At 63.5% G+C, this 228,627-nt stretch carries 214 protein-coding genes, 3 tRNA genes and 1 pseudogene (2 of these 218 cut by a window edge); 106 read left to right on the top strand and 112 right to left on the bottom strand.

The genetic code is table 11. The annotated features are described in order from the left end of the window. Positions 1-380 carry the beginning of a CDP-glycerol glycerophosphotransferase family protein gene (locus C479_RS03520; RefSeq protein ID WP_007697892.1) on the bottom strand. Its footprint begins 826 nt before the window's first position, so 380 of the gene's 1,206 nt are visible here — the first part of the coding sequence; the start codon lies at positions 378-380; its stop codon lies off the left edge, out of view. Next, positions 381-1,106, bottom strand: a complete 726-nt coding sequence (locus C479_RS03515; RefSeq protein WP_007697888.1) for a phosphocholine cytidylyltransferase family protein — start codon at positions 1,104-1,106, stop codon at positions 381-383. It abuts the gene before it with no gap. Positions 1,107-1,390: 284 nt separating this feature from the next. Here C479_RS03515 and aglG point away from each other — a divergent pair, with 284 nt between their 5' ends. From aglG to C479_RS15980, 5 genes are all read left to right on the top strand, one after another. Beyond that, a complete protein-coding gene (gene aglG / locus C479_RS03510; protein WP_007697885.1) occupies positions 1,391-2,311 on the top strand; it encodes a glucosyl-dolichyl phosphate glucuronosyltransferase in 921 nt (306 codons plus the stop codon). A 304-nt stretch (positions 2,312-2,615) separates the two neighbouring features. Beyond that, positions 2,616-3,500, top strand: a complete 885-nt coding sequence (locus C479_RS03505) for a hypothetical protein (RefSeq protein WP_152415785.1) — start codon at positions 2,616-2,618, stop codon at positions 3,498-3,500. 267 nt (positions 3,501-3,767) lie between these two features. After that, entirely contained in the window at positions 3,768-4,652 is an 885-nt protein-coding gene (locus tag C479_RS03500; RefSeq protein ID WP_161607156.1) for a glycosyltransferase, read from the top strand. A 219-nt stretch (positions 4,653-4,871) separates the two neighbouring features. Then, complete coding sequence (locus C479_RS03495) at positions 4,872-5,465, top strand: class I SAM-dependent methyltransferase (protein WP_007697873.1); 594 nt, start codon at positions 4,872-4,874, stop codon at positions 5,463-5,465. Further along, complete coding sequence (locus C479_RS15980; RefSeq protein WP_152415784.1) at positions 5,462-6,262, top strand: hypothetical protein; 801 nt, start codon at positions 5,462-5,464, stop codon at positions 6,260-6,262. The genes C479_RS03495 and C479_RS15980 overlap by 4 nt, the downstream gene beginning before the upstream one ends. Positions 6,263-6,522: 260 nt before the next feature. Here C479_RS15980 and C479_RS03485 read toward each other — a convergent pair whose 3' ends face one another. The 5 genes from C479_RS03485 to C479_RS03465 form a co-directional block, all read right to left on the bottom strand. Then, positions 6,523-7,377, bottom strand: coding sequence for a TrmB family transcriptional regulator (locus C479_RS03485; RefSeq protein ID WP_007697869.1), 855 nt, complete (start codon positions 7,375-7,377; stop codon positions 6,523-6,525). Positions 7,378-7,434: 57 nt separating this feature from the next. Beyond that, on the bottom strand, positions 7,435-8,436 hold the full coding sequence (locus tag C479_RS03480) for an NAD-dependent epimerase/dehydratase family protein (protein WP_007697866.1): 1,002 nt from the start codon (positions 8,434-8,436) through the stop codon (positions 7,435-7,437). Further along, positions 8,433-9,386 (bottom strand): NAD-dependent epimerase/dehydratase family protein, encoded by a 954-nt coding sequence (locus C479_RS03475; RefSeq protein WP_007697863.1) that lies wholly within the window; start codon positions 9,384-9,386, stop codon positions 8,433-8,435. The genes C479_RS03480 and C479_RS03475 overlap by 4 nt, the downstream gene beginning before the upstream one ends. Before the next feature lies 1 nt (position 9,387). Beyond that, entirely contained in the window at positions 9,388-10,563 is a 1,176-nt protein-coding gene (locus C479_RS03470; protein WP_007697860.1) for an NAD-dependent epimerase/dehydratase family protein, read from the bottom strand. Positions 10,564-10,934: 371 nt separating this feature from the next. Continuing rightward, positions 10,935-12,728, bottom strand: coding sequence for an ABC transporter ATP-binding protein (locus tag C479_RS03465; RefSeq protein WP_007697856.1), 1,794 nt, complete (start codon positions 12,726-12,728; stop codon positions 10,935-10,937). A 370-nt stretch (positions 12,729-13,098) separates the two neighbouring features. Here C479_RS03465 and C479_RS16625 point away from each other — a divergent pair, with 370 nt between their 5' ends. After that, the gene (locus tag C479_RS16625) at positions 13,099-13,539 is read left to right on the top strand and encodes a hypothetical protein (protein WP_007697854.1); all 441 of its coding nucleotides are present in this window, start codon (positions 13,099-13,101) and stop codon (positions 13,537-13,539) included. A gap of 111 nt (positions 13,540-13,650) precedes the next feature. Here C479_RS16625 and C479_RS03455 read toward each other — a convergent pair whose 3' ends face one another. Together C479_RS03455 and C479_RS03450 are read right to left on the bottom strand one after the other, a co-directional pair. Then, positions 13,651-14,091 carry a hypothetical protein gene (locus tag C479_RS03455; RefSeq protein ID WP_007697853.1) on the bottom strand — a complete coding sequence of 147 codons (441 nt, stop codon included), beginning with the start codon at positions 14,089-14,091 and terminating at the stop codon, positions 13,651-13,653. Then, entirely contained in the window at positions 14,088-14,663 is a 576-nt protein-coding gene (locus tag C479_RS03450) for a DUF7342 family protein (RefSeq protein ID WP_007697852.1), read from the bottom strand. Before C479_RS03450 ends, C479_RS03455 begins: the two co-directional genes overlap by 4 nt. A 173-nt stretch (positions 14,664-14,836) precedes the next feature. On the opposite strand from C479_RS03450, the gene C479_RS03445 reads away from it, so the two are divergent. Next, the gene (locus C479_RS03445) at positions 14,837-15,820 is read left to right on the top strand and encodes a GDP-mannose 4,6-dehydratase (protein ID WP_007697851.1); all 984 of its coding nucleotides are present in this window, start codon (positions 14,837-14,839) and stop codon (positions 15,818-15,820) included. A 34-nt stretch (positions 15,821-15,854) separates the two neighbouring features. On the opposite strand, the gene C479_RS03440 is transcribed toward C479_RS03445, so the two are convergent. Beyond that, complete coding sequence (locus C479_RS03440) at positions 15,855-16,274, bottom strand: ArsR/SmtB family transcription factor (RefSeq protein WP_007697848.1); 420 nt, start codon at positions 16,272-16,274, stop codon at positions 15,855-15,857. Between the two features lie 212 nt (positions 16,275-16,486). Between C479_RS03440 and C479_RS03435 the strand changes: the two genes are divergently transcribed. Beyond that, on the top strand, positions 16,487-17,497 hold the full coding sequence (locus C479_RS03435) for a sensor histidine kinase (protein WP_007697845.1): 1,011 nt from the start codon (positions 16,487-16,489) through the stop codon (positions 17,495-17,497). Positions 17,498-17,580: 83 nt separating this feature from the next. Here the strand turns inward: C479_RS03435 and C479_RS03430 are convergent, their stop codons facing one another. After that, positions 17,581-19,143 (bottom strand): bacterio-opsin activator domain-containing protein, encoded by a 1,563-nt coding sequence (locus C479_RS03430; RefSeq protein ID WP_007697842.1) that lies wholly within the window; start codon positions 19,141-19,143, stop codon positions 17,581-17,583. A 188-nt stretch (positions 19,144-19,331) separates the two neighbouring features. Here C479_RS03430 and C479_RS03425 point away from each other — a divergent pair, with 188 nt between their 5' ends. Then, positions 19,332-19,787: an RDD family protein gene (locus tag C479_RS03425; protein WP_049907034.1), complete on the top strand. Its 456-nt coding sequence runs from the start codon at positions 19,332-19,334 to the stop codon at positions 19,785-19,787. Between the two features lie 90 nt (positions 19,788-19,877). On the opposite strand, the gene C479_RS03420 is transcribed toward C479_RS03425, so the two are convergent. The 4 genes from C479_RS03420 to C479_RS03405 form a co-directional block, all read right to left on the bottom strand. Next, on the bottom strand, positions 19,878-21,230 hold the full coding sequence (locus C479_RS03420; RefSeq protein WP_007697837.1) for a hypothetical protein: 1,353 nt from the start codon (positions 21,228-21,230) through the stop codon (positions 19,878-19,880). Positions 21,231-21,312: 82 nt separating this feature from the next. Further along, positions 21,313-22,992: an ATP-binding protein gene (locus C479_RS03415; RefSeq protein ID WP_007697835.1), complete on the bottom strand. Its 1,680-nt coding sequence runs from the start codon at positions 22,990-22,992 to the stop codon at positions 21,313-21,315. Next, positions 22,989-24,638, bottom strand: coding sequence for a PAS domain-containing protein (locus C479_RS03410; RefSeq protein ID WP_007697833.1), 1,650 nt, complete (start codon positions 24,636-24,638; stop codon positions 22,989-22,991). The genes C479_RS03415 and C479_RS03410 overlap by 4 nt, the downstream gene beginning before the upstream one ends. Before the next feature lie 161 nt (positions 24,639-24,799). Further along, on the bottom strand, positions 24,800-25,216 hold the full coding sequence (locus C479_RS03405; RefSeq protein ID WP_007697832.1) for a helix-turn-helix domain-containing protein: 417 nt from the start codon (positions 25,214-25,216) through the stop codon (positions 24,800-24,802). Between the two features lie 194 nt (positions 25,217-25,410). Between C479_RS03405 and C479_RS03400 the strand changes: the two genes are divergently transcribed. Continuing rightward, on the top strand, positions 25,411-25,986 hold the full coding sequence (locus C479_RS03400; RefSeq protein ID WP_007697830.1) for a response regulator: 576 nt from the start codon (positions 25,411-25,413) through the stop codon (positions 25,984-25,986). 79 nt (positions 25,987-26,065) lie between these two features. On the opposite strand, the gene C479_RS03395 is transcribed toward C479_RS03400, so the two are convergent. The 7 genes from C479_RS03395 to C479_RS03365 form a co-directional block, all read right to left on the bottom strand. Next, a complete protein-coding gene (locus C479_RS03395; protein ID WP_049907056.1) occupies positions 26,066-26,554 on the bottom strand; it encodes a hypothetical protein in 489 nt (162 codons plus the stop codon). A 143-nt stretch (positions 26,555-26,697) separates the two neighbouring features. Then, positions 26,698-27,282 carry a hypothetical protein gene (locus C479_RS03390; protein ID WP_007697826.1) on the bottom strand — a complete coding sequence of 195 codons (585 nt, stop codon included), beginning with the start codon at positions 27,280-27,282 and terminating at the stop codon, positions 26,698-26,700. A 585-nt stretch (positions 27,283-27,867) separates the two neighbouring features. Further along, positions 27,868-29,757 carry a glutamine--fructose-6-phosphate transaminase (isomerizing) gene (gene glmS, locus C479_RS03385; protein ID WP_007697825.1) on the bottom strand — a complete coding sequence of 630 codons (1,890 nt, stop codon included), beginning with the start codon at positions 29,755-29,757 and terminating at the stop codon, positions 27,868-27,870. Positions 29,758-29,759: 2 nt separating this feature from the next. Continuing rightward, positions 29,760-30,932 (bottom strand): sugar phosphate nucleotidyltransferase, encoded by a 1,173-nt coding sequence (locus tag C479_RS03380; RefSeq protein WP_049907032.1) that lies wholly within the window; start codon positions 30,930-30,932, stop codon positions 29,760-29,762. 570 nt (positions 30,933-31,502) lie between these two features. Then, entirely contained in the window at positions 31,503-32,519 is a 1,017-nt protein-coding gene (locus tag C479_RS03375) for a hypothetical protein (RefSeq protein WP_007697820.1), read from the bottom strand. Beyond that, complete coding sequence (locus C479_RS03370) at positions 32,516-32,722, bottom strand: DUF4177 domain-containing protein (protein ID WP_007697817.1); 207 nt, start codon at positions 32,720-32,722, stop codon at positions 32,516-32,518. The genes C479_RS03375 and C479_RS03370 overlap by 4 nt, the downstream gene beginning before the upstream one ends. A 122-nt stretch (positions 32,723-32,844) precedes the next feature. Beyond that, a complete protein-coding gene (locus C479_RS03365; protein ID WP_007697811.1) occupies positions 32,845-33,564 on the bottom strand; it encodes a DUF2270 domain-containing protein in 720 nt (239 codons plus the stop codon). 416 nt (positions 33,565-33,980) lie between these two features. Here C479_RS03365 and glmU point away from each other — a divergent pair, with 416 nt between their 5' ends. From glmU to aglF, 3 genes are all read left to right on the top strand, one after another. Beyond that, on the top strand, positions 33,981-35,201 hold the full coding sequence (glmU, locus tag C479_RS03360; RefSeq protein WP_007697808.1) for a bifunctional sugar-1-phosphate nucleotidylyltransferase/acetyltransferase: 1,221 nt from the start codon (positions 33,981-33,983) through the stop codon (positions 35,199-35,201). A 135-nt stretch (positions 35,202-35,336) separates the two neighbouring features. Beyond that, complete coding sequence (gene glmM / locus C479_RS03355) at positions 35,337-36,752, top strand: phosphoglucosamine mutase (RefSeq protein WP_049907055.1); 1,416 nt, start codon at positions 35,337-35,339, stop codon at positions 36,750-36,752. Between the two features lie 93 nt (positions 36,753-36,845). Then, positions 36,846-37,580: a UTP--glucose-1-phosphate uridylyltransferase AglF gene (aglF, locus tag C479_RS03350; RefSeq protein ID WP_007697798.1), complete on the top strand. Its 735-nt coding sequence runs from the start codon at positions 36,846-36,848 to the stop codon at positions 37,578-37,580. A gap of 101 nt (positions 37,581-37,681) precedes the next feature. Here aglF and C479_RS16665 read toward each other — a convergent pair whose 3' ends face one another. Further along, entirely contained in the window at positions 37,682-37,822 is a 141-nt protein-coding gene (locus C479_RS16665) for a hypothetical protein (protein ID WP_206536711.1), read from the bottom strand. An 80-nt stretch (positions 37,823-37,902) separates the two neighbouring features. Here C479_RS16665 and C479_RS03345 point away from each other — a divergent pair, with 80 nt between their 5' ends. The 3 genes from C479_RS03345 to aroC all read left to right on the top strand — a co-directional run bounded on the left by C479_RS03345 (position 37,903) and on the right by aroC (position 40,989). After that, on the top strand, positions 37,903-39,282 hold the full coding sequence (locus tag C479_RS03345) for a UDP-glucose dehydrogenase family protein (protein WP_007697792.1): 1,380 nt from the start codon (positions 37,903-37,905) through the stop codon (positions 39,280-39,282). 38 nt (positions 39,283-39,320) lie between these two features. After that, positions 39,321-39,749 carry a methylated-DNA--[protein]-cysteine S-methyltransferase gene (locus C479_RS03340; protein WP_049907031.1) on the top strand — a complete coding sequence of 143 codons (429 nt, stop codon included), beginning with the start codon at positions 39,321-39,323 and terminating at the stop codon, positions 39,747-39,749. An 85-nt stretch (positions 39,750-39,834) separates the two neighbouring features. Beyond that, on the top strand, positions 39,835-40,989 hold the full coding sequence (gene aroC, locus C479_RS03335) for a chorismate synthase (protein WP_007697786.1): 1,155 nt from the start codon (positions 39,835-39,837) through the stop codon (positions 40,987-40,989). Between the two features lie 93 nt (positions 40,990-41,082). Here the strand turns inward: aroC and C479_RS03330 are convergent, their stop codons facing one another. After that, the gene (locus tag C479_RS03330) at positions 41,083-42,879 is read right to left on the bottom strand and encodes a sensor histidine kinase (RefSeq protein WP_007697784.1); all 1,797 of its coding nucleotides are present in this window, start codon (positions 42,877-42,879) and stop codon (positions 41,083-41,085) included. 219 nt (positions 42,880-43,098) lie between these two features. On the opposite strand from C479_RS03330, the gene C479_RS03325 reads away from it, so the two are divergent. Further along, the gene (locus C479_RS03325) at positions 43,099-44,997 is read left to right on the top strand and encodes a 2-oxoacid:acceptor oxidoreductase subunit alpha (protein ID WP_007697782.1); all 1,899 of its coding nucleotides are present in this window, start codon (positions 43,099-43,101) and stop codon (positions 44,995-44,997) included. A 2-nt stretch (positions 44,998-44,999) separates the two neighbouring features. Continuing rightward, complete coding sequence (locus tag C479_RS03320; RefSeq protein ID WP_007697779.1) at positions 45,000-45,935, top strand: thiamine pyrophosphate-dependent enzyme; 936 nt, start codon at positions 45,000-45,002, stop codon at positions 45,933-45,935. Between the two features lie 29 nt (positions 45,936-45,964). On the opposite strand, the gene C479_RS03315 is transcribed toward C479_RS03320, so the two are convergent. After that, positions 45,965-46,294, bottom strand: a complete 330-nt coding sequence (locus tag C479_RS03315) for a hypothetical protein (RefSeq protein ID WP_007697776.1) — start codon at positions 46,292-46,294, stop codon at positions 45,965-45,967. Positions 46,295-46,473: 179 nt separating this feature from the next. Between C479_RS03315 and lrpA1 the strand changes: the two genes are divergently transcribed. The 3 genes from lrpA1 (at position 46,474) to C479_RS03300 (ending at position 48,537) form a co-directional block, all read left to right on the top strand. Next, the gene (lrpA1, locus tag C479_RS03310; protein WP_007697772.1) at positions 46,474-46,902 is read left to right on the top strand and encodes an HTH-type transcriptional regulator LrpA1; all 429 of its coding nucleotides are present in this window, start codon (positions 46,474-46,476) and stop codon (positions 46,900-46,902) included. After that, positions 46,899-47,576: a nitrous oxide reductase accessory protein NosL gene (locus tag C479_RS03305; protein WP_007697769.1), complete on the top strand. Its 678-nt coding sequence runs from the start codon at positions 46,899-46,901 to the stop codon at positions 47,574-47,576. The genes lrpA1 and C479_RS03305 overlap by 4 nt, the downstream gene beginning before the upstream one ends. A gap of 64 nt (positions 47,577-47,640) precedes the next feature. Next, entirely contained in the window at positions 47,641-48,537 is an 897-nt protein-coding gene (locus C479_RS03300; protein ID WP_049907054.1) for a DMT family transporter, read from the top strand. Between the two features lie 135 nt (positions 48,538-48,672). Here the strand turns inward: C479_RS03300 and C479_RS03295 are convergent, their stop codons facing one another. After that, on the bottom strand, positions 48,673-49,026 hold the full coding sequence (locus C479_RS03295) for a winged helix-turn-helix domain-containing protein (RefSeq protein WP_007697760.1): 354 nt from the start codon (positions 49,024-49,026) through the stop codon (positions 48,673-48,675). A 279-nt stretch (positions 49,027-49,305) separates the two neighbouring features. Beyond that, positions 49,306-49,431: a hypothetical protein gene (locus C479_RS16880; RefSeq protein ID WP_007697757.1), complete on the bottom strand. Its 126-nt coding sequence runs from the start codon at positions 49,429-49,431 to the stop codon at positions 49,306-49,308. A 140-nt stretch (positions 49,432-49,571) separates the two neighbouring features. Between C479_RS16880 and C479_RS03290 the strand changes: the two genes are divergently transcribed. From C479_RS03290 to C479_RS03265, 6 genes are all read left to right on the top strand, one after another. After that, the gene (locus tag C479_RS03290; RefSeq protein ID WP_007697755.1) at positions 49,572-50,648 is read left to right on the top strand and encodes an ATP-NAD kinase family protein; all 1,077 of its coding nucleotides are present in this window, start codon (positions 49,572-49,574) and stop codon (positions 50,646-50,648) included. Between the two features lie 196 nt (positions 50,649-50,844). Continuing rightward, positions 50,845-51,876, top strand: coding sequence for a phosphate signaling complex PhoU family protein (locus C479_RS03285; RefSeq protein ID WP_007697753.1), 1,032 nt, complete (start codon positions 50,845-50,847; stop codon positions 51,874-51,876). 100 nt (positions 51,877-51,976) lie between these two features. Continuing rightward, the gene (locus tag C479_RS03280) at positions 51,977-52,159 is read left to right on the top strand and encodes a DUF7525 family protein (RefSeq protein WP_007697751.1); all 183 of its coding nucleotides are present in this window, start codon (positions 51,977-51,979) and stop codon (positions 52,157-52,159) included. A 56-nt stretch (positions 52,160-52,215) separates the two neighbouring features. Beyond that, complete coding sequence (locus C479_RS03275; RefSeq protein WP_007697749.1) at positions 52,216-52,440, top strand: DUF7123 family protein; 225 nt, start codon at positions 52,216-52,218, stop codon at positions 52,438-52,440. Positions 52,441-52,504: 64 nt separating this feature from the next. Beyond that, a complete protein-coding gene (locus tag C479_RS03270; protein WP_049907030.1) occupies positions 52,505-52,954 on the top strand; it encodes an SRPBCC family protein in 450 nt (149 codons plus the stop codon). Beyond that, positions 52,951-53,775: a carbon-nitrogen family hydrolase gene (locus tag C479_RS03265; protein ID WP_007697744.1), complete on the top strand. Its 825-nt coding sequence runs from the start codon at positions 52,951-52,953 to the stop codon at positions 53,773-53,775. Before C479_RS03270 ends, C479_RS03265 begins: the two co-directional genes overlap by 4 nt. A 461-nt stretch (positions 53,776-54,236) precedes the next feature. Here C479_RS03265 and C479_RS03260 read toward each other — a convergent pair whose 3' ends face one another. The 3 genes from C479_RS03260 to C479_RS03250 all read right to left on the bottom strand — a co-directional run bounded on the left by C479_RS03260 (position 54,237) and on the right by C479_RS03250 (position 57,810). Continuing rightward, positions 54,237-55,772 carry an aldehyde dehydrogenase family protein gene (locus tag C479_RS03260; protein ID WP_007697743.1) on the bottom strand — a complete coding sequence of 512 codons (1,536 nt, stop codon included), beginning with the start codon at positions 55,770-55,772 and terminating at the stop codon, positions 54,237-54,239. 98 nt (positions 55,773-55,870) lie between these two features. Further along, on the bottom strand, positions 55,871-56,680 hold the full coding sequence (locus C479_RS03255) for an RIO1 family regulatory kinase/ATPase domain-containing protein (RefSeq protein ID WP_007697740.1): 810 nt from the start codon (positions 56,678-56,680) through the stop codon (positions 55,871-55,873). A gap of 89 nt (positions 56,681-56,769) precedes the next feature. Further along, positions 56,770-57,810, bottom strand: a complete 1,041-nt coding sequence (locus C479_RS03250; RefSeq protein WP_049907029.1) for a hypothetical protein — start codon at positions 57,808-57,810, stop codon at positions 56,770-56,772. A gap of 307 nt (positions 57,811-58,117) precedes the next feature. Between C479_RS03250 and C479_RS03245 the strand changes: the two genes are divergently transcribed. The 3 genes from C479_RS03245 (at position 58,118) to C479_RS03235 (ending at position 61,034) form a co-directional block, all read left to right on the top strand. Beyond that, on the top strand, positions 58,118-59,347 hold the full coding sequence (locus tag C479_RS03245) for a DUF7544 domain-containing protein (protein ID WP_007697733.1): 1,230 nt from the start codon (positions 58,118-58,120) through the stop codon (positions 59,345-59,347). 213 nt (positions 59,348-59,560) lie between these two features. Then, positions 59,561-60,703, top strand: a complete 1,143-nt coding sequence (locus tag C479_RS03240) for an acyl-CoA dehydrogenase family protein (protein ID WP_007697729.1) — start codon at positions 59,561-59,563, stop codon at positions 60,701-60,703. Between the two features lie 109 nt (positions 60,704-60,812). Continuing rightward, positions 60,813-61,034 (top strand): hypothetical protein, encoded by a 222-nt coding sequence (locus C479_RS03235; RefSeq protein ID WP_007697726.1) that lies wholly within the window; start codon positions 60,813-60,815, stop codon positions 61,032-61,034. A 15-nt stretch (positions 61,035-61,049) separates the two neighbouring features. Here C479_RS03235 and C479_RS03230 read toward each other — a convergent pair whose 3' ends face one another. Continuing rightward, positions 61,050-62,294, bottom strand: coding sequence for a Glu/Leu/Phe/Val family dehydrogenase (locus C479_RS03230; protein ID WP_049907028.1), 1,245 nt, complete (start codon positions 62,292-62,294; stop codon positions 61,050-61,052). A 139-nt stretch (positions 62,295-62,433) separates the two neighbouring features. After that, positions 62,434-63,291 (bottom strand): HpcH/HpaI aldolase/citrate lyase family protein, encoded by an 858-nt coding sequence (locus C479_RS03225; protein WP_007697720.1) that lies wholly within the window; start codon positions 63,289-63,291, stop codon positions 62,434-62,436. 284 nt (positions 63,292-63,575) lie between these two features. Between C479_RS03225 and C479_RS03220 the strand changes: the two genes are divergently transcribed. From C479_RS03220 to C479_RS03210, 3 genes are all read left to right on the top strand, one after another. Then, positions 63,576-65,474, top strand: coding sequence for a CocE/NonD family hydrolase (locus tag C479_RS03220; RefSeq protein ID WP_007697717.1), 1,899 nt, complete (start codon positions 63,576-63,578; stop codon positions 65,472-65,474). 51 nt (positions 65,475-65,525) lie between these two features. Continuing rightward, a complete protein-coding gene (locus C479_RS03215; RefSeq protein ID WP_007697713.1) occupies positions 65,526-65,978 on the top strand; it encodes a MaoC family dehydratase in 453 nt (150 codons plus the stop codon). Between the two features lie 106 nt (positions 65,979-66,084). Next, positions 66,085-66,864: a DUF7839 domain-containing protein gene (locus C479_RS03210; RefSeq protein WP_007697711.1), complete on the top strand. Its 780-nt coding sequence runs from the start codon at positions 66,085-66,087 to the stop codon at positions 66,862-66,864. Between the two features lie 48 nt (positions 66,865-66,912). Here C479_RS03210 and C479_RS03205 read toward each other — a convergent pair whose 3' ends face one another. From C479_RS03205 to C479_RS03190, 5 genes are read right to left on the bottom strand one after another with little or no spacing between them, the layout of a single operon-like run. Then, the gene (locus C479_RS03205) at positions 66,913-67,680 is read right to left on the bottom strand and encodes a proteasome assembly chaperone family protein (protein ID WP_007697709.1); all 768 of its coding nucleotides are present in this window, start codon (positions 67,678-67,680) and stop codon (positions 66,913-66,915) included. 3 nt (positions 67,681-67,683) lie between these two features. Continuing rightward, positions 67,684-67,860, bottom strand: coding sequence for an RNA-protein complex protein Nop10 (locus tag C479_RS15725; protein WP_007697705.1), 177 nt, complete (start codon positions 67,858-67,860; stop codon positions 67,684-67,686). 24 nt (positions 67,861-67,884) lie between these two features. Further along, positions 67,885-68,685, bottom strand: coding sequence for a translation initiation factor IF-2 subunit alpha (locus C479_RS03200; protein WP_007697702.1), 801 nt, complete (start codon positions 68,683-68,685; stop codon positions 67,885-67,887). Continuing rightward, complete coding sequence (locus tag C479_RS03195; protein ID WP_007697697.1) at positions 68,682-68,855, bottom strand: 30S ribosomal protein S27e; 174 nt, start codon at positions 68,853-68,855, stop codon at positions 68,682-68,684. Before C479_RS03195 ends, C479_RS03200 begins: the two co-directional genes overlap by 4 nt. A gap of 5 nt (positions 68,856-68,860) precedes the next feature. After that, entirely contained in the window at positions 68,861-69,145 is a 285-nt protein-coding gene (locus C479_RS03190) for a 50S ribosomal protein L44e (RefSeq protein WP_007697694.1), read from the bottom strand. A gap of 136 nt (positions 69,146-69,281) precedes the next feature. Here C479_RS03190 and C479_RS03185 point away from each other — a divergent pair, with 136 nt between their 5' ends. The 3 genes from C479_RS03185 to C479_RS03175 all read left to right on the top strand — a co-directional run bounded on the left by C479_RS03185 (position 69,282) and on the right by C479_RS03175 (position 71,213). After that, a complete protein-coding gene (locus C479_RS03185; RefSeq protein ID WP_007697691.1) occupies positions 69,282-69,536 on the top strand; it encodes an HAH_0734 family protein in 255 nt (84 codons plus the stop codon). 223 nt (positions 69,537-69,759) lie between these two features. Further along, positions 69,760-69,834 (top strand) — tRNA-Met (locus C479_RS03180). 494 nt (positions 69,835-70,328) lie between these two features. After that, complete coding sequence (locus tag C479_RS03175; protein WP_007697687.1) at positions 70,329-71,213, top strand: hypothetical protein; 885 nt, start codon at positions 70,329-70,331, stop codon at positions 71,211-71,213. 23 nt (positions 71,214-71,236) lie between these two features. Here C479_RS03175 and C479_RS03170 read toward each other — a convergent pair whose 3' ends face one another. From C479_RS03170 to C479_RS03140, 7 genes are all read right to left on the bottom strand, one after another. Continuing rightward, positions 71,237-71,782 (bottom strand): hypothetical protein, encoded by a 546-nt coding sequence (locus tag C479_RS03170; RefSeq protein WP_007697685.1) that lies wholly within the window; start codon positions 71,780-71,782, stop codon positions 71,237-71,239. Positions 71,783-71,830: 48 nt separating this feature from the next. Beyond that, positions 71,831-73,150, bottom strand: a complete 1,320-nt coding sequence (locus tag C479_RS03165) for an ABC transporter ATP-binding protein (RefSeq protein WP_007697683.1) — start codon at positions 73,148-73,150, stop codon at positions 71,831-71,833. Continuing rightward, positions 73,147-74,226: an ABC transporter ATP-binding protein gene (locus C479_RS03160; protein ID WP_007697680.1), complete on the bottom strand. Its 1,080-nt coding sequence runs from the start codon at positions 74,224-74,226 to the stop codon at positions 73,147-73,149. The genes C479_RS03165 and C479_RS03160 overlap by 4 nt, the downstream gene beginning before the upstream one ends. Next, a complete protein-coding gene (locus C479_RS03155) occupies positions 74,226-75,281 on the bottom strand; it encodes an ABC transporter permease (protein WP_049907027.1) in 1,056 nt (351 codons plus the stop codon). The genes C479_RS03160 and C479_RS03155 overlap by 1 nt, the downstream gene beginning before the upstream one ends. Next, a complete protein-coding gene (locus C479_RS03150; protein WP_007697674.1) occupies positions 75,274-76,230 on the bottom strand; it encodes an ABC transporter permease in 957 nt (318 codons plus the stop codon). Before C479_RS03150 ends, C479_RS03155 begins: the two co-directional genes overlap by 8 nt. A 66-nt stretch (positions 76,231-76,296) precedes the next feature. Next, positions 76,297-78,258: an ABC transporter substrate-binding protein gene (locus C479_RS03145; RefSeq protein ID WP_007697671.1), complete on the bottom strand. Its 1,962-nt coding sequence runs from the start codon at positions 78,256-78,258 to the stop codon at positions 76,297-76,299. Positions 78,259-78,604: 346 nt separating this feature from the next. Next, complete coding sequence (locus C479_RS03140) at positions 78,605-79,546, bottom strand: ABC transporter permease (protein WP_007697670.1); 942 nt, start codon at positions 79,544-79,546, stop codon at positions 78,605-78,607. 343 nt (positions 79,547-79,889) lie between these two features. Here C479_RS03140 and C479_RS03135 point away from each other — a divergent pair, with 343 nt between their 5' ends. The 3 genes from C479_RS03135 to C479_RS03125 are packed head-to-tail and all read left to right on the top strand — an operon-like array spanning position 79,890 to position 83,545. Then, on the top strand, positions 79,890-81,104 hold the full coding sequence (locus C479_RS03135; RefSeq protein WP_007697668.1) for an ABC transporter permease: 1,215 nt from the start codon (positions 79,890-79,892) through the stop codon (positions 81,102-81,104). Between the two features lie 3 nt (positions 81,105-81,107). Further along, positions 81,108-82,169, top strand: a complete 1,062-nt coding sequence (locus C479_RS03130; RefSeq protein ID WP_007697667.1) for an ABC transporter ATP-binding protein — start codon at positions 81,108-81,110, stop codon at positions 82,167-82,169. After that, complete coding sequence (locus C479_RS03125; protein WP_007697665.1) at positions 82,166-83,545, top strand: ABC transporter ATP-binding protein; 1,380 nt, start codon at positions 82,166-82,168, stop codon at positions 83,543-83,545. The genes C479_RS03130 and C479_RS03125 overlap by 4 nt, the downstream gene beginning before the upstream one ends. Positions 83,546-83,664: 119 nt before the next feature. Here the strand turns inward: C479_RS03125 and hpt are convergent, their stop codons facing one another. From hpt to C479_RS03100, 5 genes are all read right to left on the bottom strand, one after another. Continuing rightward, positions 83,665-84,237 carry a hypoxanthine/guanine phosphoribosyltransferase gene (hpt, locus tag C479_RS03120; protein WP_007697661.1) on the bottom strand — a complete coding sequence of 191 codons (573 nt, stop codon included), beginning with the start codon at positions 84,235-84,237 and terminating at the stop codon, positions 83,665-83,667. Positions 84,238-84,376: 139 nt separating this feature from the next. Beyond that, on the bottom strand, positions 84,377-84,949 hold the full coding sequence (locus C479_RS03115; RefSeq protein ID WP_007697659.1) for a DUF7344 domain-containing protein: 573 nt from the start codon (positions 84,947-84,949) through the stop codon (positions 84,377-84,379). Positions 84,950-85,059: 110 nt separating this feature from the next. Further along, positions 85,060-86,259, bottom strand: coding sequence for a bifunctional phosphopantothenoylcysteine decarboxylase/phosphopantothenate--cysteine ligase CoaBC (gene coaBC, locus C479_RS03110; protein WP_007697658.1), 1,200 nt, complete (start codon positions 86,257-86,259; stop codon positions 85,060-85,062). 73 nt (positions 86,260-86,332) lie between these two features. Continuing rightward, positions 86,333-87,118, bottom strand: coding sequence for an NAD-dependent epimerase/dehydratase family protein (locus tag C479_RS03105; protein WP_007697657.1), 786 nt, complete (start codon positions 87,116-87,118; stop codon positions 86,333-86,335). A 142-nt stretch (positions 87,119-87,260) separates the two neighbouring features. After that, on the bottom strand, positions 87,261-88,004 hold the full coding sequence (locus C479_RS03100) for an NAD(P)/FAD-dependent oxidoreductase (protein WP_049907026.1): 744 nt from the start codon (positions 88,002-88,004) through the stop codon (positions 87,261-87,263). 107 nt (positions 88,005-88,111) lie between these two features. Between C479_RS03100 and C479_RS03095 the strand changes: the two genes are divergently transcribed. Then, a complete protein-coding gene (locus C479_RS03095) occupies positions 88,112-88,639 on the top strand; it encodes a type II toxin-antitoxin system RatA family toxin (protein ID WP_007697655.1) in 528 nt (175 codons plus the stop codon). A 58-nt stretch (positions 88,640-88,697) separates the two neighbouring features. Here the strand turns inward: C479_RS03095 and C479_RS03090 are convergent, their stop codons facing one another. Together C479_RS03090 and C479_RS03085 are read right to left on the bottom strand one after the other, a co-directional pair. Continuing rightward, the gene (locus tag C479_RS03090) at positions 88,698-89,762 is read right to left on the bottom strand and encodes a hypothetical protein (protein ID WP_007697653.1); all 1,065 of its coding nucleotides are present in this window, start codon (positions 89,760-89,762) and stop codon (positions 88,698-88,700) included. 104 nt (positions 89,763-89,866) lie between these two features. Further along, entirely contained in the window at positions 89,867-90,934 is a 1,068-nt protein-coding gene (locus tag C479_RS03085; protein ID WP_049907025.1) for a M42 family metallopeptidase, read from the bottom strand. Between the two features lie 211 nt (positions 90,935-91,145). On the opposite strand from C479_RS03085, the gene C479_RS03080 reads away from it, so the two are divergent. Next, entirely contained in the window at positions 91,146-92,309 is a 1,164-nt protein-coding gene (locus C479_RS03080; RefSeq protein WP_007697651.1) for a thiolase C-terminal domain-containing protein, read from the top strand. Positions 92,310-92,370: 61 nt separating this feature from the next. Continuing rightward, positions 92,371-92,757 (top strand): Zn-ribbon domain-containing OB-fold protein, encoded by a 387-nt coding sequence (locus C479_RS03075; protein WP_007697650.1) that lies wholly within the window; start codon positions 92,371-92,373, stop codon positions 92,755-92,757. Between the two features lie 48 nt (positions 92,758-92,805). Here the strand turns inward: C479_RS03075 and C479_RS03070 are convergent, their stop codons facing one another. From C479_RS03070 to C479_RS03060, 3 genes are all read right to left on the bottom strand, one after another. Further along, complete coding sequence (locus C479_RS03070) at positions 92,806-94,104, bottom strand: dicarboxylate/amino acid:cation symporter (protein ID WP_007697648.1); 1,299 nt, start codon at positions 94,102-94,104, stop codon at positions 92,806-92,808. 283 nt (positions 94,105-94,387) lie between these two features. Next, positions 94,388-95,539 (bottom strand): methylmalonyl Co-A mutase-associated GTPase MeaB, encoded by a 1,152-nt coding sequence (meaB, locus tag C479_RS03065; protein ID WP_007697641.1) that lies wholly within the window; start codon positions 95,537-95,539, stop codon positions 94,388-94,390. Next, a complete protein-coding gene (locus C479_RS03060) occupies positions 95,536-95,952 on the bottom strand; it encodes a cobalamin B12-binding domain-containing protein (protein ID WP_007697638.1) in 417 nt (138 codons plus the stop codon). The genes meaB and C479_RS03060 overlap by 4 nt, the downstream gene beginning before the upstream one ends. 200 nt (positions 95,953-96,152) lie before the next feature. Between C479_RS03060 and C479_RS03055 the strand changes: the two genes are divergently transcribed. Together C479_RS03055 and C479_RS03050 are read left to right on the top strand one after the other, a co-directional pair. Then, complete coding sequence (locus C479_RS03055; protein ID WP_007697636.1) at positions 96,153-96,827, top strand: HD domain-containing protein; 675 nt, start codon at positions 96,153-96,155, stop codon at positions 96,825-96,827. A gap of 144 nt (positions 96,828-96,971) precedes the next feature. Further along, the gene (locus C479_RS03050; RefSeq protein ID WP_007697633.1) at positions 96,972-97,529 is read left to right on the top strand and encodes a DoxX family protein; all 558 of its coding nucleotides are present in this window, start codon (positions 96,972-96,974) and stop codon (positions 97,527-97,529) included. A gap of 43 nt (positions 97,530-97,572) precedes the next feature. Here C479_RS03050 and C479_RS03045 read toward each other — a convergent pair whose 3' ends face one another. Together C479_RS03045 and C479_RS03040 are read right to left on the bottom strand one after the other, a co-directional pair. Beyond that, positions 97,573-98,253 (bottom strand): LysE family translocator, encoded by a 681-nt coding sequence (locus C479_RS03045; protein WP_049907051.1) that lies wholly within the window; start codon positions 98,251-98,253, stop codon positions 97,573-97,575. Positions 98,254-98,349: 96 nt separating this feature from the next. After that, positions 98,350-100,848, bottom strand: coding sequence for a DNA topoisomerase I (locus C479_RS03040; RefSeq protein ID WP_007697630.1), 2,499 nt, complete (start codon positions 100,846-100,848; stop codon positions 98,350-98,352). A 313-nt stretch (positions 100,849-101,161) separates the two neighbouring features. On the opposite strand from C479_RS03040, the gene C479_RS03035 reads away from it, so the two are divergent. Next, a complete protein-coding gene (locus C479_RS03035; RefSeq protein ID WP_049907024.1) occupies positions 101,162-102,628 on the top strand; it encodes an MATE family efflux transporter in 1,467 nt (488 codons plus the stop codon). A gap of 52 nt (positions 102,629-102,680) precedes the next feature. Further along, positions 102,681-103,256, top strand: a complete 576-nt coding sequence (locus C479_RS03030; RefSeq protein ID WP_007697628.1) for a cupin domain-containing protein — start codon at positions 102,681-102,683, stop codon at positions 103,254-103,256. 35 nt (positions 103,257-103,291) lie between these two features. Here C479_RS03030 and gatB read toward each other — a convergent pair whose 3' ends face one another. Next, on the bottom strand, positions 103,292-104,782 hold the full coding sequence (gene gatB, locus C479_RS03025) for an Asp-tRNA(Asn)/Glu-tRNA(Gln) amidotransferase subunit GatB (RefSeq protein ID WP_007697627.1): 1,491 nt from the start codon (positions 104,780-104,782) through the stop codon (positions 103,292-103,294). 180 nt (positions 104,783-104,962) lie between these two features. On the opposite strand from gatB, the gene C479_RS03020 reads away from it, so the two are divergent. The 3 genes from C479_RS03020 to C479_RS03010 are packed head-to-tail and all read left to right on the top strand — an operon-like array spanning position 104,963 to position 110,072. Beyond that, positions 104,963-105,286, top strand: coding sequence for a DUF7518 family protein (locus tag C479_RS03020; RefSeq protein WP_007697626.1), 324 nt, complete (start codon positions 104,963-104,965; stop codon positions 105,284-105,286). A 39-nt stretch (positions 105,287-105,325) separates the two neighbouring features. Continuing rightward, positions 105,326-108,898 carry a chromosome segregation protein SMC gene (gene smc / locus C479_RS03015; RefSeq protein WP_007697625.1) on the top strand — a complete coding sequence of 1,191 codons (3,573 nt, stop codon included), beginning with the start codon at positions 105,326-105,328 and terminating at the stop codon, positions 108,896-108,898. Then, positions 108,891-110,072, top strand: coding sequence for a segregation and condensation protein A (locus C479_RS03010; protein ID WP_007697624.1), 1,182 nt, complete (start codon positions 108,891-108,893; stop codon positions 110,070-110,072). Before smc ends, C479_RS03010 begins: the two co-directional genes overlap by 8 nt. Before the next feature lie 53 nt (positions 110,073-110,125). Here the strand turns inward: C479_RS03010 and C479_RS03005 are convergent, their stop codons facing one another. Then, the gene (locus tag C479_RS03005) at positions 110,126-110,821 is read right to left on the bottom strand and encodes a phosphoribosyltransferase (protein ID WP_007697623.1); all 696 of its coding nucleotides are present in this window, start codon (positions 110,819-110,821) and stop codon (positions 110,126-110,128) included. A 113-nt stretch (positions 110,822-110,934) separates the two neighbouring features. Between C479_RS03005 and C479_RS03000 the strand changes: the two genes are divergently transcribed. Continuing rightward, positions 110,935-111,624: a VOC family protein gene (locus C479_RS03000; RefSeq protein WP_007697622.1), complete on the top strand. Its 690-nt coding sequence runs from the start codon at positions 110,935-110,937 to the stop codon at positions 111,622-111,624. Positions 111,625-111,657: 33 nt separating this feature from the next. On the opposite strand, the gene C479_RS02995 is transcribed toward C479_RS03000, so the two are convergent. The 8 genes from C479_RS02995 to mfnA all read right to left on the bottom strand — a co-directional run bounded on the left by C479_RS02995 (position 111,658) and on the right by mfnA (position 120,421). Continuing rightward, complete coding sequence (locus C479_RS02995) at positions 111,658-111,954, bottom strand: DUF5779 family protein (RefSeq protein ID WP_007697621.1); 297 nt, start codon at positions 111,952-111,954, stop codon at positions 111,658-111,660. Between the two features lie 61 nt (positions 111,955-112,015). After that, complete coding sequence (locus C479_RS02990; protein ID WP_007697620.1) at positions 112,016-112,630, bottom strand: winged helix-turn-helix transcriptional regulator; 615 nt, start codon at positions 112,628-112,630, stop codon at positions 112,016-112,018. 94 nt (positions 112,631-112,724) lie between these two features. Then, complete coding sequence (locus C479_RS02985; RefSeq protein WP_007697618.1) at positions 112,725-113,831, bottom strand: SPFH domain-containing protein; 1,107 nt, start codon at positions 113,829-113,831, stop codon at positions 112,725-112,727. 120 nt (positions 113,832-113,951) lie between these two features. Next, entirely contained in the window at positions 113,952-114,557 is a 606-nt protein-coding gene (locus C479_RS02980) for an NfeD family protein (RefSeq protein WP_007697615.1), read from the bottom strand. 63 nt (positions 114,558-114,620) lie between these two features. Continuing rightward, positions 114,621-114,935 carry a DUF7312 domain-containing protein gene (locus C479_RS02975; protein WP_007697613.1) on the bottom strand — a complete coding sequence of 105 codons (315 nt, stop codon included), beginning with the start codon at positions 114,933-114,935 and terminating at the stop codon, positions 114,621-114,623. A 42-nt stretch (positions 114,936-114,977) separates the two neighbouring features. Next, a complete protein-coding gene (gene pyk / locus C479_RS02970) occupies positions 114,978-116,729 on the bottom strand; it encodes a pyruvate kinase (RefSeq protein WP_007697611.1) in 1,752 nt (583 codons plus the stop codon). 136 nt (positions 116,730-116,865) lie between these two features. Next, the gene (gene metG / locus C479_RS02965) at positions 116,866-118,992 is read right to left on the bottom strand and encodes a methionine--tRNA ligase (protein ID WP_007697609.1); all 2,127 of its coding nucleotides are present in this window, start codon (positions 118,990-118,992) and stop codon (positions 116,866-116,868) included. A gap of 334 nt (positions 118,993-119,326) precedes the next feature. After that, positions 119,327-120,421: a tyrosine decarboxylase MfnA gene (gene mfnA, locus C479_RS02960; protein WP_049907023.1), complete on the bottom strand. Its 1,095-nt coding sequence runs from the start codon at positions 120,419-120,421 to the stop codon at positions 119,327-119,329. 167 nt (positions 120,422-120,588) lie between these two features. Here mfnA and C479_RS02955 point away from each other — a divergent pair, with 167 nt between their 5' ends. Together C479_RS02955 and C479_RS16725 are read left to right on the top strand one after the other, a co-directional pair. Beyond that, on the top strand, positions 120,589-120,951 hold the full coding sequence (locus C479_RS02955) for a MarR family transcriptional regulator (RefSeq protein ID WP_007697603.1): 363 nt from the start codon (positions 120,589-120,591) through the stop codon (positions 120,949-120,951). Positions 120,952-121,075: 124 nt separating this feature from the next. Next, positions 121,076-121,288, top strand: a complete 213-nt coding sequence (locus C479_RS16725) for a hypothetical protein (RefSeq protein ID WP_007697600.1) — start codon at positions 121,076-121,078, stop codon at positions 121,286-121,288. Between the two features lie 48 nt (positions 121,289-121,336). Here the strand turns inward: C479_RS16725 and ppsA are convergent, their stop codons facing one another. Both ppsA and hmgA read right to left on the bottom strand, forming a co-directional pair. Further along, on the bottom strand, positions 121,337-123,673 hold the full coding sequence (gene ppsA, locus C479_RS02945; RefSeq protein WP_007697596.1) for a phosphoenolpyruvate synthase: 2,337 nt from the start codon (positions 123,671-123,673) through the stop codon (positions 121,337-121,339). Positions 123,674-123,944: 271 nt separating this feature from the next. Then, complete coding sequence (hmgA, locus tag C479_RS02940) at positions 123,945-125,177, bottom strand: hydroxymethylglutaryl-CoA reductase (NADPH) (RefSeq protein WP_007697593.1); 1,233 nt, start codon at positions 125,175-125,177, stop codon at positions 123,945-123,947. Between the two features lie 165 nt (positions 125,178-125,342). Here hmgA and C479_RS02935 point away from each other — a divergent pair, with 165 nt between their 5' ends. The 3 genes from C479_RS02935 (at position 125,343) to C479_RS02925 (ending at position 128,584) form a co-directional block, all read left to right on the top strand. Further along, on the top strand, positions 125,343-126,956 hold the full coding sequence (locus C479_RS02935; RefSeq protein WP_007697590.1) for an amidohydrolase: 1,614 nt from the start codon (positions 125,343-125,345) through the stop codon (positions 126,954-126,956). 91 nt (positions 126,957-127,047) lie between these two features. Next, complete coding sequence (locus tag C479_RS02930) at positions 127,048-127,482, top strand: hypothetical protein (RefSeq protein ID WP_152415783.1); 435 nt, start codon at positions 127,048-127,050, stop codon at positions 127,480-127,482. 88 nt (positions 127,483-127,570) lie between these two features. After that, the gene (locus tag C479_RS02925) at positions 127,571-128,584 is read left to right on the top strand and encodes an NAD-dependent epimerase/dehydratase family protein (RefSeq protein ID WP_007697583.1); all 1,014 of its coding nucleotides are present in this window, start codon (positions 127,571-127,573) and stop codon (positions 128,582-128,584) included. Positions 128,585-128,605: 21 nt separating this feature from the next. On the opposite strand, the gene C479_RS02920 is transcribed toward C479_RS02925, so the two are convergent. Next, the gene (locus C479_RS02920; protein WP_049907022.1) at positions 128,606-129,046 is read right to left on the bottom strand and encodes a hypothetical protein; all 441 of its coding nucleotides are present in this window, start codon (positions 129,044-129,046) and stop codon (positions 128,606-128,608) included. A 132-nt stretch (positions 129,047-129,178) separates the two neighbouring features. On the opposite strand from C479_RS02920, the gene C479_RS02915 reads away from it, so the two are divergent. Together C479_RS02915 and C479_RS02910 are read left to right on the top strand one after the other, a co-directional pair. Then, a complete protein-coding gene (locus tag C479_RS02915) occupies positions 129,179-129,922 on the top strand; it encodes an NRDE family protein (protein WP_007697577.1) in 744 nt (247 codons plus the stop codon). 72 nt (positions 129,923-129,994) lie between these two features. Further along, a complete protein-coding gene (locus C479_RS02910) occupies positions 129,995-130,345 on the top strand; it encodes a helix-turn-helix transcriptional regulator (RefSeq protein ID WP_007697575.1) in 351 nt (116 codons plus the stop codon). A gap of 177 nt (positions 130,346-130,522) precedes the next feature. Here the strand turns inward: C479_RS02910 and C479_RS02905 are convergent, their stop codons facing one another. The 3 genes from C479_RS02905 to gatC form a co-directional block, all read right to left on the bottom strand. Continuing rightward, positions 130,523-130,969 carry a hypothetical protein gene (locus tag C479_RS02905; RefSeq protein WP_007697571.1) on the bottom strand — a complete coding sequence of 149 codons (447 nt, stop codon included), beginning with the start codon at positions 130,967-130,969 and terminating at the stop codon, positions 130,523-130,525. Positions 130,970-131,033: 64 nt separating this feature from the next. Then, complete coding sequence (gatA, locus tag C479_RS02900; protein ID WP_007697569.1) at positions 131,034-132,299, bottom strand: Asp-tRNA(Asn)/Glu-tRNA(Gln) amidotransferase subunit GatA; 1,266 nt, start codon at positions 132,297-132,299, stop codon at positions 131,034-131,036. Between the two features lie 2 nt (positions 132,300-132,301). After that, positions 132,302-132,580, bottom strand: coding sequence for an Asp-tRNA(Asn)/Glu-tRNA(Gln) amidotransferase subunit GatC (gene gatC, locus C479_RS02895; protein ID WP_007697567.1), 279 nt, complete (start codon positions 132,578-132,580; stop codon positions 132,302-132,304). A gap of 475 nt (positions 132,581-133,055) precedes the next feature. Here gatC and C479_RS02890 point away from each other — a divergent pair, with 475 nt between their 5' ends. The 4 genes from C479_RS02890 to C479_RS02875 all read left to right on the top strand — a co-directional run bounded on the left by C479_RS02890 (position 133,056) and on the right by C479_RS02875 (position 137,713). Beyond that, positions 133,056-134,753, top strand: a complete 1,698-nt coding sequence (locus C479_RS02890; RefSeq protein WP_007697564.1) for a 4Fe-4S ferredoxin N-terminal domain-containing protein — start codon at positions 133,056-133,058, stop codon at positions 134,751-134,753. Next, on the top strand, positions 134,754-136,097 hold the full coding sequence (gene nrfD / locus C479_RS02885; RefSeq protein WP_007697561.1) for an NrfD/PsrC family molybdoenzyme membrane anchor subunit: 1,344 nt from the start codon (positions 134,754-134,756) through the stop codon (positions 136,095-136,097). After that, entirely contained in the window at positions 136,094-136,411 is a 318-nt protein-coding gene (locus tag C479_RS02880; RefSeq protein WP_007697558.1) for a hypothetical protein, read from the top strand. The genes nrfD and C479_RS02880 overlap by 4 nt, the downstream gene beginning before the upstream one ends. A 177-nt stretch (positions 136,412-136,588) precedes the next feature. Then, positions 136,589-137,713 carry an Mrp/NBP35 family ATP-binding protein gene (locus tag C479_RS02875; RefSeq protein WP_007697555.1) on the top strand — a complete coding sequence of 375 codons (1,125 nt, stop codon included), beginning with the start codon at positions 136,589-136,591 and terminating at the stop codon, positions 137,711-137,713. Positions 137,714-137,860: 147 nt separating this feature from the next. On the opposite strand, the gene C479_RS02870 is transcribed toward C479_RS02875, so the two are convergent. Together C479_RS02870 and C479_RS02865 are read right to left on the bottom strand one after the other, a co-directional pair. Next, positions 137,861-139,033 (bottom strand): asparagine synthase C-terminal domain-containing protein, encoded by a 1,173-nt coding sequence (locus tag C479_RS02870; RefSeq protein WP_007697552.1) that lies wholly within the window; start codon positions 139,031-139,033, stop codon positions 137,861-137,863. Next, positions 139,030-139,716, bottom strand: coding sequence for a PHP domain-containing protein (locus C479_RS02865; protein ID WP_007697549.1), 687 nt, complete (start codon positions 139,714-139,716; stop codon positions 139,030-139,032). Before C479_RS02865 ends, C479_RS02870 begins: the two co-directional genes overlap by 4 nt. A 310-nt stretch (positions 139,717-140,026) precedes the next feature. Between C479_RS02865 and purL the strand changes: the two genes are divergently transcribed. Together purL and C479_RS02855 are read left to right on the top strand one after the other, a co-directional pair. Beyond that, on the top strand, positions 140,027-142,246 hold the full coding sequence (purL, locus tag C479_RS02860) for a phosphoribosylformylglycinamidine synthase subunit PurL (protein WP_007697546.1): 2,220 nt from the start codon (positions 140,027-140,029) through the stop codon (positions 142,244-142,246). A gap of 152 nt (positions 142,247-142,398) precedes the next feature. Further along, positions 142,399-142,974, top strand: a complete 576-nt coding sequence (locus C479_RS02855; RefSeq protein ID WP_049907021.1) for a HalX domain-containing protein — start codon at positions 142,399-142,401, stop codon at positions 142,972-142,974. 140 nt (positions 142,975-143,114) lie between these two features. Here the strand turns inward: C479_RS02855 and C479_RS02850 are convergent, their stop codons facing one another. The 3 genes from C479_RS02850 to C479_RS02840 all read right to left on the bottom strand — a co-directional run bounded on the left by C479_RS02850 (position 143,115) and on the right by C479_RS02840 (position 147,175). Further along, positions 143,115-144,983 (bottom strand): PAS domain-containing sensor histidine kinase, encoded by a 1,869-nt coding sequence (locus C479_RS02850; RefSeq protein WP_007697542.1) that lies wholly within the window; start codon positions 144,981-144,983, stop codon positions 143,115-143,117. 158 nt (positions 144,984-145,141) lie between these two features. Then, entirely contained in the window at positions 145,142-146,347 is a 1,206-nt protein-coding gene (locus C479_RS02845) for a pyridoxal phosphate-dependent aminotransferase (protein ID WP_007697539.1), read from the bottom strand. A gap of 288 nt (positions 146,348-146,635) precedes the next feature. Beyond that, on the bottom strand, positions 146,636-147,175 hold the full coding sequence (locus C479_RS02840; RefSeq protein WP_007697536.1) for a hypothetical protein: 540 nt from the start codon (positions 147,173-147,175) through the stop codon (positions 146,636-146,638). Positions 147,176-147,327: 152 nt separating this feature from the next. Here C479_RS02840 and C479_RS02835 point away from each other — a divergent pair, with 152 nt between their 5' ends. Further along, the gene (locus tag C479_RS02835) at positions 147,328-147,894 is read left to right on the top strand and encodes a thioredoxin family protein (protein ID WP_007697533.1); all 567 of its coding nucleotides are present in this window, start codon (positions 147,328-147,330) and stop codon (positions 147,892-147,894) included. Between the two features lie 10 nt (positions 147,895-147,904). Here C479_RS02835 and C479_RS02830 read toward each other — a convergent pair whose 3' ends face one another. Continuing rightward, positions 147,905-148,321 (bottom strand): hypothetical protein, encoded by a 417-nt coding sequence (locus C479_RS02830; protein WP_007697530.1) that lies wholly within the window; start codon positions 148,319-148,321, stop codon positions 147,905-147,907. Between the two features lie 150 nt (positions 148,322-148,471). Beyond that, positions 148,472-149,302: an NAD(+)/NADH kinase gene (locus C479_RS02825; protein WP_007697527.1), complete on the bottom strand. Its 831-nt coding sequence runs from the start codon at positions 149,300-149,302 to the stop codon at positions 148,472-148,474. Positions 149,303-149,467: 165 nt separating this feature from the next. Here C479_RS02825 and C479_RS02820 point away from each other — a divergent pair, with 165 nt between their 5' ends. Then, positions 149,468-150,520 (top strand): KaiC domain-containing protein, encoded by a 1,053-nt coding sequence (locus C479_RS02820; RefSeq protein WP_007697526.1) that lies wholly within the window; start codon positions 149,468-149,470, stop codon positions 150,518-150,520. Positions 150,521-150,566: 46 nt separating this feature from the next. On the opposite strand, the gene C479_RS02815 is transcribed toward C479_RS02820, so the two are convergent. Next, entirely contained in the window at positions 150,567-151,349 is a 783-nt protein-coding gene (locus C479_RS02815; RefSeq protein ID WP_007697524.1) for a DUF7001 family protein, read from the bottom strand. 283 nt (positions 151,350-151,632) lie between these two features. On the opposite strand from C479_RS02815, the gene C479_RS02810 reads away from it, so the two are divergent. Next, positions 151,633-153,477 carry a PKD domain-containing protein gene (locus C479_RS02810; RefSeq protein WP_049907020.1) on the top strand — a complete coding sequence of 615 codons (1,845 nt, stop codon included), beginning with the start codon at positions 151,633-151,635 and terminating at the stop codon, positions 153,475-153,477. A 130-nt stretch (positions 153,478-153,607) separates the two neighbouring features. Here C479_RS02810 and C479_RS02805 read toward each other — a convergent pair whose 3' ends face one another. From C479_RS02805 to C479_RS02785, 5 genes are all read right to left on the bottom strand, one after another. Further along, a complete protein-coding gene (locus C479_RS02805; protein WP_007697520.1) occupies positions 153,608-154,537 on the bottom strand; it encodes a sulfide-dependent adenosine diphosphate thiazole synthase in 930 nt (309 codons plus the stop codon). Positions 154,538-154,670: 133 nt separating this feature from the next. Next, positions 154,671-156,101, bottom strand: coding sequence for a GTPase HflX (gene hflX / locus C479_RS02800; protein WP_007697517.1), 1,431 nt, complete (start codon positions 156,099-156,101; stop codon positions 154,671-154,673). A gap of 315 nt (positions 156,102-156,416) precedes the next feature. Beyond that, the gene (locus tag C479_RS02795) at positions 156,417-157,205 is read right to left on the bottom strand and encodes a 4-phosphopantoate--beta-alanine ligase (protein ID WP_007697514.1); all 789 of its coding nucleotides are present in this window, start codon (positions 157,203-157,205) and stop codon (positions 156,417-156,419) included. A 91-nt stretch (positions 157,206-157,296) separates the two neighbouring features. Beyond that, a complete protein-coding gene (locus tag C479_RS02790; RefSeq protein WP_049907019.1) occupies positions 157,297-160,095 on the bottom strand; it encodes a YegP family protein in 2,799 nt (932 codons plus the stop codon). A gap of 281 nt (positions 160,096-160,376) precedes the next feature. Next, positions 160,377-161,204, bottom strand: coding sequence for a pantoate kinase (locus tag C479_RS02785; protein WP_007697509.1), 828 nt, complete (start codon positions 161,202-161,204; stop codon positions 160,377-160,379). Between the two features lie 417 nt (positions 161,205-161,621). On the opposite strand from C479_RS02785, the gene C479_RS02780 reads away from it, so the two are divergent. Together C479_RS02780 and C479_RS02775 are read left to right on the top strand one after the other, a co-directional pair. Beyond that, on the top strand, positions 161,622-163,805 hold the full coding sequence (locus C479_RS02780; protein ID WP_241430151.1) for a methyl-accepting chemotaxis protein: 2,184 nt from the start codon (positions 161,622-161,624) through the stop codon (positions 163,803-163,805). A 110-nt stretch (positions 163,806-163,915) separates the two neighbouring features. After that, a complete protein-coding gene (locus C479_RS02775; protein ID WP_007697505.1) occupies positions 163,916-164,587 on the top strand; it encodes a DNA methyltransferase in 672 nt (223 codons plus the stop codon). Positions 164,588-164,876: 289 nt separating this feature from the next. On the opposite strand, the gene aspS is transcribed toward C479_RS02775, so the two are convergent. The 4 genes from aspS to dcd all read right to left on the bottom strand — a co-directional run bounded on the left by aspS (position 164,877) and on the right by dcd (position 168,659). Further along, positions 164,877-166,181, bottom strand: a complete 1,305-nt coding sequence (aspS, locus tag C479_RS02770; protein ID WP_007697504.1) for an aspartate--tRNA(Asn) ligase — start codon at positions 166,179-166,181, stop codon at positions 164,877-164,879. A gap of 92 nt (positions 166,182-166,273) precedes the next feature. Beyond that, entirely contained in the window at positions 166,274-166,915 is a 642-nt protein-coding gene (locus C479_RS02765) for a methyltransferase domain-containing protein (RefSeq protein ID WP_007697502.1), read from the bottom strand. Positions 166,916-167,102: 187 nt separating this feature from the next. Beyond that, positions 167,103-168,011 (bottom strand): thiamine-phosphate synthase family protein, encoded by a 909-nt coding sequence (locus tag C479_RS02760; protein WP_007697499.1) that lies wholly within the window; start codon positions 168,009-168,011, stop codon positions 167,103-167,105. 48 nt (positions 168,012-168,059) lie between these two features. Further along, complete coding sequence (dcd, locus tag C479_RS02755) at positions 168,060-168,659, bottom strand: dCTP deaminase (RefSeq protein WP_007697496.1); 600 nt, start codon at positions 168,657-168,659, stop codon at positions 168,060-168,062. A gap of 206 nt (positions 168,660-168,865) precedes the next feature. Between dcd and pth2 the strand changes: the two genes are divergently transcribed. The 10 genes from pth2 to C479_RS16450 all read left to right on the top strand — a co-directional run bounded on the left by pth2 (position 168,866) and on the right by C479_RS16450 (position 174,076). Next, positions 168,866-169,204 carry a peptidyl-tRNA hydrolase Pth2 gene (gene pth2, locus C479_RS02750; RefSeq protein WP_007697495.1) on the top strand — a complete coding sequence of 113 codons (339 nt, stop codon included), beginning with the start codon at positions 168,866-168,868 and terminating at the stop codon, positions 169,202-169,204. A gap of 116 nt (positions 169,205-169,320) precedes the next feature. Continuing rightward, a complete protein-coding gene (locus tag C479_RS02745; RefSeq protein WP_007697494.1) occupies positions 169,321-169,974 on the top strand; it encodes an alpha/beta hydrolase in 654 nt (217 codons plus the stop codon). A gap of 94 nt (positions 169,975-170,068) precedes the next feature. Beyond that, complete coding sequence (gene truD / locus C479_RS02740; protein ID WP_007697493.1) at positions 170,069-171,439, top strand: tRNA pseudouridine(13) synthase TruD; 1,371 nt, start codon at positions 170,069-170,071, stop codon at positions 171,437-171,439. Positions 171,440-171,561: 122 nt separating this feature from the next. Continuing rightward, positions 171,562-172,287, top strand: coding sequence for a DUF2103 domain-containing protein (locus C479_RS02735; protein ID WP_007697492.1), 726 nt, complete (start codon positions 171,562-171,564; stop codon positions 172,285-172,287). 150 nt (positions 172,288-172,437) lie between these two features. Beyond that, on the top strand, positions 172,438-172,716 hold the full coding sequence (locus tag C479_RS02730; protein ID WP_007697491.1) for a hypothetical protein: 279 nt from the start codon (positions 172,438-172,440) through the stop codon (positions 172,714-172,716). A gap of 4 nt (positions 172,717-172,720) precedes the next feature. Then, a complete protein-coding gene (locus C479_RS02725) occupies positions 172,721-172,855 on the top strand; it encodes a DNA-directed RNA polymerase subunit P (RefSeq protein ID WP_007697490.1) in 135 nt (44 codons plus the stop codon). Continuing rightward, positions 172,852-173,112 (top strand): KEOPS complex subunit Pcc1, encoded by a 261-nt coding sequence (locus C479_RS02720; RefSeq protein WP_007697489.1) that lies wholly within the window; start codon positions 172,852-172,854, stop codon positions 173,110-173,112. Before C479_RS02725 ends, C479_RS02720 begins: the two co-directional genes overlap by 4 nt. A 104-nt stretch (positions 173,113-173,216) precedes the next feature. Continuing rightward, complete coding sequence (locus tag C479_RS02715) at positions 173,217-173,612, top strand: prefoldin subunit beta (RefSeq protein WP_007697488.1); 396 nt, start codon at positions 173,217-173,219, stop codon at positions 173,610-173,612. Beyond that, a complete protein-coding gene (locus tag C479_RS02710; protein ID WP_007697487.1) occupies positions 173,613-173,885 on the top strand; it encodes a DUF3194 domain-containing protein in 273 nt (90 codons plus the stop codon). A 53-nt stretch (positions 173,886-173,938) separates the two neighbouring features. After that, positions 173,939-174,076 carry a hypothetical protein gene (locus C479_RS16450; protein WP_007697486.1) on the top strand — a complete coding sequence of 46 codons (138 nt, stop codon included), beginning with the start codon at positions 173,939-173,941 and terminating at the stop codon, positions 174,074-174,076. A 130-nt stretch (positions 174,077-174,206) separates the two neighbouring features. Here the strand turns inward: C479_RS16450 and C479_RS02705 are convergent, their stop codons facing one another. Both C479_RS02705 and pan1 read right to left on the bottom strand, forming a co-directional pair. Continuing rightward, a complete protein-coding gene (locus C479_RS02705; protein ID WP_007697485.1) occupies positions 174,207-174,761 on the bottom strand; it encodes a GMP synthase subunit A in 555 nt (184 codons plus the stop codon). Between the two features lie 101 nt (positions 174,762-174,862). Then, positions 174,863-176,077, bottom strand: coding sequence for a proteasome-activating nucleotidase Pan1 (pan1, locus tag C479_RS02700; protein WP_007697484.1), 1,215 nt, complete (start codon positions 176,075-176,077; stop codon positions 174,863-174,865). Positions 176,078-176,322: 245 nt separating this feature from the next. Here pan1 and C479_RS02695 point away from each other — a divergent pair, with 245 nt between their 5' ends. The 3 genes from C479_RS02695 (at position 176,323) to rad50 (ending at position 180,845) form a co-directional block, all read left to right on the top strand. Next, positions 176,323-176,592 (top strand): MarR family transcriptional regulator, encoded by a 270-nt coding sequence (locus C479_RS02695; protein WP_007697483.1) that lies wholly within the window; start codon positions 176,323-176,325, stop codon positions 176,590-176,592. Between the two features lie 90 nt (positions 176,593-176,682). Next, positions 176,683-178,176, top strand: coding sequence for a DNA double-strand break repair protein Mre11 (gene mre11, locus C479_RS02690; protein ID WP_007697479.1), 1,494 nt, complete (start codon positions 176,683-176,685; stop codon positions 178,174-178,176). After that, on the top strand, positions 178,173-180,845 hold the full coding sequence (rad50, locus tag C479_RS02685; RefSeq protein ID WP_007697475.1) for a DNA double-strand break repair ATPase Rad50: 2,673 nt from the start codon (positions 178,173-178,175) through the stop codon (positions 180,843-180,845). Before mre11 ends, rad50 begins: the two co-directional genes overlap by 4 nt. A 168-nt stretch (positions 180,846-181,013) precedes the next feature. On the opposite strand, the gene C479_RS02680 is transcribed toward rad50, so the two are convergent. The 3 genes from C479_RS02680 to C479_RS16355 form a co-directional block, all read right to left on the bottom strand. After that, positions 181,014-181,463: a DUF7346 family protein gene (locus C479_RS02680; protein ID WP_007697472.1), complete on the bottom strand. Its 450-nt coding sequence runs from the start codon at positions 181,461-181,463 to the stop codon at positions 181,014-181,016. Continuing rightward, the gene (locus tag C479_RS02675) at positions 181,460-181,963 is read right to left on the bottom strand and encodes a DUF7322 domain-containing protein (protein ID WP_007697470.1); all 504 of its coding nucleotides are present in this window, start codon (positions 181,961-181,963) and stop codon (positions 181,460-181,462) included. Before C479_RS02675 ends, C479_RS02680 begins: the two co-directional genes overlap by 4 nt. Before the next feature lie 100 nt (positions 181,964-182,063). Further along, positions 182,064-182,240, bottom strand: a complete 177-nt coding sequence (locus tag C479_RS16355) for a DUF7331 family protein (RefSeq protein ID WP_162471226.1) — start codon at positions 182,238-182,240, stop codon at positions 182,064-182,066. Between the two features lie 126 nt (positions 182,241-182,366). Between C479_RS16355 and C479_RS02670 the strand changes: the two genes are divergently transcribed. From C479_RS02670 to C479_RS02625, 10 genes are all read left to right on the top strand, one after another. Then, complete coding sequence (locus C479_RS02670; protein WP_007697466.1) at positions 182,367-185,087, top strand: DNA-directed DNA polymerase; 2,721 nt, start codon at positions 182,367-182,369, stop codon at positions 185,085-185,087. 373 nt (positions 185,088-185,460) lie between these two features. Further along, a complete protein-coding gene (locus C479_RS02665) occupies positions 185,461-185,823 on the top strand; it encodes a hypothetical protein (RefSeq protein WP_007697464.1) in 363 nt (120 codons plus the stop codon). A 651-nt stretch (positions 185,824-186,474) separates the two neighbouring features. Then, entirely contained in the window at positions 186,475-187,386 is a 912-nt protein-coding gene (locus tag C479_RS02660) for an ABC transporter ATP-binding protein (protein ID WP_007697447.1), read from the top strand. A gap of 57 nt (positions 187,387-187,443) precedes the next feature. Then, positions 187,444-188,874: a Fe-S cluster assembly protein SufB gene (gene sufB / locus C479_RS02655; RefSeq protein WP_007697443.1), complete on the top strand. Its 1,431-nt coding sequence runs from the start codon at positions 187,444-187,446 to the stop codon at positions 188,872-188,874. Between the two features lie 2 nt (positions 188,875-188,876). Next, positions 188,877-190,100, top strand: coding sequence for a Fe-S cluster assembly protein SufD (gene sufD, locus C479_RS02650; protein WP_007697440.1), 1,224 nt, complete (start codon positions 188,877-188,879; stop codon positions 190,098-190,100). A gap of 152 nt (positions 190,101-190,252) precedes the next feature. Beyond that, entirely contained in the window at positions 190,253-191,257 is a 1,005-nt protein-coding gene (locus tag C479_RS02645) for a hypothetical protein (RefSeq protein WP_007697438.1), read from the top strand. A 96-nt stretch (positions 191,258-191,353) separates the two neighbouring features. Continuing rightward, entirely contained in the window at positions 191,354-191,848 is a 495-nt protein-coding gene (locus tag C479_RS02640) for a hypothetical protein (protein WP_007697435.1), read from the top strand. 46 nt (positions 191,849-191,894) lie between these two features. Then, a complete protein-coding gene (locus C479_RS02635) occupies positions 191,895-192,317 on the top strand; it encodes a metal-dependent transcriptional regulator (protein WP_007697432.1) in 423 nt (140 codons plus the stop codon). Positions 192,318-193,043: 726 nt separating this feature from the next. Then, positions 193,044-193,116: transfer RNA gene (locus tag C479_RS02630), tRNA-Gln, on the top strand. Positions 193,117-193,434: 318 nt separating this feature from the next. Then, the gene (locus tag C479_RS02625) at positions 193,435-193,884 is read left to right on the top strand and encodes a HalOD1 output domain-containing protein (protein ID WP_241430150.1); all 450 of its coding nucleotides are present in this window, start codon (positions 193,435-193,437) and stop codon (positions 193,882-193,884) included. A 352-nt stretch (positions 193,885-194,236) separates the two neighbouring features. Here C479_RS02625 and C479_RS16720 read toward each other — a convergent pair. Beyond that, positions 194,237-194,400, bottom strand: a pseudogene (locus C479_RS16720) (ZIP family metal transporter); the annotation flags it as partial. A gap of 148 nt (positions 194,401-194,548) precedes the next feature. On the opposite strand from C479_RS16720, the gene C479_RS16350 reads away from it, so the two are divergent. The 4 genes from C479_RS16350 (at position 194,549) to C479_RS02605 (ending at position 197,152) form a co-directional block, all read left to right on the top strand. Then, positions 194,549-195,247 (top strand): hypothetical protein, encoded by a 699-nt coding sequence (locus C479_RS16350; RefSeq protein ID WP_007697427.1) that lies wholly within the window; start codon positions 194,549-194,551, stop codon positions 195,245-195,247. Between the two features lie 265 nt (positions 195,248-195,512). Further along, positions 195,513-196,310, top strand: coding sequence for a hypothetical protein (locus C479_RS02615; RefSeq protein WP_007697424.1), 798 nt, complete (start codon positions 195,513-195,515; stop codon positions 196,308-196,310). 46 nt (positions 196,311-196,356) lie between these two features. After that, positions 196,357-196,680 (top strand): hypothetical protein, encoded by a 324-nt coding sequence (locus C479_RS02610; RefSeq protein WP_007697421.1) that lies wholly within the window; start codon positions 196,357-196,359, stop codon positions 196,678-196,680. Further along, positions 196,673-197,152 carry a DUF3592 domain-containing protein gene (locus C479_RS02605; RefSeq protein ID WP_007697410.1) on the top strand — a complete coding sequence of 160 codons (480 nt, stop codon included), beginning with the start codon at positions 196,673-196,675 and terminating at the stop codon, positions 197,150-197,152. Before C479_RS02610 ends, C479_RS02605 begins: the two co-directional genes overlap by 8 nt. Positions 197,153-197,243: 91 nt before the next feature. Here the strand turns inward: C479_RS02605 and C479_RS02600 are convergent, their stop codons facing one another. The 4 genes from C479_RS02600 to C479_RS02585 all read right to left on the bottom strand — a co-directional run bounded on the left by C479_RS02600 (position 197,244) and on the right by C479_RS02585 (position 203,516). Next, complete coding sequence (locus C479_RS02600) at positions 197,244-199,448, bottom strand: histidine kinase N-terminal 7TM domain-containing protein (RefSeq protein ID WP_083893778.1); 2,205 nt, start codon at positions 199,446-199,448, stop codon at positions 197,244-197,246. Positions 199,449-199,755: 307 nt separating this feature from the next. Beyond that, positions 199,756-200,613 (bottom strand): hypothetical protein, encoded by an 858-nt coding sequence (locus tag C479_RS02595; RefSeq protein WP_007697401.1) that lies wholly within the window; start codon positions 200,611-200,613, stop codon positions 199,756-199,758. Between the two features lie 99 nt (positions 200,614-200,712). Then, the gene (locus C479_RS02590) at positions 200,713-202,380 is read right to left on the bottom strand and encodes an outer membrane protein assembly factor BamB family protein (RefSeq protein WP_007697400.1); all 1,668 of its coding nucleotides are present in this window, start codon (positions 202,378-202,380) and stop codon (positions 200,713-200,715) included. 215 nt (positions 202,381-202,595) lie between these two features. After that, the gene (locus C479_RS02585) at positions 202,596-203,516 is read right to left on the bottom strand and encodes a ZIP family metal transporter (protein ID WP_007697399.1); all 921 of its coding nucleotides are present in this window, start codon (positions 203,514-203,516) and stop codon (positions 202,596-202,598) included. 234 nt (positions 203,517-203,750) lie between these two features. Between C479_RS02585 and C479_RS02580 the strand changes: the two genes are divergently transcribed. Together C479_RS02580 and mptA are read left to right on the top strand one after the other, a co-directional pair. After that, positions 203,751-204,917, top strand: a complete 1,167-nt coding sequence (locus C479_RS02580) for a M24 family metallopeptidase (protein WP_007697397.1) — start codon at positions 203,751-203,753, stop codon at positions 204,915-204,917. 128 nt (positions 204,918-205,045) lie between these two features. Further along, positions 205,046-205,978, top strand: a complete 933-nt coding sequence (gene mptA, locus C479_RS02575) for a GTP cyclohydrolase MptA (protein ID WP_007697395.1) — start codon at positions 205,046-205,048, stop codon at positions 205,976-205,978. Between the two features lie 70 nt (positions 205,979-206,048). On the opposite strand, the gene C479_RS02570 is transcribed toward mptA, so the two are convergent. After that, positions 206,049-206,852: a TrmB family transcriptional regulator gene (locus C479_RS02570; protein ID WP_007697393.1), complete on the bottom strand. Its 804-nt coding sequence runs from the start codon at positions 206,850-206,852 to the stop codon at positions 206,049-206,051. A gap of 179 nt (positions 206,853-207,031) precedes the next feature. Next, positions 207,032-208,729 carry a DUF255 domain-containing protein gene (locus C479_RS02565; RefSeq protein WP_007697391.1) on the bottom strand — a complete coding sequence of 566 codons (1,698 nt, stop codon included), beginning with the start codon at positions 208,727-208,729 and terminating at the stop codon, positions 207,032-207,034. Between the two features lie 131 nt (positions 208,730-208,860). Here C479_RS02565 and C479_RS02560 point away from each other — a divergent pair, with 131 nt between their 5' ends. Further along, the gene (locus C479_RS02560; RefSeq protein WP_007697388.1) at positions 208,861-209,469 is read left to right on the top strand and encodes an FxsA family protein; all 609 of its coding nucleotides are present in this window, start codon (positions 208,861-208,863) and stop codon (positions 209,467-209,469) included. A gap of 58 nt (positions 209,470-209,527) precedes the next feature. Beyond that, positions 209,528-209,601, top strand: a tRNA-Ile gene (locus C479_RS02555). 262 nt (positions 209,602-209,863) lie between these two features. Here the strand turns inward: C479_RS02555 and cruF are convergent. From cruF to C479_RS02530, 5 genes are all read right to left on the bottom strand, one after another. After that, complete coding sequence (gene cruF / locus C479_RS02550) at positions 209,864-210,703, bottom strand: bisanhydrobacterioruberin hydratase (RefSeq protein WP_007697386.1); 840 nt, start codon at positions 210,701-210,703, stop codon at positions 209,864-209,866. After that, positions 210,693-211,529, bottom strand: coding sequence for a prenyltransferase (locus C479_RS02545; protein ID WP_007697383.1), 837 nt, complete (start codon positions 211,527-211,529; stop codon positions 210,693-210,695). The genes cruF and C479_RS02545 overlap by 11 nt, the downstream gene beginning before the upstream one ends. Continuing rightward, complete coding sequence (locus C479_RS02540; RefSeq protein WP_007697380.1) at positions 211,526-213,037, bottom strand: phytoene desaturase family protein; 1,512 nt, start codon at positions 213,035-213,037, stop codon at positions 211,526-211,528. The genes C479_RS02545 and C479_RS02540 overlap by 4 nt, the downstream gene beginning before the upstream one ends. Continuing rightward, positions 213,034-214,143: a phytoene/squalene synthase family protein gene (locus C479_RS02535; protein WP_007697377.1), complete on the bottom strand. Its 1,110-nt coding sequence runs from the start codon at positions 214,141-214,143 to the stop codon at positions 213,034-213,036. The genes C479_RS02540 and C479_RS02535 overlap by 4 nt, the downstream gene beginning before the upstream one ends. Before the next feature lie 169 nt (positions 214,144-214,312). After that, positions 214,313-216,175, bottom strand: coding sequence for a bacterio-opsin activator domain-containing protein (locus C479_RS02530; protein ID WP_241430149.1), 1,863 nt, complete (start codon positions 216,173-216,175; stop codon positions 214,313-214,315). Between the two features lie 329 nt (positions 216,176-216,504). On the opposite strand from C479_RS02530, the gene C479_RS02525 reads away from it, so the two are divergent. Further along, complete coding sequence (locus C479_RS02525; protein WP_049907018.1) at positions 216,505-217,641, top strand: multicopper oxidase domain-containing protein; 1,137 nt, start codon at positions 216,505-216,507, stop codon at positions 217,639-217,641. 158 nt (positions 217,642-217,799) lie between these two features. After that, positions 217,800-218,369: a hypothetical protein gene (locus tag C479_RS02520; protein ID WP_007697369.1), complete on the top strand. Its 570-nt coding sequence runs from the start codon at positions 217,800-217,802 to the stop codon at positions 218,367-218,369. Positions 218,370-218,521: 152 nt separating this feature from the next. On the opposite strand, the gene C479_RS02515 is transcribed toward C479_RS02520, so the two are convergent. After that, positions 218,522-219,289, bottom strand: coding sequence for an HFX_2341 family transcriptional regulator domain-containing protein (locus C479_RS02515; protein ID WP_007697365.1), 768 nt, complete (start codon positions 219,287-219,289; stop codon positions 218,522-218,524). Positions 219,290-219,442: 153 nt separating this feature from the next. Between C479_RS02515 and C479_RS16440 the strand changes: the two genes are divergently transcribed. Next, complete coding sequence (locus C479_RS16440; RefSeq protein WP_169317768.1) at positions 219,443-219,613, top strand: DUF7837 family putative zinc-binding protein; 171 nt, start codon at positions 219,443-219,445, stop codon at positions 219,611-219,613. Between the two features lie 113 nt (positions 219,614-219,726). On the opposite strand, the gene C479_RS02510 is transcribed toward C479_RS16440, so the two are convergent. After that, positions 219,727-220,308 carry an FAD-dependent oxidoreductase gene (locus tag C479_RS02510; protein ID WP_007697360.1) on the bottom strand — a complete coding sequence of 194 codons (582 nt, stop codon included), beginning with the start codon at positions 220,306-220,308 and terminating at the stop codon, positions 219,727-219,729. A gap of 185 nt (positions 220,309-220,493) precedes the next feature. Between C479_RS02510 and C479_RS02505 the strand changes: the two genes are divergently transcribed. Next, complete coding sequence (locus tag C479_RS02505) at positions 220,494-220,841, top strand: winged helix-turn-helix transcriptional regulator (protein ID WP_007697357.1); 348 nt, start codon at positions 220,494-220,496, stop codon at positions 220,839-220,841. Positions 220,842-220,846: 5 nt separating this feature from the next. Here the strand turns inward: C479_RS02505 and C479_RS02500 are convergent, their stop codons facing one another. Next, positions 220,847-221,230 (bottom strand): hypothetical protein, encoded by a 384-nt coding sequence (locus tag C479_RS02500; RefSeq protein ID WP_007697354.1) that lies wholly within the window; start codon positions 221,228-221,230, stop codon positions 220,847-220,849. 121 nt (positions 221,231-221,351) lie between these two features. Between C479_RS02500 and C479_RS02495 the strand changes: the two genes are divergently transcribed. Both C479_RS02495 and C479_RS02490 read left to right on the top strand, forming a co-directional pair. Then, a complete protein-coding gene (locus C479_RS02495; protein ID WP_007697352.1) occupies positions 221,352-224,546 on the top strand; it encodes an FAD-binding and (Fe-S)-binding domain-containing protein in 3,195 nt (1,064 codons plus the stop codon). A 99-nt stretch (positions 224,547-224,645) separates the two neighbouring features. After that, the gene (locus C479_RS02490; protein ID WP_007697351.1) at positions 224,646-225,614 is read left to right on the top strand and encodes a sugar phosphate nucleotidyltransferase; all 969 of its coding nucleotides are present in this window, start codon (positions 224,646-224,648) and stop codon (positions 225,612-225,614) included. A gap of 50 nt (positions 225,615-225,664) precedes the next feature. Here C479_RS02490 and C479_RS02485 read toward each other — a convergent pair whose 3' ends face one another. Next, positions 225,665-226,390, bottom strand: a complete 726-nt coding sequence (locus C479_RS02485; RefSeq protein ID WP_007697350.1) for a diphthine--ammonia ligase — start codon at positions 226,388-226,390, stop codon at positions 225,665-225,667. A 199-nt stretch (positions 226,391-226,589) separates the two neighbouring features. Then, positions 226,590-227,747, bottom strand: coding sequence for a DUF373 family protein (locus C479_RS02480; protein WP_007697349.1), 1,158 nt, complete (start codon positions 227,745-227,747; stop codon positions 226,590-226,592). Positions 227,748-228,055: 308 nt separating this feature from the next. Between C479_RS02480 and C479_RS02475 the strand changes: the two genes are divergently transcribed. Continuing rightward, positions 228,056-228,367 (top strand): HalOD1 output domain-containing protein, encoded by a 312-nt coding sequence (locus C479_RS02475; protein ID WP_007697348.1) that lies wholly within the window; start codon positions 228,056-228,058, stop codon positions 228,365-228,367. A 129-nt stretch (positions 228,368-228,496) separates the two neighbouring features. Here the strand turns inward: C479_RS02475 and C479_RS02470 are convergent, their stop codons facing one another. Next, on the bottom strand, positions 228,497-228,627 hold the 3' end of the coding sequence (locus tag C479_RS02470) for a coiled-coil protein (RefSeq protein WP_007697342.1). 751 nt of this gene lie beyond the right edge of the window; only the last 131 of its 882 coding nucleotides appear in the window; its start codon lies beyond the right edge, outside the window; the stop codon is at positions 228,497-228,499.

The raw sequence follows: 228,627 nt of genomic DNA, 5'->3' as shown, positions 1-228,627 counted from the left end.
ATCCGCTTCAACGGCACGCCGTGCCAGAGCTGGATCACTCGTGCGCCGCCGGTCGGCCACAGGGGAACGCCCGTCACGCTCCCGGTGACGAAGACGGTCCCCGCGCGAAGGAGAGTGCGCTTCCCGCTGTGGGTGTCGGTCTGATGAGCCTCGAACCCGTACCGGCGCAGCTCGCGGACGGTTTCCTCGTTCTTCGAGAGCCAGACCGCCCGAACGTCTCTCCGGGTCGCGACGTGCAAGAAGAGATACTTGGCGTTGCCCTCGAACCCCTCACCCCCGCGGCAGCCGAACGCCCACAGCGAGTCGTCACGCGGGACGGCGTGTGCGAGCCGGTGGGCCGCCAGCGATAGCACACTCCGGGCGAGTCGCTGGAGGACCACTCAGGCCTCCCCCCAGAGCCGGCGGCCGGCACGTAGGTCCTCTCGGTCGTCGATCTCGATCCAGCGGTCCCGAACGGTGACGACGCCGAGCGGTCGGTCGGCGGCCAGGCGATCGAAGGCGGCCTCGTACCACTCGTCGGTCCGGCCGGTTTCGACGAGCTCGTCCAGCTGGCGAACCAGCGCGTCGGCGTCTTCGGGCCCGAACTTACAGAGGCCGATGTACTCGCCATCCGCGTCGGGGAGGTCCTTCCCGACGGCGGTGACGCGCCCGTCCTCGATCGTGACCTTCATCTCTTCGTCGCCCAGTGAATTGTCCGTATCGACGACCAGTACCGAGTCGTCCACGTCGCGCAGTCGCTCGAGGCAGTCTGCGGGGAACAGCGTGTCGCCGTTGACGAGCGTGAACCCGTCTCGAATGCGGTCGCGAGCCAGCCACAGCGAGTAGCTGTTGTTGGTCACGCGATAGGCGTCGCTGTGGACGCACTCGACGTCGAGGCCGTTCGTCTCCTTGCAATACGATCGGATCTGCGTGGCCTCGTGGCCGGTGACGACCGTGACTCGCTCGTAGTTCGCGGCCGCGAATCGATCGAGAACGTGGCCCAGAATCGCCTGCCCGCCGACCTCGAGGAGGGCCTTGGGCGTGTCGTCGGTCAGCGGCTGCAACCGCCGGCCCATTCCCGCGGCGAGGACGACTGCGTGGTTGTCGCCGTTCTCGGTCTCGCTCATTCTCGGGGCCGTCCACGACGGCGCTCAAAAGCGTACTGGCGCGTTTCGGAGTAAGGGGCGCTTACGCGTGAGATGGGGTTCGTGGTGGGTAGTCGGCCATCGTGATCTGTGGTTGTTGTTCCGTTATTTGTATCCGAGCTGGGCGAGGCGATCCTCGCCGCCGTTGGTCGCCTCGCTCGTTTCGCCAGGCCATACGGTAGTGCATCCGCGTCGACGTGAGTTGTCGTTGAGGGAATTCGGCCGAATGTGAACGCTTTTCCTGCCGCCTTGCGTTGCTCCGCTCGATGGAAGTCTCGGTCGTCGTCTGTACGTACTCGCTCGATATGTACGACCACTTTTGTGACGCAGCCGATAGCGTTCTTACACAATCGTACGACGATATCGAACTGGTTATCGTCGTCGATGGGACGGAGGCTGTTTTTGACCGAGTCCAGGACGACTATGCCGACCGTGATGACACTGTTATTCATTGCAACGAGGAAAATCAAGGATTATTACGGAGCCGAAATCGCGGTGCCGAACTCGCGACCGGCGACGTCGTTGCGTTTCTCGATGACGATGCAGTCGCCGATTCCGAGTGGGTTGGGAATCTAGTCGCGGCGTACGAGGAAGAAGACGCTACCGCCGTGGGCGGGAAGATGACGCCAATATGGGTTGCAGGCAACCCGACGTTTTTGCCGGCGGAATTCTACTGGCTTGTCGGCGTCACGCACGCTGGCTTTGCCGACGGAGCATGCGAGGTCAGAAACACGTTCGGTTCAAACATCTCGTTCCGGCATGACGTGTTCACTGAGCTGGGGGGCTTCGATCCAGATATTGGCGGTCGTAAGGGGGATGCCAACCTCCAGGGCGGTGAAACGGAACTCTGTGCTCGAATGAATCGTCAGTATGGAAGTGGCGTCTGGTATGTCCCTTCGGCCGAAGTTGGGCACAAAGTCTTCGACTACCGAACCGACTTTCGGTGGCTCCTCGATCGAGCGTTCTGGCAGGGATATTCGAAGCGGGCGATGTCAGTGCTCCTCCCCAAAACGGGAGACGAAGAGGGCGACTTTCTCCGGTATTTACTCGTGGAATCGGTCCCGTCCAGACTTCGAGGGATGGTTTGGGGGGAGAGACGGCGCCATGGATTGCAACTGATTTCCCTGCTCGTGTTTACTGTCGTTGTTGGCCTCGGCTATCTTTACGGGTTGATTCACTGGCGGTAATCGCGGAACGAGGACGTTTTCAGAGGCGGTCACATCCAGATGTTTGGGCCGAAAGACGTCTCTGGGGCCATATTCCGGTGGTTATTTTGATGCGGGGTATCGGTGCAGTTGCTGAGCTGGAAGCGCTGCCTTTCTCTCCTGGTTGATCCGCTTGATTGGGTTGGAAACTTCACAGATAACAGGTTAAACACCGTCCTACGCTGTTCCCAAAATCGTTTCTGCTTCACTCCCTCAAACGCTACTCTGCACAGGTCCTGTGGACCGGGCCAAATCTATTTACTGCTCCCGTGATTTTCTCCTGTGAATGCGACGGTCAAAGTTCAGAACTCCATTCCAGATCTACAAAGCGCACGGTTTGAAGGTGGCAGCAATTGCCACACCGTGGAAAGTTTTCCAAAAGTATCTCACCGCTCTTCCCGTGAATAATCGAGACGGACTCCCATCTCAACGTGAATTGATAACTGATCTTTTCGAGACGAATACCGAAGCCTGGCTCATTTGGTTCGATGGCGGTCGATATGACTACTTTGAAGAGTTATATGATGAGTATTTCACCGGTGAATTGAGCAAGGCGTGGAACGGTGACATTGGATATACGGGTGATTGGGCTGTTCGACATCTCGAACAGGATTTCAGCGGCTATGGCCTTTTCTCCAGTGTTACGCTTCGATCTGCTCGGGATGTGGATTACGATGGCCGGGACCACTTCGATGTCGCTCCGCGAATCGAGACTGAGGATAACTCCTCGATGAAGGAGAAGCTCGCGACGCTTGGATATTTAGAACAATCCGGCGAATTAGCTGATACAGGGGAAGAAGCAGTCAACGAAGCTGTGTTAAATCACAAGTCTGATATTTCTGGGGGTGTCATTCGGTATCCTAAACCACATCCTCCTTTCGACGGGCTGGAACATATAACGAGCGGAGCAAGCAAAACGCGGGAGACGCGAGAGGCGCTGATCTCCGGTGAATTGACGGAACCGGAACTACACGAGGCATATAGGAGCACGTACAGAACGGGGTTCGAACTCGCAAGTCAAATCATCCCAAAACTCGATGGAACGGTCATCGTGACTGCTGACCACGGCGAGTGTCTAGACTGTGGGCAGCTGTTCCACGATCGATATCACCGCCCTCACGACCACCTTACTCATGTTCCATGGTTTGAGGTAGAGAGTGTGAAGGACTAGTTTTGTCCGGTAGAGTACTGCTTCGCCAGTTTACGAATGATAGATAAATCATCAAATGACCGATTATCTCCTATTTCGGAATGGCTATGCTTCCTTAGTTGGTGATTCCAGTAGTTTTATGTGCTCTGCGCGGCGACGAGCAGTATCTGTGGGTGCCCAGGTGACCTCCAGCTACTATCCACTCTTATGAGTAAAACAGCTAATCAGCTACCGGACCCGGAGAACATTAGCGTTGCCGTTCTCTATCCTGGTAACCGAGTTGACAAAATGCTCGAACCGTTACAACACACAGTTATGGATGTCTCCGTCGAACCCGACGACGCGTACGAGAGAGACATCGTCATCTGTGATAATGCCGATCGAGATCTCGCGAAAGAGGTATTGAAGAAACCGTTCCATAACGCTGCTCTCGTCTACCGGATGCGCGGAGATGTGTTTCACGAACTGGATCTGTGGCCAATTCATTGGAGCAAGCAGTGGATTGCAGAGAATATCATCCTCCCCAATGTAGACGGTGTGGTGGCTGTCAGCGACCGATTGGCCGACAAATACCGGCACGAAACGGGTCTGCAGGCGGTTGGGAGCGCCGGTCTGTGCAAGCGGGTAGACGAATGGCCGGCCGTTTCTCACGAGGGTGAAGAATTGAATATCGTCACGCTGACGAACATGAACTATTGGGAGAAGATCAGACCAATCGTCTCGTGGGCTGAACCCGTCAACGCCGTTCTCTCTGAGGTGGGCGGTCACTGGCGGGTGTGTGGTGAAGGAAATCACGACGACCGATTGGCTGACGAGCTCGCTAGCTATTCTCACGTTTCCTACGAGGGATGGGTCAACGCGGACGATGTCCTCCAAGAATCGAATCTGATGCTTCACCCATCCCTGCTGGATGGTCAACCGAACTCCGTCCTCGAGGGAATGGCCTCCAATCTCCCGGTCGTTACGAACGACTTTGAAGCGTTTACTGAGTTCCCTGGCCCGCTCTGCGTTGCCTCTTCAGCCGTCGAATTAAAGGACTACCTCCGTACCTTCACTGACCCGAACGAACGCCAGAATAAAGGGAGAGACTGTCGAGAATATATTCAAACTAGTCATTCTCCAGAGGCTATTGCAGAGCAATACGAGCTATTCTGTCAAAATGTATTAGCTTGATGGGATTACGGCCCTTGGTGACACGAATGAATTTGATGTCATAGACTCATTTTGCCTGGCGGTATGGTTTGATGTGAGGGTTCGTCTCTTATTAGTGGAAGAAATGGTTGTATAATAAATTACAGACTGGCAATAATTCCGAAGAGAACTCAGTGCATGAGTTATCCGGGACAGTTTTGGGGGTGAAGCTTAAAGAAATGCTGATGAACGTGATTTGGTATGGATGACCGAATGCAAAAAATCTGTAAATATGCCGAAGGGCCAACCATCCTTGACCTCGGTGCCGTCCAGCACGAACTCGAAAATACTACTGAGGAGTGGCTCCATGCCTACCTAGTCGAAGAATTCGACAACGTTGTCGGTGTCGACGTTCTTGAAGACGAAATCGACGCCCTCCGAAAGCGTGGTTACGATATGCAGTTCGGAGACGTAACTGACATGGATCTCGGTATAATGGCCGATACTGTCGTTGCAGGTGAATTAATTGAGCATCTTACCAACCCTGGTGCACTCGTTGAGACAGCCTTCAACCACCTGAAGCCTGGTGGGCTGTTTATCTTAACAACGCCAAATCCGTGGGCAATTGTTCATCTTCGACGCTGGTGGAGCGACGATCCCCAAATCAATGATAATCATGTCGCCTGGTACGGGCCCATTGTTCTTAAACAATTGCTCAATCGGTATGGATTTGATGTGGAACGTATGGAAACTACACGCCGAAACCATGGTGGCTTGATGCGTATCGCTCAGTATTTCAACAACGATATTTTTGGCGGCACTACTTGGGTTTGCGTCGCCCGGAGGCCAGAATGAATCCGCTGAAATTCATCACCAATCGTGAGAATGGTGAGGAACGGAGGCCCCCAGTCCATATTCCAGACCAGCGAGAACTCCTCTCTAACGCGCTTGACGAACCAACGTGGGTAATATTGCTTGATGCCGGTCGTTTCGATATGTTTGACCAACTCGTTGGCCAGTACTTCAACGGGAAACTGCGACGGGTTTGGAACGGTGGAGTTGGGTACACTGGCGACTGGTTTGCCCGGAACGCAAATGGTTCCTATCCCGACCGTGGGCTGTTTTCATGGCTTCCACTCCGTGATCAGCAAGGAGAGTATGATGGTCGAGATCACTTCGAAATCGCTCCCGAAATCGATCGTGAGATGGGCGTTGGGAGTCGTCTCGCTGCGCTTGGGTATACCGACGGTGACATTGACGAAGGGTTCAGCGAAGCCCCAGGACGTGTCAATCGCACCGTTCGAGACCGCTGTGAGCAACTGCAAGGAGGTATTATTCGATATATTAAACCCCACCCTCCGTTCGATGGTTTGGAGGATCTAACAAGCGAGTCGACGAAAACCAAGAAGACCGAGCAGGCACTTGATAGTGATCGGCTTACCTATGCGGAGCTGGTTCAGGCCTACCGAGAGACGTATCGGACGGGATTTGAGTACGCTAAGGAAATCGTGGGCGACCTTGAAGGAAACATCATACTAACTGCTGATCATGGGACATGTCTGACCTGTGATCAATTGTACCACGGCCGTCATCATGATAAACACGACCACCTGACTATTGTTCCGTGGTTTGAGGTGAGTGGATTGGCATAAGTATACAACCTCTCAACTACCGAACATTTGGTGGGTGTTATAGCAATATATGGTGTCGGTCCATTCTTCGATCATCGACAATAATCTAATAATTGTAGTTAATTCAGTGGGGTTAAAAGAAACGTCTCGTCCCCTATAAGACGATGCGGTGATCAATTGCCGTTTGGATAATCCACTAAATTGGAATGGGCTGGTAAGTGGCTAGATTCCTCGCATTTGTGTAGGAACAGTCATCCGAACACGACCAAATATGGGGGACTCTATTTATGCTGATTACGGGTACTTTGATGGTTCCAGATGAGATCGAAGTACCGCTTCATTCCGGCGACAAACGACCCGTTCTCCGTGATTGCCGCCTGTCGCTTGTGGTCTGGCACATTTGGTTCCTCGACGAGGAATATCGCCTCACCTGAGTCGTATTCCATGCTGGGGTCGATGAACGTTCCCCGCCACGGGGATACTTCGCTACTGAACCGATACCCGATTTCCGGGTACGTGTCTGCAATCTCCGTGACGATTTCCTCTTGCACGTCGGCCTTTTCGTCCGGGAGATGGTGCGGATCGAGGAAGAGGACGGAGATCGTCTTCCCGGAGTCGAGAGCGTTCTCCACCGCTGGTTTGACCGAGTCGAAGTACGCAAAACTGTTGGTGATGACGTATATTGATTCCGCCGCATCGTGGTATAGCCGTCTGGTTTCGACCTCGCTGGGTTCACCCACATCGACGACGTGAAAGAGCTCGGCCGTGGGCGAAACGTCTTCGGGCGCCTGCTCGTACAGCGGTCCGAATACGTCGAGGAAGTCCCCACGAAGCGATTCGACGCTTCGCCGGTAATCTTCGAAGGCCTGGCGTCGATTCTCCTTCGTCCGTTCTAAGATCTCTTCCGGCGACTTCGGTTGATATTCTTTCGGCCGGCCTGGGATGACCCTGATGAACCCCTCTGCGGCCAGCGAATCCAGCACGCCGTATACGCGCGCCTTCGGAATGCCAGTTGCGTCTGACACGTCAGGTGCGGTACTCCGTCCCGCTTCGAGGAGAAATGCCAGCGCCGTCGCCTCGTATTCCTTCAGATCGAACCGCTGGAGCAACTCGATGGGATCTGTAGACCTATCCATCGTCTCTCACTGTTTGCTACACGATGTAAAGTCATTCGTCCGAACGCGGTGTCGCTCTCACTCGCGTCGCCGAAGGAGATCTTCGATCGACTCTTCGACGGAATGGGTGGGTTCCCATCCGAGTTCCGAGCTAATTCGCGAAGTGTCGACGGCGAAGTCCTCGACGGTCGTTTCCGCGGCTCGTGGATTCTCGATCAGTTCGATATCGGGCCGGATGCCGAGTTCTTCGTCGGCGAGTTGCGCGACGGTTTCGGCAACCGACATCACTGATGGATCTTCGTCGCTTCCGACTTCGTACGTCGTCGATCCCGTTTCACCGGCAGCAAGCTGTTCCAAAAGCCGCTCTACGCTGTGTAAATACACCCTGGCGACGTCTTTGACGTGGATGAAGTTCCGTGATTGCGTGCCCGGTTCGTACACCGTCAATGGGTTCCCTTCAGTCGCCCGATTGACGAAGAAGTTGATCACGGTCGGTTTGCTCACGACGGCCTCATCGACGATGTGATCGCCGTAGAGGTTCGACTTGATGAATTGGTGGGCGGGAAACGCACCATCGGCGAACGACTCGACCGCCCGTTCGTTGATGTACTTCGTCCGACCGTACCAGTTCAGCGGATCGCGTGGGAGAGCTGCCGTTATCGGAAACGTTTCCGGATCTCCGAGGACGGCCATACTGAACGGAAACGCCATTGCGGCGCCCGTCTTTCGGCAAAACCATGCCACGTTGTTTGTGCCGGTAACGTTGACCTCGTAGGCGAGATCAGCGTTCTCCTCACAGTCATCGACACCGCTTACGGCTGCAAGGTGAATGACGACGTCGGCCCCGTCCAGTGCGGACTCGAGTCGCGATCGGTTTCGGACGTCGACGTGATCAACCTCGACGTCGCCGACGCGCGACACTTGGCCTCGGTACTGATTGTCGATCGCGACGAGGTCCCAGTTGGGCCGTTCGGTTTGAAGGATCTTGAGGACACGACTACCGATGTAGCCTGCAGCCCCCGTCACTGCGATCGTCGGTGCGTTTCCGATTTCGTGGCCTGATGTGCGTCGTTGTGTCATGCGGTAGCCTCCTCGGTGGATGGTTGTCGAAGCCGATCGGCGAGATCGCGAACTCCTTCACGGAGCGTCCATTCCGGTTCGAACCCTGTCTCGGCGAGCCGATCGAAGTTCACGTGGTACGATGGGCCAGGATGTTCATCCTCGAGATACGTGATGTCCAGTGATCGATCCAGTTCGTCCCTGACGAGTTCGGCGATTTCCTCGATTCTGTAATTTCCGTCGCCCGCTCCGACATTGTACACCTGGCTGGGCCAGGCGTCGGGGTTTAGTGCTGCGTGGGCGTACGCGCGGGCCGCATCCGCCACGTGAATGAACGGACGCCAGTTACTCCCGTCGCCGTAGACGGTCAAGGGCCGGTCGGTTAGCGCACGGAAGACGAAGTGATTGACGACGAGATTGAATCGGACGCCGGGCGACCAGCCGTAGTTCGTACTCATCCGGAGGGCGGTTCCGCTGATCTCGTACCGTTCAATAGCGTCTTCGAGTAGCCGCTCACTGGCAACCTTCGACTCGGCGTACGGGTTGAGCGGGTTCTGGTCCGTCTCCTCGTCGATGTTCGTCGTCGCCGCTCGGCCGTAGTTGTTGCACGACGAGGCGAGCACGACGGTATCGATATCGAACTTCCCAGCTGCAGTGAGGATGTTTTCCGTCCCGTCTCGATTGACGGCGAAGGTCTCTTCACGTCGGTCGTGCGTACTCGCCGCGCCGGTGATCGCGGCCAGGTGAATAACGACATCGACGTCACGCGTGGCGCTTTCGACGTCGCCGTACTCGCGGACGTCGCCGCGTCGAAATTCGAGGCCGTCGTCGATAGCTCCGGCGAGATTCGCCGGCGACCCCGTCGCGAGCGAATCGAGGACGACTACCTCATCGACACGCGCGTCGGCGAGCAGGTGAGGTATCAACGCGCTCCCGATGTAGCCGCAGCCGCCGGTGACCAGGATGCGCATTTTACTCACCGTCGGTGAGAACCCCGGGGAGGAACCGATCCTCGTGGGCGGTGATCGTCTCCTCGTACTCGACGAGCGTGCCGAGGATCTCCCGGGCGCCTTCCTCGAAGGTGGTCGACTGGCCGTCGATCAGTTCGGCGTACTTCTCGTTCTCGATCTCCATCTTGTGCGTCTCGTCCTCGTCGCGCGGGTTCTCGAAGTGTTCGACGGCGACGTCGAGATCGTACTCCGCGCTGACGTCGGCGATCGTCTCGGCCATCTCGACGATACTGATCGCGCGCGTGACCTGGTTGTACACGGTCAGGTCGTCGGGTCTGTCGTCCGGGTCGATCAGCGCGAGGCGAGCGAGGCCTTCGACGGCGTCTTCGAGCGCGATGAAGGGTTTGCGCTGTTCGCCCTTCCCGTAGACGGTCATTGGATACTCCGCGACCGCCTGCGCGGCGAAGCGGTGGGCGACGACGCCGAAGTAGTAGTCGAAGTCGAACCTGGTCGCGAGTCGCGGGTCGGCGGCCGTCTCGGCGGTCTCGGTACCGTACGTGATCGCCGTGCGGACGTCCGAGATGGGGATGTCGAACTGCTTGTGTGCGAGACGCATGTTGGCCGCGTCGTGACTCTTGGTGAGGTGGTACCAGCTGCCCGCCATGGCCGGGAACGGTACCTCGTCACGCTCGCCGTCGTTCTCCATGACTGCGCCGCCCTCCGGGATGGGAAACTCCGGCGCGCCGTAGACGCCCGTGGTCGTCGTCTCGACGAAGTGCGTGTCGGTCAGGTCGTGTTCTTCGAGGCCCCAGAGCAGGTTGCGCGTAGCCTGCATATTGTTGTGCTGGGTGTAGTTCGCCCGTTCGCCGTTGATCTGGGAGTACGGCGCGGAGGGCTGGGCCGCCGTGTGGACGATCGTCGCCGGTTCGTGGACCTCGAGGAGTCGGTCGACGAACGACTTCTCAGTGAGATCCCCCTCGACATAGGAGAGGTTGTGAAGACCGTGGACGTCCTCAGCCGTGTCGATTCGTTCGGTCGGATCGGCGACCGGTAATGCGCTGGTCGAGCCGATGGAGTCGACCCACTCACGCCGAGCTCCGTTGTCGACGAGGACGACGCGCTGCTCGGTACGATCTGCGATTCGAAGTGCCGTCGGCCAGCCGATGTACCCGTCCGCACCCGTTACGAGGATGGACATAGTTACTCAGGTTTTGAGTAAGGTGGGTTAAATACCTTCGCCATGGGTTGGGGTCAGGACGTGTAGTATGTCCCCAGAAATGACAGATACCTATGCGTGGGTTATATATAGTCCTGGACTTTACTCAGAAACTGAGTAAACATGCCCAGCGACGATCGGTCGAACGATACGGATCGGCAGGACGACCACCTTTCGGACGTGGCAGATGGGTGCGGTTGTGCGGAGGTGTGGGAGCATCTTTCGGAGCAACGAAATGAAGACGGCCAAAAAATGGAGTGAGGTCACCCTCGTCTTCCGGCACCCGCTTAATCGAGTTGTTGCGACTGGGTAGTACTGTCAATCATCGACGTTGTGTGTCGCAGTGCTCGAACTCAGCCGGCAGATTGGATTGCGTAGAGATCTGCGTACTCTCCATCATCCTCTAATAGTTCGTCGTGGGTCCCTCGCTCGATGATCTCTCCCCGATCAACCGTGTAGATCCGGTCGGCGTTCTCCACGGTCGAGAGTCGATGGGCGATCGCAATCATCCCGTAATCTCGATCCATCGCTTCGATTTCGTCCTGCACTTCCCGTTCGAGGTTCGAGTCGAGGTCGCTCGTCGCCTCGTCTAAGATTAGGAAGTCAGCATCCTTCAACAACGCCCGAGCCAACGCGACGCGCTGGCGCTGTCCACCTGACAGTCGAACGCCGTCGTCACCGAGCTGTGAGTCGTATCCGTTCGGCAGTTCGTCGGCGAACTGATCGACCTTCGCAATCTTGCAAACCCGCTTTACGTCCTCGCGCGTCGCGTCTCGGTTCCCGATCGTCACGTTCCGCTCCAGCGTATCGTTGAAGATGTAGGGCTTTTGGCGTACGTAGGCGATTCGCGAGCGCCACTCGTCCAGATCGAACTCTCCGATCGGCGTTCCGTCGGATCGAATCTCGCCCGAATCGGCGTCGTACATTCGGGCAACGAGCGAAACGATGGTCGATTTCCCCGCTCCCGATTGACCGACGAACGCAATGAACTCGCCCTTCTCGACGTCGAACGAGATGTCTCGTAGCACCTGTTCGTCCTCGTTGTACGCGAATTCCACGTTGTCGAACGTCACGTCGGGAATCTCGTCGACGGACGTGGAACCGTCCTCTTCCCGTTCCTCCTCTAGGTCATCTAGAAAGTCGAAGGTCCGAACGAGGTGACCCAAAAAGCCCTCGACCTTGTACACCTGGCTGTTCAATCGGCTGACGAGCGGGGAGAGGCGGAACATCGCGAAGAGGAAGATACCGAGCGCACCGAGCGAGAGGCCGGAGTACGTAAAGCCGACGTAGATGAGTACGAAGAGTGAGAGGGCTGCGGCCAGATCGTAGAAGTTCATCAGTGCGGCTTCGTTCCGTGCAAGATCGATCGAGGACGTGGTATACTGTCGAATCGACTTGTGGAACCGCTCGTACACCTCGTCGGCCAGGCCGAATAGCTTGACATCGCGGATCCCCTGCGTTCCCGCCTGCACCGACTGCTGAACCTCTTGGTTTGCCTCCGCCACCCGAGACCCGACGGTGAACGCTGGTTCGAGAATCTTCCGAAGCAACACCGTAATTCCACCAAGCAACGCGAGCGCGAAGACGGTCATTCGCGGGGCGATGTACGCCATGATGGAGAGGTACATCCCGACGAGCGCGAACGTCTGCATCGTGAGAACCCCGCTGTCGATCACCTTCCCGGAGTAGCGGGTCTCGGTGATGATCGCGTTCAGCACGTCGTCAGATCCCTCTTCGTCGAAGTAGCTGACTTCGGCGTCGAGCGCTGCGTCGAACGCGTCAGCTCGAAGCTCCTGTTCGTACTGCTTGCCCAGGATCGCCTTGAGCCAGGCGACGACGAACGAGGAGGTGAACCGGACCGTCATGATGATACTGATCCCGATGATCAGCGGCCCGAGTTCGAACGGAATGTTGAGGACGTCGTAGGCCGTCAGGAACGCCTCCATGATGGCGTCCTGGGCTTCCGGTTCGCCATCGCTCTGCGCGACGGTCATGATCGGGTAGATGAAACTCAGTCCGATCCCTTCGAGGAAGGCGACGAAGGCACCGAGGACCGTCAGGGCGGCGGTAAACATCGGACGATACCTGGCGACGCGGAGGAGGGCGTCGACCTTTTCACGCCAGGTGATATCGGCGGAGTCTGCCATGATCGAGTTGCCGTCGCTTTCCGTTCCCGCTCAATAAGCATGCTGTTTCGCGCGGTGTGATTGTTGCCGAGTGTTCGATGCCGATTCCGTCTGTCTAGTGTGGTTCCCTGTCCTGTTCGGCAGCACGATTTCAGCGGTTTTGGGATACTAGCCGCCGTTCACCCGAATGTTGAAACTAATCGTGCCATCCACTTTCGTCGTAAAACCACACCACTCCTTCTGATTAAACCAGTCAATAATCTATAGATATAAGTGGGTGTGCACCGTTCATCAGACTGGAAGCGCACGTCTCCACGCTATCTCGGGGGCAGAGAGAAATGCCCCGGGTGCTGGTACCACCCGAGACGCGCTTCCATACNGTGATAGAAGCATGACTCGATACACTACACACCGACATAAGCGTCCCGGGAGCGAATCGTCCGAATCAGCCCGCCAGCTGGCCACAGATGGCGGAACGAGCGATAGCGTCGGGCAGTCTATCTCGAATTCTGACCAATCAGGTGTCGATCCAGACTCCGAGCCGGACGAACAGACCGCCGACCCGTCACCGCACGCGGACGGTGATCCTGACGACGATCCGGATCCGCCAGCGACCGCCGACCACGAACCAACAGACGAGGCCGACGACCCGACACCAGCCGACCCATCCGAGGCTTGGAAGGAGACGAACTACCCACGCAAACCGACGTGGGCGCCCGACTGTCCGAGCTGCGGCGGCCCGGTGATCAACGTCACCATCGCGGGGCCGGGCGTCAGTCAGGTCTCGCCGTGTGGCTGTAACGTCGCGCCGTCGGACCTCGAAATTCTCTGACCCGCAGTTGCGTTCGAACCGGCCATCGCAAGCTCGCCTGACACTCACATCCGGCACACCGATCTGCCGGCACCCGTTTCGAACCCTGAATCCATCCACCGCAGAACCCGCTCACGATTCCCAGAAGGCTCGTTGGCGAGTTTCTATCTCCGAAAGCACCATCGTGAGTACGTCCCGCCAGTTAGCTGGGTGCGTTTCGTCGTCGCCGGGAGTCGGTGCGTCCGGCCCCGGGTGGACGTGATCACGGGTGTTGTGGTCGGAGGGATGACGATCCCACCGATGATCGAACGTCCCGCGTTCGTGTTCTTCGTGGTACTGGAGCGAGAAATCGCCGTTTTCGAACCACACAATCTCCAGCCTCGCTGTGTGAACGTGCGAGGGGTAGAACCGCCGATCGTACACGCAGACGAGCCGGTCCGGCGCGAACGCTGGCTGTTCGGTAACCTCGGCAAAGCGATCGTCAGTTGCGAGTCGCTCACCGACGAGGGTGAGTCGGTCGAAATCGACCGGAGCCCCGGTGGACTGAGCGCCGTCGTCCCCTTCGCCCGTCATACAGCGGACTGCAGATTCACTCCATCACTGGATCCGGTGTTGAGTGCCCGCTCAAGCAGGGCCACTCGACGACGCGCCGTTTTCCACGACGTCAACCGGTCCCAGGCATCCTCGATCGAGCGGTCGGTCTCGGCCGCATACTGTGAAATGGAAATCTCCGCAGGAGCGTCGACGCCGAATTCGTCCGCAAGTGCCTGCATCTGCTCCGACTCCGACTGCAGCATGTCGACGAGTTCCTCCGTCGCGTATTCCTGGCGCAACGTCTGGACGCGTCGCCAGTTCAGGTACGACTGGTTCCGTTCGTAGGTTGCTGGTGAGTCCGTGACCTGCCTCACGATTCCCATCCGCTCGAACCACGCTAAGTACTCACGCGCCGCATCCACTCCGTGGTCAGCCCGATCGGCCACATCGCTCGCCGTCGCCGGCTCGTCGAGCGTGAGGGCCGCATCGAAGAAGTCGTCCCGCGTTCGATCGCCGCTGACGACTGTCGCTGGTGGCGTCAATGCGTCGAAGTCGGGTGCCTCAGCCTGCTCGTCAGCACCGATCTTCAGTTCTGAGCGCGGTTCGTCCATATCGCTATCTGGGGGCGAAGGGGAATAAATCTTTTCTGCACTGAATAGTCCGGGTCGAAATTCGTCGTGTCGGGTAGCGTGATCCGACGATCTGTACAGTAGGCAACCTGTACCACCGCAACGTTTTCTACCCCAGTGGTGGTGCGACCGCTGAATCGGGTGTCGCTTACTCCATGAACGTCCTCGTCACCGGCGGTGCGGGATTCATCGGCTCGCACGTCGCGGCGGCGCTCCTCGAACGGGGCCACCACGTCGTGGTACTCGACTCGATGGATCCGTACTACGAGCCTACGATCAAGCGGGCGAACGTCGACCGCTGTACCGAACTCGCCGAGCACCGCTACTACTTCGTCGAGGGATCGATCACCGACGAGAACACCGTCGACCGGATCTTCGACGACTACAACGTCGAGTTCGTCTACCACCAGGCCGCTCAGGCGGGCGTCCGGACCAGCGTCGAGAACCCGCACAAGCCTCACGAGATCAACACCACGGGCCTCCTGAATCTCCTCGAAGCCGCCACGGAGCACGACGTCCAGCGATTCGTCAACGCCTCCTCGTCGTCGGTCTACGGCCACGACGAGTACCTGCCCTACGACGAAGCGCATCCCACCACCCCGCGAAGTCCCTATGGCGTCACCAAGCGAACCGCCGAGCATTACTGCCGGGTCTACACCGAGATCCACGATCTCCCCACGGTCTCGCTGCGCTACTTCACTGTCTACGGCCCGCGCATGCGCCCCAACATGGCGATCACGAACTTCACTTCCAGATGTCTCACTGGGGACCCGCCGGTCATCTACGGTGACGGCCAGCAGACGCGTGACTTCACGTACATCGACGACGTCGTCCGCGCGAACCTCGCGCTTCTGGAGACCGACGCGGCCGACGGCGAGGCCATGAACATCGGCTCCACGGGCACCATCACCATCGAAGCACTCGCCGAACACGTCATCGCCGAAACGGGCGCCGACATCGAACCCGTCTACGACGACGCGAAAGAGGCCGACGCGCGCCACACCCACGCGGACGTCTCGAAGGCCCGCGAGCTGATCGACTACGACCCGACCACCAGCATCCGCGAAGGGGTCTCCCAGTTCGTCGAGTGGTACGAAGACAACCACGAGTGGTACGAGCCACTCGTCCGAGCGTCGTGAGCGACCGTCGTAGCTGCTAGCGAGGGCTATTTGCTTACTCGTCGTGTCCGCTCGTGATCGACCCGCCGCGTCCACTTCGGTCATCGTCCGAGGGCCGAACACGCGTCTCGATTCCCGTGTCTCCGACGGCGAAGTCGCAGCCGTTGACGGTGGCGTAGAATCGGTTTCGATGGTGTCCATCGGTATCGAGTTCCGTCTCCGTTCGGACGAGTCCACTCGTGCGTAACCGACCGAGCCGTCTGTACACCGTCGGTCGGGACATGTCGGTCTCCTCGATAAGCTCACGACCGGTCCGTGGCCGTTCGACCAGCAACGTCAGAAGCCGGCGGGCGTACCTATCCCCGAGTAGGTCACAGACCGTTTCGGTCGATATGTCCGCTAACTCGGGCTGGCCGTCGTGCCCGTGGTCGCGGGGTGTCGGCTCGTCCGCGCGTTTCGATTGTCGCCCGTTCATAGCCGGGCGTTCGTGCTGTCCCTCCCTGGATTCCGGGGCTAGGTATGCCGAAGCGATCGCCGCGGCAGTACCCGACGCCGGAGTCTGTATTACTAGCCTTCGGGACTTTACGTGGACGGGCCGAATCGAACCTATCGCCATCGATAGATGACGTCGCCAAGATCGCTCCTGGTCGGGGTATTGTGGGGTCCGGACCGAGCACCACCCACGCCATGACCGACGACGGGATAACCCACTCGTCCGCCATCGGACAGTGGCCCGACCCGGTCTGTCAGGTTGCCACTGACGATGGGACGCCGATCGTCGAATGGGTGAACGAGGGCTTCGAACTGACCTTCGGATCGGTGGAAGCGGGCGAACCGGCGGCCTCGGTGTTCGAAACGCTCGAACTGTCGGTCGTGCTGGGTCCGGACGACCCGGGCGAGATCGGAACGACCGACGACACCCTCATCATCGAGTCCGGAACGCGGTCGACTACGGCGGGTTCTCGTGATCGGTACCTCCTGCGAGTGGTCTCCGCAGACGAGAACGCCGACGGGGTGTTCCTGTTCAGCCCGCTTCCGACGGGGGCAACCCGGGCGGCGGGCGAGATTGGTCTGGATCACGTGGCGAGCGTGATCAGTCACGACCTCCGGAATCCGTTGGACGTTGCCAACGCCCGTTTGCGGGCCGCTCGAGAATCCGGCGAGGACAAGCACTTCGAACACGTCGCCCGCGCCCACGACCGGATGGAACGGATCGTCGAGGATGTGCTGACGTTGGCCAGGGGCGCTGCCGTCGTCCAACCCGACGAGCGGGTCGATTTGGCGTCTGCTGCGGCGGCGGCGTGGGGGACCGTCGAGACCCACGACGCCGACTTCGCCGTCGACGGGTCGTTGCCCACTGTCGTCGCGGATTCCAACCGCCTCGGCCGGCTCTTCGAGAATCTCTTTCGGAATGCTGTCGAGCACGGCGGGGTGGACGTGACGGTGACCGTGGGCCCCCTCGCCGAGGCCGCGGGATTTTACGTTGCTGACGACGGCCGCGGGATTCAGCCGGGTCGACGGGAGCAGGTCTTCGATCCCGGTTTCAGCACAGACGACCATGGGACCGGCCTCGGCCTGTCGATCGTCGGCCGAATCGTCGATCTGCACGGGTGGGAAATCACGATCACCGAATCCGCGGCCGATGGCGCTCGCTTCGAGATCACCGGTCTCGAAATCGGGTGTGAGAATGTCGCCTAGCCCTGCGTCTTCAGGCGCGGGCCAATTTCGTCGGCGCGAACCGGCGGCAGCCCGGAACTTCCATCCGAGGTCTCGGATTTACTTCACGGACGATCGACGGCCGACGGTCGATCGGTCACCTCGAAGAGTTCTTCCAGGAGTTTCCGCTGGCCGGCCCGGAGATGATGGAGTAACGTCGGACCGGTGATCCCGAGGGCGTCTGCGACTTCCGCCGCGGAACTCCCGCGCGGGGATTCGAAGTACGCAGCGAAGAACGCGGTGCGAAGGGCGTCCTCCTGGCGATCGGTCAGCCGATCGGTCAGCGCGTTCCGGAACTCCCGGGTCGATCGCTCGTCCGGTCGCCGCTCCCGTTTGGCGAGCACCGCAGCGTCGTAGCGGCGCGTGATCGCGTCCGCGATTCGGCGGACGTCTTCCGACGGTGGGAGGTCGACGACGACGCGATTGTCGTCGCCGCCGAACGTGGCCGACCGGACGGTCCCGCCCTGGCTGAGGAGGTGCCCGAGGGGCGTCTCGGTGCGCTGGCGTACTTCGATCGAGCCGTCGGCGTCGCGGTCGGTGATCGTCCGCGTCTCGACGACCGCCTCGTGCTCGGCCAGCACGGCGGCGATTTCCTCCGCGGTGGGAGTCGCGGTCTCGGCGTCGACGTAACAGAGGAGGTGCTCGCCCTGCGGGATCGCGCCGGCCACGTCGAGCCTCGCGTTCGTTTCGGCGACCGTCGTGACGAACGGGGCTGCGGGATCCGACAACTGGAACGTGAGCTCGACGACCCGGTCGGCCGAGAGCAACGACCGGTTGCGGGTCGCGTTGATGGCGAACCCGGCCATCTTACCGACGGTCCCGAAGCTCTTGCGCTCGCGTTCCGAGAACGCGTCCCGCTCGGCCGCGTACACGCCGACGATGCCGTACACGCTCGATCCGTAGGTCAGTGGCACGGCCAGTAGCGATCCCAGCCCGTCGGCGAACGCCGCCCGTCGGATCCGTTCCGGGACGGAGCCGTTCTCACCGAGCGACCGGATAACGGTCGGTTCGCCGCGCTCGATCGCGCGCGATTCGGGCAGCGCTACATTACCGTCGAGCGCGGTATCGATCCGCTCTAGCGTGCGCCCGGTCGTTCCGGCAGCGGCCCGACGCACGATCTCGTCGGAGCCGACCGCCCGTTCGCCGACCCAGGCGAATTCGTAAATGTCGGTCTCACCCAGTTCCTGACAGATGCTTCGGGCGATCTCCTCGCGTGTGGAGGCCCGGACGAGTTCCCCGAGGACGTCCGCGATGAGTTCGTTCCCGATCGTCAGTCGGTGGAGATCAGATTGGAGCGACTCCAGCCGCTGTGTGCGTCGGCGCTCGTCGGTCACGTCCCGGAGGTAGACGTAGACAGCGTCGCTCGTTGGACTGATGTCGACCGAGAGCCATCGATCCAGTTCGGGGTAGAACTCCTCGGCGGACACTGGGGTCTCGAGGGCCGTCTCGAACGCCTCCGGGACGGACGCGTCGACGGACGCCGGAACGACGGCGCCGATCGGTTCGCCCGTGGCGGCGTCCGGATCCACGTCGAGCATGGTCGCGGCGGTTTCGTTCACGTCACTAACGACGCCGTCGTGACTCGCCTCCAGAACCCCGATCGGTGCGTGCTCGACCCCCGTGTCCATCGTCTTCGAGTGACTGCCGGCCGATAGTTAAGGATACGTGATCCGTTCGGACGGTTCGTCTCGCTCGGTCGGACTCGATTCCGCGAGAATCCACCGTGGACCCGTCGCCCCACGACGGTCGGCGCGTTTCGCCAGCAGAAACACGCGCGGCCGTACTTTACGACCGTACTGCATCCCTCCGACGTGAAATGACATCGAATACGCAACGACGGTGTGGCGTGGGCATCCGCGGCGTCGCGATGGCCATCGACTCGGTCGTCTGGATCGGACTGTTCATGGTAGCCATCCCGGCGGTCGGCCTCGTAACCGGCGACTTACAGACCTCGAGCACGCGGATCGAAACCAATCTCGACGGCGGCCCGGCGCTAGCGGGGCTGGGGCTCTGGCTTGCCATCTCGATACTGTATCACACGGTCCTGGAGTGGCGGTGGGGCAAGACCCTCGGCAAGTACCTCGTCAGCATCGAGGTGACTCGGCCGGACGGCTCGGCGCCGTCGTTTCTGGGCTCGCTGCTCCGGAACGTCTTCCGCCTCGTCGACTGGCTTCCCGCCTTCTATCTGGTCGGGATCGTGACCCTCGCCGTCTCGAAGTCGGAGCGGCGACTCGGCGACCGGGTCGGCAACACGATCGTCGTGCGACCCTGAGTGACGCAGGGCTATTCGGAGTAAAGCAGCGGCGGGACCGTCGAGAGGGGCCGCCGCTCCGCATCCTAACTCTCGATCGGACCGACGGCGTCAGGGGCCTTCCCAGCGAGCAACGACGCCGGACGTCCCGTCGACGGTAACCGTCACGAGCACGGTATCGCCGTCCGGATCGACATTCACCGTCATCGAGCGAAGGTGCTCCGCCGACGTCGTCGACACCTCGTGATCCTGGTCGACGGCAGTCAGCGTTACTTCCTCGGCGTCGAATCCAGCGGGGAACGATACTTCGACTCGTCCGCCTTCGTCCAGGTAGGTGAACCCGAATCCTTTCTCGGGAACGGCAGCAGCGACTTCGGGGGGCGGATCGACGGGTTCCCCCGGATCCGCGTCGTCGGGCGGTGTCGACTGATCGGGTTGGGAGAACTCGATATCGAGGACGTCTTCCGTGTAGGTCCCACTGGCGGTAACGCGGTTTCCGTCGACTGTCGTCGTCCCCTCTACGCTCGCGGACCCGAATCGGCGGTCGAACTCGCGCGCCGTCTCGTCGTCGAGAGACCCCCGCTGCGCGGCGAGATTGGCCGTGACCTCACTGTCGTCGGCGGTCACCGTTAACGAGGCGAGCACGTTGTCGGCTGCCCGGAGGAGGTCGGCCGCGGGCCGTTCGGACGGGTCGCTCATAAAGTGGCTCTCGAGCTCGATCGGTCCGACCCACCCGCCCGCAATGTGACCGCTTCCGGCTGTCTCCTGTAGCCACTCGAACACGTCCGATTCCTGGAGTGCGCCGGCGCGATCTCCTCGCGTGGTCTCGACGATACGCTGGATCTCCTCGCGAGTGTCGGCGACCATGACGGTCGTCTCGCTGAGTGCTGTGACGCCGTCTAGATCACCGCTCGTCGGCGCATACAGGCTGAAATCGCCGATGGATCCGGTTCGTTCAAACGGAACGTCACCGAAGACTCCCTCGGACCCCGATCGGAGGGTCTCCGTGGCTTCGTCGAGATCGATCGTTCCCCGTCCGATCGCGACGGCGTCTGCCGTGAACAGCTCGTCTACCCCCTGGTCAGGCCGCTCCGGATCGATGAGGTAGCCGAGCCCGGATGCGGCGATGCCAAGGGCGGCTCCTCCGACCAACTGGCCGCCGACCTCGATCGGCCAGGTGAGCAACGGATCCTCGACGCTATCGAGAATCGACATATCTGTCAGGATGTGCTCGGTACGCTCGGTCGCGTTCGCAGGGAGGATCAAAGGCAACAGTTCGTCGCCCTCGCGTACTTCGGTCGTGATACTGAAATCCAGATAGCCGACGTGGACGCCGCCGGTTCTCGCCGGCACCCACTTCGCGTAGGACGCCGCTTCGTCGTCGGATCCGAAACAGCCGCCGAGTGCGACGGCCGCCGCTCCCGCACCGAGTTCGAGAAACCGACGACGGTGAAGACGTGTCATTGGTCGGTGGCGGAGATCGATTTGTCGATCGGTACCCGATGCGTTGGGAGACGAGAACCATAAGCGCGGTTATCACGCTGCGTCACGCATCCGTCGACCCGTGGGTACTCGCTGAACCGAAATCCGGAAAATCGACGACGACGATACTCCCGTGCGGCTCTCGCTCTTCGAACGACAGCTCCCCTCCTAATCGCGTGACGGTCCAGTAGACCAGCCAGAGCCCGATCCCGCTGCCGTGTTTGATCGGCGTCTCCTCCCCGTCGACGAGCACGGCCCGCTCTTCCGACGGGATTCCCGGGCCATCGTCACGCACCTCGATCCGCCCACCGGCGGTGGTGGGATCGACGCGGATCGTCACCGATTGTGGCTCTTGGCTCGCGTGTGTCACGGCGTTGTCGATCAGTTCGGCGAGCACGATCCGGACTGCGTCCGGATCCGATCGGATCTCGACGTCGGCCGAAGCCTCCAGCGTGATATCCGCGTCGGATGACCTGTCGACGGCTCGTTCCGCGATTTCGACGAGATCACACCGCTCCCGTTCGAGGCGCGGTTCCGTGAGTATGCGTTCGGATCGCGCGACCGCGTTTGCGAGGTCGACGAGCCCGGTTGCGATCGTCTCGATCCGTCCGTAATACTGCGTCGCCTCGTCGGCCGGGAACGCGTCGTTCCGGATCGGTTCGGCGAAGCCGCGGATCGCATCCAGATCGTTCCGCAGATTGTGTCGGACGACCCTGTTCAAGACCTGTATCCGCTGTTCGCTGGTTTCTCGTTCCGTGACGTCACGAAACCGGTAGGCGCGACCGAGCGTCTCCCCGTCCGTGTCGGTGATCTCGCTCTGTTCGACGATGAATTCCCGTCGCCCGGCTGTCGTCCGAAGCGAGATTGCCTGCCCTCCGGGAGGTTCTTCAGGTACGTCAATGACGTCCGTGAGTGACTCGTCCCTGAGTTGCGTCCGATCGACCGAGAAGGTTTCCACTGCAGCCCGGTTCACGTCCAGTAACCGGTCAGCTCGATCGACGACGACAACGGGGACGGACATCGCGTCGAGGGCCGTCTCTCTGGCGAGATGTCCCGCGCCGGCTCCTCGTTCGAACGCGTCGGTACCGATCGCTGTCCAGGCGAGCGCGCCGGCGACGGCCAGGAGCTGCCACAGGACGACCGAATACATCGACGTTCCGGGTAACTGCCGTCCGTACCGTATCGAGAGGGGGAGCAACGTGATACCGATCCCGGCGACTACGAGTGACGCCGCCGACCCGCGCGCCAGATCGTCGTAGGTGATCGTCGAGCGACCGATCAGTACGACGCCGAGCAGGCCGAACGAGAAGACGGCCACCTGCAGTACGAACGTCGTAAGGTACGAAAGCTGTCCGAGCAGGGCGAACTCAAACCGGCCCGTTTGTTGTCCCCAGGTCACGGTCGTGCTCGCGACGAGTAGTCCGCCGAGGAAGACGATCCCGCCCCAGCGACGCGGCGTGAGCACCGGTCCCCGTCCCGTATACTCGAAGACGAAGCCGACCCACAGCAACGACGCGAACCCGTACCCGCCGATCAGGAGCAGATCCTTCCCGGCTCCGAGTTGGATCAACACCAGCCCGGAGCGCCCGAGTGCGATCACCGCGCTGAGCCCGGCCAGCAGGATGACCAACAGTGCGAAGGGTATCACGCCGGGGCGTTCGTGCCGTTGTGCGGTTCGGCTCGCGACGAGGACGCCGGCGCCCAACACGACAGCCCCGAGCGTCGCCCAGTCGAGGTGAATCACCGACTTCCACCCCCGTCAGGTGCGGCGCTAGCCACCCGGTCCGGGCGGTCGGTTGGCAGTTCGACGACCACGCGGCGACCGGCGCCGTCCCGTTCTACGGAGAGGCGGCTCCCGAGTTGTTCGAGCGCCAGTCGCGTGACGGTCAACGGTGACCCGGTTTCGCGTTCGTCCTCCGTCTCGGTGCTCGCATCCGGCCGATCGTCGACGATCCGAACGTGGGGCGCGTCGCCATCGACGCCGACCTCGACTCGCGTCGAAGCGTGTTCGTACGCGTCTCTGACAACCGGTTCGAGAAGCGACCGTAGCAGCGCCCGATTGACTGTCGTGTCGATCGGCGCTTCCGGGCCGTCGATCGCGATACGTGGCCCGTCGTCGGTGGCAATCGAATCGCGGATCTCACGCAGGACTGGATGGGGGTCGATCCGCCGGTTTCCACGAACGCCGTCCTCGGCGATGGCGCGCTCGATCGACCGGGTCTGGGCGACGAGGCTCGTCAGGACGGTCGTCCGCTCCCAGATTCGAGCTGCAGCGGTCACGTCGTCGGCTCCCGTCCGCTGTGCATGTCTTGCCCCGTCGGCCACCTCGACCATCCGTTCCCGGATCTCCTCGACGAGAAACCGGCTAAGCAGCGTCGATTGGTCCTCCCGTCGCTTTCTCTTGGTCACGTCCGTACAGAATAAGAGTGAGCCGAACTGCCGATTCCGGCCGTCGGTAATGGGATCGGCGGTTACGTTCAGCGTCGTCCCGTCCGACAGTTCGACCCGGAGCGGTTCCGCCTTCGTCGCCAGCTCCCTCGGATCGATGGCGGTCGGGAAGATCGACTCGAGCCGTTTCTCCCGGATCGACGCCCGTTCGAGGCCGAACAGGCGCTTCGCGGCAGGATTGCAATCGCGAATTCGACCCCGCCGATCGACGATGAGAACGCCGTCGGACAGTTCCTCGACGACTCGATCACGACCGAGCACGCGTGCGGACGGCGGCGTCTCGAAGACCGGGTAGCGGACGACGGCGACCAGAAACAGTCCGCCAGCGACGGCCCACAGCGCCGGGAACAGGAGGGGACGCTCGAAGATCTGCGCAACGAAACTCCCGGACAGCAGTCCGATAGCGCCGGCGGAGAGCGTCAGGGGTTCACGGATCTGGACCGCGTGTTGTCCGATCGACGGCCACAGGAGCAGGAACACGCCGATCGTGATCAGAAAGCCGACGAGGAGGAACGCCATCGTGAGGGCCTGGTAGGCGATCGCCGAGGCCGCCGTGAGAGCGACCGTCGCGACGGCGACGGCTCCGAAATCGATTCCGGCGACGATCGCGGCGGTCAGCTGCCGGACGCGTCGCGACCGACCAGTGTATCGAAAGACGAACAGCACCCACACCCCGCCGGCGATCACCGTAGTAGTCGACCCGACCACGATCCAGGCCGTCGGCTCGAGGTCCCAGCCGGTTACGTCGAGCGCTGCGTTCGGTGGTGTGAGATCGGCGACGAGCAGGTGCAGGGCCGAACCCACCGCCATCGTCGCGCCGACGCCGAGGAGCGCTCGAGCGCTGGCGCGCTCGCGATACGGACGGAGGACCACGATGAGCGCGACCGCCACGAACGCAGCGACCGTGGCGATCCCGATGCGGAGGAAGGTGAGAGAGTCCATGTGTCGTTCTCGACCCGTTTCACATCAGTCCTGGGTCGTCGGAGTCGACGCCACGGCGGCTCCCGGGCCGCGGATCGATCGCCGTGGCATGCGTCCCGTAGTCTCGGCCTCCCACTTGGATGCAGGGGATTGGACCCGACCGCCGGACCGAGCGTGCTCGGTCAGTCACACTCCGGTCGTCGCTCGATCCGCGCGGGTTCTGCCGAGGTGTCGGATTCGATGACGATGTCGATGTCGCCGTCCTCGATCCGTACCGAAAACCCATCGATGACGGCGCGGTACCGTTTGTGGTGGTGGCCGTCCTCCCCGTCGATCCGACGGTCCGTCTCCAGCAAGCCGAGTTCGACGAGTGCGTTGAGCCGTCGGAACGCCGTCGGTCGAGACATGTCGGTCGCCGCCGCGACCGCTCGCCCGCTTCGAGGTCGGTCGAGAACGGCCTCGAACGCGGCTCGCGTGTACTCGTCACCGAGTTGTTGGAGCAGCGCCGTCGGATTTTCGTGTCGCCATTCATCGCCTTCGGTCGCCGCGCACGGCGCTTCCGTTGCTTGGTCACGGGGGGGGACTAATTCGCTCGCCATCGGTATGTCGAGAAAACGCCCCGTTGGTGGTATCGATGGTAGCTAGCTACCGAGACTCCGCCACGCCGCCGACACTAGCTATACAGACCTGTCCAGTTACCACTCCTCGCGCGGGATGAGGGGGAAGGGATGGTGACGCTCGACGAGAGACGAAGGACAGACATTTATGCGAAGTCACACCACTACTTCGATCGATGGAGGAACAGGCGGAACTCCCGCACGCGCTGGTGGTGGACGACGAGCGGGAGGTCGCGGACGCGTACGCGCTCCGATTACGTGGGCTGTGTGAGACCAAAACGGCGTACGACGGCGAGTCAGCTCTCGAGACCGTCCGCGACTCTGCTATCGACGTGGTTCTCCTCGATCGGCACATGCCCGGGTTGTCGGGCGACGACGTACTCGACGAACTCGACGCGATGGACTTTGCCGGTCGCGTCATCATGGTCACGGCGATCGATCCCACCTTCGACATCCTCGATATGCCCTTCGACGACTACCTGTGCAAACCGGTCGACCGCGAGGACGTCCGAGCGGCCGTAACCCAGCAGTGTACGATCCTCGGGTACGCAACCCTCAGCGAGTACTTCAGTGTCGAGGCCAAGCGCCAGGTGATCGCAGCCGAACTCCCGGCCGATCGACGGGAGGCACACGACGAGTACCAACGCACTGAAGAGCGTTCACAGCGCCTCGAAGGACGCGCACGACGGCTTCTCGGAAACGCGACGGAACTCTTCGATGCGTTCGACGATATCGCGCGCGAAAGCCGATAAAAAGCTCATCCGCACGTCGTTGCCCCGAACGTGGCCCGGCCCGATTTAGTTCGGCCGCCGGCAGCAGCCGGCGACGATTCTAGCGGCCGAAATCCGAGAGGCTCTCTCCGACACTGAAGTCGATCGGGGCGTCGGTCTCTCCGGTACCCAGTCCGACGGCGAGCATCTGCTCGTCGGGGTTGTCGATCGCTACCGTTGCGCTCGCCTGTGATTCCCCATCGATTTCGACGTCGGTCAGTTCGACGGCAACTTCGTACGATCCCGACCCGTCCCAGACGTCGTCGTATACTGCCACGGACTGGTCGTCGTCGCTAGCTTCGCTTTCCGACGAGGCGATGTCGAACGACTCGTCGAGTGCAGTATCACCAGCGGGACCACTGACGGAGATCGACCCGGCGACGCGCATGTCGGTTTCGTTGAAGACGTTTACCTCTTCCAGCAACTTGTCACCGATGAAATTCAGCAGCTCCGTACAGCCGGCCGTCGTCGCCACTACCGTCGTTCCACTGGCCGCGAGAAACGTTCGTCTGGAGAGCGAACTGCTGTCGGAACCGTTCTTACTGGTCATGATCGGATCGTTCGCACGGTCGGCCGGTATACCCGTAAAGTGGCCCGACCGATCTCCGGCCGAGAAACAATCGATCGGATCCGGACGGCCCGGTGGTCTCTTCGCCCGTCGAACTGCGCCAGTCTCCGTCTCGGTCGGGAGACTCAATTTCCTTCGATGGCGTCGATAAGTATCGCGGCGGCTACGACCAGCTCTCGCGAGACCGTGCTCGCGTCGGCGATCTGGATGTCGTACCGATCTTTCATCGAGAGTCGACCGGAGATCGTCCCCACCTGCGTGCCGTCGACGTCCGTGATCTCGTAGTGATGGGGGATCAGATTCCCAAGGAGCCCGTGTCGAACGAGCCCGACGAACTTCCGGGACGTGATCTCGGCCAGTTTGCTCCCTGACTCGGCGTCACAAATGTTCCAGGTGACTCCGGTAATCTGCTCGAGTACCGAGTATTCGTGCTCGAAAACGACGATATCGTCGCCGCTACGGGCGTCCGTGAGCACGTACTCGCCTTTGTAGTCTCGAATCTGTTGGGCGTTTACGGTACACACTGCGTCGCCGTTCTCGTCGACGAACGGAAATTCCTCCGTTAGTTTGAACGTCTCTTGTTCGCCTTCGAGAACCGTCTCTCCGCTGGCGTCCAACGCTTCGTACTTGTTCCGAACGAGATTCTGTTCGACGGTGTACGTGTCGTCCGAGAGATCAAGGCCATCGATGCCGTATCGACCTGTGCTCATGCGTGGACGGTCAGACACCGTCGGAAAGTAACTGCATGCCGCCTCTCTCGCCGTGAAACACCGGCTGTGGGGCCTCGTTCGACTCACCTCCGGATCGTCGGGTCACCGCCGGTCGTCGTCCGTTCGAGTTTCCCGGACGGGGTTTCTGAGTCTGAAACGCGGCGTGAGAACCTATTTTTCGTCCCAACTACCCACCCGGACACGGAGGTGACCAACCCGGTGGTCTGCGTCTCGTCACAGGGACAATCCGTCGATGACGCGCTCGAAAGGCGCCGTTCGATCAACCGCCTCTGACATCCGTCGTTGCGAACGGTACTCCTGGCAACCGACCCGGGCGGACGAGTGGGGAGACGTCCGTATCGGTCCGCTGAGAGTCGTGCCTTCTTTCTCGTCCGGCGATGGCGACCGGATTCTGTGGTAGTCGCTTCCGTTCTCCCGCTGAGACACGCCCGTACGCGACGCGATCAGTTCTCAGTATTAAGTTCCGCCGCGAGTGGTTTTCTGCGGCCCTCTGTCTCGCGGTGAGTCGATACAATAGTCGGCCGGGCCGTATCCCTTTCCCGGACGCCCCTCTCCAGGACGTGGTCACTCCACCGTGACGCTCTTGGCCAGGTTCCGTGGCTTGTCGATCGACCGGCCCTTCGCGTTCGCGACGTGGTAGGCGAACAGTTGGAAGTAGACGTTGGCCACGAGCGGTTCGAAGATGCCGGCATCGGGGACGTCGAACGTCTCGGTGAGCGAGCTGGCCGCGACGTCGTCGCTCGTCACGCCGATAGTAGGCGCGCCGCGGGCCTGGACTTCGGCGACGTTGTTCAGCGTCTCCTGCGGGCGTGATCCCTCGGTCAGCACGGCGAGGACGGGCGTCTGATCGGTGACTAGTGCCAGCGGACCGTGTTTCAGCTCGCCCGCGGCGAACCCCTCTGCGTGGTCGTAGGAGATCTCCTTCAGTTTCAACGCGCCTTCCAGCGCGACCGGGTGACCGTACTCCCGGCCGACGAAGAAGAACGCGTCCGAGTCGGCGTACTCGTGAGCCGTCTCGCGAATCCGTGCTTCCTCGTCCAGGACCTGCTGAATCGCGCCGGGCAAGCCGGTCAGGTCCTCCAGATGCGATCGCGCCTCGGCAGCGGACAGCTCGCCGCGCTCCCGGCCGATGGCGATGGCCAGAAGCGCGAGCGTACTCACCTGGGAGGCGAAGGTCTTCGTCGCGGCGACGCCGATCTCGGGCCCGGCCCGGATGAACAGCGCGTCGTCGGCCTCGCGAGTGACGGAACTTCCGAGCGTGTTCGTCACCCCGAGTGTTCGCGCGCCGGCCGCCCCGGCCTCTCGAAGCGCCCCTAACGTGTCGGCCGTCTCACCGCTCTGGGTCACCGCGACCGAGAGGGTTCGCCACGGATCGCGCCCGCCCGTGTAGGTGTACTCGCTGGCCATCACCGGCGTCGCCCGGACACCCGCCAGCGATTCGAACAGCGTCGCGGCGTACTGACCGGCGTAGTAGGACGTCCCCATCGCGAGTAACTGGATCTCCTCAAGCGACTCCAGGTACCCTTTCGGAAAGTCCACGTCCAGCGAAGCCGTCCCCGCGTTCACGTCGACGCGGCTCCCGAGCGTCTGGCGCAGCGCCGTCGGTTGCTCGTGGATCTCCTTTCGCATATAGTGTTCGTAGCCGCCCTTCTGGGCCGCGTCGGCGTCCCAGTCGATCGTCGAACGCGTCGGTTCGACCCGTTCGCCGTCTCGATAGATCGAGACCTCCCCCGCCTGGAGGACCGCAATGTCGCCGTCCTCTAGATACGTCACCTCGCGCGTGTGCTCGACCAGCGCTGGCACGTCACTCGCCAGGTACGACGCATCCTCGCCGTGACCGACGACGAGTGGGCTCTCTTGGCGCGTCGCGACGATGCAATCGGCCCCGGTATGAACCGCCGCGACGGCGTAACTTCCTTCCAGCCGGTCCGTCACCGATTCGACGCCACGACGCAACTCCGTCGCGACGCGACTTGATACGCCGTCGGTCGCGCTCCCGCCGTCGGTACGCGACGTGCTCCCGTCGAGGGGCTCCTCGCTTGCGTTCTCGTCGAACGCCGCTTCGAGCAGGTGCGGGATCACTTCGGTATCGGTCTCGCTCGTGAACGTGTGATCGGCGAGTTCTTCGGCGAGTTCCTCGTGGTTCTCGACGATGCCGTTGTGAACGACCGCGACGGAGTCAGCACAATCGGTGTGTGGGTGTGCGTTCGCGTCCGTCGGCGGGCCGTGGGTCGACCAGCGCGTGTGGCCGATGGCGCAGGTCGATGCCGACTCGTCCGGGACCGACAGCGCCGACACCTCGCCCGCGCGCTTCGCGACGGACAGCGTGTCAGACCCGTCCTCGCGAAGAGCGATCCCGGCGGAGTCGTAGCCCCGGTACTCGAGCGTTTCGAGGCCACGATAGACGATCGGACCGGCCGATTCCATGCCGACGTACCCGAAGATTCCACACATGATTAGCCCCTCCTGACGACTGCATCGGTCTCGAAGCGACCGCGGACGCTCGCCCCGCCGGCGATGTCGACGCCGTCACCGACGATCGTTCCGGGCTCGACGGTCGCGCCACCGCCGACGTGGGCGGTGTCGCCGATCACGCCGCCGAATTCGACGTCGTCGTGGACTTCGTTCTCGACGACGACCGAGGCCGGACCGCCGGCGATCGTCGCGTTGGCCCCCACGTGGGCGTTTTCACCGACGACCGCGTCACGGACGACTGCGCCCGACTCGATCACCGCGTCGGGCAGGACGACGGCGTTGGCGACGACGGCGTTCGACTCGACCGTCACGTTGTCGCCCAGCGCTGTCGCGCCGCCGATCGTTGCGTTGGGCCCGACGCGCGCGTTGTCACCGAGGACGATGTCGGCGGCGAGTACGGCACTCTCGTGGACGCCGGTTCTGTCGACTCCGTCTCCCCCCTCGATCGTGGCCGCGGTCACGTACAGCAGGTCCCAGAGGTGGGAGACATCGAGCCAGGTCCCGCGGTAGCGCACGGCCGAGATCGATCCCGTCTCGACGGCCCTCGCGAGCGTCGTCGGGATGCCGAGTTCTCCGGCCTCTTGTGGTGTCTCGCGAATGGCGTCGAAAATCGCGGGCGCGAAGCCGTAGACGCCGGCGTTGATGAGCGACGAGGACGCGGCGGCGTGGGGCTTCTCCTCGATGGAGGCGACGCGGTCGCCATCCAGTGTCACGACGCCGTAATCGCTCGGGCGATCGGAGGGGGTGACGCTCACGACCGGGCCGCCCTCGGCCAGGAGCCGCTCTCGAACCTGTCGAATCAGGTCCGCGTCGACGATGCGATCGCCGTTGAGAACCAGGAAGGGACCGTCGACGGCCCCTTCGGCCTGTGCGACGGCGTGGGCAGTGCCGAGTCGCGTCGGCTGTTCGACGTACTCGATCGCGACGTTCCAGGCGTCGCCGTCACCGAAGTGCGTCCGGATGCGTTCCTGTCGGTGGCCGACGACGAGGACGATCCGATCGACGCCCGCTTCGGCGATGGCCGAAACGACGTGTTCGAGGAGGGGCCGATTCGCCACGGGGACCATCGGTTTCGGGCGCCGGTGGGTCAGCGGCGCCAGCCGCCGCCCTTCGCCGGCAGCGAGAACGATCGCAGGGACCGAAGAATCGCGCATATAGCTGATTTACCCGTGAGACACTTGAATACATCGGGCACGGTCGTCGGGGACGTTGAGGTGGTGGGTTTCAGAACTCGCCACCTCCGAGGGAGCGGTCTTGAATCTGCCACGTCCCCATGGCCAGATTCAGCGGAGAGGCAACTCGAACCCCACGTCTGCGGTCGGTTCCGGATGGCGACATCCCCGAGATAGTTGCACACGTCGAATTCAGTTCAGTGGATGGTATTGCCTCAAATCCAGCCAGGAATCGGTCTCTCTTCCCAGTCTTCGATTGCCCGGATGATGTCAGGGCGTTCAAGGGAATCGTAGAGTTGATACACCATCCCTAGATTCTCCCACAGACCCATCTCTTGGAGTTGTTCGATCGCAAATGGTGTTGCCGCATAGAAAGTCTGGGGCATCGTATTTGGGATCGTCTCGACATCTAGTTCCAACTTCTCGACAAACCCCTTCTCAGTTAGGTCCCGAAGGCGAGGAATCGACGTCCATTCTGCGAGCGACTACTCTTACCACCTCACGAAGCGTCCACATCCAACCGTGTCTAAGGATTGAGTTCTGCATCGGATCTCAGCGTTGTGATTCGCGGAGGATCAGCGGCTCGATGGCAAGTGTCCGTTTCGCTATGGTGACGATGCGAAGGACGTATGAGACGAACAGCATGAATGGAACGAGCGTCACCGCAAACGCACCGCCCACGACGAGGATGATGTGATCGAGGCCGAGTGTGCTTCCTGGGAACGTCCCCGCATCGACGATTCCGACCATGATACCCGCAACGGCCAATGCCGGGACTGCAGCATAGAGAATCATCTGCGACAAGTCGATGAGTGCCCACTGGAAGTACAGCGTCTTGATGTGCTCGCGTGCCGGCCCAAATAGAGACAGCGCTGTTTTGAGGTCGTCAAGCAGGCCGCGTATTTCCTCATTGAGGCTCTCCTCGTATTCGTCCTCAAACCGTTCTACTTGGAATATTTTCCAGCTATAGTTGAAGTTTAGTGCAGCATATACCACATCGAACGAGCCGAACTGTGCATCCTCAAGTTGGTCACGAACTGTGTCAGCGTTTCCAGTGACACTTTCAGCGAATTCGTCGACCTCTTCTCGGAGGTCCTCGTTATCATTCTTGTCAATAGCCTCTCGAAGGGCCGTCGTCCGTTGTGCCGTGATTCCGATGAGCTGCCGAAGGAATTCGGATGGATCGGTAGGACTCGGAGACCCGATTAATTCTTCGGTAAAGTCCCGGACATCCATCGAGCTGGACATACGCTCGCGTTGATCGCCGAGCGGGCCGTTCTCTTGGGAGAGGACGAGCTGACCGATCGTGACGACGAGTGTCGTCCCGGTTACGATGACCGTGATCATCGTCGAGAACATCGTTTCGATCGTGTCCTCGGACGCGATTTGCCGTGAAAACGGTGGGTCGAGGACGGCGACGGCGATGACGAATGCGACGAACACGGCACTGGTCAGGATGGTGGAGACGAGAAGGCGGTTCGCGCCCAGCAGCAACCAGATTTTAATCCGACTCTCGCCTGAGCGCTCGCGCATCGTGTTGGCCGTACTGATGTCGGTCTCGTCAGTCATACTGGCTCACCCGATCGGGCAGGTCGCTTGAAAACGAGGTACTTGGAGCCGCCTCCCTCGTAGTCGATCGTCCCCACGAACTCCCAGCCCTCTGCACCGAGTTGATTCAACTCTGCTTTCGGATCGTCTGCTTCTTTTTGGCTCTCATCGCGCGGTGGGCGAAGCGTCTCGTATTCCCAGTTGGTCACTTCTGATTCGGCCATCACTACTAGTAGGTGCTGCAGCCCTCTATACCCCGCTCCACTACCTCGATAGTGGGAACATTCCTGATACGGAAGACGGCCTGCTTGGACGCCCAGCAATGCACTCAGAACAGAGAACGGATTTATTGGTCCGTCTCTTTCCAGTCGTCCGGGTCTCCTTCACGGAATTCGCCCTTGGCATGGCGCTCGTGGGGCCAGAAGGTGACGACCAGCAGTACGACGTAGAACACACCCACAACAGCAACCACAGCAACCCCGGGGAGACGGGCGATTTCGGCGGCTGTCAGCCAGTCCTGGCGCGGCGCGAACGCTGTAATCCTGAAGACCCATGCGGCCAAGAGGACACTGAGCAGCGCAAGGTACACACGCCGGAGCCGATTGGCGAGGGCTTCGTATACCGAGACTTTCAGCGTTGGCTTGCGATAATCCCTGCTCAGTTCCGCTCGCCAGCCGTGGCTTTCAGTGCCCTGGGACGGATCGAGGGCGTTTGCGAACAGGTTCTCCTGGATGACTCGCGCACGAGAACGAAAGACATCGTAGTCCCGGTACCGCCGCGCTTCGATACCCACAAAGATGGTGACGACGACGATCCCGATCAGCAAGATATAGTGTGGGTTATCGGCACTCGAAAACGCCCACGTCAAGATTGCTGCCATCAGCGTCACCGCCCACGTCGTTGTCTCGTCGAGGCGCTGGCGCCACGTCCCCACTCGGTCTACCTCTCCGCGATAGACGTGGGCCATCAACGAACCGAGTCCCGTACTATCGTCAACCATTTCGCGGCCAATCTCCCGTTGATCCGGTGCAGTTGGGTCGAATTCGTCGCTACCTGAATCGGTCATAGAGGAAAGACATCTCCTCGCTCCATAAGCAAGTAAGGTGACGGAGTACTCTGCGTGACCCGTACTGGAGAACATCGAATAGTACGCATCCCTTCCTACCGGACATTTCACAGTAGATGGTGTCGAACTAATGGGGTTTCAACGGAGCCGAGTTCACACAACTGGCCAACGAGTTACTGAGAAACAGCGGTCTCGCACAGAATCCGATTGGACCAAGTTACCTCATACTCGGTAGTTACGATGCCGGTTCATCGACGAGAGGCGGGCCGAACGATCGGCTCGTTCAAGCTCGCGAAATCCTCCACACCAATCACCATCTGATCGATGCGTGTATCCAGTGCTTACGTCACTTCCGGAGATTTCGTTTCCCGAGTGAGGGCGCAACGACTATTTACGTCCCGGATCCAGGGTGGAATATGCAAACTGTCGTTCTCGCGGCCGGGAAAGGAACGCGGATGCGTCCCCTCACGGATCGCCGCCCGAAACCGATGGTTCCGGTCGCGAACCGACCGCTCGTGGCCCACACCGTCGACGCCGCCGTCGAGGCGGGTGCCTCCTGGATTTTCCTCGTCGTGGGCTACGAGGCCGAGCCGATTCGCGAGTACTTCGGCGAGACGTACGCTGGCGTCCCGATCACCTACGTTCGACAGACGGAACGACTCGGGACGGCCGACGCGGTTCGGGCCGCCAGCGCGTCACTCGACGACGCCCCGTTCGTCGTCCTGAACGGCGACGCGCTGTTCGACCAGGACGGCCTCGACGAACTCTTCGACGGCGGCCCCGCCATCGCCAGTGTCCGGGTCGACGACCCCACCCAGTACGGCGTCCTCGACGTCGACGACGATACCGTCACCGGCATCGTCGAAAAGCCGGCCGACCCGCCGTCGAATCTGATCAACGCCGGCGCGTATCACTTCCCGGCGGCGGCACGCGAGTGGCTCGACGTTCCGAAGAGCGAGCGGGGCGAACACGAACTCACCGACGTCGTCGAGCACACGATCGACCGGGTGGACGTCCGCCCGGTCCCCCTCTCCCGATGGCTCGACGTGGGTCGGCCGTGGGAACTCCTCGAAGCGAACGAGTGGAAGATCGCCGAACTCGCCGACCGGAACGGGTCGAGTACCGACAACACGAGTGCCGAATCGTTCGACGGGACGGTCAGCGACGACGCGACGATCCGCGGCCCGGTCGTCGTCGAATCCGGCGCGACCGTCCGCGAGGGCGTCGCCATCGAGGGGCCCGCGCTGATCCGGTCGGGTGCGACCGTCGGCCCGAACGCCTACATTCGGGGAACGACACTGGTCGGCCAGGATGCCAGCGTCGGCCACGCCGTCGAGGTGAAGAACTCTGTCCTGATGGCCGGTGCTGCGGTCAACCACCTTTCCTACGTCGGTGATTCGATCCTCGGCCGCGACGTCAACTTCGGTGCGGGCTCCGTCGTCGCCAACCTCCGTCACGACGACGACCCGGTCGAACTCACTGTCAAGGGCGAGCGAGTTTCGACTGGTCGCCGGAAGTTCGGCGTCGTCCTCGGCGACGACGCCAAGACGGGAATCGACACCAATCTCAACGCGGGCGTCACGCTCTCGACGGGCGCGACGACGAAGCCAGGCGAATCCGTGACGCGCGATCGGTAACGACGGCCGCGGTGGCGCCGTCACACGATCACGCAGCCACGGACCGGCCGATCGCCACTCCCGCCATCGATCTCTCACGTGGTGGAACGGATCCCAACGTTTTCGAGCGGGCCACCCGGAGTCACCGGCATGTCACTGTTCGGAACGAGCGGCGTCCGCGGCCCGGTCGGGGATGTCGTCACTGCGGAGCTGGCACTGTCTGTGGGGCGTGCGGTCGGCGTCGACGCCGATCGCGTCGTGGTCGGGCGGGACGTGCGCGAGACGGGCGACCTGCTCGTCGACGCCGTCGCCGCGGGGCTTCGAGAGTCCGGGACCGACGTCGTGGACGTCGGGGTCGCGACGACGCCGACGATCGCCCGGTCAGTGGGCTGGCGCGACGCGGATCTCGGGATCGCCGTCACCGCTTCGCACAACCCACCTGCGGACAACGGGCTCAAGCTCTGGGACGAGACCGGCAAGGCGCTCGATCGCGACTCGCTCTCGACGATCGAGGAACGAATCGAGGTTGGCGAAACCGATCTCGTCGCCTGGGACGCCGTCGGCGAGCGAACCTCGTGGACCGAGGCGACCGATCGCCACGTCGACGCACTCGTCGATGCGGTGTCGATACCTGACGAACCGGCACTCGAGCGCCAGCCGTCGGTCGTCGTCGACGTCGGCTCGGGAACGGGGTCGATCACCGCTGCCGCGCTCCGAGAACTGGGCTGTCACGTGGAGACGCTGAACGCGCTGCCGGACGGCCGATTCCCAGCCCGTCCGAGCGAACCGACGCCAGCGAACTGCGAGACGCTGTCACGCGTCGTCGCGACGACCGACGCCGACCTCGGCGTGGCACACGACGGGGACGCCGACCGGCTGGTGGCCGTCACCAAGGACGGGACGATTCTCGACGGTGACGTTCTGCTGGCGCTGTTCGGGTGCGATGCCGTCGAGCGGGCGGATGCCTTAGAGCACACAGGTGGGGAGTCGAGTGAGCCCGCCGTGTCCAGCGACGAGCTCCTCGTCGCGGCGCCGGTCAACACGAGCCTCGCGGTGGACGATGCCCTCGCCGACGTCGGCGCCTCCCTCACGCGAACGCGCGTCGGTGACGGCTACGTCGCCGAGCGAGCCACTGACCCGGCCGTCGTCTTCGGCGGCGAGCCCTCCGGCGCGTGGATCTGGCCGGACGAGACGCCGTGTCCGGACGGCCCGCTCGCGGCCTGCCGACTCGCCGCGCTCGTGGCTCGCGATGGACCGCTCTCCGATCTTGCGGCCGACGTTCCGTCGTATCCGATCCACCGCGAGTCGATCGAAACGGACGAGAAAGCCGCCGTCGTGGGGGCCCTCGCCGCGTCGATCGCCGACGGGGCCGGCCCGGGACCGATCGAGGCCACGGACGATCGCGACGGGCTTCGCGTCGATCTGGGCGACGCCTGGTACCTCCTTCGCGCGAGCGGCACCCAGCCACTCGTCCGGATTACGGCACAGGCAAGGGACGACGATCGCGCCCAGGAGGTGTTCGAGGCCGCCCGACAACTGGTCGACGAGACCGTCGAGCGTGAGTCCGACTGACGCTGGCTCGTTGTTCGAGTCTGCCCGGTCCGTTTCGCGGTTGCTGATGGCATCCCCGAAAGGATATAGCGCCTGGCGGCCGAATGTATCGGCATGCAAGCCGTCGTACTCGCAGCCGGGAAGGGTACCCGGCTCGAGCCGCTCACCGAGGACACCCCCAAGGCACTTGTCGAGGTCGACGGCACCCCGCTCGTCGAAGACGTCTTCGACAACTTGATCGAGATCGGCGCGGCGGAACTCATCGTGGTCGTCGGCCACCTGAAAGAACAGATCATCGAACGCTACGGTGACGAGTACCGCGGCGTCCCCATCACCTACGCCCACCAGCGCGAACAGGCCGGGCTCGCCCACGCGATCTTACAGGCCGAACCGCACATCGACGACGACTTCGTGTTGATGCTGGGCGACAACATCTTCCGCGGGAACCTCGGCGATGTCGTCAATCGCCAGCAGGAGGATCGCGCTGACGCAGCCTTCCTCGTCGAGGAAGTTCCGTGGGAGGAAGCCTCCCGGTACGGCGTACTCGACACGAACGAATACGGCGAAGTCGTCGAGGTTATGGAGAAGCCCGACGACCCACCGTCGAATCTCGTGATGACCGGCTTCTACACGTTCACGCCGGCGATCTTCCACGCTTGCCATCTCGTTCAGCCCTCCGACCGCGGCGAGTACGAACTCCCGGACGCGATCGATCTCCTCATACAGTCCGGCCGCACCATCGACGCCATCCGGATGGACGGCTGGCGCATCGACGTCGGCTACCCCGAGGATCGCGACCGGGCCGAGGAGCTCGTCCAGGAGGCCCAGGCGCCGGAAGTGACGGAGTGAGAACGGTAGTTACTGCGACCGGTCGCGACCAGCCTTCGCGACGCGTCGGCGGTGTTCGACGTCGATTTCGGAGTGATGGGCGGACTCGAACTGCGAATCGATCAGCTTGTTCTGTTGCTCACCCATACGTCCGGATCGTGCGTTTCGATGTACTCGACCCAGCGTTTGACGGCGGTGAGGCGCTGCTGTCGATTCCGGTTGCGCTTTTCGTCGAGCGATTCTCGTTCGGTCGCTTCGGTCACACTCGTCCGTGAACTGCCGTCCCCAAATCTCTTCGCCCAGGCCCACAAACCACTAAGCCCCACACGTCATCCCCACGCGTATGCACGTCTCCATCGTCGGCAGCGGCTATGTCGGGACGACCGTCGCGGCTTGCTTCGCCGATATGGGCCACGAGGTCGTCAACGTCGACATCGACGAGGACATCGTCGACGCGATCAACGCCGGCGAATCGCCGATCCACGAGCCCGGACTGGCGCCCCTGATCGACGAGCACGCCGGCAGTCGCCTGCGTGCGACGACCGACTACGGCGAGATCGTCGACACCGATCTCACGATGCTCTGCCTACCGACACCCCAGCACGAGGACGGGAGTCTGGACCTCGGTCCGATGCGCGCGGCGAGCGAGTCGCTCGGCGAGGCGCTTGCAGACGCCGATGACGCGGCTACCGGGGCACACGAGGATGCAAATCCCGGCACCGACTCCCACCTCGTCGTCGTCAAGAGCACGGTCCTCCCCGGGACCACCGAGGACGTCGTCGGCCCGCTCGTCGCCGAGGCTGGCGGGATGACAGTCGGCGACGACCTCGATCTCGCGATGAATCCGGAGTTCCTCCGGATGGGGACGGCCGTCTCGGATTTCCTGGATCCCGACAAGGTCGTCGTCGGCGCGACGAGCGAAGACGCGGCCGCGACCCTCCGTGCGCTCTACGCGCCGATTCTCGACCAGGATGGAACGGAGTACGTCGAAACGGATGTCCGCTCGGCCGAACTCATCAAGTACGCGAACAACGCCTTCCTCGCGTCGAAGGTGTCGCTGGTCAACGAACTCGGTAATATCGCGAAATCGTACGGCGCGGACGCCTACGAAGTGCTCGACGCGGTCGGGCTCGACGACAGAATCTCGGAGCGATTCATGCGCTCCGGGCTCGGCTGGGGTGGCTCGTGCTTTCCCAAGGACGTCAACGCGTTGCGGGCTGGGGCCCGCGACCAGGGTTACGAGCCGGGTCTGCTCGATGCGGTCGTCGCCGTCAACGACGGCCAGCCCGATCGTCTCGTCTCGCTACTGGCCAATCACGTCGACATCGAGGGCGCCAGAATTACCGTCCTCGGCCTCTCGTTCAAGCCGCACACCGACGACATCCGGAAGTCCCGTTCGCTGCTAGTGATCGATCGGCTCCGCGAGCGGGGCGTCGACGTGGTCGCTCACGACCCGGTGGCGATCGAGAACGTGCGCGAATACTACGCCGAACGGAACGGCGGGTCCGCCGACTCGGCTACCGACGTCGAAACGGGATCGCTCACCTTCGAAGAATCCGTCGCGGAGGCACTCGCGGGGGTCGACGGTGCCGTCCTGGCCACCGACTGGCCGGAGTACGACGACCTGCCGGTCGAGACCATGAACCAGCGAATCCTCGTCGACGGACGTCGGATCGACGTCGATCGAGATCGGCTGGACGCCTACGACGGATTGACGTGGTGACCGAACGCCGGCCCACCGTCTCAACCACGGAGACTCTCATGCACGTAGATATCATAGACGCGACGATCGAACTTGACGAGTCGTTCGTCGACGCACCGCCGGCCGAGATCCGTCGGCAAGTCCGAGACTACGAGCGAGGCGGGCGAACCGAGTTCGCCCTCGAGATCGCTCTTCCCGACGGGTTTCTCGGCGACGTGATGAGTGCGATGGCCCAGATTCCGTACGGCGAGACCCGTACCTACGGCGAACTCGCCACTGCCCTCGATACTGCGCCGGTCGCGGTCGGCCAGGCCTGCGGTCGAAACCCGGTCCCCTTGCTCGTTCCGTGCCATCGCGTCGTCGCGACCGACGGTGGTCTGGGTGGCTACTCGGCGACCGGGGGCGTGGCGACGAAACGGCGATTGCTGGACCTGGAAACGCGCATGATTGGGCGGTCAGTCCAGTCTCACTTGCCCACTGACGGGTGAGCGATTCGAAGCAACTGCCGCCAGGTGGCGACAACATTCCACCAAAACCCCACCGCTAAGTGCCGTGGTCGCACACCCTCTGGCAATGAACGGCAATCGCTTCGGCCGACTCTTTCAGGTGACGACGTACGGGGAGAGCCACGGTCCCTCGATGGGCTGTACCGTCTCGGGTTGTCCCGCTGGCCTCGAACTCTCCGAAGCGGATATCCAGCGCGAACTCGACCGGCGAAAGCCGGGCCAATCGAAGATTACGACGAGCCGCGGCGAACCGGACGCTGTCTCTATCGAATCGGGGATCCAGGACGGCTTCACCACGGGAACGCCGATCGGCCTCACGATCGAGAACAAGGACGCCCGCTCGGGCAAGTACGAGCCGTTCATCACCGCGCCGCGACCCTCCCACGGTGACTTCACTTACTCCGCGAAGTTCGGCACGCGCAACTGGGGCGGCGGCGGGCGTTCGTCGGCCCGCGAGACGGTCAACTGGGTCGCGGCGGGCGCCATCGCGAAGAAATTGCTTGCTCGCGAGGGCATCGAGATCGCCGCCCACGTCTGCCAGATCGGTGATATCGAGGCCCCCGAGGTTCCGTTCGACGAGATCCGCGAGCGCGTCGACGAGATGGACGTTCGTTGTGCGGATCTCGATACCGCCGAGCGAATGCAAGAACGTATCGAGGAGTACCAGCGGGAAGGCGACTCGATCGGCGGCGGGATCTACTTCGAAGCCCGCGGCGTCCCCGTCGGGCTGGGCGCCCCCCGATTCGATTCGCTGTCGGCTCGTCTCGGCCAGGCGATGATGGCCGTCCCCGCCGCGACGGCGTTCGAGTTCGGCCTCGGCCGCGAAGCTAGGGAGTACGCGGGGACGGATCGAAACGACGAGTGGGAGTTCGACGAGGATGGTAACCCGAAACCCGCCGACGACGACCACGGGGGTATCCAGGGCGGCATCTCCTCGGGTGAACCGATCTACGGCGAGGTCTCCCTGCACGCACCGACGTCGATCCCCGCCGAACAGCAGACCGTCGACTGGGAGACCGGCGAAGTGATAGAGGACGCACAGGTGATCGGCCGGCACGATCCGGTCTTGCCGCCCCGCGGTGTTCCCGTCGTGGAGGCGATGCTCGCGCTCACGCTGGTCGACTTCATGCTCTTGTCCGGGCGGCTGAACCCCGACCGGGTTGACGACGATCCGGGCGAATACGACACCGACTATCATCCGTCCAATCCGCGAACCGAGTAGCGACGATCGCCGCCGATCTCGCCTGCACGGTCGTGGGGTTCATGCCTGATGGCCCGATGCCTACCCGCGCTACAGATGCTTCCGTTACGTCTGTTACGTGGCAGCCCGCTCCGGTGGCTTCCCGCTCGTTTGTTCCGTCACGCCCGTGATCTCGAATCGGGCACCTCCCTCCTGGCTCTCTGTCACGCCGATCGACCAGCCGTGGGCGGCTACGATCTCGGCGACGATCGCGAGGCCGAAGCCCGTCCCATCGGGATCGGACGTGTAGCCCTGTTCGAAGACGTCGTCGCGCTTGGCCGGGTCGATCCCGGGGCCGTCGTCTTCGACGAAGAAACCCGATCGATCTGGGAAGGCGCCGGCGGTGATGGCGACATCGTCGCCCGCGTGATCGAGGGCGTTGCGAAAGAGGTTCTCGAAGAGGCGGGTGAGCCGGTCGGAGTCGCCGGCGAAGTTCAGATCGGTCTCGATCGTACACTCGGCGTCGGGACCGTCGACCATCTCCCAGGAGTCGGCAGTGACCGTCGAGAGGGTGAGCGGTTCGCGGCTTTCGACTGTTTGGCCCTCTCTGGCGAGGACGAGGACGTCGTCGATCAACGTCCCCATTCGATCGAGGGCGGCCTCGATTTCGGCGAGGTTTTCGTCGTCTGGATCCGTTTCCCGTGCGATTTCGAGACGACCCGTCGCCACGTTCAGGGGGTTTCGCAGGTCGTGGCTCACCACGCTGGCGAAGCGATCGAGTCGGTCGTTTTGCCGCTCGAGTTCACGTCGGTACGCCTTGCGTTCGGTCACGTCGGTGAGGACGATCGTTCGGCCGAGGTCGGCCGTTCCGCTGGCGAGCGGACTTTCAGTTACCCGGAGGTACTGCGTGTCTCCGCTCCGTTCGATCGGGATGATCGGATCGTCTCCGTGTATCCGTTCGGTCACCGTCGGCAGGATGGCGTCGAGCGGCTCGCCGTGCGATCCATCGAGTGCCGGGAAGACGGTCCGCGCCGCGCGATTCGTGTCTCGGATCCGTCCATCGCTATCGAGCGAGATGAGCGGTGTCTCTCGTTCGCCGGCGACTCTGACCGCTTCGAACTGCTCGAGCGAGACGAACGCGACGCCGACGGCGAAGACGGCCACGCCGAGTGGCTCGTAGGTCATGTCCACGAGGTGGGGCGTCGTGGCGCCGACGATATCACCGACCACCGGGAGTCCGGTCAATCCGACCAGAACGAAGAGCGGGCGAGTATCGTGGTCGACGGCGGTGAAGAGTTCGAACAGCATGAAAAAGCCCACGAACGTCAGTGCGTAGGCCAGTCCCATCGCGGTCCAGTGGAGCGGCCCGGTCTGGATCGCGAGATGGGGAAAGGGTGTCGTCGCCTCCACGGTCGAAAAGTACCCCTGGTGGAGTGGATTCGTGACCTTCAGGGCGATGACGGGGAGCAAGACGGCCAGCCCGAGGCGCCGGTACGTCGGATTTCGGTGGTAGCCACGTCCCGTGTAGGCTGAACAGAAGTACAGCCAGGCTCCGACCGCGGTGAAGCCAAGAACGAGCCCACTCACGTAACTCGCGAGGGTGAGTGCTCGCGTCGGGGCGACGAGGTACCCAACCTGTGAACCGGCCCACCCACCGCTCGTCACCAGCAGTGCACCGAGACCGCGTCGGGTGTCGGTGTCGGCGATCGCCGACAGTCGGCTGAGGCTGACGAGACAGGCGAGTGCGGCGAGGGAGAAGGCCGTCACGTACAGCAAGTAGCGCGAGTCGATCGCGGCGAGCGTCGCTGGGTCGAACCCGGAACCGGGGGTGTAGCGCGTGACGGTGACTCGGCCGACGACGTGATCGGGCAGCAGATCCGCAATCGCAACTGAGACTGTACTCACGATACGAACGAGTGACGGTCGGGACATATGACTCTTCTAGCCGATAGCCAACAGGAGCCCGTCACCTCGAATCGGGCGCCACCGCCGCTGGTCGTATCTTTCTCTGTCTCTCACAATCGCTGAAAGTTCGTGGTGATTCTACATTCCTCACGATAAATGCATGGCAATCGATAGCAAAGGCTTTAGGCGGTCTGTGGCAAAATTCGCGCACGGACCAGCGGGGCTATCGGTCCCAGTTTCATACACATGACTACCGACGAACTCATCTGGCGGATCGCAGGCGGTTCCGGCGACGGGATCGACTCGACGAGCCAGAACTTCGCGAAGGCCCTGATGCGCTCGGGCCTCGACGTCTTCACGCACCGCCACTATCCGTCGCGGATTCGGGGTGGCCACACGTACGTCGAGATTCGGGCGGCGGGCCACGACGTACAGTCACGTGGCGACGGCTACAACTTCCTGCTCGCGCTGGGCGACTCGTTCGCCCGTAACCCGCAGGACGAGGCCTACTACGGCAACGAGGAACTGAAGCCACTGTCGGAGAACTTGGACGACTTGAACGAAGGCGGGATCATCGTCTACGACGAGGGGCTGCTCGACGAGGACGATGTCGCCGAACTCGACCTGGAGGCGCGGGCCGAGGAGAACGGCTGGCACGTCTACCCCGTCGACCTTCGCGACCTCGCGAAAGAACACGGTCGCGAGGTCATGCGCAACACCGCGGGTGTCGGCGTCACTGCCGGCCTGATCGGGATGGACCTCGCCCATATCGAGGACCTGATGGAAGACGCCATGTCCGGCGACGTGCTGGAGGCCAACCTCCAGATTCTGCAGGAAGCCTACGAGATGGTCGACGAGTTCGACACGTCCCACGACCTCACGGTCCCCGAAGGGAGCCACGAGACCGAACAGGCGCTCCTCTCGGGCTCGAACGCAATCGCCTACGGTGCTATCGACGCCGGCTGTCGCTTCATCTCCGGCTACCCGATGACGCCGTGGACGGACGTCTTCACCATCCTCAGCCAGAACTTCCCCGACATGGGCGGCGTCGCCGAACAGGTCGAAGACGAGATCGCTGCGGCCGCACTCGCCGTCGGTGCGAGTCACGCCGGTGCGAAGGCCATGTCCGGTTCTTCGGGCGGCGGCTTCGCGCTGATGTCCGAACCGCTCGGGCTCGCGGAGATGACCGAGACGCCGATCGTCCTGCTCGAAGCGATGCGAGCGGGCCCCTCGACGGGGATGCCGACCAAGCCAGAACAGGGTGACCTGGAACACGTCCTCTACACGAGCCAGGGCGACTCCTCGCGCGTCGTCTTCGCCCCCGGCAACGTCGAGGAGGCCTACGAGCAGACCCGCATCGCCTTCGAGATCGCCTACGACTACCAGATTCCGGCGATCATCGTCTACGACCAGAAGCTCTCGGGCGAGAACACCAACGTCGACGTCGAGTTCTTCGACCGCGAACCCGCGCCAGACCTCGGCTCGACGCTGACCGAGGACGAACTCAAGGAGGCCGCCCACGACGCTTCGGGCAAGTTCGAGCGCTTCGGCTACGACGACAACGAGCGCGGCGTCAGCCAGCGCTCGATCCCCGGACAGCAAGGCGGACGCTACCTCGCGACGGGCAACGAGCACTCGCCGGTCGGGCACATCAGCGAAGACCCAGACAATCGCGTCTTCCAGATGGAGCGTCGTCTCGAGAAACTCGAGCACATTCGCGACGATCTCGACGAAGGCGAGACGAACCAGACGTACGTCGGTCCCGACGACGCCGACTACGGCCTCATCACCTGGGGGTCGAGCCAGGGCGCCGTCTTCGAGGCCGTTTCCCGACTGAACGACGAGGGCCACTCGGTCAAGGCGATCGGTGTCTCCGACATGATGCCGCTGGCCGAGGACGAACTCGTCGAGTTTATCGAGAGCGTCGACGAGGCGATGGTCGTCGAGATGAACGCGACCGCACAGTTCCGCGGGCTGATCCAGAAGGAGCTCGGCCGCTACGGCGAGAAGCTCACCAGCCTGCTGAAGTACAACGGGAACCCGTTCGAGCCCGCCGAGATCGTCGAGAGCTACGAGATCCGCCTCGACGGCGGCGCGGCAGAACCCAGTGCACAGGTCCGGATCGAACCGGCCGCAGGTGACTAACAATGAGTGCGTTCAACGCAATCGGCGACGACCGCGAGATCGACCGTGACGAGTACACCCCGAGCGTCGAACCCCAGCCCACGTGGTGTCCCGGCTGTGGTGACTTCAGCGTCCTGAAGGCGCTGAAGCAGGCGCTCCCGGAGGTCGGAAGAAACCCGGAGGAAGTCCTCTGTGTGACGGGGATCGGCTGTTCGGGCAAGCTGAACAGCTACCTCGACTCTTACGGCTTCCACACGATCCACGGCCGATCGCTGCCGGTCGCTCGCGCGGCGAAGCTGGCCAACCCCGGCCTCGAAGTGATCGCCGCCGGCGGTGACGGTGACGGCTACGGCATCGGGGGCAACCACTTCATCCACTCTGCCCGCGAGAATCACGACATGACCTACATCGTGTTCAACAACGAGGTCTTCGGCCTGACGAAGGGCCAGACTTCGCCCACGAGCCCGAAAGGTCACAAGTCGAAGACCCAGCCCTCGGGCAGCGCCAAGGATCCGCTCCGACCGCTCTCGATGAGTCTCACCGCGGGTTCGAGCTACGTCGCCCGCACCGCCGCAGTGAACCCGAACCAGGCCAAGGAGATCCTCGTCGAGGCCATGGAACACGACGGCTTCGCCCACGTGGACTTCCTCACCCAGTGTCCGACCTGGAACAAGGACGCCCGCCAGTACGTGCCCTACGTCGACGTCCAGGAATCCGACGACTACGACTTCGACATCACCGACCGGCGTGAGGCCGCCGAGATGATGTACGAGACCGAGAGCGCCCTCTACGAGGGCGAGGTGCTCACCGGTCGCTACTACGTCGACGAGGACCGCCCGTCCTACCAGGAAGAGAAGCGAGCGCTCGGCGAACTCCCCGACGAACCGGTCGCCGAACGCTACTTCGACGACGATGCCGAGTGGGAGCGCAGCTACGACCTGCTCGAACGACACACGTAACGTCGCCCACTTTTCTTTCGTCGCCGTGTTCAGTTGCCAGATTGCGCCGGCGACCAACCCTTGGCGAAGAGCCTGGTGAACCAGCTTCCGACCAGCAAGAGCACGAGGAGCACTCCGAGAGCCGTCGGGTCGAACCCGACGATCATCTCGCGGAGCCCGTACCCGAGGGTCACGCTGCCCATGAGCAGGGCGACCGCGCCGACGCGTCTCCCGGCGACGGTTCGATCGACGGCACCCGATTCGTCGAAGTCGGCGTGGAGGTCGACGCGGTCCCGGAACGCGATGAGGTAGCCGAGGCCGAGCATGCAGACCCCGCCCAGGGCCCAGACGCCGCCACTCAGCCAGTGCACTTCGACCATTGTCGGTGACTCCGTGGGTGTGAGAAATACGTCTTGTGTTGCTCACCGGGCGGGTCGATTTCGTTCGCGTCCGCGAGAACTGACTGGCAGTCGCAGGGGTGAACCGTCAGGATCACGAACGTGTGCACGACGGTTTTCGATACAAAAGATATTTTTCCGCTGGCGCAAATTTTCCTCCTATGAGTACCCAGTCGACCCGGGACCGTATCCTCTCCGTCCTGGAGTCGGACGCGCAAGCTTCCTACGCCGATATCGCGGAGCAGGCCGATGTCTCGAAACCCACGGTCAGAAAGTACATCGACGAACTGGAATCCGAAGGAGTGATCGTCGGTTATTCGGCCGACCTCGATCCGAAGAAACTCTCGAACCAGCTCATCTCGCTCGTGGGAATGGACGTCGAGAGCGAATCCTACATCGAGGCCACGCAGGCGTTGAAGGAGATGGACGTCGTCGAGAGTCTCTACAGCTGTACGGGCGATCACATGCTCCTCGCGGAGGTCCGTGCCCCTGACGGGGACGAACTCGGCTCGATCATCAACGAGCAACTCCTCGCGGTCGACGGCATCACGGCAGCCCACCCCTGCTTCCTGCAGGAGCGACTGAAATGAACGCACGTGACGGGGACCGCCGCGGTCGAGACAGCCGCTCGATCGCCCGTTCGACGACGCGTCGACGTGTTCTCGCGGCTGCGGGTGTCGGTGGTGTCTCGCTCGTCGCCGGGTGTGTGGGTGGCGAAGAAGAGCCGGACGGACCCGACGACCCGTCGGATGACGGGTCGGACGTCCCCTACACCGCAGCCGGGAACGCCATCGACGACCACCCGATCGACGAACCGGTCAAGTTCATCCGATCTCACAAGTGTCCTGTCTGTGGGATGGGGCCGGCGGATTACGCCGGGTGGGCCTGTCAACTCGCTCACGCGGACGGCACTGGCCTGTTCTTCGAGTCGCCGGGCTGCCTCCTCGCATACGTCGTCGTCCCGCGAGCCCATCCGACCGACGCACCGATCGAGCGCATCTGGTTCGTCGACGCCGTGAAAATCGAACTGTTCGATGCCGCAGACGGCTACCTCGTCGCAGAGACCGAACTGGAGAATCAGAACGGGCCGATGGGCGGGAATCCGGTCCCGTTCGCGACGCGTGAGCGCGCGGCGGCGTACGTCGAGGACGCGGATCACCTGGACGAGGATGCGATCATCACCATGGACGACGTGGATTTCGAACTGGCCGACTTCTATCGGGGCAATCGGATGCCCGACGCGCCGACCGCCACGGGCGACTGAACCTGCTCACGAAGCGACTGCCGCGGTCGAAAAGGATTGGGTGCTGGCCCGGCTGGGCACGAACGTGCGTTCGATACCCGACCGTCGCGTTACGCCGCTGGCTGGTCTCGCGGTCGCCGTGTTCGCGGCGAGTACGAGCGCGATTTTGGTCCGCTGGAGTGGTGCTCCGTCGACGGTCGCCGCGTTCTACCGCGTGCTCTTCACGACACTGCTCGTGGCGCCAATCGCCGTCTGGTTTCATCGCGAAGAGTTCGCCCGGCTCTCGCGGCGCAATCTCGGCCTCGCCACGCTGGCCGGTGTCGCGCTCGCGATCCACTTCGGAACCTGGTTCGAGAGTCTGGATCACACGAGTGTGGCGGCGAGCGTAACGCTCGTCCAGTTACAACCGGTCTTCGTGGTCCTCGGTGCAGGACTCGTCCTCGGCGAGCGGATCACTCGCCGTACAGTCGCCGCCATCGGCGTCGCGATCGCCGGTGCCGCGGTCATGTCCTTTGGGGACGCCGGGCAGGCGCCGCTTGCTGATTCGACCGCATTCGGAAATGGCCTCGCGCTCGTCGGTGCGATGACGCTGGCCGGGTACGTCCTCGCCGGGCGGTCGATCCGTCAGCGCGTCTCGCTCTTTCCGTACGTCACCGTTGTCTACGCCGCGTGTGCGATCTCCCTGTTCGCCGTCGTCGGCGTCCAGGGCCACGCCTTCGTGGCCTATCCACCCACCGAGTGGCTGCTCTTTCTCGCCATGGCGCTCGTCCCGGGTATTCTGGGTCACACGCTGATCAACTGGACGCTCGAACACGTCGAATCGGTCGTCGTCAGCGTCGCCTGGCTGGGCGAACCGCTTGGCGCGACGCTGCTCGCGTTCGGCCTCCTCGGCGAGGTGCCGGACGCGATCACGCTCGCAGGTGGGGTGCTCGTCCTCGGTGGCATATTCGCGACCACTCGCACTCGGGACCATGATGGGTGAGTGTGATCGCAGTTCATCCGGCTGTGTCGGCTGCCAGTGCCGGAATCGTTTCCCACAGTCACCTATCCTGAAGGAAGAACCGATGCAGTTGGATGACCTACCGTTTCACCGCCCGGTGCTGACTCCGTCGTCGACTTACTCCAGTCGCTGGTCCTGCAGTCGATTCTTCGCTTCTGTCCGACGTTTCTCCGAAAATCGGGGGGATTCGTCGCTGAAGTCGATCTCGACTTCGTCGATCGTCCGGCGGTAGATGTTCGTTCGCCGCCCCTCGTCCGAGAGCTGACGACCTTCGCGTTCCAACAGCCCGGCCTCGACGAGGTCTTCGATGCGTCGATAACAGGTCGCGATCGGTATCTCGATATCGTCGCTGAGTGTCTGTGCCGATTTCGGTGTTCCCGCCGCACACAAGATTTCCGCGCTATATTTGCTCCCGAGGGCGCCGAGAACCGTCCCGGGGTCCGGCTTCCCTGCCTGGGGACTCTGTGACATCCTACTCCACGATTGCCAAGTATCAGAGTTGAATCTTGTGGTTGTCGATACTATCACCGATTACTGATAGTCTGGGCTGGATGGAAACGGGAGGGCTCTTCAGTTTCTGAACTGTGGGGCGGATTTGCCGATAGGTCCTGAAGCGACTGGTACCGGGTATGAATTTACTGTACCGACTATCCGGGGGATGCCCCACCTCTGTTCGCACGACGCCTCATCCGACGCGTGTATTCGTCATGCGTCCGTCCCTGTCGCCGGTTCGACCTGCTGTGGCGCCGCTCAGCGGTAGACGTAGGCGAGCCAGACGCCCGTCACGACCAGACTGAGTGCGAGGACGCCCCAGCCCACGGCGTCGATCGGAAGGTCGGACCCGGTCTCGAGGACGATCTGCGAGTGTTCGAACATACCCGGTACTGTTGGTGCCGGCCCCTTAACCGTTCAGATATTCGCGACGGTCGGTCTTTGCCGCGTCGCGACGTGGATTCGTCTCTGCTGCTACCGCCGGAGCCGCGTGTCTTTTGCCGATGCCGGTCCAATCCAGTAGCATGAGTAAACTGGGGTTCGTCGTGAACCCGATCGCGGGGATGGGCGGGCGAGTCGGGTTGAAGGGGACCGACGGGATGCTCGCGGAGGCTCGCGACCGAGGAGCTGAGCCGCGGGCACCCGAGCGAGCCCGCGAGGCCATCGAGGCGTACGTTGGGCGTGATCCCGACGCGACAATTTTCACTGCGGGATCACCGATGGGTGCGGACGCCGTTCGTGACGCCGGTATCGAACCGACCGTCGTGTACGAACCGCCGGAGACACTGTCCGAGACGAGTGCCAGCGATACCCGGGAGACGGTCCGCTCGCTTCTCGACCACGACGTGGATCTCGTCCTGTTCGTCGGCGGCGACGGGACGGCCGTGGATGTCGCTTCCGTCCTCGAAGCAAGCGACGGCGAAACCCCGATGCTGGGCGTCCCAGCCGGCGTGAAGATCTACTCCGCGGTGTTCGGGGTCACGCCGGCGGACGCTGGTCGCGTCGCCGCGACGTACGACGATGTCGCGTCTCGCGAGGTGAACGACATCGACGAAGCCGCTTATCGGGAGGGAACGGTCCAGACCGAACTCAAGGCCGTCGTTCCCGTGCCTGTGACGCGACGTGTCCAGTCTGGCAAACAGCTCGCGAGCGGGAGCACCGAGACGCTCGCCGCCGGGTTCGCCCGCGAGATCGATCCGGAGCGGACGTACGTCTTCGGCCCCGGTGGTACCGTCGGCGCGATTCAGGATGCACTCGAGGCCGAGTCGTCACCGCTGGGGGTCGACGTCTGGCGCGACGGGGAGACCCTCGCACGCGACGCCGCCGAAGCGGACGTTCTCGAGACGATGACCGACCCGACGACCGTCGTCGTCTCGCCGATCGGCGGCCAGGGCTTCGTCTTCGGGCGCGGCAATCACCAGCTCTCGCCCACCGTCCTGCGGCGGGCCGACGACATCGAGGTGGTCGCGTCGGGAGCGAAACTCGACGGGATCGACGTCCTCCGGGTCGACACGGACGACGCGGCGCTCGACGAGTCGCTCCGCGGCTGGATGGACGTTCGAACCGGACGGTTCACCACGCGAATGGTCAAAGTAGTCTAGTGGTCAGCGCAGCCTCCCTCACTGGATTGGGCGATGTGCTTCCTCTCTAACTCTCACTCACGCTCTCGCAGCCGATTTCGCGCGACACAGGGGAAGGCGTCGCGTCCGATGGAACACCCCTAGGGATGCAGTACTTTTGGATCGTATATAAGGCACTATGGATAGGGTTAAACACACTCTCGTCCTACCCGCTCCTATGAAAACGCGAAAGGTCCAGCGACTCGGACCGTCCACGCTCGCGATGACGCTGCCCGCGGAGTGGGCGAGCGCACAGGACGTCGAGAAGGGTGACGAGGTGTCGCTGCGGATGGGGTCGAATGGAACGCTGACGGTACTACCGGAGTCGGCCCACGCCGAGGAGACGGAAGCGGTGGTTCACTCCGACGAACTCGATGCTAACGCCGTCGAGCGGGCAATCGTCGCACAGTACGCCCTCGGTCGGCGCGTGATCCACGTCGAACGCGAAGATGGAGCGCTCGACTCGGACATCATCAACGCGGTCTATCGCGCGGAGACGCAACTGATGGGTCTCGGCGTGATCGAAGAGACGCCCGAGAGCATCGCCATCCGGTGTTCCGTCGATCCGGCGGATTTCACGCTCGATAACTTGCTCACCCGGCTCGAACGCACCGGCCGGACGATGCGTGGTGAGGCGATCAAGGCGCTCGCCCACGGGAACCCAGATCTCGCAGAGCGTGCGCTCAACCGCGAACGCCAGGCGAACAAGATCTTCGTGCTCATCCTCCGGCTCATCTTTAGCGCACACGGCAATCCGGCGGTCGCGCAGGCCGTCGGTCTCGACGGCGGCGTCTCGCTGATCGGCTACCGATCCATCGCGAAGAACCTCGAACTCACGGCCGACAACGCAGAAGACGTCGCCGACATCGTCATGGAAACCGACGGCCACACCCTGGACGTCGAAAACGCCGTCATGGCCGACGTCCGTGCGTTGAACGACGAGGTCGACGAGATCACCACCCTGGCCGTGGAAGCTGCCGTGAATCGCGAGTACGATCTCGCGATCGACGCCCGGACGAGTTTCGGTGAGATCTCCGCCCACGAACGCGAGATCCTGACGTCGTTACCCGAGATGCCGAACGAGGATCTGCTCCAGATCAGGGAAGTCCTCGTCAGTCTGGAGCAGACGGCCCAGTACGCCGTCAGAAATGCAGAAATCGCGGCCAACCTGTCACTAAACGAGGAATCGGCCCACACGACGATCTCCTGACGACCCGTCTGGAGTGCGACGCCGCACTTTCGGTCAGCCTTCAGGTCTCGACCCGGGCGCGATGGCCAAAGTTAAGACAGTGCCGTCACGAGGGCGTAGCATGACTACGTCAACGAATGCGACGGATCGCGGCATCGGACTCTCGGTGCTCTTCGGCGCGCTGGCCGTGCTGGGTGCGATCGTGATGGCAGTCGGTGCGCCGGAGCAACTGGCGGCCTGGGGATTCGCCGCAGCCGTCATCTTTGGCTGTCTGGCAGTCGTCGCCGCCCACAAGCTCTGGTGAGCGCCCTCCCTCCTGCCAACAGTTAAGGCCCGCGAGTGCGTACTTTCGGTGAACGAATGAGCGACTACTCCGACGAAGACCGGCGGATCCTCTCGTATCTTCGTGAGAGTGCAGCCCGGGGTGAACAGTACTTCCGGGCGAAGAACATCGCCAGTGCGATCGGCCTCTCTTCGAAGCAGGTCGGTGCCCGACTTCCGGAACTCTCCGAGAAGTCTGAAGACGTCGACATCGAGAAGTGGGGACGTGCGCGCTCGACCACCTGGCGCGTCACGATCAGTTGATTGACCTAACTGCCCTGCAGTTGCCGGTCGCCGACTTTTTAGCTACCGCGTGCCCAGTGAGGTCATGACCGTACGGGTCGAACGGACCGACGAGTTCGACGTCGAACCCGCACAGCTCTGGGCGTTCATCGCCGATCCGGCGAACCGGGCTCGGGCGATCAGCGTCGTCGAATCGTTCTCGATCGATTCGGCGGACGGCCGGCGCTGTACCTGGGAGGTCACATTACCGATTCCGTTTTTTGATCGAACGGCCACCGTCGAGACGTACGATCGTGTCCGTGAGCCGCCGACGAACGTGGAATTCGTCGGCCAGTCTTCGGCCTTAGACGTCACCGGCCGACACGAGATCGCCGACCGGGACGGTGGGTCCCAGCTTCGAAGCGAGTTCGTCGTCGAGGGGCGGCTTCCCGGCGTCGAACGCTACTTCACCCGAAAGTTAGACGACGAACTCGAGAACCTCCGCCGGGCGGCCGAGCGAGCGTTCGAACGGGAGTCGACGGAGGGATCGGCGTGACCGACGGGTCGTTCCGGCTCGCGCTCGCCCAGTTCGGGCCCGACGCAGGCGCGGTCGCCGACAATCGAGCGCGAGCGATCGAACTGATCGAACGGGCAGCGGCTCGCGGTGCCGATCTCGTCGCACTCCCCGAGCTGTTCTCGGTCGGCTACTTCGCGTTCGACGCCTACGAACGGGCGAGCGAACCGATCGAGGGTGAGACGGCCCGACTCGTCGCCGACGCTGCGGCCACCAACGACGTCGCCGTCCTCGCGGGGACGATCGTCGAGGATCTCGCGGCGACAGAGAGCGTGCAGACGCCTGCACCGTCGGGTCTGGCCAACACGGCGATGCTCTTCGATGCCGACGGTGAGCGTCGTCTCGTCTACCGAAAGCACCACCTCTTCGGGTACGAGTCGGCGGAGAGCGACCTGCTCGTTCCCGGCGACGCCGTCGATGTCGCCGAAATCGGCCCGTTTACCATCGGCGTGACCACGTGCTACGACCTCAGATTTCCCGAACTCTACCGCCAACTGGTCGAGCAGGGGGCGACGCTCGTCCTCGTTCCCAGTGCCTGGCCGTATCCCCGCGTCGAACACTGGCAGACACTCACTCGATCACGTGCCATCGAGAACCAGCTGTACCTCGGTGCGGTCAACGGCGCCGGGTCGATCGAGGAATCGACGTTACTCGGCCGGTCGACGGTCTACGATCCCTGGGGGACACCGATCGCGTCGACCGGGGACGATTCCGGACTCGTCGTCGCGGATCTCGATCCGGCCACGGTTAGCGACGTTCGTGCGGACTTCCCGGCGCTCGCTGATCGACGGGACACAGTGTGAATCGATGATTACGAACCGGTGAGGCGCGTAGTGGTCCGCGCCCCAGGCGAAATCTCTTCTCTGGTCGTTTGTCAGATTCCCTGTGTACCGTCATCGAGCGACACAGGCGGTGATATCGCCGAACGGGTACCGACCGGGACACTTTTGGTGATAGCTAACATTGGATTACCTGCCGGTATCCGGCGCTTTTCACGTCGATATCGGTACATCCGCTCGGTCGCCACCGCCAGGACCCACGCCTGCCCCACGACCCGGCCACGCCGGCAGCCGGGTCGTCTCTCCGGCGTGGCGTGGTTCGTGAGGTCGGGTACAACCGCTCGTTCATCGACGTAATTCTCGACTATCTGGTGACATCCAGGGTTGCTTGTCCCCACTCTTCTGGGACACCGGCGCTCACCGAGGCGAGAAAACGCACGACGAGCCGAAAAAAAAAAAACGCGTGAAAACGGTGTGTTCGCGAGTTAGTCGTCTTCGGTCTTGATGTCCGCGGAGAGACCCTGGGCCATCTCGATCTCCTTCGAGTTGTTCAGCGTCCAGGCGGTGCGCTCCGTGACGGCCTCGATGGCCTCGCGGGCGCTCGGGTAGCCGTTGCCGGACTTCTTGACGCCGCCGAAGGGCAGCTGGATCTCGGCACCGATACACGGCAGGTTGGCGTAGGCGAGGCCGAGGTCGGCGTGGTCGCGGAAGTAGTTGATCTGGCGGTAGTCCTCGGAGATGATGGCGCCGGCCAGGCCGTATGGCGTGTCGTTGTGGATCTCGAGGGCACGCTCGATGTCACCCGAGTACTTCATCAGGGCGACGTGCGGGCCGAAACACTCCTCTTTGATGCAGCGAAGGTCGGGATCGTAGTCGATCTCGTAGACGAACGGGCCGACCCAGTTGCCGTCCTCGTGACCCTCGGGAATCTCGTCGTCGTCGAGTTCAAACCGGTCGACGAGCACGTCGGCGCCCTCCTGCTCGGCGAGTTCGTTGTGCTTCCGGATCTTCTCGACGTGGCCGGGCTCGATCGCCGGGCCCATGAAGGTGTTCTCGTCGAGCGGGTCGTCGACGGAGACCTGCTTCGCCGTCTCGACGTAGCGTTCCTTGAACTCGTCGTAGACGTCCTCGTGGACGATGAGGCGCTCGGACGAGACACAGCGTTGGCCGGTCGTCTTGAACGAGGACATGATCGCGGCGTGGACGGCGATGTCGAGATCGGCCTCTTCGGTGATCACGATGCCGTTCTTGCCGCCCATCTCACAGGCAGCGAGCTTGCCGGGTTCGCCGCCGACCTTGCCGGCGATCTCGTGGCCGACCTCGGCGGAGCCGGTGAAGAGGACGGTATCGACGCGCTCGTCGTCGGTGATCGCCGCGCCGGCGTCGCCGTAGCCCTGGACCATGTTGAAGACGCCCTCGGGGAGACCCGCGTCTTCCATCATCTCGGCGATGACCTGGCCGCACCACGGGGTCTGCTCGGCGGGCTTCCAGACGACGGTGTTACCCTCGACCAGCGCGAGCGCCATGTGCCAGAACGGGATGGCGACCGGGAAGTTCCACGGGGTGATGCAGCCGATCACGCCGCGGGGCTTGCGGCGCATGTAGGCGTCCTTCGCGCCGACCTCCGAGGGGACGACGTCGCCGTGTGGGTGGCGGGCGTTCGCGGCGGCCCACTCGACCATGTGGTAGGCCTCGACAACGTCGGCTTTGCCTTCGCTGATCTCCTTGCCACACTCTTTGGTGACGATCTCCCCGAGTTCGTCGGTTCGATCGCGCATCTCGTGGTAGATGTCCCAGAGGTACTCGGCGCGGTCGATGTAGGAGAGTTCGCGCCACTCGTCGAACGCGTCGTCGGCCGCGGCGAGCGCGGCGTCGACGTCGTCCTCGGTCCCGCGGTGGAACGTGGCGATCGATTCGCCCGTCGCCGGATTCTGACTGTCGAACGTTTCACTGCCTGTGCCTTCGGTCCACTCGCCACCGATGTAGTGGCCGTAGGCGTCTGTATCGGCCTGTTGACTCATGTTCAGGCAAAATTTCGCCAACCGGCATGAAAAACCCTGCTATCCGGCCGGCGGACCGAGGCCGAGGTCGAAGTCGATTCGCCCGTCGAAACGTGCTGTCACGTCCCGTCAAGATCGGCAACTTTCTCGAGTTCGCCGCGGAGGACCGTGCTGTCGAACTCGTGGTCGGGACGCAGCCGGACGAAATCGAGAAACTCACGTGCGGCGAGCAGGTCTTCGCCACCGTAGTGGCTGGCCGCGATTGCCACGGCGTCCCGGGCCCCGAGCCGGGGTTCGAGGACGGCGAGTGCACAGGCGAGGTCGTAGCCGCGGGTCACCCGCTCGCGTCCCTCCCTCACGCGCGTCGCATCGATGACGTAGAGGTCGCCGTCGGTCACGAGGAGATTCTCGGCGCGGAGGTCGCCGTGGGCGAGTCCGTGCCGGTGCATCGTCGCGAGCGTCTCGAACAGGTCGGGAGCGATGGCCCGAACGGACTCGTCCGTAAGTTCGTCGAGTGATTCGAACGACGGGAGGTACTCGAGGACGAGCACGCCGAGCCCGTTCACCTCGAACGCGTCCATCGGTTCCGGCGCGTGGCAGCCGATCTCTCTGATACGATTGGTCGCCTCGTACTCGTGTTCGACCATCTCGAGCGGCGAGTCGAACCGGTCGAAGAAGCCGCTGGTTCCGGTGGTGATCGCCCCGGCGTTTCGACCGGCCGTCAGCAGCGAGTGGACGCGCGTGTTCTGGGTGGAGACGATCTTGACGAACCACTCGTCGTCGATCACACAGGGGGTCGAGAGCCAGTTATCGGCCGCCAGAAACTCGACGCGAACCTCGTCGCGGCCGTATCGCTCGGCGAGGGAACTGGCGACGCGCTCCAGTCGATCCCAGGCGATCGTGCCACGAGCCAGCTGGCGGATGTCCATCCGTTGGCACATTTGCCCCCCGATGGTATAATCGTCTCGGCGCGACGCTCCCACGCAGATGGGTGCTCGCTCGAAGGCGGAGGGCGGTGTCAATTTCCGTTCGACGCCGGGTCGGTTCCCGGCACGTCGGACGGATCCTGCACGACGCCGACAGCCAGCGCGTCGACCGAAATCTCGTCGACTTCGATTCGTTCGATCGTGAACGCCGTGATCTCTTGCGTCGACGCTGCGTCGGCTGTCACGGTGCCCGTGTCGGACGCACCAGACGTTTCGTCCGTACCGCCGGTTTCGTGCTCGGTCGCCCTCTCGTCCGTCGCGTCAGTCGTGTTCTCCGAGTTTGATTTGCAATCTTTGTCGGTGTTGTTCGCTTGCGTGTGAGCGGCGCTCGACCCGCCATCCGCGGCCACGGGCATCGGTACGGCCCCGTCACCGGCAGGCTCGGCGACGGACAAGGTCTCGACGGTGACCTGCGAGACGTTCATCGACTCGACCGTCCCGTTCCGAAACACCAGTTCGTCCGCATCCTCGTCGATCATATTCACCGTGGCACCTGACTCGTCAGTGATCCCAAGATCCGTCGCCGAGACGTTCTCCAGTTCGAGGAACGCGATGTGAACGTCCGAGAGGGACATCGAGTCCTCGTCTACGCCAAGTTCGGCCGCGATCTCGGCATCTTCCTCGATGTCGACGCGAGCAACGTGCAGTTGTTCGACAGTCACGTTCTCGACGGTGACGGTCTCGTACTCGAACGGGTGGCCCTCGTCTTCCACGGACGTGCTATCGTCCGACTCGGGTGCTGCCGTGTCGGGATGTTCGTCACGGTCAGTCGTCTTGTTGTCAACTGCCGGGGTATTTACTTCACGTTCGTTCGTCGTCTCGTTGTCCACGACGGGGGGTTTTGCCTCGCTCTCGTTCGTTGGATCGGTTTCAGGCGCTCCCTCCGCAGCGCTTCGGTTCTCGCTCGCGTTCGATGTGCCGCCGTCGTGTTCGGTGACCGCGTCACTCCGGTTCGTTTCGTTCGGTCCGTCCCCACTCGCGCCACCGGGTGTCCCGGCGAGGACGATGCTCCCCGCGAGGACGACTCCGAGTACGACGATGCCGATTCCAATCGCCTTGACTCCGGATACCATGTGCTCGCGCTCTGCACCCACACGGCTAAAACGGGACAACCGTTACACCGGATTTCAGCGAGTAGTGGCGTGTTGGGCGAGCCGTTCGCTCCAACCGTTGGTTCGACGGTGGCCGTAGCGCGGCGTGGGCTCGACTCGATGATGGAACTGATGTAGCGCCAGCAGGTGTCTCGTTTGTAGGGTGGACGGTGACTGCCGTCCTCGTGTTCAGGCTCGGTTTTGTGGGTCGAAGCCCGAGTATAGACATCCACTGGCACAGCTACCCGTCGCTAGTCTTTTACAGTCATCGAGGCGAAACGTCGGGTACATGCACGCCGTATCGGCTTTCGGCGATGCGATCGCCGTGACGCGAGACTATCTGACACCCGTCGACGCCAGACAGTGGTTCAAACTCGCTGTCGTGGTCGTGTTCGTCTCGGGGCTGGCGGTGACGCCACCGTCGATGCCGGCGGGTGAGCCGTCCCCGACGCCGGTCGTGGACGGGACGACCGAGCCGATGCCGTTCGATCAGCCGATTTCTGACGCCGATCTGATTGCGCTGGCCATCGCCGTGGCGGCACTACTTTTCGGCGTGTGGCTGGTCTTCACGTTGGTCGGGTCGCTCCTCGAATTCGTGTTGATCGAGGCACTCCGCTCGGGACCCGTCGAGATTCGGGCCGGCGTTCGGGCACACGCGTGGAAGGGGCTGTCTCTGTTCGCGTTCAGGCTAGTGCTGGCTGTGCTCGCGCTCACGCTGATTACACTCCCCGCCTTCCTCCAGTTGCGTCCGATCGACCCGAGCCAGCCGATCGAACCGATCCAGCAGGCGTCGCTTTCGACCCTCGGTGGCCTGATCCTGCTGGCGCTCGTCGTCGGTCTCGTCTACTGGATCGTGATGCGGCTGACGACGGAGTTCGTCGTCCCGGTTATGCTGGGAACGGATAGCGGCGTTCGCGCCGGGTGGGGTCGATTTGGGCAGACGTTTCGATCGAACGTTGGCGAGTACGTCGTCTACCTCGTCCTGGTGACGGTGGTGGATTTCGTCGGCGCGATCGCCGTGGGGATCGTCACCGCCGCCGTGGGGATCGTCGTCGCGATTCCGTTCGTGGCGCTCGCGATCGTCGCGCTCTTTCTCGGCCCGCTCGCGATCCCATTACTGATCGTTCTCGTCGTCGCGGGCGCCGTCACGTTCTTGCTCCTCACTGCGGCGATTCGGATGCCGCTCGTCGTCTACGTCCGCTACTACGCCCTCCTCGTCCTGGGGGCGACGGATTCGACGCTGGATCTAATCCCGGATCGGCGCGACACCACCCGATCAGACTCCGGATGGGAGGAGTGGGACCAGGGCGACAACTGGGCCGGGCCGTCGTCCCGTGACTCGTCGGACTCGTGGTCGTCTCCGAGGGACGAAACCGAGTCGGATCGACCTGACGAGGGCCGGGACACGTCCGACGACTGGGGGTATCGCGGCGACGAACCGGATCGAACCGACGAAGATAATCACGACGACGGGTGGGGCTATCGCAACGACGACCGAGATCGGGACGATGGATGGTGATATGAGCGCCGAATCGAATCGTGAGGGCGTGTGGAGCCCTCCAGCTGACCCGTTCCCCCGGTTCATCTTGCGCTAGCGAGGATACCCGCCCCCTGGGGGCGGGCGAGGATGTCACCTCGGTCGCGGTCGGTACGTGTTGAACCTGACTCGTCTTCGATACAACGACCAGCCGCGTTCGGAGCGTTTATCTCAGGGGTCGGCAATTGTTGCAATATGAACTTCGAGCTCCCCGAGGAGCACCGGATGATCCGCAAGACGGTGCGGGACTTCTGTGCTGACGAACTCGAACCGATCGCCCAGGAGATCGAGGACGAACACCGCTTCCCCGCCGAAATCTTCGACCAGCTGGCGGATCTGGACGTGATGGGCGTGCCGATCACCGACGAGTACGGCGGGCTCGGCGGCGACACGCTCATGTACGCCGTCGTCGCGGAGGAACTCGGCCGCGTCTCGGGCTCGGTGGGACTCTCCTACGTCGCACACACCTCGCTGGCCTCCAAGCCGCTCGAACTCTTCGGTACCGCCGAACAGAAAGAACGCTGGCTCCGTCCGCTCGCGGAGGGCGAGTACCTCGGCGGCTGGGCGCTGACCGAGCCGGGAAGTGGCTCCGACGCCTCCGACATGAACACCACCGCCGAGAAGGACGGCGACGAGTGGGTTATCGACGGCACGAAGCAGTTCATCACGAACGCCTCCGAGGCCGGCTCCGTCCTCGTCAAGGCGGTCACCGACCCCGGCGCCGGCTACGACGGAATCTCGACGTTTATCGTCGACCCCGAGGCGGACGATGGATTCGAGGTGACCACCGTCTGGGACAAGATGGGGCTGAACGCCTCGCCGACCTGCGAGCTCTCACTCGACTCCGTTCGCGTCCCGGAGAACCGTTTGCTCGGAGAGGAGGGCGCCGGCTGGGACCAGACGAAGAAGACGTTAGACGGCGGCCGGATCTCCATCGCCGCCCTCTCGACCGGTCTCGCGCAGGGCGCGTACGAACATGCGACGGAGTACGCCGGCCAGCGCGAACAGTTCGGCCAGCCGATCAGCGACTTCGACGCGATTCGCGACAAGTTAGTCGACATGTACCGAAAGACCGAGCGTGCCCGTTTGCTGACTCACAAGGCTGCGCGCCGCTACGATGAGGGCCAGCCGGTCACCAAGGCGTCCGCGCTGGCGAAACTCGACGCGTCCGAAGCCGCCCGCGAGGTCGCAGAGCAAGCCGTGCAGGTACTCGGCGGCTACGGCTACACCACCGACTTCGCCCCACAACGGTTCTACCGCGACGCCAAGCTCATGGAGATCGGCGAGGGGACGAGCGAGATCCAGCACCTCGTCATCGGCCGGGAACTCGGCCTGTAGGAACCCGATTGACGCTCGCGGCCCGTGTGAGAAACGGGACTGGGTGCTGATTATCGGTCGTTCGGTGGTGATCGATGGCCTTTTTCACCGACGCACGGACACCTGCTATATGAACTGGCTGCTGACGATGCTCGGCGTCTTCAGTGTGCTCGTGGGGGCATTTGCCATCGTTCGGCCCGAGACGGCTATCGACCTCCAGCGCACGCACGGGCCCGACATCGCTGCCAATCGTGACGACGACTTCGTCGACGATATGGTTCGGACGACGCCCTGGGCCGGTGCGACACTCGTCGTGATCGGTGTGGCGATCCTCGTATTTTCTGTCGGCTAGCCCGTCGTCGTAGCATCACCACCCGCGTTGTTCGGCCGCGGTGGCGACGCGTTCGAGCGCGACGATGTACGCGGCCGTCCGCGGATCGTCGAGATCGTACTCCGCCATCGTCGCGGTGAGCTCGTCGAAGGCGTCGACAACGTGCGTTTCGAGGGCTTCGTTCACGCGCGATTCGCTCCAGGAGACGCGCTGTCGGTTCTGGACCCACTCGTAGTACGAAACGACGACGCCGCCCGCGTTGGCGAGAATGTCCGGGACGACGAAGACGTCGTTTTCGATCAGCACGTCGTCGGCCGCCGGCGTGGTCGGTCCGTTCGCCGCCTCGGAAACCACGTCGGCCGCGACGTCGCCGGCCAGGTCCGCGTCGATGGCGTTTTCGAGCCCGGCGGGGATCAGGAGATCGACGTCGAGAGTGAGCAGGTCCTCGTTCGTTCGCGTGTCTGCACCAGGGTAATTGACGACGCTTCCAGTCTCGTCTTTGTGCCGTTTTACGTCGACCGGATCGAGACCGTCGCGGTCGACGACCGCCCCGTCGGAGTCGCTCACGGCCACGACGGTCGCGCCGCGTTCGTCGAGTAGCCGGGCCGCAATCCAGCCAGCGTTACCGTAGCCCTGCACTGCGACGGTCGCGTCGGCGAGCGATCGACCGAGGTGGGAAAATGCCTCGCGCGCGGCCAGCACCGTCGAGCGCCCGGTCGCCGCAACCCGGCCGGCGCTGCCGCCGCTCTCGATCGCTTTGCCGGTGACGACGCCGGGTGCGGTCGTGTTTTCGAGCGTCTCGTAGGTGTCTTTGAACCAGTTCATCTCGCGCGGGCCGGTGTTGACGTCCGGTGCCGGGACGTCTCGATCTTCACCGACGAGCGGGCGCAGTTCCGTCGCGAACGCTCGCGTCAGGCGTTCGAGCTCGGCCGTCGAGTAGTCGGCCGGGTCGAGCTCGATCCCACCTTTTCCGCCGCCGAACGGGATGTCGACGATTGCGCACTTGTAGGTCATCCAGCCCGAGAGCGCGATCACCTCGTCGCGATCGATATCCGGGTGGTATCTGATCCCGCCCTTGTACGGGCCGCGGTCGCCGTTGAACTGCGAGCGGTAGGCCTTGAACTGGTCCAGGGTGCCGTCGTCGCGCTCGATCGTCAGGTTCGTCTCGAGGACGCGCTCCGGGTGCGACAGCCGATCGAACAACCCGTCGTCGATCTCGATGTGGGCCATAGCGCTCCGTAGCTGGGATCGGAAGTTCTCGTACGGCGTGGTCGGGCTCATACTCGCACTACTGTGCCAACGAGTATCAAACGAAGCAACGGCGTAATTCTTGCACAGTCACCGAACGCGGCTCGACCGATCAGGAGCGGATTTAGGCGGCTGTCGTCGAACAGCCGATCGTCGGCGTCTGACTGTAAACTCAGTCCCAGACTCCGGCTGCTTTCGACTGGTCGGCGATACGCTCTGCCTTCGCGATCAGCGGCGCGTCGATCATTTCGCCGTCGACCTCGAACACCCCGCGTCCCGCCGCCTCGGCCTCGGCTTTCGCGTCGAGAACGGCTCGCGCCCACTCCCGTTGGGCCTCGTCAGGGGTGAACGCCTCGTTGATGGGGTCGACCTGCGACGGGTGGATGGCCAATTTCCCGTCGAAGCCGTACTGAACGGCTGTTTCCGCCGACGCGATCAGTTGCGCTTTGTCGGAAAAGTCGGTCACCATCGTGTCGATGGCGTCTGTCCGGTGGGCTGCAGCGGCGAGGACCACACGCTGGCGGGCGTACGTGACTTCCGAGAGCGACGGGGTCGTCGTCGCGCCCAGGTCGGCCGCGAGGTCTTCCGACCCGAATACCAGTGCGTCGACGGTCTCGACCCCGGCAATTTCGGCCGCGTTGAGGATGCCCCGTGCGCTTTCGAGCAGCGCGAGCACCGGGAGCGACTCGCCGTACTCCGGAATCGCTTCCGCGATCGAGCGAAGCGTTGCCGACGAGTCGGCCTTGGGAACCATGATGGAATCCGGTATGTCGGCGTCCCCACCGAGAAGGGCCTCAAGATCTGCCTGCCACGCCGTCTGTGTGCTGTTCACCCGGACGCACACCTCGGCGTCGGGGTCGAACGACGGGTCGTCGAGGACGGCTGTAATCGCGTCGCGCGCCTCGGCTTTCCGGGTCGGGGCGACCGCGTCCTCGAGATCGAAGACGATCACGTCGGCGCCCGCGTCGGGCGCCTTGCGCAGCATTTCAGGACGGTCTCCCGGGGTGAACATGATCGAACGTCGAACCATGGCTACTCGTTAGCCAGGCGTCTTGTTGAACGTGTGGATTCCTCCGTCGACTCGTCTGGTCGGTTGTCGGCGCCTTGGACGCTCTTCGTGATTCGTCGCCGTGGTTCTGTCAACACTACCTTCACTATCTGGAACCCTGTAATCTGGGTATAATACTACGGCAACAATAATACATTTTATAGATTGTGTTTGAAGATATATTTATTGGAAGGGCGGGCGTCTGATTGCAGTATGCAACAGCCGACACGAGACGTGGCCGAAGCTGGAGTCGACGGTGATGCTGCATGAGTGACGGGGTCGATCGATCGCAGACGTCACGGCGTCGCGTGCTCAGGGCAGCCGGGGTTGCCGGAACGGCATTCGTGGCGACGCCCGCCGCCGCGCGCGGAGACGGTCGACAGCGTGAGGTCACGATCCGGAACGGACGTGCCCAGCCAGTCTTCGCCGACGCGAACGTGATTCGCGAGGATGTCTGGGTCGAGACGAATCTCGATACGGATGGGTCCGGCTCACCGGATCGGGTACACGTCGAAGTTGCTCGCCCGGCGGACACGGGACCGGACAATCAACTGCCGGTCGTCGTGCAGCCGAGTCCGTACTACGGCGGGCTGAACCGGGGCTCGTCACACCGGATGGACGAGGAGCTCTACGTCCCGCCGGAGTCGGACGCGAGAGCGAGCGCGGGGACGGGTGACCCGGTTATCACCTCGGAAGACGACCTACTCGAGTTCACTGGCACCGCGGCCGACACCATCGGACCGAGTGCGTACGAGACCGAGTTTCTCCCCAAGGGATTCGCCTGGGCCTACGCGGCGTCGATCGGAACGGAACGGTCGACGGGCTGTCCGTCGATCGGCGGTCCGACCGAGATCGAGGGCATCGAGACGGTCGTCGATTGGTTCAACGGGCGGGCGACCGCCTACGACTCACGTGTCGGCGGCTCACCCGTCGAGGCGACCTGGACGGGTGGTGCGACTGGCATGCTCGGGGTCTCCTACAACGGCACACTTCCGAACGGCGTCGCCGCCACGGGTGTCGACGGCCTCGAGACGATCGTGCCGATTGCGGCGATTTCGAGCTGGTACGACTACTACCGCTCGAACGGCGCTGTCATTGCCACCGGCCCGGGGGCGGGGTCGGCGATGGACACCGACTCGCTCTTCGACGCGATCATCACGCGCTCGAATCCGTCCGTCTGTGACGCCAGTAGACAGGACCTCGTCGACGGGCAAGAGCGCCTGACGGGGAACAGGAACGACTTCTGGGACGAACGCGACTACGTCCACGATGTCGACGACGTCGAGGCGGCCGTCTTCGCGGTCCACGGCCTCGACGACACAAACGTCAAGACGCGAAACGTCGCTCGCTGGTACGACGCACTGACAGCCGGCGACGGCGAGCACTCCCACCGGATGTGGCTCATGCAGGCGGCCCACGCCGATCCGATCCAGCATCATCCGGAGCCCTGGATCGACACGCTGAACGTCTGGCTCACGCACTGGCTCCACGAACAGGGCGATGCGATCGACGACATTCCGACCGCGACGGTCGAGCGGTCAGCCGGGGGGCTCGACACTTACGACGCCTGGCCACACCAGGCCGTCGAACGCGTCGACGTCACACCGCTCTCGATCGCTGACGGGCCGGGAATGTTGACCGTTCAGCCGACGATCGGCGACCCCGAACCGGAGTCGTTCGTCGACGACCCGTCGGTGCCGACCACGTCCCTCGTCGAGACGTTCGACTCGCCGTACGCTGTGGTGTATCGAACCGAGCCGTTGCAATCGGCCGTCCACGTCTCGGGAACGATCGAACCACGCCTCGCACTCGCGTCCGACGAGCCCGCCGCACTCGTCACCGTCGTGCTCGTCGAGTACGACCCGTCGGACGAGGCACACATCGTCTCCCGCGGCTGGATGAACGCCACGAACGCGGACTCGCTGTACGAATCCGAACGCATCTCGGCCAAACTGCCGGGCCAGTCCGTCACCTTCCCGATGCAGGCCGTCGACCACGTCTTCGAGCCCGACCACCGACTCGGGCTCGTCGTCCGATCGAGTGACTACGACTTCACGCGGCGGCCGTCACACCAGCCGGAACTCCAGCTTATCCCGGGCTGGTCGACGTTCGAACTCCCGGTCGTCGGCGGTCGTGATGCGTTCCGCGAGGCGAACGGAAACTGACGCGACGGCGCTTCGATTCGTTTTTGCCCCGGCGGAAACGATCGATCACGTATGCCAGGCCTGTACTACGAAGAATTCGAGGTGGGCGAGACGATCGAACACGAGCGTCGTCGAACGATCTCGGAGAGTGACAACCAGCAATTTTGCGATATGACGATGAATCAGCAACCGCTGCACTTAGACGCCGAGTTCGCCGCCGAGACGAACTTCGGCGAGCGACTCGTCAACGGCCTCTACACGATGGCGCTCGCGGTCGGCATCACGATTCCGGAGACCACCGACGGGACGATCGTCGCGAACCTCTCCTACGACAACGTCGAGCATCCGAAGCCGGTGTTCCACGGCGATACGATCTCCGTCTCGTCGACGGTGACCGACAAGCGAGAGACGTCCGACGGTGAGCGCGGCGTCGTTACGATGCACGTCACCGTCTCCAATCAGGACGACGAGGTCGTCTGCGAGTTCGATCGGACGGTCCTCTCGCGCAAGTGCCCGACCGAGTGATCCCGGGCGAGACGGATTCGTCGACTCGACTGACCGCCTTCCCGTCGAATCTACGCCTCTCCAGTGGATCACCGATCTTTTTGCGTCTCCCCCCGCATGGGCTGGTATGGTCGACGTCCTCGACAACAAACGGGTCGCCACCCGCCTTCGCATCCTCGTCGAGATCGCCGAGCGCCAGCCGGCGGTGAGCCAGAGCGAGATCGCCGACGAGGTGGGTGTGACGAGCCAGGCCGTCAGCGAGTACATCCGTGAACTCGTCGACGAGGGCTTCGTCGAGAAGGAAGCGCGATCGCGCTATCGCGTGACGAACGAAGGCGTCGACTGGCTCTTCCGGACGGCAGAAGACGTCCGCCGATTCGCCGACCACGTCACCGAGGATCTTCTCGGGGCGATGAACGAAGCGGCGGCGATCGCAACCGACGACGTCACAGAAGGTGAGACCGTCTCCCTCACGATGCGTGAGGGCTACATCCACGCAACGCCGACCGACGACGGCGACGCGACTGCCGTCGCGACGACCGACGCCCCTGCCGGTGGCGACGTCGGCGTCGCCGAGTGGGAGGGTGTCATCGATCTCGAACCCGGCACGGTGACAGTCTTCCAGATCCCGCCTGTCCGCGCTGGCGGCGCTGGGGCGGCCGATCTCTCGTCGAGGGAGACTACCATCGAAGCCGCGGATCTCGTCGTCGCCAGCGGTGTCGAGGCTGTGGTCGCACTGGAATCGATCGGGGTCGAACCTGCCGTCTCCGTCGGTGCCGGCTCGGTCGCGAGTGCGGGGGCAGAGCGCGGCCTCGACGTGATCGTGGCGGCGACGACGGACGTGGTCGGTCGTGTCACCGACGAACTTCGTGATGGCGACGTCCCGTACGAAGTGAAAGAAGCGTAGGGTGGCGAACGACTCGGTGCGTCGGAGTATCAGTGGTTCTTTGCTCGATTAGCCGATGTATCGCAGGTCGTCGTCGCTCGGGACGTCCATCGACGCCTGTGACTCCATTTCCCGAATCTTGCCCATGACGGCTTCCATCTCCTCGGCACGCTCGTCGAGCGAGTCGTACTCGACGTCGAATCCGAGGCGGGTTTCGAGCACCGACAGGACGGCTCTTGCACTCTTCGGATCGACGAGGTAGCCGCTCGTCTCCCCCATCAGACACGCCGCATCGACCCCTCGGCGGACACCCAATCCGAGAAGCAGCCCGGAGACGCCGACGATGCCGCCGGCGGGTTCGTCCTCGCGAAACTCGACGCCGGCGTCTTCGAGGTCGTCGATCATCGACTCGTCCGTGACCGCACCGATGACGTCGTACGATTCGATGAGTTCGCCGGTCGGAACGCCGCCGAGGGCGTAACACTGGCTCACGTCGAACGACTCGGCGACATCGAGAAACGCTTCGGCGAGCATGTAGTGTCCATCGCCGTGTTGTGCCTGGTGGTCACCGGTGAACACGAGCAGATCCTCACCGCCAGTTTCCGTGACGGCGTAGACCTCGGTGCAGGTAAGGGAGGCGACACCGTCTTCGACGGACACCTGCGGCGGAAACGCCGTGGAGTAGATGCGACGGACGAGTGTCGATTCGGCTTCGAACTCTTCGAGCAGGTGTTCGGCGACCAGGGATCCGACGTGGCCGACGCCGGGTAGCCCTTCGATCAGTACCGGGTCGTCGAGTTCGACGTCTGCGACGACGTCGATATCGAGTTCGTCCATACCCTACGACCGGTGGCGCCGCTTAAGTGCGCGTCGGTACTCGCCGGATGGATCGTCGGGGGAAAAGGGTGCTGGGGCGGAGTTGACAGTCTCGGCGCCGCATTCGGGACACGTCTCTGTCAGCGAGTAGACTGGCCGATCGTGCGTCGACCGAGGACAGATACGGATGTCGGATTTCACGGGTAAAACGTGCGATTTCGGGGGTTATTCGTCGTCGGTGTGGCGCTCTCGGTGGAACGATCCGGTGCCGCCTTCGTTCTCGATGGCGGTGATCGCTCGCTGGGCGCTCGCCTCGAGTTCCGCTTCGGCGGTCTTGTAGTTGGGCGCCTGGACCTGAATCCGGTATTCGGGCGCACCGACGTAGGTGACGTCGAGGTCGACCTCGTCCGGCACCTCGCCGTTTCCTTCGCCGGCGGAAAGCGCCGATTTGACGCCGTCGACGCCCGAGGCGGTTGGGTTCTCGAGATCGACGTAGCCGGTGACGTTGACGTAGGGGACGGAGACGTTCTCGCGTGCGGTGTCGACGATCGCTTCGATATCGTCGTCGTCCAGCCCACTGCCGTCGAGCGCCTCGGTACCGTGAATCGCCGACTCCTTGAACGCCTCGTAGAGCGTTGGGTGGACCGACAGGAGGCCGTTCGCGATGGCGGTGTAGGCGTCGCCGTCGATGTCCTCACCGAAGGCGAGTTCCATCCAGTTATCTGCCTTCTGTTCGTTCTTCCACTCCTGGATCTTCTCGGAACGCTGATGGTCGTTGACGTCCTTGATCGAGAGGTCGATTTGCTGGGCGTCCTTGTCGACATCGAGTACCTTACAGACGGCGATCTGGCCTTCGCTGACGTGGTCGCGGACGTTCTTGATCCAGCCGCTCGCGACCTCGGAGATGTGAGCGAGGCCACGCTTGTCCTCGTACTCCTGCAGGTCGACGAACACGCCGAAATCTTCGATCTCGTCGATCTTGCCGACGACGAGCTCTCCCGATTCGGGCCAGCCGCTGTACTTCATCGTGACTCGACTGGTTCGACGATCTCGTGGTCGATCGAGGCCTTGCCCCCGGTCGGCCGGGCGAGCGTCGTTCCGCAGACGGCGCAGGCGACGTCGGTCGAGGCCTTGCCGAAGACGATCTGTTCGTTCTCACAATCCTCACATCGGACGCGGTAAAATGTTCCTGCCATCTAAATCACTCCTGGAACTCGAGCCGGCCGGCGCGCCATCCCTCACGGAGGTGGGCCTTGCCGCACTCGCCACAGCGGTACTTGAGGTCGGTTTTCTTCGTGGGTTTGTTCCCACTGGGGACCTTCGAGAACTTCCCGGAGTTCCCGATCGTTGAGGTCTGGCGACGGCGTTGTCTGTCGGCGACCTTCTTCATTCCCGTCGAGCGGCCGGTCCGGACCTTCTCGACTTCGTGTTCGTGGTGTTCGTTGCAGTGCGGGCAATAGGTGTTGAATCTGCGTGGCATCTGCATAGCGGTCTCACTTACCGGCAGTTGGACACCCCCGCTTAAAACCCGTTTGGTTCGCCGTGCGACTCGCGACGGCATCGGGGGACCGATGCTCCGTCACTCCGAAGCGCTTACGGTTTGTCACTGTGACGGAGCGACTATGAAGCAACTCATCATCCACGGCGACCCCGAGATCAGGAAGGACGCCGTGCTCTCGATCGACGGCGAGGAGGTGGTCTGTTTCGGGATCAACCGCATGGGTGAGTGGCACGGCCCCGACCGCGTCCAGCTCTGGTGTACTGTCGGGACCGAAGACGAACGCGAGGCGTACGAACTGAGATCGTACATTCCGCACTTTCTGGACGTCGAACACTACGACGCCGACGAGGTTACGGTCGTCGAAGCTGCGGCCTGACTCGTCGTTCTCTTCCGCCAACGATCGCGTCTTTTTCTTTGCTGGGTGTGAGCAGTCATCGAGGCGCTGTGTAATTCACCGTGAGTATCTGCTAGTACTTTCTCGAACAGCCCCGCTCCATTTTTATGACGGCCCGTCCGTACACGCGGAGCGATCGAGACACAAACCCACATACGGCACCCGAATCACAACCCTTAACTGTCGTTCTCGGGTAGCATGAGTCAGCGGGATGGGATAGCCAGGAGATTCCGGCGGGCTCATAACCCGCAGATCGGTAGTTCAAATCTACCTCCCGCTATGTTTTGTCGCGAGCAAATTCGCGAGCGACACTCTTTCGACGAGTAGATTTGAATCAGGGAGTGTAGCGAACGAAGTGCGCGAAACGACCATGGTTCAAATCTACCTCCCGCTATGTTTTGTCGCGGGCAAATTCGCGAGCGACACTCTTTCGACGAGTAGATTTGAATCAGGGAGTGTAGCGAACGAAGTGAGCGAAACGACCGTGGTTCAAATCTACCTCCCGCTACGTCTTGACTACGAGCAATTCGCGAGCAGCCCGATTCAGACGTGGTAGTTTGAACGACATCGAGGTTCTGCGAGCGAAGCGAGCAGGTTCTCGGGGGTAGTTCAAATCTACCCCCGCTGCTTCGTTGTGAGAGCGATTTCGTGAGCAGCAACGGTCGTACGAGGTTCACGTTCTCTGTCGTCAGGTCTCTCTTGCCACACCTGTGTGACCAGATAGCAATTGGGAAACCACGTCATATTTTACGTCCGCGTGCTTACGGGGATTCGATGATCAAGTCAGCACTGTCGACGATTCACTCCGGCATCTCGTCGCTCAAGGATCCCGACTATACCGGGAGAAACCGCTGTCCACCGTGTACCGGTGTCAACGTCGGTTTGGCTGTCCTTTTCGGGTTCGCCGTCGGGACGGCTGTGCCGGTGCTTGGCGTGGCTACGTTCGGTCTCGCGCTCGCGGTAATCTACTTCCGGGGGTATCTCGTTCCCGGAACGCCGACGTTGACGAAGCGATACCTTCCGGATTCCGTCCTCGCACGGTTCGAACACGAACCGCCCGTCCTGACTGACGGTGGTGGGAACCCGCTTGAGGATGCGGTACGGAAGATCCAGTACCGGAAGGAACACAGCGTTGATCCGGAACGGTACCTGCAAGATGCTGAGGTCGTCGAGACAACTGACGACGGACGTACGTTGACTCCCTCGTTCAAAGAGAGCGCCGAGGAACACGCAGCGGCGTTCGACGGAGTTGTCGATGTCGAATTCATCGCGGAGATGTACGACGTAACGCCCGATGAGGTCTCCGTCCCCGAATACGACTATCCCGCGATTGAGACCCGCCGACGGGTCCGGCAGTGGCCCTCCGAAGCAGCATTCATCGTCGACGTCGCCGTCCACGAGGTGTTACAGGAGAGCCGCGACGACTGGCTGGACGTCCCCGTGGAACAGCGCGCCAGACTGCTCAGGTCGATCCGATCGCTCTGGGAAACCTGCCCCACCTGTGGTGGCTCGGTTTCGTTCGACGAGGAGACGGCCACCTCTTGCTGTCGAGAGTTCGAGGTTGTCACCTACCGGTGTCAGTCGTGTGACTCGCACTTTGTAGAAATGGATCCGGAGGATGTTGACGAGGGGACGGCGAAAAAGGGATTCATTCCGTAGCGCCTTTGAAACGGATTTTTCGGTCAGTTGTTCTCTTCGACGATTTCGACGTCCGTTTCGCTCGAGTGGTAAGCGCGTTCTGACCCTGGGACGTTCACTCGTGCTCGAAGCGTGTAGGTCCCCGGCTCGGCTCGTTCCCACTCGGACTTCGAGCGTTGGAAGCGCTGTAGCCAGCGTTTGTCGAACCGCTTCCGTCCATCGCCCGAGAAGGTGTGTTGACTCGTGTCTGCGGGCGGATCGTCGAGATCGGCGTGTGCGGCGTTTGGGTAGTCGTCCACCTCCCATTTCCACAGTAACGGTGTCGGCGTCTGGATGGAGACGCCGAACGGCATCCGATTGTACACCTCGACACTGAAATGGATGGGTTCGCCAACGGTATAGACCTCCTTTGGCGTCGAAATGTCGATCGCAATGGCACGCGTACTGATGGAATTTGGGATGAGCGTTCCGAGGAAGCCAGCATCGTCATCATCGGGAACGCTTGGCCCTTTGTCACTGTCGGAGCGCTCGTTAGGTGTGAACGGGCCCGTTTCCCGCTCGAGCGCGTTCGACTCATAGATACGACGCATCGCTAGGAGGGAGAGAGCCAGTGAACAAAACCGTTGTGATAGAACTGCTTAGTCGTCTGCTACCGCGTCGCTCGTATTTGTGGCACCCGGCTGTTTCGGATCATCGTCGTAGAGGTGACAGGCGATTCGGTGGGTTGTGCCGGTCGACTGTAACTCGGGATCGACCTGTTCGCAGGGCGACTTGAACCCGTCTGCGACGAGCGCTCGGGCATCCTCGAAGTTCTCCTCCGTCAGTCGGTCGACGGCCTGCGAGATGACCTGTTCCGCCTGCATATCCGAAAGCTGCATTGGGAGATCGAACTCCCGCCTGATGAGCTCGTCAAGGGTGTCCCGCGTGATCGAGTCGAGGTCGACGGTTTCGTCCGTCACCTGTGCGATTGACTTGAGGCTGTCGCTCGTAAGCAGGCGCTGTTTGAAGTCCATCAACTGTCGCCACTCTTTCTGTGGCATGTTGTACTCTTCCGGCTGGATCACCCGCGGACAGCGGGTGTGGAACCGACAGCCGGTTGGCGGATCGATTGGTGATGGAACCGACCCTGAGAGGTATATCTGTTCGCCGTCCCACAGCGGATCCGGTTCTGGAATCGCTGAGAGCAGGGCTTCGGCGTACGGATGGTACGGCGGTTCGAACACCTCGTCGGTTGTGCCGGTCTCGGCTATCTTGCCGAGGTACATCACGGCGATGCGGTCCGAGATATGCTCGACGACGCTCAGGTCGTGCGCGATGAAGATATACGAGAGGCCGAAATCCTCCTGGAGATCTTCTAACAGATTGAGAATCTGGGCCTGCACGCTGACGTCCAGTGCGCTGACTGGCTCGTCACAGATGATGACCTCCGGATCAACAGCGAGGGCTCTGGCGATGCCGATACGCTGGCGCTGTCCACCGGAGAACTCGTGAGGATACCGGTGACTGTGGCTCGGGTTCAGGCCGACGGTTTCGAGGAGTTCGTAGATCCGTTCGTCTCGCTCTTGCCCTTCGGCGATGCCGTGGATGTCGAGCGGCTCGCCGATGATGTCGCCGACGGTCATCCGCGGATTCAGGCTCGAGAACGGATCCTGGAAGATGTACTGGATGTCCGTCCGGACATCTCGGAGTTCACTCGAGGACAGTTCTGTCAGATCCTGGCCCTTGTAGTACACCGACCCTTCCGTCGGTTCGATGAGCCGCAGCATCGTCCGACCGAGTGTCGTCTTTCCGCACCCACTCTCGCCGACGACGCCGAGCGTTTCGCCCTCGTGGAGTTCGAGATCGATATCGTCGACGGCTTTGACCTTGTTCGACCGACCGAGCATACTGTCCATGAACCCGCTGGCCGTGTCGTAGTACTTCTTGAGTCCGCGCGCTTCGAGGATGGGTTCGCTCATTGGTTGTCACCTGTAATTTGGCTGGCGGGCGCGTTCGATTTCGAATCCTCGTTTACCGTAACCGAGTAGTCGAGCTCGCCGGTCAGGTCACCGGAGTATGCCAGACAGGCAGCTGAGTGGTTGGTACCCACCTCCGAGGCGGGCTTACCTGTCTTGGTGTCGAGTAGTTCGGGCTCGCTGAGCGTACAGGCCTCTTCGGCGTACGGACAGCGCGGGTGGAAGCTACACCCCGGCGGGAGTTCGACGAGGTCGGGCATTTTGCCCGGAATCGTCTGGAGTCGGTCCGTTGAGTCGCCGATCCGCGGAATCGAACTCATCAGGCCGACCGTGTAGGGGTGTTTCGGATCGTAGAACAATTCTTCGACAGGCGCCTTCTCGACCGGTTTGCCCCCGTACATTACCATGACACGGTCGCAAATCTCTGCGATGACTCCCAGGTCGTGCGTGATGAGCTGAATCGCCGTGTCGAACTCCTCTGCGAGGGACTCGATTTCCTCTAAGATCTTCGCTTCGATCGTCACGTCGAGCGCCGTCGTGGGCTCGTCGCAGATCAGTAGATCCGGATCACAGGATAGGGCCATCGCGATGATGGCACGCTGTTGCATCCCTCCAGAGAATTCGTGCGGGTAATCACTGTAGCGCTTTCTGGCCTCCGGAATCCCGACTTTCGCGAGGAGGTCGATCGTCTCTTCTTTGGCCTCGGATTTGCTGTAGTCGAGGTGGTGTCGCATCGCCTCGGCGATCTGCTCGCCGACGCTGTACACCGGGTTGAGTGCCGTTTGGGCGTCCTGGAAGATCATTGCGATCTCGTTGCCCCGGATCGATCGAACCTCGTCTTCGGACATCGATAGGATATCCTGGCCCTTGAAGCGGATCTCCCCGCTTTCGATGTGGCCGGGACTGTCGATGAGTCGCATGAGCGAGAGCGCGGTTACACTCTTTCCGGCCCCGCTTTCGCCGACCACGCCGAACTTCTCTCCGCGTTCGATGGAGTACGTAAGATTGTCGACCGCGTTGACGGTACCATCCTGCGTGTAGAAGTTGACCGTCAGATCTTCGACTTCGAGCAGGGCCATTATTCGTCACCTCCCTTGCCGACGCCGGTCTGCTGGGCGTCGAGGGCGTCGTTGATCCCGTCACCGATCATGTTCATCGACATCACGAACAGGAAGATTGCTGTTCCCGGGAAGACGGTCGCCCACCACTTGGGGCCGGTATCGAGACGGATCAGCGAGTTGCGGGCCCCATCGAGCATCGTCCCCCACTCTGCGCTTCCTGGGGGCATGCCGAGTCCGAGGAACCCGAGCGCGGCAACGCCGATGACGACGGTCCCGATTCGTAGTGAGGCGACTACCAGTAAGGGTGCCATCGTGTTGGGGGCGATGTGCCTGAGCACGACGCTTCTGTCGCGTGCGCCGAGTGCCTTGGCTGCCATCACGTACTCGTTCTCTTTGACCTTTAGCACCTCCCCGCGGACGAGTCGCCCGTACCCAGCCCAGCCGAACAGGGAGAAGGCGATGATGAGTTGCGTGTAGCCCCGACCGAGCATGGAGACGATGATCAGCGACAAGATGAGCCCGGGGAAGGCGTAGATGACGTCGACGATCCGCATCATGATCTCGTCGACCCAGCCGCCGTAGTATCCCGAGACGGCGCCGTAGAGGAGCCCGATGCCGGCGGTTAGCCCGACGACGATAAATCCGATGGAGAGACTGTAGCGACCGCCGTAGAGGAGGCGCGAGAAGATGTCGCGTCCGTCACCGTCCACGCCCATCGGCGCCTTCATGCTCGGGGGCTGGTAGTCGCCGGTGAATCCCTCGCCGGGGTGGTTGAAGTACAGGAGTTCCCCCGGCGGATGCGGCGCGAGCGAAAACGGCTGTACGGTGAGGCCGAAGACTTCGATCGGCCGTGCGAAGATGGCGAGGAAGGCGAGGAGCGCCACGACGACCACGCCAAGCAGCGCGCTCCGGTTGCGTTTGAACCGCTGCCACGCCCGTGACCATCGACTCTGTGTGGCTCGGCCGGCCTCCTCTGACCAGCCGGAGAGGCTGTCTCGCTGTTCCACTCGTTCCGGGTTGAACCCGGTGATTTCTATGCGACCGCGTCCGGAGAGTACGTTTTTATCAGTCATATCGAATCCTCGGGTCGAGTGCTGCGTACAGGATGTCTGCTACCAGATTAGCGAGGATGATGAACACGCCCGTAAAGAGAGTGATCGCCATGATGAGGTTGTATTCGGCGTTTCTGATGGCCTGGATGAACGTTTGTCCGAGTCCTGGCCACGCGAACACTTGCTCGATGATGACGGATCCCGCGACGATACTCGCGGTGAGCGTTGCTGCCAGCGTCACTACGGAAATGAGCGAGTTTCGGAGTACGTGTTTGAGGACGACCGTCCGTTCGGGGAGCCCCTTTGCTCTCGCGGCGGTCACGTACTCCTTGTTCATTTCTTCGGCCATGGACGTCCGCATTACGCGCATGATTGACGATGCTGCTGCAGTACCGATGGTCAGTCCCGGCAGTATCAGGTACCATAGCATATCGAACGAGAGTAGCGGCGCCCGCTTGGGTGCCGTGACCGGCCACCAGCCGAGGGTGAGTGAGCCAATGAGGATGAGCATCAGACCGAGCCAGAAGTTCGGGATGGAGATCCCGGAGAGCGCCACGAATCGGCTCACGGTGTCGCCGAGCTGGTCCTTGTGTACGGCGGCGTAGATCCCGGTCGGAATCGCGATGACAAGCCCGAACACCCAGCCGAAGAGGCCGAGGAGGAGCGTTTCGGGCAGGCGCGAGTAGATGACTTCGGACACGGCACGGCGCGAGCGATACACCTCGCCGAAGTCGCCGGTGAAGACGCCCTTCATCCAGTTCAGATACTGTTCCCAGATCGGTGCGGCGAGACCGAATTGCTCCCGTAACTGCTGCTTTTCAGTCGGTCCAGCCCTCGGGTTGAGAGCGAGGATCTGCTGTACTGGATCACCTGGTGTAAGGTGGACCAGCCCGAACGTGATTATCGACACCCCGAACAGAATTGGGATGATTGCAAGAAGTCTCTTTACGATAAACCGTCTGAGGCTCATGGTATTCTATCGCGTGGTTGCTGCCCACATACTAAAAAGGCGTCGGTCCGAAAGAGCCGTTCGATTCTAGACGTTCGAGGAGTAGCCTTTGTCCTCGATGACTTCTTCGAGGAGCGACACAGCTTCTTCCGGCTTGTGTTCGTTCGTTGGTCTGACTTTAGATTCGAGCGCTTCGTAGTCCGCCGTTCCGGCACCGCGTGCGAGCTCGGGGAGGGACGTCCACGCCGGTTCTCCCCAGCCGTTGAGGATGTTGTCGACGATCATTTGTCGGGGAATGAGGTAGTTGATCGCCTTGCGGAATCGAGGATCGTCGAACGGTTCGACGGCGGGTGGGTACTGGATGTACTCGTATCCGCCGGCGGAGACGCTGTCGACGATGAAGTCCTCACTCTCGACGAAGCTATCGAGGGTCGATGCGTTGAGCCCGTACGTAACGTCTAGCTCGTTGGCCTGAAGTGATCCCTGCCGGGTACTGGTGTCTTGAACGACTTCGTTGTAGACGGTGTCGACCACTGGGCCGTTCGGGAACTCCGAGGGACCGTCGAACCAGGGCTTGTTCTGAATCCCCTTGTCGTGCATCCAGTAGCTGTCGAACGACTCGACAGTGAAGTAGTTCCCGTCGTCGATTTCGCCGAACTCGTATGGGCCCGTGCCGACCGGATCGACGCTGTTACGTGGGTCGACTTCGCCGTTACCCGCCTCGGCGACCTCCTTCGGCATGATCGCCGTCGTACTCGTGAGGAGGCGCTCTGCTTCCGCGTCCGGGATCTGTGCGTAGAAGTCGACGGTGTAGTCGTCGACAGCTTCAGCGTGCAGCACCGAGTCGAACGTCTGGGCGGATATCTGGGAATTTTCGACGCGCTTGAGCGAGGCGATTACGTCTTCCGCCGTCATTTCCTCGCCGTTGTGGAACGAAACGCCCTCTTCGAGTTCGTACCGGAAGTGCATCCCGTAGGTGCCGTCGGCGACCGCATCGGCGGCTTCCGTTGGCGTGAGGACGCGGACCGTGTCCTGATCGGCGGGGCTGTCCTCCGGGTGTTGAACGATGACCTGCGCGTCCGTGTCGAGTCCGTCCTCTTCCGTGGTCTGGACCTCGGTCATATACGGCTCGTACGCCATTAGATCGATATCCTGAACGTCCTCGATGGTGTAATCCTCGGCGAGCCACGGGTAGACGTTCCCTTGGGAGTCCGAGGTAGTCAGGTATTCGAAGATGTATGACTGGGCGATACTCGAGGTCGTGTCCGTGCTGTACGGCGGGTCGAACGACGACGGGTTGGCGCCGAGACCGACGCTCAGTTCACCACCTTCTTTCAGATCGGACAGCGACGACCGACTGTCCGGCGACGCGGCGTTATCGCGGTCGATCCACGCAACCTGTTCGTCGGCGGCTGAGTAAAGCGCGTGACTAATCAGTGACTGCTGGAACGGGTATGAAACGAAGTTGTGGACCTCGTTCGTCGTAATGACGCTCTGCACGTCGAAGTGCGTAATCGAACTGAATTTGTTGTCGGCGAGTTCGTTCCAGACTTCGTCGTAGCGCTTGCCGCGGAGTTCGTTGTCCTGGGAGACCTCGATTCCGTATCGAGCGTCTTCGATCATACTGTCCAGTTCCTCGTTGCCCACGCCGGTCAGGTTACAACATTGTCCGATGTTGTCCGTGTGGTGGAGGGCGTTACAGAAGCTGCCGGGGTTGAACGTCCCGGCCAGTCCGATACACGGGACGACACCCTTGTTCGGGTATTCGGAGCCCATGACACGACTCACGTACGTCGTCCACTCGTACGTCTTTACCTTAGCCTCGAAGTAGTCCGTTTTTTCGAGGGAGGCTGCGATGAGCTCGACCATCTCAAGGCGGTCGTCGTTGTCCGCGTTCACTTCGAGCGTAATTTTCATCGGGAAGTCGCCGCCCTCGTCATCTCCACCGTTGAGACAGCCGGCGAGAGCGATTCCACCACCTGCACCAATAGTCTTCAGAACCGATCGTCGGTCAACGTCCGTCGCTGATTTGGCCTGGTCTAGCACCATTGTGTGTCAACAGTGTACTTACCCCATATATAAGTATTGTTTCTGAGTGAGTCTGCTTCCCACACGATAGGTGTTGTGTAGGGCCACGACCCGTCGTTCGTTTGGCAAAAGACGGTGCAGTGGAAGGATATGGCCTTTGGTTATCTTCGGTACCTTCGCCCGGCCTTTCAAATTACCTATTTTGGGGAAGATATAAATTTAATTTCTCTTGACCCTATCGCGGACGCATTCGCCGGGTGTTTCGAACGGTCGTGAGGCCGCCTGGAAAGTCGGGTTTTGTTGATCGGCCTGGCGGCGATTCGGATCGATTGCGGATGCAGAATCGTCCCTGATCGAATACCGAAATTTATCGAGCGCCCGTGTCGACGCGTGGATCGAGCGCCGTGTATGCGATGTCCTGGAGGATATTGCCGGTGATCCCCACGGCGACGATGGCCAACGTGCTCCCGAGGACGATAGGTAAGTCTCTCGTCTCGATAGCCGTGAACAGCTGCATTCCGAACCCGTCGATGCCGAACAGCGTTTCGATCACGAACACCGAGAGAACGAGCAGTGCCAGTGCCTCGACGAAGACCATGGAGACGAACGGGATCGCTGCGTTACGGACGATGTGTCGGGCTACAGTGATCGGTCCCGCTCCTTTGGTTTTGACGAGTTTGACGAATTGCGTGGACGCGTACTCGCGCGAGTGGGCACGTGCGTAACTTACGTACCCTCCCAGGAGCGTCGTCGCTGTTAGCACGATCGGGAGAATCGAATCGAACAGGACGGGCGGTGCGTCGAAGGCGGTTCCGTCGAGCGAGTAGAGCATGCCACCGACCCAGAAGTTCGGGACGGCGAACGCGAGGTACGCGGTGCCGATACCGAGGCCCGCCAGTCTACTTTCGGGTCGGAGTGCGGCGTACAGGCCGAACCCGATGCCGAGTACGATCGCCAGCGTGATGCCGGGGACGACGTACGCTGCGGTTCGTACTAGTCCCTCTCGGACCAACCCGATCACCGGCTCACCCGACGTGATCGATTGTCCCCAGTCGAACGTGAGCATCCGGCCCATCCAGTCGACGTATCGTTCGAGTAGTGGTTCGTCGAGCCCGCGTGACGCCATGTACTCCCTCGTTCGCGCTTCGACCTCCGCTTCGCTCGCGCCGCCCCAACGCATCTGGCCTTCGATTCCTGCGAGGACCCAGTCCTCGCTCAGATTGAAGGCCGCAAAGACGATCGTCAGCACCGTCCATGCGGCGACGAAGCCGAGCGCGATCCGTTTGGCGAAGAGTCGACCGAGGCTCATCGCAATCGCCTCGGCTCCCGATCGGGTTCGACCACGCTCTGACGCCCTGGCTCGGCCGTTCGCGACCGGTTTTCCGGGGGAATATCAACCGCTCGGATGCTGCGCGTGCGTCGGTTGCGTACTCGTTCCAGCCTGGCGGACATCGTCAGGTGGTATCTGTTAACACGTAAAATAATTTCCGATTTCAGACACGTCGGTCCGCTGGGCTGGTCGTTGCCCGTCCGTCCTTGGATCATTTGGTCGCACTTGTAGTTGCCGTTGGTTGTTGCCAATATGTTCGACAGGTAGCGTAAGTGGTCAGACAACTTTATATGGCATTGCCAGTGATTCCCACTCGTCCTTCATGAGCACGGATCCGTCCCGCCATCGATTCGAGGACGTCGACTGGAATGAAATAGAGCGTACGCGGTCGCTAGTAACCTCACAGCGGCTCATCTTCGTTGTCGGACTGGTCGTTCTGTTCGCGATGTATACGTACGATTCGTATACAGGATTATACTTTCTTGGCACCTGGGAGGTCGAAACCCTCGACTGGCTAGTCTTCGCTGGACTGGTCTTCATCGGGTCATTCGTCGGTGTTCCGCTCGTCCGTCATGGTGCCAGAACGAAACAGATCGTCCGACGGATCGTCTCCAGACCCGCACACGCGATCGCGATGGGATTTCTTTCGTTACTCGCGTTCTCCGGGATCGTCGGTCCGGCCATTTACGGCGACGTGCGGATCTCGTTCGGAAACCAGTACAACCCGCCGATCGGTTCCACGAGCAAGATGGGGTGGGCGAACCAGTGTGCGGGCGAAGTGACAACCGCGGCGGACGGCTTCACGAGGTTATGCCACGGGTCGATGGCCAATCCTCTCGGGACGAACCACCGCGGCCAGCCCATGGGGTACCTTTTGATCGAAGGCGCGTCAGTCGCGATGGACGTCGTGCTCTTCACTCTCGCATTCGTCGTTCCCCTCGCGGCGATTGTGGGAATCGTCGCCGGCTTTCGGGGCGGCCGAATCGACGACCTGCTCATGAGCTACGTAGACGTCCAGCTATGCATTCCCGCGATTCTCGTGTTCATCATGGGGTACATGTACTGGAACGTCTCGTTACTGCTCTTACTGGTGACCTTCGGCCTGCTGAGCTGGGGCGGCATCGCCAGAATCGTTCGAAGTGAGACGCTCCAGCGACGTGAGGACGGCTACGTCCTCGTCGCACGGAGTCTCGGGGCGTCGGCCCCGTACATCGGGCGGCGCCACATCATTCCAAATATCACGAATACACTCGTTCCCGCCGTCTTCCACCTCCTTGCCCTGTTCGTCCTCGTCGAGGCAGGCATCGCGTTCCTCGGATTCCACCACATCGAAACCTACTCGTGGGGATCGACGATCCAGGAGGGCCTCACTTTGTCCGTGAGCACCGGACAGAGTTACGTCGACCCACCAGCGACGTCGAGTAAGCTCTGGTGGGTTTCGACGCTCCCAGCAATTGCGTTGACGATAACGCTCGTCTCGCTCAAACTATCAGGTGACGCCCTTCGAGACGCCCTCGATCCCCGACAAACCAACTGATCCATGTCATCGAACGCAAACTCCACGACGACGTCGACGCGATCGAACGAACCTCTTCTCTCGGTGGACGGTCTCCGAACCTTCATCGAGACGGAACGCGAGCAGTTCCCCGCGGTCGACGGCGTGAGTTTCTCCGTCGATCGCGGTGAGACGGTCTGCATCGTGGGCGAATCGGGTAGCGGGAAGAGCGTCACGTGCGAATCGCTCACCGGCATCGTCCCCCAACCGCCTGCCCGGATCACCGACGGGCAAATCACGTTCGACGGCAAACGGATCGACGGTGCGAGCGAGCGGGAGCTCAGATCGATCCGCGGCGATCGGATCGCCCACGTCTTCCAGAACCCACAACAAGCACTGGATCCGGTCTACACGGTCGGCGATCAGATCGTCGAAGCGATGACGATCCACGGACAGCGGTCGGGTACGTCCGCTCGCGAACGCGCCATCTCCCTCCTCCGAAAGGTCGGTATCCCGCGAGCCGACGATCGGATCGACGAGTACCCACACGAGTTCTCCGGCGGCATGCGCCAGCGCGTCGCCATCGCCATCGCGCTCGCCGCAGACCCGGACCTGCTCGTCGCCGACGAGCCAACGACGGCCGTCGACGTCACGGTGCAGGCCAAACTGATAGAACTCCTCCGTGACCTCACGGACGACGACACGGCAATCCTGCTGATTACGCACGATCTGCGGGTCGTTGCCTCGCTCGCGGATAGCGTCGTCGTCATGTACGGCGGTACCATCGTCGAACGGGGGCCGGTAGACACGGTCTTCTCCACGCCTGCCCACCCGTATACACAGGCGCTGTTCGACAGTTACGACGGCCTCTCGAGACGAAACGATCGGTCGGCGCGCGGGGAGCTGCCGTCGGACGGCTGTCGCTTCCGTGCGGAGTGTCCGTACGCCGAACCGGCGTGCGAAGGCGGCGATCAGCCCGACTTCTACACACTCGATAGTGACGCCGATCACTCTGTTTCGTGCGTCCATTTCAGCCCAGATGGCGACCCGGAGCGAGTCCTCGATGCGTCCACCGAAGTTCATTCCGTATCGGAGGTGTCGCGATGACCGAAACGAACGCGGGCTCCCCGCACGCGGCGACATCCGAGGCCGAATCCGATGCCGTCGACCACAGTTCGAGCGCAAACATCGAGGGATCGCCCGTGGTGGCTGATTCGGACCCGCTTCTCGAGGTCCGCGGACTGGAGAAGCACTATCCCATCACGCGCGGGTTCCTTCGCCGCGAGGTCGGTCGGGTGCGCGCCGTCGATGGTATCGACTTCGACATCGGCCGCGGTGAGGCTCTGGGCCTCGTCGGTGAGTCGGGGAGCGGGAAGACGACGGCTGCCCACTCGATTCTTCGCCTCGAGGAACCCACAGCCGGCGAAATTGTCTTCGACGGAGAATCGGTCACCGACCTCTCGGGGCCCAATCTTCGCTCGTTTAGGCGCAGAGCGCAACTCGTCGTTCAGGATCCGAACGAGGCGTTTAATCCACGGTTGACGGTCGGAAGCGCTGTCGCGGAGCCTCTCTCCCTTCACGGCATGTCCGACGAATCACGTCGGCGCGCGATCGTCGAGGACGTCCTCGAACGCGTCGGGCTGTCGGGCGACGACGCCGATCGATACCCCCACGAGTTCTCCGGGGGGGAGAAACAACGGATCTCGATCGCGCGAGCGCTCGTCTGCAACCCGGATCTGATCGTTGCGGACGAACCCACGAGCGCTCTCGACGCGCGCGTCCAGTCCGACGTTCTCGCGTTGCTTGCAGACATCCGCCGGGAACACGATATCTCGATCCTCTTTATCAGCCACGATCTAGACGTCGTTCGGCTCTTCTGCGATCGTGTCGCCGTCATGTACCTGGGGGAGATCGTCGAGCAGGGCCCCATCGAGGACGTTCTCGAGTCGCCCGCGCACCCGTACACGCGTGTGCTGATGAACTCGGTACCGAGTCTCGATCCGAGCGACAGAACGTTCGAAAGCCCGCTCACCGACACGATTCCGGATCCGGGTGATCCGCCGTCAGGTTGCCGGTTTCACACCCGCTGTCCGGAGCTGATCCCACCGGCCGACCTGGCCGTCTCCGACGAGGAGTGGCAGACGCTAGCGGCGTTTCGATTTACCATCGAAACGGGCGAGTTGCCGTCGGCAGTCGATCCGACAACCGTGGGCGATGTCGACGCGGCGACCGTCAGGGAGGAATTCGACCTTCCCACGGAGCTCGCGGATCAAGAACTGAATCGTCGCATCGGGTCGGCCGTCGAGGCTGTCGCGTCGGGTGACGTCGAAACTGCCGGTCAGGAACTCGCGTCTGTCCTGCCGACGGTCTGTGAACAGGTAGTTCCCACCCAGTCGACCCACCGGGGCCGGCCGGTCAATTGCCATCGGTACGACCCCGACCGTGAGGCCGAACCGGTCGCCTGGCGTGGGGCCGGTCTCTAACTCGAAGCCGACGGTCGAGTGTCGTTTCGCTGCCTGTTTCTTCGAGGTACTGCAGATATGGAACCGTCGTGCGGGTTTCCGACCCGCGTCCGTCACCTGTGAATTGAGCCGCCTCGTCGTCAGTCGTCGCCGTTCGCGTCGACGATGACGACTTCGCCGTCGACCACGTCGACGTTGACGAGTGTCTTGACGTGGTAGCCGCTGTCTTCGACCTCGTTTGCACCGCCGACCTTTTTGATGACGGCGACTGAGTCGACGACCTCGGCGCCGATTTCGTTTAGCGCGTCGATGACTGATGCGAGCGTCCCGCCTGTCGAGAGGACGTCGTCGAGAACGAGAACGCGCTCGCCTTCGTGCACGTCGTTGATGTACATCTCGTTCTCGGAGTAGCCAGTCTGTTGGGCGATGGCGACTTCTCCCTCGAGACCGTACTCCCGTTTTCTGATGACTGTAAGCGGAAGGTCGGTCATGAGCGAGACGGCAGTCGAGATGTGGATTCCCATCGCCGCGGGGGTGACGATGCGGTCTACCTCTTCGAGATGGGCTTTTCGAATAATTCTGATGACGATCTCTCGAAGGAGTCCGGGATCGAGTTTCGGGACGCCGTCACTGATCGGGTGGACGAAGTACTGGTAGCCGTCGTCTTTCTCGACGATCGGCGCCTCACGAAGCGACCGTTCCAGTTGATCCATGTCGCTGGTGGGGCCGACGCGGAGTAAAACCTGACGAATGTCGAATGCCTCGGGGAGAACCGATATCTGTCGAGGTCATAGTATCCCGTCTCTCGCTCACGAAGGATCGGCCCCCGATCGATCGCTTCTCGGCTCGCTCTTAGGTCTCGTCCCGATAGGAGAGTTCGGGCGGGTGGCTCCCGTAGCCCAGGCGCATCGTCCGTTCGTGGTAGATGTGGACGGCCGCGGTCGCCGTAAAGACGAGCGCCAGCAAGGCCGTCCAGCCCAGTGTCGGGACGATGGTGAGGGGGTAGACGCCACCCCATAGCGCCGCGACGAGTGCGCAACTGATGGCCCCGAGTGAGAGGTACAGTTCTCGCCAGGCGAACTCGTGTCCCGGGACGATCTCCAGATAGACACTGATGTCACGGGTTCGATCGGTGGCCTCGATCACGCCAGCGTCGGAGTCGAATACGAGGATGCCGGACTCGTCCATCTTCGGCAAGTGCGTCTGCTGGAGCGTCGTGTAGACGCGCTTTCGCTGTTCGGGTGTGACGCCGTCGAGCGTCGTTTCGTACTCCCAGGCAGCGACCTGCTGAGCCAGGTCTCCGAGTTCGACCGGTCGGTCGTCCTGCTTTAAATACTGGAGGACGAATCGCCGTCGCTGGTTGCGCAACACCTCGAATACTTCGCCTTTCGATAGCTGGTCTGTGGGTGCGTGATCGGGCAGCATACTGGAATTGGTGGGCGTATTGGATCCATGGCGGGCTGTGGATCCGGTCACTCGTTGGCACGAACGCGTTCTATTTAACCTTCCTGACTGATCGCTGGCGGCGGTGCAGTTTAGACGACTTGCTCGAGTGAGCGTGCAATCGCCTCGGCCAGATCGGCCTTCGTCCCGGTAAACGAGGCGACGTCACCTGCGTGAACGAGCAACGCGCTGGTTTCGTCTTCGCCCATCACGCTGGCGTCGTTCGCGACGACGAAGGCGAGGCCGACCCGGTCGAGCACGTCTCGCGCTGCGTCGATCATGGCTTGCTCGTCGCCACTCGTCTCGGTCTTGAAGCCGACGATGGGGAGATCTGGCCGGTCTGCCCTGACTGTATCGATGAGCTTGGCCGTCGGTTCGAGCGTCAGTTCGCGCTCGGTGCCCGATCGAATCTTCCCGTCCCGTTCGTCGGTCGTGTAATCCGCGAGAGCGGCTGCGGAGACGAGGACGCTCGCCGTCTCGCAGGCCGATCGGGTTGCCTCGATCATCTCGGCGGTCGTTTCGACGCTGATCACGTCGGCGTCGGGTAGCGTCCTGTCGTGCGTGTTCGCTGGCTTTTCGACCGAATGGGGGCCGACCGGTCCGTGGATCAGCGTGACGTCCGCGCCGCGAACGTAACAGGCACGGGCGACGGCCTGCCCCATCCGTCCGGACGAGCGGTTCGTGAGGACTCTGACGGGGTCGATCGGCTCGGCAGTCGCCCCGGCTGTGACGACGACGTGCTCCCCTGCGAGCGGCGTTTCTCCCGTCGCCCGGGCGACGGCCGTACAGACCGCGTCCTCGGTCGCGATCTTCGCTTTCCCCTCCTCGATCCTGGGATCGACGAGATCGACGCCCCACGATTCGATCCGCTCTAGGGACGCGAGCACGCCCGGGTGGTCGTACATCGGTTCGTGCATCGCCGGTGCGACGACGACCGGAACGTCGGCGCCGAGCGCCGTCGTCGCCGTCGTCGTGACGGGTGTGTCGTCGATGGCGGCGGCGAGCTTTCCGACGGTGTTTGCCGTCGCCGGGGCGATCAGGAGGACGTCGGCCCACCCGTCGCGACCGCACAGTTCGACGTGTTCGACCCGCCAGGAAAGTTCGGTGACAGTCTCGTTTCCGGTTGCGTAGCCGACAGCGTTGGGATGGACGATCCCGCTCGCACTCTCGCTCATCACTGCCCTGACAGAAGCGCCACGGCGGCGCAGCTCGTGGGCCAGTTCTACCGTCTTCACGGCCGCGATCGACCCAGTCACCCCGAGTGCGACGTTCACGTCTTCGAGCGGCGGCATGTGGTATCCGACGAATGCGGCCGTGGCGGGTTAAACGTTGACCACTGACTCCCGTGTCGTGGCCTCCTGGGATCTACTTCTGGTCAGCCGACGTTTCACTGTCGAGAACCCGCCTTGCATTGTCCCGCGGACGATAGCCGAGATCCGTCTGGGCCTCGACGATCGAGAAGTATCGTTCGTCGTTCGCGGAGACGACGTGGCAGGTCAACGGCGACTCCTCGATGCTGTGAGTGACGGATTTACGAAGGGCGTCGCGACAGTCTCGCGGACTGAGGTACATCGCGCGAGCGAACCTGGCGTGGTCGTCGTCCTCGGACTGGGTCTCACGGAGCGACTCGTCGTCCAGCAACCAGCCGATGCGCAGGTTGACGACCGTCAGGCCGTAGCGATCCGCGAAGTACGTCCCGATGGCTTCGCCCGCGACCTTGCTGATGCCGTACGGTGAATCTGGTCGCGGGGTATCGTCGGGGAACACGGGACGAGGCTGCTCGACGAGCGACTCGGGCTCGGCCGTGTCGGCGGCGTTGTACATGTGCATCGTGTGGTTCGTACTCGCGAAGACGACGCGGTCGAGGTCGTTCTCGACGGCGGCGTGATAGGCGTTGTACGTCCCGTCGACGTTCGCGTCGAGCACCTCGTCCCACGAGGCCCACGGCGACGGGTTCGCCGCCAGGTGCACGAGTGTGTCGTACCCATCGAGAACCTCGACGAACCGGTCCCGATCGGTTACATCGAGGGTGACGACGTCGATATCGTCAGCATCGCTGCGGGCCAGTACCGTCGTCTCGTGCTCGTCGAGCGCGTCGAGGGCCTGTCGCCCGACGTTGCCGGTGCCACCGGTGATCGCAACGATTGCCATGCACCGTTGACGGCGCCCGGCAGGAAGAAACGTCACCCGTCGTGTGCGCTTTGCGACTGGCGACGGACCGGTGACCGTCACACGTCGACGGGGCGTGGGTGATTGGTCAGTTATTTGCCCGCGACACGTGCGGTTGGCTCAGTTATTCGTCGACGACGCGTGGATGCTGCGTCGGTTCGTCGGCGAACGGTTCCTCGAGTTTCTGGGCTAACCGTCTCCGAGCTCGCTCGTCGCGAGCCAGCCGTTCGTCGGCCTCGATCTCGTCACAGGCGGGTGGGACGTCGCGGTCCCGTCCGGTAAAGTATCCCCGTGGTGCCACCCAGTCGTGGTAGAACGGCGTGTCGCTGTCCTGGACCACCGCCAGACCGACTGTGGCGCCGTGGCCGGCAGCGACGATCGCCTGATGGGGTGTGTCGGCGATTCGGCCCGCCGCGTAGAGCCCGTCGACGGTCGTCCGCCCGGCTCGATCGACCGACACGACGTGCTTGTTCCCGCGCTGGATTCGCTCGACATCGGTCTCGGTGAGGTACTCGCTGTCCGGCCAGGAGGCCGCGACGACCCGGCGGGCTTCGTAGTTCCCGTCTGCCCCCGCGAGTTTGAACGGCCGGACTTCTGGGCCGCTCGCCGATTCGACACTACCGGCCACACGCTCGATCCGATCATCGACGACCGTACAGCCAGCCGATTCAGCCTGATCACGGACGATAGACAGGTAGCGTCGTGCGTCGAATCCGGCTGGCAGTCCGGGATAGTTCTCCAGACTCGCGTTTCGGGCGAGGATCGACTCTCCGGCCGAGACGACGAGCGTATCGAGCTCGGCGCGGGCCGTGTAGAGGCCGGCGGACAGTCCGGCAACGCCGCCACCGACGACGATGCAATCGTACATGGGTGTCACTCCATCGGCGACCCCACAACGGTTCCGATTCGATTCGAGGCGGATCCGCATCCGCGCAGACGAGTAACGCTTACCCTCCCCGCCCGCGAAGGGCGAGTGTGGATCGGATCGTCCTCAGCACGCTCGTTCATCGGGATCCGGAAACCGTCTTCGAGACGGTCAGGGACTTTCGGACGTACCCGAACTACGCGCCCGTCCTCGATGCGGTCTCGGCCGACGGCGACGGCGGGATCGGGACGCGTTACGATCTCGACTTCTCGTGGTGGAAACTCACCTACACCGCTCGCTCCGAAGTGACTGCGATCGACGCCCCCGAACGGCTCGCGTGGCGCCTCCGCGAAGACGTCGACGCCGCCGGCGAGTGGCGCATCGAACCGGCTCCCGATGCTGCCCCACCAGACGTGGAGACGGCGAGCCGACTGTTCTTCGACGTCGCGTACGACCCGCATACGGCCGATCCGAACGCGATTAGCCTGCCGCGATTCGTCTCGCTCGACCGGGTCATCGGACTCGTCCGCCCGCGGCTGTACGACGAGGCCGAGAAGGTCGTCCGTCGATTGGTCGCGGATATCGAGGGCGAGACTCGCGACGTCGAACTCACGGTTCACGAGCAGCCCGGGTCATAGACGTGAGTGGTCTGGTTCGGTAGCCGTTCGCGGCGACGGAGTTGGGGTCGGACCGGCGCTACAGTTCGTCGACGACCTCGATCTCACCGTCCATCGTTGGGTGGGGCGTGCACCGGTAGGTAGCCAGTTCGTCCGTCGCGGTGACGGTGAGGAACTGACTCTCGTCAGGTTCCGGTGTGATTTCAGTGTAGTACTCGTTGACGACCTCACCGGTACTGTTTCGCAGCTCTATATTGTGAGCCATTCCGTCGCCCTCGTCCCACCCGATACGGTACTCGCGGCCCCGTTCGAGGACCAGCGTCGGATTGTCCACGCCCTCGATGTGGGCGGGGTCTTTGCCGACCCACGATGTCGTCATCCCCCGGAAGACGATTTCCTCGACGTCGGCCCAACTTTCCCGGCTTCCGAGCGAGAACTGGGAGACGACTTCCGTCTGGCCGTCCCACCCCTCTCCGAGCACGTCGAACCGCCCCGTTCCGACCTCGTTAGCAGAAATGGTCAGCGACTCTTCCTCGCGTATCAACTGGTAGTTAGTCGGTGATTCGATCGACGCTCCCTGGACGTAGAGTCGCTTGGCAGCGCCTCGCTCGGCAAACGTTATCGTGACGGCACCGATTCCGTCGCTCTCGATTCGGACGCCGGGATTCACCCGCGTCAGCAGCCCATCGGAAATCCAGGTGTACCACTCGTCGTCAATTTCGATGGCCGTTACCTCGACGGTGAGGTCGACGGGTTCGTCGGCAATCGATGTCGTGAGCGCGTACTCGACGGAGGCAGCGTCTGTTACGTCGGCATCGAGCTCCCGATCATACTCTCTGATTGTCTCGTGGCCCGTATCTCTACATTCGATCCCGTCGACCGGTGGTAGCTGTGCCTGGCGGTACTGTTCGGTTATTCTCGAGAACTGATCGGCGGAGTCGTACGCGGTCGGTGCGTATTCGACCGCTTCCTCGTACTCCTCGTTCACGATCGCTTCGACGAGTTGATGCCCGCTCTCGCACGGTTCTGATTCCGTCGAACCGTCCGTCTCAGGCTTCGAGCCACCGCCAATGTCGGTCAGACAGCCTGCCAGACCCACGCCGATGGCGCCGGTCACTCCGCTGAGGGCCGTTCTCCGTTTCATACCAACACGTATCCAAGGGAAGTTAATACGGGTTGTGGTTCTGAAAAATGGTGATCGTCCCCCAGCGATGGACTTGTCGAACGTGCCTGGGCTCCCGCCGGCGCTTAAAGCATGTAGTCGGCCGTTCCATCCTCGCGTTCGAGGAAGGCCGTCAGCAGGTCGACCGTCGCCGCCACGTCGTCGCGGTGGACGGCTTCGGTGACGGTGTGCATGTAGCGGTTCGGGATCGAGAGCGCGCCGACCGGTTTGGCGCCGTGGGTGTGCTGGAAGCCAGCCGTGTCCGTTCCGCCGGCTGGCAGGACTTCTAACTGGTAGTCGATGCCTTCGTCCTCGGCGATGGCTTTGAACCGGCGGTGTACTTTCGGGCTGGTGATGACGCTGCCGTCTTTGAGTTTGATCGCTGTTCCCTCACCGAGTCGAGTGACGTGCTCGCCCTCGTCGAACTCCGGGACGTCGTTCGCGACCGTCACGTCCATGGCGATGGCCAGGTCCGGATCGACGTCGACGCCGAGTGCCCGAGCGCCGCGGAGGCCGACCTCTTCTTGGACGGTCGCACAGAAGTGGATCGTCGCGTCGGGATTATCGATCGCCTGGGCCGTCTGGAGCATCGCGTAGAGGCAGATTCGGTCGTCCATGGCCTTTCCGGTGAGGGTTTCACCCACCAACTCGGTGGACTGGTCCATGGTGACGAGATCGCCGACCGAGACGCGGTCTTCGACCTCCTCGTAGGGGAGGCCCAGGTCGACGGCGACGTCCTCCACGTCTGGGGGCGTCTCTCGTTCCTCGGGGTCCATCGTGTGTGGCGGTGGGGAACCGATCACCCCTGGGAGGTCCTCGTCTTCCGTGTGGACGGTGACGCGCTGGGCCTTCAGGACGCGGGCGTCCCAGCCGCCGAGCGCATCCAACTTGAGGAAGCCACTTTCGCCCTCGTCACCCTCAACGTGGCTGACCATGAACCCGATCTCGTCCATGTGGGCCGCGACGGCGACTTCGTAGTCGGTCGAACCGTCGATCGTGCCGACGACGTTACCCATCGCGTCTGTCCTGACGCGATCGACGGAGTCGGCAAACTCGGCTCGTACGAGTTCACGGATTCGATCTTCGTACCCTGGGACACCGCTGGTTTCGGTGAGCTCGACCGCCATAGATTCGTCCAGTTGGTGAGGTTCCATGCCCGTCACTCGCGAGCGTGTGAACATAAGCGTCTGGTTACAGGCTACTGGCCCTGGACGGGCCAAGGATATGATAGTAGAGCGAAACGAGGCCCCGACACACAGGCTGTATCGCCAGGTATCGGATGCGTGATTCTGGAACTCGTCCGCGAATTCAAGGTACGGTACGAACCACGAGGTATTAACCGGACCGTATCGTATTCGGGCGCATATGAGTGAGGTGCGCGTCGCGGGTGTCGGACTGACGTCGTTCGGAGCCAGCCCGAACCGAACGGGTCGCGACCTGTTCGCGGAGGCTGCCGACAGTGCGTTCGAGGATGCCGACGTTTCGCGAACGGACGTCGAGATAGTGAGGTACGGAAATTTCATGGGCGAACTCGCCGAACACCAGGGTCATCAGGGACCGCTGATGGCCGAAGCGGCGGGGGTCTCTGCTCCGGCAACCCGGTACGAGTCAGCCTGTGCCTCGAGTGCGACGGCGATTCGAGATGCCGTCGTCAGCATCCGGAACGGTGAATCGGACGTCTGTCTGGTCGGCGGGGCCGAACGGATGACCCACCTCGGGACGGCCGGGGCGACGGAGGCCCTCGCGATCGCCGCAGACGACCTCTGGGAGGTCCGTGCCGGCGTGACGTTCCCCGGTGCGTACGGCCTGATGGCCACGGCGTACTTCGATCAGTTCGGGGGTGGGCGAGAGGACCTCGCCCACGTCGCCGTGAAGAACCACGTGCACGCCCTCGAGAACGAAAAGGCCCAGTACCAGCGGGAGATTTCGGTCGAGGACGTCCTCGAGGCGCCCGCCGTCTCCGAACCGCTCGGGCTCTACGACTCCTGTCCGATCTCCGACGGTGCCGCGGCCCTCGTCCTCGTCAGCGACGAGTACGCCGAGACGCACGACCTCGCTGCTCCCGTCGCCATTACCGGCTCCGGGCAGGGAGGCGACCGGATGGCACTCCACGATCGGGAGCACCTCGCGCGCTCGCCCGCCGCGGACGACGCCGCAGCCGAAGCGTACGAAGATGCCGATATTACGGCCGACGACGTCGCTGCGGCCGAAGTCCACGACTGCTTCACCATCGCCGAAGTGCTGGCGATCGAGTCGCTCGGCATCGTCGACCGTGGCGAGGGAATCGCCGCGGCTCGGGACGGATACACGACCGTCGATGGCCCTGTACCGGTGAACCTCTCCGGCGGACTGAAGGCCAAGGGCCACCCGGTCGGCGCGACCGGCGCGTCCCAACTCGTCGAACTGACCCACTTGCTCGAAGGACATCACCCACACAGTGACGCGATCGACGGGGACACCGTCGTCGCTCACAACGCCGGGGGCACGGTGGCATCCTGTGTGGTCCACGTCCTGGAGGTGGTCGCATGAACGAGTGCAATGAGTTCCTGCGAGTACGCCAGCGCCAGTGCGACGCGCTGGAGGTGGTCGCATGAGCGACGACGTTCGTAACGACGGCTATGACGACTGGCTCGACGCCCTGGAGGGCGACCAGGCGTTCTATCTCGAGTGTACGGCGGGACACGGCTCACTTCCACCGCGACGGGTCTGCCCCGAGTGTGGGTCGGGGGAGCTTTCGGAAACGCCCCTTCCCACGGCCGGGGAACTCGACACGTTCACGGTCACTCACGTTCCGACCCCGGCGTTCGCGGACGACGCACCCTACGTCACCGGAATCGTCGACTTCGGCCCCGTCCGAGTGACTGGTCGCGTCCTCGAACTCGATCCCGACGAGATCGAACCAGGACTCACCGTCGAAGCGACAGTTATCGAGACGGACACGACTGGCGAACGGCTCGTCGGATTTCGACCGCGATAGGCCCACCCCGGTTCCTGTCTGTTCTGCAGAAATCCGTGGCCGCGCTGGCTAATCGCCCGATACGCCAGTAGCGGTGTCGGGTTCTGTCTGCGTCCAAACGCCTCTGTCCAGATCGATCGCGTCGTTCCACTTGCCGACGACGGTCGAAACAGCGAGATCGCCGGTGACGTTGTTCATCGTGGCGATGCGACCGAGGATCGGGTCGACGCCAGCGACGAATCCCACGATGGCAAGCGGGAGCCCAACCTGGTTGAGCACCACGGTGAGCATGACGATCCCTGCCCCGGGGACGCCGGCGGTGCCGATACTGATCAGGACGGCGACGATCAGCACGAGGACCTGCTCCGAGAGGGCGAGCGGTTGCCCGACCACGTTCGCGGCGAACACGACGGTGATCGCCTGCCGGATGGCGGCACCGTCCATATTCGCCGTGGCCCCGACCGGAAGGGCGAACGAGTAAATCCGTTCTTTGATGCGAAGGTCCTCTTCCGCGTTGGTCATCGTCACCGGAAGCGTGCCACTCGACGACCGGGTAGCGAAAGCGGTCACCATTGCGTCCTTCGACCCGGCGAGGAACGCAATTGGCGAAACGTCCGCAACCACGCTCATCAGGAGGAACAGGTACGTAAACGAGATGTGGATGCCGACCGCTATCGCGACGGCGAGGACGAGTGCCCCGAGTGACGAGAAGACGCCGACCCCTTCGGTACCGATTCCGGCGGCCATGAGTGCGAAGACGCCGACGACACCGTATTCGAGGACGCCGCGAACCACGACGAACATCGCTTCGGCGCCGATCTCGAACGCCTCGAACACCGAGTCTACGCGGTCTGCGACCTCGTCCTGCTGGGCCCGTACGTAGGTGAGTGCGATTCCGAAGACGATCACGAAGAAGACGGTCGCGAGCAGGTTCCCCTCGGCCATCGCGGCGACGGGATTGTTCGGGACGATCCCGAGGACGACTTCGGTGAGCGAGGGTGGCGCCTGGGATTCGGCTTCACCGCCCGTAAACTCGACACCTCGTCCGGGTTGAAGGACGTTCGCCACGGCGAGCCCGATGATCCCTGCGATGGTGGTTGTCACCGCGTAGAGCCCGACGGTTGCCCCACCGATTCGGCCGAGTCTGGCCGGTGAGAGCTGGCGGATCCCGGTCAGTAACGTAAAGACGATGATCGGGATCACCAGCATGTTGAGCAGTCGGAGGAAGAGGTCCCCGAGCGGTTCGACGACCGTCATCCGGTCGCCGAATGCGATGCCCGCTACGGATCCGAACACGAACGCGAGCGTGATCCGATAGATCAGCGGGACCGATCGATACCGCTGCCAGACTGAACCGATCGATGTCATACACGTTTCACGGTCCGTCTATGTAAACCGCTATCTCTCCCACCCAAATTTGAAGCCACCTGTGACGGTCGTTTGTCGCCGGTGGCGCAATCTGTGATCGGTCTGTGGACGAGTTGCCGAGCAAAAACCGGACTGATGGCTTCGAATGGTCCTCAGTTCCTTCCCACCACCCGGATGTGGGTGTCGCAGCTGCCGGCCAAAATCACCGGTAGCTTCTCTCTCTCTCTCTCTCTCTCTCTCGATAACTGTGCACGCATTCAGTGGCGCGGTGTCGGTCACCGCCTCACTCGACCGTCGCGTCGAGTTCTGCGAGGCAGTCTTCGACGGGAGCAAGTACGTCGCTGGCGATGGTGTACGGATCGGTCTCGCCGCGCTGGACGGCCTCGGCGAGTCCGTCGACACCGCCGTGGCGCTCGAGTTCGGTTTCGAGCAATTCGTGAACGTCTTCGCGGAGGAGCGTCCGGATCTCCTCGGCGTGGCGACGGTGGCTCCGAGCGGCGAGTTCCCCCGACTCGGTCAGGTACTGTCGGTGGTCGGCGAAGGCGTCGAGTAGTGCGTCGATTCCGTCTCCGTCGGTTGCGATCGTTTCGACGATCGGTGGCTGCCAGGAGGCGGGTGTGCCGGCTCCGTCGGTCTCCTCGTGGTCGCCCTGTGTTTCGTTCTCGGCATCCCCATTGTGGGTGGCCCCCGGACCGTGGTGGCCGGCGCTTGCCCCGAAACGCGGGCCGTCCCCGAGTTCGATCATCTCCATGAGTTCCTGGACGGTGCGGTCGGCGCCGTCGCGGTCGGCCTTGTTGACGACGAAGACGTCGGCGATTTCGAGAATGCCGGCTTTGAGCGTCTGGACGGAGTCGCCCGATCCCGGCGGGACGAGGACGGCGACGGTGTCCGCGGTGCGGACGATGTCGATCTCGTTCTGGCCGGCGCCGACGGTCTCGATGATGATCTTGTCCTTGCCGAAGGCGTCCATGGCGGTGACGGCGTCCGTCGTCGCCGTCGAGAGCCCACCGAGGGTGCCACGGGCGCTCATCGAGCGGACGAAGACGTCCATGTCGCCGATCGTCGAGGCCATCCGGATACGATCGCCGAGGACAGCCCCCCCGGTGAAGGGCGAGGAGGGATCGATCGCGATGATGCCGACCGTCTCGCCGCGCTCGCGGTAGGTTTCGGCCAGCTTGTCGACGAGCGTGGACTTGCCGGCACCGGGTGAGCCGGTCACCCCGATGACGTCCGCGGTTCCGGTGTGGTCGTACAGGTCCGAAACCAGTTCGCGGTAACCGGGTTGGCGGTTCTCTATCGTCGAGATAGTACGAGCGAGTGCCCGGTGTTCGCCCGCGAGCAATCGGTCGACGAGCGACGGTTCGTGAGCGGTCTCACCACCATCCGGGAGCCTGTCTTCGGGAGCGGCGTTCCCGTCCGCATGCTCGTCGCTCATCGCTCGGGGGCGTTTTCGCGGACGAACTCGATCGTCTCCTCGATCGAGGTGCCGGGGCCGAAGATCGCGGAGACACCCTCGTCGGCGAGCCCCTCGCGATCCTCTTCGGGGATGACACCCCCGACGAGTACGAGCGTATCTTCGGCGGCCCCGTACTCTTCGAGGCCGTCCATGACTTTGGGGACGAGCGTGTTGTGTGCGCCGGAGAGGATCGAGATCCCGAGCACGTCGACGTCCTCCTGGACGGCCGCCTGGACGATTTCTTCGGGCGCCTTGTGCAGGCCCGAGTAGATGACTTCGAAGCCAGCGTCGCGGAAGGCCCGGGCGATGACGTGGGCTCCACGATCGTGTCCGTCGAGGCCGACCTTCGCGACGAGACAGCGAATCGATCGACCCGCCTGTTCGGTACTCATGTGCAGGGATTCGACCCCGGCGCGTTTGACTCTAACGGACTTTCGCCGCTGACGGTCGGAACGACACCGTCTGAGGCCACATGCGGACACCGATTCGGCGGTCGATTACAGATTTGCACCCGAACCAAAGGCTAAAGACCCAATCTGCCCAATATCCACGTAATGAACGACGGACGTGTCTACTATCGGAGGGATCTATCGTGGGCGTCGAAATAACCGAACCGGACGTCAGCGACGCGGAGTACGAGGCCATGAAGCGGTTCGTCTTCGAGTATCTCGCCGCGAGCGTCGAGAAAGAGGACGATGGCGGACGCATGCGCTGGTATCCGTGGCACTCCGCGGAGTACCGCCACAATCACATTCTGAACGTGACCGATCTCGCCGCCGACATCGCCGAGGCGGAAGGGGCAGCGGTCGACGTGACGAAGACCGCGGCGGTCTTTCACGACGTCGCGAAGCTGGAGACCGCCCAGGATCGCCACGCTGAAGCGGGCGCCCGGATCGCACGCGAGTACCTGCAGTCACAGGGGGAGTACCCCGAGTCGTTCGTCGACCAGGTCGCTCGTGCCGTGGAGAACCACTCCTATCAGGGATCGGTGAGCGATCTGCCACTCGAGACCCAGTGTCTCATCGAGGCTGACCTGCTCGACAAGGTCGGCGCGAACGGCACGGCACTGATGCTCCTCAGGATGGGCTACGAGTCCCGCGTCCACATGGACGCCGACGAGATGGTCGAACGCGTCCTCGAACGCGGCGTCGATGCCGTCGGCCGGGTCGAGAGCGAAACGGCCCAGGGTCTGGCACACCAGCGACTCAAGCGTGTCAAGTGGTTCCGGGAGTGGCTCGAAGACGAGATTGCCGGGATGGGCGAGTAACCCCGGAGCGGGGCCAAGTACCGCGCTCAGGCACTCCCCGGTCCGATGACTCCCGACTTCTGAGAGCTGTTCTTCGGCGGTGGGAACGGCCGTCCTGTTATAGGTGCTGTTGGCACCGAGGTGTACCTGTAGAGGTGACCGACGATGTCAACGACCAACGCAAACCGGCTCGAGGCCCAGTACGGAGGAATTTCCCTTTCGGGATCACCCCACGCACTCAGCGCGTGGGCGGTCGTCGCGTTACGAATCGTGATGGGTGGTGTGATGCTGTTCGCCGGCCTCGGTAAGGTGAGCGAGTGGCCGTTCGACGCGAGCGGCTTTCTCGTCCACGGTGTCGACGCCGCGAGTCCCGTGAGTGGACTCTACGCGGCGATGGCCGAGACGCCGATCGTCCTGGAGACGATCAACGTGATCGTCCCGGCGACGCAACTCCTGATCGGGATCGCCCTGATTACGGGTGCGTTCGTTCGACTGGCGGCGCTCGGCGGGGCGATGCAGATGACCCTGTTCTACCTCGGCGGGTGGGCGGGGGACTGGCTGGCCCTGTTCGACTCGACGCTGGTCTACGCGTTCGTCTTCCTGGCGATCGGGGCGTTCGCGGCGGGACGGATGGCCGGCCTTGACAGCCGGATCGAACGGCTCCGCGTGGGCGGTCGACCACTCCTCGAGCGCTACCCGCGGCTCAGGTACGTCCTGGGCTGATATGGTGAGCGCTGCACATCCTCGTTTTTTCGACGCTTTACTTCTAGAGCAGTCCCGTCGCTCCCATCGTCAGGAAGAGCACGCCGAATCCGGCGAGGACGAGACCACTCGCACTGGCGATGACGGGCGCGAGTTCGTCGACCCGATTTCCCGCCTCGACGAGTGTCGCGGGGAACGTGAGGACCCAGAGCCCGATCCCGGCGAAGAAGCCGAGCAAGAGCGTCGGCGATCCGGTCTCGACGACGAGCGATCCGGCGAGGTCGGCGCCGACGTACGGGACGTGCGAGAAGACGTCGAGCGTCCCCTCCTCGAGGAGGCCGACGCCCACCGTGAGCCAGAACCCGATCTGGTAGGGGTTCGTGGCGGCCAGGACGAACGTCTTCCGGAAGCCGGCAGCCGGATCGTCGTCATCGACGCGCGAGGCGAAGGCGTCTTTCGCACTTCGGAACGCGTCGACGGCGAAGTAACACATCAGGACGCCCCCGAACAGGTAGAGGAGGGGTCGAATCGCCGGCTGGGCGTCGATTACCGCGACGACGCCGACCAGCGTGAGGACGAAGAAGAGTGCGTCCGCCGTGAACGCACCGAGACCCGCTTTGACCCCCGGATACCAGCCACGGAGCACGCTCTCCTCGGCGATGATGGCGTTCATGGGGCCGGGCGGCGCGGCGAGCGCCAGGCCGAAGACGGCGCCGACAGCGAGCGTTCCGACGGATTCGAACACGCTCACAACTCGGTGTGAACCGCACAAAAGCCTCCCGGTGGCGGCTATATCCACAGAATCCGCCGCGGCCAATTCGCCTCGGAGTGGATCCGCCGTTCAGGCCTTCGCTTGCCAGCTTCGGACTCGGTCCGCACTGACGCCGTCGACGTCGCTGGCGATCGCGTCGGGATCGGCGTCCGAGAGATCGTCGACGCTTTCGATGCCGGCCGCCGCGAGTTTCTCCGCGGTCTTCGCCCCGATGCCGTCGAGGGCCTCCAGGTCGGAGCCGCTCTCGGCCTCGCGTGCCTGGTACTCCCGATAGTTGCAGATGGGACAGCCGAGTTCCCAGGGTTCGTCGTCATCGTCGCCGTGCACCCGTAACTCGGGCAGGTCGTGTTCGTCACAGCGCTCGTCGGTCACCTCGATCTCGCCGCGACGTGGCAGCGGGAGCGAGTACTCGCAGTCGGGGTAGCGCGTACATCCGACGAGCCGTGAGCCGCTCTGGAGGGTCTTGATCGCGAGCTCGCCGCCGTGCTCAGCACCGCATTCCGGACAGTCGCCGATCACCGGCCCCTCGCCCGCGTCGTCGGCCGCACATTGTGGACAACCGTGGACGAACGTCTGGCGCCCGGCGAGCATCTTGATCTCTTTCAGGTCGTGTTCTTCACAGGTGTCGTCCAGAATGTGTGGTTTCCCCGTCGAGGGGAGCTGGAGGGTGTACTCGCAGTCTGGATAGCCGTCACAGCCGACGAAGTACGAGCCGTAGCGGCTGCGTCGAACGAGGAGGTCCTCGCCGCACTCGGGGCAGGGGCCGAGGCGCTTGTCGTCTTTGAGCGACTTGCGGAGGTGGTCGCCGATCTCGTCGCGCGAGTCGGCGAGTTCGTCGAAGATCTCGTCTAGCATCTCGCGGGACTCCGCCGTGACGTCGTCGAGACTGGCTTCACCGGAGGCGATGGCGTCCATGTCGGCCTCTAACTGGGCGGTCATCTCTTCGCTGACCACCTCGTCGGCGAACTGCTCGGCGGCGTCGACGACGGCCATCGCGAGTCGCGTCGGCCGCGGCGGATCGTCTTCCACGTAGCCCCGGTCGTAGAGCTTCTCGATGATGTTGTGTCGGGTCGACTTCGTCCCGACACCCATCTCCTCCATGGTCTCGATCAGGCGGGATTGGCCGTACCGCCGTGGCGGCTGGGTCTGCTTTTCCTCGATCTCGGCATCGGACAGCGTGAGCGTCTCGCCCTCGGTGACGTCGGGGACGAAGTTCTCGCTCGTGTTGAAGTACGGATAGACGGCGTGGTAGCCCGGTTCGACGAGTCGTTTACCGTTCGCCTTGAGCGAGTGGTCGGCGACGTCGGCGACGACCTTGAGGTGTTCCCAGCGAGCGGCATCGGCGAGCGTCGCGTAGAATCGGCGGACGACGAGCTCGAAGATCTCCCACTCGTCGTCGCTCACCTCGCCGCGGGCGGGGATCTCGCCTGTCGGGTGGATAGGCGGGTGGTCGGTCGTCTCCTCGTCGCCCTCGGTGGCGACGAGGTCGTCGTCGGTCTCGAGCAAGTCTTCGGCGCTTTCGCCGAGTGTCGGATGGCCGACGAAGTCGTCGAGCAGCGCCTCCGGATCCAGATCGTCCGGATAGACCGTGTTGTCCGTTCGCGGGTAGGTCATGTACCCCGCGGTGTAGAGATCCTCGGCGATCGACATCGCGCGCTTGGCCGAGTAGCCGATCGCGCTGGCCGCCCGGATGAACTGCGTGGTGTTGAACGGGGCAGGCGGCGTGTCCGTGCGCGTTCGTCGGTTGACGTCGACGACCGTCGCCTCGCTCGCCGACGAGAGCGTCTCGAAGACCGACTCGGCGACCGACTCCTCCCAGACCCGTTCGGCCTCGTTGTCGTCCTCGTCGCGATAGAAGTACTGGGCTTCGAACGCATCCCCGTCACCGTCGTCTTTTATCAGGTCAGCGAACAGTTCCCAGTAGTCATCCGGATCGAACGCCTCGATCTCGCGTTCGCGGTCGACCAGGAGCTTCAGCGTCGGGCTCTGGACGCGGCCGACGGAGATGAAGTCGTTACCGAGCTGGCCGGCCGACAGCGAGAGGAATCGGGTCAGCGACGCGCCCCAGACGAGGTCGATGATCTGACGTGCCTCGCCCGCGGCCGCCAGGTCGAAGTCGAGTGACTCCGGCTGGTCGAACGCCCGTGTGACCTCGTTCTCCGTGATCGAGGAGAATCGCACGCGCCGGATCGGCACGTCCTCGTCGACGTCGCGGACGATCTCGTAGGCTTCCTTCCCGATGAGTTCGCCCTCGCGATCGTAGTCGGTCGCGATCGTGACCTGTTCGGCTCGCCGGGCGAGGAGTCGGAGCGTGGCGACGATGTTCTCCTTCGTCGGCCGTTTTTCGACGCTGGCGTCGATCAGTTCGACCGGTTCGACGTCGCGCCAGTCGCCGTACTCCGGCGGGAAGTCGACGCCGACGACGTGGCCGGAGAGTCCGACGCAGCGCTTGCCGCCCCACTCGTAGACGTTGACGCCGTTCTCGCGCGTCGACTGCATGGACTCGCCGCTCAGGATGTCGGCGATCCGTCTCGCCGCGTTATCTTTTTCCGTAATTATCAGTTCCACGCTGGCGCACCTCCCACGGGGTTCGTTCCGGTCGTCATTGGGGGCGGCTACGCCGGTTGCCCCCATAACCGTTTCGGCGCTAATCGCAAGACAGCGCGGGTGTGCGCGTCGTACGCGGGCGTTGCGCGCACGTGAGGTCCACCGTGTGGGAACTGCGTCGTGGCCGTGTGGGAACCGTGTCGTAAGGGAACGCCCAGACCGGTGTCGATGGGTCACACGCCCGGTAGTGTGGGGTGCGACCATTTATCTATGGACCGGCCGATCGTCCAACGGAGGCCTACCCGTGTCACAGCCAGACCGCAAGGGGATCGACATGACGACGGGCGCGATCACGCCCAAACTCTTTCATCTCTCCTGGCCGCTCGTCCTCGGGAACCTGCTGCAGACGGTCTACAACCTCGCGGATATGTTCTGGGTCGGGCAGATTCCTGGCGATCAGGACGTCGGCGTCGCTGCGGTCTCGCTCATGTTTCCGCTCTCGTGGATGTTCGTCTCGACGGCGATGGGGCTAACCGCGGCGACGATCTCGCTGGTCTCCCAGTACGTCGGCGCCGACCGACGACGGACGGCCGATCGCGCCGTCGCACAGTCGATCTTGCTGGCGATCGCCGCGTCGAGCGTGCTCGCCGTCGTGGGTCTGTACTTCAGGCGACCGATCCTTCGGTTGATGGGCGCACAGGGGCCGGTGTTTGCCGATTCGCTCGCCTACATCGAGGTGATCTTCCTCACGCTCCCGCTCACGTTCTGTTTCTTCGTGTTTCGATCGGCCCTCCAGGGCGCTGGCGACACCCGAACCGCGATGTGGCTGGTGCTCATCTCTGCCGGGATCAACGTCGTCATCGATCCGTTCTTCATCCTCGGGTGGGGCCCGTTCCCGGCGATGGGGACACGCGGGGCCGGGATCGCCACGTTCATCTCACGCGGCGTGGCGACGGCGGCCGGCATCTACATTTTACTCCAGGGTACGTACGGCGTCGAACTCCATCTCGGGGATTTACGACCCGATCCGGCCATGCTCTACCGGTTGCTCGACGTCGGATACCCGGCGACGCTCGACGGCTGGGTGCGCAGTTTCGCGTCGGTGGCCATGGCGGGCTTCGTCGCCCGGTTCGGTGGTGCGGCGATCGCGGCGTACGGCATCGGCGTTCGGCTGATGTCGGTGACGTGGTCGGTCTCGGGAGCGGTCGGCCAGGCGACCGCGTCCGGAGTCGGGCAGAATCTGGGTGCCGGCCTCCCCGAGCGAGCGCGGACGGTTGCCCGAACCGCGACCCTCGGAACGATGGGATTCATCGCGATCTGTGCGGCGCTGGTCTTCGGGTTCCCTCACGAAGCGATGGGCGTGTTCGTCGACAGGCGGGCGACGATCCAGGAGGGAGTCCTCTTTCTCCGGATCGTCGCGCCCTTCTGGGCGTTCTTTTCGGCCGTGATGGTCATCCAGGGCGCGTTCCGCGGGGCGGGCAACACTCGCGAAGCGATGGTCCTCTCGCTTCTGTCACGCTGGGTGTTTCGGGTGCCCGTCGCGCTCGTCCTCGCGTTCACGGCCGTGACGGTTCCGTACACGTCGATTACGATCCCAACCGCTCCCTCGATCGACTACGGCGTTTCGGGTATCTGGATCGCCTACGCCGTCGGCATGGCCGCCACGTTCGTCGTCGCCGTCGTCTGGTTCCGCGTCGGGAACTGGACGGAGGCTGTTATCGAGGACGGACCCGTTGATTCTCCCCACGAGGGCGACGAATCGCCCGCCGACTCGGACGAACAACGAGTGGTCGACGATTGAGTGCCCGTCGATTCGGGAAACGTCTTTTTCGGTTCCCGACGGATGATCCGGTATGGAACGCACCGGGTTCGACGAATCGATAGCCAGTGACGGCGAACTGACCGTCGACCGACTGAGTGATTTGCTGGGAACGTCCGACCTTGCCATCAATCGCTATCGCGTGCCGTCGGGTGGTCGCCTCCCGGCCGGCTTGCACGCCCACGTCGATCAGGAGGAGGCGTTCGTCGTCCGCTCCGGTGAGGCGACGTTCGAGACGCTCGCGGGTGAGGTGTCCGTCTCGGCCGGCGAGGCGATTCGGTTCGCCCCCGGCGAGTTCCAGGCCGGTCGCAACGCCGGTGACGAACCGCTCGTTGTGCTGGCGATGGGAGCACCGCGGGAGAGCGAGGACGTCCGCATCCCGATCGTGTGTGCTGCGTGCGGCCACGACGATCTTCGTCTCGATCTCGGCGACGGTTCGCTCACGTTCGCCTGTCCGGGATGTGGGATCGAACGGGAACCGGCCCCATGTCCGTCGTGTTCCGGCGACGACCTTCGGGTGGTTCTCGAGGAGGCGACTGCCGAGCCAGTTGCTGCCTGCCAGGAGTGCGGATCGACGTACGAGCGGCCACCCGTTCGCGGCGAGTGGTGAGAATATGCGGGTTCGGCGACGGAGCTGTGTTCCCGTTAGTCGTCGAGTTCGGCACGCAGGAGCTGGTTGACGGTGCCCGGATCGGCACTGCCGCCGGTGGCCTGCATGACCTGGCCGACGAGGAAGTTGATCGCGCCGTCGTCGCCCTCGGCGTAGTCGGCGACTGCATCGGGGTTGTCGGCGATCGCGGCTTCGACAGCGGCCTGGACTTCACCCTCGTCGGTCTTGCCGAGCCCTTCGGCTTCGACGATCGCGTCCGGAGCTGCTCCCTCGTCGAGCATCGTCCGGAGGACGATCTCCTTCGCGTTCTTGGCGGTGATCTCGTCGGTGGCGACGAGTTCGACCAATCGGGCAACCTCGTCGAGGCGATCCTCGAGTTCCGTGATCGCCATGTCGCGGTAGTTGAGTTCGCCCAGCAGTTCGTCGGCGACCCAGGTCGCGGCGAGGTCGGGATCGAACTCGCTCGCCAGATCCTCGTAGAAGTCGGCGACCTGCTTGGTCGAGGTGAGTTTCGAGGCGGCTTCCTCGTCGAGGGCGTACTCCTCGCGGAAGCGTTCGCGGCGGGCCCGTGGGAGCTCCGGAATCTCGATCTCCTCGCGCCAGTGGGCGACCTGCAGCGGCGGAATGTCGGCTTCTTCGAAGTAGCGGTAGTCCTTCTCCTCGGCTTTCGATCGCATCGAGACCGTAATGCCGCGACTCTCGTCCCAGTGGCGCGTCTCCTGTTCGACGACGCGCCCGCGCTGGATGGCGTTTTTCTGCCGCGTCTCCTCGTAGGCCAGCGCCTTCTCTGCACCCTTGTGACTCGAGATGTTCTTGACTTCGGTCCGGTTCGCCGATTCGAGCGCCTCCGTCGAGAGTTCGCCGTTCTCGTCGGCTTCCGCGGCCTCGACGATCGAGAGGTTTGCGTCGACGCGGAGACTCCCGTCGCGTTCGGCGTCGAAGACACCCAGGTACTCGAGTACCTCCTCGAGTTCGGCCAGGAAGGCCCGGACTTCGGCTGGACTGCGGAAGTCGGGCGCCGTCACGATCTCCATCAGCGGCGTCCCGGCGCGGTTGTAGTCGATCAGGGTGTACTCCGCGGAGTCGATGCCACCGCCGCCGCCGACGTGCTGGAGGCTGCCCGGATCCTCCTCAAGGTGGGCGCGTTCGATCTCGATGGGGCGTCGCTCGCCCTCGACGCGCACCTCGAGTTCACCCGACTGGCAGATAGGCTCGTCGTACTGGGTGATCTGGAAGTTTTTCGGCAGGTCGGGGTAGTAGTAGTTCTTCCGGTGAAAGCGGGTCTCCTGGGGGATCTCCGCGTCGATCGCCTTCCCGATCTTCACTGCGGCTTCGACGGCGGCCTCGTTGACGACCGGCAACGCTCCCGGCAGGCCGAGGCAGACGGGACAGACGTGCTCGTTCGGCTCGTCCGCGTCGCCCGTCGAACACCCACAGAAGATCTTCGTCTCGGTCTCCAGCTGGACGTGGACCTCGAGCCCGATGACGGTCACGAGCTCACCCTGCTGGACGGTCTGGGCGGTCATTGGACGCGTTTCGGACCCTGTGGCTTAAAGGATAACGGAGCGACGCTCACGGGCGGTGAAGCGACTGCTGATCTCCCGCCCAGCCCCTCTCTCGGCATCTCTGGATGCTCTCGAAGTAATGTCAAAATAGAAGGCTGTGTCTGACACACGTTTATGTGGCCCGAGTAACCCCTAGTTGGTATGCCGAGAAATCGCGTCGAGGAACTCGAGTCGACGGTTCGTGAACTCGAGTCGACGGTCGAGGGCCTCACCGAAGAACTGGTCGAATCGAAGGAGCGAATTCGCGTCCTCGAGGATCTGCTCGATGCCGAACAGCAGTCACGAGTGCCGGAACGACGGACGACCGAGGCACGCGAAGCCGGCCCCGACGATGTCGCGGCCGCGACCGCCGAAGCCGACGCCGACCCGGCCGACCTCGGACTCGAGGCGGACCCCGAAGCCGAGGCGGTCGAGGAACAGGACGAACCACAAGAGTCAGGTACCGACGAAATCATCGTCGCGTAAAGGATCCGCGCTTGCGGGTGCGCGGAGGTTCGTACGGAAATGCACATCAAAGCCCTCGTCCTCGACAACTTCAAGAGCTTCGGACGCAAGACTCGAATCCCCTTCTACGAGGACTTCACCGTCATCACGGGGCCGAACGGCTCCGGTAAGTCGAACATCATCGACGCCGTCCTGTTCGCCCTGGGGCTCGCCCGGACGCGGGGCATTCGCGCGGAGAAACTCACCGATCTCATCTACAACCCCGGGTACGACGACGGTGAGCGTCCCGCGAGCACACGCGAGGCCGAGGTCGAGGTCATCCTCGACAACGCCGATCGCACGCTGGAGCGTTCCCAGGTGGCCACGGCCGCCGGTTCGGACGACGTCGGCGACTGCGACGAGATACGCATTCGCCGCCGGGTCAAACAGACCGAGGACAACTACTACTCCTACTACTACCTGAACGGTCGCTCGGTCAACCTCACGGACATCAAGGACCTGCTCGCTCAGGCCGGCGTCACGCCGGAGGGGTACAACGTCGTCATGCAGGGCGACGTCACCGAGATCATCAACACGACGCCCCACAGTCGTCGCGAGATCATCGACGAGATCGCCGGCGTCGCGGAGTTCGACGCGAAGAAGGAAGACGCGTTCGAGGAACTCGAGGTCGTCGAAGAGCGGATCGACGAAGCCCAACTGCGCATCGAGGAGAAACAGACCCGGCTCGACCAGTTAGAAGACGAGCGCCAGACGGCGCTTCGCTATCGCCGGCTCCGTCGAGAGAAGGCCGAGTACGAGGGGTATCTCAAGGCTAGCGAACTCGAGGACAAGCGCGAAGAACGCGACGACGTCGACGCTCGCGTGGACGATCTCGAGGACGAACTCGAATCGCTACAGCGAACCCTAGACGAGAAGCAGGGAACCGTCGTTCGCCTCCAGGAAGATCTCGAGGACTTAAACGACGAGATCGAGCAGAAAGGCGAGGACGAGCAGCTGAAGATCAAAGGCGAGATCGAGGAGGTCAAAGGCGAGATCGCTCGGCTCGAAGACAAGATCGAGACCGCCGAGGAGCGTATCGAGGCAGCCGAAGCCGATCGACGCGACGCGTTCGTCCAGATTGACCGCAAACAGGAGCGCGTCGACGATCTCGCCGACGAGATGCGCGAATGCAAACTGGAGAAGGCCTCGGTCACCTCGGAGATCCAGGAGCGCGAAGCCGAGATCGAGTCGCTGGAGACGGAACTCGAGAACGTCGACACCGAGTACGACGAGGTGAAAGCCGAACTCGCCGAGTGCAAAGACGCGGTCGAGGAGGCAAAGACCGAGAAGAACGACCTCCAGCGCGAACAGGACCGATTGCTCGACGAGGCCCGGCGCCGATCGAACCAGATCGCCGAACTCGAATCCTCGATCGAGGAGACAGAGGAACTGCTCCCGGAACTCGAAGACGAACGATCGGAACTCGAACGCGAACTCGACAAGGCCGAGACCAACCGCGAGAACATCGACTCGGTCGTCACCGACCTCAAACGCGAACGCTTCTCGCTGCAGGACGACGTCGACGAACTCGAGGACGAACTCCAGGCCAAACAGCAGGAGTACGCCGAACTCGAGGCAAAAGCCGGCGAGAGCGGGGACTCCTCGTTCGGTCGTGCGGTGACGACGATTCTCAATACCGGGTTCGACGGCGTCCACGGCGCGGTCGCCCAGCTCGGGAGCGTCGACGGTGCGTACGCCACGGCGTGTGAAACCGCGGCGGGTGGGCGACTCGCGAACGTCGTCGTCGACGACGACGGCGTCGGCCAGCGCTGTATCGATCACCTCAAATCGAAGAACGCCGGGCGGGCCACCTTCCTCCCGATGACGGAGATGTACTCCCGGAGTCTTCCCTCCGCGCCGTCGGATCCGGGTGTCGTCGACTTCGCGTACAACCTCGTCGACTTCGACGACCAGTACGACGGGATCTTCTCGTACGTCCTCGGGGATACCCTCGTCGTCGAGGACATCGAGACGGCCCGGTCGTACATGGGCGACTACCGGATGGTGACGCTGGACGGTGACCTCGTCGAGAAGAGCGGCGCGATGACCGGTGGGTCGCGCAAGGGGTCGCGCTACTCGTTCTCGACGGACGGCCGCGGCAAACTCGAACGCGTCGCGACCCAGATCACCGAGTTGCAAGACCAGCGTGACGACCTGCGTGACGAACTCCGCGACGTCGAATCCCGACTCGACGACGCCCGCGATCGCCAGACCGATGCAGCCGACGAGGTTCGTTCGATCGAAAACGAGATCGAGAAGCTAGACGAACAGCGCGATCGACTCGAGGCGGAGATCGAATCCGACGAGGCCGAACTGGCAGACCTCGAAGCCGAACGCGAGGAGGTCGACGAGGAGATGACGGACATCTCCACACAGATCGAGGCCAAACAGGACGAGATCGACGAGATCGAGGGGACGATCGCCGATCTCGAGGCGGAACTGGCCGACTCGAAGATCCCCGAACTCACGGGCCAGATCGAAGACTTAGAAGCCGAGATCGACGAGCGAACCGAGCGGATCGACGAACTCGACTCGAAACTCAACGAACTCGAACTCGAGAAGTCCTACGCCGAGGAGGCGATCGACGACCTCCACGACGAGATCGAAGCAGCCCAGAATCAAAAGGCCGACTACGAGGAACGGATCGAGACCTTCGAGGACGAGATCGACTCCCAGGAAGCGGTTCTAGAAGAAAAGCGGGCCGCGGTCGCACAACTCGAAGACGAACTCGCGGAACTCAAAGAGGAACGGACTGGTCTCAGGGACGACCTCGACGAGGCCCGTCAGGAGCGCGACGAGGTCCAGGACGAGGTCAACGACATCGAAGCGGACCTCTCGAACGCTCGGGAGCGCCTCGACGCGCTGGAGTGGGAGATCGACTCTCTCGAAGAGGAAGTCGGCGAGTACGATCCCGAGGAGGTGCCGGACCACGACACCGTCGTGGAGATGGTCGACCTCCTCGAAACGGACATGGAGGCCCTCGAACCGGTCAACATGCTCGCTATCGACGAGTACGCCGAGGTTCGAGACGAGCTCGACGAACTCGAAGCGAACCGCGAGACGCTCGTCGAGGAGGCCGAGGGCATTCGTGAGCGCATCGAACGCTACGAGAGCCTGAAGAAAGAGACATTCATGGAGGCCTACGAGTCCATCAACGAACAATTCACGGAGATCTTCGAGCAGCTCTCGGAGGGAACCGGCTCGCTCCACCTGGAGAACGAGGAGGACCCGTTCGACGGGGGTCTCACCATGAAGGCCCAGCCGGGCGACAAGCCCATCCAGCGGCTCGACGCGATGTCGGGCGGCGAGAAGTCCCTGACTGCACTCGCCTTTATCTTCGCTATCCAGCGGCACAACCCCGCACCGTTCTACGCACTCGACGAGGTCGACGCCTTCCTCGACGCGGTCAACGCCGAACGCGTCGGCCGAATGGTCGATGAGCTGGCGGGCGACGCGCAGTTCGTCGTCGTCTCGCACCGCCAGGCCATGCTCGACCGGTCCGAGCGGGCGATCGGTGTGACGATGCAACAGGACAACGTGAGTGCGGTGACCGGCATCGACCTGAGTGAAGAGGGGGTAGTGGCTGATGACTAGCGAGGGTTCCGAGGAGGCGAAGCCGACGACGGAATCCTCGGGAAAGTCGAGCGGGGAGGAGAGCGAGGGCCGAGCGAAGCGAGGCTCTCGGAATGGCGAACGGGGAGCGAAAGCGACCCGTGAGCGTGAGCGACCCGTGAGCGAGGATGGCGAGGAGCCCAAGGCGACGAACGGAGCCGATGGGACGGACGTGGGAACGGACACCGAGACGGAAACGGACGAAACGGCCGACGACATTCCGCTGTCGATCGCTGGGCACGAGGACCGCGACCCGCCGGACGGCGCGTCGTCGATGTTCGACTTCGGTGACGAGTCGGCAGTTTCGGACGATCCGTTTCCGGCCGAGGTTCCCGAGGCGGCGGACGATGACGACGAGGACGTTCAGCCGGTCGAGTTGCTGGTGCAACTCGCGAAGGACGGCGAGATCGATCCCTGGGACATCGACATCGTCCACGTGACGGATACGTTTCTCGACGCCCTCGACGAGGCGGATCTACGGACCTCCGGTCGGGCACTGTTCTACGCCAGTGTCCTCCTGCGGATGAAGAGTGACGTGCTCTTCAGCCCGGACGAACCCGACGAGGAGGAATTACCGCCCTGGGAAGCGGCGTTCGTCGACGACGAGGGGCCGGTCGACGATGGCGGTGACGTACCCGGGTTTGATCCCGTCGAGCGGCTCGAAGCCGAGATGGACCGGCGGCTCGAACGACAGCACGCCCGCGGGAAGCCCGAGACGCTCGACGAACTCGTTCGCGAACTCCGCGACGCCGAACGCGGGTCCTGGTGGAAGCGCTCCAGAGAGTACGACACCTCGAACTCGCCGTCGGGGTTCAATCGTGGTGTCCAGGAACTCAGCTACCACTCCGAGGACGCCTATCGTGGCGTGGACGAACCGACGGCGGACGACGTCACCCACACGCAACACGACGAAGAGATCGACGCCGTCATCGCCGACGTCGAGGCGGCACTCGCGCCACACTACGAGGGGGGCCGTGAGGAGGTGCTCTTCGCCGAGATAGAGGATGCCGGTGGGTCACGCGTGATGACCTATCTCGCCTTGTTGTTTCTGGCACATCGAGGACAATTCCGGCTCGAACAGGACGAGCTGTTCGGCGACCTCTGGATCCAGCAGGTGGCAGTCGAGGTCGAAGCGAGCGAAGCGGTAGCGGATTGACGGCGGAGTCGTGCTGGGGATAGAAAGCGTCGGCCCGCGAAGATTTTCCTGTCTCAGTCGGTGAGACGCCACTCGTCGCCGCGGACGGTTTCGATGACGTCGCGTCGTTCCATCTCGGAGAGGACCTCCTGCAGTCGATCGGGCTGGGCGATCTCCATCTCGATGCGCTGGATATCGTGCGTGCTCGCGAGGAAGTGACGGATATCTTCGTCGGTGAACGTCTCCTGGTCGGTCGACTCCATGACGCCCGAGATCAGGTCGATCATGTCCTCGATGAAGTTCCACGGGTAGACGATCCAGGCCCACTCCGCTAAGCGCTCGCCGACGTACTCGGGTTCGAACTCGCTGGTTCCGAGCAACTGGAGGGTGGCAGTTCGGACGGTCCCCGCGCCGCGGTCGGTGACGTACTCGTGGGCGTGTTCGATCGACCCGCCGGTGTCGGCGATGTCGTCGATGATCAGAACGTCCTTGTCCTCGACGCTGCCTTCGGGCATCGGGTACCTGACCGTGGGCTCGTCGGCCTTCTCGGCGGCGCCGACGTAGTGTTCCATCTTCAGGCTCGTCAGGTCGTCCAGGCCGAGGAAGTCACAGAGACAGCGGCCGGCGAACCAGCCGCCGCGCGCGAGCGCGACGATCACGTCCGGTTCGAACGTGTCCCGTCTGACCTGCTCGCTCACGTCCCGACAGAGGCTGTAGATATACTCCCAGTTGGTGATCGTACAACTGAAGTCCTCCGGTAGCTCGGACATCGTGTGCTCTGCCGGGAGATGGGCGTACCACCGGTTAAGTCATCCGTTGTCGGTTCGCGTGACCGACGGCACAACTGGCCTACTGATAAACGGCTGCTCCTCGAACGACCCGTATGCTCGACGAACTCGCCTGGCTCGGTCTGGAGGCGAAGTACCTCGACGCGGCGCGATCGTTCTACGAAGAGACGCTTTCCCTGTCGGTCGCAACTGCAACCGAGACGGAGATCCGGTTCGAGGCCGGTCCGTCGGAACTCGTGATTCGACGGCCGATTGGCCTCCCACGTGGCGGCCTGCACACGCACTTCGCCTGTTCGATCCCATCAGCGGAGTACGACGCGTGGTGGGACCGCCTCGAACCGGCGTACGAACTCGCGGAGGTCCAGTTCGGTGACGCCAAATCGCTCTACTGTTACGATCCCGACGGCAACTGCGTCGAACTCGGGCAGCGCGATGTCGATGGGCCGGGTATCGATGGCATCTTCGAGGTGGCACTGGAGGTGGCGTCGATCGATCGGTCGCGATCGTTCTACGAACGGTTCGGTTTCGAGACGGTCGATACTGGGGCCGACCGCCGACGAATCAGGATGGACGGCCCCGTCGCACTGGAGCTCTGGGAACCCCAGCTCGGTATCGCCGACGCCCGGGGCGGCGTCCACGTCGACCTCGGATTTTCCTGTGACGATCCAAGAGCAGTGGTGGGGCTGGTCGAAGAGGATGCGTGCGAGACGACGGCGCGTGGCTCCGACCGGGTAGTCATCGATCCAGACGGCCACGTGCTGACGTTCACCGAGTCGGCTTCCTAACGGCTGACGAACCGGGCGACGCTCGTCGGTTCCTCACAGTCGGCTGTTGTCGACGGAGACGCCGGGCGGTGTAACGACGAGGAACCCGCGGAAGTGGACGAGGTTGCCGCCGGCTTCCGAAACCTCGCGAGCGAATCCGGACGCGAGTTCGTTGACGTCACCGTCGACGTCGAGCAAGAGGACGCTGCCGTCGCTCACGGTTTCGATCCGTTCTTCGTCCGGTGTCGTCCCGTCGAGCACGTCGAGAACCACGTCGGCATCGACGACGTCGGTGTCACCGTCCTCGATGTGTTCTTCCATCGCCCGCAGGTCGAGGTCGAAGTCGCTCATGTACCCGCAGTTTGCGTGTGACGGCAAAAGCGTTCCCCACCCGTGGGCACAGTCGGTGTGATCAGCCGTCGTACACGAGAAGTTGATCGGCCTCGTCCGCGAGCGAGACGGCGTCGGAACCGAAGGATTCGGCGTGGCTGACGACCAGAAGCAGCACGGTTTCTGGTCGGACGAGTGAGTACCCGTCTTCGCGCGAAAGTAATCCGTGGGTCTCGAGTTCGCCAGCGTACTTGCTGATCGTCGGCGGGGAGACGTCCAGTACGGCGGCGAGGTCGTTCGCACCCGCATCCGGCGATCGGAGCAGTTCGAGTATCATGCCACGAGGGGTCTCCCGACGGAGGTACCCCAGTGCGCGTTTCTCGAACTCGTCGAAGCGCCCCGTCTGGACGTATCGGCGGTAGTCCCCGTCGCGGAACTGCTCGATCGATCCGGCGGATTCGAGCGTCCGAAGGTGATGCTGGGTCTCGCCGGTGCCGAGTTTGAGGTCGTCCCGGATCTTCGAAAAGTGTGCGCCCGGTGTCGTCGACAAGTAGCCGGTGATCGCGTCGCGTGGCTCGCTGTCGCCGGTCGCGGTCGCGGCGCTCGCCGACCCGACGAGCGATGCGCTGGCACCAACGGTGGCGAAACGGCGTAACGTGGCCCGTTTGTCTTCGTCGACGCGATCGTCACCGGACATGCGTCTCTACTGTCTCCTCGGTCTCCTCCGTAAAACCGGTTTCGTTCGATTTTCGTTTCGCGAACAGAACGTTCACGGAAATTGACCGGTCCGATTACTGCCCGGAACCGCCGTCGATCTCCTGATCCATCTCCTCGATGACCTCGTCTGGATCCGTAATCGTCGCCGGATCCTTGCCCTCTTTGATCGCCTGGGCCTCTTGCTCCATGGCTTCGACGTCCATGTCGGCTTCCTTGTCGATCTCGCCGATGATCTCGGCGATGTCGTCGAGGCCGATCAGTTCGCGGGTCTCTTCGTCGAATTCGAGGCTCTCCAAGGATTCCTCCCCCTCGGAGACGTCGCTCCCGCTTAGGTGCTTGCCGTAGCGACCGACGAGCGAGGACAGTTCCTGCGGGAGCACGAACGTCGTGGATTCGCCCTGGCCGATCTCCGAGAGCGTCTCCATCCCCTTGTCGATGACCGCGCGTTCGCCCATCGATTCGGCGGACTTGGCCCGAAGGACCGTCGAAATCGAGTCACCCTGTGCCTCCAGGATCTGGCTCTGTTTTTCACCCTGTGCGCGGATGATGTCGCTTTGCTTGTCACCTTCGGCCTTCTCGACGGCGCTGCGGCGTTCACCCTGGGCCTCCAGGATCATGGCACGGCGTTTTCGCTCGGCGGAGGTCTGCTGTTCCATCGCCTGCTGGACGTCCTTCGATGGATTGACCTCGCGGACCTCGACGCTCTCGACGCGGATCCCCCACTCGTCGGTGGGTTCGTCGAGTTCTTCGCGAATGTGGGCGTTGATCTGCTGGCGTTTGTTGAGCGTATCGTCGAGCTCCATGTCGCCGAGCACTGCCCGCAGTGTCGTCTGGGCGAGGTTCGAGACGGCCTTCTTGTAGTTGTCGACCTCGAGGAAGGCCTTCTTCGCGTCCATGACCTTGATGTAGACGACCGCGTCGGCGGTCACGGGCGAGTTGTCCCGGGTAATCGCCTCTTGTCGCGGGACGTCGAGCGTCTGCGTTCGCATGTCGAACGTGTAGGTCTTCGAGACGAACGGCGGGACGATGTTGATGCCCGGCTCCAGGAGTTTGCGGTACTCACCGAAGACGGTCAGCGCGCGCTTTTCGTACGCGTTGACGATCTCGATGGCACTCAGTAGCGACGCGACGACGACGACCAGTGCGAGTGCACCGATGATCAGCAGTGAGGTGGTTGCCATATCGGACTGTACCAGCGGCCGTCTCAAAAGTGTTGCCGTTCGTGAATGTGACTGATCGGAATAATGGGATGTCAGGTTCGGGGAGCACCGCGGCTCACTGGCCCGGATGAACGCAGTCAGTTATCCGGAGCGCTCGGTTTCGACGTCTGTATCCACCGAGTCTGCTGTGTTGTCGGCCCCCACCTCTCCCGTGTCGACTGTCTCCCCATCCGGTTCGGCCTCGCGGCCCCGTTCGAGCGCGCGATCGATCTCGTCTCGTTCCACCGACTCGAGCGGTTCGACGGTGAGGACGTTGCCGCCGCCGGGATCCATGACGATGATCTCGGTTCCCTCCTCGATGTCGCCGGTTCTCGACCGGGCGCTGTAGAAGGGGGCAAACCCACCGCTTTCGAGTTTCACCTCGCCCTGACGTGACGTGACGGTGTCGGTGACGTAGCCGGTCGCCCCCGCGAGACTGCTCGAACTACTCGTCTGGGCCTGTCCCTTGCCGCCGTAGAAGTCGAACTCGCGGTAGATCCACGTCGCCACGACGCCAACCACGAGTGTCAACGCGGCGAGTGCGAAGATACCGAGGCCGCCGAATACGACGCCGATCAACCCGGCGCCAGCGAGCGCGACGCCGATGACGATCAGGTACGCCCCCGGAGACATCGCCTCCAGCACCATCAGTACGAGGCCAGTGGCGAGCAACACGAGCGCAGTGTTCGACGCCAGCGTCTCGAGCATACGAGGTCCTAGGGCGTCACCGTAATTAACTGTTTACGAGGTGATTTTTCGTCGGCGCCTCGCCTAGACGGCGACGCCGGCCAGACGGACGAAGAGCGCGACGGTCGCCAGCGCACCGAGAACGACGAACGCGGCGTTTTCGGCGTCGATCGAACCGGACCGGACAGGCGTCGAGAGCGGTTCGGGAACGCCCGGCTTCGACCGGGCGGCCTCGTCGTCCGAATCCGGGTCTTCGAACTCGCTCGTCGATCCGCCGGGTGTCGTCGGCCGCAACTCGTCCCGGGCATTCGCGGATTCTTCTTCCGGCTCCTCGGTTCCTGGGGCGTCTGGTTCGTCTGCTTCGTCGACGGCTCCTGAGTCCGTCCGTCGCTCGGTCATTGCTCCGTATACGGGAGCCGGCTTCAAAAGTGCGCGGGCGGCTTATCGCTCCGTACCGTCGGTGCCCACGTCGCCGTCGTAGACGACGCCGCGATCGCCGTCGATGGTGACGACCCGGCCAGCCTCGACGGTGGTACAGTCCGCGTCGCTGAGCATCGGGATCCCCAGTTCGCGGGCGACGAGTGCGGCGTATCCGGTCATCCCGGGCCGAGTGTCGACGATCCCAGCCAGTTTGGAGACATCGCCGGTAAACTCGTCGATGCCGTCGATCGCGACGATGGCGCCGTCCGGAACGTCGGTCAGGTCGCCTTCGGGTGCGTGGGCGATCGGCCCGGATGCGCGCCCTTCGACGACGACGCGGCCGGTCTCGATCGTGTCGGCGGCGACGTGTACCTTCAGCATGTTCGTCGTGTTCGCCCCTTCCAGTTCGGTCATCATGCCACAGAGGACGACGACGGTGTCGCCGGATTCGGCGACCCCGGCGTCGAGCGCTGACTGGACGGCCCGCTCGATGACGGCGTCGACGCCCCGATTGGAAACCGGTGCGTATACCGGTGTGACGCCCCAGCTGAGCGCGAGCTCACGCCGGACGTCCTCGTGCGGGGTCGAGGCGACGATGGGGATCGCGGGGCGATACTTGGCCGCTTTCCGGGCGGTGTAGCCCGACTCGGTCGCGGCCACGATGGCGTCTGCGCCGACGTCGCGGGCCAGATACCGGGCCGCCCTCGCGAGCGCGTCGGTCCGCGTCGAGCCGGATTTCGGCACGCGTCCCTCGAGGACGGTGTCGTACTCGCCGGAACGCTCGACCTCGCGGACGATCCGGTCCATCGTCTCGACGACGCGCACCGGGTGGTCGCCGACGGCCGTCTCCGCCGAGAGCATGACGGCGTCGGTCCCGTCGAGGACGGCGTTCGCCACGTCCGAGGCCTCCGCGCGCGTGGGTCGTCGCGAGTGGACCATCGAGTCGAGCATCTCGGTGGCCGTGATCACCGGCACGCCACCCTCGTGTCCGCGGCGGATGATCCGCTTCTGAATCATCGGGACGTCTTCCATGGGGAGCTCGACGCCCAGATCCCCGCGGGCGACCATGATCCCCGACGATGCGTCGACCAGCTCGTCCAGATTGTCCACCGCGTCGGCGCGCTCGATCTTCGAGACGATCGGCACGTCGGCGTCCAGTCCCTCGAGGACCTCGTTGACTGCGTAGACGTCGTCGGCGTCGCGAACGAAACTCGCGGCCACGAAGTCGACGTCGTACTCGGCGGCCAGTTCGAGTTCGGCGCGGTCGCCGGCCGTGATCGTCTCGAGGTCGAGGTCGATGCCCGGAACGTTCACGCCCTTTCGACTCCCGAGTTCGCCGCCACTCTCGACTCGCGTCTCGACGCCCTCGCCTGCGACGTCGATCACGTCGAGCTCGATCAACCCGTCGTCGAGCAGGATCCGGTCGCCGGCCGAGACGCCATCGAGCGGTTCCGAAACCCCGATCCGATCCGTCGTTGCGGCGGTTCCTTCCGCAAGCTGAACCGTCTGTCCCGTCTCGAGGGTGATCGTCTCGCCCTCGTCGAGCGGCGCCGTCCGGATCTCCGGTCCCTGCAGATCGAGCATGATCGCGATCGGGCGGTCGCGTTCCTCGTCGACTGCCCGGAGTCGCTCGATCAGTGCGGCCCGATCCTCGGTGTCGCCGTGGCTGGCGTTCAGCCGAGCGACGGACATCCCCGCCTCGGCGAGCCGATGGATCGTCTCGCGGTCGCTCGAGGCCGGGCCGAGCGTACAGACGATTTTGGCATTTCTCATGTGCCCCGCTACGCGTGAGTCAGGGAAAAATCTGCGCAGTTACAACGGGTGTGATCGAGATGGCCGTTCAAATCTGCTTGGTGTGGCGTGACGCGTGCCGATCGCCAGGCTCTCGCCGTCTATGGCGAGGCCACAGTCACTTGATCTTCTCGCCTAGCGCGGCGTCGCCGTGCGTGGTGAGCAGGTCCGCTTCCTCGCCCGCGGCCAGGATCATGCCGTTGGATTCGACGCCGAAGAGTTCGGCGGGTTCCATGTTCGCCAGCAGGATACACTGCGTGCCGGGGAGTTCGTCGAGATCGTGGAGTTGTTTGATCCCGGCGACGACCTGACGCGTCTCGAAGCCGATATCGACTTCGAGCCGGGCGAGATCGTCTGCGCCGTCGATACCTTCGGCTGTCTCGATCTGGCCGACGCGGATGTCCACGTCCTGGAAGTCTTCGAAGCCGATGCGATCCTCCGCCAGTGGTTCGAGATCGTCTGTGTCGGTCATGTTCGTGGATTGTTCGCTGGCAGTGTCGTCGCTTTCGATTTCGCCGTCTGCTGGCGCTCCGTCACCGCCTTCCGTCTCGTCGTCGCTCGCCGCTTCCTCGATCCGCGTTTCGAGTTTCTCGTTCAGTTCGGCGACGCGATCGTCTTCGATTTTGGCGAAGAGTTCGCCGGGTTTGTCGAACGAGTCTCGCGGGGCCGCCAGTGCGTCCTCGACGTGTGCGTCCGCGATCTCGCCGTCTTCACCGATCTGCTCCCAGAGCGCCTGGGCCTTGCCGGGGGCGATCGGGGAGAGCAGGACGGCGGTGGCCTTCGCGAGCTGGACGCAGTCGCGGATGACCTGTGCCGCCCGGTCGGGTTCCTCGTCGGTGAGCTTCCAGGGTTCGTTGCGCTGGATGTACTCGTTGCCGAACTGGGCGAGTCGCGTCGTGGCGTTGCCGACGTCGCGCAACGAGTAGTCGTTCACCCCGCCGGTGAACGCGTCGATCGCGTCCTCGATGCGCGCCTCGACCTCGTCGGAGACGGCCGTATCGGGCGTTCCGTCGTAATTCCGGTAGGCGAAGAGCAGGCTGCGGTACCAGAAGTTACCGACGGTGCCGACGAGCTCGCCGTTTACCTTCTCCTGGAAGGCGTCCCAGGAGAAGTCGACGTCCTGCTGGAAGCCGCCGGTCGTCGTCAGGTAGTACCGCAGGAGGTCCGGGTGGAACCCTTCGTCGAGGTACTCCCTGGCCCAGATGGCCCGGTTGCGACTCGTCGAGAGCCCCTTGCCGTTGATGGTGATGAAGCCTGTCGCGGCGACCGCCCGTGGCGCGGTGTAGTCGGCGGCCTCTAGCATCGCCGGCCAGAAGATCGTGTGGTGCTGGATGATGTCCCGGCCGATCACGTGGACGATCTCGCCTTCTTCCGTCCAGACCTGTTCCCAGTCGTATTCGTCGGCGCCGACACGCTCGGTGTACTGTTTGGTACTCGAGATGTACTCGATCGGCGCGTCGACCCAGACGTAGAGGACGACGTCCTCGGCGGCGCCGTCGTCCCCGGGGTAGTCGATCCCCCAGTCCATATCGCGGGTGAGACACCAGTCCTGGAGTCCCTCTTCGATCCACTGCCGTGGCTGGTTCCGGGCGTTCGACGTGCCTTCGAGGCCGTCCAGAAACTCCGTCAGGTAGTCGGCGAACTCGGAGACGCGGAAGAACTTGTGCGTCCGTTCTCGGTACTCCGCCGGGTTGCCGGTCCGCACGCTCCGTGGGTCCTCGATCTCGCCGGGCTCTAGGTGGCGCTGACAGCCCTCGTCGCACTCGTCGCCGCGGGCCTTCGCGCCGCAGTACGGACAGGTCCCCTCGACGTACCGGTCGGGCAGGTAGTCGTCGGCTTTCGGGTCGTAAGCGACGAGGATCTCGTCCTCGTAGACGTAGCCTTCCTCGTCTAACGTCCGGACGATCTCCTGGGTCAGTTCGGTGTTCGTCTCGTCGTGCGTGTGCCCGTAGTTGTCGAAATCGACGTCGAACTTCGGGAACGTTTCCTGATACTGTTCGTGCCAGCGCAGTGCGAACTCCTCGGGGTCGATTCCCTCCTGCTCGGCGTTGACGGCGACGGGCGTGCCGTGCATGTCAGAACCCGAGACGTACGCCGTTTCCTGGCCGAGCGTTTCGAGCGCGCGGGCGAACGCGTCCGCGCCGATGTAGCCGCGGAGGTGCCCGATGTGGAGATCTCCGTTCGCGTACGGGAGCCCGCAGGTCACCACCGCCGGTCGGTCCGTCGGAAAGTCTTCGGTACTCATTGTATTTTCTTAGCGTGTCGTTGTCGCGGCGGGCGTAAAACCCGCCGGTTTTCGGTCGTGCGTCGCGCTACTCGTCCACTGGTAGGGGAGAAATCGGGTTTCCCCGCCGCGGGTGCGTGCCGTATGACCGGCGCCGCGACGATCCACCCGGTCGCTATCGTCGCGGACGCATCGTCGCGATCACCGTGCGTCCAGCGCCCATGCTGGCCTCATGTTACCTACCCTCGTACAAAATGCTTCTGAACGGGGTCGTCCGATTACTGCGCTCCTCGTCGAATTCCTCTCTCCCGGTCGCGAACTCCCACCTCGTCGGGGGCTCTCTCCGGCTCGCCGATCAATCGTCGGTCGCCGTCGTCGTCGGTGCGCACTCGTCGATCGCGGCGAGGTCGTCGACGAACGATTCGAGCATCGAACGGCTCACGTGGGGCATACAGACGACCCGAAGCTCGCCCGTCCCGGTCCGGGAAATCCGCCAGCCGGCTTCCCTGAGCGCTTCGAACGTGGGCGTCGGCACGTCCGCCGCGACCAGCGGGAGCGTCGGCTCGACCACGTCGTAGCCGAGTTCGGCGAGCTGCGTCGCCAGCCAGTCGGCATTGGCCTGTGAGCGGTCGGCCTGTGCGGCGTAGCCCTCCGGCCACAGTTCTTCCATCGCGGCGACGGCGCTCGCCACGCCGGCACCGGAGCGCGTCCCCGTCAGCGTCGCCTGCGAGGTCGTCTCCAGGTAGGGCGTGTCGACGGCGAGTTCGTCGAGCAACGCCTCGTCCCGGACGAGCAAGCCACCGGCGGGGATCGCGGCCTGCCCCATCTTGTGCGGGTCGATGGCCATCGTGTCGACCGGGATATCGGCGAAGGTCCACTCGATGTCGGTAAACGGGAGGACGAATCCGCCCCAGGCGGCGTCGACGTGGAACAGCGCGCCGACGTCGTGAGCCATCTCTCCGAGCGATCCGAGCGGATCGACTCGGCCGTACTCGGTACTTCCAGCGACGCCGACGACGAGTGCCGTCGCTTCGTCGACGCGTTCGCGAACCGCGTCCAGACGCACCCGGTGGTCGTCGTCCGTCGGAACGACCGTGAGGTCGACGTCGAGAACGTCCGCGGCCTTCCTGAAACTGAAGTGGCCCGATTCGGGCATGATGACGGACGGTGACTCGATGTCGTTCCTGCGTGCTCGCTCGCGTGCGATTCGAACCGCCTGGATGTTTGCCTCCGTACCACCGCTGGAGACGTACCCAGCTGGGTCGTCCAGGGCGGCGATGTCGCCAAGCATCGAGATCGCCCGATCCTCCAACTCGGCGACGGTCGGATACGTCCCCGGATCGCCGGGGTTCGTCGCGAGAAACCGTTCGGCGGCCGCCCGGGCGACCGGATGCGGCTCCGTACACATCGAGGAGAGAACCCGGTCGAACCCTTGTGGCTCGGCCTGCATGCGTCAGAGCAGGAGAGTGACGGCTTTATCTGTTGTGTTCTCGGGCAGGCCATGACTGACTGGCCATGACGGGCGAACGCGCTACGTTGTCCCAATTGAACATAGGAAACATCGATTACATAGGTTACGTCGGAAACGCTTACGACAGTCGCTCCCGTACAGCCATCATGGTCATCGATATCGATACGTTCGAAGAAACTCCGGAGCAGGAATTGGGTGATCTGAGCAATCCGGAAAAAGTCCTCGAGTTTCTCCTCTCGAACGACGACAAAGCGTTCAAGGCCGCCGAAATTGCAGACGAAACTGGCATCCCGCAGAACTCGATCGCGACCGTCCTCGGCCGTCTCGAAGACCGAGGGCTCGTTCGCCACAAGGCGGCGTACTGGGCGATCGGAGAACCGGAGCGCATCGCGTCGTTCGGTCAATACCACCGCGTCACCGAGCGTTTGAACGCGCGATTCGGGACAGAGGATCGAGAGGCCTGGCGAGAACATGCAGCCAGGACACAATCGACCGACGAAGACGAATGACGCGGGAACGAACTGACGTCGTGTACGGTGCGGACCCGTTCAAAGGTGATCAGTATTCGAGACGTGGTGTATTCTGAACGACGAGCAGTATCCGTTCCACGGCGACCAGTATCTCGTCGTGCCATTGACGACGAAGGATTGGTACGACAGGCTCGTCCCGATTCCCGAACGCGCGTGGATCAACGGTGGGACACCAGAACCGAGTAATCTCGTCCCGTGGACCGTCCACACGCTCGATGAGGCCGATATCGAGTTCTGGCAGGGAACGCTCGAAGCGTCACTCGTCGACCAGGTAACGTCGACGCTCACGTCGTATCTCGCCGGTCGGTCGGACTGAGAGCAACGATCCGACGAGCGCGGAAATAGTACGAACTCGAGCGCTTTTTCACCGAACCGAATCGAGCAGCAGCTTTTGCTCGACGCGCTTGACCTCGTGCTGGACGTCGCGAACGGCGTCGATGTTCGCCGAGATGGAGCTGATGCCCTCGTTGACGAGGAAGCGGACCATCTCGGGTTTCGAGCCGGCCTGCCCGCAGATGGAGGTGTCGACGCCGTGTTCGCGACAGCGCTCGATGACGTCGCCGATCAGTCTGAGGACCGCTGGGTGGAGCTCGTCGAAGCGGTCGGCGACGTGCTCGTTGTTCCGGTCGACGGCGAGGGTGTACTGGGTGAGGTCGTTCGTCCCGAAGGAGGCGAAGTCGATGCCCGCGTCGGCCATCTCCTCGACGCCGAGCGCCGAGGCCGGCGTCTCGATCATCACGCCCCAGGTTCGTTTCTCGGGATCGATCCCAGCTTCTTCCATGAGTCGTTTCGATCGGTAGACGTCCTCGGCGTCGTTGACCAGCGGCAGCATGATCTCGACGTTGTCGTAGCCGAGGTCGTAGAGCCGCCGGAACGCCTCTAATTCGTGGGCGAAGACGTCGGGCCGGTCGAGACTCCGGCGAATCCCGCGGTAGCCGAGCATCGGATTGTGCTCGCTCGGCTCGTCCTCGCCGCCCTCGAGCTGGCGGAACTCGTCGGTCGGCGCGTCGAGAGTGCGGACGCGGACCGGCCGCGGGTAGAACTCGTCCGCGACGCCGCGGATGCCCTGGACGAGTTCGTCGACGTAGGCGTCGACGCCCTCCTCGGCGATGAATTTCGCCGGCGTTCGATTCAGCGAGAGGATCATGTGCTCGGTGCGCAGGAGGCCGACGCCGTCGGCCCCAGTCGCGGCGGCGCGCTCGGCTGCCTCCGGGATGGAGACGTTGACCTTGACTTCCGTGGCCGTCATCGGTTTGACCGGCGACTGCGGCCGGACGTCTTCGACCGGCTCGGTTTCTTCGTCCGTTTCGACGGTCTTTCCGGCGAGTACCTGGCCTTTGTCACCGTCTAAGGTGATCTGCTGGTCGTCTTCGAGGACGGTCGTCGCATTCGTCGTCCCGACGATCGCCGGGACGCCGAGTTCGCGCGAGACGATCGCGGCGTGACTCGTCATGCCGCCTTCGTCGGTGACGATGCCAGCGGCCCGCTTCATCGCGGGGACCATGTCTGGCGTGGTCATCTCGGTGACGATGATATCGCCCTGGCGGACCTTGTCGAGATCGTCGAGTTTCGTCACGAGTCGGGCCGGGCCGGCGACGCGGCCGGGGCTCGACCCGAGCCCGTCGACGAGCAGTTCGCCTTCGGGAGCGACGGATTCGCCCGCGAGTTCGCCACCGGCGGACTCCACCCCGCCGCTGCCGTCGGTGACACTCGTGACGCCCTCGGATCCGGCGGCGTCGGTGATATCGTCCGGCCCCGAGATCGTGGTGATCGGTCGGGACTGGAGCATGTAGTCCTCCCCGTCGGCCATCGCCCACTCGACGTCCTGTGGAGTGTCGTAGTGGGATTCGACCCGTTCGCCGAGTTCGACGAGCCGTTCGACATCGGCGTCCGACAGGACGCGCTTTTCGCGCTCGTCGGGATCGACGTCGACTTCGACGGTTTCGCCCGTCTCGGGGTCTTTGACGTGTTTGACCTTCTTGTCGGCGATCGTCACGTCGATCTCGCCGTCAGCGCGATCGACGACGTAGTTATCCGGGGAGACCGCACCCGAAACGACGGCTTCGCCCAGGCCCCAGGCTGCCTCGACGATCATGGTCGGATCGCCGGTCGAGGGGTGGCTGGTGAACATGACGCCGGACTTCTCGGCGTCGACCATCTGCTGGACGACCACGGCGATGTTGACCGCCGAGTGATCGAAGCCCTGTTCCTGGCGATAGTAGATCGCCCGCTGGGTAAATAGCGAGGCCCAGCACCGGCGGACGCGGTCGAGCAAATCGTCCTCGGTGACGTTCAGGAACGTCTCCTGTTGACCGGCGAACGAGGCGTCGGGCAGGTCCTCCGCGGTGGCCGACGAGCGGACGGCGACGAACGCCTCCTCGTCGGCCGTCCCGACGTCGTGGTAGGCGGCGAGTATTTCTTCGCGCAACTCCTCGGGGAACGGCGTCTCCTCGATGAGTTCCTGTGCGTGGTCGGCAGCGTCGGCGAGGGCGGCCGAATCCTCGACGTCGACCTCGACGGCATCGAACAACTCCTCGTCGATGCCGGCGTTCTCGATGAACTCCCGGTAGGTGCCAGCGGTGACGACGAAGCCAGGCGGGACCGGCAGCCCTGCTCCCGTAAGCTCGCCCAGGGACGCGCCTTTGCCCCCGACGGACTCCAGGTCGTCGGCGCCGATCTCGTCCAGCCAGAGTACAGCCATCTGTGTCTGTGTGCTTGACGGACTGGATAAAGAAGCTTCCGAAGCCATCACCCCGGTGAGTCATTCACGCGCCTGAGTCTCCCGAATAGCGCAATATTTGCGCCAGTGGCATGTGAATTATTGTGCGGATACCGAGTCGTACCGAGGTGGTCGTTTGCCTTCTTTCGTCCACGTTGAGCGGCCCACCTCATGATGTGGTCGTCTCCACATTCTCACTCGGATGAACGCGACCGCCCTCGTCAGCTGTGAAGTAACCACCACCGTCTTCCTACTATCGCCCGAGATCTTCGTGCGCGCTTGCGAGGTGTCGCGAGGAGAGGGCGGCGAGCAGGGAGAGTTCGCCTGCCAGCGCGCCGACGGCGATGACCTCGGCCAGCGCATTCGCGTTCTCACCGGCGGGGTCCCCGCCGCCGCGCAGGTCGAGGACGTCGAGCGCTTCGGCCTGGGTCGGCAGTTTCGTGCCGCCGCCGACGGTCCCGACCTGGAGGGAGGCCAGCGAGATGCTGGCATAGAGGTCTTCGGAACCGTCTTCGTCACGCTCACGGGTCTCCATCGTCGTGATCGCGTTCGAGCCCTCGACCACGTGAGCCTCGTCCTGGCCCGTCGCGAGGAAGGCCGCGGCGACGACGTTCGCCGCGTGTGCGTTGAACCCGAGACTGCCAGCCTTCGCGCTGCCGATCAGGTTCTTTCGGGTGTTGGCTTCGACGATCCCCTCGGCTGTGGTTCCCAGCCGATCCTCGACGAGTTCGCCGGGGATGACGACGTCTGCTGTGACCGATCGGCCGCGTCCTTCCACCGCGTTGATCGCTGCGGGCTTTTTGTCCGAACAGAGGTTGCCCGAGACTGCGACGAGCGAGGCTGGCGTCTCGGCCTCCACGACGTCGCAGGCTTCGCGGGTCGCGATCGTGACCATGTTCATCCCCATCGCGTCTTTCGTGTCGTAGGCGAAGCGGAGGTAGACGGAGTCGCCGACGACGTAGGATTCGACGCCGAGCAGTTCGCCGTGGCTGGTCGTCGACTCGGCCGCCTCGCGGAGGTCGGCTTCGTGCGACTCGACCCACTCGACGGTCTCGGCCGCTTCGGCGACGCCGTCGACCCGGAAAACCGGCGCGCGCGTCATTCCGTTCTTCGTCACGCGGGCGGTCGAGCCACCCGCGTCGTCGATGACGGAGAGGCCACGGTTGACGGAGGCGACCAGCGCGCCCTCGGTCGTCGCGAGCGGCAGGTAGTACGCTCCACTGGCTGCCCCACCGTCGACGGCGACTGGGCCGGCGACGCCCATGGGAATCTGGGCGGCACCGATCATGTTCTCGATGGCCGTGTCGGCTGCCTCGGCGGCCGGGAACGAGTAGTCGCCGATCGTCTCGAGGGTCGTTTCGGTTTCGGCCTCCAGCAATCGGCGACGGGCCTCGGCTGCGGTGTCTGAGTCCGCGTGGTCGTCCAGTTCGTACAGTCGAAGCTCGCCGTCGCGGACGCGGTCAGCCAGAGTCTCGGCGTCGCTCATGTCTGGGTCGAGACGGGGCCCGGTCCTAACAGTTGCTGATTCCGTTCGATCCCGCGCTCCGAGCGACGCCACGGATCACCTTCGGCGATCGTGAGGCGGAGACGTCCGCCGTTGCGATTCGCCGGAGTCGCAATCGTTTTGGGACTGCCACGCACCGGTCAGGGCATGACCGAGGCTGCGGATCTCGTCTTGCTCGACGGGGAGGTACACACCCTGGCGGGGGCGACCGACGGTACTGGAACTGTCACGATAGCCGACGACGGGGAGTCCGAGGACGTTCAGGAGGCGATCGCAGTTCGAGACGGCGAGATCGTCCGCGTCGGACGCACCGTCGAGATCGAACACCTGCAGGGGGTGGAGACGACCGTGATCGATTGTGCGGGACGAACGGTCGTGCCGGGATTTATCGACGCACACACGCACATGGAAACCCAGGGCCTGTACCTGGTCCACGCGGATCTCTCCGACGCCGCGAGTCTCGACGACGCGCTCGCGGAACTCGACCGTCAGGCCGAGACCGGCCGTGAGTGGATCCTCGGATTCGGCTACGACGAGAGCGAGTGGCCGGAATCGCGCTACCCGACACGGGAGGATCTGGACGCGATCAGCGATGAACGGCCCGTCGTCGCGATGCGCGTCGACATGCACACCGCGTCGCTCAACTCCGTCGCGCTCGACCGTTTACTCCCTGACCTCCCGGCCGACGACGTCCGGACGGCGGACGGTGAGCCGACCGGTGTGGTCGTCGAGGACGCCGCAACCCAGGTCTGGGGTGGCTCGGAAGATTCGAACGCGGAGACGCGTGAACTCGTGACGGCGGCGATCGACCACGCCACCTCGCTCGGGGTCACCGGCGTCCACGAGAAAGTTCGCCACTCCCGCGCGCCGCGAATCTACCGCGAACTGGATCGCGACGGCGACCTCGACTGTCGGGTCCGGCTCGATTACTGGAGCGATCATCTGGAGACAGCGATCGACGTCGGCCTCGCGACGAACGCGGGGAGTGACTTCGTCCGAACCGGCGGGATCAAGTCCTTCACCGACGGGAGTATCGGCGCCCGAACGGCGAAGCTCTTCGACCCGTACGAGGACGTCGACGGCACGGGATCCGGCGCCACTGACGAGGGCCCTGACGACGGCCGCGGCCAGTGGGTCGTCGAGCCCGACGAACTCCGCGAGGTCGCTGACCGGGCCGTGGACTACGACTTCCAGCTGACCGTCCACGCGATCGGCGACGAGGCGATCGGGGCGGCGATCGATGTCCTCGCCGACACGGGGACCGCACCGACCGCTCGTCACCGCATCGAACACGTCGAACTCGCGACCGACGAACAACTCGCCTCGATGGCCGACGCGGGTATCGTCGCGTCGATGCAACCGAACTTCCACCAGTGGGCCCAGCCCGGTGGGCTGTACGACCAGCGTCTCGGCGAGGCGCGACGAAAGCGGTCAAACCGGTTGCGCGACGTCCTCGAGGCGGGTGCCCCGCTCGCGTTCGGCTCCGACAGCATGCCGCTCGACCCGCTGTTCGGGATCCACCACGCCGTCAACGCGCCGACGCCGTCCCAGCGGCTCTCGGTCTCCGAGGCCATTCGCGCGTACACTATCGGTGCCGCGTACGCCGGATTCGACGAGGATCGGCTCGGTACGATCGAGGTGGGAAAACGAGCCGACCTCGCCGTCCTCGAGGAATCGCCCTGGGAGGAGCCCGACCGGATCGACGAGATCGACGTCGTGGCGACGCTCGTCGACGGCACACTCGTCTTCGACGATTGCTGAATCTGGTCCTCTGCTCGGCTCGCCACCGGCGATCGCACGGACTGGAACGAATCCTTCGCCTTTAACTGCGCGCCGAAACGACTTCGATCCGATGATGGATCGGACCTCGGGGCACATTGGCCTCAGTCTGTTGCTCGCCGGCTTCGGTCTCTATCTTCCGCTCAGCTACAGCTACTCGCTCTGGATCGCTCCGACCGGGAAAGCGGGGGCCGCCGGTCGCCTGTGGCTGGGTGCGTTCGTCGCCCTCGTCGTGCTCGCTTCCGTGCTCGGGATCGTTTCGGGTCTGCTCGTGTGGACACGCTTGCGGCGGGGGCGCACGCTCGGGTACCTGTTCGTTTTCACCTGGGTCCTTCTCGAAGCGCTCGCGCTTTGGGGGTGGATCGAGGGCCCGCTGATCGCACCCGTCGTCGTCCGTGACCCGATGGCTCCCGCGGTTCGCCTCTGGGTGGCGCTCTCGATCGGCCTCTTCATCTGGGGGTGGGCTGACGAGTACGTTGCCAGTCCCTCCGGGACGGACGCGGCGTAGCCGCCGCTTCGCGTCGGCCCGATTTCCGGTGACCCACGACGGTTCCGACTCCGGCACCGTTATTGTCCGCAGGGGTGATCCGATTCGTATGGACCACGCGCTCGTTATCGGCGGCACGCGCTTTATCGGCCGCCATCTGGTCGAGGAGTTGCTCGAACACGAGTACGAAGTGACGCTGTTCAACCGCGGAAACCACGAGAACCCGTTCGCCGACACCGACGGCGTCGACCACGTGCAGGGTGACCGGACCGACGACGGCGACCTCGTCGAGGCCGCTGCGGTCGAGCCGGACGCCGTCTTCGATTGCGTCGCGTACTTCCCGCGGGACGTTCGCCAGGCGACGACAGTGTTCGACGACGTCGATGCCTACGTCTACATCTCGAGCGGCGCTGCCTACGGCCGGGAGGACCTCCCGAAGCGAGAGGGGTTCACGCCGCTCTGTGAGTGCACCGACGAGCAGGCCACTGCCGACGAGTCGGAGACCTACGGACCGCGAAAGGCCGAGGGTGATCGCGTCGTCTTCGAGGCGGCCGCCGACGGCGTCAACGCGATGAGCGTTCGCCCGCCGATCGTCTACGGGCCCCACGACTACACCGAACGCCTCGACTACTGGATCGACCGCATTCACCGCTTCGACCGCGTGGTCCTCCCCGGCGACGGGACCAACCTCTGGCACCGCGTCTACGTCGAAGACGTCGCGAGCGGGATGCGGATCGTCGCCGAGGAGGGCGAACCCGGCGAAGCGTACAACGTCGGCGATCAGCGCGCAGTCACCTTACGTGGCATGCTCGAACTGATCGACGAGTCGCTGGCCGCCGTCGACCCCGACCACGAAGCGGGGGTCGAACTCGTCACCGCGGGCGCCCGGGAACTTGCCGCGGCCGACCTCGCCCTCGAGGACTTCGTCCTCTACCGAGACCCGCCCCACATGCTCACTACGGGGAAGGTCGCCCAACTCGGCTGGGAATCGACACCGCTGTCCGAGGCGATGGAGCGAACGGTCGACGACCACCTCGCGTCGGACCGTACCGGCCGGGAGAACGGACCCGATCGGGCCGACGAAGAACGTGTGCTCGGCGTTCTCGATACGCTGGCGGGGTAAGCCGACACCCGTCCGCGCCCGTCAGTGTCGCCGGACGATCCCTCTTGCCTGATCCTCTAGCACCCACAGTAACACGATAGCCGTGAGCGGGACTATCCACCAGTATACGTAGATCGTATCCAGTCGAATCGTCAAAAGGGGTTCAACTCCCGAATCGAGGGCGCTTTGGATGTCTCTCCAGCTCGTATACGTCGCACCGACGTAGAACGTCACGGCCGCTATCATCGGGATGTATTGCCGGTGGGCGACGGCAACGTGAACCATCACGTAACCGATCGTGAACAGTCCGATCGCGACGTATGCACTTTCTGCGACGGTGCCGTGGGAGAGCGGGGTGAGTAGATCGGTGACTGGCTGTCGGCGGATGGCATGATAGAGGTAGAGAACGGCCGCAGCGTAGCACACGCCGCCGATCGCAGGCAAGTGTTCGACCTCCGGAACCGTGCCCACTGGACGAACCATGCCTTTATAGTAAGTACAATGGTATTATTTTTACTGGTTTCACTGTCCCTTCCCGGTGCTGCGTCTGTCCGGTGCACCGTACCCGCTCGTCCGGTGAGAACGCCTTTAGTCCGTCCTGCGCGTGTACCGACTATGTGCACGTTCATCCTCGCATGGCAGGTGTTCGCGGAGGCCCCCGTCGTCGCGGCTGCCACGCGCGACGAAGCGCTCGATCGCCCAGCCGACCCGCCGGGCCGGTACCGTGAGGGTCCGGTCGTCGTCGCGCCGCGCGACGCCGAGGCCGGTGGCACCTGGATCGGCGTCAACGAACACGGCGTGCTCGTCGCCCTCACGAACCGCTGGACCGACGCCGAATTAGCGGGTGAGCGATCACGCGGAAAGCTGGTCGCGGATGCACTCGCGAGCGAGTCGGCGACGGCGGCCGGCCACCTCGTCGAGAAATCCGTCGCCGACGCCGAGTACGATGGATTCTACCTGGCGATCGCGGACGCCGAGACGGCGACGATACACGCCTGGGACGGGACGCTCGATCGAGTCGATCTCGACCCTGGTGTGCACGTGTTGGTCAACGTCGGACGGTCGGTCGATCCCCAGATCCCGTCGGCCCGTGAGGAACTGGGGCGGGAACAGGCCGAGAGCGCCGTCGCCGTCCGGACCGCACTCGCGTCAGTCACAGACGAGACTGCCGAAGCGTGGCTCGATCGTGCCAGCGGCGTGGTGGCCGATCACGATTACGGCGTCTGCAAACACGGAGGCTCCTACGGCACGCGTTCGGCCTCGCTCGTCTCGATCGGTCGGTCCCTCACGTACGAATACGCCGATGGCCCGCCCTGTGAGACGCCGTTCGAGTCGATCGACGTCGAAAGCCACATTTAAGCGGATTGGAACCCGTTGTTGGGGTATGGAGACAGGGTTCCGGGTACGACGTTACTGCGCCGAGGTGGTATCGTGAGTCTCGCCGAAGTCGAAGCCGACCTGTCGGAGGACGAACGGGCCGGCCTCGAACTCGTCCGCCAATCCGGCGGCATCCACCAGAGCGACTTCTGGAAAGAACTCGGCGTCTCCTCGCGCAAGGGGAGTCGGATCGTCGAGAGCCTCGTCGAGAAGGAACTCGTCGACCGCGAAGATGCGGTCTACGATGGGCACAACACCTACTACATCGCGCCGACCGCGCGCGACCTCGACTTCCGCCTGCTGATGGCCGGGGATATGCTCTCGCCGTTCATCGGCGAGGAGGAAGTCGACGCCAACAGCGACGCCTTCTCGCAGTGGATCATGAACCTCGCGTACGAGGACTGAAGCGCCGAGTGCAGGGCCGGTGACGATTGCTTTCGATGGCCACCCGACAGTTCCTGTTCGCACTCGACTGGGAACTGGTCGGGACAGCGTGATTTCTCCCCGTCGGTAGTGATGACACTCGGAGATGGGGGCTGGGCAATTCAGTAGCGTGAACGGGACGAAAACAGTTTGGGGCCCTCAGACTCGGGACAACTGTCGTTCGATGAGGACGTACGGGTCGCGTTCGCGGTTGTAGTAGGGGACGTCGCCGGCGATCGCTTCGACGATCCGCCGATGAACTTCCCGTGCCGCGCGAGATTCGTCGGGGGTGAGGTTGTGGCGGCCGCGAATGTCGTCCCAGAAGCCGTCGTCGAGCCAGTAGGCGCTTTCGTCGTTCGACTGGTGAACGGCCCGCTCGACGGTGATCGGCTCTGTGCCGGCGAGTTCTCGCCCGACGAGCTGCGCCCGGGCGAGGACGGCCACGAGCTGTCGCCGAGAGACGGGTGCGTGCAGGGCGACATCGTCGATCGTCGCGCCGAAGTACTCCTCGACGAGGTCGCAGGCTCGGGAGAACTCGTCGAACGCAACGTCGGTGGTAGCGTCGTGAATCATCGGCGACTGGTTCGTCTTGGTGACAGTGTACATGGACGGCCGATAAAAACTTATCCCTCGACTGTCCCGGTCGGGTGATTATCTCGTCTCGACGCTCTTATTCGAGCGCGCTGGCGGCCGAGATGATGGTTCGCTCGCCGAACGCGGGGCCGACCAACTGGAGGCCAACGGGAAGGCCGTCCGTCTCTCCGGCGGGCACGGAGATGGCCGGCAGGTCGGCCAGGTTGACCGGTACCGTGTTTGCGTCGGCGAGGTAGAGCGCGAGCGGGTCGTCGAGGCTCTCGCCGAGTTCGAACGGCGGGACCGGCATCGTCGGCGAGGCGAGGACGTCGACCTCGGCTAACACGCGATCGAAGTCCTGCTTGATCCAGTCGCGTGCCTGTTGGGCTTTCGCGTAGTACTTGTCGTGGTAGCCGGCCGAGAGCGCGTACGTGCCCAGCAGTATTCGTCGCTTTACCTCTTCGCCGAAGCCTTCCGATCGCGTCTGGGCGAACGATTCGTTCCAGTTGCCGTCGGCGTCGCTCTTGTGGCCGTATCTGACGCCGTCGTATCGAGCGAGGTTCGACGAGGCTTCGGACATGGCGATCACGTAGTAGGCCTCGACGGCCTGTTCGACCGAGGGGAGGTCGACTTCGGTCGTCGTCGCCCCCTGTGCTTCGAGGGATTCGATGGCGCTCTCGAACGCCTCCCGGACTCCCTTGTCGGCGCCCTCGACGAGCTGCGTCGGGACGCCGATCGTCATCCCGTCGACCGATCCGTCAGCCGCGTCGGCGTAGGAACCCTCACCCGGATCCGCTCGCGTGGTCGCGTCGCGGTCGTCGGGACCGGCGATCACGTCGAGCAGCGACGCCGCCTCGGAGACCGTCGGTGCCAGCGGCCCGATCTGTTCCAAGCTGTTCGCGTATGCGATCAACCCGTAGCGAGAGACGAGGCCGTAAGTGGGTTTGATGCCGACGACGCCGCAGAACGCCGCCGGACACCGGATCGATCCGCCCGTGTCGCTCCCGAGTGCGAGATCGGCGTCACCGGCCGCGACGGCGGCCGCGGAGCCACCGGAGGAGCCGCCGGGGACGTGTCCTGGTGCGGCCGGGTTGTCGGTCGGCCCGACGAACGAAGTCTCCGTCGTCGTTCCCATCCCGAACTCGTCCATGTTGGCCTTTCCGACGATCGTCGCCCCCGCCTCGTGGACGCGTTCGACTACTGTCGCGTCGTACGGTGGCACGTAGTCTTCGAGCATGGCCGACCCGCAGGTCGTTCTGACGCCCTCGGTGGAGATGTTGTCCTTGATGGCGATCGTCTTTCCTGCGAGCACCCCGTCTTCGGCGCCGTCGAGTTCGGTTTCGGTGATGAATGCGTCGGACATGATCAGGAGACGTTCGGCCCTTTGAAGCGGCCCTCTTCGGTTTCTGGGGCGTTCTCGAGTGCTTCCTCCGGTGAGAGGGAGTCTCGTTTCTCGTCCGGGCGAAGGACGTTCGTTAGTTCGGCCGATCGATCGACCGACGGGACCTCTTCGAGCGTCTCGAAGGCGTCGAGGATCTCCTCGAACTGCGTGGTGAACCGATCGACTTCGTCGTCCGCGAGTGCGACCCGTGCCAGGGACGCGACGTGGCGAACGTCCTTTTCGGTGACGGCGTCCTCGCTCATGCGCGATGTGACTCCCCTGCCGGGAGTAAGGGTTTCGATACGCGGGGACAGACCGCGGGTACAGCCATCAGGAATTGGTGGGAGAGCGCCACAAGCACACGCATCGCGATCCGTCGGTCAGTGTCGATTGCCAGCTGCGCCACGCCCTGAGGCCGAGCGAATACGATACGGCTGCAAACCGCAACTCGTAACAGATCGGTTATCTCTCTGAGGCGGATTGTGGTCGTTTGCCATTCCCAGCCGGTGGGAATGGGGGAAGGATTAACCGAGACGGAGTGGGGTCGTCTGAACCAATGTGCGGGAATAGAGACGACCGACTGAGGCGGAATGAACCAATTTCGGACCAGGGAACTGGGGACAGGAAGTCCAGTGGCGGTCGCCGAAGCCGAATCGGGTCGATCCGATCTCGTGCCGCCCGGAAGTCGACACCTTTTCAATGGCACCACGACGAGCCTAGCCCAGTGAGGCCGGCACAATGAGCACGAATACAGAGGACGAATCGTTCCATCCACTCGGTGCTGAGTGGGAGTCAGAGCTCACGTCGATGCTCGACGATACCGAGTACGACACGGAGCTCGGACTCGCCATGGCCGAAGATGCCCAGCGACTCGTCGCTGGTGAACTGACAGAAGCCGAGTTCCAGGAAAAGTACCACGAACAGGTACTCGAGGAGTTCGGCGAAGACGAACGTCCGACGGCGGGCGCGATCGAGGACCTCGAAGACGAGGGTGGGTTCGTCGACGCTCTCACGTCGCTCGCTGACGGCGACCAGAGCCGACGTGACGTGATGAAGAAGATGGGCGTCGGCGGTGCCGCCCTCGGCGTGGGTGCACTCGCCGACGGCCGAGATCGCGACGCGAACGCTGCCTCCTCCTCCGGCGGGACGACCTCCGGAAAGCAGTGGGGCATGACGATCGACCTCGAGGTCTGTGACGGCTGTCTCTCCTGCATGAAAGCGTGCGGTGAGGAGAACAACCTGGACGAGGGTGTCAACTGGATGTACGTCATGGCCTACGAAGACGACACCGTCGGGGCGCCAGAAAATCCCGACGAGGCAAGCGTCAAGGACTGGCCCTATCTCGTCCGGCCGTGTCAGCACTGCACCGACGCGCCGTGTGAGAAGGTCTGCCCGACGACGGCTCGCCACACTCGAAGTCGGGACGGCATCGTCCTGACCGACTACGACGTCTGCATCGGCTGTCGCTACTGTCAGGTTGCCTGCCCGTACGGGGTCAATTACTTCCAGTGGGACGAACCCGACGTTAGTCAGGACGCGATCGCGGAACAGCACTCAGAGATGACGGGCGATCACATCCACGACTACCGCGATCGACCGGTCGACAGCCGGTCCCCCCGTGGTGTCATGAGCAAGTGTACGTTCTGTCCGAGTCGCCAGGACGGCTACGCTGGCGAGGAGAAGGTCGGGACGACGGCCTGTATGGACGCCTGTCCGCCAGGCGCGATCCAGTTCGGTAACGTCAACGATGAAGGAAGCGACCCCAGTGTCTACGCCGAGTACCCCGCGTTCGGTCGTGCTGTCGAAAACTTCTTCGACACTTCGTCCGGTGTGCGGGCGAGCAACGGGATCCCTCCGCTGGAAGAAGTAGAGTCGCAACTGGGGACGAGCGGTGAGTCGACGCTCGACGACGCGTTTGACCTTTTCCACCTCGACTACGTCCAGTCAACCTACTTCGCGGCGAACGGCTACGAACGAATCGCGACGATTCGCGCCATCACCATCGTCGCCGACAACATCGAAATCTCCGACAACCTGAATCGTACCCGATCGATGGCGGCTGCCGTCGAGGAAGCGCGTGGGTACAACGACGCGCTCGTGGCGGCCGGTATCGACTTCGAGTCGACCGAGGTCAGGCGCACGCTCAACCTCGGTGAAGAAACGTTCGACGACGCCTACGGCACCCTTCGCGCGATCTTCGGGGAGGACGCTTCGAAATTCAACCTCCTGGAGGAGGTCGGCACGAGTCCGAACGTCACTTACATCGGGAACGAACCCGGCCCCCACGCCGAGCAGATTCCGCCGGAAGAGACTCCCGAGGACAAAGCTGTGACGTCGTACGCAGCCTATACGTACGAGCGCGCCGACGGCTCGGAGGCCTCGATCGTCGACAATCGCATGGACGTGATCGAAGAAGAAACCGTCCGGGGGCTCTAAATGAGCGCCGAAACCCCCTCCGAGGCGGACATCCTCCGCCCGATCAACACGCTGACGAAGAAGTGGGTCGCTCTCGTTGCCATCGCCGGACTGGCGTTCGCCCTGTTCCTGGTTGGCTGGGCCTACCAGCTGCAGAAGGGCCTCGTCGTCACCGGCCTCGGCGACTGGGGCAGCGGTGGCGGTGTCACCTGGGGCGTCTACATCGGCGCCTTCATCTGGTGGGTCGGGATCGCCCACGGCGGGATCATCCTCTCCGCAGCCGTCCGACTGCTCGGCATGGAGCGATACATGCCGGTCGCGCGGATGGCGGAACTTCTGACCCTCGGTGGCCTCTCCGCAGCCGGATTCTACATTCTCGTCCACATGGGGCGTCCGGACCGCATGGTCACGAGCGTTATCAGCCACTATCACATCACGGTTCACAACTCACCGCTGGTGTGGGACGTGACGGTCATCACGGCGTACTTCGTCCTGACGGCGACGTACCTCGGGCTGACGATTCGCTACGACATCGTCCGTCTCCGTGATGACCTCCCGGACATCTTAGAACCCGTCTACAAGATTCTGACCTTCGGCTACTCGGAAGCCGAGGACGAGATCATCGAGCGGATGGTCTGGTGGATCGCCGCGGCGATCATCATCATGGCTCCGCTCTTGCTCCACGGCGGCGTTATCCCGTGGCTGTTCTCGCTCCTCGCGACCTACCCGATCTGGGACGGCGGCATTCAGGGGCCGATGTTCCTCGCGATCGCCCTCACGTCGGCGATCAGCGGTGTGACCATCGCCGCTGCCGCGTTCACGCGCGCCTACGATTGGCACCACATCATCACCCGCGACATCTTCCGCGGACTCCTGCTCTGGCTCGGGTTCTTCAGCCTGATGCTGCTGTGGTTCCAGCTCCAGACGATCATCAACGGCGTCTACTTCCCTGGCGTGGCGGCACTCGAAGCCGCCCACGGTAAACTTCACGCGCCGCTGTACATGGTCTCGATGGGGCTGGTGGCCGGCAGTCTGATGTACATCTTCGCCCAGGCGCTTCGACCCGAACTCTTCACCAAGACGCGGGCGATCATCACCGCGTTCGCGGTACTGACGGCGACGCTGATCGAGAAGGTTCTGTTCGTCGTCGAGGGATTCCTCTACGTACAGTTCAGTATGTACAGCGGGGTCCCCGGCTCGTACGTCCCGAGCCTGATCGAGATCGCGTCGATCCTCGGCACGATCGGGATGGTCGCACTGATCTTCCTGTTCGTCTCGAAAATGGTTCCGATCGTCGAACTCCACGCGATCGAGCACCTCCGTGGCGATCACGATGAGCACGGTTCGACGGAGGTGGAAGCATGAGCCTCCTCGCCGGTGCATTCGACGTGACGGCGTCCGCGGTGGCGAACCTGCCGCTGTACCACGGCTACGAGCCGACGAGCGGTACGACTGGGTTCTCCGGCCCGGGGACGTGGATCATCTTCGGGCTGATCTTGATGCCGGTCTACGTGATGACCATCTCGTGGTTCGTCGGGAACCCGAGCGACGAGAAGACGGGTCTCCTCGGCGTCGTCTACCTCGTCGGGATCACCGCGAACATGTGGGTCGGGATGCTCGTCCTGACCGTCTTGATCGGTCTCATCTTCTACGGCGGCGCACCGTCGCCGCTCGGCTGAACCGGCTCGCCGATTTTCTTCCAGCGGCACGCGTTTCGACTCGCCGGTCGCTCGATCGCGCTCGCGAACTATCGTGTCCGCTCTGTGCGTTCGGGCACACTGCCTTCTCGCGGTTCGGATCACCCGATTAGCAAACATACAAGAGTCGTGGCGGCCTAGTTCGATCACGACGACTTTATGAGTTCACCAACCACCGAAGACGTCTACGACGCGTTAGCTACCGTCGAGGATCCCACGCTCGGCGACGACGTCGTCTCTCTCGGCCTCATCAACGACATCGAGATCGACGACGAGACGGTGACCGTCTCACTCGCGCTCAACACGCCGTACGACGAGGCGGAAGCGCAAGTCGGTACCGCCATCCGCGACGCAATCGAGGAACTTGGCGCCGAACCGGATATCAGGGCGCGCGTCGGGGCGGACATCGGATTCGACGCCGAAGTGCTCCCCCGCGTGAAGAACGTCATCGCCGTCTCCTCGGGCAAAGGCGGCGTCGGCAAGACCACCGTCGCGGCCAACCTCGCTGCCGGGCTCGAAAAACGTGGCGCGATGGTCGGACTGCTTGACGCAGACATCCACGGCCCCAACGTCCCGCGAATCCTCCCGGTCGAGAGCGAACCGGGAGTCACCCCGGACGACGAACTCGTCCCGCCCCGGTCCGACGGCGTTCGCGTCATCAGTACCGGATTCTTGCTAGAGAACGACGACGATCCGGCCATGCTCCGGGGCCCGATGGTCAACAAGTTCATGATGAAATTCTTCGAGGGTGTCGAGTGGGGCCGCCTCGACTATCTCGTCGTCGACTTGCCGCCGGGCACGGGCGACGCCACGCTCAACCTCCTGCAGGCGATGCCCGTCACGGGGACGGTTATCGTCACGACGCCCCAGGACATGGCACTCGACGACACTCGAAAGGGGATCGAGATGTACAACGAACACGACACGCCGGTCATCGGCGTCGTCGAGAACATGAGTTCGTTCGTCTGTCCGAGCTGTGGTGACGAGCACCGGCTGCTCGGTGACCGACAGGGTGTCGAACAGACGCTCTCGGATTACGAGATCCCGCTCGTCGGGTCTTTCCCGATGCACCCGGACTTCGGGAAGACCGATGGCCACGGACCGATCGTCAAAAACGACGACAGCGAGGTCCAATCGCGCGTCGACGAGACGGTCGAGTCGATCCTCGGCCGGATCGGCGAGATCAACCGACAGCGGGTGGCCGACCATCGCGGCGAGGGCGAAAACGCCGACGAAGACGCTGATTCCAGCCCGGTAAAGAGCGAGTACGACGTGTTCGACTGATCGACAGGCCCTCACCCACCCACTCTCTTCGGCGTTCTCACTTCCTGGATTCGTTCTGTAACCTGTTTGCCCTACTGGGTCATTGCTGCGAACACATTCACAGCTATAGTGGCGTGGCTGAACGTCAGAATCGGTCTCAGTGCCAGTCTAGTCCTCACTGGTGCCGTCGAGTCGCGAGTCGATGTACTGCCCGACGTGGTCGTCCATTCGTCGCTTGAATCCGGCCTGGCGGGCGAGTCGGTCGAGTTCTCGTGAGACGAGGCTGCCGTACTGGAAAGCCTTCTTCTCGCGGGTGGCGATCGACTCGGGAAGCTGCTCGCGAGCGAGCCGCCTGAGTGCCTGCTTTCTGGCGGATTCCGTGCCGTACAGTTCCGTCGGCATGGAGAGTGCTGGGCCGACGACCTCGTCTGTGAGGTACGGGACGACCGGCTCGACGCCCGCGGCACCCACAGCGAGGACGTCACGGGCCAACTGGTCGGGGAGCGACGCGAGCAGTTCGCGGACGGCCCCGGCCACCGTGTTCGCCTCGACGCGATGGTCGAGTCGGTGTACTTTCTCGTAGCCGCCGAACAGCTCGTCTGCGCCCTGACCGAGTACGAGCGACTCGACGCCCTCGGCCGCGGCGGCGCTGGCGACGAGGTAGACGGCCGTCGCGATCGAGACGTCCATCGCGTTCGTGCGTCCGATCGCGGCTGCGACCGTGGGGACCGCCCGTTCGACGTCGTCGAGCGTGAGCTCGGTCACGTGGAGGTCGTCGGTGCGACCGAGTGCCTCGGCTGCGGCTTCGGCCGCCTCGATGTCGTGGCTGTCGGGGAAGCCGACGACGTACAGTGGCGCGTCGACGTGTGCGGCCAGCAGTGCGGAGTCGACGCCGCCGGAGAACGCCACGCCCACGTTTTCGCCACTGTGTTCGCGCGTTCGCTGCCGGATGGCGCAGTCGAGCTCCATTAGGACCCGATCGGCGTCGGTGGCAGGGTCGGGATCGGGAAGCGACCAGGTCGGTCGCCCGTCCACGGTGCCGGCCGGGACGGAGACCGGTTCCGAGAGCGAGGCCGGACGGTGACTCCAGTCGGCCTGTTCGACGGGGTGCTTGGACAGGTGCCACGCACGGTCGCCCGCGTCGCTCGTGTCGTCGGGCTCGACTGCACTCGACTCGACGAAGAGAGGTACCCGACCGAGCACGTCGCGGACGAGTCGCCCGTCGACGACGCCGGCGAAGCCGCCGGTTCCCGGGAGCGCCTCGCCGGTTTCGATGGCCCGTCGGACGACCTGTGACGTCCCGTGGTCGGAGCCGAACGTGAGGTCGGTCGGGCCCGTCATGGACCGAGCTGCGTGAGCATCGCGATGATTCGGCGTTTGACCGCCCCCGCAGCCTGCTGAAAGCTGATCCGCCAGGGGGTGCGCTTGCCCTCGACGGCGGTTCGACCGTCGGCGATCGCCTCCACGATCGCCTCGGCCGAGTGTTCGTCGGCGTCGACGTGCGTGACCGCCTGGCCGACCATCTCGCTGATGTGGGCGTCGCTCCCGGCTGTCATCGGGAGGCCGCGTTCGATAGCGAAGCGCTCGGCCTGCCGGTTCGCCCGACCGGTGAGCAGTCGCGAGTTGTACACTTCGATCGCGTCTGCCGCGGCGAGTTCGTCGCGCGTGATCCGGGCCATGACGCCGTGGCGCGACTCCTGATAGGGGTGCGGAACGACGGCGATCCCGCCGCGGTCGTGGATGCGGTCGAGCGTCTCGCCGAACGAGAGGCCGGGTGGCACGGCGCGCTCGATGCCGATCCCGAGGACGTGGCCCGCTTTGCTCGAAATCTCGATGCCCGGAATGGCGACGAGTCCGTACTCCGGGGCGAGCTCGACGGCTTCGAGGCTGGCGTCGATCTCGTCGTGGTCCGTGATCGCGATGGCGTCGAGGCCGATCGCTGCGGCCTGTTCGAGAATGAGTTCCACCGGATCGCGACCGTCGTACGAGCGCGACGAGTGGGTGTGGAGCTCGACCGTCTGCACACCTGCCCTTTCGAGCGGGCGAAGAAAAGTACCCCGATCCGCCCGCCACGCCGTCGGCGACGGAGACACCACCGTGCAGGCAGTTATCGCCGAATTTCGGGCGCTCGGGGCCGCAGTTCGTGACTCCCAGGACGCCTGTGGTATCTCGAGCGTGGTCTCTCGAGAAGGGTGCCCGTACGTCCGTTATCTGAGAACGGGTCGACAGTACGCCGGTGATCTGAGAACGATGCCAGCTTCGAGCGCCGCGGTGGTGGGATGGCCGACCGGCGTTTAGAAACCCCTTTACTCCGTCACTCGCACCACTCGGGTAATGAGTCTTCCCGAGTCCGATCGCGAACTCATCGTCGACGCGCTTGGGCGCGAGCCCACGGCGGCGGAGTCCGCGCTGTTCGAAAACCTCTGGAGCGAACACTGTGCGTACCGCTCGTCCCGGCCACTGTTGTCGGCGTTCGAGAGCGAAGGCGAATCGGTCGTGGTCGGCCCGGGAGACGACGCGGCGGTCGTCGAGGTGCCGACGGCCGACGAGAGTGACGATCTGTATCTCACGCTGGGGGTCGAGAGTCACAATCACCCCTCGTACGTCGACCCGTTCGACGGTGCGGCGACCGGGGTCGGCGGCATCGTTCGGGACACGCTCTCGATGGGCGCCTATCCCATCGCACTCGCCGACAGCCTCTACTTCGGCTCGTTCGAGGACGAACACTCGAAGTACCTCATGGACGGCGTCGTCGAGGGTATCAGTCACTACGGCAACTGCATCGGCGTCCCGACGGTCACCGGCAGCGCCGACTTTCACCCCGACTACGAGGGTAACCCGCTGGTCAACGTCGCCTGCGTCGGCCGCCTCCCGCCGGAAAACCTGATCACGGCCGTGGCACAGAGACCCGGTAACAAGCTCGTGCTCGTCGGTAACGCGACCGGGCGCGACGGACTCGGGGGCGCCAGTTTCGCGAGCGAAGATCTGGACGAGGACGCAGAGACCGAAGATCGCCCGGCCGTCCAGGTCGGCGACCCCTACGCCGAGAAGCTCCTCATCGAGGCGAACGAGGTCCTCGTCGACGAGGACCTCGTCGAATCCGCCCGCGACCTGGGTGCGGCGGGTCTCGGCGGCGCCTCCAGCGAACTCGTCGCGAAGGGGGGACTCGGTGCAGCGATCGACCTGGATCGCGTCCATCAGCGCGAACCCAACATGTCGCCGCTCGAGATCCTGCTGGCCGAATCCCAGGAACGCATGTGCTACGAGATCCGCCCCGAACACGTCGACCGGGTAGCCGAGGTCGCTGACCGGTTCGATCTGGGCTGTTCGGTCATCGGCGAGGTGACCGAGGGGAACTACGTCTGTACGTACACCGACGACGCAGGCGAGCGAGAGACCGTCGTGGACGTCGACGCGGAGTTCCTCGGCGAAGGCGCCCCGATGAACGACCTCGAGTCAGTGGCGCCGGAGACGCCACCCACTTCGTTGCCGGATCCCGCTCCGGACCTCACAGAGGCGTTCGAGGCCGTCGTCGCGAGCCCCAACACCGCGTCGAAACGGTGGATCTATCGGCAGTACGATCACGAGGTCGGCGTTCGAACGAGTCTGGGTCCCGGCGACGACTCGGCGGTCCTCGCGCTCCCCGAGGTCAGTCCGCCCGACGCGGACGCGGCGGGCGACGCCCCTGACGAACCGGTGGGCCTCGCCATCTCCGCCGGTGCCGCGCCACACTGGACGGCGTCGGATCCGGTGGCCGGCGCGAAAGCTGTCGCCCTGGAGAACGCGACGAACCTCGCAGCCAAGGGAGCCAGTCCGATCGCAGCAGTCGACTGCCTGAACGGTGGAAACCCGGAGAAACCCGACGTCTACGGCGGCTTCTCCGGCATCGTCGACGGGCTGGCCTCGATGTGTGAGACGCTCTCGGTGCCGGTCGTCGGGGGGAACGTCTCCCTGTACAACGATTCGGTGAGTGGGCCGATCCCGCCGACGCCGACGCTCGCGATGATCGGCTCACGCCCGGGCGTCGACGTGCCGACGGCGTCGGTCGACGCCGAGGGCGAACTCCTGTTGATCGATGCGGACGACGCCGGGCCAGCGGAGTCACTCGGTGGCTCCGAATACCTGGCGCAGTTCGGTGGAACGGCTCCCGGCCCGGATCTGCCCACGGATCCGAGCGCGCGCCTCGACGCCATTACGGCGGTCGCCCGAGAGCCGACCACGCGTGCCGTTCACGATATCAGTCAGGGTGGCCTGGCGGTGGCGCTCGCGGAGCTGTGTACGCCCGATGTGGGGCTGTCAGTCTCGCTGCCGGAGCCAACGACGGACGCGGGGGCCGCCGGCGTCCTGTTCGCCGAGGGGCCTGGTCGCGTTCTGGTGCAGTCGACGGACCCGACCGCAGTTCGCGAGATCGTCGGTAACGCCGGTCGCGTCCGGTCGCTCGGACACCCGACCGACGACGGAATCCTTTCGATCACGGCCGACGACGCGTCGTTCGAGTACACGATGGCCGAGATTCGCTCGCTTCGGTCCACGATTATCGACGCACTCGAGTAGCGCTCGCGCCAATTCCTACTGGGCAAACAGACGTCCCGAGGCCCGCTCCGTCTGTTACGGCGTGTCACGATCGAACGCCCCACACCCGCTGTTGCCCGATATCTTCTTGGTGGTTCGACGTGACGTCCCTGCTATCTGTGGGGAACACGGACATGCCACGTAATCCGCACGTACTGGTCGTCGAAGACGAGCCGGATCTCGCAAATTTGTACGGTGCTTGGCTCGACGACGACTACTCCGTCGAGACGGTTTACGACGGCGCCGACGGACTCGAGGCGATCGACGAATCGGTCGACGTCGTCCTGCTCGACCGACGGATGCCAGGGCTCTCGGGTGATACGGTTCTCGACACGATCAGAGAGCGCTCGCTCGATTGCCGGGTTGCGATGGTCACCGCCGTCGAACCCGACTTCGACATCATCGAGATGGGGTTCGACGATTACCTCGTCAAACCAGTCTCCAGCGACGATCTGACGTCGGTCGTCGACCAGCTCTTGCTTCGCTCGACCTACGACGACCAGTTACAGGAGTACTTCGCGCTCGCGGCGAAGAAAGCGTTACTCGACGCCCAAAAGACCGAGGCGGAACGGTCGGCGAGTCAGGAGTACGACCAGTTGACCGACGAACTCGCGGTCGTGCGGACGAAAGTCGACGATACGATGGAAGCGCTGTTCGATCAGGACGTCTACCACCGCCTCTGCCAGGATATTTCACGAAACGCGACCTGAGTCGCTCCTGACCACCGCCGTCGGCTTTCTTCTCATACCCGGTTGCTGGTATCAGTCTATTCGGGCTCCGTCCGTGTCCTTTCCTGCCGTCTCTCGAACTTCGCGTCGAGCGGTCGGTGTCCGGAACCCGGTCACTGTGGTTAGGCCGGATCGAGCGTCGTCACGTCGCGGACCTCGAACCGGGTGCCGCCGTTCTCGCCGACGCCGATCGAGACCGACCAGTCGTGGGCCTCGGCGATGGCCTGTGCAACCGCCAGCCCGAGTCCGTCGCTCGTCTCGTCCCCGTCGATCGAGAAGTCCGGGAGTCCGTCGGTGGCCGTCGGCGGATTTTTCGAGGCGTCGTCGAGAATGTAGAACCCGCGGGGGCCGTCGGCTCGCGTCTCGACGCCGACCGTTCCGATCTGTATCGTGACGTCCCCGCTCGACCGGCCGGCGGCGTCGTCGAACACCGTTTCCAGCAGGTACCTGAACCGATCCGGATCCGCACGGAGCGTCGCACCGTCGTCGATGACGATCGCCGCGCTCTCGAGTCGTGACTGCTCGACGGCGTCCTCGATCGCCGATTCCAGGTCGACCGGGGCGCGCCGGCCCACGGACGTCGTGTTTCGGGCGTACTCGCGGATGTCGTCGACGAGGCGTTCGGTTCGATCGAGCGTGATCGCGACGTCGTCCTCGGCGAAGGGAAACTCCCAGTCCGACTGGGTAGCGCTCCCCGAGTCCAGTGCGTCCCCCACGGCGGTGAGTTGCTCTTTCAGGTCCTCCGAGAGCACCGTGGCGACGGCTTCGAGCCGCTCTGACTGTCGCTCGAGGCGCTCGGTTCGCTCGCGGAGCGTCCGTTCGCGATCGGAGCGGTCGAGTGCGGCGCTCGTGTTCTCGGTGAGCGTCGAGAGCAACTGGAGGTCGGTTTCGTCGAACCGATTCGCCTCGAGCGAGCCCGTCATCAACACGCCGTGGGTCCCGATCGGCGCGATGATCTCGCTTTCGATCGGCGTGTCCGGGTTGTAGAGGCCCGATTCCTGTTGTAGATCGTCGAAGAGGGCCGGTTCACCCGATTCGAAGATGTCCCAGACGAGTCCCTCGCCGGGGTAGAACGTCGGCAATCCGCCAAACTGCTCGTGTGCGCCAGCCGTGCCCGCGATCGGGTCCAGATACCCCTGCTCGTCGTCGAGCAACCAGACGCCGCTGATCGGCAAGTCGAGCAGGTCGCTCCCTGCGTGGACGGCGATCGCACAGATCTCTTCCGGATCGGTCGCCTCTAACAGCCATCGAGTGAGCTCGTGCAGCGAGTGGACGAGTTGTTCGTAGTCGTGCTGATCCGTGACGTCGCGAAAGACGAGCGCGAGGCTCGCAGCTGCCGTGTCGACGGTCGCGATCCTGGCCTCGCAGCGGCGATCGAGACCGGCTCCCGATCGATACGGGATCTCGAGCGTTCGCTGACCGGCGATGCCGGTCGAAACTTCGTCGATCGCGCGTCCGATCCGGACGACGTGCTCGTCGGGAATCGACGCCAGGTCAGTCAGTCGTTCGAGATGTTTGTCGACGATGACCTCGGTGTCGACGTCGAGCGTGTTCGTCACCGCGTCGTTGACGGAGACCGCACGGTAGTTCTCGTCGAGTAAGACGACGCCGTCGTCCATCGCCTCGACGGCGGCAGCCTTCTGGGCGAGTTCGCCCGTTCGGCGCTTCCTTGCCGTCACGTCGAGCATGTAAACTGAGAGCCCATCCGGCGTCGGGTACGCGCGTGTCTCGAACCAGACGTCGCTCCCGTCGTGGTACCACTCGGAGACCGCCCGGCTCTCCGTTTGCCGGGCTTCGTACAGCGTTTCAGCGACGGACTCGTCGACCGACTGGGGGAAAACGTCCCAGCACACTCTGCCGACGAGTTCGTCCCGAGATCCCTCGAACAGCCACTCGGTCGATCGGTTGAGATAGGTCAGACACCAGTCGCTGTCGACGGCGAAGAAGAGGTCAGTTACTCGATCCAGGATCGGGCCGGTTCGGTCACCCACTGTCAGCCCCCTCCGCTCGGTTTCGACGCCGGATCGGGCCCCACGTCCCACGACGGAAACTCTGGCTCATCGGCTCGGTATCGTGATATTCGCCCGGAGCTATTTGAGTGTCGTGGCCAGTCGGCCCGGTGCGAGTCGACGGGGAGTCGGTCGGACCGTCACGTTTCGCTTGGCGATGGGTCGGGTCGATCCGCTCGCGACCGATCGCCGTTCGCTCGGTGGTCCGCGAGGAAGGCCTCGATGCGATCGAACGCCGTCTGCAGGGACTCCTCGTCGGTTGCATACGAGAGCCTGACGTGATCGTCATACGTGTCACCGAACGCCGTTCCGGGGACGACGGCGACGCCATACTCGTCGAGGAGCCGTTCGGCGAATTTCGTCGCGCTCCAGCCGTCGGGGACGGTCGGGAATGCGTAGAACGCACCGCCAAGATCGGCACAGTCGAGGCCGATCTCGTCGAGGCGAGTCCTGACGAGGTCGCGTCGGCGCTCGTAGCTTGCAATCATTTCGTCGACGTCGTTTAGACAGGAGTCGAGGGCGGCCTTCGCGGCGAACTGGGCTTGCGTCGGTGCCGAGAGCATCGTGTACTGGTGAACGCGCGTCATCGCATCGATAATTGCTGCCGGGCCGATCGCGTACCCGAGCCTAAAGCCGGTCATGGCGAACGCCTTCGAGAAACCGCTGACGACGACGGTCCGGTCGGCCATTCCGTCGAACGAGGCGATCGAGACGTGATCGTGGTCGTAGGTCAACTCGGCGTAAATCTCGTCCGAAATGACGACGAGATCGTGTTCGCGGGCGAACGTCGCAATCGGCTGGAGGGCGCTTTCCGGCATCGTCGCGCCGGTGGGGTTGTTCGGATAACAGAGGAGTAACACGTCGGCCGATTCGGCGCCTGCGTCCGAGAGGGCGTCGACGGTGAGCCGAAAGTCCCGTTCCGGTTTCGTTCGAACCGGACAGACCGTCCCGCCCGCGAGTGTCACTGCTGGCCCGTAGGAGACGTAGCTCGGGTGTGGAATTGCGACGGTATCTTCGGGATCGACGAGCGTTCGCATAGCCAGATCGATCGCCTCGCTCGCACCGGTGGTCACCAGAATCGAATCAGGCGAGGGTGCGAGTCCGTAACGACCGACGAACGACGCCAGTTCCGAGCGGAGCCCCTTCATTCCACGGTTCGACGTGTAATCGGTGTCCCCGCGCTCTACCGACTCGATCACTGCCGTTCGTGCGGCGGCTGGCGGCGCGAAGTCTGGTTCGCCGACGCCGAGGGAGATCACGTCGTCGTGCGCGGCCGCGACGTCGAAAAACTGTCGGATGCCCGATGGATCGAGCTGGTCCACGCGGGCGGCGATTCGATCAGTCATCGACGAGTGCTCCTGCCCGTCCGGGTCGAATTTCTCTGGTCTACGTGATGCGACCAGCGCCTGTCCGCCGATGGCCTGCCCCGTTTCGGTCCATCGAGTTCATCGACGGATCGCCGTTCGCTTCCCCTGTGCCGTGTCGTCATACGAGCGATATTCTACCGCCATCACATGTGTGCTTCGGTGCACCTCCACTTACACTCGAGAACAACAGTTGCGGGTCTGTAGTGGATGGCTCTCTCGCGGTGCCCAGACCCACCGTCCGAAGCGTCGTCGCAACCGAGAACTCGCTTACCGATACTGCTTGAAGAGAATCGCCCGGACGTCGTCTTTCGTCTGTGCACTCTTCGTCCCGCCGTCCGGGAGGTCGACCTCGTATCGGTGATCACCCGAGGAGGATTCGCCCCACTTGTCGTCGTGGGTATCGAGCAGATTCATCATCTCGTTTAGCATGTCGTCATCGTCGGCCGCGTCGGTTCCACCGCTGTCGTCCGATTCACTGTCGTTGCTGTCACCCTCGTCGTCGCTGTCGTCGTCCGTCTCGTCTGTTGCAGCGTCGTCCGAATCCGCGTCGTCGGAGGCCGACTCGACATCGTCCGTGTCGGTTTCGTCAGCCAGGTCCTCGTCGTAATGTAGTTCGTCACCGCCGGGGAGTGCGTCGGTGTCGAACGTATCCGAGAGATCGAGATCGTCGTCGATGTTGTCGATGAGAAACTGTACTGCATCACAGTCTCGACAGGTCCCGTAGCGCCCGACCACCTGTTCCTGTAACTCCGACCGGAGTTGTTCGATGTAGGCATACTGACTGTCCGTCACCTCGATCGTGTGCATAGCCGACCGAAGACACGGGAGATACATAATAGTTCGATTCAGCGATGGCCCGACGCGAGCGATTCGGAGCGGTTTGTGGGCAAATTGTGTGTGTTCGTAGTTGGTGGCTCTCCGACCGTCGGTTCTATAGATTGTGAGGCGAATAGTGAGACATGGTCGAGATGGAATCGTCGCCCGAACTCGAGGCTGGCGATACGACCCCCTGGTTCGAACTGCCCGGAACGGACGGCGAGACGTACACGCCGGATTCGTTCGCGGATGCACGAGCACTTCTCGTCGTCTTCACGTGTAACCACTGCCCGTACGCGAAAGCGAAGTTCGAGCTGTTGAACGAGCTCTCGGCGACGTACGACGACGCGGCGATCGTCGGTATCAATCCGAACGACGCAGCTGCCTATCCGGACGACTCCCACGAACGCATGGTCGAACTCGTCGAGGCGGGGACGATCGACTGGGACGCGTACCTTAGAGACGAGCGCCAGTCGGTGGCGGCGTCGTTCGGTGCGGTCTGTACGCCCGATCCGTTCCTGTTCGCGCGTCGCGACGACGAGTGGCGGCTGGTGTATCAGGGTCGACTCGACGACGCCCTCGACCCCGACGCGACGCCGGAGCGGTACCACAGCCGCGAGGCTATCGAAGCGATTCTCGCCGACGAACCGGTCGATCTCGAGTGGCGTCCCTCTCGCGGGTGTTCGATCAAGTGGAAAGACGAGTCCTGACACCGGCCGTCTACAGGTCTCCCTCGAAGACAGACTCCGTCCCGAGCGTGTGACGGGCGGCTCCGTACTCCCGGAATCCGAGATACAGCGACGTCACCGCAGCGAGCAGTGAGACCGTCCACAGAACGGTCCGTTCGCCGCCAACGAATCGAGCCACGTCTGCGCCCGCGGGGGCGAACACGAGTCCTGCGACGACGAGGACGAGGCCCCACAGCCCGAGTCCGGTCCTGGCGTGGGTCCGACGCCCGACGCGCCGTGCCCACAGTCCGGTGAGGCCTCCGCCAAGCACGGCCAGCCCCGTCCCACCGACGAGGTGGCCGAGTGCCGCTGGGTCTGTCGAGACGAGGCTGCCTGCGTAAAAGCAGATCGCTGCGCCGCCCAGCGCGACCCAGGGCCGTCGCGTCGCGTGTCGCGGATCGATTCGCACGATTGTGCGGTGAGGGGGTCCGGCCGGTGAAAAACCTGTTGGCTTCTTCGGGTGTGTCTATCGGGCGGTCTGTCTGTTTTTGGCTGTATGTGGTGTGTCCGTGTGCATACGAACGTGTCCGCGGAGACGGAGTTGGCGCCCTCGGTCGCACTAGCGGAGTGTCTCCACGGCGTCGGCGAGCGGGGCTCGCGTATCGACGAGCCGTGCCGGCTCGCCCGCTCGCTCGAGCGTGACAGTCGTCGGCAGGTCGAGTTCTTGCCGATCGGTTCCATCCGCGATCACGAGTGCCGTCTCGGGGCCGTCTACGCTGGCGGTGATCGTGGCTTCGTCCCTGACGACGATGGCCGGGGTACGGCGTCGGTCGCTTATCGGTGTGAGACAGATCGCATCGACGACCGGGTCGACGATCGGCCCGCCGTCGCTCAGGTTGTAGGCCGTCGATCCGGTCGGCGTCGCGACGATGACTCCCTCGGCGGTCGTCTCCGTACACGTGGCCCCGTCGACGTCGACGGCTAGTTCGACCCCTCCTGCTGGGCCGCGTCGCGGACCCTGCAGGAGAACTTCGTTCAGTGCCGGGCCGAGCGTCCAGCCGTCGCCCCTGGCGACGAGTCGATGTCGGGTCGTCGGTTCGAGTGTGCCGCGTCGACACTGGCGAACCAGATGCTGAATCGTCGCTCGCGCGTCGGTCGGTTCGACGGCTGCGAGGTGACCGACGGCTCCGAAGTCGACGCCGACGACGGGCGTCGAGCCCACGGCGCCGACGACGTGGAGGACCGTGCCGTCACCGCCGAGGCAAACCACGAGGTCGCACTCGTCGAGTTGCTCGATCGGTCGACCCGGTCGATCGATCGCCGTCGCCGTCCGCTCGTCGAACGAGACGACCGCCTCCCCGTCGATGTCGCTCGCGAGTTCGACCGCGAGGGCGTGGGCACGCTCCGAATCAGGTCTGGCGACGATGCCGACGGCGACCGGCGGTGTCATACCCGTCGACTCTCCCGGAACGGCCAAAAAGCCGGGTGCCTCGAGCCCGCGGCAACAACGTATAACTTCGTCGGCCCCTTCGGATGGCGTGAACGACCCCCGATCGCTCCTGGCCTCGATTCGTTCGAGCGCCGGTGACGTACTGCCGATCGCCCTGCTAGCACGATGACCGAGGAGGAACTCGACGACGACTGGTTCGAACGCGCGCTCGAAGAGCGGGACGCGTCGGCAGCGTCGGACCCTGCAAACGCACCGAGTGACGAGTCGGCGGGCACCGACCCAGCAGTTGACGAGGCGAAAGCGGAGGGCGACGTCGGTGAATCGGCCGACTCCGCGGTCTCTCAGTCCGACTCCGATGGATCCGCGTCCGACTCGCTCTTCGATCAGGGGTTCGGGGACGCGCTCGAAGATGTTCCCACTCCCGACGTCGGGGCCGGCGACGGCGGCCCCGCCGGTTTCGCTGACGTCGATTTCGACCTCGGTCCGGAGGAGCCGGATTTCGACGAGGAGGTCGACTCGGCGCTCCCACGGCTCGAACTCGGAATCGACGGTCTCGATCGGATGATTCAGGGCGGGATTCCCGAGCGGTCGCTGATGGTGGCGATCGGTAGCGCCGGGACGGGGAAAACGACGCTCGGGTTACAGTTCCTGAATCACGGGCTCGAAAACGGCGAACGTGCCGTCTATATCACGCTCGAAGAGACCCGTGAGCGCGTCATAAACAGCGCGACCGAGAAGGGCTGGCGATTCGACGAGTTTGCCGATCGCGGCGACCTCGCCGTCGTCGACGTCGACCCGATCGAGATGGCGACCCATCTCGAAGCGATTCAGGACGAACTCCCGTCGCTGATCGAGGACTTTGGCGCGAGTCGGCTCGTACTCGACTCGGTCTCGTTGCTCGAAATGATGTACGACGAAAAGGCCAAGCGCCGCAACGAAATCTACGAGTTCACCGCCAGCCTCAAAGACGCAGGCGTGACGGCGTTGCTCACCAGTGAAGCGGCACAGAATACGGCGTACGCCTCCCGACACGGCATCGTCGAGTACCTCACCGACGCGGTCTTCGTCCTCCAGTACGTCCGTCCGGACGACTTCAGAGAGACGCGGCTGGCCGTCGAGATTCAGAAGATCCGTGACGCCAATCACTCACGGGAGAAAAAGCCCTACGAGATCACGAACGCCGGCATCTCCGTCCACCAGCAGGCGAACCTCTTCTGAGCCCTCGGCCAGCCGCTGGCCGATCCGTGGGCGTGTTCGCCGTCGCTCATCGATAGCGCGCAGCGTGTTTCGAACAGAATTGCGTTCCCTGTAGCTGCGCGGTGACGAGTTCTTCGTGATGGTGGGCGTTGTAGAGTCGACAGCTATCGTCGTCACAGAACGCCGATCCAGTTTCGAGGTAGTGGAGCGCTTGCAGGACGTATCCCTTGAGGGCGTCCGTCGTCCGCGGGTCGTTTTCGACCAGAAAGTCCCCCTCAACCTGATTTTCGAGGACCTCCCGGGGCGGCGCGTCGCCGGCGAGCATGGCGTGTTTCTGCTTCGCCTTGTAGTAGGCTTCGGGCTTGGCCGGCGCTTCGTACAGTCCCGGCACCGAAATCAGGGTGGGCTGGCCGAGCACGTTCACGCGTTTGTGCCAGCGACCGTCGTGGCGTCCCCACGTCCCCAGCGCGCGATCGAGCACGATTACGTGCGCTGTCGAGAGGTCGGTCTCCTCGCTGGGGAGTGCGGCGTTCAGTGCTCGCTGGATCTTCTCGCCGTCGTACAGAACGCCGCCTTCGCGTTCGGGGTCCTCGAGCGCCCGCTCCTCGTATCTGACGGTCCCCACCATCGTATTGCCCGTCTCTCGGTCGTACGGGGAACGGACGCGCGCAGCGGCGAATTGCTCGGCGAGAGCTGGCGTTCGGTGGGTCTCGAGAAATCGCGATTCGACGGTGACATCCGGTGTCCGGTCGTCGCCATCGTTCGCGAGTCGGTCCGTGACCCAGTCGGCGATCTCGTCGACGGCAGCGACGGTCGACGGAGCCCGGTAGAGTCGGACGCGTTCGATCATACGGTCACTACGCCAACTGTCATAGAAACCGTTGCGGTTCGCCGACAGAAACTGCCGGTGGCGTCAGGAGTCAGTCGCTATCTCTTCCAGCAGCCCTCCTCGTGACCTCACCTCAGCGTCTCGTCCCTGTCCGAGTCTTCCGGTTCATCGCAATCATTTCCCCAGATCGGATTCTCTCTCTCTTCGGTTCGACTATCGTTACCGATTCTCTCTATTGGTTACTACGTTTGTATATTTATAACTAAAATAGATTAATATCGGTCTATGAAATAACGTGGGGTGCATGTCTGATGAAGACCTAGCCCCGAACAGACGAACCGTGCTACGAACCGCAGGCAGCCTGGCTGGCGCCGGTGTGATCGGATCGACGGGCGCTCTCGCCGATCGTGGTGGCGCAACCGACGCCGACACGAAAGCGGCGGCCAATCCGATCGGGTACGTCGACATCCCCGGGACAGTTGCCGAAGGTGTCGTCGGCACCAGCGGCGACGTTGCGTACGTCGCTATCGATCGGGGGTTCGTCAGCGTGGACATCTCGGATCCGCAAAACCCCACGGAGATCGCACGCCGGACAGATACCGGTATGAGCGAGATTCTCGACGTCAAGGAGGCGGGTGACCGCCTCATCGCCGTCGGACCCGGCAACGTGGGCAGTCCGAGCGGGATGGGCTACTACGACGTGTCTGATCCCGCGAACCCCGAACTGATCGAGTGGTACGAGACCAGCTATACGATCCACAACTCCTTCCTGACCGAGGATATCGCCTTCCTCATCAACAACGGCACGGCAGATATCCACCTCATCGACGTCTCGACGGATAATCCGTCGGAGATCACCAGCTGGGGCATTCAGGCGTCGATCCTCCACGACATCTGGTACCAGGACGACATTCTCTACATGTCGTACTGGGACGACGGGACGGTGATGCTAGACGTCTCGACTCCATCGAACCCGTCGATGATCGGGAAGGTACGTGACGGCAGCTCCCGGTCACCGAACAACGACCACTACGTCACGCTCAACGACGAGGGAACGGTTCTCGCCATCGGCAAAGAACAGCTGAACTACAACCCGCTCGGTGTCGAACTCTGGGACGTCTCCGACAAGACCGACACGCAGTTCCTGGCGGAGATCGAACCGCCATCGGTCGGAAACGAGCGAACGTCGCACAACCTCGACATCCAGAACGGGCACATGTACACGTCGTTCTACGACGCGGGTGTCTTCGTCCACGACATCGGCGACCCAGCGTCGCCGGAGGAGGTCTACTCCTGGCGCGGTGACGGTGCTTCCTTCTGGACCGCGGAGGTCGCTGTTCCCGGCGAGTTCTTCATCGGTACCGACGAAGCCGTCTCCGGCGGGAACGGCCGCCTGTACACGTTCCCCGATCCGGCGAACGGCGGTGGAAACGAATCGCCGAGTGCTGCTTTCGACGTCTCCCCCTCGTCCCCCGCCCCCGGCGAAACCGTCTCGTTCGACGCCAGCGCGTCCACCGATCCGGACGGGTCGATCACCGGATACGAGTGGGATCTCGGCGACGGGACGACGACCTCCGGCCAAACGGTCGAGCACAGCTACGACACCGCGGGCGAGTATTCGGTCGAACTTACGGTCACCGACGACGGTGGCAGTACGGACTCGACCACCCAACCGGTCACCGTCGGCGATGCTGGTGGCGGTGAGTGTGTCGACGCCTCGAACTGGCCGGCCGGCAGCGGCTACAGCGGCTACGAATACATCGAGCAGATCGACGTCGACGGCCAGGTCGTCGAATCCTCCGACACGGAGGGCTACTACGACTTCACCTGCCCGGACGTGGTGACCGTCCAGTCGGGCGGCTCGTTCGACCTCAGCCTGGCGTGGAACGACAACGGGTACGACGGCCACTACGCCAACGTCTACGTTGACTGGGAGCAGAACCAGGACTTCTCGAGTGCCCAAGAGACGGTCATCTTCGAGAACGCCGACGACGACAGTAGCGCCGTCACGGCGACGGTGCCCGTTCCCGACGACGCACCGACTGGTTCGACGCTCGCCCGAATCCGCCTGAGTTTCAACGGCTTCGACGGACCGACGGCGACCGGCGAGTACGGCGAAGTCAACGACGTCACGATCGTCGTCGAGTGATCCAATCGACGCCGGGGTGAGAACCCGCTCGCTGACACTCGGTTCGGCCGATCAGGACGTGGGACGACGGCGATGCTCGTCGCTTCGTTTCGATAGCTCTCGAAAAACCGGTCGTTTGCGCGTCGCTCCGTCAGTCGTCGGCGGGGGTCGCGCGGCTGGTGATGTCGACGGGGTCGGCGTCGACGCCGAGTTCGTCGAGCGCTTCCTGGGCGGCGCGTTTGCCCGAGACGAGCATGGCACCGAACGTCGGGCCCATTCGCGGAAGGCCATAGGTCGTCGCGACGGCCATCCCGGTGGCGATCAGGCCGTCGTGGACGAGGCCGGTGTGTTCGACGACGGCGTCCTCGCTTTTCCCGACCCACATCGAGTCGTGTCCGGGCGAGTCGTGACCGGGGGCACCGTAGGTGTCGGAATCGGTCTGGTCCATCACCTGCCCGCGGTCTCGTGCATCTTGCACGCCGGGGGCGTCGAGGACGCCGCGTTCGTCGAGTTTCGTGATGGCCATCGCGTCGTGACCGGTCGCGTCGATGACGAGGTCGGCCTCGACGGCGATCGGGTCGACGCAGGTAATCTCACGAGGCAGTGCGTGAACGGGCGTCCAGTTCATGACGATCCCGCCGACGCGGTGGTCCTCGCGGATGACGATGTCGGTGAACTCCGTCATGTTCTGCATCTTCGCGCCCGCGTCACAGGCGGCCTTGATGAGACCGGAACACGCCTCTGGCCCGTTGGCGACGTAGAGGTCCTTGCTATCCTGGGACTCCTTGTGGTCGACGTCTAACTCGGTGAGAATTCGCTGGGCGGGGTCACGGACGGTGACCTTGTTCATGAGGAAGCCACCGAGCCAGAAGCCACCGCCGAGGTAGTTGTTCTTCTCGACGACCATCGTCTTCACGCCGCGTTCAGACAGCTCCTTCGCGGCCATCAACCCGGACGGGCCGCCGCCGATGATGATCACGTCCGAGTCCGAGAAGTCCATGAACTCCTCGGTCCACTCCTGACCGATCGCGCGTGTTACGTCCGCCTCGCCAACGTCGCTGAACTGTTCGAAGTCGCTCATACAACTCGGTGTTATTCACTAGTGGTGAAAAAGGTGTCGTGACGGGGATTCTCCGTTGCTCGGGCCTGGCCGGCACACAAGGCGCCGGTACACGGGACCTAGCGGTGATCGTCCCGGCGAGTCCACCTGATCCTCACCGAACGTCCGACTCCCCTTCTGACGATATCGCTTCGGCACGGGCGCGCGCTTTCGCGATCACTGATGGTCTCCCGTCGACCTCGATCACGACCATTTCACCCGCGTACTCGACGGAGTCGACCGTCACGTGGTCGTATAGCCACGACAGCAGGCTCATCGTTTCGTCCCTGTTCGAGAGCGTGAAGGTCTCCCGCTGTGACGGAAGTCGAGTAATTATCGCGTCCACCAGTCGATCGAGATTCGCCCCCTCACTGGCGCTGATCGTGACGACCGAATCGACGCGTTCGGCGGCGATTCGGCGACGGCGCTCCACCTCGGCCGCCGATTCGCAGTCGATCTTGTTCACGGCCACCACGACGTCGTCACGGGTCACGTCCTGTTCGTCGAGGACCGATAGCGAGACGTCGAGTTTCGTTTCGAACTCGTCGACTGGATCGGTTCCATCTGCGACGAGCACGACGACGTCGGCGCTCGCCGCCTCGGAGAGCGTCTCGCTGAACGACTGGACGAGCCAGTGTGGCAGGTCCTGGACGAACCCGACCGTATCGGTGACCAGCACTGGTCTCCCCTCGACCGTCGCCCGCCGCGTCGTCGTTTCGAGCGTCTTGAACAGCCGATCCTCGATCTCGGCGACGCCGGTCTCGTCCGGGTGCGCCGGCGATGCGTTCGTCACCGACAGATCGTCCGCCAGTCGGTGCAGCAACGTCGACTTTCCCGCGTTCGTATAGCCGGCGAGCGTCACGAGGTCGAATCCCTCCTGCTGGCGACGCTCACGGAACTGCTCGGCCGGGGTGGGTAACTCGTCGAGTTTTCGGTCGAGCCGATCGATTCGATCTCGGACGTCGTAGTACGGCGTTCCCCGCTCGGTTCGTCGATTGAGGAGCCCCTCATCGGCCGCCTCCTTTATCCGCGGCAGGTCGTAACGCAGCCGGGCCAGTTCGACCTGCAGCTGCGCCCGACGGTGCCCGGCCTGTTCGGCGAAGATGGCGAGGATCAATCGGTACCTGTCGAACACGCGGGTTTCGTCCGGCATGCGTGCTGCCAGTGTAGTCGTCTGTGTGGGCGTCAACTCGCCGTCGACGACGAGGGCCACGGCCTCAGTTGCCGCTGCACAACGTGCGATCTCGGCAACCTTCCCATCACCGAGGTTCGTCCCAGGGTCGCGTGGCCGGACCTGCGTGAACTCGTCGACGACCGCGTATCCGGCCGCTTCGGTCAACTGCCGGATTTCGGCCGTCTCGACCGGTGCCTGTTCGGCCCTGGCGGCTACGATCGCTGACCCCTTCTCCGCAGTCCGCTGTGAACCATCTCTATCCGTCGCTTCGTCTCTCGACGGACTGTCCGCCCCGGTCGCTTCGTCCGTCTCGGTGTCCGTCGTGGGTTCCTCGCTCATCGATGTCGTCCGTCGATCTGATTTCCGTTGCATGTGTCTGTGGAGTTCGTCGTTCGTCGTGCGGTACGGGCCGCGAGCGAGTGCTGCGGCTCGGGGGTTCAGTGAGAGAATCGAGCCTCGTCACCCATCGGCGCTGGCGTCGACTATCGGCCTCGCTGCGTAGACTATCGGCTAGCGAACGCGAGCGTCACGATATCGACGTCCGGGGCGATCGGCGGCGTCGATCCCAAGTCAGGGGAGAAGTGAGGTCTCCATCGTCCTCTCTCAAAGCTGTCGGGTACCAGTGATAAAAGGATTCGGGTCACGGGTGCGGGGATCGGCCGATTCTGATCGGCTCACGTGATCGGTTCACTCGCCGGCGAGGTCGCCCGATCGGATCCGGTCTTCAGCCGCTGTGAGCGACTCCTCGCGATCGAACGAGTCGACAATTGCTCGCAACGTCGCGTCGTCCGTGTCGGCGAGGGTCCGGCCGTGTTCGGTCATGTTCGGAATCGCGCGAATGATGTTGTCCACGATCGGGATCGCCGCCACCTGTGGGGAGCGAGACAGCGGGTTGAGGTCGACGACGATCTCCGTTTTCCCCATCTCCGAGAGCGCTTCCGCGCGATCGCCGTCTTCGAGCGGGACGACGACGGCGTCTGCCTCGTAGATCCCGGCGGCGTCGACCTTACTCCGCTCGTGATCGAGGTTCGGAATTCGGGCGTTGGCTTCCAGTCCCAGGACGTCCTCGGCGCCGTGGTCGCGGAGGTGAGCGGCGATCCGTTCCATCCGCTCGGGTGTCCGATTGAACAGGTTGATCTCGATCGCCGCGTCCACGGTCGACGCCAGCTCGACGACCTCGTCAGGGACGAGCGCGGCGACGTTCCCGTTGACGGAGACGACGGGGTGGTCGGCCAGCAGTAACTGTGCCGCCGCGGCTCGTTCGGCGTCGTCGGCGCTCGGAATCGTCTCTTCACCGAGGAGGTAATCGAACGCGCTGCCACGACCCTCGGCGTGCATTCCCTGCAGGTGCGTGATGCCCTTCTCGACGCCCGCTTCGATCCGATGGCGGGTGAGTAGGTCCTGATACCGGGGGTGGTCCGTCGGTATCTCGGTCTCGTCGTCGACGGCTGACGGGACGCTCTCGTACTCGGTCACGGCTACACTGAGCGACCGGACAGCAAAAAACGCCCCGTTTGTCAGTTACCGGTTCTCGTCGCGTTGATGGGCCGAGCGGTGCGGTGTGCCCTCACTCGGTGAACTCGATCCAGCCGTCGGGAGCGTGGACCTTGACGTTGGTCATCGCATCCCGGGCTTCGGTCCGGCTCTCGTAGGTCTTCGTGCTCTCGGACATCGGTTCGCCGTGCTCGTCGACCAGTTGCCAGATCCAGCCGTCGTCGTCGTAGTGGAGCTCGAACGACACGCCGTCGATCTCCAGGATACTCGCTTTGGGGATAACGTCCCGGATCTGCTCCACCGAGGTCTCGGCCCCGTCCATCGTCTCGAAGGACTCGATGCACTTCGCGACGACCTGGCCGTCCTCGTCGATGAGTCGCCAGCTCCAGCCCTCCTCGTCGGAGATGAATTCGTAGGAGGCGACGTCGAAGTCGACCTGGCCTGCGGCCGGTGCGAGTCTGCGGATTTCGTCGACTACGTCCATCGCTTCTGACTCGTCGTCGACCGTCGTACCGGCGGTTGCGAGCACGTCTCGATCCTGGTCGACGAGGTCCCACGTCCAGCCGTCGCCGTTGGTGAGTCTGATGAGCGCGGTTTCGACGTGGAAGATCGGCGCGTCGGGGGCTTTCGCGACCAGTTCGTCGATCGCCGTTTCGACTGCCTGTCGCGAGTCGTAGGTGACCTGTGAGGTCGCGATGATCTCCCGATCCCGATCGAGGAGGCGCCAGTGCCAGGAGCCCGAACCGGCGAGCTGGACGAACAGTTCATCGATTTGGGAGCGGTCGGCGGTCGAGGCGACGTCGCGAATCCGATCGATCCCTTCGACGATCTCGTCCTGTGTCGGGGCCGACTCTTCGCTCTCGGCCACCACGGTCCCGTCCGGCATGACGAAGCGCCAGAACCACTCGTCCTCGTCGACGTAGGTCTGGAACGCGGCGTGTTCCATCGTCTGGCTTTCCGTGTCGATGTTCTCGACGAGCTGGTCCATCGCCTGCTTCGCCGCCTGGCGGTTGGGGTGAGAGTTCGGGTCCTCGGCGATGAGTTTCCCACCGTCGTCGATGAGCCGCCAGCCCCACTCGCCGTCGTCGACGAACAGCTCGAACGCTGCCGTCTCGATCTCGAGCAGCTCCGCGTCGGGGGCCTGCTCTTTGAGCGTCATCATCGCTTCGGCTGCCTCGCTCTTCGAGCCGTGTTCGGCGCCGCTGTCGGCGAGAACGTTGCCGTCCTCGTCGATGAGTCGCCAGCGCCATTCTCCCGTGTCGGCTTCGTAGACCTGGAACGCGGAGTTCTCGAACTCGATGAGCTCCGCTTCGCTCGCCTGATTCTGCATCCGCTCGATCGCGTCGGCGGCGTCCTCCGCGCTGTCGTGGGGCTCGGTGCTCGCGGCGACGACGTTTCGGTCCTCGTCGACCAGCCGCCAGCGCCAGTGCCCGTCGGTCTTGTAGCGTTCGTAGAGCGCGCCGTCGATCTCGAAGACGTCCGCATCCTCGACGTTGTTCGCGAACAGGTCGGTCGTGCGCTCCATCTCGTCGTAGCGCTCCGCGCTGTTCGGATTCCGGGCGACGATCTGCTCGTCGTACCCGACCAGCCGCCAGCGCCACTCCTCACCGGAGCTGTAGAGCTCGTAGGTCGGTTCGCCGGAGACCGTGACGGCCATCTCGTCGAACGATTCGAGGAGGGCCTCGATGGCCTCCTCGGCGTCGCGTCGCGTCTCGTAGGCGCGCTCCGACCGGCCGATCTCTTCGTCGTCGGTACCGACGAAGCGCCAGTACCAGCCCCCGGACTCGTCGATGAGTTCGATGGCGACGTGCTCCATCGCGAGCAGGCGCGCGTCCTCGAAGTGGTCGACGAACGCCGACGATCCGGCCTTCGCGTCGGCCTTGCTCGTGTAACCCGTCGGGGAGACGGCCAGCGGTTCTCGGTCTCCGTCGAGCAGTTGCCAGTGCCAGCGATCCCGGCTCTCGTAGTAGTTGAACGCGGCGTCGTCGATTTCGATGACGCCGGCGACCGGGCCGCGGTCCTTGAGGAAGCTGACCGATTCCTCCGCACCGTCGCGTGTCTCGAATGGGTCACCACAGCGGGCGACCACGCTCCCGTCGTCGCGCACGAGCGTCCACTCCCACTGTCCATCACGCGTCTCGTAGAGCCTGAACGCCGAGGTCGTCAGTTCCATCAGACCCGCGGACCCGATCTGGGACTTGACCTCCTCGATGTCCGCTTGCGCATCAGGTCGTGTCAGTGCACTCTCCTGGCTCGCGGCGAGCGCCTCCAAGTGGAGGACGTGCCAGGACCAGTCGTCGTTCTCGTCGCGGAAGACGGCGAACTGTGCGCCCTCCATCGCATCGCCCGTCAGTACCGGTGGGTCGTCCGTCGCTCCCTCCTCAGAAACGTACTTCCCCTTTCGGCCAGTGATGACGGGGACGAGTGCGGTCACGCCGGCGATGATACCCAGCCCGACGGCGTACAGACCGAGCACCTGAATGGTGTAGTCCGGTCCGTCGCCGAGTTTCCGCCAGTGGTCGGGGTACGCGATGCCGAACGTCGCGGTACCGATCAGCGCAATGACCACCCCAACCGCGCTCGCCTGCACCGCCCGTTTTCGAACCGGCAACATGAGAACGAGGCCGAACAGGCCCAGAATCGCTCCGATCGACCCGACGATCCCAACGACCCTGTTGATCAGAAACTCCGCGTCCGAGTGCGGTTCGGTTGCCCCGAAGTTCACGATGTAGAGGATAACGGCAATGCCACCCAGAATAAAGCCCGCGACGAATAGCCAGTAGCCGTACGCGTCTTTTACTGATTCCGGTTCCCCCACGTAATGTTCGTACAATCGAAGTAATTTATCGCTGAAATTCCGTATCGAAGACATGGGATTCGAACGGATAACTCAAACGGAGCATAATAAAGCATCGGCTAGGTGTAGAATTCCGGACAGAACGTTCCGGTGGTTGACACCCCTTCAAGCAAAGCTATCCGTGCTATTCGGCCCGTCCTGTCCAATAATCTGAGAATACTCGTCGATCTAATCGACTTCGCTAAATCGCGTATCGCCGACCCGACACCAACTGTCTGCTGTGCTGGTCGGTGGCGGTCCCACAGTCCGTGATGGATTTGTCTGGTTTATTATTGTTCTCGATTGGAGCAGGCTGATCACTCGAGCGTCGCGCCGGCTGGGTGGGTAACGCACCACTCCGGATCGTATCCCGCGTCGCTGAGCCCAGTACCAAGGGCGAAGACCGTCTCGCCGAGCATCGCCATCGACGCCTGCCCACCCGCTTCGCTGACTGCCCTGATCGCCTCGGTCACCGTCGGTGTCAACAGGTCGGTCTCCCGGGCAAATTCCCGGGACGCGTAGATGAACGACCCGAGCGTCGGCTCCGAGACGACGCGTGACAGGGCGGTCTGGCCGGCCTGCGTGATGTGGTCCGTCTCCCCGGTGAGCACGTCTGCCGTCGACAGTTCGCCGAACGAGACGTATTCCACTCGGGCACGATCGGGAATCCCATCGAGGGTGCCGTGCGGTGGGCTGCCCGGTTCGAGTCGAATCGGGATCCCACCGCGGGCCTGTGCGACGACGTCCCCGAGGCCGGTCCCGGACTGTACTTCGGCTCCGTGTGCGATCGTCACGAGTTCGTTCGTCGAGAGTCCTCGTTCGAAGACTCGGTTCGCAGCGAGCGCGGCACCGAGTGAGAGCCCGCCGGAGACGCCGAACCCGGCTCCGAGTGGGACTGCCGCGGTCGCTTCGACCTGGGCGGTGACTTCGAGTGCATCGAGCACTCGTTCGACGGGTGCCATTTCGACCGCCTCACCGTTGAGTACGATCGTGGTCGCATCGTCCGGCTGGACTGTTACCGAAACGCCGTCCGACAGCGTAAGCCCGGCGCCCCGAGACCCGGCTTTCGTCGGGTCGGGATCCGGTTGTGTCGTGAAAAATCCCGTAATGTGTCCCGGAACGAACGCGGATACCGCTTCACCCATGGCGGACTCTTCGCGTGAACGGGGATAAGGGTGAAGGTTCTCGTTCTGAACCCGGTAGACGGTTTGTGCTGTCTCCAAACTGGCGCGCTTGGTGCGCTTTGGCCACTCTTCCACCTCGGCCCCGCCGGTTCTGTCTTCTTGTCGAAGGAGCCTATCGTTCCTCGGCAGTCAACTATCGATATCGACGCTTCCCGGTACCACAACCCTCGCAATACTGACCATTCCAATGGGGGCGGAAATCACTGCTGGTCAGGCTGGTGGCTGTAATTCCGATTACTATATCCGTGATGCGATGAATAACAGGATAGTAACGGTATGGTGGGATTCAATCCGATAACAGGGGTTCGACGACGATACGCGGTGAAATTGGTATTATTGCTGTTGGTGGTGGCAGTCCTCGTTGGTGGATTCGGGTATTTGATTTACGACCAGACTGGCACGACGCTACAGGACGACACCGAGGCTGACCTGGAACACGTTTCCGAATTACAGGCGTCGTCGATCGAAGAGCGCCTCGCGGCGAACCAGCGCCAGACGGTGATGCTATCACAGACTGCGGTCCTGCAGAACGGTGAACAGGCCCGGGTCCAGGAGTTCATCGATGGACAAATTCGCACGATGGACGACGCGGTCCTGGGCATCCACTACGTTGATGCGAGTGCTGGGTCCATCGAAGCTAGCACGATCGACGAGGCGATCGGCCCTGCTGACCAGTTCTCGTGGATCCAGGCCGGTCAGGGCGAGGGCGAACCGGTGCTGGCGGGCCCCTACGAAGACCCGTACACGAACGCCCACACCGGCGTCATCGTGATGGACGTCGACGAATCCCACCGCGTCGCCGTCCTCTTCGACATGGCGGCGATCTCGGCCGATATCTCGACGGGTAGCGATACCGATTCGTCGACGCTCGTCATCACGGATACCGAGAACAAGATCGTCATCAGCGACACCGAAGCAACTCTCGGCAAGATCGACCCACGATTCGATGACCTCTCGTTCGACGGCGGCTCCGGGTACGCGGAACTTACTCTGGACGACATCGATTCGTCGGACGCGACAGGCGACATCGTCGAGTTCGAGCAGACGGAGGGGACCATGGCGATCGGCTACTCGGTCATTCCGGGCACGGACTGGGTCGTCATGACACACGAGCCCAAATCGCAGGCCTTCGCGCTCCGGTCTGATATCACGCAGTCGCTTGCGGGGCTTATCGCAGTTGTCTTCCTCGGCCTCGGACTGATCGGCCTCGTCGTCGGTCGCAATACGAGCGGGTCGCTTCGAACGCTCGCATCGAAAGCTGAGGAGCTCGAATCGGGCAATCTGGAGACGGAACTCGAGTCCAGTCGGATCGACGAAATCGGTCAGCTCTACGACGCGTTCGACAGCATGCGCCACTCGCTCGCCGACTCGATCGAGCAGGCCGAGTCGGCACGCGAGCGAGCCGAGGAGCGCGGTGAGGAACTCGCGGAAATGGCGACGCACCTCCAGACGAAGGCCGAGTCGTTCCACGACGTCATGGAAGACGCTGCCGACGGCGACATGACGGCCCGGATGGACACGGATAGTCAGCACGAAGCGATGGAGGCCATCGCCAGCGAGTACAACCAGATGATGGACGAGATCGCCGCGACGACGGACGAACTCAAACACTTCGCCGAAGAAGTGGCCGCCCACAGCCAGCAGGTCACGGCGAGTGCCCAGGAGGTCCAGACGGCCAGCGGCAAGGTGACCGACTCCGTCCAGGAGATCTCGACCAGCACGGACGAGCAGTACGAGACGTTCCAGACCGTCGCCACCGAGATGGACGACCTTGCGGCGACGACCGAGGAGATTGCGTCTCTCTCCGACGACGTGAGTCGAATCGCCGAGCGGACGGCCGAGGCTGGCGACCACGGCCAGTCCGCAGCCGAATCCGCGATCGACGCGATCGACGATATCGACGAGGACGCCGCGAACGCGGTCGCAGAAATCGAACAACTCCAGGACCAGATCGACGAGATCGAAGCGATCACCGACTCCATCCAGGAAGTGGCCAAACAGACCAACATGCTTGCGCTGAACGCGAACATCGAAGCCTCGCGGAGCGGTGACGAGACCGACGAAGGGTTCTCTGCTGTTGCCGAGGAGGTCAAGGACCTGGCGCTCGACGTCCAGGAATCCGCCGAGGAGATCGACGGTCTCGTACAGAAGATCCAGACGCAAGGCTCGCGAACTGCATCGGAAGTTCGAGAGACGCGGGAAGCGGTCGCTCGCAACGCCGACGCAGTTTCCGAAGCCGTGGAAGCGCTTGACGACATTGCCGAGTACGCAGCGGAGACCCACGACGGGACCGAGGAGATCAGTGATGCCAGCCAGCAACAGGCCAGTTCGATCCAGGACGTCGTCTCACTGGTCGCCGAAGCCGAGGCGGAGAGCGAACGGGTCAGTGCCGAGGCGAGCACGGTCGCTGCGGCCGCAGAGGAACAGACGACGGCCCTCTCCGAAGTGACCGAGAGCGCGTCCGACCTCGCACAGCGCTCCGGCGCGCTCCAGGAACGCCTCGACGAGTTCGACACGCCTGGGGACACCGCCACCCCGCAACAGGTCGACGCAGACGACTGATCCGCTCGGGGTTGTCCACCCGGATTCTCGTTGTCGCGGCCGATTATCACCGATCGGTGCGCTCACCGATACCCAAGGTAATTCAGATTCGACACGCGAAGATAGGGGGTATGCCAACGTACCGGTCGTTCGAGTATACTCACAACGATGAGTTACCACCTGGCCACACGAACGAGGTTCGAACGCCTGCGGCGCTCGTCGAAGAGTACCTGACGACGTACTCCGATCCGGGCGATACCGTTCTCGACATCTTTGCTGGATACGGAACGACGTTATGCGTCGCCGAACGGCTAGATCGGGTTCCGTTCGGGGTGGAGCTCGAATCCGACCGCGTCGCCTACATTCGCGAACACCTCGATACGCCGGACCACGTCCGTCAGGGTGACGTCCTCGAACTGGATGCGTCGTGGTTCCCAGCGTGTGAGTGCTGCTTTACGTCACCGCCGTTTATGGAGCAATCTGACACCCGAAACCCGTTTCAGAATTACGCGGGAGAGAGCACCTATGCGGACTATCTCGACGATATCGAAGCTGCGTTCGATCGACTGGGTGCGGTCGTGGGCTCCGGTGGACACGTCCTCATCGACATCGTGAACATGACGTACGAAGGACGAGTGACGCCGCTCGCCTGGGACGTCGCCGATCGCGTCTCGAACGTCTTTCACTTCGTGGGTGAGGACGTCATCACCTGGCAGAGCGACGATAGGACCGACCACAACGGCACCTACGGGTACGGCTACGATCACTCCTACGTGCTCGTCTTCCAGCAGACCGGCGCCTGACCGTCAGCGAGTCCCTCTCGGTCATCCTTCCGGTGACCAGTCGTCCCCGCCGACGAGCGCCTCGCCGCACGTCTGTCCACGCTAACTCTTACCGCCTCCGTCACGGAATTGGATGGTGACGGCCTTGCGAGTTCCCAGCGACTTCGTGCTCACGGCTCGTCCATCACCGTTTGCATATCGAGGTCGCAATGCGACCTCGCGTCCTTCGGACTGAGTCGCTGGCGATCTCGCGGGAACAACGCGGGATCTTTGATCACGCGAGCTCCCCCTCGACGGGCCGCGACCAGTCCTACGGACTGAGTCGCTGCCGGTCTCGCGGGAAGAGAACAGCTTCGCGAATGTTGTCGAGGCCGAGCAGCGTCATGATGAGGCGCTCACCGCCGAGGCCGAAGCCGGCGTGGGGTGGCATGCCGTACTTGAACATCTTGGTGTAGTACTCGAACTGGTCGGGGTCGAGTCCCTGCTGTTCGAAGCCGGCGACGAGTTCGTCGTGGCGGTGTTCGCGCTGGCCACCGGAGACGAGTTCCATGCGCGGGTGCATGAGGTCGAAGCCGGTCGAGAGCTGTTCGTCCTCGTCGTGGTCCATGATGTAGAACGGCTTGATCTCGCTGGGCCAGTCGGTGATGAAGTAGTGGCCGCCGACGTCGTCGCCGAGGGCCTTCTCGCCCTCGGTGGGGAGGTCGTCGCCCCAGACGAGTTGCTCGTCGAGTTCGCCCGTGGCGTTGATGCGCTCGATGGCTTCCTCGTAGGACAGTCGTGGGAACCCGTCGTTGGGCACCTCGAATTCCTCGGCGAGGCCGAGCGTCTCGAGTTCGTCGGCGCAGTTCTCGGCGGCGGCTTCGTAGGCGGCGACGACGACCTCTTCGGCGACGTCCATCGCGTCGGACTGGTCGCAGAAGGCGCCCTCGAAGTCGATCGAGGTCGCCTCGTTCAGGTGCCGGGGCGTGTTGTGCTCTTCCGCGCGGAAGATCGGCCCGATCTCGAAGACGCGTTCGACGTTCGAACCCGCGATCAGCTGCTTGAACAGCTGGGGCGACTGGTTCATGAACGCCTCCTCGCCGAAGTAGGTGATCGGGAACAGTTCCGTGCCGCCCTCGGTGCCGGTGGCGACGATCTTCGGCGTCGTGATCTCGGTGGCGCGCAGGTCGCGGAAGCGCTCACGAACTGCTCGGAGAATCTCCGAGCGGATTGTGAAGACCGCCTGTACCTCGGGTTTCCGGAGGTCGAGCGTCCGGTTGTCGAGTCGCGTCGAGAGCTCGGCGTCGACCTTTCCGGACGGATCGAGCGGGAGTTCCGGATCGGCGTCGGAGATGACCTCGACCGACTCGGGTGTCACTTCGACGCCCGTGGGAGCGCGTGGCTCCTCTTCGACGTCGCCAGTGACTGAGATGACGCTCTCGCGCGACACGCCGAGGCCGGTCTCGACGAGGTCGTCGTCCATCTCGTCCTTCTCGAACTTGATCTGAATCTTCCCCGAGACGTCTCGGAGGATGATGAAGGCGATACCGCCGAGGTCACGAATCTCGTGCACCCAGCCGGCGACGGTCGCCGACTCGCCGGGCTCGGCGTCTGCCGTGTACGTTCGGTCCTGCATACCAGCCGATTACCCAAGCGGCGACTTAAACGCCGTTATTTGCACCGGCCGCCGCTCCCGCAGTGACACTGTCCGCTTGCTTTCGAGGCGTTTCACCCACCGGGCTCGCCGACGATCCCGCCCGTCAGGCGGACGAGCCCCATCGCGTGTCTCGAATCGACCGTGGCCCGTGATTCGTCGTGGAGCCGTTCGTGTGCGGTCGAGACGCGTGTTTCGAGCTGGGCAACGAGATTCCCATCGTACCTGACCTGCGTCGTCGGTGGCGTGGAGCAGACGACGAACGCTCGAAAGGCGCGGTTGAGGAGGGGTGCGCTCCAGTGATCGGTCGTCGTCGCGTTTGCCAGCACGATGCGTCCCCCCGGCCCGACGAGGTCACACCACGTCGAGACGGCAGCGGCGGGGTCCGGAAGCATACCGACGAGAAACGTCGCGACCACTGCGTCGATGTCTGGCTCCGTCGTATCGAGGGGCGGTCGCGTCGCATCCCCGCGTACGACGGAGACGTTTTCCAGATCTTTCGTTCGGTCCGCGGCCAGCGCGAGTACCTCGGGCGTGATGTCCACGCCGATCACCCTGCCCTCGTCGCCGACACGCTCGCTGAGGTAGCCGAGGTTCGACCCGGTTCCACAGCCGAGTTCCACGACGGTATCGCCCGCCGAGAGGCCGCAGGCCGCGGCGACAGAGCGCCGGACGTCTCGAACGCCGGGCAGCCAGGTCGCGAGCAGGTCGTACAAGCGGGCCCACCGACCGTAAAATTTCGTCGCGGCGTGTGGTTCTGTGGTGGTCGGTCGGCTTGGCGCGGATGAATCTACCGCTGGAACACGTGCGGTTTGTCTGTCGCTACTCTCGGAACCGGACCGGACCATCGACACCCCCTACACTGGCTGGCTCCTTGAAATGCCCAGTCCGAGCCGGTTCAACTCACAGCCCAGTCGAGACGACCTGTCGGACATCGTTCGCGACAGTCTCTGCGTCCGGACCGAGGACGTACGTGACAGGCTCGATCCCGTCGCTGCCGGTCTGGTAGAGGACGGTCGCCTCCGGCGAACGCGTGAGGGCGGCACCGACGCTCTCGTCCAGTTCCTCACTTTCGTCGAATTCGACGGCCGTGTGCCCGTCGGCCGTCAATGCGTCCAGAACGTCGGAGTCGTACCTGACGTTCAGTGCTGCGCTAGCGTCACTCCCACTCTTTCTGGCGGCGAGCAGGATCGATGCGACGTGTTCGGAGGCGCCGAATGCCGGGTCGGCCGGAATCGTCGCTCGTCCCTTGACGTCGACGATCCGACCTGGAACGCCCGCGACGTCGTCGATCGTACTCGCGTCGGGGGTGCAGGCGACGAGGTTCGTGCCGACCGCGGGAATGAGCGAGGCGAACCCGCTCGTGTTCTCGATGATGCGCAGTCCACGTCTGAGCGAGGACCGAACCCGTTCGGCGGTTCGCAGTTCACTCGTCGGATCGTGTACGCGGAACGACGGGTGATCGGCGAGTTCTGGTTCTGCGCGCTCGTGGAGTCGTGCGAGGACGTCGCCGCCAGCTTCGAGTTCACGGATGAGTACTTCGAGATCCACCAGCGCCTGAACGGACGTCACGGTGCCATCGGCGAGGCCGGTCGCGAGTTCGTCGACGTGCTCGCGGACGCGCTCGTCGTCGGCGATCTCGTCGTTGATCGTCACCTCTCCGTGGGCGTACTTCGAGACAGCGCTTTGACTGATGCCGAGGACCGACGCGACCTCGCGCTGGGTGAACCCACGCTCGCGCAACTCGGCGGCGAGCATCGATCTGACGGTCGGCAGAAACTCTTCGACGACGAGTTCCTCGACGAATTTCATCCCGAGTCAGTAGACGGCCCCGGGAAATAACTCTGGGGTTTACGTCGCTCAGTTCTCGGGGCGCTGGTCGCCGCCGAATTCGTGGTCGCCGCCGATCTTCGAGGCCTGCGGACCAGACTGATCCTGATACTTCGAACCACGATCTGCGCCGTACGGCCGGTCGGCGGGCGAGGATAGTTCGGTGAACGTCAACTGCGAGACGCGCATCCCCGGCGTCAGCGAGACTGGGGCGCTTCCGAGGTTCGAGAGTTCGAGCGTAATCTGGCCGCGATAGCCCGGGTCGCACAGGCCTGCCGTGGCGTGGACGACGACGGCGAGCCGACCGAGCGAGGACCGTCCCTCGACGTGAGCGATCAGGTCCGCGGGAATCTCGACGCGCTCGTGAGTCGTCCCGAGGACGAAGTCGCCGGGATGGAGGATGAAGTCGTCGCCTTCGTCGACGACCGTCTCGGTCACGTACTCGCCGACCTCCTGCTCGGAGTTGGGGTGGATACAGGGGATGTTCGTCCGGCGAAACTCGAGGAACTCGTTGCCGAGCCGGAGGTCGACGCTGGCCGGCTGAATTTGCAACTCGAGGTCGTCGAGCGGCTCGATGACAAGGTCGCCCGCTTCGAGCCGGTCGAGAATGTCCGTATCCGAGAGGATCATGGTCGGAGACTGACGCGGGCGCTGTTAAATGGTGCGGATCGACGGTGCGTATGGATCGACGCGGAGCGCGGATCGACGCTGTGTATGGGTCGACACGGCGGATAGACGTGGCCGTGGGAGCCAAACTGGCGTGGCCGGCAGGGGCGGTCGTGTTGCCCCCGTCTACGGATCGTGGCGCCTATACTGGCGGGCAGCGAGACTGAGCTATGAAGCAGGCGATCGTCGCTCGGACGGACATCGGAATGGGGACCGGAAAGCTGGCTGCACAGGTGGCCCACGCCTCGCTCTCGGCCTACGAGAAGGCCGGCTCGAGCCGACGCCGCGAGTGGAAGTCGGGCGGCCAGAAGAAGGTCGTTCTGAAGGCCACGAGCGAACGCGAACTCCACGAGCTGTCCGAGATCGCCGATCGCGAGGGACTCCCCAACGCCATCGTCCGCGACGCCGGCCACACGCAACTGGAGCCCGGAACCGTCACGACGCTGGCTGTCGGCCCCGCTGCGGACGATGCGGTCGATCGGGTGACGGGAGAGTTGTCGCTCTTTTGAGTTGATCTGTCCGTCTCGCCGGGGGCTGACAGCCTGGAACGTCCCGCTCGCTGGCATCGATCTACGGGATCGCCGCCACGCGAAGGAATTTGAGGCGGGCACCCGTGGCTTCCTCCATGACCGAGGATCCGCACGCAGAGACGGCCGTCGAGCGACGAGGGCCACCACTTTCGGGTGCGTCGGCGGCAGTCCTGCTCGTCCACGGGCGGGGAGCGCGCGCACGTGGCATGCTCGACTTCGCGTCCGAAATCGACCAGGAGGGTGTGGCGTACCTGGCGCCACAGGCGGCGCGTGGCACCTGGTATCCCCAGTCGTTCATGGCGCCGATCGACGCGAACGAACCGCACCTGACCTCGGCGCTCGACAAGCTCGACACCGTCCGATCGACCATCGAGGACGCCGGAATCGACGCCGAACGGACGATTCTGCTCGGGTTCTCCCAGGGTGCCTGTCTGGCGACGGAGTTCGGCGCGCGGACCGCCCGGTCCTACGGCGGCGTCGTGGCGCTGAGCGGTGGGCTGATCGGACCGGAAGGAGCCACGTTCGAGTACGATGGCGATCTGTCCGGCACACGCGCGTTCTTCGGGTGCGGCGATCAGGATCCACACATTCCCGTCGAACGGGTTCACGACACCACCGCTGCGTACGAAGACCTCGGCGCGACCGTGGACGAACGCATCTACGAGGGGATGGGCCACGGCGTCATCGAAGACGAGATGGACGCGGTCCGTGACCTCGTCGATGACGTCGTCTCCGACGCCTCTGACTGACAAATCTTCCTTTGGTGACTGACCGCCGGCCTGGGACGACGTCCGTCCCGAGTCGAACGGGTTTAGCACCTCCACAGTGAACCGGAAGACGTCAATGCGTCCCGCCCACCCGACCGAACGATCCGTCGGCATCGAGTACTACGTGAGCGACGGCGACGGCACCGGCGGTCGGCTCCGCGCACAGGACGACCACTTCCGCGTGCGTGAGCGCGAACAGTTCTCGACGGAACCGGTCGATTCCTCGCCGGACGCGTACCCGGAACTCGTCGTTCGGGCCACGCTCACCGGCTGGGACACGAACGACTTCGCCGCCGCCCTCTCGGATGCCGTGGGGATTAGTCGGGAGCGAGTCTCGTGGGCTGGGACGAAGGACAAACGGGCCGTCACGACGCAACTGTTCTCGATCCGTGACGTCGAGCCGGCCGACCTCCCGACCCTCTCGAACGCCGACATCGAGGTCGTCGGGCGGGCTGGCCGGTCGCTGACGTTCGGCGATCTGGCGGGAAACGAGTTCGAGATCGTCGTCTCCGACCCGGACGATCCCACCGCCGCGGGCTCCGTTCGAGACGCGCTCGCCGACTTCGGTGGCGCCCAGTCGGCGCCGGCGGACGCCGATTCCGTGCCGTCCGACTCGACGACTGTCGGCGTTCCGAACTTCTTCGGCCAGCAACGATTCGGGAGCTATCGCCCGATCACGCACGAAGTCGGGCTCGCGATCCTCCGTGACGACTGGGAGGGCGCCGTGATGGCCTACCTCGGCAATCCACACGAGGCGGAACCGGCGTCGACGCGCGAGGCGCGCGAGTTCCTGCTCGAGACGCGCGACTGGGACGAAGCGCTCGATCGGTACCCCGGCCACCTCCGATACGAACGCTCGCTGCTGCACGTCCTCGCCGAGTCGGACAGTGACCCGGACGAGACGACGTTCCGCGAGGCACTCGGTCGATTCCCGTCGAACCTCCAGCGACTGTTCGTCCACGCGGCCCAGTCCTACGCGTTCAACCTGATGCTCAGCGAACGACTGGATCGAGGACTGCCGTTCGACCGACCCGTGGCGGGCGACGTCGTCTGTTTCATCGATACCGACGCACCGGATGGACTCGTCGTCCCCGATCCCGATCGGACACAGCGCGTGACCGATCGCCGGGTCGACTCGGTGACCAGACACTGCGATCGGGGCCGCGCGTTCATCACGGCGCCGCTCGTCGGGACAGACACCGACCTGGCCGACGGGGAACAGGGTGAGATCGAACGCACCGTCCTCCAGGACCTGTCACTGGAACACGACGATTTCGACCTGCCCGATCCGTACCGGTCGTCGGGGACGCGTCGAGCGATCCTCGTCCGGACCGACCTCTCGATCCGATCGGAGCCGCTCACGCTCTCCTTCGGCCTCCCCAGCGGGGCGTACGCCACCGTCGTCCTCCGGGAATTTCTGAAGAGCGATCCGGTCTCGCTCGGCTGAGGGCGGTGATCGAACGGCGATGGGTGACTTGACCAGGCGTGGTGACCGAGCTGCGGTGAAGGGTCCTCACATCCCGCGACCGGAAGCGCGGGCGTTTTGGGCGCCGAGTTGGTAGCCGAGGTATGCAGTGCCGTCAGTGTGGCTCGGCGCTCGAGAAACCTGGCGACTACTGTCTGGTCTGTCGCGAGGAGAACACCGACGCGGTGGTCCTCGAGTGCGACCGCGATCGGGCGACGCTGACGCTCCTCCGTGGGGAGACCGTCATCGGCGAGACGACCGTCACGACGACGCCCGAGGACGGCGAGCGCGAGCGTGCCGAACTGCGAAACTACGCCGGCCGCCTGGCGGACGAGATCCGGCGCAAACGCCCGGAAGCCGTCTACGCGACGGGTGATCGAACCGTGATCCGGTCGGTCCGGAGTCACCTCCACCACGACTTCTACCGGATCGACGATCCGGAGCCGGTCGAGTACGTCAGAACCCACCGCGGCGAGCAGACGCTCGCGGTCGTGGAGACGCCGCCGTCCGAGAAACTCGGCGGCAGTCACTCGACGCTCATCGGCGGTCGAACGGGACGAGCGGTGATCCAGACCGTCGCCCGCCATCCGCACGTCAAGAAACTCATTCCGGGACCGATCGACGCCGGCGGGACGGGGTCTCGATCGGGTCTCCGGGCGAAGGTCACCCGCGCCGGCGACGACGGCAACGTTCGCCTGCTCCTGCGCGATGGGTCGAGCGTCCAGGAGAACCGGGTGGTGACGACCGCCTGGGATCGCGAGACGGGCGAACGCGTTCGTGACGATCTGAACGACGTGCTGGTCGAAGAGGGATACGACGACGACGGCTGAAGTCCGTCAATCGTCGCTGGGAGTTTCTTACGTCTCTATCTAGTTGTTGGATGCAACGATGCAGTGCCCGATTGGACGACTGTGAGGCGGAGCGGAGGACGGTTCGGACTCAACAGGTTTATTGGTGGGCTAGGGCTAGAGGCAGCCACTATGGCCGAGAACACCAGAGGGACTGTCGGCAGTGCTGGCCGCTTCGGCGCTCGATACGGCCGCGTTGCCCGCCGACGCATCGCAGACATCGAGTCGGACATGGAGCACGCGACGGTCGACGGCGACGACGTCACGCGCGTCGGGACCGGCATCTGGAAGAACGAAGAGACAGGCGAGACGTTCACCGGTGGTGCCTACCGCCCGGAGACACCGGCCGGCAAGACCGTCACCCGATCGATCCGCGCGGCGCTCGCAACCGACGGCGACGACGAGGAGTAACACGATGGCGTACAAGTGCTCACGCTGCAAGCGCGACGTCACGCTCGACGAGTACGGCGGCGTCCGCTGTCCGTACTGCGGTCACCGCGTACTGCTGAAGGAGCGCAGCCGCGACGTCAAAGAAGTCTCCGTCGAGTGACCGAGCGCGTTCACGAGACGACGCTCTCGTTTTCCTATTCGTCGGCGAGTCGCGCTCGACTCGTCGCCCGGAGTGTCGACCAGGAAGTCGGTGCTATCGACGACGACCGTTCAGAAACACGGCTCACCAGGGACGGATCTACGGTCGAACTCACGATCGACGCGGCGGATCTCACGGCCCTCCGCGCGGCCGCGAACACCTGGCTCACGCTCGTCGACGTCGCCGAACGGACCCAGTCGATCGCAGCGGCCGACTGATGGGCCGCTCAGCGTTTTGCTTCCGTACTGCTCGCCGCTCCAGCCGCCAGTTCTGATCGGCGGCAAAGCTTGGGTTTATCAGTCCGGGTGGCGTCACGGCGAGTATGCAGGGTAACTTGCCGCCGGAAGCACAGGAGAAAATCGAAGAGCTGCAGGGCCTGCAGGAGACGGCCCAGACCGTCGCCGTCCAGAAGCAGGAAGCCGAGTCGGGCCTGCAGGAGGCCGAGACTGCCCTCGACGAACTCGACGAGATCGACGAGGACACGACGATGTATCGCCAGATCGGTGACCTCTTCGTCGAGACCGAGTTCGACGAGGCCGAGTCCGAACTCGAGGAGAAGGTTTCGAACCTCGAGATTCGACTGGAGACGCTCGAGAAACAGGAAGACCGCGTCCAGCAGCAGTTCGAGAGCCTGCAGGAGGAACTCGAAGGCCTGCTCGGTGGCGGCATGGGCGGCGGCCCGGCCGGTCCGGGCGGCCCGGGTGCTGGCGGCGCGTAAATGCCCACCGCAGATTCGGATGCGGCCGACGAGCCGACCGACGAAACCGTCGTCGAGACGGCAGCCGACGCCGCAGAGGGGATCATCTTCGACCGGTACAAGCAGTCTTCGGTCCGGGATATGGACGTGACGGTCACCTTCGAGGAGGGCGTCCTCGGGGTTGACGTCTATCTGAATGCACCCGACGACGAAGCCGATCCGGACGTCGTCGCCGACGAGGCGGCACGCACGGCGCAGTCGGCCGTCGACGATCTGTTCGCGGACGCGTCGTAGACAGTCCGACTGCCCTCCGGTACGTTTATCTGCCAATCGACGAACGTACAGGTATGACCGACGCGCTTTCCCAGTTCGACCATCCTGCCTGGCTGACCGGCCTCGGAACCGTCGTCGGCTACGGCATCATCCTCGCGCTCATGACCATCGTCATGTTCGGCCTGCCGTACCTCGTCTTTCTGGCAGTGTGACTGATCGGGCAGTAACGGACAGTCCCCTAGATTCGTTACCGATCGACTGCTGGGCATCTCGATCCGTACCTGTTACCGGTTTCCTGGAAAACCGACTACGATCGGTAGAATACTCTCGAATCGGGTTTCGTTACTGCGATTCGCAGACGTCGACGAAGTTCTCGAAGACGACGTCCCCCGCTTCGGTGTGGGCGACTTCGGGGTGCCACTGGACGCCAAAGAGTTCCCGATCGGGATCGCTCATCGCCTCGATGGCGCACACGTCGCTGGTCGCCGTTCGGACGAAGCCGTCCGGGAGGCCCGTCACCTCGTCGGCGTGGCTCGCCCAGACGCGGGTTTCCGGGGCGAGCGAGCCGACGAGCGGATCCTCGTCGTCGACGATGTCGACCGTGACGTCGGCGTAGCCGCCGTACTCGCCACTGCCGACGGTACCGCCGAGTTCGGTGGCCATGAGCTGCATCCCGAGGCAGATGCCCAGAACCGGAACGTCCTCCTCGAGATAGGCCGGACTCTGTCCGATGCGACCCATGTCGGGTCCGCCGGAGAGGACGACGCCGTCGGCGTCGATCTCGTTCGGTGGGGTGTCGTTGTCGATCAACTCGGATTCGACGCCGAGATCGCGCAGAGCGCGCTGTTCGAGGTGGGTGAACTGCCCGTGGTTGTCGACGACCACGATCTTCGTCATTGACGTCCGGTAGCGACGCGGAAGGTAAAAACGGTCCGAAACGGCGGTCGAATAGGAAAGACGTGGTGGACGAGTCCGGTCAGGTGCGATAACCCGATTCCTCAGGCGAAGGTCTTCGAGACGTCGGCCACGCCGTCGGATTCTGCGTTGACCTTCTCCCAGGCGCTGCGGAAGTCTTCCATCCGAATCTCGGTGCGGTCGTCTCGGATGGCGAACATCCCGGCCTCGGTACAGATGGCCTTAACGTCGGCCCCGGAGGCTTCCTCGGCGAGTGTGGCCAGCTCCGCGAAGTCGACGTCGTCGGCGACGTTCATGTCGCGCGTGTGGATCTCGAAGATCAGTTCGCGTCCCTCGGCGTCGGGCTTTGGCACCTCGATGAGGCGGTCGAAGCGGCCGGGGCGAAGGATCGCACGATCGAGCATGTCGAAGCGATTCGTCGCAGCGATGATGCGGATGTCGCCACGATCTTCGAAGCCGTCCATCTCCGAGAGCAGTTGCATCATCGTCCGCTGGACCTCGGCGTCGCCCGAGGTCTTCGACTCCGTTCGTTTGGCGGCGATGGCGTCGATCTCGTCGATGAAGAGGACGGCGGGTTCGTGTTCGCGGGCCACTTCGAAGAGATCGCGGACGAGTTTGGCTCCTTCGCCGATGAACTTGTGGACGAGTTCGGAGCCGGCCATCTTGATGAACGTCGCGTCGGTCTTGTTCGCGACGGCTTTGGCGAGCATCGTCTTGCCGGTACCCGGCGGGCCGTACAGCAGTACGCCTGACGGTGGCTGGATGCCGACGTCGTCGAACATCTCTGGTCGGTCGAGGGGCATTTCAACCGTCTCGCGGACCTCCTGGAGCTGGTCTTCGAGGCCGCCGATGTCCTCGTAGCCGACCTCCGGACTCTCGGTCACTTCCATCACGCGGGCGCGGACATCGGTCTCGCTCGAGAGCGATTTGACGATCGAGAGCGAGTTGTTGACCGCGACCCGATCGTCCGGCGTGAGTTCCTCATGCATCTCTTCCGTGACTTCTGTGAGCGCCTCTTGATTGTTGCCGTGCTGTTTGATGACGACGCCTTCGTCGGTGATCTCCTGGACGGTCGCGACGAACAGCGGCGACTGTTTGAGCTTCTTGTTCTCGTGGCTGAGTCGCTCCAGTTTCTGCTGGTACTTGTTGTTCTCTGCGTTCGCGTCGAGGAGTTTGTCCCGCATCTCCTCGTTCTGGGATTCGAGAATCTCCAGGCGTTCCTCGAGTGTTTGTATCTTCTCTTGTTTGGACGTCTCGTCTTCGTATGGAAGATCGACGTCGTCCACCGTGTCGGTCATCACACCTGCGTAGGGTATTCCTTCTTAAGAGGTTTCGGGTGGGTGCTACCGAAGTTGCGTTCTCTTTCAGTTCTTCTCTCCTGCAGAATCGGATGTCCGCTCTCGTGTTCCCCGTTGCCTGACTTCCCGTGCTCAGTACCGATGCGAACCGGTGGCCCGTTCTCGACTCACTGCCACGGAAGATTACTATGGGGAATATATCCAAACAGAAAATATTATTAAGCAGAATCCACAAGCGGTAGGTGATGAGTGCATCTGAAGCTGTCCAGGCCGACACTGACCCGCATGGAAGCTGGGACGACGTTCGGGAGTTACCACCGAGCGCGAAGCTCGTCGCGAAGGTGCTCGAGTACAACGACACGATGTCCCAGCAACAACTCGCGGAGGAAACGCTCCTGCCCGCACGGACCGTTCGATACGCAATCAGTCGACTCGAGGAGGCGAACGTGGTCGACTCGCGGTTCTCGTTCACCGACGCCCGAAAGCGTCTCTACACGCTGGCTATCGACGCCTGAGTGAGGGCGTTCGACCGGTCGTTTGCCGCGGCGAGTCACTTTCACCTCGGTCGCGCAACGTCTTTAGGGCCACTTCCCGAAGCCCCGGCAATGACACGGGTGATTCACACGGGCGACACCCACATCGGGTATCAACAGTACAATTCGCCCGAGCGCCGAACGGACTTTCTCTCCGCGTTCAGGGCCGTCACCGAGGACGCGATCGACGACGTCGACGCCGTGATTCACGCTGGCGATCTCTTTCACGACCGCCGTCCCGGCCTCGTCGATCTGCAGGGAACCATCGACGTGCTCAGGTCGCTCGACCAGTCGGGGATTCCGTTTCTCGCTATCGTCGGCAATCACGAGACCAAGCGTGACGCCCAGTGGCTCGACCTCTTCGCCGATCTCGGCCTGGCGACGCGACTCGGACGGGACCCGGTCGTCGTCGATGACGTCGCGTTCTACGGACTCGATTACGTCCCGGAATCCCGCCGAGACGCCCTCACGTACGATTTCTCGCCCGTTCCGGACGAAGCGTCTTCGACCGCTCTCGTCGCACACGGCCTCTTCGAACCGTTCGCGCACGCGACGTGGGACACCGAAGCCGTCCTCGAGGAGTCGTCCGTCGACTTCGACGCGGTCTTGCTCGGCGACAATCACGCCCCCGGAACCGAGACGGTCACGGACACCTGGGTGACCTACTGCGGCTCGACCGAACGGGCGAGCGCCGCCGAGCGAGACGCCCGTGGCTACAACCTCGTCTCGTTCGAGGACGACGTCTCCATCCGTCGCCGAGCGATCTCCGGCACCCGTGAGTTCGTCTTCGTCGACGTCGAACTGGCCGCCGACGAGGGGGCCGACCGCGTCCGCGAACGCCTCTCCCAGCACGACGTCGACGGCGCCGTCGTCATCGTGACGATCGAGGGCGACGGCGAACCGATCTCGCCGGCACCGATCGAGGAGTACGCCCTCGACCGGGGAGCGCTCGTGGCCAGAGCGAACGATCGTCGTGACCTGCCGGACGAGGCGGACGAACTCCAGGTGTCGTTCGCCGATCCGGACGCCGCCGTCACCGACCGCCTCCGGGATCTCGACCTCTCTCCGGGCGCACTCACGATCGACGCGACCGTCCGCGACGACACCGTCGCCGACTCCACCGTTCGGGAGACCGTCGAACGACGCGTTCGGGACGCCTTGCACGCAGACGGCCTCGACTTCACCGGACACCCGTCGATCGGTGACGCCGACGTCGACGACAGTTCCTCCCCGCCGGAGGGCAACGACACCGAAGACTATTCACCGCAAGAATCGACGCCAGCTTCGACGTCCGAGCACGCTGACTCACCGAACGAACCTGCCCACGACGGGGATAACTCGTCGACGTCGGTCGAGACCCCGGCGGCTGCCGAGAGCGATGATGGGATAGACGCCGCAGATGATGACGTGGATGGCGAGAGGGCCGACGAGACTGCTGTGAGCAGCGACATCGAACCTGCCGGTGGCAACTCCGAGGATAGTGACGCCGCTCCCGAGGAAGAGGTGGATAGCGACGACGATGGCTCCGGTGATGACAGCCAGGTCTCGATCGGTGATTTCGCATGAGAGTGACCGACGTTCGGCTCGAGAACTTCAAGTGTTACGAGGAGACCGATCTGGACCTCTCGTCCGGCATCACCGTCGTCCACGGCGTCAACGGCAGCGGCAAGTCGACGTTGCTGGAAGCCATCTTCTTCGCCCTCTACGGGTCGAAGGCCCTCGACGACCGGACGCTGGACGACGTGGTGACGACCGGTGCCGAGACGACCGTGGTCGAACTCGGATTCACCCACGAGGGTGAGGCGTATCGAATCGAACGCCGGCTCAAACGCCGCGACGAACGGACGAGCACCACGAAGTGTGTCCTCGACGGGCCCGACGGAACGGTCGACGGTGCTCGTGACGTTCGAGCCTACGTCACGTCGCTCCTCCGGATGGACGCGACGGCGTTCGTCAACTGCGCGTACGTCCGCCAGGGTGAGGTGAACAAGCTCATCCACGCCTCGCCGGCCGAGCGCCAGGACATGATCGACGACCTCCTCCAGCTCGGTGCGCTCGAAGCCTATCGCGAACGGGCGAACGACGCTCGACTCGGCGTCTCGGACGTTCTGGACGAGGTCCGCGGCGAGGCAGCGACGCTCGACGAGCAGATCGAGGACAAGCGCGATGCGGGCCTCCACGACCGCCTCAACGAACTCGAGACGGAGCGAGGTGACGTCGAAGAAGACATCGAGCACTTCGAGGCCCAGCGCGAGCGCGCCGTCGAGACCAGAGACGACGCACGTGAGGTCCTCGAAACGCACGAGGAACGCCGAGCGGAGATCGAGTCACTCGACGAGGAGATCGAATCGCTACAGGCGAAGATCGAGGCGACCGAATCCGACCGGACGGACGCCTCGGAACGAATCGCCGAGCTCGACTCGACTCGATCGGACCTCGAAACACGTCGCGCCTCGATCCTCTCCGATCTGTCGATCGAGGACGTGACGGCGATCGAGGACCGCCTGGACGAACTCGACGAACGGGACGATGACCTCGGCGACGAACTGGCGGACGTTCGCGTCTCCATCTCCGAGACGAGCGGTGCGGTCGACCAGCACGAGGAGAAAGCGGAGACACTCGCTGACGACGCGACCGAGGCTCGCGAGCAGGCCGCTGAACTGGAGGCGGACATCGAGGCGGCACGGGAGACGATCGAGGAACGTCAGTCGGCACTTGCGGATCTGGACGACGAGATCGAGGAGGAACGGGCCGCGTTCGAGGACGTCCCGATCGAGTTCGGCGATGCGGCGGCACACCGGGAGGAGCTTCGAGAACGTGCGGACGAACTCGCTGCGGCAATCGCAGACCTCGTCGCCGAGCGAACGGCGCTCGAAAGCGCTATCGAAGACGCCGAGGCGCTCCTCGAAGCGGGCAAGTGTCCCGAGTGCGGCCAGCCTGTCGAGGGCGCGCCACACGTCTCAGATCTCTCGGATCGACGGGCGAAACTGGAGTCACTGGAGTCGGAACTCGCCGAGTTGCGCGAGGAGCAGTCCGATCTCGAGGAACGGATCGAGCGTGCAGAATCGTTACGCGAGTCGGAGCAGGCGGTCGAACGTCTTCGGGACAACCGCGAGACGACGGAACAGCTCCTGTCCGAGAAACGCGAGTCGGTCGCGGAGAAAGTCGATCAGTGTGAGCAACTTCGGGCGGACGCCGAGGAGGCCGAACGCGAGGCCGAGAACCATCGCGAACAGGCGACCAAACGAGCGGCCGACGTCGAGGAACACCGAAGTCGACTCGGCGAGATCAACGCGAAGCGATCCGACCTCCGCTCCGAGCGCGAGTCGCTCGAGACGGCACAGGAATTATCGGCGCAGATCGAGGACTGCGAGGAGACGATCGAGCGGCTCCGGGAACGACGCACTGACTGGGAGACGATGAACGACGAGCGTCGCGAGCAGCTGTCGACCGCACGCGATCGTCGCGCGGAACTCGAGGCGGCCCTCGACGAGGAGCGACTGGAGACGGCGACCGAGGACGTAGAACGGGCCGAGGAGTACATCGAGCAGGTCGACGAGAAACTCGAGACGCTACGCGAACGCCGCTCCGAACTGCAGAGTGCGATCGGGGCGGTCGAGAACGAACTCGCGGAACTCGAATCTCTCGTCGACCGCCGGGAAGCCGTCGAGCGGCGGCTCGAATCGCTGGAGGCAGTGTACGACGAGGCCGAAACCCTCCAGGAGACCTACGCGACGCTGCGGAGCGAGTTGCGCCAGCGCAACGTCGAGACGCTCGACCGGCTCCTGAACGAGACGTTCGATCTCGTCTACCAGAACGATACGTACGCGGGAATCGATCTCGACGGCTCCTACCAGTTGACCGTCTATCAGAAAGACGGTGCCGCGCTCGATCCCGAGCAACTCTCCGGTGGCGAACGAGCCCTCTTCAACCTCAGTCTGCGATGTGCGATCTATCGGCTCCTCGCGGAAGGCGTCGAGGGAGCTGGCCCGCTGCCGCCACTTATCCTCGACGAACCGACCGTCTTCCTAGACGCCGGGCACGTCGGCCAGCTCATCACGCTCGTCGAGACGATGCGGGATCTCGGTGTCGAACAGATCCTCCTCGTCAGCCACGACGAAGAACTCGTCGGCGCGGCCGACGAACTCGTCCACGTCGAGACGGACCCGACGACGAATCGGTCGTCACTGTCGAAGCGCGCCCACCTCGATCAGCTACCGATGGGTGCGGATTGACCCTCGACGGTGAGTGGGTCGCGATCGGCGAGGGTGAGCGTACTGTTGGTGTAATTCCGTTCAGGTCAAGGAGGAAGCCGTCTGGGGCTCACTTTCCGACGGCCGTCAGTAATCGGTGTCTGGACTATCGATCGTCGGACTCTAGGCTGTTGGCCGTCGGACTCTGGACTATCGGCTGTCAGTCTCAGGATCGACTGCCGTTCGAAGCGTCGAGAGGGCGTCCGCCGTTTCGGTCGGGACGTCGTATGCGGGTTCGCCAGCGACATCGGTGTCGGTGATGACGTCGGCTGCCGTGAGCGACGCCAGTACACCGGCGAGGTCGCTCTCACAGTACGTCGTCTCGTCGACGAGGGTCCGGACGGTGAGTGGGCCGCGATCGGCGAGGGTAACAACCAGTCCGAGTGACCGGTCGTCGTGCACTGCCCGGACGAGCCGCCGGACGGGCGCCGGAACTGCGCGGGCGGCTGTTTCGAGCGCACTCGTCTCGTCGGCCGCCTCCAGCCGATCGTTTCTGACGTAACACTCGTTGCCAGTGACGGGATCACGAACGAGACTCGCCTCGTCGGAGCGTTTCACGAGCAGATAGTGGGTGCCGTCGTCGGCTCGAACGGGTCTCATTCTTGTTCGGAGGGTGTGTCGGACACGGTTGTCTCGTCGGTTGCCCGTTCGTCGCTTGTCTCGTCGGTGCTTGCCATTGCAGTGCCGTGTTCCCCTGTCGACGGCTCGGTGTTGGAATTCGATTCGGTCGATTGCCCCGGCGCTTTGCCGTCATCGTCCGTGTCATCGTCCTGGTCCGGTGCGTTCGCCATGAACCGACGGTAGCGATAGTAGGCGAGTCCGAAGAGTGCCAGCCCGCCGACGATGAGCGTGATGCCTTCTTGCGCCCAGCCCAGGAAGAACCACAGCATCGGGCCGAGCGAGACGAACAGGAGTGCGGCGTTGACGACGAGGACGATGGTCCAGAACGCCCGAGAGATTTCGGGATCGACCTCGGACGGATCGGTCGAGACCTGAGGGATGGTGATCCCGTCGGCGTCAGGGTCGTAGAGGTCGGCCTCCGGATCCCACTCCTCGGGTTCGGCCGAACTCGGTTCGAAGTTGAAGTCGTCCAGACCCACGGGCGCTAGTCGACGCGACGCGCGAAAAAGGGTATCGGTGCGGTAGCCGCCTCATCTTGCAATCGTGTGTCGACGTGACCGAAGACGGACGCCGGTTTTCTTAGACGAGCTCGTCGAGGCACAGTGTCCGGTCCGTCTCTACCCAGGCGAGGGGATTCTCCGCGTCGTAGAAGACGATTCCGTCTTCGGTCTGGTAGGACTCGATGCTTGGCGCGGTCGATCGCAGTTCGAGCGACGTCTCGTCGTCCGTCGCGTCGTCGTTCACACGGGTGGACACAGTTGATTCCTCTCCCTATGCTATGTGTTATCACGGTAAAGCTCTTGTTGCCAGTCACTGTCCGTCTCGTCGGGGCACGTTCTTCGAGTAACTGGGTTTATACCGCAGGCACGCAAAGCGCCGGCAATGAGTGACGAGGCCCAGCAGGTCCTCGGTGCGTTCTCCGAGACTGAGGAGACGCGGCCGGATGCGGAAGCGGCTCACGTCGCTGGCACGAACGGATCGGGCGAGACGACGATCCTCGATCCCCGGCGAGAGACGCTTCCCGAACCGCAAGGAAAACTCGACATCGCCGTCATGCAGGTCGATTACACGATCGTCGGCGCCGGTGACGACGAACAGCCGATCGTTCACGTGTTCGGCCGGACCGCCGAATCGACGCTCGAACACGTCCAAATCGTCGGCTTCCGGCCGTACTTCTACGCGCCGGTCGACAGTGTCGACGAGGAACGCCTCGCCAGCTACGGCCGTCTCACCGGCTGGGAGGAATTCGACGAGGACGACGAGCCCTACGAGAGCATCCGTGGCGAGCGACTGGTGAAGATCTTCGGTCAGACGCCACGGGACGTCGGGCAGATTCGTGACGAGTTCGACCACTACGAGGCAGACATCCTCTTCCCGAACCGGTTCCTGATCGACAAGGACGTTCGCAGTGGTATTCGCGTCCCCGAACGGCGAACCGACGACGGGAGCCTCGTCGTGCCCCACGACGAGGTCGAACCGGTCGACGCCGACGCGACCCCCCGCGTTCAGACGTTCGACATCGAGGTCGACGACAGGTCGGGCTTCCCGGAAGACGGCGAAGAGCCGATCATCTGTCTGGCGAGCCACGATTCCTACCGCGACGAGTACGTCCTCTGGATCTGGGAGGCCGACGAGGGCGATGGCACCCCGCCGTCCACCCTGGCGGAGTACGATCCCATCGAGGGTGAGATCGATCACGACGTCCGCGCGTTCGACTCCGAGGAGGCGATGCTCGAGGCGTTCCTCGCGTATATCGACGAGACCGACCCCGACGTCCTGACGGGCTGGAACTTCGACGACTTCGACGCGCCGTACCTCCTCGATCGACTGGAGGATCGCAACGGTCCACACCACGACTTCGATCTCGACCCTGACCGGCTCTCCCGGCTGGGCGAGGTCTGGCGGAGTAACTGGGGTGGTCCAGACGTCAAGGGTCGTGTCGTCTTCGACCTGCTCTATGGCTATCAGCGCCGTATCTTCACGGAACTTGACTCCTACCGGCTGGACGCCGTCGGTGAGAGTGAACTCGGTGTCGGGAAGGAGCGGTATCCGGGGAAGATCGGTGACCTCTGGGAGGACGATCCGACACGGCTGCTCGAGTACAACCTTCGCGACGTGGAGATCTGTGTCGAACTGGACCGTCAGCAGCAACTCATCGCGTTCTGGCGGGAGATGGCCACGTTCGTCGGGTGTAAACTCGAAGACGCGCCGACACCCGGCGACGCCGTCGACATGTACGTTCTGCACAAGGCCAACGACCGCTGGGCGCTCCCCTCCAAGGGCCAGCAGGAAGCGGGCGACGAGTACGAGGGTGGCGCCGTCTTCGATCCCATCACGGGCGTGCGCGAGAACGTGACGGTCCTTGACCTGAAGAGTCTGTACCCGATGTGCATGGTGACGATCAACGCCTCCCCCGAGACGCGGGTCGATCCCGACGAGTACGACGGGGACACGTACGTCGCCCCCTCGGGCACACACTTCAGGACCGAGCCGGACGGCGTCATGCGTGAGATGATCACCGAACTGCTCGCCGAGCGCGAGGAGAAGAAATCGCTGCGGAACGATCACGACCCCGGAACGCGGGCGTACGAGCAGTACGACCGCCAGCAGGGCGCCGTCAAGGTCATCATGAACTCGCTGTACGGCGTCTCCGGGTGGGAACAGTTCCGCCTCTACGACAAGGACGCCGCCTCGGCGATCACGGCGACCGGCCGGGAGGTCATCGAGTTCACCGAGACGGCCGCGACCGAACTCGACTACACCGTCGCCTACGGCGATACGGACTCGGTCATGCTGGAACTGGGTCCCGACGTCGGCGACGAGGAGGCGCTCGAACAGTCCTTCGAGATCGAGGAGTACATCAACGGTCGCTACGACGACTTCGCCGCCGAGGAACTGAACGCCGACGAGCATCGCTTCCAGATCGAGTTCGAGAAACTCTACCGCCGCTTCTTCCAGGCGGGCAAGAAGAAGCGCTACGCGGGCCACATCGTCTGGAAGGAGGGGAAGGACGTCGACAACATCGACATCACCGGTTTCGAGTACCAGCGCTCGGATATCGCCCCGATCACCAAGGAGGTCCAACACCAGGTCATCGAGATGATCGTCCGTGACGGTGACGTTGAGGCGGTCAAGACCTACGTCAACGAGATCATCGAGAACTTCCTTGCCGGCAACGTCTCGCTCGACGACATCTCGATCCCCGGCGGGATCGGAAAGCGCCTCACCGAGTACGAGACCGACACCGCCCACGTCCGCGGTGCCAAGTACGCGAACCTCCTGCTCGGGACCAACTTCCAGCGGGGAAGTAAGCCCAAACGCGTGTACTTGGATCGCGTCCACGACGACTTCTTCCAGCGAATCGAATCCGAAAACGGTCTCGACCCGGCCGAAGACGCCGTCTACGAGGAGTTCAAGCGTAATCAGGACGTCATCTGCTTCGAGTACGACGACCAGATTCCGGCGGAGTTCGAAGTCGACTACGAGAAGATGCTCGACAAGACGCTCAAGGGGCCGATCGAACGCATTCTAGAGGCGCTGGATATCTCCTGGGAGGAGGTCAAGGCCGGCCAGGAACAGACGGGGCTCGATAGCTTCGTGTGACCTAGGATCATAACTAAAAAACGACCTTAGTGTTCGGTTTGTAATGTTATTTGGGATGAAAATATTGTGTGGTTGTAATATGTGTGATCACTCCTTCCGGTGTGGGGTCTCTTTAACCATCTAGCTGACAAGTTGTGTTTTGTACTGAACATTGGGTGTCAGTGTCAAGGTTTAATCATCACGCCGACTCTCAGATGGAGTTAAATACCTGATTAGGATTTTTTGGTCTGAATAGTGAGAACCCGCGAACAGTGATAATGCAAGAGGGGACGATCTCCGAGCCCAAAATCACCCTGTTAAGACTTTCTTAATATATTATCTATTGAATGGGTAAGAAAGAAACAATACATGTTGGAACAAAGTAGCAATTGCAATGTCCGATGACAAACGGCGAGAGTTCATCAAGAAAGGCATCGCAGCGACGGCAACGATCGGCGCACTCGGGACCGCCGGAAACGTCGCCGCCGCTTCTGAAAAGACAGCATACGTTGATGCCTCTAGCTCACCGGATGGTCCATACTACTTCGAATTGATCTTTGACAACACGGGCAGCATTGACGTTGATACGCAGGATGGCGATATAGTCTGGGGCGACTTTATCCGGGACTATTCGGATGATAATGTCCATTATCAGTGTCTCGTTGAGTCCGGAACGAGCCTTGTGATAAATTACGAAGGAGATGGTGTTACGGTAGAGGAGTTCCGGACCGATGGTGAAATTAATGTAACAACATAATTTGTATGTGGTTTGGGAGTAGAAAAGACCAATCAACCATTTTTGACGGAGGATGAAATTTGGTTGTTTGTCTTCCTACAACCCATGTGGTGTTCTAAGAGCTAATCTATGAATCTCTCGTCTCTTGGTCCACCGCTGCGGGGGCTGCTACCTTCTCAAAATTGACCAGCCGGTAGTAGTGTAATATATGTAGTCAGTGTCGTGAGGGGGACGGCGGACAGTATAATGACTAGTATTTATCCAACAGGTTGAACGCCGAATATGTAGATATCTTATCCGTGAGTTTCCATTGAGCGTTGGCGCTGAACAGCGCGTAGGGTTACGCCGGCGACATTACAAATGAGCTAATGATGTACCCAATGTGAGAGAGCGAACTCGCCCGCAACCGTGCTGTAATACGGGTAGATGTTGACGTTATACGCCGAAACTTGCTGCGGCCATACCGGTAGACCGTCGTCCCATTCGTTCGGCGTACCATCCCTCCCGAACCATCGCCTTGACAACCAGTATTCCGATAACTGGGTTCAGGAATCCCTCTTCCCAAAATATTCTTTCCTATGTCCTATCCTATATTCTCCTGTTGGGAGTCGATCCACCGAAAGACGAAACCGTTATGGGTGCGTCGACCCTTCGATTAGCCGACAGAGTCCTATGGCACGTCTCGAACTACGTAACTTGCACGCAGAGGTAGCAGAGGGCGGTGAGACAATCCTCGAGGGTGTCGATCTCGAGGTCGAGTCGGGCGAGATCCACGCCCTGATGGGTCCGAACGGCAGCGGAAAGTCGACGACGGCGAAGGTCATCGCCGGCCACCCCGCCTACGAGGTCACCGACGGTGAGGTGCTGATCCACCTCTCCGAAGACGAGTTCGGTGACGCGGTCGACATCGACGAGGACCAGCGTTCCTGGAACCTCCTCGAACTCGAACCTAACGAGCGCGCCGCACTCGGTATTTTCCTCGGCTTCCAGTACCCCGCCGAGATCGAGGGCGTGACGATGACGAACTTCCTTCGCACCGCGCTCAATGCGAAAATCGAGGAACGAGAGGAACTCTTTGCGGACGAGGAGGATGCCGACGCTGACGAAGATGACGACACCGGCTACGAGACCTCGCCGATGGAAGGGCCTGCAGACGAGGGCGATATCGGTGTCGCAGAGTTCCAGGAGATCCTCTCGGCAAAGATGGACCAGCTGGACATGGACGAGTCGTTCGCCCACCGCTACCTCAACGCCGGCTTCTCCGGCGGTGAGAAGAAGCAGAACGAAGTCCTGCAGGCAGCGATCCTCGAGCCGTCGGTCGCCGTCCTCGACGAGATCGACTCCGGACTCGACATCGATCGCCTCCAGGACGTCGCCAACGGGATCAACGCACTTCGGGACGAGCAGGGAACAGGTATCCTCCAGATCACCCACTACCAGCGCATCCTCGACTACGTCGAACCCGATCACGTCCACGTGATGCTCGACGGCCAGATCGCGAAGAGTGGCGGCCCGGAACTCGCTGAGAAACTCGAGGACGAGGGCTACGACTGGGTTCGCGAGGACGTCTACGAGACGGCGTAACCGATCTCGACTAGACGAAGGGTCTTACCGCTACAGACACAATCACTACCCAACAACATGAGTTCAGATCAAGACCACCTACAGACGACGAACACCGAGGATCGCTTCGCGTTCAAGAACGAACACGAGGCGGCCCTCGTCTCCGAACAGGGCCTGAACGAAGAGACGATCAGGCTCATGTCGGAAGACAAGGACGAACCGGAGTGGATGCTCGAGCGCCGGCTGCGCGCGCTCAAGCTATTTCAGGAGATGCCGATGCCGACCGATTGGCCCGGACAGCCGGACCTCTCGGAGGTCGACATCGACAAGATCGTGCCGTACATTCGACCGGACGTCGAGATCCGTGAGGGGACCGACGACTGGGAGAACCTCCCGGACGAGATCAAAGACACCTTCGACCAGCTCGGGATTCCAGACGCCGAACGCGAGTCGCTGTCGGGCGTCGGCGCCCAGTACGAGTCGGAGGTCGTTTACCAGAACATGCGCGACCAGTGGGAAGACAAGGGTGTCATCTTCATGAACATGGACCGCGCGGTCCAGGAACACCCCGAAATCGTCAAGGAGCACTTCATGACCTCCTGTGTGCCGCCGAGCGACAACAAGTTCGCCGCGTTGCACGGTGCGGTCTGGTCCGGCGGCTCGTTCGTCTACGTTCCGGAAGGTGTCGAGGTTGAGATGCCAGTGCAGGCGTACTTCCGCATGAACACGGAAGGCATGGGCCAGTTCGAGCACACGCTCATCGTCGCCGAGGAGGGCGCCGAAGTTCACTACATCGAGGGCTGTTCCGCCCCGAAGTACTCCGCGTTCAACCTGCACTCCGGCGGCGTCGAGGTCTTCGTCGGCGAAGACGCTCACGTACAGTACTCCACGGTGCAGAACTGGTCGCGTAACACCTACAACCTGAACACCAAGCGCGCCATCGTCGAGGAAAACGGCACGATGGAGTGGGTCTCGGGCTCGATGGGCTCGAAGGCCACGATGCTCTACCCGTGTACGATCCTCAAGGGTCGCGGCGCGACGGACACCCACATCACGATCGCCTTCGCTGGCGAGGGTCAGGACATCGACACCGGCGCGAAGGTCTACCACAACGCGCCGGACACCAAGTCGACCATCGAGTCGAAGTCGATCTCCAAGGACGGCGGCCGCACCAACTACCGCGGTCTCGTCCATATCGCCGACGGCGCCGAGAACTCGAGCACCGCGGTCGAGTGTGACGCGCTGATGTTCGACAACGAGTCCACCTCGGACACTATGCCGTACATGGAGATCGAGGAGTCGAAGGTCGACGTCGCTCACGAGGCGACCGTCGGCAAGATCGGCGACGAGGACATCTTCTACCTCCAGTCGCGCGGACTGGACGACGACGACGCCAAGAAGATGATCGTCGCCGGCTTCATCGAGCCGATCACGGAGGAACTGCCGATCGAGTACGCCGTCGAGCTCAACCGACTCATCGAGCTCGAGATGGAGGGGAGCCTCGGGTAACCATGAGCACGCAGGTACACGCAACGATCTCGGAGGAGACGGTTCGGGAGATCAGCGACGCAAATGACGAGCCCGAGTGGCTCATGGAGACGCGTCTCGACGCGCTCTCGAACCTCTCGGAGCTCGACATGCCGCCGGTCATCCGCACGCCCGGCCGCGACTGGACGAACCTCGACGCGCTCGACTTCGACTCGCTCGTCGACCCGCTGAACGCAGCCGAGGAGAAAGATCTCGTCGGTGAGGGTGACGTCGTCGTGACGACGCTCGCGGAAGCCGCTGGTGACGACGAGTACGCGGATGTCGTTCGCGAACACTTCGGGAGCGTCATCGACCCGCAGGAGAACTACCTCACTGCGCTCTCGACCGCGCTGTTCACGTCGGGCACGTTCGTCTACGTCCCCGAGGGCGTCAACGCCGAGGACGTCACGATCCGGACCGAGATGAACTCCCGGTCGCTGTTCAACTACACGCTCGTCGTCGCCGAGGACTCCTCGTCGGCGACGATCTTGGAGAGACAGTACACCGGTGAGGACACCGCTGCGAGCGAGGATCGCTACTACAGCGCCGTCGTCGAGGTCGTCGCCAACGAGAACAGCCACGTCCAGTACGGCTGGCTGCAGAACCTCGACGAAGACACGTACAACTACTCGCTCAAGCGCGGCTCGGCCGACACGTACGCCACGATCAACTGGATCGAGGGTAACATCGGCTCCCGCCTGACGAAGTCCGCCGTGGAGACGACGCTCGACGGTAGCGGTGCCGAGAGCCAGATCGTCGGTGCGTTCTTCGGCCACGACGAACAGCACTTCGACGTCAACGCCCGCGTCTGGCACAAGAACGAGCACACGACGGCCGACCTCGTCACCCGCGGTGTCCTCGACGACGAGGCCCGCTCGGTCTACGAGGGTGTCCAGGACGTCGGCACCGAGGCCTGGGACACGAGTTCCTACCAGCGCGAGAACACGCTGATGCTCTCGGACGACTCCGAGGCCGACGCCAGCCCGAAGCTGATCATCAACAACCACGACACCGAGGCCAGCCACTCCGCGACCGTCGGCCAGGTCGACGCCGAGGAGCTGCTGTACATGACCTCGCGTGGCATTCCCGAGGATCAGGCGACGGATATGCTCGTCGAGGGCTTCTTCGTCCCCGTCTTCGAGGAGATCGAGATCGACGAGTTCCGCGACGACCTCGAAGCGCTCGTCGAAGCCCGCCTCGACGAGTAGCGTTCGATCCGATCGCCGAACAGCTTTCCGTTGGCTCGCTCGTTTTTCCGATTTCATCGTCGAAGAGGTCACCGAACTGGACTGCCCAGATCCCATATCGTTACGACCCGTCTGACGGGTATTTTAATAGGGACGGGACCAAGTGGTGAACGATGCAGACACTCTCGGTCGAACTCGACGAGGAGACCCTCCAGGCGCTCGAAGTGGAGCGCTCACTCATCGGCTTCGAGAGTCGCGACGCCTACGTTCGCTGGATCATCGCCCACCGCGCGGCGATCGAACACGAGACCGAGATGGGTGACGTGTTAGACGCCTACAGCGATCGGATCGCGAACCTGGAGTCGCGGCTCGAATCGATCGAGTCGGGGACGTCGAGTACCGAGGGAGCGGGGACCGCCGAGTCAGGTTCGGTTGGATCTCCCGATACGACCCAACGCCGGCCGGCGTCGTCCGACGGTGGGTGGACCGAGACAGCAACCGATGACACGACCGCGACGGTCAGCCCCGACGAACCGGAGACGGAAGACACCGCGACGGAACCGGCAGGCGCCGAACCGGCGACGACGGCCACCGTCTCCAGCCCCGACGAACCAGATCAGACCGACACCGGCGATCGGTCCGACGAGTCGGATTCGACCGGCACGACCACGTCCGACGCGGCCATCGATTCGATGAATCTCCGTCCCGAACGGGTCGAACGCATTCGGGACGACGAACTCTCGGACGACGCGGGCGTGCTCGGATCGGTCGAGGTCGACCGCCTCGACGAACTCTCTCGACGGGCGGTCGCGAAGACCCGAAAGCAACTGGACCGTGACGTCGAAACCGGGCTGGAGTACGACTCTTCGACCTCGCTCGCGGAGACGAGCGACGACGTGCGACCCGGTGAGGACATCACTGACTTGGCGTCGATCGACGTCCCCGGTCGATCGCCCGACCTCGTCGAGCAACGCCAGGCATTGATCGGCGTCGCCCTCGCCCACCTGCGTGACGCCGACGCGGCGAAGAAGGGCGACTTCGTCGACGCGCTCTACGACGAGTATCCCGCGGGCTACGGTTCGCCGGGTGGCTGGTGGCGATGTCTCAAGAAGGGGCTCAAGCAGGTCGAGTGCGTGTCGGGTGGTGACGGCAGTCGCATCTGGCGGCTCGACGAGTGATGGTCCCCGATCGAATCCGCTCCTTCGCGATAGGAACCACAAGCGCCGCAGCTGCCAAAGCGGGAAGTTAAGTGCCAGCCCCGCTCACCGTTGTGTATGAGTCTGGGACAGCGCGTCGCGACCGATCACCAGCTCGCCCGGCTCCTCCAGATCGGGGTCGTGCTGGAGGAGGTCGTCGAGTCGCGCGCCGCCCACCACCTGGAAAGTCTCCCGGAAGCGGAACGGGAGGCGATCGACCCCGACGTCGAGGCGCTGCTCGACGAGGCGGCCGACGAGTCCGCCGAGCACCGCGACCGACTGGCGGCGCTGGTCGACGACCTCGAGGCCGAGACGGTTCCCTACGAGGAGATCAACGCGCTCGTCGACGCGCGCTACGGCCCGCCGGAGGGGACCGACGGCGTGCTCTACGACCAGTTGTGTAACGAGGAGACGGCCTACAAATTCTACGACGATCTCATCGGTGCCATCGAATCGTCCGACGCCGAGTACGCGATCGACCGCGAGGAGGTTCTCGAAACCTTGCGCGCCATTCGTGAGGAAGAACGCGAAGGGGTCGAAGACGTGACCGAGATCATGGAGCGACGAGCATGACAGGACCGACATCACGTTCGCGGACGGCACGGACGGAGGGGCAGCGATGAACACGGCCGACCAGTACCTGAAGGCGGTCTACCTCGCCCAGCGGATGGAAGACGGTCCCGCCGCGACGGGCACGCTCGCGGACATGCTGGAGGTCAGCCCCGCCAGCGTCAACGAGATGGTCGGCAAGCTGGAGGATCGCGGCCTGCTCGAACACGAGAAGTACAAGGGTGCGACGCTGACCGACGAGGGAATCGAACGCGCCCACGACGCGCTGACGACGTACTGCATCATCGAGCGCTTCCTCACGAACGTCCTCGAGGTCGAGGAGTTCCGCGACGAGGCCCGCGCGTTGGAGGCCGTCATCGACGACACCGTCGCCGAGCGGCTCGATACGATTATCGACCGCCCCGCGGAGTGCCCGGAGTGTTTCGACCCCGAGGCCGACTGCTGTTCGTATCTGGAACCGAGTCTGGACTGAGGCTCTTTGCCGCGTGGACGGGCCGGTCGCAGTGAACCCTTTTGTCGGACGCGTCGTGGATTACGGAACCCGACCGCGGGCCGCTCCCGCGGTCGGTGGCCGACACGGCTGGAAGTGTTCGCACACGAGGTCCGGTCTGGCCGAGCCACACTCCCCCGATCAGCGTCGCCTCGCGCTCCGGATGGCCGCCCTCGACGGTCGACAACTCTGTCGATCGCGTGGCCTCTCCACAAACCACCGATCGGCGGTGACACCGCTAGCGATGTCAACACCAGTGTCGAGAACGGCGTCGAAACGCGAGGCTACCGAGAGCGAGCGCGTGAGGGCTCGTGCGAGAGGTTTATGTCTCGCGGGTGGATAGCGAATCATGGCTTCGGCCTTCGCGGGTTGGAAGCCACCGTCTCGGGTGCGACGACACCCGGGACATTTTCGCGCACGTCCCCTGGCGACGATCGATGGAGACGACAGCTTCCGGATTAGGATACGTCTGATAGCGACTTATATCTAACTGTAGCGGGGCGGATTTTGGATGTTTGGGTGTGTTAGCGTGGCCTTTCGGATAATGGCGAGTGATTGGGATATGATCCAGATTTTTCGGTCGTGATCTACCTTTTGTGGCGAGGATTTCTTCGGTGGCCGAAGACGGTAGCTGCTGCAGGCCCGTGAGTTCCCGGCCGAAAAGTAACACTATTAGTCCGTGGCCGGTTATCCGTTCGATGCGCACGGAGTCCCGTGGTGTAGTGGCCAATCATAGCGGCCTTTGGAGCCGCTGACGGCGGTTCGAATCCGCCCGGGACTATTCTGCCGCGAGCAACTCGCGAGCGACAATTTCCCCGGTGATTCGAGTCCAGAGAGCGAGCGAAGCGAGTTCTCGCGGTTCGAACCTGCCCGGGACTACTCAGACTTTTCACATAGTTCACACGGGCGAGCGAGTGAGTTATTGTAGTCCCATACGGCGGTATTGAATCGTTTGGACGTAGGGGTGTTGCGTCAAAACTGTCTCAATTTTTCTGGAATTCTTTGGAAGGTCCCTGCCTCTTCTCCCCCTAACCCTGCCGTCAGCTGAGGGGGGTCGAATCCCTGATGTTTTAATGTTGGTTATTTCACCTCTCGGGTCGTGCGTTTGCAGACGATGGCTCAGAGCAATTCCAGTTTGGCAACTCGAGTGGTGGTCACTGTCGCCGAGGTAGTTGGCAGAGACCCCGTGGAACTTCCACCGCTTCAAAAAACGATCAGCAGTGAGGCGCTCAACGATCTCTTCCACGAAGACACACCACTTCCCGGTGCGTATGTAATGTTTCCATACTGTGATGTCTGGGTGATTGTTCATGGAGACAGAACCATCGATGTCTTCACGGAGTACGCAGCGACCACTGCCGCTGACGACGTTCCTACCGACAGCGAAGGTCAACCGACTGACGACCAGGTAGTGGTCTTGCACGCTGAAAATGGACGACACACATTCGCCGCCGACGACGATCTGGAGACACTCCACGAGATCGTCGAGGGAGCGGACGATGCTGCGGAAGCGTGGGAAGACACCATCACCTTCGCTGAGCAACGGTGACATCCGCCTCGCCGTAAACGGCGGGATAGAATCGCGTTCGTTCGTATCGGCGCCAGACATCACGTGTGGGAACTCGATGGTGGCCACCCGTTCCGACGGTTCGAACCGATCTTTTCCCTCCTAAACTCCGACGACTGTCGCCGTCGCGGTTTCGATTCGCGGTGTCGTCAGATTCGACGAGGACGGTCACTTGCCGGACCCCGGCACCAACGACGAGAGTCCGCCCGAATCCTCGGCGGCCCACGCGTCGCGTTCGAGACGCATCGTCCCGTCGTGGACGGATACCACGTTCATCTCGATGGGTCCGACGACGCTTTGCCAGACATCTTCGAGGGTGGCCGACAGTGCATCCGGAGAAGATGGCCGCGCCCACCACCAGCCACTTCGAGAGCTCTATCGCGCGCATCGGGATGGCGATGGCGGTCCCCTCGGGATGTTGTGGATCGAGATCGCGACGGTCATGAACACGGCGGACAGGGGGATCGAGAACCCAAGGACGGCGAGTCCGCCGCCGAGTCAGCGTTCGTCGTACGACGCGTATTGGGATCCGGGTTCGATCCTCGCCAGCCGTCTTTGTGGCCCCTGGTAGCGAATCTCGACGCATTCGCCCGCTCACTACGTGTCTAGCGTCTATTTCTTTCTCTCATGCCGCTCGTGTCGGACCATGGTGCACAACTCTGCGGAGTCTACACGCGAGGAACTGACCCGACGGGCTGCCGGAGTGGTCACGCGCAGACGAGCACTCGGCGCCGGGACGTCGGCCGTTTCGCTCGCACTCGCCGGCTGTTTGAGCGACGATGCCAGTGATGAAGACGACACTTCGGACGGGCAGAATGGGTCCGGTACCGGCGGTGGCTCTGGGGACGGGTCCGGTGACGGCAGCGGGTCGGACGGCGGTGGCGGAACCGACGGCGGGAGCGAGAGCGGTGGCGGTAGCGGGACCGGCGGCGGAGGAACCGGGGACATCACCATCCCCGACGGACTGGGTGACGTCGACATCGAGGGGGAACTCGTCGGCAACTCGGTCGACGGTCTCGAAGTCGTCGATCACCAGCCGTACGAGGCCGACGGCCACAGTACCGTCGTCGACGGTGCGTTCTCGCTGATCGTCACCGTGGAGAACACCGGCGAGCAGGAGATCGACCTGCTGGGATACACGTACTCACTGTCCCTGTACGACGCGTCGGGAAGTGTGATATCGGAGGGAGCGAGCACCCGTTCCCTGGAGTACGGCGTTTCGGCCGGCGAAATCGGCGCCGTCGAGACGTGGAGCGGTAACGGTGCGATGGCCGAAAACGTCGCCCGATACGAACTGTCGCTCACCTGCGACGGGATGTTCGCCGACGGCGTCTACTGCGAATAGACCGACTTTGGCCGTTCAGGTCGCCCCGCTCGCCCGAATCGGTCTCCCGGCAACCGGCCCACCCTAGCCACCTAGGCTCGCACCATTTACGCCAGCAGTCGAGTGTGCGAGCCATGTCTACACGCAGTGGCAGAGGAGGCGAGTCGAACGGACCGGGCGGACGAGGGACACACTCGCGACGGGGCGCGTCGTCCACCCCACGAACGGCGCTGCCGATGGCGCCGGGAGCCGATGCCGATCGGGCGAGGCGCGGAGGTGTGTAGCGATGGTCGACCCCGTCGCCCTCATGATGCCCGCGTTCGGGCTCGTCATGGTGGGCGCGGCGTACGGCCTCTACGACAAGGGGCGGTTCTACCGCATGCAATCCGAGCGTATCGCCAACACCGATGTTTCCGATATCGGGTCGATCGAGCCGGGAACGGTCGCCGTGGAGGGGACGGCCCGTGTCGAGGCGGGCGAGGGAACGGTGACGACCGAACTGACGGGCGAGGAGGCGCTCGCATCGCACTCGAAGGTGATCGCGAAAGAAGACCACGTCGACACGGCCGGCCCCGACGACGAAAACGTGGAGCGACAGGTGCTCCACGAGACGAGTCACGCCGTTCCGTTCCGCGTTGAGGACGACACGGGGTCGGTGCTCGTGGACACGCCAGACGAAGCCGACTACAGACTCGACGAGAATACGGTCATCGAGCGGGGGCGAAACGTCCCCGACGTGGCCGATCTCGCTGACGATCCCGACGCCGCGACGGCGGAGCGGATCTCGATCGGGGACACCCACCAGTGGCTCGACTACGAACGGCGGTACGAACAGGGGTCGGTCCGTCCGGGTGAATCCGTTTACGTCCTCGGTGAAGCGGTCGACCGCGCGGACTGGGACGGCGACGATGTCGCAATCGCAGGCGGGGAGGAGCCTGAACTGTTCATCCTCTCGGACGTGGGACGCGCTCAGGCGCGACGGGGCGGGACAATCGGCGCGTACGTCGCCTACGGGATGGCGTGTCTCGTCGGGTTCGTCGGCGCGCTGTTGCTCGTCTTCGGTTCGCTCGCGGTGGTGTGGTGAGAGCAATGCGGGGAATTCTCAGCGGTCGGATTCGGGTGACGTCGCGATGATCGGTAGGAACCGCCTCTATGGACTCGCACAGCTCGGTTGGGGACTGCTGGGGAACGGGCTGGATCTCGACGGTATCGGGCGGGAGCTGTCGCACGAATCGGACTGCGCCGCCACTCGCTGTCGCGGGACGGTGCTGAACGCCGCCGAACTGGAGCGCCACCTCGCTGTTGTCGTCGCCGTCGCCGACGCGTTCGAACACGCGCCCGCGGCGTCCGACGAGGTGATCGCGGACGGCGGCGTTACGGTTGTCGATCACGAGAAGCCGTACCGGCGTGATCGTCCGGGCCCGGCCGACGCCGCGGGGGTTTGCGATGGGTGACACGCTCAACGCGGTTGTTCCAGTGGTCTTCGGCTTCCTGTTGATTGTCGCCGGTGCCGCTCTCTTCGTCAGCGAACAACGTGCGTCCGGCAGCGCGGAACCGGTCGACGCCACCGTCCTCACGAGCGAGGTTTACGATGCCGAGCCGGGCGATGCCCCCAACGACAAGACGGACGACGAATATCGCCCGCTGGTCGAGTACGAGTATGCGTACGAAGGCGAGACGTACACCAGTGAAGATCTCTGCCCCGGGACAGGTGAGGGCTGCGTCCCTGAGGGCAACACGCCTGATGCGGCGGAAGCATTCCTCGAAGACTACTCGGAAGGGGAGACCGTGACGGCCTACGTCCAGCCCGACGATCCCGACATCTCGTATCTCGTCGACGGCGGACTGCCGCTCGAATACCTCGCCCTCGCCGGCGTTGGCGCCGTGGTCTCGATTCTCGCTGGACGGAACCTCCTCACCGAGTAGTCGCGACACCGTTTCCGGACCGGAAGCGATGACGAGCCTTCACCCGATGTGAACTCCGTCAGTCCCGGTTCCCTCGATCGCGACGTTCGCATCACCGCTCTCTCGGTGAGTCGTCGAATATTTGGCTCAGGACGGAGTGGTGGGCCTTTCGCAGGTGGCCGTGCAGCGTCGCCGACGAGATGTCGAGTGTCTCCGCGACCTCCTCGGCGTTCGAGTCCCGCGGCCAGTTGAAGTACCCCGCGCGGTAAGCGGCCTCGATGGCCTCTTGCTGTCGGTCCGTTAGCTCCCCGAGGACGTCGCCGGATATCGCGTCCGGTCGGTCGACAGGTCCGGAGCGCTCGCGCTTCGAGAGGACGCGCGTCGCCGGAAATTGTCGAGTGACGCGATCGAGCATCGTTCGGACGTCTGCTTCTGAAGCGATCTCGATTTCGTACCGGGTTTCCCCGATGTCTGCACGGACCTCACGAACGTGCGCACCGTGAGCTTCGAGTGAGCCAAGGACGGCGTCGCCGCTCACCTGCCATTCGAGCAGGCCGCCCTCGGCGTCCTCGCGAATGATGCGGATACGGCCCGACGCGGCGGTTCGGAGCCGCTCGGCCGCTTCGTCCGCTGTCGTTCCCTCGACGCAGACGTACGCGACGGTCATCGATTCTTTTCCCGGGACGATCCCAGCAACGTCTAGCGTACACGCGGCGTCGGCCGAGGCCGCGACGAGCGGATCGGATTCGTCGGTACACTGGAGTTCGAGTTCGATCACCGCCTCGGCCGACAGCAGCCGACGTGTTTCGACGGCGTTGATCGCGTGTCCGACGGTCTCCCCGAGTTCACCGAGTACGGTTCGTTCGCGGTCGCTGACCGTCGATCGGTCCGTATACAGTCCGAGCGCGCCGTACACTGTTCGACCGTAGACGAGCGGAACGATCGTCCAGATCCCGTCGTCCGTCGTGACGTGTTCCGCTCTCGGTCCGTCTTCAGGTCCCTCGTCGCTGATGCGGTCGCCATCGATACCGTCGTCGATAGCGGGCGGGGTTGAGGCGTGCGAGTCAGTACCGACGACGAGCCAGCGGTCCGCGTCGCCGGTCCAGGTCGCGACGTCACCGACGCAGGCGGTTCGATAGAGATCGGCCGCCACCACACGTTCGCAGACTGTCTGCTCGATCTCCTCGCGACTCGTCGCCGAGACGAGCCCCTGGTTGACCCCGCGGAGAACCGAATTCAGATCATTGACGGTGGCGAGTTCGTCGCGCTGGGTGGCCAACTCGTGTTCGCGCTCGGCACGCGCGGTCACGTCGTGGACGACCAGCGTGTGACCGATCAATCGATCTCGCCGGTCGGTGATCGGCGAGGTTCGGACTTCGTACGTTCGGTCGTCGCGTTCGATCTCTGCGAGGCCGTCTTCGGAGCCGAAGTCGATCCGCGAATCGTCGACGACGGTCCGAACCGCCACGCCGAGCACGTCGGCGGGGTCGCTTCCGATCACGTCGCCGGCGGCCGCGTTGCAGTAAACGATACGGTGCCCGGTGTCGACGATGATGACGCCGTCGTCGAGTTGATTAATCGCCGCATTACGGCCGAGTTGTCTCGTCGCCGGAACGAGGTCGAACAACTGGTGTCGGAAGAGTGCATACCCGAACGCGAGTCCGGTCACCGTGAATGCGTGGGGCGTGTAGTCGACGCCAGGTTGGGGCAACAATCCCATAATGTCGATCATGTTCATCGCGAGCGGTGCAGCGATACCGACCAGGAGCAGTACCGACTGATCGGCGTAGAGATACTCCGACCGGTAGATCAACCGCAGCAGGAGACTCGCACCGATCGCGATTAGCGCGTAGCTGAAGACGACCTGGACCCAGAAGAGCGGCCCGAAGACGGGATCCATGACTGCTAATCCGTCGACGATGACGACCGATTGGTCTATCCAGAACAGATGATGCCAGGGATTCGTCCAGATTCCAACCGTGACGATGGTCGGGATTATCAGGAGCGTCCCGACGGATCGACGGGTGACGAAATCGCCGTGGCCCGTATACGTGAGGGCGAACAGAAACCACCAGACGTAGAGAGTAGCGAGGCCGATCCACATGACACGCAGGACGAGCATCCGCCAACCGGTGTCCGTGACCAGGAGGCCGACGGCGTATGTAGCGGACCAGACGAAGAGTGACACCATCAGCACGGCGAACGACGTAGCACCTGGCTTCGCTCTGTGCCGATACGCGTAAAGGCCGAGAACGGCCGTTATAAGAGCTGATATTGCCAGCAACGTGACATCGATCGACGATACTCTCGTCAACATTGTCACTTCCGCGCCCGCGTCTCCGTCATCCGGCCGTCTGTTCCTCCCATTCGCCTGCTCGTCGCGATAACTGAAAGTGACGGAACAAAAAGATTCCGTAATACAAACACGAGTGGGGAAGCTATTATGTTTTGTCGGGCCGCTTCAAAATTCGTCCAACGACGTAAAATTGTGGTTTTCGAGTCCTGCCGACCGGTCGTGGTCTCACGGACTCGAACGGGTCACTCCCGGCGATCAGTGCGTCGGCCGGTCGTCCGGCAAACTCGGGACGACGTACTCGGCCGTGAACAGTCGTTGGGCCGCGGTCTCACTCGTTCGTTCGGACGATGTGATCAAAATGGACCGTGTAGGGGTTTTTGCCGGCCGAATTCGTGCCCCCTGGTGAGAGCGACGTCGATACCGAGAGGTCGAACGACACTTCGGCGTCAGGTGCGGTAAACGTCGCTTCGACCGACGTTCCGTCGGATTGCGTTCCATCAGCGGGCCACCGGCTGGCGACGTACCCGCCGTCGCCATCGTGGGCGAGCTCCCACCGATACCATCGGTCACGCTCCAGCGACTGCGTCGCATCGGTGGTCGATGTCCACTCGCGATTTTTCGATGGCTGGGTTCGAAGCTGTAGCCGTGAGGTGTCGTTCCCGGCCGTCTCCCAATCGAACCGAAATTGAACCCAGTCTCGATTCGAGAAGTTGCCGTCGAACGGCCAGTAGAACCCGACTCCGACGAAGCGCTCGTCCACCTCCTCGGGAATTTCGACCGGCGTGAACAGCCCCGACAGTGTCCACTGGCTTGCCATCCCCGCCATTGGGTCGGCCAGACTGAGCGTCGAGGGGCTCTGGTAGCGGTCGTCGGTCACGTCAGTGAGCTGGACGCCCGTCGTTCCCCCTTCGGGCGACGACTTTTCGACGGCCTGCGCGGACATCTCCTGAGGACTCCCGGGTACCGGCGTGGTCTCCCAGGCGGGTTCGGTTTTGAGGGTTCCGTCCTCGAAGTCGTCCTCGAACTCGACGGTGGCGTCGCCGCCTCCACCGTCAGGCCCGTCCTCGTCGCCCGAGTTGCTGTCGTCACTGCTCAGGCAGCCGGCGAATGCGGCCGTCGTTCCGGCCAGTACTCCTGTTCGAATAACGGTTCGTCTGTCTACGCACGGGTTGTTCTTCGATGTCATGATGAGCGGGTCTGTGGTCTCACTGTTGTTCGATCGCGCTGTTCCGGTGGCGTGTGGATACCTACGGCAGCGTCCCTCGCTCTCGCAGTCGGGTGACCCTCAGTCGTCATCGCCAGTCTCCCGAGCGCGCAGGTAGCTCGCCCCGCCGAGTCCGGCGAGCGCAGCGAGGGCGCCCATTCCTGGGCTCTCGTCGGCCGATCCGTCCTCGTCGTCCGTCTCGCCGGTTGCATCGCCACCGTCGTCGGCCGATTCGCTGTTGTTCGATCCACCCTCCGTGCCCGACAGCTCCCCGTCCGGCATTTCGAGTGCCGCGTCCCAGTCGAGATCAGTCCCGGTCCACGTGTCGGTGTGCCCGAGCGTGCCGAGGAGTGTGCGAGAGTCCGTCGCGGACGACTGCGTCCCGGCTGGGATTGCCCAGAGGGCGGTTCCGTCATCGCTGCGGCAACTCCAGTAGAGAGTTCCGTTCACGAGCGTCGGTGCGCCCGTAAATTGCGTCGCCGATGCGTCGAACGAGACCGACCAGATCGTCTCGTTCGTCCCAGATTCGCCGGTCACGTCGACCGCCAAGATGAAGGCTTCCTCGAGTGCGGTGACGCACACGTACACTTTGCCGTCCGCGACTGTGGTCCATGTGACTCCGTTCGATGCGAGGAGGGATCGACCCGTCTCGGTCTGCTGGGCGACGAAGTCGTGTACCGACGAACGATCACTTCCGAGGCTGTCGCTCACCGTCAGATTGTACGGACCGAGTGACTGTTCGGTGACTCCGCTAATCTCCCCGAGTTTGTCTCCGGTTTCCGCGTCGATTGCCCACCCGCTTCGGTACTGGTCTCCCTCGGCGGCCCCGCCGTCGACGTACACCACCCCATCGGCGACGGTATGTTGGCCGATTCCCACGTCCACGCTCCCGTCGACCAGATCGGTCCGCCACCGTTTCGCTCCCGTCTCGGCGTCGATGGCCCACAGTGCGTTGCCCGCCGCCCCGCTTTCGGCGACGTGCACGAGGCCGTTCTGCACCGTCGGGTTGGAGAGTCTGATCCGCGTAGAGAACACGTTCCGGCCGGACTGGATGCGGTTGTCGAGTCGCTTCTTCCAGACGAACGAGCCGTTGGCGGTGTCGAAAGCACCGACGAAGCCGCCGCTCGCCGACTTTCCCGGATCGGCGGGATCGACCAGCGACGATACGTACAACGTGCCGTCGTACACTGTCGGCGACGGTCCCCAACCGCCCGAGGAGCTGCCGCCTCGCAGGTACGACGAGGTCGAGTTCGCCCAGTGGCCGACGGTTGACTTCCACTCCACGTCGGCCGATTCGGCGTCGAGAGCGTAGAGGTCGAAGTACGGCGGTTCCTGGCTGTTCTCCGTCGGCCCCACGCTTGCGATCACGTAGACGGTCCCGTCGACGACGTGGGGTGCCCCGAGTACGCTTCCGTTCGTCTCGAACTCCCAGTCTGCGGCGCCGGTCTCGACATCGATCGCATACAGACCGCCTCGGTACCCGTCAGCCGGCTCGGACGGTCGGTCGTCCTGCCAGGCGGTCCCCATATAAACGGTACCGTCGACGACCGTGGGGGAAGTCGTCCCCATGGTCTGCAGCCCCCTTTTCTCCGCTGGCGGGACGAAGCGCCAGCGGTACTCGTCGGAATCGGGGCGTCCGGCCTCGATCGACAACCCCGTAGTCCCTGCTGCGCTGCCCGTTCCGATGGCGGCGACCGTTACCCAGCCCAGCGTTTCCAGTACGGTTCGTCGGTTCGGCTTCTCAGGCATCTGTCTCCGTCGTCGCATCGGTACGTCGCCACAGTGAGTCTCGATACACCCGTGCGGGTGACTGTCGTCTTCGCATACGTGTTGGTGTGAGAACGAGTTCCTCGTCAATCCCGAACCTATGTGCCTAGTGTGCGGGTCTATTTTCTTCCCACGATCGGTCGTGTGTTGACCGAGCGGGTTGATTCCGCTGCTCGAAGCTCGTTCCGATGGATCTCTTAGATCACCATCAGCGGCAACATCGCGAGGGCGCCGATCCCGAACCCGGCGACGAGCTCCCTGTAGCCCTTGCCCGGCAGCTCCTCACCGGTTGCTAACGCTTCGGGGATGAACTCCGTCGCGACGAGGTAGACCATCGCGCCGGCGGCGAAGCCAAAGCCGAACGGGAGGAAGTCCCGCGCCCAGGAGACGAACCCGTAGGCGATGACCGCGCCGATGGGCTGGGGCAGGCTGGAGAAGATGGCGGCGCCGACCATCCGCCACTTCGAGAGGCCCATCGCGCGCATCGGGATCGCGATGGCGGTTCCCTCCGGGATGTTGTGGATGGAGATCGCGACGGTCATGAACACGGCGAGCAGGGGGATCGAGAAGCCGAGGACGGCGAGCCCGCCGTCGAACCCGAGTTCGGCGAACGAGACGCCGACGGCGACACCCTCGGGGAAGCTGTGGATCGTGAGGATGCCGAGGATAAGCAGGAGCGTCTTGGGGTTGCCCTCGGCGATGGCCTTCGCTTCGACGGCGTGGTCGTCGTGGCCGTGGCCAGCACCGTCGGTCTGGATGTCCTCCGTCTCCGGAACGTCGCCGTCGTGCTCGTGCTGGTGATCGTGTGTGCTCTCGGTGCCGTCGTCGATGTCGACCCAGTTGAGTACTACGTCGCCGATTTCGACGAGGGCGACGCCGGCCAGCAGTCCGAGGATGAGCATCGTCGGGATGCCACCCGAGGCGTAGGCGAGTCCCTCGTCCGCGAGCCCGAAGACCGAGACCGTGACCATGATCCCCGACGCGGTTCCCCACAGGCCGACGTTCCATCGATCGCTGAAATCCTCGACGAAGAAGAACGGAATCGCACCGAGCCCCGTCGCGAGCGCGGTGATGAGGCCGGCGACGAAGACGAGGACGAGGTTCTCGATCGCTACCATACCCTCCCTATGGACAGCTGTGCAAAAACACTTTCCAATTCGGAAACCAGATTTTGGCAATCCTAAAACATAGGCAGTGGTTTAGCGGTAGCCTGTCCACAGGTGGGAAGGTACGCGAAGGTTATCTACGTACGCGAATCCCACGTACGTTCTGTGCCGACCCGAATCCATCGAAGTGCGTTCCGACTGGCGCGGTGAGCAAACGCCTTGAAGGCCCCGTTCGAAGCGTCACCAATGACCGAGTCCCAGCCGTCGTTCGACTACGAAGCTCGAACCCGATCGTGCCAGGAGGTACTCGCAGATCGCGATGTCGAGTGTGTCGTCCTCTCCCCGGGGCCGAACATGACCTACCTCTCCGGATTCGTGGACGAGCCCATGGAGCGCCACCTCCTGTTGTTCGTCCCGCGGTCCGGCGAGCCGATCTTCCTCGCGCCGACGATGTACGACGAACAGCTTCGGGCGGACTCGTGGGTTACGCGGCGTCGGCTCTGGGACGACGGCGACGATCCGACGGACGCGTTGACCAAGATCGTCGCCGACCTCGACCTCGTCGGCGGGCGCGTCCTTGTCGACGATCGAATGTGGGCGCTCTTCACCCAGGATCTCCGGGACGCCCTGCCCGACGCCACGTTCGGCCTCGCGAGCGAGGTCCTGACCGAGCTCCGACTGACCAAGAACGAGGTGGAACTCGAAGCGATGGCCCGGGCGGCCACTGTCGCGGACGACGTCAGCGTCGAAATTCGCGAACTCGGCGCGTCGGCGGTGGGGATGACCGAGGCCGAACTCGCTCGGGAGATCGAGACGCGACTCGCCGATTACGGTGGTGACGGTCCCTCGTTCGAGACCATCGTCGGTGCCGGGCCGAACGGAGCGAAGCCCCACCACCGGCACGGTGCTCGAGAGATCCGAGCCGCCGACCCGGTCGTCCTCGATTTCGGAACGCGCGTCGACGGCTATCCGAGCGACCAGACACGAACGGTCGTCTTCGGGGACGCCGGTTCGACGACAGCGGGAGACAGCGCTGGGCCGGAGACGGTACCGGACGAATTCAGCCGAGTTTTCGAGACCGTCCGCGAGGCCCAGGAAGCGGCCGTCGCCACCGTCGAACCCGGGATCGCGGCGGAAGCCGTCGACCGGGCCGCCAGAGACGTCATCGAGGCGGCCGGCTACGGTGAGCAGTTCGTCCACCGAACGGGTCACGGCGTCGGCCTCGAAGTTCACGAGCCACCGTACATCGTCGCCGGGAACGAGCGCACGCTCGAACCGGGCATGGTCTTCAGCATCGAGCCGGGAATCTACGTACAGGATTCGTTCGGCGTCCGGATCGAGGATCTCGTCGCGGTCACCGAGAACGGCTGCCGGCGTCTGAACGACTCGCCGCGCGGCTATACGATGCGCTGACTCATCTGCGTGTCAGCTGTACCGTTCGTCCCCGGATAACGTTCGTTCCACGTTCGACGTTGCCCGTTCCGCCTTCGATGTTGCTCGTTCCGAAAGGCCTAATCGCGCCTCGTCCCTGAATCCATCTAATGAGCCAGCAACTGCCGGACGTCCAGGCGGGCGCTCCCGACGTGACCGTCGGCTTGAGTCAGGTGGGCGTCACCGGCGTGGAGAAACTCGTCAAGATCGCACGTAACGGGAAGCGACCGATCGTGTTGATGGCCGAATTCGAAGTCTTCGTCGACCTTCCGTCCTGGCGAAAAGGTGCCGACATGAGCCGGAACATGGAGGTCGTCGACGAAATTTTAGAGGAGGCGACCCGCGAGGAGGCCTACCGTGCAGAAGAGGTCTGTGGGGACGCCGCCGAACGGCTCCTCGAGAAACACGACTACACATCTCGCGCCGAGGTTTCCATGGAAGCCGCGTTCATGAAACGCGAGCAAACACCCGAGAGCGACCGCGAAACCCAGCACACGGTCGATATCATCGCCGCTGCCACGGCGACGGACGAGGGGACCCGCGAGGAGATCGGCGCGCGCGTCGACGGCATGACCGTCTGTCCGTGTTCGCAGGGCATGTCCGAGGCCCGCGCACGAACTGCCCTGGAGGACCTCGGCGTCGACGACGCCACCATCGACACGTTCCTCGACGAGGTCCCACAGCCGGGTCACTCACAGCGCGGGCACGCGACGCTCACGGTGGAAGCAGACGGCGACCCGCAGGTCGATCTCGACGACGTCATCGACATCGCACGCGACGCCATGAGTGCGCGTATCTACAATCTGGCAAAACGCCCGGACGAAGATCACATGACCTACGAGTCCCACGCCGACGCCAAGTTCGTCGAGGACTGCGTCCGTTCGATGGCCGAGGGCGTCGTCGACGAGTTCCACCACTTGCCGGACGATGCCGTCGTCACGATGAAGCAATCCAACGACGAGTCGATCCACCAGCACAACGCCCACGCCGAACGCGTCGTCGACGTCGGGACGCTTCGCTCGGAAGTTCGAACGAATCAATAACTGCGACGAACGGGTTTAGGCCTTCTCTCTCTCTCTCTCTCTCTCTCTCTCTCTCTCTCTCTCGATGCGCTCACAGCTCGAGCGGTGTCGCCTGTTGCCACTGCGGAAGGAACTCGTCGTACACTTCGGAGACGAAGTCCGGGTCCTTGAGGTCGATCATGCCGAAGATCTCGCCCGTCGAGAGCGGATTCGGGACCTGAATGCAGACCTCCGTTCCGTCGATGACGTTGAACGAACCGGTCACCTGCTCTGAGGTTCTGACGTCGAACGCATCTCGATTCTGGAGCGTTCGCCGATACCGTTTCCCGACGTTGGGTGAGAGCTCGTCGACGAGCGTTCGGCTCATGAGGACGTCGACGGAGACGCCGCGATCGAGCGACGCCTCGAGTTCGTCGAGGACGGTTTCGCCCACCGTTCGGATGTCGATCTGCGGGGACGGATCGGCCGCGACCATGACGATCGTGTCGTCCGCGGCGGTCAACCGTTCGAGCAGGAGGTCGAACGTGTCGGACGGTCCGATCGCGGCCGTCCAGAACTGCTCCTCGACGGGTTCGCTCACCACGAGTTCGTTCGAAAGTTCGTCGACGATCGACTGGTACTGGTCGGCCTTCTCGGCCAGTTCCCGTTTCTTGTCCTCCAGCAATCGATCGAGGGCCGTCGACGGCTCGACGGCGACGTACTTCTTCGGTCGACTCGCCGTCTGCGTTCTGACCAGATTGTACTGTTCGATCGAGTTGAGAACGTCGTAGATGCGGCCCATCGGGACGTCGCTCGCCCGTGACAACTCTTTTGCCGTTGTTGGTCCGGTCTTGAGCAGAGACCTGTATGCGCGTGCCTCGTACTCTGACAGCCCGAGGTCCCTGAGGTTCGCCATACCGCTGCCAACCCGCCCGTCCGACTTAAACAATTCGGTAGTTTGATGGCGTTTCGAGTTGTTCCCCTCATGAACCGGTTCTTCAGTCACCACCTCGTTCGATGGCCGATCCGGTGGTTCGATTTCGTTGTCCGTTGGCACACGCAAGAAGCAGTATCGAACCGTCTCGGCCCGCCAGCTCAGTCGCTCCCGTCTCCGTCCAGCACCGCTGTGACACGAGTCCCGAGCGATTCGGGATCGGTGGCCGGCTCCGCCGTGTTTGTCCCTCTGCTGACGACGGCTGTGTCGGGATCGACGTCGGTCGCGTTCGGGACGACGAGTTTTTCGTGATCGGCGATTCGCATCGCCGCCCGGTGCAGATCCGAGCCCGGGTCGGTCCCGACTCGGATGACGAGGGGCTCGTCGAGATATCTCGCGACGGCAGTCCCGTACGCCGCGGCACCGACGCCGAGGCGATCGCTCGCCCCGGCGAAGGCTTCGAGCGCCGATCGGCCAATCGTTCGATAGCGATCCTCGCCGGTGAGGAGAGCGAGGTCTAGCAGTGCGTCGGCGAACTCCGCCGTCACGGAGAGTGGCCGGAGCGGTCGCGAGAGCAGGCCGGGTCCCTCCGTCGGTCCATCGACGAACGAGTCGCCGTCTCGCAAGCGGGCGATCGTTTCGTCGGCGACAGCCTGTGCGTCGGCGACTGTGTCGGTGCCGACGACGCTGCGAGCAGTCACGAGCGCCCGAAGCACGCGCGTCTGATCGACGAGGGTGCACGTCGGGCCGGTGCCAGCTGTGTCGTCGATGACGTGGTCGACAACACCGTCGGTTACCCCGCTGGTTCGGATCGTTTGCAGGGCCCGGTCGGCGTATCGCGTGGCTCGCTCGTCGTCCGTATAGGCCGCGTACGTGAGCAAGGCGTCGATTGCGAGGGCGTTCTTTCCGGTGTAGATCGTCTCATCGACCGGCGGATCGTCGGCCCGTTCGCGACCGGTCGCGTCCTGCACGTACTGTGCCGGATCGCCGGGTGCCTGACTTCCAGCGAACGCGCCGGCCGTCTCGTCTCTCGTCCCGTTGACTGCGCCGTCGGTCGTCTCGGCTTGCGGCCGCCACAGGGTCGTCGTCAGATACTCGATACCTCGCTCGGCGATCGTTCGATAGGAGTCCTCGCCCGTATGGAGGTATGCGTTGGCGAACGCCCGGACGAGCGCGGCGTTTTCGTCGAGCAGTTTCTCGTGCTGGAGCCCGGACCAGTCGCGTTCGGTCGCGAAGCGGTAGAAGCCGCCGTCGTAGTCGTCGAGAAGGTTCGTTCCGACGGCATCGAAGGCTCGTCGCGCCTGGTCGATGTCGCGTTTGAGCGCGAACTCGAGCGCGGCCGGGTAGGGAAACTTCGGTGCATCACCCCAGCCACCCGCCCGGTCGTCGGCGGCAGTCTGGAGAGCACCCATCATTTGCGAGACGATCGTCGATTCGAGCGCTCCCGCCGGTGTGTCGGTTGTTTCGAGCGCTCGGGGAATTCGGCCGGCGTCGCGTCCATCTTCGTCCCACCGCTCGCGGACTCGTGTCAGCACCTGTCGCATTCCGTCCGAATCGAGGTAGCCAGCGCCGGCGATCACCTCGCCGTCGGGCGTGAGGACGACCGTCGACGGGAACCCACCGGAGTTGTATCGGTCGCGTACACGTGGATGGCGATCGGCGTCGACCCGCACGGGGACGAAGTCGTCACCGATCGCGGCGGCGATCCGGGGATCGGCGTAGGTCTCCGCGTCCATCTCGTCGCACGGACGACACCAGCTGGCGGTGATCGAGAGCAAGATCGGTGCATCGTTCGCTCGTGCAGTGGCGAAGGCGTCGGCCTCCCAGTCGTTCCACTCGACGAGCATCTCGTCGGCCATGTCGGTTTCGAGGCCGGTGAGGCGGGTAAGTCCATCGTTCGCCAGCAGTGCGTTGTCCCCTGTTCGTGCGCCGTCGCCACCAGAACCCGGTGAAACAAAGGGTTTTGAGCGTGCAGATTCAAGTACGCCCAATGCTTCGGTGGATACTCGCGTTGCTCTCGATTCCGTTTCTCGACGCCATCCTGCTCGGTGCGGTCGTCGTCTACGTCGACGCCATCGGGTTTCTCGAGATGGTGGCGCTCGTCGTCCTCACCGGCTTCGTGGGACTCTTGCTCGTCCGCGCGGAGGGCAGGCGGACCCTGCGAAAGATGCAGCGGCGACTCGCCGCCGGCGAGCCCCCGACCGACGAACTACTGGACGGCGGCCTCCTCATCGCCGCAGGGGCGTTCTTGCTTACGCCTGGGCTCGTGACCGACGCCATCGGCTTCCTGATCGCCATTCCGCTCACCCGGATCCCGATCCGGCTGTTCGTCAAACGGGTCGTCGTCACGCCCTACCTCGATCGGAAGACGGGCGGATTCGCCACTGGCCAGGTCTGGACGGCCGGCTTCCCCGACGGATCGAGCCAGCAGGACGCCAGCCCTTCCGATTCGGGCACCGTCAATCTGGGTGCGGATTCGTACCGGATCGACCCAGACGACGTGACCCAGAACGAGGACGGTTCCTACACGATCGACGAGTCTGGCGAGACGGACGCGCGCCCCGACGACAGTGATGACCGCGACGCCGTGGGGCGATGATCGCTCGGACAGAAAGAAACGTTTAAAGGTCCCTCCCCGCTACCATGGAGTGCGGAGCGGGCCAATAGCTCAATTAGGTTGAGCGCCACTCTGATAAGGTGGAGGCTCTCGGTTCAAATCCGAGTTGGCCCATCATTTTGCGGCGAGCAAAGACGCGAGCCACAGGTGGTGGATCGAACGAGGATTTGAGCCCTATCAGTCGCGCACAGCGAACGAAGTGAGCGAGCACGTCTGATTTCGGTTCAAATCCGAGTTGGCCCATTTCTTGCTGACGAACGATCTCGTGACCGACGGCCCTTACATCCGTGTGCGTTCCGTGACGGACGAAGTTAGTAATCCACACTAGTGGAATTCGAGTGGACTTCCGTCGGCGTCCCGATGTCGATCGGCCCGATTATCGGTTGCCAGTCGGGAGTCGATGGCTGTCGGTCGTGAGATCGATTCGGCCGGTCCAGAGAAGCGCGCCGACGAGGGCGCCCGCGAGACTGACGGGGATCCAGTTGCCGTAGAGTGCGTTGATACCACCCCAGAGCACGACGAAGCTGACGAGGTCGTCGAGGGCGAACTCACACGATCGCAGGCGCGTCCGGAGCTGGTCGGTCCGGAGTCCGTATTCGAGTGCGACGACGGCGATCGTCCCGCTCAGGAGCCAGCCGAGATAGTTCGAGAGTGGCACGCCGTAGTACGGGCCGGCGCCGTCGTACGCCCAGAAGCCGATCGAGACGGCGGCCGGATCGAGGACGAGGTCGATGGTGATGACGGCGAGGACGGCCCCGACGACCCGGACCGGCCAGTTGGTCGTTTCCGAGTCCGTCAGGAGCGTCGAGAGTAACGTGGCGTTCAGGACGAGCGGGAGGAAGAACAGGGGCAGCGCGAGTGGGACGCCACCCAGCATCGGCCCGAGCGCCACGGTGTACTGAAACTCCCCATAGGGCCAGCCGGTGGTCAGCCCGACGTACTCGATCGCGTAGGTGTAGCCAGTCAACGCGATGAGGACGCCGACGAGACGCCTGTCTACGACCGGGAGAAGCCCTGCGATGAGCGGCAGTCGCATGACGGCGGTACCGACGAGGACGAGAAAGGGGTTGAACGCGAGCGGGTCCCACAGCAATCCCTCCGCGCTGGCGACGAGCAGGGCCGCCCCGACGAGGGGGAAGACGACGGCGATCGTCACCCGGTTGTCGCGGACGAACCGATCCAGGCGCTCGGTTTGTGACCGGCGGTTACGATCCATAGACCACCCGCCAGAGACCGCCCAGGGTCAGGACCATCCCGACGGTCGAGTTGACCGCCGGGAACCACCAGTACGCGCGCGAGACGGTCACGCTCGCCGTGGCGATGGCGCCGACGATGAGCGGGTAGACGAGCAGGAGCGCCCCGATTCGGACGTCCAGGAATCCGAACGTTACCGCAGCGAGCGCCCAGCACGCAACGCAGTAGCCGAGGGCTGCAGGCTGGCCGAGGACGGTCGCCGTCGTCCGGATCCCGGCTTGGCGGTCGGGATCGATGTCCGGGATCGCCGAGAACGTGTGCATGCCCATCGCCCAGAACCAGCCACCGAGGACCGCGAGTGCTGGCGGGTGCGTACCAGCGATGGTGGCGTAGGTGACGCCAGCGGGGAGCACGTATAGGCCGTTCGAGACCGAGTCGAGCAGCGGTCTGGTCTTGAATCGAATCGGTGGGACGCTGTAGGCTGCACCGAGGAAGAGGAACCCACCGAGGTAGTACGTCGCCGGCGGTGAGAGGACGGGAACCAGTGCGAACCCGACGATGGCACTGGCGACGACCGCGACGATCGTGAGTCGTTCGCCCTCGTAGCGCGTCTCGATCCCCTCCTTCTTGGGGTTCTCGGCGTCGACGTCGGCGTCGAAGACGTCGTTGACGCCGTAGAGGAAGAGGTTCGCCGGTAGCAGGAAGTAGCAGACGATCCCGATCACGACGGGTGACGTGAGCGTCGATGGCGAGTCTGCTGCGTACACCGCCCCGACGAGCGCTGGTCCAGCCAGGTAGAGCCAGAACAGCGGTCGGGATCGCGTGAGCAATCGGCGGACGCGATTCATACGACGTGGGGGTTTCGAGCGCGTTCGTCTTCAATGACCGCGGCAGCCGTGTGCTCGCCGCTGATGAGACACATCGGTACCCCGATCCCCGGCGTCGTGTACGAGCCGGTGAAGTAGAGACCGTCGAGCGCGCTGGAGCGATGCCCAGGACGGAGCGGTCCCGTCTGCCGGAGCGTGTGGGCGAGGCCGAGTGCCGTCCCTTCACGGCTGTTGTACCGGGTGGCGAAGTCCGAGACGGAAAACGTCTCCTCGACGACGATCCGGTCCCTGAGATCTTCGCCCGTGTTTGCCGCGACGTCCGCGAGAATCTGGTCGCGATATCTGTCGCGAACGGCCGGTCCATCGGGGAGCCCGGGTGCGATGGGAACGAGGAGGAAGCAGCTGCTGTGGCCGTCCGGGGCGACGGTGTCATCGGTTTTCGAGGGTGCACACAGGTAGTAGGCAGGATCGTCCGGCCACGCCGGCTGGTCGAAGATCTGTTGGAAGTGGCCGTCCCAGGCCGTCGGGAGGACGAGCGAGTGGTGGGCTAACTCGTCGAGGTCGCCTTCGACGCCCAGATAACAGAGGAACGCCGACGGAGCGTACGTTCGTTCGTGCCAGTACTCGGCGTCGTACTGGCGGTCGTCGACCGCGAGAAGTTGCTGTTCCGTGTGTGCATAATCGGCGTCGCTCACCACGAGGTCGGCCTCGATCGAGTCGGCATGGTCGTGGACGGTGAAGGAACCGCGGCCGCCGTCGATGGCACTCACTTCGAAGCCGGTCCGGTAGTCGACCCCCAGCTCCGTGCCGAGTTCGACGAGCGCGTCGACGACGGCGCCCATGCCGCCGTCCGGATAGTGAACGCCGAGGCCGAAGTCGACGTGGCTCATGAGGTTGTACAGCGCCGGCGTGTTCGTCGGACTGCCGCCGAGGAAGACCAGCGAGTACTGGACGACCTGTCTGAGTTTCGGGTGTTCGAAGTACTCGGCGACGTGGTCCTCCATGGACCCGAGGAAGGAGAGCCCGTTCGCGTTTCGGAGAACGTCCACGTCGACGTAGTCCCGGAACCGCGGCCGGTCCGTGTAGACGAAGTGTTCCATCCCGATCTCGTACGTCTCGGCCGCCTTCGCGAGGTATCGTTCGAGCGCGTCCCCGGCACCCGTCTCGTACCGTTCGAACGTGCGTTTCGTCGCGTCGATGTCTTCGGTGACGTCCATCCGCTCGCCATCCTTCCAGAAGATGCGGTAGTGTGGGTTCAGGTGCGTCAGGTCGTAGTAGTCCGTCGGCGTCCGGTCGAACGCCGCGAAGAATCGCTCGAACACGTCGGGCATGAGGTACCACGACGGTCCCATGTCGAACGTGAAGCCGTCTCGTTCGAGTGTGCTCGCACGACCCCCGAGTTGGTCGGTCTTCTCGACGACCGTCATGTCGAAGCCGGCGTCGGCCAGGTAACACGCCGTCGCCAGCCCACCGAATCCGCCGCCGACCACGCAGACCGACCGATCTTGCACGCTGGTCGGTGCGGTCATTTGGACTCCCCCGGGAAAATCGCTGCGCGTACACGCGAAACGACCCGTCGCACCGTCGGTCGACCCAGGGAATTGTCGGCGGTGGACCGGGGTGTTCGTTCGTCGCGTCGGCGCACGTCAGTGGACCGGGGTGGCTGGTCGGTTTCGTTCGGACCAGCAGCTGCGGAGCGGTATTCGGATGCTATCGGCCGGTCTCCCCCGTCACGGGTTGGTATCGAACTCGCCGCGTCGAACGCGGTGCGAGGGTCGTCGGTACGTCGCCAGTGCCACCAGGTCTTCGCCGCGAGGAACAGTCGGCGCGGCATGCTGAGTGAGGGCCGTTCGGAGAGGACGTCACACCCCTGCGCACGGATCGCTCGATGGTGATCCGCGTAGAGCACGGCGGCCAGTAGTACGGCGAACTGGCACCCCTCCGGGAGGTAGGTGATCCCATCGACCCCGGTCTCGTAACGCCGTTCCGTTCGGGCCAGTTCGTCCCGGATCAGCGCCTCGAACTCGGGAGAACTCTCCAGGTTGACAATCTGCGTCTCGCTGACGCCGAATGCCTCGCGGCGCGCACGCGGAAGGTAGATCCGATCGTACTCGCAGACGTCCTCGCGGACGTCCCGGAGAAAGTTGGTCAACTGCAGGGCCTCGGCAAGTGCTTTCGCGTGTGGGCGGGCCGCCTCACTGTCGTCCGGATCCATCACGCACAGCATCATGTTCGCCACGGCGACGGAAGATCCCCTGAGGTAGCCCGCCAGTTCGTCGTGCGTCTCGTACCGGTCGGTCGAGACGTCACGCGCCATCGCGTCGACGAACTCGTCGATCTCCTGGTCGGGAATGTCGTACCGGTCACGGACCGTCAGGAACGCCTCCAGGACGGGATCGTTCGTCTGGCGCGTGCCGAGTGCGCTCTCGCGAATTCGCTCGAGTTCGGCGAGCTGTCGCTCGGCTGGCGGCGGATCCGGGTCGTCCACCACGTCGTCCGCGATGCGGAAGAACGCGTACAGGACGTACGTCGCGTGCCTGATCCGCTCGGGGAGCAGGCGCGTCGCGAGGTGGAACGTCCGTCCGGTCCGTTGCTGGATGGCCTTGCTTCGCTCTAGGTTTTCGGCGTCGATCATGCGGATACGCGGGGTATTGCCCCACGACGTACCACGGCCCGCGGGATAAACAGGGGTGTACCTAACTAGTCAGTGAGTGTCTTACCGCGAAGACTGTTGGGACGCTCGATCCGGTCCGCCGGTCCGGACTGTCGTCGTAAGTCGCGTCGACGTCGGGTTCGACGTGACGCTACCGATCGAGGAACGCCGAAACCAGTTTGCGCTCGGCGGCCCGTCGGTGCTGGTGGTACGTCGACCGGGCGACACCCATCGTGCTCGCGAGTTCGTCGCCCGAGACCGATCGGTTCCACTCGTAGTACCCGCTCGCGTGGGCGATTCGGAGCGCGAGGTGTTGTCTGTCGGTCAGCGCGTTCTCGAGTTCGGCCAGGTACTCTTGCCGGGTCGTCGGTGGTCGATCGCAGTCTCGTCGGCCACGCAGTTCGACGCCGTCGTACCGCGCTCGTATGTCGTCGACGAGTTCGCGTACGTCGCGATCGCTCGAGATTTCGACCGTTAGACGGGTCGCCCCGTCTGCAGCGGAAATCGATCGCGTCGTCGCTCCCCGGGCCGCGAGCGCGGCGACGATCGAGGTTTCGCTCATCACCAGTTCGTAGAGGTTGCCCTCGTCGTATTCGTGAATCAGCGTCGCCTCGGCGACGGCCGACAGGGCGTCCACGGCGGCCGAGACGGCGGCGGGTTCGGCGTCGATAGTGAGAAACAATCGGACACGGCCGTGGTCCGCACTGACGGCTCCGTCGTAGGAAATCGTCGGCCCGGCGCGTTCGGCGAGCGTGACGAACGGGAACGATGGATCGGTGATCTCGATGTCGAGTTCGACGATTTCGTCGGCGAGCAGGAGTCGTCCGCGCTCGATCGCGTCTATCGTCGTCGCCGTGGCCCTCGCCAGCGCTTCGAGGACGACCGCTTCCCGGTTGGCGACTGCTCCCTCCTCGCCGGCGTACACACAGAGGACGCCGTGCGCCGTCTCGCCATTCGACAGTGGGAGAGCGGCAATCCCTTCGAGTCCGTCACCGTCGTACCAGTCGGCCGCCTCGATTCGGTCGAGCGCTGCCGCCCCGGTCACGAGTTGCGTTCGACCCGTCTCCTCGGCCCGCGTCACGGCCGCGACGATCGGGTCGTCGTCGCCCGCTACGGGAGCACTTTCGTCCGATGGATTCCCCCAGTCGGTCGAGACGGTCGCAGCCGTAATCTCGCCGGTCGCGAGGTCAGGGTTCCCGATCCAGGCTGCCTGATAGGCGCCGATTTCGACGAGTCGATCGCAGACGGCCCGTTCGGCGGCGTCGCGGTCTTCGGCTTCGACGAGGTCGCTCGTCACGTCGTTGAGGAGGCCATTGATCCGGTCGAGAACCGTTTCGAGTGTCTCGCGTTGGCGCGCGAGTCGAATTTCTGCTTCCTTGCGTGCCGTCACGTCCGTCTGATAGCCGACGAAGTGCGTGACCTGTCCGTCCTCGGTGACGGGCGCAATCTCGACACGGTTCCAGAAAACTTCGCCGTCCGCCCGATAGTTCCGCAACTCGACGGCGACCGGTTCAGCCGCGTCGATTGCGGCCCGGAGTTTCGCTATTGCTTCGAGATCTGTTTCCGGTCCCTGGAGGAAGCGACAGTTCCGTCCGATCGTCTCCGACGGGCTGTAGCCGGTCAGCGCTTCGAACGAGTCGTTGACGTAGACCAGCGGATTGTCGGGCCGATCCGGATCGGTGATCGCGATCCCAACCGGGGCCTCGTCCATCGCCCGTTCTTTGACGCGTCGTTCTTCTCGATCGTCGAGCTGTTCGAGTGGCATTCGTGGCGTCTGTTGGCCGGCCGCCGAACGATCCGGGGCGGAAACTCGTTCGATCTCGGCGTAGACTCTGGCTGGTGCGTCGTCGGCGGATCGGGCGACGTACCCGGCGATGCCGGCCGCAATTGCGCGGCTGAGACTGTCCCCGTCGGGGTCGTCTGTGAGGAGCACGATCGGCAGTGCTGGTAGCGTTTCTCGGAGCTGTTCGAGGTGATCGATCCAGTTCGAGCGGGAGTCGGGTGCATATACCACACAGTCGAGCCGATCGTACTGATCCGGCGGTATTTCTTCTCTGACGGAGGTAGTCGTGAGGGATATGTCGGGCGTATTCTCCAGGTGGTCTCGAACCGGATCCGAGTCCCGAGCGCTGTCCGCCCAGAACGTGACGTAAGTCGGTCGCGCTCCGTCCTCCATGGCGGGTGCTGGTACTCGACCCGTAAATAGCGCCCGTCCGGACCGATGGATCGAGCCCGCTGGCGAATCCATATGTAGGAGAACGCGAACACGTTCGTGGTGTTCTCGGCCAGCAGGAATCGGTTGGACCCGCTATACGTGGGGTCTTCGTAGGACGAGATGTAACAATGGCTGATCTTATCGGTGCACCCGGAACGGGCCTGTCTCGACGTGAGTTTCTCGCAGCCACGGGCGGTGCTGGGACCGTCGCCGCTGCAGGATGTATGTCGCAGTCCACCACGCCGGCCGCCCAGCCGTCGGCGGGCGACTCGTCGAGTGACTTACCCCTGACGAGTCCACCCGAGGTCGTCCAGGTCGACGAACAGGGCGGTCGCGTGACGATCGGCTCTGAGACGGCTCGTCATGCGGTCCATCCACTCGACTCGATGGGCGGCCCCGTCGAACTCCCGCGCGTGTGGGCCTTCAAAGCCGACGACGGTGAGCCGAGCGTGCCCGGCCCGATCCTGCGGACGACCGAGGGCAACGACATGGAGGTAACCCTCGACAACACGAACGCGGACATGCCCCACACGCTGCACTTCCACGGCGTGCGAAAAACCTGGGCGAACGACGGCGTGCCGACGACCACCGGGATCACGGTCCAGCCGGGCGAGAAACACACCTACACCATCCCGGCGAACGTCCCCGGGACGCACTTCTATCACTGTCACTTCCAGACCCATCGCCACATCGACATGGGGATGTACGGCATCTTCCGCGTCGATCCGAAGGGGTACGAACCGGCCGACAAGGAGTACTTCTTCACCATCAAGGACTGGGACTCCCGTCTGAACCGCCAGATTGCTGGTGAGGACGTCAGCTACAGCGCCCGAAACCGCAATCCCGACGTCTTCACCATCAACGGGAAGAGCCTCCCGCGGACGCTCCACCCCGAAGACGGCTCGCCGATCATCGTCGATCAGGGTGATACAGTCCGCCTCCACATGGTCAACGCTGGCTACATGTCTCACCCGATGCACACGCACAACCACCGGTTCCAGGTCGTCGAGCGCGACGGTGGGGTCGTCCCCGAGGCGGCCCGGTACGAACAGGACGTGACGAACGTCGCCCCGGCCCAGCGACACACGGTGGAGTTCGAGGCGGACGCCGACCCGGGAATCTACCTGATGCACTGTCACAAGGTCGACCACGCGATGAACGGGAACGTCTACCCCGGCGGGATGGTCTCCGGCATCGTCTACCGTGAGGCGATGGACACCGACATCTTCGCCGAGATTATGGGATACGCCGGCTACGAAGGCTAACTCGGGCCGTCCCTGATCGACGAACGGGTCTCATCGACTGATGGACCGCGACCGTCGCTCTCCACGTCAGTTTCTATAGTGCAGAGCGTATCGATACTGTCGATTGTATTGATACTGTCTTCGTAGATCGTAATGCCCCACCACGTCTGGGTTCGGGTATGTCACAAAGTGGGCTCTCCACGGATGACGACGAGGGGCCGATCGACCAGGTGGCAGCGGCGCTCGACGCGACCTGGTTGCTCGAGTCCGCCCGTGCCGTCCGCGCGTGCTGTGGGTCGATACCAGCGCGCCGCTACGGGAACGAGACGGCGGCAGCCGCGGCGGTGATCGTGGCGAGTCGCCGGTCCGACCGTCGGTCGATCGATCGCCGGTCGGCCTGTGACACCCTTGGCCTCGATCCGAGCGAGGTCGCCCACGCAGTCGAGCTGCTCGAGGCGAAGCTCGCCGAGCCAGCACCGGCAGCCGAACGGCGGCGCCTCCGGCAAACGCTCGTGGCGATCGACGAGCTACTCGCCGCGATCGAAGCGGGACGGACGAACCCGCCGCGGCTCGCCGGTCCGGGATTCGCGGCGGTCGATCCCCGAATACGGGCACTGGCCGCACAGCCCCTGTCGGCCGTCGACGAGGATGCCCTTCGGCGGGACCGTCGCCGGTTCGCGACGGACCTGTCGCTCGCCAGACTGGGTGCCGACCTCTACGTCCAGTTGCACGTCGACCCGGCGGACTGAGTGGGTGTGGAACGGTTGCTTCGTCAATCCGGCGAGGTAGTGAGATTCGCCGGTTAGTGCACATCGAGTTCGATCACCGTTTGTCGAGATCCATCATCGAGCGTCGAACTCGATCACCGGCCTCGAACTGGATCAGCACTCGTCGACTTGAATCAGCGTTCGTCGAACTTGTGGTGGAACGCGCGGTAGGCGTTCTCGCCGCGCTCGGTCAGTTCGACCAGCCGACGTCGACCAACCTGTTCGACGGTAACGTAGCCGTCTTCGAGGAGGGGCTTGACGATGTGCGTATCCAGCAACCTGAACGCGCCCTTGTCCGTCGACGGATTCCGGTCGGCGATGAACGAGAGGCCGAGCTCTCTCGCGTACTCGATCAGGTCGCTCTTGTTCGGCTGCGTCGTCTCGAACCGGTCGTCGATAGCGGCCGGATCGGCCAGCAGTTCCATGATCGCGATCTGGTCGGGTGTCGGGGAGTCGATCGGGTACGTCGGAACGGGCGTCGTCGATTCCATACCTGACGTGATCGGGTGATCGTCCGCGTCGTGGGCGTAGGACTCCGGCGTGACGTAGTACGCCGTCGCGTCGGTGGAGACGTCCATACAGGCGATGGTCGCGCCGATCGCCGGGATGGTTCCCGCACCGGAGACGTTGACGTAGACGTCGTCGCCGTCGTGACGGGCTGCGAGCGTCGTGACGTCGCCGAGCACGCTGTATACGTCCGCAAAGTCGGTTTCTGTGACCGTCAGTTCCTGTACAGACTCGGCGATCTCGTCGCAGAGGTCTTCGACGTAGGCTGGGACCTCGGCTGGATTCTCGTGGACGAGGATGTGGGCGACGTCGGCCCGCTGCTCTTCGATCGGGTGGAGTACCCGATCGTACTCCGAACTCACTGGAGCGATGTGAACGCGCTGCGTGACGTCCATACTGATCCCGCGATCGGTTACCTGTTAACTCTGCTGAAAGACGTCGCCCGGATCGTCGATGGGTACCCGTCTTCGTTCGACTGGTCGTTAGTTACACTTTCACTCCGGTCTGGTCGACTTCATGTGCCCGGAGTGGTATTGATCGAGTAACCAATGATGGATGACGAGGGTGATCGACTCGCGGCGCGTCGATCGGTCGGTGACTGTCCGCGATGTGGGGCGACGATCGACGAGACAGCCGTCATCATCGAATACGAAGTGAGTGACCGAAAAACGGCATACGCGGAGTGCCCGGCGTGTGAGGACGTCGTCAGTCCACGATAGCGCTGGGTCCCGGTCGGTTCGGTCCGCACTGTTCGATCCGACTCGCTTCCACTCAGTCTGAACGCTAGCCGAGTGAATCGGATAGTTCCCTTCTCGAAAACGTGTTGTCGCCGTTATTCCTCGGCCATCGACCCGAAGACCGCTTCGGCATCGGCTGGCACGTCGAAGTCGTGGTAGTGTTCGCCCCGTTCGCCGGAGAGGATGTTCAGGGCAGCGGCAGCGCCGTCGCCGGCGGAGATGACTGCCTGCCACTCCTCGGCGCGGACCATCGCACCGGTCGCGTAGACGCCGTCGATCGACGTCTCCATAGTGACGTCGACGTCGACGATGTCCCCATCGAAGTCACAGCCGAGCTCCTCGGCGAGATCGCGGTTCGCACCGGTCGCGAGCACGACGTAGTCGGCCGTCTCCTTGCCCTCGTCCGTCTCGATCGCAAAGCCGTCGTCGGTCCCCTCGATGCGCTCGACGTGTGCTCCCTGGCGACGGTCGACGCCGAGGTGGTCGACCTGATTCCGCATCGTCTCCAGCAGGCCCGACCCGTCGACGGAGCCGATACCGGGGTAGTTGAACAGGTGTGCCTTGTGCATCCAGGTCTCGTCCGAATCGTAGACGGTCGTCTCGAGTCCGTTCTTCTCGGTGAACAGTGCGGCCGACAGGCCGGCTGGCCCGCCGCCGACGACGTGTACTGTGGACATACGGTGTACAATGTCCGGTCGCTCGGCAAAAACCTGTTGCGGATCCCTCCCTCGATGCCCGGAACCGTCTTGCCAGGGGGACCTATCAGGGACCGACTCGGCGGCCGACCTCGGTGGCACGACGAAAGCAGGTTCGAATCCGAACCCATATATCGGATCAGAGACAATGGGCGACCACCCGACCTATGTCCCAGCACGCCCAGCAGTCCGACGCGAGCGTCGAACGCGTGAACGAGGCGGCCTGTCCGACGGTGGAGGCGATCGATCAGATCGGATCGAAGTGGCGATTGCTTGTCCTCTACGATCTTCGTGAGACGGACGAGAAGCGATTCAACGAGATCAAGCGCTCCACGCAGGCGAACTCGCGGACCCTCTCGCGTGTGCTCGACGATCTCGCCGATACCTCTCTCGTCACCCGTCGCGTCGAGGATCAGCCGATCGCGACCTACTACAGCCTCACCCAGAAGGGCGAGGCGTTGTGTCCCGTTCTCTCCGATCTCGAAGACTGGGCGACCGAGTGGATCGACGGCTGAGTCCGTCACTCGCCGGATCCTGCCGTCGGTAGCACACAGCGTGTGTCGCCGTCGTCGAGGACGACGATGACTCGCTGCCCTTCGGCGAGCGGTGGCAGTTCCTCGCGTCGTTCGACGCCCTCGTCGACGACTTCACCAGCTGCTTCGAGCAGAATGACGACCCACGTGTCGTCGACGATTCGATCGACGACGCCCGGATAGACCGCGAATCGGTCCGCTCGATCGGTCGGCTGCGTTTGGTCGTCGGAGTCGCCCGGTCGATTCTGGCCGTCGTTGTCACCGTGGTAGTTTTTTGTGCCACGTGCGATCGTCGTCGGAACGAGCGTTCCTGCGGCGATGGCGAGTCCCTGGCAGACGGTGCGGCGTGTTCGTGTTGGCTCGGTGGCCATGACCCGGGCTGGCCGCGCCTTCGGATATAAATCGTCGGGCCTGAATCGCCACTGGTGGCGCTCGGTCGGTGCGTCGATCCGCGTCAGGGCTGTTAAGTGACCGCACGGCCTGTCGTCGGACATGGCGACCGAGCGCGGGCCGGCGGCCGACCGGCGGGCGACCTACGACTATCGGGGCGAGACGGTCGAGCGTCCGGCGCTCGCCGACGCGATCGCGAGACGGATCGACGGCGAGGTGCGAATGGACAACTACTCGCGTTCGCTGTACGCGACCGACGCGAGCGCCTACGAGGTGACGCCGATCGGGGTCGTCTTCCCGCGATCGACCGCGGACGTTGCCGCCGTGATGGACTACTGTGCCGAGCGGACGATTCCCGTTCTCCCCCGTGGCGGGGGGACGAGTCTGGCGGGCCAGACGGTCAATCGAGCGGTCGTCCTGGATTTCACGCGGTATATGGGGGAGATCGTCTCCATCGACGCCGACCGGAAACTGGCGACTGTCCAGCCGGGGGCGATCCTCGGCCGGCTGAACGAGGCCGTCGAACCCGACGGGCTCACGTTCGCGCCGGATCCGGCCTGGGGCGACAAGAGCGCGATCGGCGGCGCGATCGGCAACAACTCGACCGGCTCGCACTCCCTCCTGTACGGTAAGACGGACGCCTATGTCGAATCGTGCGAGGTCGTCCTCGCCGATGGGACGGTGACCGAGTTCGGCGAGGTGACGATCGAGACGCTCGAACAACGAGGCGACCTTGACGGCACGCTCGAACAACGGATCTACGCCACGGTCGCCCGAATCGTCGACGAGGAAGCCGACGCGATCGACGACGCCTATCCCGACCTCAAACGGAACGTTTCCGGGTACAACCTCGACAGGCTGGTGGCCGAAGCGCGTGGTTCGACGCTGCCCGGCGGTGAGGAGACCGGTGAGCCGGGCACTGTCAACCTCGCTCGACTCCTGGCCGGCAGCGAAGGGACGCTCGCGATCGTCACTGAAGCGACCGTCTCGCTCGAACCCCTCCCGGCGACGAAGTCGGTCGCGATGCTGTGCTACCGAGACCTCCACGACGCGATGGCAGACGTTTCGGCGATCCTGGAACACGACCCTGCCGCCGTCGAAGTGCTCGACGACGTACTCATCGATCTCGCCCGCGAGACGGCGGAGTTCGGCCCCGTCGCCGACCGGCTCCCCGACGGGACGAACGCGACGCTGCTCGTCGAGTTCTACGCCGACTCGGACGCCGACGGCGAGAACGCGGTCGCGACCCTCCTCGCCGATCGCTGTCCCGGCGTCGAACCAGTCGGTACAGTCTCGGCCGAGGATGGGTCCGCTGTCGAGGGGGCGACGACCAGCGGGGAGACGACCACAGACGAACCCGCTCGCGCGTTCGACGCCCTCGAAGCACACGAACCCGATGAGCGCGCGACGCTGTGGGATCTGCGAAAATCGGGCCTCCCGATCTTGCTCTCGCGCACGACCGACGCGAAGCACATCTCGTTCATCGAGGACACGGCGGTGCCACCGGCCCGTCTCCCCGAGTTCGTCGACGGCTTCGAGACGATTCTCGAATCGCACGACACGTACGCGTCGTTCTACGCCCACGCCGGTCCCGGCGTGTTACACGTCAGGCCGCTCGTCAACACCAAGACCGAGATCGGCGTCGTCCAATTCCACGATATCGCCGACGACGTGACGGAACTGGTGGTCGAACTGGGCGGGTCGGTCTCGGGCGAACACGGTGACGGCCGGGCCCGGACCCAGTGGAACCGCCGCCTCTACGGCGACCGCGTCTGGGACACGTTCCGCGAGCTGAAGACGGCGTTCGATCCCGACTGGCTGCTCAACCCCGGGACCGTCTGTGGCTACGCCGAGGCGGAGACGGAAAGCGGTGACGACGCCCTATCGGCGTCCTCCGGGGCCGAATCGACGCCGCCGACCCGGTCGAGAACCGCGGACATGCGCGAGCACCTCCGATTCGATCCCGACTACGAGTTCGAGGCGGGCTTCGAACCCACACTCGAGTGGGACAACGACAACGGGTTCCAAGGGATGGTCGAACTCTGTCATGGCTGCGGTGGCTGTCGGGGCGACCAGTCGACGACCGGCGGGGTGATGTGTCCAACCTATCGTGCGAGCCAGGAGGAGATTACCAGCACGCGTGGGCGGGCGAACGCTCTCCGACAGGCCATGAGCGGCGACCTGCCTGACGGTGAGCAGTTCGAAGACGAGTTCGTCGAGGAAGTGCTCGACCTCTGTATCGGCTGCAAGGGCTGTGCCGTCGACTGCCCGAGCGGGGTCGACATGGCCAAGCTCAAAGCCGAGGTGACCAACGAGTACCACGAGCGAAACGGCGCTTCGCTTCGCGATCGGCTCTTCGCGAACGTCCACACCCTGTCGGTGGTGGGGAGTCGGCTCGCGCCACTGTCGAACTGGGCGTCGGCCGTTCCCGGGGCTCGCTGGCTCCTCGAGCGAACGCTGGGAATCGACGCTGATCGAGAACTCCCCACGTTCCATCGGGAGACGTTCACCGACCGGTTCGAGCGGCGACCGACAGGCGGGTCGACGTCCTCCCCGAAAGGCGGGCGGAAAGCCCTCGTCTTCCCGGACACGTACACGAACTTCACGAACCCGGAAGCCGGTGTCGCGACCGTCTCGGTGCTCGAAGCTGCCGGTGTCGAGGTGGCCCTTGCACCGGTGTCGGGCGACAGCGGCCGACCGGCCTACTCGAAGGGATTCCTCGAACAGGCCCGGTCGCGTGCAGCCGAAACCGTCGACGCGCTGGCACCGTTCGTCGACGACGGGTGGGACGTGGTCGTGATCGAACCCTCCGACGCCGTCATGTTGCAGTCGGATTACCTGGACCTTCACCCGGGTGAGCGGACCAGGGCAGTCGCAGCCGCCACCTACGGTGTCTGTGAGTACGTAGATGGATTCGACCTCGTCGACGACCTTTCCGTCGATCCGGCAGTCACCTCCTCGATCACGTACCACGGCCACTGCCACCAGAAAGCGACGAAAACGGCCGCTCACGCCAGCGCCGTCCTCGATCGGGCTGGCTTCGACGTCGACCACCTGGACTCGGGGTGCTGTGGCATGGCCGGAAGCTTCGGGTACGAGGCCGAACACGCCTCGATGAGCGACGCGATCGGCTCGATCCTCTTCGAGCAGGTGGCCGATAGCGACGGCGATCGGGTCGTCGCACCGGGGGCCTCCTGTCGGACCCAACTGGCCTCACGCGATCCCGACGCCGAAGCACCGCCGACGCCAATCGAAGTGCTGGCGGACGCCCTCGCCGTCGAATCTTCGGGGGCCTGACGCGGTGACACCGGTTGCCATACATTCACACGCTAGAGGCGGCTACGCCGACGGATCTCAAGGGTAACTGTCTTATCAGGCCCCGCTGAATCGGGAGGTATGAAGGCCGTCGTCCTTGCCGGTGGCTACGCGACACGACTGTGGCCGATCACGAAGAATCGCCCCAAGATGTTTCTCCCGATCGGCGAGACGACCGTCGTCGACAGAATTTTCGACGATCTCGAGGCGGACGACCGGATCGACACCGTCTACGTCAGTACGAACGAGCGGTTCGCGGCGGAGTTCGAGGCGCACCTGGCCGAGGCCGACTACGAGAAACCGCAGCTCTCAGTCGAGGAGACGACCGAGGAAGACGAGAAGTTCGGCGTGATGGGGGCGCTGGCCCAGCTCATCGACCGCGAGAACGTCGACGACGACCTGCTCGTGATCGCAGGGGACAACCTCCTCTCGTTCTCTGTCGGCGACTTCCTCGATTACTTCGAAACACGCGAGGCGCCGACGATCGCGGCCTACGACGTGGGGTCGCTCGACCGGGCCAGCGAGTACGGCCTCGTCGAACTGGAGGACGACCGGGTCGTCGACTTTCAGGAGAAACCCGATGATCCGAACAGCACGCTGGTCTCGATCGCCTGCTACGGCTTCCCGCGCGAAGCCGTCGGGCTGATCTCGACGTATCTCGAAGACGGCAACAACCCCGACGAACCGGGCTGGTTCATCCAGTGGCTCCAGGAGCGCCGGCCGACTTACGCCTACACCTTCGAGGAAGCCTGGTTCGATATCGGCACCCCGGAGAGTTACCTCGACGCCGTCGCGTGGTATCTGGACGGCGACTCGCTCATTTCCGAGACGGCGACCCTCGACGACGCGACCATCGGGAACGACGTTCACGTCATGGCCGACGCCGAGATCGTCGACACGCACTTAGAAAACACCGTCGTCTTCCCGAACGTCACGCTGAAGCACGCGGACATCCGCGGGTCGATCATCGACGAGGATACGCTCCTCGAGGACGTCGATCTGGCGACCGCCCTCATCGGCGCCCACACGCAGATTTCGAACGATCGGTAGCTCCTGCCCGATCGGTATCGGCTCCTATCCGTCCTGTTCTGGCGGCGCCGTTACTCGAGCGACGCGTCGGTGACGGTTATCGAACCGCGCGTGCCGTCCCACGTCGTCTCGTACTCGATGTCGAGCCGCCGGTCCATGTGGGGCGCGTCGAGTACCATCGTCTCGAACTCGCCGCCCTCGCCGAGGAGGTGGACGCCGTGGGAGTCGGCAAGTGTTCCCAGTTCGTCGATCGCTGCGTGGTCGAGGGGTCTGCCGAGCCAGGATTCGTCGAGACCGTGGGCTGCCACCTGGACGATCACGATCTCGAAGTTGGCCGCGAGCATGTCCGCTGCAAGCGCGCGGGGATCGGCCTGCCAGAGCGGTGCGAAAAGCTCACAGTCGAACTCCGTACAGAGGCGTTCCACCCGGTCGCGTTGATACTCGCTTTCGACGGCGCCGACGACGAGGCCGGCGATCCCGCCGGGTGTGTCGGCTGCGAGCGAGCGGAGTGCCGTTTCCAGTGGCTCGACTTCCCGATCGCCCTGCGTGCCCGAATCCGTCGCCTCGTCGGTCTCGAACGAGTCGGGATGGACGTCGAGTGACTCGATTCCGATGCTCTCGGCCGCGTGCGTCGCCAGCTCGGTCGCCGGGACGTGGTACATGTACGAATCACCATCCGGGTGGATCGTGAGCAGCCGATCGACGTCGATACCGCGTTCGAGCGCCCGGTAGAGTGCGTACGAGGAATCCTTCCCGCCGGAGAAGAGTGACACCCAAGCGCCGGAGGCCTCCGTCATACGGGCACCTGGCGACGCCCGGCTAAATTGCTGGCGGTTTCCGCCATCACTGACAGCGACGGCCGGAAGCTGACGGCCCACTCGACTATGTCGATTCACCGCTAATGCACGTCTCCGTCGCTCGACAAGGTACGCGCGCCGTAACGGAAGACGCCGCTCACTCGACCGTTGATTACGGCTCGTTACGGGGTGGTTCCGCTCAATCTGAGTCCGTGTGCTCGGTGAACTCGGAATCCTCGATCGCAGCCGTCGCGAGATGCGACGTCAGCCGAACGCCGACGATACTCAGGATGAACGCGACGGAGACGTAGAGGGCGAGACGCTGGCTGGCGGAGAGCGAGATGGCCTCGATGGTCGTCGTCCCGATCGAGATCGGCGGGACGACGATCGGCTCGATGAGATCCTGTTGTTCGAGGAAGTACGCAGAGAAGCCCCGCACTACGAGACCGACCGAGACGACGACGAACGGTAAGTTGAGGTACGACCGGCGGAGCGGTTCGTCCTCGATGGTTTCGTCTAAGAGGCGTCCCGCGCTGGCGACGAGGGCGGCCATCGCGATCCAGGGAACGCTGTCGTTGACGAACTGCATCGTGGGGAGCAACACTCCGCCGGTGTCGTCCAGTCCCGAGACACCGAGTCCGCCGACGAAGAGCCCGATCAGCGTCAAGCCGGCCGCGACGACGTACGTGACGACCGACACCTGGCCCGAGTAGATCGACTCGCGTGCTTTGATCGCCAGCGCCGTGACGATTTCGTCGATGTTGAACCCCTTGTAGAGCAAGAAGAGGCCGATGACGGTGGTGATGGCCGCGGCTCCCTGTGCGAGCGTGGTAACCGACGCGAGGATCGGGAAGACCAGCAGCGTCAACCCGACGGGGACCAGGATCGTCTGTCGAAGCTCCTCGTCGCCGAGAAACTGCTTCAGCAGGTAGTACGTGGACTCGATGTCCCGGGCCTGCCTGACGACGACCCGATCGACCGAGTCGACGCGGAGTCGACTTTCGACGACGGGTACGAGTTGCTCGTCGTCGGTGCTGTCGAGGACGACGACGGCCGAGTCGAGGTCGTACTCGGCAGCGAGGTCGTCGAGTTGTCGGGCGACCGCACGATCGGCGCTCACCATGGACTCGCGTTCGCCAGAGACGACGGCGACGACGACGTCTTCGTTGTCGTCCCGGAGTTGCTGGGCGACGGAAAGCGTCTCGAGGAGGGCGTTGACGCCGGAGTCCTCTGGGTCGGCGAGTCCGACGTCGGTGACGAGCGCTCTGACCGCTTCCCAGCCGACGATCGGCGTGGAGAGCCCGGTCTTCCGACCGACGTCGTCGTTCCGGTCCAGGCAGACGACCAGCGAAGTCACGGTGTCTGGTCCTCCTCGCTCCCGGGTAAAATCCTTTGTCCTCTTTCGGCCGGGTTTCGCCCGGCGGACGCCGTACTTGTCGTCGGTTTCGGGTGACGGTCGGCGCCAGCGGCGCGTCACCGATTCCAAGTGACGTATCGGTCAACTGGTGTATGACAGCGACCGAGCGAAACCGAGTGCCGGGTGTCACCCGTCTTCGTTTTGTACGACAAATCGCTGAATATTGTCTGACAGGGTTTTATCCTCTCCCCTGGCATACCCCGTTATTCCCTGGGTCCGTCGCCCGCTCGGCGGACGGGGAGGTAACAATGAACGCAATCGACGACGCCACCATCGCCCCCGATCTCGACCCGACGACGTCGACCACCGTCCAGCACGACTGGGCGTCCGACGAGTCGATCACCGTCTCGATCGTCACCGCAATCGCCCAGCGCGCCGGTGTCGACCCCGAAGACGTCTCGCACCTGTACGAGCGCCTCGATCCCGACTCGCTGGAGTCGCTCTTTTCCCCGACGACGCAGTCGGGTGCTCGAAACAGCGGCCACCTGTGGATCCCCGTCGACGACTACGGCGTGACCGTCTACGCGGACGGACGGATCGTCGTTCAGTCGCTGACGTGAGCTGTCGTTTGCGCCGCGACTGTCTGCACACTGCAATATCACCCGCCGACGACTCCGATGGCGTCGTTCGTTCCCGGTGGCGCCGCTCGTTCGTCGGTGAGTGCGGAGAAAATTTCGCTTCGACGCTGCTTACAGCAGACCGGTCTTCTGGAGCTTCATCAGGTCCTCGGTCTCTAGGGTCTCGCCTTCCTTGAACTTCTGATAAATCTCCTCGGCTTCCTCTTTGGCCTCCTCTTTCTTCTTGTCGCGGGCGGACTTGC

The sequence above is a fragment of the Halovivax asiaticus JCM 14624 genome, from assembly GCF_000337515.1.
In the GTDB taxonomy this organism is placed as follows: domain Archaea; phylum Halobacteriota; class Halobacteria; order Halobacteriales; family Natrialbaceae; genus Halovivax; species Halovivax asiaticus.
This window is presented reverse-complemented; position numbering and strand designations above follow the sequence as displayed.

What these genes read in the sequence shown, in the direction of transcription:
- C479_RS03515 (WP_007697888.1), bottom strand. Translation starts at nt 1,106, where the DNA reads ATGAGCGAGACCGAGAACGGCGACAACCACGCAGTCGTCCTCGCCGCG.
- aglG (WP_007697885.1), top strand. Translation starts at nt 1,391, where the DNA reads ATGGAAGTCTCGGTCGTCGTCTGTACGTACTCGCTCGATATGTACGAC.
- C479_RS03505 (WP_152415785.1), top strand. Translation starts at nt 2,616, where the DNA reads ATGCGACGGTCAAAGTTCAGAACTCCATTCCAGATCTACAAAGCGCAC.
- C479_RS03500 (WP_161607156.1), top strand. Translation starts at nt 3,768, where the DNA reads ATGCTCGAACCGTTACAACACACAGTTATGGATGTCTCCGTCGAACCC.
- C479_RS03495 (WP_007697873.1), top strand. Translation starts at nt 4,872, where the DNA reads ATGGATGACCGAATGCAAAAAATCTGTAAATATGCCGAAGGGCCAACC.
- C479_RS15980 (WP_152415784.1), top strand. Translation starts at nt 5,462, where the DNA reads ATGAATCCGCTGAAATTCATCACCAATCGTGAGAATGGTGAGGAACGG.
- C479_RS03485 (WP_007697869.1), bottom strand. Translation starts at nt 7,377, where the DNA reads ATGGATAGGTCTACAGATCCCATCGAGTTGCTCCAGCGGTTCGATCTG.
- C479_RS03480 (WP_007697866.1), bottom strand. Translation starts at nt 8,436, where the DNA reads ATGACACAACGACGCACATCAGGCCACGAAATCGGAAACGCACCGACG.
- C479_RS03475 (WP_007697863.1), bottom strand. Translation starts at nt 9,386, where the DNA reads ATGCGCATCCTGGTCACCGGCGGCTGCGGCTACATCGGGAGCGCGTTG.
- C479_RS03470 (WP_007697860.1), bottom strand. Translation starts at nt 10,563, where the DNA reads ATGTCCATCCTCGTAACGGGTGCGGACGGGTACATCGGCTGGCCGACG.
- C479_RS03465 (WP_007697856.1), bottom strand. Translation starts at nt 12,728, where the DNA reads ATGGCAGACTCCGCCGATATCACCTGGCGTGAAAAGGTCGACGCCCTC.
- C479_RS16625 (WP_007697854.1), top strand. Translation starts at nt 13,099, where the DNA reads ATGACTCGATACACTACACACCGACATAAGCGTCCCGGGAGCGAATCG.
- C479_RS03455 (WP_007697853.1), bottom strand. Translation starts at nt 14,091, where the DNA reads ATGACGGGCGAAGGGGACGACGGCGCTCAGTCCACCGGGGCTCCGGTC.
- C479_RS03450 (WP_007697852.1), bottom strand. Translation starts at nt 14,663, where the DNA reads ATGGACGAACCGCGCTCAGAACTGAAGATCGGTGCTGACGAGCAGGCT.
- C479_RS03445 (WP_007697851.1), top strand. Translation starts at nt 14,837, where the DNA reads ATGAACGTCCTCGTCACCGGCGGTGCGGGATTCATCGGCTCGCACGTC.
- C479_RS03440 (WP_007697848.1), bottom strand. Translation starts at nt 16,274, where the DNA reads ATGAACGGGCGACAATCGAAACGCGCGGACGAGCCGACACCCCGCGAC.
- C479_RS03435 (WP_007697845.1), top strand. Translation starts at nt 16,487, where the DNA reads ATGACCGACGACGGGATAACCCACTCGTCCGCCATCGGACAGTGGCCC.
- C479_RS03430 (WP_007697842.1), bottom strand. Translation starts at nt 19,143, where the DNA reads ATGGACACGGGGGTCGAGCACGCACCGATCGGGGTTCTGGAGGCGAGT.
- C479_RS03425 (WP_049907034.1), top strand. Translation starts at nt 19,332, where the DNA reads ATGACATCGAATACGCAACGACGGTGTGGCGTGGGCATCCGCGGCGTC.
- C479_RS03420 (WP_007697837.1), bottom strand. Translation starts at nt 21,230, where the DNA reads ATGACACGTCTTCACCGTCGTCGGTTTCTCGAACTCGGTGCGGGAGCG.
- C479_RS03410 (WP_007697833.1), bottom strand. Translation starts at nt 24,638, where the DNA reads ATGGACTCTCTCACCTTCCTCCGCATCGGGATCGCCACGGTCGCTGCG.
- C479_RS03405 (WP_007697832.1), bottom strand. Translation starts at nt 25,216, where the DNA reads ATGGCGAGCGAATTAGTCCCCCCCCGTGACCAAGCAACGGAAGCGCCG.
- C479_RS03400 (WP_007697830.1), top strand. Translation starts at nt 25,411, where the DNA reads ATGGAGGAACAGGCGGAACTCCCGCACGCGCTGGTGGTGGACGACGAG.
- C479_RS03395 (WP_049907056.1), bottom strand. Translation starts at nt 26,554, where the DNA reads ATGACCAGTAAGAACGGTTCCGACAGCAGTTCGCTCTCCAGACGAACG.
- C479_RS03390 (WP_007697826.1), bottom strand. Translation starts at nt 27,282, where the DNA reads ATGAGCACAGGTCGATACGGCATCGATGGCCTTGATCTCTCGGACGAC.
- glmS (WP_007697825.1), bottom strand. Translation starts at nt 29,757, where the DNA reads ATGTGTGGAATCTTCGGGTACGTCGGCATGGAATCGGCCGGTCCGATC.
- C479_RS03380 (WP_049907032.1), bottom strand. Translation starts at nt 30,932, where the DNA reads ATGCGCGATTCTTCGGTCCCTGCGATCGTTCTCGCTGCCGGCGAAGGG.
- C479_RS03375 (WP_007697820.1), bottom strand. Translation starts at nt 32,519, where the DNA reads ATGACTGACGAGACCGACATCAGTACGGCCAACACGATGCGCGAGCGC.
- C479_RS03370 (WP_007697817.1), bottom strand. Translation starts at nt 32,722, where the DNA reads ATGGCCGAATCAGAAGTGACCAACTGGGAATACGAGACGCTTCGCCCA.
- C479_RS03365 (WP_007697811.1), bottom strand. Translation starts at nt 33,564, where the DNA reads ATGACCGATTCAGGTAGCGACGAATTCGACCCAACTGCACCGGATCAA.
- glmU (WP_007697808.1), top strand. Translation starts at nt 33,981, where the DNA reads ATGCAAACTGTCGTTCTCGCGGCCGGGAAAGGAACGCGGATGCGTCCC.
- aglF (WP_007697798.1), top strand. Translation starts at nt 36,846, where the DNA reads ATGCAAGCCGTCGTACTCGCAGCCGGGAAGGGTACCCGGCTCGAGCCG.
- C479_RS03345 (WP_007697792.1), top strand. Translation starts at nt 37,903, where the DNA reads ATGCACGTCTCCATCGTCGGCAGCGGCTATGTCGGGACGACCGTCGCG.
- C479_RS03340 (WP_049907031.1), top strand. Translation starts at nt 39,321, where the DNA reads ATGCACGTAGATATCATAGACGCGACGATCGAACTTGACGAGTCGTTC.
- aroC (WP_007697786.1), top strand. Translation starts at nt 39,835, where the DNA reads ATGAACGGCAATCGCTTCGGCCGACTCTTTCAGGTGACGACGTACGGG.
- C479_RS03330 (WP_007697784.1), bottom strand. Translation starts at nt 42,879, where the DNA reads ATGTCCCGACCGTCACTCGTTCGTATCGTGAGTACAGTCTCAGTTGCG.
- C479_RS03325 (WP_007697782.1), top strand. Translation starts at nt 43,099, where the DNA reads ATGACTACCGACGAACTCATCTGGCGGATCGCAGGCGGTTCCGGCGAC.
- C479_RS03320 (WP_007697779.1), top strand. Translation starts at nt 45,000, where the DNA reads ATGAGTGCGTTCAACGCAATCGGCGACGACCGCGAGATCGACCGTGAC.
- C479_RS03315 (WP_007697776.1), bottom strand. Translation starts at nt 46,294, where the DNA reads ATGGTCGAAGTGCACTGGCTGAGTGGCGGCGTCTGGGCCCTGGGCGGG.
- lrpA1 (WP_007697772.1), top strand. Translation starts at nt 46,474, where the DNA reads ATGAGTACCCAGTCGACCCGGGACCGTATCCTCTCCGTCCTGGAGTCG.
- C479_RS03305 (WP_007697769.1), top strand. Translation starts at nt 46,899, where the DNA reads ATGAACGCACGTGACGGGGACCGCCGCGGTCGAGACAGCCGCTCGATC.
- C479_RS03295 (WP_007697760.1), bottom strand. Translation starts at nt 49,026, where the DNA reads ATGTCACAGAGTCCCCAGGCAGGGAAGCCGGACCCCGGGACGGTTCTC.
- C479_RS16880 (WP_007697757.1), bottom strand. Translation starts at nt 49,431, where the DNA reads ATGTTCGAACACTCGCAGATCGTCCTCGAGACCGGGTCCGACCTTCCG.
- C479_RS03290 (WP_007697755.1), top strand. Translation starts at nt 49,572, where the DNA reads ATGAGTAAACTGGGGTTCGTCGTGAACCCGATCGCGGGGATGGGCGGG.
- C479_RS03285 (WP_007697753.1), top strand. Translation starts at nt 50,845, where the DNA reads ATGAAAACGCGAAAGGTCCAGCGACTCGGACCGTCCACGCTCGCGATG.
- C479_RS03280 (WP_007697751.1), top strand. Translation starts at nt 51,977, where the DNA reads ATGACTACGTCAACGAATGCGACGGATCGCGGCATCGGACTCTCGGTG.
- C479_RS03275 (WP_007697749.1), top strand. Translation starts at nt 52,216, where the DNA reads ATGAGCGACTACTCCGACGAAGACCGGCGGATCCTCTCGTATCTTCGT.
- C479_RS03270 (WP_049907030.1), top strand. Translation starts at nt 52,505, where the DNA reads ATGACCGTACGGGTCGAACGGACCGACGAGTTCGACGTCGAACCCGCA.
- C479_RS03260 (WP_007697743.1), bottom strand. Translation starts at nt 55,772, where the DNA reads ATGAGTCAACAGGCCGATACAGACGCCTACGGCCACTACATCGGTGGC.
- C479_RS03255 (WP_007697740.1), bottom strand. Translation starts at nt 56,680, where the DNA reads ATGGACATCCGCCAGCTGGCTCGTGGCACGATCGCCTGGGATCGACTG.
- C479_RS03250 (WP_049907029.1), bottom strand. Translation starts at nt 57,810, where the DNA reads ATGGTATCCGGAGTCAAGGCGATTGGAATCGGCATCGTCGTACTCGGA.
- C479_RS03245 (WP_007697733.1), top strand. Translation starts at nt 58,118, where the DNA reads ATGCACGCCGTATCGGCTTTCGGCGATGCGATCGCCGTGACGCGAGAC.
- C479_RS03240 (WP_007697729.1), top strand. Translation starts at nt 59,561, where the DNA reads ATGAACTTCGAGCTCCCCGAGGAGCACCGGATGATCCGCAAGACGGTG.
- C479_RS03235 (WP_007697726.1), top strand. Translation starts at nt 60,813, where the DNA reads ATGAACTGGCTGCTGACGATGCTCGGCGTCTTCAGTGTGCTCGTGGGG.
- C479_RS03230 (WP_049907028.1), bottom strand. Translation starts at nt 62,294, where the DNA reads ATGAGCCCGACCACGCCGTACGAGAACTTCCGATCCCAGCTACGGAGC.
- C479_RS03225 (WP_007697720.1), bottom strand. Translation starts at nt 63,291, where the DNA reads ATGGTTCGACGTTCGATCATGTTCACCCCGGGAGACCGTCCTGAAATG.
- C479_RS03220 (WP_007697717.1), top strand. Translation starts at nt 63,576, where the DNA reads ATGAGTGACGGGGTCGATCGATCGCAGACGTCACGGCGTCGCGTGCTC.
- C479_RS03215 (WP_007697713.1), top strand. Translation starts at nt 65,526, where the DNA reads ATGCCAGGCCTGTACTACGAAGAATTCGAGGTGGGCGAGACGATCGAA.
- C479_RS03210 (WP_007697711.1), top strand. Translation starts at nt 66,085, where the DNA reads ATGGTCGACGTCCTCGACAACAAACGGGTCGCCACCCGCCTTCGCATC.
- C479_RS03205 (WP_007697709.1), bottom strand. Translation starts at nt 67,680, where the DNA reads ATGGACGAACTCGATATCGACGTCGTCGCAGACGTCGAACTCGACGAC.
- C479_RS03200 (WP_007697702.1), bottom strand. Translation starts at nt 68,685, where the DNA reads ATGAAGTACAGCGGCTGGCCCGAATCGGGAGAGCTCGTCGTCGGCAAG.
- C479_RS03195 (WP_007697697.1), bottom strand. Translation starts at nt 68,855, where the DNA reads ATGGCAGGAACATTTTACCGCGTCCGATGTGAGGATTGTGAGAACGAA.
- C479_RS03190 (WP_007697694.1), bottom strand. Translation starts at nt 69,145, where the DNA reads ATGCAGATGCCACGCAGATTCAACACCTATTGCCCGCACTGCAACGAA.
- C479_RS03185 (WP_007697691.1), top strand. Translation starts at nt 69,282, where the DNA reads ATGAAGCAACTCATCATCCACGGCGACCCCGAGATCAGGAAGGACGCC.
- C479_RS03175 (WP_007697687.1), top strand. Translation starts at nt 70,329, where the DNA reads ATGATCAAGTCAGCACTGTCGACGATTCACTCCGGCATCTCGTCGCTC.
- C479_RS03170 (WP_007697685.1), bottom strand. Translation starts at nt 71,782, where the DNA reads ATGCGTCGTATCTATGAGTCGAACGCGCTCGAGCGGGAAACGGGCCCG.
- C479_RS03165 (WP_007697683.1), bottom strand. Translation starts at nt 73,150, where the DNA reads ATGAGCGAACCCATCCTCGAAGCGCGCGGACTCAAGAAGTACTACGAC.
- C479_RS03160 (WP_007697680.1), bottom strand. Translation starts at nt 74,226, where the DNA reads ATGGCCCTGCTCGAAGTCGAAGATCTGACGGTCAACTTCTACACGCAG.
- C479_RS03155 (WP_049907027.1), bottom strand. Translation starts at nt 75,281, where the DNA reads ATGACTGATAAAAACGTACTCTCCGGACGCGGTCGCATAGAAATCACC.
- C479_RS03150 (WP_007697674.1), bottom strand. Translation starts at nt 76,230, where the DNA reads ATGAGCCTCAGACGGTTTATCGTAAAGAGACTTCTTGCAATCATCCCA.
- C479_RS03145 (WP_007697671.1), bottom strand. Translation starts at nt 78,258, where the DNA reads ATGGTGCTAGACCAGGCCAAATCAGCGACGGACGTTGACCGACGATCG.
- C479_RS03140 (WP_007697670.1), bottom strand. Translation starts at nt 79,546, where the DNA reads ATGAGCCTCGGTCGACTCTTCGCCAAACGGATCGCGCTCGGCTTCGTC.
- C479_RS03135 (WP_007697668.1), top strand. Translation starts at nt 79,890, where the DNA reads ATGAGCACGGATCCGTCCCGCCATCGATTCGAGGACGTCGACTGGAAT.
- C479_RS03130 (WP_007697667.1), top strand. Translation starts at nt 81,108, where the DNA reads ATGTCATCGAACGCAAACTCCACGACGACGTCGACGCGATCGAACGAA.
- C479_RS03125 (WP_007697665.1), top strand. Translation starts at nt 82,166, where the DNA reads ATGACCGAAACGAACGCGGGCTCCCCGCACGCGGCGACATCCGAGGCC.
- hpt (WP_007697661.1), bottom strand. Translation starts at nt 84,237, where the DNA reads ATGGATCAACTGGAACGGTCGCTTCGTGAGGCGCCGATCGTCGAGAAA.
- C479_RS03115 (WP_007697659.1), bottom strand. Translation starts at nt 84,949, where the DNA reads ATGCTGCCCGATCACGCACCCACAGACCAGCTATCGAAAGGCGAAGTA.
- coaBC (WP_007697658.1), bottom strand. Translation starts at nt 86,259, where the DNA reads ATGCCGCCGCTCGAAGACGTGAACGTCGCACTCGGGGTGACTGGGTCG.
- C479_RS03105 (WP_007697657.1), bottom strand. Translation starts at nt 87,118, where the DNA reads ATGGCAATCGTTGCGATCACCGGTGGCACCGGCAACGTCGGGCGACAG.
- C479_RS03100 (WP_049907026.1), bottom strand. Translation starts at nt 88,004, where the DNA reads ATGTACGATTGCATCGTCGTCGGTGGCGGCGTTGCCGGACTGTCCGCC.
- C479_RS03090 (WP_007697653.1), bottom strand. Translation starts at nt 89,762, where the DNA reads ATGAAACGGAGAACGGCCCTCAGCGGAGTGACCGGCGCCATCGGCGTG.
- C479_RS03085 (WP_049907025.1), bottom strand. Translation starts at nt 90,934, where the DNA reads ATGGAACCTCACCAACTGGACGAATCTATGGCGGTCGAGCTCACCGAA.
- C479_RS03080 (WP_007697651.1), top strand. Translation starts at nt 91,146, where the DNA reads ATGAGTGAGGTGCGCGTCGCGGGTGTCGGACTGACGTCGTTCGGAGCC.
- C479_RS03075 (WP_007697650.1), top strand. Translation starts at nt 92,371, where the DNA reads ATGAGCGACGACGTTCGTAACGACGGCTATGACGACTGGCTCGACGCC.
- C479_RS03070 (WP_007697648.1), bottom strand. Translation starts at nt 94,104, where the DNA reads ATGACATCGATCGGTTCAGTCTGGCAGCGGTATCGATCGGTCCCGCTG.
- meaB (WP_007697641.1), bottom strand. Translation starts at nt 95,539, where the DNA reads ATGAGCGACGAGCATGCGGACGGGAACGCCGCTCCCGAAGACAGGCTC.
- C479_RS03060 (WP_007697638.1), bottom strand. Translation starts at nt 95,952, where the DNA reads ATGAGTACCGAACAGGCGGGTCGATCGATTCGCTGTCTCGTCGCGAAG.
- C479_RS03050 (WP_007697633.1), top strand. Translation starts at nt 96,972, where the DNA reads ATGTCAACGACCAACGCAAACCGGCTCGAGGCCCAGTACGGAGGAATT.
- C479_RS03035 (WP_049907024.1), top strand. Translation starts at nt 101,162, where the DNA reads ATGACGACGGGCGCGATCACGCCCAAACTCTTTCATCTCTCCTGGCCG.
- C479_RS03030 (WP_007697628.1), top strand. Translation starts at nt 102,681, where the DNA reads ATGGAACGCACCGGGTTCGACGAATCGATAGCCAGTGACGGCGAACTG.
- gatB (WP_007697627.1), bottom strand. Translation starts at nt 104,782, where the DNA reads ATGACCGCCCAGACCGTCCAGCAGGGTGAGCTCGTGACCGTCATCGGG.
- C479_RS03020 (WP_007697626.1), top strand. Translation starts at nt 104,963, where the DNA reads ATGCCGAGAAATCGCGTCGAGGAACTCGAGTCGACGGTTCGTGAACTC.
- smc (WP_007697625.1), top strand. Translation starts at nt 105,326, where the DNA reads ATGCACATCAAAGCCCTCGTCCTCGACAACTTCAAGAGCTTCGGACGC.
- C479_RS03010 (WP_007697624.1), top strand. Translation starts at nt 108,891, where the DNA reads ATGACTAGCGAGGGTTCCGAGGAGGCGAAGCCGACGACGGAATCCTCG.
- C479_RS03005 (WP_007697623.1), bottom strand. Translation starts at nt 110,821, where the DNA reads ATGTCCGAGCTACCGGAGGACTTCAGTTGTACGATCACCAACTGGGAG.
- C479_RS03000 (WP_007697622.1), top strand. Translation starts at nt 110,935, where the DNA reads ATGCTCGACGAACTCGCCTGGCTCGGTCTGGAGGCGAAGTACCTCGAC.
- C479_RS02995 (WP_007697621.1), bottom strand. Translation starts at nt 111,954, where the DNA reads ATGAGCGACTTCGACCTCGACCTGCGGGCGATGGAAGAACACATCGAG.
- C479_RS02990 (WP_007697620.1), bottom strand. Translation starts at nt 112,630, where the DNA reads ATGTCCGGTGACGATCGCGTCGACGAAGACAAACGGGCCACGTTACGC.
- C479_RS02985 (WP_007697618.1), bottom strand. Translation starts at nt 113,831, where the DNA reads ATGGCAACCACCTCACTGCTGATCATCGGTGCACTCGCACTGGTCGTC.
- C479_RS02980 (WP_007697615.1), bottom strand. Translation starts at nt 114,557, where the DNA reads ATGCTCGAGACGCTGGCGTCGAACACTGCGCTCGTGTTGCTCGCCACT.
- C479_RS02975 (WP_007697613.1), bottom strand. Translation starts at nt 114,935, where the DNA reads ATGACCGAGCGACGGACGGACTCAGGAGCCGTCGACGAAGCAGACGAA.
- pyk (WP_007697611.1), bottom strand. Translation starts at nt 116,729, where the DNA reads ATGAGAAATGCCAAAATCGTCTGTACGCTCGGCCCGGCCTCGAGCGAC.
- metG (WP_007697609.1), bottom strand. Translation starts at nt 118,992, where the DNA reads ATGAGTACCGAAGACTTTCCGACGGACCGACCGGCGGTGGTGACCTGC.
- mfnA (WP_049907023.1), bottom strand. Translation starts at nt 120,421, where the DNA reads ATGCAGGCCGAGCCACAAGGGTTCGACCGGGTTCTCTCCTCGATGTGT.
- C479_RS02955 (WP_007697603.1), top strand. Translation starts at nt 120,589, where the DNA reads ATGGTCATCGATATCGATACGTTCGAAGAAACTCCGGAGCAGGAATTG.
- ppsA (WP_007697596.1), bottom strand. Translation starts at nt 123,673, where the DNA reads ATGGCTGTACTCTGGCTGGACGAGATCGGCGCCGACGACCTGGAGTCC.
- hmgA (WP_007697593.1), bottom strand. Translation starts at nt 125,177, where the DNA reads ATGAGCGACGCCGAGACTCTGGCTGACCGCGTCCGCGACGGCGAGCTT.
- C479_RS02935 (WP_007697590.1), top strand. Translation starts at nt 125,343, where the DNA reads ATGACCGAGGCTGCGGATCTCGTCTTGCTCGACGGGGAGGTACACACC.
- C479_RS02930 (WP_152415783.1), top strand. Translation starts at nt 127,048, where the DNA reads ATGATGGATCGGACCTCGGGGCACATTGGCCTCAGTCTGTTGCTCGCC.
- C479_RS02925 (WP_007697583.1), top strand. Translation starts at nt 127,571, where the DNA reads ATGGACCACGCGCTCGTTATCGGCGGCACGCGCTTTATCGGCCGCCAT.
- C479_RS02920 (WP_049907022.1), bottom strand. Translation starts at nt 129,046, where the DNA reads ATGGTTCGTCCAGTGGGCACGGTTCCGGAGGTCGAACACTTGCCTGCG.
- C479_RS02915 (WP_007697577.1), top strand. Translation starts at nt 129,179, where the DNA reads ATGTGCACGTTCATCCTCGCATGGCAGGTGTTCGCGGAGGCCCCCGTC.
- C479_RS02905 (WP_007697571.1), bottom strand. Translation starts at nt 130,969, where the DNA reads ATGTACACTGTCACCAAGACGAACCAGTCGCCGATGATTCACGACGCT.
- gatA (WP_007697569.1), bottom strand. Translation starts at nt 132,299, where the DNA reads ATGTCCGACGCATTCATCACCGAAACCGAACTCGACGGCGCCGAAGAC.
- gatC (WP_007697567.1), bottom strand. Translation starts at nt 132,580, where the DNA reads ATGAGCGAGGACGCCGTCACCGAAAAGGACGTTCGCCACGTCGCGTCC.
- C479_RS02890 (WP_007697564.1), top strand. Translation starts at nt 133,056, where the DNA reads ATGAGCACGAATACAGAGGACGAATCGTTCCATCCACTCGGTGCTGAG.
- nrfD (WP_007697561.1), top strand. Translation starts at nt 134,754, where the DNA reads ATGAGCGCCGAAACCCCCTCCGAGGCGGACATCCTCCGCCCGATCAAC.
- C479_RS02880 (WP_007697558.1), top strand. Translation starts at nt 136,094, where the DNA reads ATGAGCCTCCTCGCCGGTGCATTCGACGTGACGGCGTCCGCGGTGGCG.
- C479_RS02875 (WP_007697555.1), top strand. Translation starts at nt 136,589, where the DNA reads ATGAGTTCACCAACCACCGAAGACGTCTACGACGCGTTAGCTACCGTC.
- C479_RS02870 (WP_007697552.1), bottom strand. Translation starts at nt 139,033, where the DNA reads ATGACGGGCCCGACCGACCTCACGTTCGGCTCCGACCACGGGACGTCA.
- purL (WP_007697546.1), top strand. Translation starts at nt 140,027, where the DNA reads ATGAGTCTTCCCGAGTCCGATCGCGAACTCATCGTCGACGCGCTTGGG.
- C479_RS02855 (WP_049907021.1), top strand. Translation starts at nt 142,399, where the DNA reads ATGCCACGTAATCCGCACGTACTGGTCGTCGAAGACGAGCCGGATCTC.
- C479_RS02845 (WP_007697539.1), bottom strand. Translation starts at nt 146,347, where the DNA reads ATGACTGATCGAATCGCCGCCCGCGTGGACCAGCTCGATCCATCGGGC.
- C479_RS02840 (WP_007697536.1), bottom strand. Translation starts at nt 147,175, where the DNA reads ATGCACACGATCGAGGTGACGGACAGTCAGTATGCCTACATCGAACAA.
- C479_RS02835 (WP_007697533.1), top strand. Translation starts at nt 147,328, where the DNA reads ATGGTCGAGATGGAATCGTCGCCCGAACTCGAGGCTGGCGATACGACC.
- C479_RS02825 (WP_007697527.1), bottom strand. Translation starts at nt 149,302, where the DNA reads ATGACACCGCCGGTCGCCGTCGGCATCGTCGCCAGACCTGATTCGGAG.
- C479_RS02820 (WP_007697526.1), top strand. Translation starts at nt 149,468, where the DNA reads ATGACCGAGGAGGAACTCGACGACGACTGGTTCGAACGCGCGCTCGAA.
- C479_RS02815 (WP_007697524.1), bottom strand. Translation starts at nt 151,349, where the DNA reads ATGATCGAACGCGTCCGACTCTACCGGGCTCCGTCGACCGTCGCTGCC.
- C479_RS02810 (WP_049907020.1), top strand. Translation starts at nt 151,633, where the DNA reads ATGTCTGATGAAGACCTAGCCCCGAACAGACGAACCGTGCTACGAACC.
- C479_RS02805 (WP_007697520.1), bottom strand. Translation starts at nt 154,537, where the DNA reads ATGAGCGACTTCGAACAGTTCAGCGACGTTGGCGAGGCGGACGTAACA.
- hflX (WP_007697517.1), bottom strand. Translation starts at nt 156,101, where the DNA reads ATGCAACGGAAATCAGATCGACGGACGACATCGATGAGCGAGGAACCC.
- C479_RS02790 (WP_049907019.1), bottom strand. Translation starts at nt 160,095, where the DNA reads ATGTCTTCGATACGGAATTTCAGCGATAAATTACTTCGATTGTACGAA.
- C479_RS02785 (WP_007697509.1), bottom strand. Translation starts at nt 161,204, where the DNA reads ATGGGTGAAGCGGTATCCGCGTTCGTTCCGGGACACATTACGGGATTT.
- C479_RS02775 (WP_007697505.1), top strand. Translation starts at nt 163,916, where the DNA reads ATGCCAACGTACCGGTCGTTCGAGTATACTCACAACGATGAGTTACCA.
- aspS (WP_007697504.1), bottom strand. Translation starts at nt 166,181, where the DNA reads ATGCAGGACCGAACGTACACGGCAGACGCCGAGCCCGGCGAGTCGGCG.
- C479_RS02760 (WP_007697499.1), bottom strand. Translation starts at nt 168,011, where the DNA reads ATGAAATTCGTCGAGGAACTCGTCGTCGAAGAGTTTCTGCCGACCGTC.
- dcd (WP_007697496.1), bottom strand. Translation starts at nt 168,659, where the DNA reads ATGATCCTCTCGGATACGGACATTCTCGACCGGCTCGAAGCGGGCGAC.
- pth2 (WP_007697495.1), top strand. Translation starts at nt 168,866, where the DNA reads ATGAAGCAGGCGATCGTCGCTCGGACGGACATCGGAATGGGGACCGGA.
- C479_RS02745 (WP_007697494.1), top strand. Translation starts at nt 169,321, where the DNA reads ATGACCGAGGATCCGCACGCAGAGACGGCCGTCGAGCGACGAGGGCCA.
- truD (WP_007697493.1), top strand. Translation starts at nt 170,069, where the DNA reads ATGCGTCCCGCCCACCCGACCGAACGATCCGTCGGCATCGAGTACTAC.
- C479_RS02735 (WP_007697492.1), top strand. Translation starts at nt 171,562, where the DNA reads ATGCAGTGCCGTCAGTGTGGCTCGGCGCTCGAGAAACCTGGCGACTAC.
- C479_RS02730 (WP_007697491.1), top strand. Translation starts at nt 172,438, where the DNA reads ATGGCCGAGAACACCAGAGGGACTGTCGGCAGTGCTGGCCGCTTCGGC.
- C479_RS02725 (WP_007697490.1), top strand. Translation starts at nt 172,721, where the DNA reads ATGGCGTACAAGTGCTCACGCTGCAAGCGCGACGTCACGCTCGACGAG.
- C479_RS02715 (WP_007697488.1), top strand. Translation starts at nt 173,217, where the DNA reads ATGCAGGGTAACTTGCCGCCGGAAGCACAGGAGAAAATCGAAGAGCTG.
- C479_RS02710 (WP_007697487.1), top strand. Translation starts at nt 173,613, where the DNA reads ATGCCCACCGCAGATTCGGATGCGGCCGACGAGCCGACCGACGAAACC.
- C479_RS16450 (WP_007697486.1), top strand. Translation starts at nt 173,939, where the DNA reads ATGACCGACGCGCTTTCCCAGTTCGACCATCCTGCCTGGCTGACCGGC.
- C479_RS02705 (WP_007697485.1), bottom strand. Translation starts at nt 174,761, where the DNA reads ATGACGAAGATCGTGGTCGTCGACAACCACGGGCAGTTCACCCACCTC.
- pan1 (WP_007697484.1), bottom strand. Translation starts at nt 176,077, where the DNA reads ATGACCGACACGGTGGACGACGTCGATCTTCCATACGAAGACGAGACG.
- C479_RS02695 (WP_007697483.1), top strand. Translation starts at nt 176,323, where the DNA reads ATGAGTGCATCTGAAGCTGTCCAGGCCGACACTGACCCGCATGGAAGC.
- mre11 (WP_007697479.1), top strand. Translation starts at nt 176,683, where the DNA reads ATGACACGGGTGATTCACACGGGCGACACCCACATCGGGTATCAACAG.
- rad50 (WP_007697475.1), top strand. Translation starts at nt 178,173, where the DNA reads ATGAGAGTGACCGACGTTCGGCTCGAGAACTTCAAGTGTTACGAGGAG.
- C479_RS02680 (WP_007697472.1), bottom strand. Translation starts at nt 181,463, where the DNA reads ATGAGACCCGTTCGAGCCGACGACGGCACCCACTATCTGCTCGTGAAA.
- C479_RS02670 (WP_007697466.1), top strand. Translation starts at nt 182,367, where the DNA reads ATGAGTGACGAGGCCCAGCAGGTCCTCGGTGCGTTCTCCGAGACTGAG.
- C479_RS02665 (WP_007697464.1), top strand. Translation starts at nt 185,461, where the DNA reads ATGTCCGATGACAAACGGCGAGAGTTCATCAAGAAAGGCATCGCAGCG.
- C479_RS02660 (WP_007697447.1), top strand. Translation starts at nt 186,475, where the DNA reads ATGGCACGTCTCGAACTACGTAACTTGCACGCAGAGGTAGCAGAGGGC.
- sufB (WP_007697443.1), top strand. Translation starts at nt 187,444, where the DNA reads ATGAGTTCAGATCAAGACCACCTACAGACGACGAACACCGAGGATCGC.
- sufD (WP_007697440.1), top strand. Translation starts at nt 188,877, where the DNA reads ATGAGCACGCAGGTACACGCAACGATCTCGGAGGAGACGGTTCGGGAG.
- C479_RS02645 (WP_007697438.1), top strand. Translation starts at nt 190,253, where the DNA reads ATGCAGACACTCTCGGTCGAACTCGACGAGGAGACCCTCCAGGCGCTC.
- C479_RS02640 (WP_007697435.1), top strand. Translation starts at nt 191,354, where the DNA reads ATGAGTCTGGGACAGCGCGTCGCGACCGATCACCAGCTCGCCCGGCTC.
- C479_RS02635 (WP_007697432.1), top strand. Translation starts at nt 191,895, where the DNA reads ATGAACACGGCCGACCAGTACCTGAAGGCGGTCTACCTCGCCCAGCGG.
- C479_RS16350 (WP_007697427.1), top strand. Translation starts at nt 194,549, where the DNA reads ATGGTGCACAACTCTGCGGAGTCTACACGCGAGGAACTGACCCGACGG.
- C479_RS02615 (WP_007697424.1), top strand. Translation starts at nt 195,513, where the DNA reads ATGGTCGACCCCGTCGCCCTCATGATGCCCGCGTTCGGGCTCGTCATG.
- C479_RS02610 (WP_007697421.1), top strand. Translation starts at nt 196,357, where the DNA reads ATGATCGGTAGGAACCGCCTCTATGGACTCGCACAGCTCGGTTGGGGA.
- C479_RS02605 (WP_007697410.1), top strand. Translation starts at nt 196,673, where the DNA reads ATGGGTGACACGCTCAACGCGGTTGTTCCAGTGGTCTTCGGCTTCCTG.
- C479_RS02600 (WP_083893778.1), bottom strand. Translation starts at nt 199,448, where the DNA reads ATGTTGACGAGAGTATCGTCGATCGATGTCACGTTGCTGGCAATATCA.
- C479_RS02595 (WP_007697401.1), bottom strand. Translation starts at nt 200,613, where the DNA reads ATGACATCGAAGAACAACCCGTGCGTAGACAGACGAACCGTTATTCGA.
- C479_RS02590 (WP_007697400.1), bottom strand. Translation starts at nt 202,380, where the DNA reads ATGCCTGAGAAGCCGAACCGACGAACCGTACTGGAAACGCTGGGCTGG.
- C479_RS02585 (WP_007697399.1), bottom strand. Translation starts at nt 203,516, where the DNA reads ATGGTAGCGATCGAGAACCTCGTCCTCGTCTTCGTCGCCGGCCTCATC.
- C479_RS02580 (WP_007697397.1), top strand. Translation starts at nt 203,751, where the DNA reads ATGACCGAGTCCCAGCCGTCGTTCGACTACGAAGCTCGAACCCGATCG.
- mptA (WP_007697395.1), top strand. Translation starts at nt 205,046, where the DNA reads ATGAGCCAGCAACTGCCGGACGTCCAGGCGGGCGCTCCCGACGTGACC.
- C479_RS02570 (WP_007697393.1), bottom strand. Translation starts at nt 206,852, where the DNA reads ATGGCGAACCTCAGGGACCTCGGGCTGTCAGAGTACGAGGCACGCGCA.
- C479_RS02565 (WP_007697391.1), bottom strand. Translation starts at nt 208,729, where the DNA reads ATGGCCGACGAGATGCTCGTCGAGTGGAACGACTGGGAGGCCGACGCC.
- C479_RS02560 (WP_007697388.1), top strand. Translation starts at nt 208,861, where the DNA reads ATGCTTCGGTGGATACTCGCGTTGCTCTCGATTCCGTTTCTCGACGCC.
- cruF (WP_007697386.1), bottom strand. Translation starts at nt 210,703, where the DNA reads ATGGATCGTAACCGCCGGTCACAAACCGAGCGCCTGGATCGGTTCGTC.
- C479_RS02545 (WP_007697383.1), bottom strand. Translation starts at nt 211,529, where the DNA reads ATGAATCGCGTCCGCCGATTGCTCACGCGATCCCGACCGCTGTTCTGG.
- C479_RS02540 (WP_007697380.1), bottom strand. Translation starts at nt 213,037, where the DNA reads ATGACCGCACCGACCAGCGTGCAAGATCGGTCGGTCTGCGTGGTCGGC.
- C479_RS02535 (WP_007697377.1), bottom strand. Translation starts at nt 214,143, where the DNA reads ATGATCGACGCCGAAAACCTAGAGCGAAGCAAGGCCATCCAGCAACGG.
- C479_RS02525 (WP_049907018.1), top strand. Translation starts at nt 216,505, where the DNA reads ATGGCTGATCTTATCGGTGCACCCGGAACGGGCCTGTCTCGACGTGAG.
- C479_RS02520 (WP_007697369.1), top strand. Translation starts at nt 217,800, where the DNA reads ATGTCACAAAGTGGGCTCTCCACGGATGACGACGAGGGGCCGATCGAC.
- C479_RS02515 (WP_007697365.1), bottom strand. Translation starts at nt 219,289, where the DNA reads ATGGACGTCACGCAGCGCGTTCACATCGCTCCAGTGAGTTCGGAGTAC.
- C479_RS16440 (WP_169317768.1), top strand. Translation starts at nt 219,443, where the DNA reads ATGATGGATGACGAGGGTGATCGACTCGCGGCGCGTCGATCGGTCGGT.
- C479_RS02510 (WP_007697360.1), bottom strand. Translation starts at nt 220,308, where the DNA reads ATGTCCACAGTACACGTCGTCGGCGGCGGGCCAGCCGGCCTGTCGGCC.
- C479_RS02505 (WP_007697357.1), top strand. Translation starts at nt 220,494, where the DNA reads ATGTCCCAGCACGCCCAGCAGTCCGACGCGAGCGTCGAACGCGTGAAC.
- C479_RS02500 (WP_007697354.1), bottom strand. Translation starts at nt 221,230, where the DNA reads ATGGCCACCGAGCCAACACGAACACGCCGCACCGTCTGCCAGGGACTC.
- C479_RS02495 (WP_007697352.1), top strand. Translation starts at nt 221,352, where the DNA reads ATGGCGACCGAGCGCGGGCCGGCGGCCGACCGGCGGGCGACCTACGAC.
- C479_RS02490 (WP_007697351.1), top strand. Translation starts at nt 224,646, where the DNA reads ATGAAGGCCGTCGTCCTTGCCGGTGGCTACGCGACACGACTGTGGCCG.
- C479_RS02485 (WP_007697350.1), bottom strand. Translation starts at nt 226,390, where the DNA reads ATGACGGAGGCCTCCGGCGCTTGGGTGTCACTCTTCTCCGGCGGGAAG.
- C479_RS02475 (WP_007697348.1), top strand. Translation starts at nt 228,056, where the DNA reads ATGAACGCAATCGACGACGCCACCATCGCCCCCGATCTCGACCCGACG.